Raw genomic sequence first — 201,746 nt, 5'->3', positions numbered from 1 at the left:
GCCCTTCCTGCGCCAGCGCAGCCTGTTCAGCCCGCTGGCCGAAGGCATCGACATCGATGAGGCGCATTACATCCTGACCGCCCGCTCGGCCGAGCGCACGAATCCCGAAGCCGTCATCTTCCGTGAATGGGTGCTGGGCGAATGCCAGGCGGGTTTTGGTCCGCTTGGCACTGCCACGCCGGCCTGAAAGCGGCCTCCGCGCGCGGAGACCGCCCCGTGGTTACCCCTATCCTCAGTTCGCGCTGGTCGTGACGAACTTGGTGATCAGATAGGCCTGGGTCGCCTCCGAGCCGCCCTCGACGCCGTAGCCGGAATCCTTGATGCCGCCGAACGGCACCTCCGGCAGCGCCAGGCCGATGTGGTTGATGGTCATCATGCCGGCCTCGACCCGCGTCGACAGCTGGTGCTCGGATTCGAGCGAGCTGGTGAAGGCATAGGCCGCCAGTCCGAACGGCAGACGGTTGGCCTCGGCGATCGCCTCGTCCAGCGTGTCGACGCGGTTGATGATCGCCAGCGGGCCGAACGGCTCCTCGTTCATCACCCGCGCCTCGGTCGGCACGTTGGCCAGCACCGTCGGCTCGAAGAAGTTGCCGGTGTTGCCGATGCGGCGGCCGCCGGTCCTTAGCTCCGCGCCCCGGTCGACGGCATCCTGGATCAGCGCTTCCAACGCCGGGATGCGCCGCTCATTGGCCAGCGGCCCCATCTGCGTGCCGGCATCGAGGCCGTTGCCGACCTTGGTGGCGCGGAAGGTTTCCACAAAGCCGTCGACGAACTGGTCGAACACCTGGCCCTGCACCAGGAAGCGCGTCGGCGAGATGCAGACCTGTCCGGCATTGCGCAGCTTCGAGGCCGACAGCGCCTTGACCGCCTTGGCCACATCGGCGTCGTCGAGCACGATCGCCGGCGCATGGCCGCCCAGCTCCATGGTCGCGCGCTTCATGTGCAGGCCGGCGAGTGCGGCCAGCTGCTTGCCGATCGGCGTCGAGCCGGTGAACGAGATCTTGCGGATGACCGGATGCGGGATGAGATATTCCGAGATCTCGGCCGGCACGCCGAACACCAGGCCGATCACGCCGGCGGGCACGCCGGCGTCCTGGAAGGCGCGGATCAGCTCGGCCGGCGAGGCCGGCGTCTCCTCCGGCGCCTTGACGATGATCGAGCAGCCGGTGGCCAGTGCGGCCGACAGCTTGCGTACCACCTGGTTGATCGGGAAATTCCACGGCGTGAAGGCGGCGACCGGGCCGACAGGCTCCTTGGTCACCACCTGCCGCACATTGGCCGCGCGGGCCGGCACGATCTGGCCGTAGCTGCGGCGGGCCTCTTCGGCGAACCAGTCGATGATGTCGGCCGCGGCCAGGACCTCGACGCCGGCCTCAGCGAGCGGCTTGCCCTGCTCGCGCGTCATCAGCCAGGCGATGTGGTCCTTGCGGGCGCGCAGCAGGTCGGCGGCGCGGCGCATGATCTTGGCACGCTCGAACGCCGACACCGCGCTCCAGACGGCAAAGCCACGATCGGCGGCGGCAAGCGCGGCGTCGAGGTCGGCGCGGCTCGCATGAGCCACCGTGCCGATCTCCTCACCCGTCGCCGGATCGAGGACAGGAATGGTGCGGCCGCCCTGGCCGTCGCGCCATTCGCCGTCGATCAGCAGCTTGGTGTCGGGATAGATGTAGGCGGCGTCGGCCATCGGCAGGGTCTCCATGTGTCTTGGCGTCGTTGCGACGAAGCTCGGCGGCAGTTCCATGTCAGCCTGTGAACAAGCCGCAAGGCCCGGGGCGAGCGGGTCGGGCCCCGAGGTCACCTCATCGCGATAGTGAATTCCGGGTCGCTCCGGGAAGAGAGCGCCACGCGAGATACGCTGTTTTTGTCCTGCTGACAAATCCGCCATCGCGATCCGACGGCATTCGACCGCCTCAAAACAATCTCAGACGATACCCCAGGCGCGATAGCGTCCCCTGCCGGTCATCTCGCGCAAATTGAGCTCCCCGACGAGGTTCAGCGCGCCCTGGCGCGACACTTTCAGCTTCTCCTGGATCAGCGTGGTGGAAACGAGCGGCCGCGACAGCACCAGCTCGACCAGCTCGGGAAGCTTCGAGCTGGCGCGGCGGTTCCGCAGCCGCCGCTCCATCAGGCTCTTGGCCAGCACGAGGCGGTCGTGTTCCTTGAGCCCGGCGACGGCAGCCTCATGGATGGCGTCGAGAAACGCCAGCAGGCGCTCGGTCTGGCCGCGGGCGCGCCGGCGTTCGCGCGGGATCTTCTGCGCGCCGAGATGCAGGCTGGCGAGATGGTTGGCGGCCAGCCCTTCCCGGCGCAGCAGCGCGGCCACGAGCAGCGGCCCCAGCCAGGCGGCATGCTGGAGCACCTCGATGTCGTACCAGGCGTCGAGCAGCACCGCCGCGCGCAGCGCAATGGGAAGATCGCGTGTCCCGTCAGCCAAGTCTTGCCATTGGCCAAGCCGCGCATCCTCGTCCCAGTCGAGATCGTAGACCAGCGAAGGCCGCTCGGCGGGCGTCGGGCTGGGTCGCGCATCGACACCGTAGAGGATCTTTTTCGAGCGCTCCAGCACCGCATCGATCGCCGCGAATTCCTCGGCGAGCGGATCGTCCTCCGCCTCCTCGCCGTCCTTCACGTCGGCCGCGGCCCCCTCCTCTTTCTGATCGTCTTGCGCACCAGTGCCGACGCGGCCCGTCAGTCGGCGCAAGCCCTCCCGGCCGAGCGCCCAGTCGGGCGGATGCGACAGGATCTGACGGCGGGCGCGCAGGACCGCATGCGCCCGCGTAAGCTCGTGCGTCGGGCTGCGGATATCCATATGGGCGTCGTGCAGGACAAGATCCTCGAGGTGCACGAGCTCTCCCTCGAGCCAGAGTGCGGCTGCCGCATCGTGGAAGTGGGCGCGTTCCAGAAACCCCTCGCGGACGGGCGAGCGGGCAAGACGCTCGTCGAGGCGGACCAAAACCTCGGTGGTGCGAGCGACGGGCGCGATCAGCGCTTGCAGCGGCAGACTGTCTAGCTGGTAACCCATTGTTTTGCATTTATCTGATTTGCTTTCGTCAAGCTAGACTGCCATTACGTTGACTTGCAGGAGATATGAGCAGCGATCGATTTCATTAACGATAATCACTTCTTATCGATAGTGATTGATCCGGGGCGCAAAAGCTGTTCTCTTCGCCGTCGTTTCGGTTCCTTCACGAGCCTTGCGGCACCTGTCTGTCTTGGGCGAGAGAGACGTCGCCCTTGAATGCGCATGATCATGCGCATACTCTGTCCTCTACAAAGGAGACTGCCGATGCCTGCCGACTTGCGCCACCAGGCCGCGAAACGCCCCGCCAACCTGTCTATCGACGCTTCGCTGCTGCGCGAGGCGCGGACGCTCGAGATCAACATTTCGCGCGCGGCCGAGGAGGGCATCGCCAAGGCCGTCGCCGACGCCAAATCCGAACGCTGGCGGGCCGAGAACAGGCAAGCCCTGCAAAGCTCCAACGCTTTCGTCGAGGCCAATGGCCTGCCCCTCGAGCGCTACCGTCAGTTCTGATGGCGCGCTATGACGTCTACGCCAATCCGGGTGGCGGCTTCGTCCTCGACGTCCAGGCCGACCTGCTCGACGAATTGAAGACCCGCGTGGTCGTTCCGCTCTTGCCGCTGGAGGCCGCGCCCCAGCCGGCGCGGCGGCTCAACCCGGTGTTCGAGCTTGAGGGCACGCGCTGCGTGATGGTCACGCAGTTCCTGGCGGCGGTTCCCGTTTCGGTGCTGGCCAGCCCGATCGCCAATTTTTCCGCGCATCGCGACGAGATCGTCGCGGCGCTGGACATGGTCTTCCACGGTTTCTGAGATGGGCGACACTTCGAAGCCTGCCCTCCCCGACGCCGTTTCCCGGCGCGCGGCGGAGCTCGACGCGCTGGATTCGGTCCTGCCCTTCGACCGTCGCGACCGCCTCGCCGAAGTGCTCACCGACGAGGACGTGGCCACGCTTCGCCACCTCGCCCGCGAGGGGCTGGGCGAGAACTCCCTGCGCGCGCTCGCAAGCGACCTCTGCTATCTCGAGGCCTGGGCTCTGGCCGCCACGGATGCCCCCCTGCCCTGGCCCGCGCCAGAGCCGCTGCTGGTCAAGTTCGTCGCCCATCACCTTTGGGACCCGGCCAGGCGGGAAAGCGACCCCTCCCACGGCATGCCGGCCGAGGTCACCGCTGCGCTGAAGGCGCAAGGCTTGCTGCGCGTCGATGGTCCGCACGCGCCGTCCACGGTGCGCCGTCGCCTGTCGAGCTGGTCGACGCTGACCAAATGGCGCGGGCTCGTCGGCACGTTCAACGCCCCCGCGCTTCAGGCCGCCTTGCGGCTCGCCGTTCGCGCCTCCGACCGGCCGCGTGGGCGCAAGAGCCCGAAGGCCGTCACAGCCGACATATTGCGCCAGATCCTAGCCGCCTGCGCCGACGACAGTCTCGCCAGCCTGCGCGACCGCGCCCTCCTGCTCACGGCGTTTGCCTCCGGCGGGCGGCGGCGTTCCGAAATCGCATCCCTGCGCTGCGAGCAGCTTCGGCAGGAAGAGCCGGTGGCCGACGAGACCGACGCCGCCGCGCCTCCCCTCCCCTGCCTGTCCATCAGCCTCGGCCGAACCAAGACGGCTGCAGCAGACACAGGCTCGAGCGTGCTTCTGGTCGGCCGGCCGGTGCTGGCGCTGAAGACCTGGCTCGACCGCGCGGGCATCGCCGAAGGCGCGGTGTTTCGCGGCATCGACCGCTGGGGCAATCTCGAGCGGCGCGCGCTCTCGCCACAGGCCGTCAACCTCATCCTCAAGCGTCGCATCGCCGCCGCCGGCCTCGACCCCGACGAGTTCAGCGCGCATGGCCTGCGCTCCGGCTATCTCACCGAGACCGCCCGCCGCGGCATCCCGCTGCCGGAAGCCATGCAGCAGTCGCAGCACAAATCGGTCCAGCAGGCCTCGAACTACTACAACGAAGCCAACCGGGCACGCGGCCGCGCCGCCCGCCTGATGAGCTGAGCCACCGCCTAGCGCATTGTCCGCGCCGCGCAGTGGCAGCTTCTCATCTCGCGGCGCCTCAGCGTGCGGCCCCCTCCCCTGCCCTCGCCGCTTGTGTGCGACCTGCCGCAGACAGCGCATTCAGCACCGGGCCGACCGAATAGCGGCCGTTTTCGGCCCGCTCCGTCAGCGCGCGCAGATAGCCGCCCGGCGAGCGGATCTCGGACGAGCGTTCAAGGATGGCCGCAACCGTCACCGCCGCGTTGAGATCGCCCATGGCGCGGCGGGCCCGTGTCCAGGCGTCCGGCGAAACGCCCAGCATCGAGCGCACCAGCCCCGCCGTTTGCAGGAAGTCGCGCCAGTCGCCGATCCCCTTGCGGGCATAGAGGGCAAACTGCGGGCACGCCGCCAGCACCGTTTCCAGCGGCGCGGGCGCCGATTTCGTCTCCGGCTCGGGCGGTGGCAGGTTTTCGTCCCGCATGTCGCGCGAGGCCTTCAGCCGGCGGCGGATGCCGGCAATCCTGTCAGCCTGTTCTGCGGGTCCCCCCTCGCCTACCGTCACCGTCTTGCCGCGGCGATTTTCGTTCAGCTCTTTTTCGGAGCTAGATTCAATATGGAGGTCTGTATTTGAATTCTGAATATGGCGCTCGAAATTGGAGTCATTGGCGCTCATTTCTTCGTTTGAAAGACTGTTGAGATAGGCCAGCTCGACCTCTGCCCGCAACCGCGACAGCGCATCGCGACGCTTAGACAGCTCTTCCGGCGCGGCATTGCGGGCAACCCGGCCCGAGAGTTCCGCAAGCCGATCGGCAAACCGTTCCCAATCGCCCGCCCTCTCCTCGCTGAGGCCGGCGTCGATCGTCTTGGCCAGGTCCCGCAGGTGGATCGTGATCTCGCTGCGCAGCGCCTGCAGCGCCCGTGCCTGCGCCCGTGCGGCAGCGGCATGCGCCTCAATCTCGGCCGCGCGCAAGGCGAACGGCGCCAGGTCGAAGCCGAAGGCGCTTTCGATGGCGCCGTCGTCGCCGCGGCGCGCATAACGCTTGCCGTTGGGGCTGTCGCGGCGAATGATCATCTGCGCGTCCACCAGCGCTGCCAGATGCCGCCGCAGGGTTGCCGGCGCCATGCCACGTGTGCGCATGGACAGTTCCGCATTGGAGGGAAACACGATCAGCGGCGCACGGCCGTCCAGCTCCGCCGCCTGCTGGAAGCTCAGCAGTGCTTCCAGCACGGCAATGGTGCGGTCGGAAAGCCCGTAGACCACCCTCGCCTCGGTTAGGGACCGCAGTAGCTGCCATTTGTCGGCCGTCGCCGTCGCCTCGCCCTCATCCGCCTCGGCCAGCAGTTTCTGGCGCGCTCGCGCCACTTTCTCCTGGGCTGCGAACATGGCGTGCGAAAGCGACCGACCGCCGAACGGCGTCGTTGCAAAACGCTCAGTCATCACTTCAACCTCGATACGAGGCAAGCAAAGCCGTGCCGGAACGTGCCCAACCCTTGACAAGACAGGTCGGAAGTGATTCTCTCACAATCGCTACATTGATGAGGGCTTCCGGAATGGTGACGTTTCGGGGGCCTTTTTCTTGCCGGGTTCCTTTCTTTCCAGCTCTTTCCGTTACTCTACCTACGCACTGACACTCCCCGTCAGGCGCGCCACCAGCCGATTCTCGGAGGTGATTCGCCGGACGGAATGGACTTCAACTCACTCGCGCCGCTGCTCTTCGAACCGTTGCAGCAGCGCCGGCAGCTCCTCGCCGAGGAATTCGGCGAAGCCAGCCGGTGCGGCCGTCAGCTCGAGCCGCGGCATTTTCGTCAAATTGCCGAGCCGGGCGAAGACGCGTCCCTGCCCGTCGCGGATATCGGTTGCCGGCTCGGCCTTCGGCTTGCGCGCCAGGCGGTTGAACAGCAGCGCAAAACGTGTGTCGCTGTCGGTGGCACGAAAGCGCTCGTTGGTCACCTCATCGGCCGCCTTCACTTGCGCGGCATCGCCTTTCAGCAGCTCGGCCAGTTCCATCCAGCGTGCCCGCCCGGCCTTCGGCGCGGGGCCGATCACCTGGGCGATCTGGAAGGGGACGGCCTCGGCCACCTGCAGCAAGCGGGTCATGTCGGCCTTGTGCAGCGACAGCGCCTCCTGCACCACGCCGCGTTCGAAGCCGTGCTTGACCAGCGCATGCGCAAACAGCGCCCGCTCGATGAAGGAGAGGTTGCGCCGCTCGGAGTTTTCCTTGCCCTGCGCCAGCACCAGCTCGGCGTCGCTGAGGTTGCGCACGATGCTGCGCACCGGCTTGCCAAGCCGGTGCACCGCGCGCAGGCGGCGATGGCCGTAGGCTGCCTGGAAGCGCCCCGGCTTCTCCGGATGCGGGCGCACCAGCACCGGCACCTGCTGCCCGCTGGCCTTAATGCTTTCGACCAGCGCCTCGAAGTCCGGGTCGTGGGTGTCCTCAAAACTCAGCCGGTCGCTGACGAAGGACGCCTCGACCAGGGCGGGGTCGATCTCAACGATCCGCTCGCCTCCCTCGAGGCTTTCCTTGAGCCTTCGCGCATCCTCCAGCTCGCGCGACAGGCCGCCGAGCGAAAGCCCCATCGCCTTCACCGCGCCGGAGGCCGTGCGCGGCTTTTCGGGCGCCGCCGGCTGCAGCGGGACAGCGACCAAGGGCTTCTGCTCCGGGCTCGGCGCCGGCGCCGGCGCAGCCGGCTGATCCATTCCGAAGAGGGCTTTCAGCTGATCCTTGCGATTGGATGACATGCCGGCCTCCCCTACCCTGCCCTGTTCCAGGCTTTGAGGATCAGGCCCTCGACCTCCGAGTTGACAGCTGTCAACGATTCCATCGCGCGGTCGTAGGTCGTGCGCGTAAAACTTTCGCGCGACACTTCGTAGAGCGTCTGCTTGGTCAGGCCCGCGTCGGAGAAGGCCGTCGACTTCACCAGCGGCGCGGTCAGCACCCGTGCGCCGAACAGCGAGCGCAGGAAGCCGGCGATCTGCGCCTGCGGCCCGTCATTGGGCTCGTAGCGGGTGATTAGATAGCGCATGAAGTCGAAGTTGAGTTCGCCGCCCGCCTCGCGCACCACTGCCAGGAGATCTGCGGTCATGAACAGGAACTGGCTCATGGAGGCGACGTCGAGCATCTGCGGATGCACTGTCACCAGCACCGAGGTCGCCGCGCACAGCGCCGACAGCGTCAGGAAGCCGAGCTGCGGTGGGCAGTCGACGATGACGACATCATAGTCGTTGGCGACCGACGCAAAGGCCGCCTGCACGCGGGCGAAAAACAGCGGCTGGCCGTCGTCGGCGCCGTTCTGCCGCGCCGACAGCATGTGCGGCGTGGTGTGCTCGAATTCCTGCAGCTCGAGATTGCCGGGCACCAGGTCGAGCCCGTCGAAATAGGTCTGGCGGATGATGTCGCGCAGCGGCCGCCGGCTGTCGTCGTAGCGGATCGCGCCGTAGAGCGTGTCGTTGCCGTTGAGATCGAGCTCCGGCTGATAGCCGAACAGCGCCGACATCGAGGCCTGCGGGTCGAGGTCGACCGCCAGGACGCGGAAGCCTGCGAGCGCCAAGTGCTGGGCCAGATGCGCGCTGGTGGTGGTCTTGCCCGAGCCGCCCTTGAAGTTGGTGACGGCGATCACCTGCAGATGCTCGCCCAGCGTCTCGCTGCGACGCGGCAGATAGGTGCGCGCCTTGGTGCCGCCCTGGTCGGCCAGGTGCCGGCGCAGCGCGTTGATGTCGCCGAGCGTATAGAGCCGGCGCCCGCCGACTCCGATCTCGGGCTGGGGCCCCTCCCCCGCTATGGAAAGCTGGCGCAGATAGCCGTCGGACACGCCGATCAGCTTGGCCGCCTCGCCACTGGTGAACTTACGCAGGACCTTGCGCGTGTCGGGCTGGAACAACCGGCTGCGCATCGCCTGAAGCTGGGCCGACAGCATGTCCGCGTCGGCCGCGATCGCGCGGTCGGTCGGCACCGCAGCGCCGTCGACATGTCCCCAGTCCTGTTCTCTCATCATTGCGTCGGCAACCATTTCAAATCCTGCTTATTCGGCCGTCATCGTCAGGAACGCAGCGCAAAATCCCCCCGATCCGCGCCGAAAGGCGGAGAACAGTGCAGATCATGCGCCGATTCGGGCCGGCAGGTCGAATCTCGCCTACGCCGACCACAATTTTTACGAACAATTTCCGCAGTAACGACTCTGAAGTCGTGTTACGCCTGAACCGTCGAATTGCGTCCCAATTCCGTAACAGGGTGCAAGGCGGGGCGAGTCGCGTCAAGTATTTTATAGTTAACGCAAATTAACCATTTCGGCACGGCTGCCCGGCCGCGAAGTTTCGCGCCCGAAAAGCGACCGAGTACCCGCGTTGACAGCTGTCAACGCTCCTATGCGCCCTGCCCTCTGAGGGCGCCCTTTGCAAGCAGCCCGGCGAAACGCCTTGCCTCGAAAGGATGAAATTCAATCCAGGCGGTTGAATCGAAAAAACTCGACGCTGTAGCCGCCCGGGTCGCGCATCAGGAAGGTGCTCACCAGCCGGCCGGCCGACATATCCGTATCGAGATGGACCACAAAGTCCACCCCCTTCGCCTTCATGCGTTCGTACCAGGCTTCGAGTTCCGGCGACTCGAGGCTGACCATCACGCTCTTGGCCTCGGAGGTGTTGTGGTGCCCCTTCGCCTGTTCGACGAGCCCGATATAGGAATGCTCGGTCGCCCGGAAGAATTTCACCCAGCCCTTGTCGAAGGTTTTTTCCAGGCCGAGCATCTCGCCGTAAAACCGCTCAGGTGAGGCGAGGTCGTCGTAGTAGAGGAAGGTCACCTGCGAATTCACCGGCGGCAAGCCGCGTGCTGTGGCAACGTCCATCGTCTTCCTCCTCACGCCCCTGGTTGCGAGTCGGGCGTCAACGACATCCATCACGGAGTTTTGGGGAAGATCAACAGCCAGGCGTCACGCGCCGTGTGGCGCTGCGGTGGAAAAAGGAAAGAGAACGACCAAGGTCGCAAGGCGTCAGGCGTTCGCCTGCGTCACGCCGCCGACGAAAGACCGAGCAGCGGCGCGAGCGCGTCGGCGTTCTCCACCAGGTCGGCGAGCGTGTATCGGTCGAACACCGCCAGATAGGCGTCGAGCGCCTCGCGCACCACGCCTTTCAGGCGGCAGGCGGGGGTGATGCGGCAATGGCCGCCTTCGGCCTTCAGACACTCCACCAGCGCGAAATCATCCTCCATCCGCCGCACCAGCCGGCCGAGATTGATCTCCTCCGGCGGGAGGGCAAGCGCGATGCCTCCCGACCGGCCCCGCGCGGTCGCCACCAGCCCCATCTTGCTCAGGTTGTGCGCGACCTTCAGGAGATGGTTGCGCGACAGCCCGTAGGCCTCGGCCACGTCGCTCACCGTGCAAGGCACGTCGGGCCGGACCGCCAGATAGATCAACATCCGCAGGGCGTAGTCGGTGTGCGAGGTCATGCGCATGGTGGCGGTCCTATCGCAGCAGGGAAGGGCGCCGGCTGCCCGGCCCGGGCAAGGCGACGCGCCGAGTCATCGTCACGGCTCCTCGCGGTTGACAGCTGTCACCGCCGCCTGCCTGTCCAGCATCCTCGGCAGGTGGAAGAACATGGCCAGTTGCAGGCTCTTGGCGATGCGCTCGGCCCGGTCGACAAACACCGCCGCCACCTCGGGCACGCAAAGCTCGCGCGCCGTCTCGGCGAAGAGCCCGAGCCAGATCGCGAAATCTTCCTCCTTCACCTCCTTGAGCTTGAGGTGCGCCGGCACCGGCCGGCCGTTATAGCTGGCGGTCTTCAGGATCACCGAGCACCAGAACTCGGTCATCTTCTCCAGATGCGGCTCCCAGTCTCCCGCGATCACCCGCGCGAAGATGGGCCCGAGCCGCGCGTCGCGACGCACCTTGGCGTAGAAGGCACGCACGAGCCTGCCTATGAAGGCGCGGTCGACCTGCGGGTGGGAGAGGGGAGTTTCGGCGACCGGGCGCGCCCTTTCGATGGGGGTCATTCCATTCGCTTCCGTAAGTGGTATCTGGGATGCTACTTTACGCCAGGAACGCGCCCACGCAAAGCGCCAAAGGTCGCAGGGCGCCCTCGGGCCCAAATCATCGCCCGCCAACTTGCCCGAACGCTCCGCAATCCGGGAACACCCGCCATGATCGGTTGACAGCTCCCAACTCACCGCCCGAAACCCGCACGCGTGACAAGCGATCATCATCGCCAGGTAGGGAGAACACTTATGCCAGGTGAAGTGACGCCGAAAAAATAGTTGCCTCCCTCTACCATCTGGCGTTTCCTGTTTTCGCGACTAACGACAAATCATCACGAAACGCGCCGTTCGCCCTTGCATGCAACCCATCCAAAGCTTTGGTATCGCAGGCTCTTTGAGGGGAGGGGGCTGCAATGGGAAGTACCGGTCAAAGACCGCCGGCTTCGGTCGCCTTGTCGACCTCGACATTCTCGACGAAGAGCTGAACTTCCACGTCCGCGCCGTCGATGTGGCGTTCTCGCCACCGCTAGCGGGCGTGTCGCGCTGACCCCGGTTTCGTGGCAACCGATACGGCCCGACCCCAACGTCTCATGACTGACCCGCGGGATCTCACCCTTTTTGTCTCGATGCTGCCCGGCCTGCCCGACGAAGCCAGCGTCGCCGAACTTTGTCAGCTGGAGGAGTTTTTCTGACATGCCCGGACCCTATGTCGTTCCCGTCCATGGGGATGCCGAACTGCCGAAGGAAGTGGACGTCGTCGTCATCGGCGGCGGTATCATCGGCACCTCGACCGCGCTGGAACTGGCCGAGCAGAAGCTGCGCGTGGCGCTGTGCGAAAAGGGCGGCATCGGCCAGGAGCAGTCGAGCCGCAACTGGGGCTGGGTGCGCATCTCGCGCCGAGACCCGCGCGAAGTGCCGCTGATGGCGGAGGCGCTGCGCATCTGGGGCACGCTCGACCAGCGCATCGGCCGCGACACCGGCTACAAGCGCGCCGGCATCATCTTCACCTGCGCCACCGACGAGGAATACGCCAACCACGAGCGCTGGAACCGCAATCTCGACGGCTACCAGCTCGACTCGCGAATGCTGAGCGGCGCCGAGTTCCGCAACATGTTCCCCGGCACCACCATGAACCTCAAGGGCGCGCTCTACACCGCAGCCGACGGCCGCGCCGAGCCGCAGAAGGCCGCACCGGCAATCGCCGAGGCAGCGCGCGAAAAGGGCGCCTCGATCCTCACCGAATGCGCGGTGCGCGGCATCGAGACGGCCGGCGGCGCCGTGTCAGGCGTCGTCACCGAGCGCGGGTCCATCGCCTGCAAGGCGGTGGTGCTGGCCGGCGGCGCCTGGTCGAGCCTGTTCTCGGGCAGGCACGGCATCATCCTGCCGCAGCTCAAGGTGATGAACTCGGTCATGCGCACCAAGCCGCTCGAGGGCGGCCCCGAGCAGGCCATGTGGTCGAACGGCTTTGCCGTGCGCAAGCGGCAGGACGGCGGCTATACCATCGCCTCCGGCCACGAGAACGTCGTTGACATCGTGCCGAACTCCTTCCGCTATGCGCTAGACTTCCTGCCGGCCTTCCGCAAGGAATGGCGCTCGCTCAACTTCCGTTTCGGCGGCCGCTTCTTCGACGAGGCGCGCATTCCCAACCACTGGCCACTGGACGAGGCCAGCCCCTTCGAATATTGCCGCGTGCTCGATCCAAAGCCGGCTAAAAAGCTCTCCGACATCGCCTTCGCCAATCTCAAGAAGGCATTCCCGGTGTTCGAGAAGGCGGAGGTGGCCCAGCGCTGGGCCGGCTATATCGACGTGACGCCGGACGCCGTGCCGGTCATCTCGGCGATCGACAGCATCCGCGGCTTCCACATCGCCACCGGCTTCTCCGGCCACGGTTTTGGCATCGGCCCGGCCGCCGGCCGGCTCATGGCCGATATCGTCACCGGGCGCACGCCGCTCGTTGACCCGAGGGACTTCCGTTTCACCCGCTTCTCGGACGGCTCCAAGATCGAACTGATCAGCGGGTTCTGAGCACCGGCGCGTCCGGTGCTCACACGGGGTCAACCGCACCCGTCCGCCGCCGCTTCGCCGCGCGCGCAGGGCAGGGCTCAAGCGCCCGCACCTTCAATGCCCGCACCGCCAGGTTCCCCCGAACCGGGCGGCGCTGCTTTTTACCCGCTGGCACCCAATGCCTGTCCGCAGCATCGCCACGAGCGCTCGTGCGAGGGGAGGGGAGGGGAGGGAGCCACTCTTTCAATTTCGGCCTGCATTTCCGCAGTCTGCCGCGACCATCGAGCTCCCTGAAACCGGGTCCGGCAGAGCCACTGTCACCATTTGGCATCACTCGTCCGCGGCCTGTCCGCCGTCATCGAACTGTCATGCGCCCGAGACGCAACCGTCATGTGGCCTCGGTAGACCGGCCTCGGGTGTGGGGCAGGGAAATGCTGAACTTCAGCCAAATGAACCCAGACCTTGAAAGCAACTTTTGACTGGAGTCTTCATATGAATATCAAGAGCCTTCTCCTTGGCTCCGCTGCGGCTCTCGCCGCGGTTTCCGGTGCCCACGCTGCCGACGCTGTCGTCGTCGCTGAGCCGGAACCCGTTGAATACGTTCGCATTTGCGACGTTTATGGCGCCGGCTTCTACTACCTCCCCGGCACCGAGACCTGCGTCAAGGTCGGCGGCTACATCCGCTACGACGTCCGCGCCGGCAAGGGCGGCGCACGCGGCCTGAACAACGTCATCGACAAGCTTGATCTGGCACGCGCTGAGGGCGAGCTCGCCGATGCGATCGCTGACTGGGAAGCTGACGGCTCCGTCGGCCCGAAGCCGACTCTGCGTGAGGTCAAGACCAACGACACCTACTTCAAGCGCGCCCGCGCAGCCATGCAGCTCGACGCCCGTTCGGAGACCGAACTCGGCACCCTGCGCGGCTACATGCACATCAACTTCGACTGGAACACGGTCGTTGCGGGCGGCATCACCGATACGGCGACGAACCTGGGCATCAACCACGCCTATATCGAGCTCGGCGGCTTCCGCATCGGCAAGACCGATTCGCTGTTCGCCACCTTCACCAACTATGCCGGCGCCGTCATCGAAGACGACCTGATCCCCTATGCGGGCAGCTCGTACGACACCCACCAGATCGCCTACACCTACAAGGGCGACGGCGGCTTCTCGGCGGCGGTTGCTCTCGAAGAAGGTCGTGGCACGTTCTACACGATCGATTCCTACGCTCCGCACGTGGTTGCCGGCGCGGCCTTCACGCAGGCCTGGGGCGGCATCTCCGGCGTCGTCGGCTACGACTCGGTCTGGCAGGAGTGGGCCGGCAAGGTTCGCCTCGACGTCAACGCCTCCGACACCGTCTCGCTGTGGGTCATGGGCGGCTACGGCACCAACAAGAACATCGACCGCAGCTTCTACAAGGGCTGGCTCGGCAACTGGGCCGTCTGGGGCGGCGGCACTGTGAAGCTGAGCAAGCAGGCTGCGTTCAACGCACAGGTTTCCTACGCCGAGAACAAGGACGTCGCCGTGGTCGCGAACGTGGCCTACACGATCGTTCCGGGCTTCAAGATCACTCCGGAGATCGCCTGGAACTCGGTGCACACGGAAGACAAAGTCAAGATCCGCGACGGCTTCGGCGGCATGGTTCGCTTCCAGCGTTCGTTCTGATCATCATCTAGACCTCCAAGTTGATCAGGCAGAGGGGCCCGGCGATCATTCGCCGGGCCCTTTCCCTTTGACGGTTCGTGTCGTTGACATCGAAAGCCGGCCAAAAACACCATGGTGAAGGGCAGGGGAGGCCCCGCAGACGACGAGTGCCTCACCCAACCATCACGTGGATAGAGAATGATTAATGCTGTTGATTGTCGTGACGGTGCGTACTCGGTGAAGCGTGTACGTCGAGTCGCTCCTCGCTTTTCAGCTCGACGAAGCGAATGGTCGGCCTTGTTGCCGCCTCCGCGATTGCCGGTCGCTTTGCGGCAAACGCAATCACGCCATCTCGGCGCATTCCGAACCCTAAGCCGATTTTGTCTCATTGGCGCTGACGTCGGACACGCCTGGAGATTGGCTGATCACTCTCAGCATGTGCATGGGGGCGACGTTTCTGGATTTTGCCATCCAATTTTGCCGGATACTGGTTCGCCCGCGGCTTCGGACCGCCTGCCCCCTACACCTTGACAGTTTGGGCGCGACGCACGAGGCTCGAAGCATCGTCCCAGTCGACACCAGCATTTCTTCGTAGTTGCTTTTCCGCAAAGAGCGTCAAGTCCCCGCGACTTAAGGTTTTCGCGCATTGTTCGTGGCAACAAGGAGACATTCATGTGCGACAAATTTAGAAGATCGGACACCAAACCGGGTATCAGGGAATGGGCCGCACAAGGACGATGGCTTGCGACCCTTCTCGTGATCGTCATGTCGTGGTGCTTCATCACTCCGGCAACCGCCCAGACCCATCAGCACCCCGCAACGACGCAAGCCACCCAGCCAACCCAGACCGAACCGTCCGCCACCCCCGCCGAACCGCAGTCTGCTGCCGCGACTGGGGCGGGAACCGGGGCAATAGTGAGCTACCACAATCCGAAGATATTCACGCTCAGGACCGGCATCGCTGCCGGACGGATGGTCTATCTCGGAGTTGGCGGCGATATTGACGGCCAGGTCAACCCCAGCCTCATGGTGCACGAGGGCGAACTGGTGCAGATCAACCTGATCAACGGCGAAGGTGCCGAGCACGACGTGGTGATCGACCAATATGCGGCGCGGTCCTCGATCGTGGTCGGCAAGAACGCTTCGTCCACCTTCGCCTTCACGGCCGGCAAGGTCGGTGAATTCGCTTATTTTTGCTCCATCGCCGGGCACCGACAGGCGGGCATGGAGGGACGCATCCACGTCATGCCGGGTCCGCGCGAGGCGATGGCCTCGACCGCCGCGGACGTCGTTCGCGACCCGGCAGACCTGCCTGGGCCGATCGGACAGCGGCCGCCCAGGATTGTCAGGGTCGACCTCGAAACGGTGGAACTCGTGGGCAATCTGGACGACGGCGCGACCTACACCTACTGGACCTTCAACGCCAAAGTGCCGGGCCCCTTCATCCGCGCGCGGGTAGGTGACATGCTCGAGGTTCACCTGAAGAACCCGGCCGAAAGCGTGATGACGCACTCGGTGGATTTCCATGCCGCGACGGGTCCGGGCGGCGGCGCGCACGCCACGCAGACCGACCCCGGCAATGAAAGCGTCGTGACTTTCAAGGCGCTGAGGCCCGGCATCTTCGTCTATCATTGTGCGACGCCGAGCGTGGCGCATCACATCACGAGCGGCATGTATGGGCTGATCCTCATCGAGCCGGAAGGCGGCCTGCCGCATGTCGACCGCGAATTCTACGTCATGCAGGGCGAACTCTACACGGTCCTGCCCTTCGGCACCAAGGGCGAGATGGAGATGGACTACGACAAGCTAACCTCCGAGCGGCCGGAATATTTTCTGTTCAACGGCGCGGTCGGCTCGCTCACCAAGACGCACCCGCTCTATGCGAATGCCGGAGAGACGGTGCGCATCTTCTTCGGCGTGGGCGGGCCGAACTTCACCTCCTCCTTCCACGTCATCGGGGAAATCTTCGACAACGTCTATTCGATGGGCAGCGTCGGCTCGCCGACCCTGACCGGCGTGCAAACCACGACCGTTCCGCCCGGCGGCGCGACGATCGTCGACTTCAAGGTCGATCGCGGCGGGCACTACGTGCTGGTCGACCACGCGCTCTCGCGCGCCGAGCGCGGCCTGGCCGGATATTTGATCGTCGACGGTCCGGAAAACGACGACATCATGCATACAGGCCCGGCCGAAGAGGCCGCGAACTAGTCGCTCCCAAGCTGCCAGCGCGGGCAATATCCCGTGCTGGCCATTCTTCTCGGCAGGAAGTTAGGCAACCCAAGCGGACCTACGCCTTACCCCGCCTGCTCCGTTATTTAGTCCGCATTCCAGTATCTAATTGGTAATTACAGGGTCGAATGAAGACGAATCATTGCCGGCAAAGCTCTTGCTGTTGATTTTCCAGACGGCAGGGCGTGGGACATTTGTGCCGCAGGGCGTTCCTGCTCGTGCCCAGCAACTACCAAAAAATCCTTGCCGAAAAACAACGTGACAGTACCTCTGGGTCACGCATCTTCCACACTGACCGCGGCATGGCCTTCTTCGGCGATGAAGGGCCGCCGCTGTATCCGACGCGGATGCCGATTTCCATCGCTGCGACCTGTTCATGTCGATGCCCTATGCAGAAGCCAAGACCTACCGCGTCAATCCGTTAGGCCTGACCAAGACCCGGCCCCGTGCAGATTATCGGCTAATCAGCGTTGGCACGATGACGCTCACCCGCAACCCGGAAAACTTCTTCGCCCGCTGCAGCGTCAAATCGCCTGTTGGTGGCACGCAACCGGACGAAGGCCTTTCGATCCCGCCGATCCAACCACGCCGGAAGGCCGACGTGCTAGCCATGCCCTCCTTGCGATCGAGGGCCTGTCGCTCGGCCGTTGGAACAGAACCATTCAATGTCATGCCGAATGATAGATCGGCGCTTGTCCTTTACCCCGCAATGCAACCATGGCCTCGTACTGGCAAAGGTACACGCTTCCTGTCAGCTGCTGCAGGAAGTCCGACCTCTTCAAGCGATCCATGACCGGGCCTTTGATTTCGGAAAGATGGAAGGTAATGCCTGCATCATTGAGGCGATGATTGATTTCCTCGAGGCTTTCCAGCGCGCTGGCGTCAATGGCGTTGACGGCCGGACACATCAGGATGACGTGCCGCACTTTCGGATGGTCGGCGACGAGCGCGGCGATGCGATCTTCGAGATAGCGGCTGTTGGCGAAATAGAGGCTCTCATCGACGCGGATCGAAAGGATCGAGGGGTCAGTGATGACCTTGTGCCGTTCAATGTTGCGGAAATGCTCCGTCCCAGGCACCAGTCCGACGACAGCCATGTGGGGTCTGCTGGTGCGGTAAAGATGCAGCGCCAGCGAGAGCAAGACGCCTGAGAGAATGCCGGGCTCCACCCCCAGGAGCAGGGTAACCAGGATCGTTGCCGCCATCGCCGCGAAATCTGCCTTCGAATAGCCGAAGACGCTGCGGATTGCCTTGAAATCCACCAGCGACAGCACGGCGACAATGATCGTTGCCGCCAGCGTGGCCTGCGGAAGACTGGCAAGCAGCGGCGTTAGGTACAAGGCGGCGAGGGCGATGCCGATAGCGGTAAAAATGCCGGCAGCGGGCGTCTCGGCCCCGGCGTCGAAGTTGACGACCGAGCGGGCAAAGCCACCGGTAACCGGAAATCCGGAGGAGATCGCTGATGCGATGTTGGCGGCTCCAAGCCCGATCAGCTCCTGATCAGGCACGATGCGCTGACGCCGTTTGGAGGCAAGCGTCTGGGCCACCGAGACGGACTCGACAAAACCGATTGCGCTGATGAGGAGCACCGGTCCGGCAAGGGCTGCGACAAGATCCAGCGAAAACGTCGGAAGGGCTGGAACAGGAAGACCCTGCGGGATGGCACCGACCAGCATGACGCCACGGCTTCCCAGATCGAAGGTGGCGGCAATCAGGATCGTTATTGCAACCGTCAGTATCGGAGCGGTCTTGGTGAGGATGTCCGACAACCGGCTGTTGAGGCCGGAGCCGGTCAGAAGGCCCTTCAGCCGAGAGCGCGCAAAATAGAGAAAGGCGATGGCGCCCCCGCCGATAGCGAGCGTGATCGGATTGACATTGCCGATGTTGGACAGAAGCCCTCCCAGGATATCCGGCAGCGTGTCTCCTTTGACCGGAACGCCCAGGATATGCTTGAGCTGGCTTGCGGCGATCAGCAGCCCCGAGGCGGTGATGAACCCCGAAATTACGGGATGGCTGAGGAAGTTGGCCAGAAATCCCAGTCGGAATACGCCCATGAGCACAAGCATGGCGCCCGACAGCAGAGCGAGCACGGTTGCGGCGGTCAGATAGTCGGCGGTGCCTTGCTCCGCGATCTGCCCGATGGCGGAAGCCGTCATCAGGGAGACCACGGCGACCGGACCAACCGCCAGTGCGCGGCTGGTGCCGAAGACCGCATAGGCCACCAGAGGAAGGATCGAGGCATACAGCCCAACCTCCGGCGGCAGGTCCGCGAGCATCGCATAGGCCAATGACTGAGGGATCAGCATGATGGTAACGATCATTGCCGCCACCAGGTCGCTGGTCATGACTGCGCGATCATAAGCTTTGCCCCAAGCCAGGATGGGGAGGATTTTCTCGATTCTGACCATGACAACGCTGTCCGCCGACCGGGCCAGCCCCTCAGAGGATGTTGACGGGAACCTTCAGGAAGGTCTTGCCGCTCTCGTCGGCAGGCGGAAGCCGGCCGGCGCGCATGTTGACCTGGAGCGAAGGGATGATGAGCTTCGGCATGGCAAGGGTTGCATCACGCGCTTCGCGCATCTCCACGAACTCATCCTCGCTTATACCCTTGCCGACATGAATGTTGTGGTCGCGCTCTTCGGCGACTGTTGTTTCCCACTGGATGTCGCGCCCGTTCGGACCGTAGTCGTGGCACATGAAGAGGCGCGTCTGGCTAGGCAATGTCAGGACACGCTGGATCGAGCGATAGAGGGTGCGGGCATCTCCGCCCGGGAAATCGGCACGGGCCGAGCCGCCATCGGGCATGAAAAGCGTGTCCCCGACAAAGGCCGCATCACCGACAATGTGCGTCATGCAGGCCGGGGTGTGGCCCGGCGAGTGGAGCACATGGGCGGTCATCGTGCCGATCTGGTAGCTGTCACCATCCTTGAAGAGCCGGTCGAACTGCGACCCGTCGCGATGGAACTCGGTGCCTTCATTGAAGATCTTGCCGAAGGTATTCTGGACGACCGTGATATTCTCGCCGATGCCGAGTTTGCCGCCGAGTTCTTCCTGGATGTAGGGCGCTGCGGACAGATGATCCGCATGGACATGGGTTTCAATTAGCCATTCAAGCTTCCAACCCCGCTCTTGAATATAGGCGATGATCTTGTCGGCGCCGTCATAGGTGATGCGGCCGGCTGCGTAGTCGATGTCCATCACGGAATCGATCACAGCGCATGCGTTCGATGCAGGGTCCTTGACTATGTAGCTGATCGTGTTGGTCGGTTCGTCGAAGAAAGGAACGACTTCGGGTTTAACGGTGAGGTCAGGCATGAAGGGAAGCGGTTCGGGCATTGGAGAAGCTCCTGTTCAGGCGTGTTTCGATGCGGTCTTGGCGCTTGTCGCCCGGCGAATGAGACGCGCGAGCGCAATGCCGCCAACCATCGCGGCAACGAAGATGAAGGCCTCGGCCTTCATGAGGCCTATTGCGGGGACGGCACCGCCGGGGCAGAAGCCGGCAATGCCCCAGCCGATGCCGAAGGTTGCCGAGCCGGCCAGGAGCGGCAGGTCGAGATCCTTCCTGGTGGGCAGATAGAACTTCGGCTCGAAAACCGGCGCCGCGCGTTTGAGGACCAGGAAATAACCGACGGCCGTGACCGCCAGCGCGCCTCCCATGACGAAGGCGAGCGAAGGGTCCCAACTTCCGGCGATATCGAAGAAGTTCAAAACCTTGGCAGGGTTGATCATGCCCGAGATGGCGATGCCGGCGCCAAAAATCAGGCCGGAGATGAGGGCGGACAGAATTCGCGGCATCAGAAGCCTCCCAGAACGTGGCGGACAACGAAGACAGTGACGGCCGTGGTCACCATGAAGGCCAGTGTGGCAGTGATCGAGCGTACCGACAGCCGGGCCATCCCGCAGACCCCATGTCCCGAGGTGCAGCCGGAGCCATAGGTGATGCCTATGCCGACGATCAGGCCGCTAACGACAATCCAGGGCGTCGAAACGGTGGTCTGGAAGGGAATGTCGTAGCCACCGGCGGTCAGGATCAGGGCTGGTGCTGCAAACGCGCCAACCAGAAAGGCGGCCCGCCAGGCCCAGTCGGGCGAGACTGGAGGCAGGATGCCGCCAAGTATGCCGGACATGCCAGCAATACGGCCGTTGAAGGCCATCAGCAGAACGGCGGCAAGCCCAATCAGCGTTCCGCCGAACAGCGAGGCGAATGGGGTAAATTCTGTCATGATGCTAGTTCTTTGTTGGTAGAGATCTGATTATCCGGCCTGCAAAAGAGCCGGTGCATGGTGGCAATGAAGATTTCGACACGGGGATCAGCCAGCCGATAGAAGACCTGCTTGCCCTCCTTCCGGCCGACTATTAGGCCCGCCTCCCTGAGTTCGGCGAGCTGTTGCGACAGCCCCGGCTGGCGGATGCCGAGAAGGTCCTCCAGCTCGCGCACCGAACGCTCTCCATCTGTGAGGGCGCAGGCGACCAGAAGGCGATCCGAGTTCGAAAGCTTCTTCAGAAAGCTCGATGCCTCATCGACATTTGCCTTCATGTTCGCCGCTTCCCGCGAAAGGGTCTCTGTTGATGTCAATCCAGTGATCTCCGGCTGCTTAATATGTATCGTGAACTGCCTCCTCCAGGACACTGGTCTAGTGGAAATGGGCTGGTCGATGGCTGCTGCGAGACTGCCCCGCACAGGGATGTGCGCCATGATCAGTCCGCCAAGTTGTGGCAGCTTCATATAACTAGCATAAAACGATTTCGAAAAATTGCAATCATTAATTTCTACTTTTTTGCAGAGCATTCCAACTCGGATGCCGAACCCAGATCGCGGGTCGTCTCGGCATTCGAGGCATCCCGACGATGGTTCTGTTCCAGCACGGTTATGGGGTCGGACGGGGGTGGGGTACCATGACTTCACGACAGATCATCGACTGGGCCGTACGTACCTCGGGCCGACGTGCGCCAACAGACTGAGCCGGATCGCGAAGTCAACCTTCGTTGGCGTCCTTCAGCTCGATGAAGCGCGTCGGTGCCAGGCGACTTTCTTTGGGCGGCCCCGAGCACCAGAACTCAGGCATCTGCCCCATCACCTTATTGGCGACGAATGAAACGTCCGCTTCTGCCGGAAATGCTCCCATCCGCGCTTGTGTAAGCCATCCTGCCGTTCACGAACAAGGCTTCGATGCCCGTTGCGGGTGCGATGGGCTTATCAAACGTAGCAGCGTCGATGATCGTCGCCGGGTCAAACACCACGAGATCGGCGAAGTAGCCGACCGCCACCTGGCCCCGATCCTTTAGCCGGAATTTTGCCGCCGGCAGGCTTGTCATCTTGCGCACGGCTTCTTCTAGTGGGAACAAACCGACATCCCGGGAATAGTGCCCGAGAACTCTTGGAAATGTTCCCCAAAGGCGGGGATGCGGGTGCTGGTCATGGGGAATGCCGTCCGAGCCGATCATCACCAGAGGATTGGCAAGAATGCGCTGAACGTCATCCTCGTGCATGTCGAAATAGACCGCCCCTGCAGGAGCAAGCCGGGCGCTCGCTTCCTTCTGGCTCACGCCCCATTCGGCCGCGATATCGGAAAGATCGCGCGCCGCCATCTCGGGGTGGGGCGTGGACCACGTGACCATCACGCGGATGCTTTCGTCCACCCATTCGGGCAGAAGAATTGTCGAGCTCGCGGCGTAAGGGTACGCGTCGACGCCAACTTCCTGCTTCGCGGCGGCGGCTTCGATCGCGCGCAGCGTATGGACGCTTCGCCCCCAGTTTCGCCTGCCTGCGCATTTGTGGTGCGAGACCACCACCGGCACATCGGCGCGCCGGCCGGTCTCGAACGTCTCCTCGAGCGACTCCATGACGAAGTCATCCTCATCGCGCATATGGGTGGTGTAGATCCCGCCGGCCAACGCAACTTCCCGCGCGAGCAGGACCACTTCGTCGATCTCGGCTGCACGAGCCGGGGGATAGTAGAGCCCGGTCGACAGACCAATGGCGCCATCTTCCAGGGCTGACGCGAGGATCTGCCTCATGTCTTCGATTTCGGACTCGGTTGCCGGGCGGTCTAGATCTCCCATGACGGCGACCCGCAACGACGAGTGGCCGACGAGAGCAGCCACATTGACCGCCGGGGAAGCCGAGGCAACCGCCTCGATATAATCGGCCATGCGGCCGAAGCGGAAGTCTTTTGCGCTACCGAGCAGATTGAGAGGCTGAGGCGGTTCCTCCTGCAGCACCAATGGTGACAGGCTAACCCCGCAGTTTCCCACGATTACCGTTGAAATGCCTTGGCTGACCTTCGGTGCCATGGCCGGATCGATCAAAACCAACCGGTCGTCATGCGTATGAACATCGATGAAGCCGGGGCTGACCGCGCGTCCGCCGACATCCATGCGTGCGTCGCCGAGCAGTGTGCCCGGCTCGGCGATAGTCGCGATCCGATCGTCCCTTATGCCGATATCGCCCGGAAAGCCGGGCTTTCCAGTGCCGTCGATGATGAGGGCATTCCGCAGTACCAGATCGTGGGTCGTGGCAGGCATCGACTGGGCACCTTTGACCGTTCGCGGGATCGGCTGAAAAATGTAAGAAAAATAAAAAGAGTTGACAGAAGTTTCATAAACTAACAGCCTTGTCCTCTGTCCTGTCAACCCTTGATGGCTTAGTTGAGAAAGCGTTTGGTTGAATATCTGGCCTCGGCGGATGCCAGTAAGTCGGAAAAGACGATCGGCAGCTATATGCTGGCGAACATGACCGGCATTCCATTTGAGACCGCCGCGTCTCTGGCCGCCAAGGTTGGCGTCAGCGAGCCCATGGTCGGGCGTTTTTGCCGTTCGCTGGGCTATCCGCACTTCAAGGCTTTCAAGGCAGTTCTCCAGGCAGACATAGGCGATCGACCATGGCTCATCGGGGATCGGCTGCAGGAATTCCGGGAACGAAGCAAAAATGGCGCGGACGAGCTGGCGCGCAGCCTGGACCTGGAGATGGCGGGCCTGGTCGCCGTGTACGAGCTGGCCCGGTCACAGTCATGGCAACGCGCGGTAAAGCTGCTGTCCGAGACACCACAGGTATATGCGGCCGGGTTCCAGACAGAGCGCGGCATCGCTCAGATCTTCGTCAACCAGATGGAGTACATACGGCCCGGCATACGACTTCTCGACCTTGCGGGAGGAAACTTCTCCGAACTCCTGCTGGCCGATGCAACGCAGTCCTGCCTCGTCGTCTATGAAGCGCGGCGCTATTCCCGCCTTGCTCCATTGCTGGTCCAGGAAGCCCGCGCGGCGGGCATTCCCATCATCCTGATCACCGATGAGTTCTGCGATTGGGGTCGCGAACTGGTGGACGAAATGTTCGTTGTCCCCACCCAGTTCAACCTGTTCTGGGATTCGACCTCCCTGATGGTCACCCTCACGAACCTGATCATCAATGGTGTCTTCGCAGCCCTTGGCCCGTCGGTCGAGCGGCGAATGAACCGCACGTCGGAGTTGTACAGCGACTTCATTGGCTATGTCGGAGACCCGTCAGGGCCAAAAAATTTACCAAGACCACTCCAAAGAAAAAAAAGGGGAACCAAATGAACTACATTCGCAAAACATTGAACAGCACTGCTTCGCTGGCGCTGGTGGGGGGATTGTCCTTTGCGCTTGCACCGGCGGCTTTTGCCCAGGAGGCGACCTTTGTCATCGCCTCATCTGCTGTCGGCGCGCCAAGCTACTATCCCGTCAAGGCGACGATGCTGAATGTTTCGAACTACCTGATCTATGATCGGTTGATCGAGCAGGACGAAAAACAGCAATTCCATCCGCATCTGGCGGAATCGTGGGATGCGGCGCCCGACGGTATGAGCTGGGTCTTCAAACTGCGCCAAGGCGTCAAGTTCCACGACGGCGAGCCCTTCAACGCGCAGACGATCGTCGACTGGCTGGCCCTGTTCCAAGGCACCGAAAACCAGTTCATGATCGATGCGATCGACAAGATCGAGATGGTGGATGACCATACGGTGAAGCTGCTGATGAAGCAGCCCGACCCGAACCTGCTTTTCAACTTCTCGAGCTCCTTCATGGGGGTTCCCAGTCCGAAAGCGGTGAAGGAGTTGGGCGATGACTACGGCATCACCACAGCCGTCGGGACGGGCCCCTACAAGCTCGAGAGCTTCGCGGTCGGCCAGGAGACGGTGCTGACTCGCAACGACGACTACACCTGGGGATCGGAATTGTCGCAGAACCAGGGTCCCGCCAAGATCCAGACTTTGACGATGCGCGAGATCCCCGAGCAGTCCACCGCTTTTCTCGAGCTGAAGACTGGCGGCATCGACCTGCTCTATGACGTACCAACCGACTTCCTGCCGCAGATCAAGGCGACGCCCAACCTGGAAACGCTTAGCCTTCCCGGTCTTGTCGTCATGTACATGCCGATCAACACCAGCGTCGAGCCGTTCACAGACGTCCGCGTGCGCGAGGCTACGGCCCTGGCCGTCAATCAGAAGGAAATTCTCGACAATATCTACAAGGGGGTTGGCGCGGAGGCGCACAACTTCCTGATCAGCTCGCTCGCGGAAGCGAACGTCGATCCGAAATACAATATTTCCTACGATCCGGCCAAGGCAAATACCCTCCTCGATGAGGCGGGCTGGACAATGGGGCCTGATGGCGTCCGCCAAAAGGACGGAAAGCCGCTTTCGGTGACGCTTTGGACCCAGGGCGACACCGAGTTCAAGCGAGTGTCAGAGGCGGTTCAGGCGCAGTTGAAGGCCATCGGCATGCAGGCCGAGATCACCGTTTACGACTCCAGCACCATTCGCGATCTCTACAAGAAGAACCAGCACCAGCTGGCCGTGCGCAGTTACGACTGGGCCAACGCCGACATTCTCGACTGGTTCTTCAGCGGCAAGCGGCTGGGCTACCCCAACATTTCGATGTGGAACGATCCCAAGTCGGAGGAGCTGAACCAGAAGGCGATGACCGGGTCTCGCACCTGGGAAGAGCGGGTGGCCAACTTCAAGACCTATCACGAGCATATTCTGTCGCAGTGGTTGTTCGCGCCGATCTACCAGCCGGTTCAGAACATCAGCTACAACAAGGATAAGCTTCGCGTGCCGGCAGAAATCCGTGGCCCCGGCCTGAGGGGCCAGACGATCCTGGACATGGAAGTAATGGAGTAAAGGAGGAGCAAGCGCACCGGGAGGAAAGTTTCACATGCTCGGATTTGCCGCGAAGCGCCTGTTGCTTCTTCTCCCGGTGTTCTTTGCCGTTTCGCTGATCATCTTTCTGATCGTCCATCTGGTTCCCGGGGATCCGATCGACAATCTGATACGCATCGGCGCGACGCCGCAGCAGAGGGCGGAGCTTGCCGCCAAATACGGCCTCGACAAGCCCCTGTTCGAACAATACTTCCTCTGGCTCGCCAATCTCTTCAAAGGCGACCTCGGCGACGCGATCGTGGTAAGACGACCCGTCGCCACCCTTATCGCCCAGAACTTGCCCTACAGCCTGACACTCGGCAGTCTGGCGCTGCTGTTTTCCACCTTCGTCGGAGTTTCCGCCGGTGCGACCGCTGCCGTTCACCGCGACAGCCTGGTCGACCGCGGCATCATGGGGCTCGTTCTGCTCGGGTCGACCATTCCCGGTTTCTGGATCGGCCTGCTTCTGATCCTTGCCTTTGCGGTTCAGCTTGGCTGGTTCCCGGTTTCCGGAGCACGCGGCTGGAGCTCTCTCGTCCTGCCGGTGCTGACGATAGGCCTCGGCGGAACGGCGCTGATTGCCCGCGTCACCCGCGTGGCCATGATCGACATTTCCCAGAAGGATTTCATCCTGTTGCTGCATGCCAAGGGCCTGCCGAACTGGCGCATTCAGATCTTCCATATCCTGCGCCACGCCCTGATCCCCGTCATCACGGTCTTGGCGCTGCGTATCGGCTGGATCCTGGGTGGCGCGGTCACCGTCGAATTCGTCTTCGCCAGGCCAGGCCTCGGCACTCTTCTCATCAAGGCGTTGAACCAACGCGACTATCCCCTCGTCCAGGGCTGCCTTCTGATGCTGGCGATAGCCGTGATGCTCGGCACGCTGATCGGCGACCTGCTCCAAGCCGCGATGGACCCGCGATCCAGGGATGCATTGAAGTCATGACCGTAAACGCAGACAGTACCTTTTACCGCGTCGTGGCCTCGCCGGGCGGCGCAATTGCCACGGTGTTTCTGGCGACGGTCATATTTGTCGCGATCTTCGCCGACTGGCTGGCGCCCTATTCGTTCGAGATACAGAATCTTCCGATGGCCAATACCCCTCCATCTGTGGCCCATTGGCTCGGAACGGACGAATTCGGCCGCGATGTCCTTTCCCGCATAATCCATGGCGCCCGGACCTCATTGAAGGTCAGCGTAGTGGCGATCTCGGTTTCGGTCTGCGTCGGCATGTTTCTTGGCGCCATGAGCGGCTACCTTGGCGGGATCTTCGACCGGATCGTCACGGCTGTCGTCGACTTGACCTGGTCATTCCCGGAAATCCTGATCGCGCTCATCTTCGTGGCGATCGTTGGCGCCGGCATGTACTCCACAATGATGGCGATCGGCATCGCCTATCTTGCCCAGTTCACCCGGCTTACCCGCGCCCAGATCCTGAGCCTGAAAAACGAGACCTATGTCGAGGCCACGGTGAGCCTCGGGGCAGGGCCGCGTCACGTCGTGTTTGCGCACCTGCTGCCGAACGCCCTGCCTCCCATTATCGTTGCCGCGATGCTTGCGACCGGCGACGGCATCATCCTCGAGGCAACGCTGGGCTTCTTCGGCCTCGGCGCCCAGCCTCCAATCCCGAGCTGGGGCGGCATGATGAGCAACGGCACCGCACAGATATTCACCGCCCCTTGGATCATCATCTTCCCCGGCCTCATGGTGGCGCTGTCGGTCATCGCGATCAACATGCTGGGCGACAGCCTGATCCGCGCGCTCGATATTCGCTCGCAAGTAAGGCCGGCCTGACATGTCGCTTCTAGCCGTAGACAATCTTTCGATTTCAATCGGGAACGTGACCCTGCTGGATGGCATCACCTTCTCGGTCGACAAAGGCAAGGTCCTGGGTATCGTGGGCGAATCCGGCTCGGGAAAATCTCTCACGGCCCTCTCCGTGATGGGGCTTCTGCCACTCAGCCGCGGTCGTATCCGCAGCGGGTCGGTGATATTCGACGGGATCGACCTGACCGGCTTGCGGGAGGCCGACTACCGAAAGCTGCGGGGCAATCGGATCGCTTTCATAGCCCAGAATCCGATGACGTCACTCGATCCCGTCATCTCTGTCGGCGACCAGATCGACCAGGTTCTGCGCCTGCACCTGAAAATGACGCGGAAGGCCGCCCGTCAACGCAGCATCGAACTCCTGTCGCAGTTGCGCATTCCCGAGGCGGCCGAGGTCTGCAAGCTGTATCCGCACCAATTGTCGGGCGGCATGAAGCAGCGGATTGTCATCGCTATGGCGCTTGCCGCCGACCCCGACCTGATCATCGCCGACGAGCCGACGACGGCGCTGGACGTGACCGTGCAGGCGCAGATCATCGAGCTGCTGGTCCAGCTTGTTCGGCAGCGCGACATGGCGCTGATGCTGATCACGCACGATATGGGCGTCATCGCGCAGGCTTGCGATGACGTGGTTGTGCTCTATGCCGGCCGAGTTGCCGAGAGCAACGAAGTCGGCGCGATCTTTCGCCAGCAGAACCATCCCTACACCCAGGCGCTGATAGGATGCATTCCGCGGGCGGGGATGGCGCCGGGCAGCCTGAAAGGCATTCCCGGCAGCGTTCCGAGTGTCAGTTCATATGCTTCCGGGTGCCGCTTCCACCCCCGTTGTCCCGCGGCGGCCGATGTGTGCCGCACGCAAACGCCGCAGATCACGAAAACTGCGGATGGGGGCCATGTCGCATGCCACTTCAGCGCGGGAGTGCAGGGATGACGCTGGGACATTCGGATACCCTCGTTTCGATCACCGACCTTAACCGGACCTTCACCGGCGGCAGGAGGCTTTTGCGCAAGTCGCGGACGATGAACGCGGTAAGCAATGTCTCACTGCAGATCGAGCGCGGCAGCGTCACCGGTGTGGTTGGCGAATCCGGTTGCGGGAAATCGACCCTCGCGCGCCTGGCGCTTCGCCTGATCGAGCCGACCTCGGGCCGCGTGATGTTTGACGGCATCGACATTGGGACGCTGACGCCGAAGGCGATGCGCAGCATGCGCCGCCGCATGCAGATGGTTTTCCAGGATCCTTACTCGGCTATCGATCCGCGCTATCGGCTGCAGGACGCCCTGCTGGAGCCGTTTCGGTTGCAGGGCGTCAAGTTGACCAAGGCCGAAGCCAGCGCCAAGGTTGAGGAGCTTCTGACCATGGTCGGCCTTCGCCCGGAGCTTGCCCGCAGCTATCCGCACCAGCTTTCCGGTGGCCAAAAGCAGCGTGCTGGCATCGCACGGGCGCTTGCGCTCCAGCCCGAGTTTCTCGTTCTGGACGAGCCGACCGCCTCGCTCGACGTGTCGATACAGGCGCAGATCATCGGCCTTCTGGAACGGCTGAAGGACGAACTCGGCCTGACATATCTCTTCATTTCGCATGATCTCGGTCTCGTCCGCTATTTCTCCGACCGGATCGTGGTGATGTATCTCGGCCGCGTGGTCGAGCTGCTGCCCACACCCACGGCACTGCCCCGCCACCCCTATACCAAGGCCCTTCTTGACAGCACCTTTGAACCCGACCCCAAGCTCAGGCGCGCGGTGGCGCCGGCCGAAGGCGAAATTCCCAGCGCCTTCGACCTGCCACCGGGATGTGCCTATGCCTCGCGCTGTCCCTTCGCCCAGGAACGCTGCCGGACCGAACGGCCGGAACTGCAATCACGCCCCCATCACAGTCTGGGAAACGCGGACGGAAACATGCCGCCGTACGAACATCCTGTCGCTTGCCACTTTCCCCTGTCGTTGACGTCCATCTGAGGAACAGACATGCCCTTTCAAGTTCTGACTGCCGAGTTCAAACACGAGTCCAATACATTCAACCGGAATCTCACGGGCTATGATGCGTTTCGCGGCAAGTTCCTCTATTTCGGTGAGGAGGCCGTGGCCAAGCGCTCGGATGCCAATACGGAACTGGCGGGGTTCCTCGATTCCGCGCGAAAGCACGGATGGAACGTCGAGCATGTGCTGAGCACTACGGCCGAGCCGTCAGGAATGGTGACCCGGGATGCTTTTGACCGCCTTGCCGGCCCGATCGTGGAAGCGGCCAGAAGGCTAAAGGACAGCCTCTCTGGGATCCTGCTTGGCCTGCACGGCGCGATGGTGACCGAATTCTGCGAAGACGGCGAGGGCGAACTGCTTGCAAGGCTGCGTCAAGCCGTGGGCCGCGACATCCCCATCGCGATCACGCTCGATCTTCATGCCAACGTCACGCCGAAGATGTGCGAGCTCGCCAACATCATCGTGTCGTACAAGACCTATCCCCATGTCGACATGCGCGACCGGGGCCTTCAGGCAGGAGACATCCTGCACCGCGCCATGCAGGGCAAGATCAAGCCTCGCACCATCCGCGTACATCTTCCCATGCTCGATGAAACCAGCACCGGGCGCACCGACCTCGGCCCGATGATCGAATGGGTGGCACGCGGTGTGGACTATGAAAGCCATCCCGACGTCTTCGCCGTCAGCATCAATTCCGGTTTCGGCAATGCCGACATTGCCGATGTCGGCCCCACCGTGCTTATCACCTGCCAGGGCGACGACACTGAACACTATGCCTTCGCCAATCGCATTGCCGGCGAAATGTGGGAAGGACGCCACAAGTCCTACAACACCTACTATTCCGTGGAGGAGGCAGCGGCCATCTGCAAGGCGCATAGAGCATCGAGGCCGATCGTAGTGGCCGACTATGCCGATAATCCCGGCGGAGGCGGCTATGGCGATTCGACCGAATTGCTGCGCGCGCTTCTCGAAGCACAGGTGGAAAATGCCTGCTTCGGCCCGCTGCTCGACCCCGAGGTCGCGCAGGAACTCAGCACCCGCGCCGTTGGCGAGACGGTGACCGTCAGCGTCGGCGGCAAGACGGACGCACGTTTCGGCGGCGGGCCTTTGGCCCTCGCCGGGACGCTGATGCTGGTCAGCGACGGCGTATTCACCGGCAACGGCCCGATGATCGGAGGCCTTCAGCTCAGCTTTGGCAAGACGGCTGTCCTGCGCGTCGACGGCATCGACATTCTGATTGTCAGCCACGTCACCCAGATGCTGGACTTGCAGCAGTTTGCCGCTTTCGGCATCGACCCAACTAGAAAGTCGGTCGTCGCCCTCAAATCCATGCAGCATTTCCGGGCCGCCTTCGAGCCGATCGCCGACAAGGTAATCGTCTGCGATAGCGGAGCGCTGTGTACCCTGCAGCTCGAAAAGCTTCCCTACCGCAACGTCCCGCGGCCAATCTTCCCCCTCGACAAGACCATGGAATACGCCGGCGCGTCATAAACCGCGCCGTTTCGGCACATCCGGTCTTTCTGCGAATAGTTAGGAAACGATTTTGACCATCGATAGCGACGTCGCGGTTCTTGGCGCGGGTATAGTCGGCGTGTCCACGGCCCTTCATTTGCAGGCCCGGGGGCGTTCCGTGGTGCTTGTCGACCGGCGCGGGCCCGGCGAAGAAACCAGCTATGGCAATGCCGGGCTTATCGAACGCTCCAGCGTGGTGCCCTATGCATTTCCGCGCAGCGTCCTGACCCTGCTTCGGTTTGCCTTGAACCGGTCTGCGGACGTCCGCTATCATTGGACGCACCTGCCACGCGTTGCGCCATGGTTATTCCAATATTGGCGTCATTCCTCGCCCCGGCACCTGGCAGATGCCGCCCGGGACATGCTTCCGCTGATAGAGCGGTGCGTCAGCGAACATCAGCTTCTCTTGAAGGATGCGGAGGCGACCCATCTTGCTCGTGAGACGGGCTGGCTGGAACTGTGCCGCACTCCGAAGGATCTGGCGTTTTCGAGGGAAGCTGCCGAGCGCCTGGGGGAATACGGGCTAAGCTACGATCTGCTGGACCGGAGCCAACTTCACGATCTGGAGCCGGCGATCAACCCTTCCGTTTTCGGTGCGATCCATTGGCGGGATCCTGTCACAGTGTCCAGTCCGGGTGCGGTGACCAAGGCGTATGCCGAGCTGTTCTTGCGACGGGGTGGGAGGTTCGTCCACGCGGATGCTCGGCAAGTGAAGCAGAGCGATGGGCATTGGAAGCTGCCATCGGAGGCAGGCGAAGTTCGGGCAAGGGATGTGGTTCTCGCGCTCGGGGCATGGTCGACGGATGTGACCGAGCAGCTCGGCTATCGCATTCCGCTTGCGGTCAAGCGCGGCTATCACATGCATTTTTCCCCGCCCGCTGGGGTTTCGCTGAATCGGCCGATCCTAAGCGAATACGGGGGCTTCGTCCTGTCTCCGATGCTCGACGGCATTCGCCTGACGACGGGCATCGAACTGGCGCCGCGCGATTCTGCGCCGACGCCCGTTCAGCTCGACAAGGCGGAGGCGATTGCCCGGTCGCTGATCCCACTCGGCAACCGCGTGGAGCCGGAGGCATGGATGGGGGTACGACCATGCCTGCCCGACATGAAACCGGTGATCGGCGGGGCCGGGAAGCACCCTGGTCTTTGGTTCAACTTCGGCCACGCACACCATGGTTTCACCCTCGGTCCGGTGACTGGCCGTTTGCTTGCCGAGCAAATGACTGGTGAGACACCTGCTGCCGACCTCTTACCATATCGTGCGTGTCGCTTTTGACGTGATCCTGAAAGTTCAGTGCGGCCTCCATCGCACTGAACGACTGACGCGAGAGAACGGCTTGCGGTCGCGGCGGCCGCGACGGCCGGCCCGTGACCACTACCTCACCGCGCGCGCCCGTCCCGGGCAGCGGGTTCGTTCATCGGCCCCATTTCTGTGAGTTCTCGCCGAAGCGCGACTTTGAGCTGGGGTAGGGTAGCCGGTTCATCGCCGGGCGGCCAGAAGCTTCTGCCTGAACACTTCAGACGGCGTCTTGAAGCCGAGACATTTCCGCGGCGTGGTGTTGAGCTGGTCACAGATGCCCTTCAGGTCGCTGTCGTTGACCGACAGCGGATCGAGGTCTCTCGGCAGCCATTTGCGGGCCCGGCGATTGGTGTTTTCGACCGATCCTTTCTGCCAGGGCGACTGTGGGTCGCAGAACCAGGTCTGCACGCCGAGCCCCGCCTGCAGATGGGGCCAGTCGGTGAATTCGGTGCCGCGATCAAAGGTGATCGAACGGCGCGCGGCTTGGGGAAGGGCGCTCAAGGTATCGATCAGCCCATCCATGATCGGCTTTGATTGCCGGTCGTTGTTGCGCAGGAACACGGTGAAGCGGCTGACCCGTTCGACCAATGATGTGACGTTGGCGTTGCCGAACTTCTTGCGGAACTGGATCAGGTCGCATTCCCAGTGACCAAGCTGCTTTCGCTCGCGGACAGCGTCCGGACGGTGCAGAATGCCGAGTTCCGGGCTGAATCGGCGGCCATAGCGTCGCCGGGCATGGCGTGGCCGGCGACGCGCCCGACGTTCGGGCAGATAGTGCCACAGCTTCATCTCCTGGCCGTCGCTCGAATAGGCAAAGCGGTAGATCGTCTCGTGACAGACGCGCGTCGGGCTTTTCTCGAGTTGCAGTCGGCCGGCGATCTGCTCTGGCGACCAGCCATGCTTGATCCGCTCGATGATCGCCGATCGCAGGCGCGGAAACCGCACCAGCTTGCGGTATCGGCTGCGGCGCTCCTTGGCCTTGTTGTGGGCCGTCACGCAATAATAGCCGATCAGTTCCGGCATCTCACGATCCTCAAAGGCGTTGCGCCGCAACTCGCGGAAAATCGACGATCGATGCCGGCCGAGTTTCTCGGCGATCACGTCGACGGCGACGCCGGCCTGGCACCAGCGTGCGATCTTGCGTCGTCCATCCAGACTGATTTGCGAGTAGGTGCGTTTCATCGGCGGTCCTTGCGTGCGATAAGCCATTGATATCGCTGCAAAGTCGCACTTCAAGGTAGAATCCACCCCCCCAACTCGCGAAAGTCAGGTAAGTTTAATTATGGAACTTGCCAGCCGACCCTGGGATCGCTTGGCAACAAAGACTGCCACGTAAACGGACCATTCCGCTAGCAGCACCGACGCAGGCGCCTACGCTTTCGTCCCTATAAAAAGCCCCGGCCAGCGGTATATTTTCGCATCGACCTCGACGCGAAGGATGGGAGCGATGATGGGCATGGGGAATATCCAGCCACGGGGTGAGGCAGGCAGAGGCTGGCGGTTCAGGTGCGGCATAGCCCTGTTCGTCCTGGCAGTCGTGCTGGTGCTGATGATCCCCCTTCTTGCCGCTCTCGGACTGCAGCCGGCCACCTTGGCAGCCATCACGGGCGCCGTCTTCATCATAAACAAGATCCTGCTCGTCATGGTCATCGCGCTCGTCGGCAAGGCCGGCTTCCAGGAGCTGAAGAACATCCTCGTCAGCTATGTCCCGCGCCTGCATGGGCTCGGGCCGGTCGGACCGGTCGGGCCGGTGCGCCATGCCATCGGGCTGGTCATGTTCTGGGTACCGCTCACATGGTCGATACTCGAGCCGTATATCGACCATTTCTGGCCGGGCATCAGACCCAACAGATGGGAGTATCAGCTCGCCGGCGATCTCATATTCGTGGCGGGCTTTTTCGTACTGGGCGGCAATTTCTGGGAGAAGGTTCAGGCGCTCTTCATTCGCACCGCCCACGTGGTCCATACGGCAAGCCACGCCGCTGACTGATGCCGGACGGCGCAAAAGGCGCTGCATGTCGCGTCAGCACGTTGTCTCAGGACCGAAACATATGGCCCGATGCCGGGCGCGCCTTGAGGATCGCCGAAAAGCGCGGATCGAAGGCCCGCGAGATCGGTTCGGCCGCGGCCCCCAGCGCCACCGCCCAGGGATCGGCCAGGCCCGCCTGCAGCCGGGCTTCGGGATAGCGCCCGGGCCGCTCGGCAACCGACGGCAGCAAGGGCTGCATGCGTTCGATCAGCCGGTCGATCAGCGAGCGCGGCGCACCGCCGCACAGGATGATGGTCTGCGGGTCGAAGACCGATTCCAGCATCTGCACCGTCCAGCGCAGCCGGTCAGCCGCCTTGCCAATCCAGTCTTCGACCTTCGGGTCGGCCCGCGCAACCGCGTCGGCGATCAGGTCGAACAGGTTCGGGTCGGCAGGGTCGAGATCCAGCGCCTTGCACAGCGAAGCGATGGATGCGAAGGTTTCCAGCGAGCCGATGCCGCCGCCTTGCTCGGGCGAAAGCGCCAGTATCATGCCGATCTCGCCGGCATTGCCATAGGCGCCGCCATAGGGCTCGCCATTGACGATCAGCCCGGCCCCGAGTCCGTAGCCCAGGAAGATGCAGATGGCATGGTCCACGCCATGGGCCGCACCCAGCATCTTTTCAGCCGTCGATGCGGCGGCCGCGTCGTTCTGCAGCACCACCTCCAGCCCGGTTCCGGCGGCGATCGTCTCCAGTAGCGGAAAAGCCTGCCAGGCGGTCATCGCCCACGGCTCGCCATAGGGCGCGCTGATCCCGAACGGGCCGGGCATGGCGATGCTCAGGCCCACGAGGCGTTCCTCCGCTTCCGGCACGCGTTCGCAAAGCGCGCGGCGCGCCCAGGCGATGAGATCGAGCACGACCTTCACGCCTTCGGTCGGTCCTCCGGGAGGCAGGTTGGCTTCCATCTTCGCCAGCACGTCGCCCACCAGATTGACCACGATAGCCCGCGTCACATGCCGGTCGATCTGCAGGCCGATGGCGAAGGCGCCCTCGGGCACGAGCCCATAAGGCGTGGCCGGCTGCCCCCTGCCCTTGCGCACCGTGTCGAGCGACATGACCAGTCCGTCGCGCGACAGTTCCTCGATGATGTTGGAAACGGTCTGCGGCGTCAGCCGGGTCGCCCGCGCGAGATCGGCGCGCGACAGCGCCCCGTTCAGCCGCAGGGCGTCTATCATCACCCGCCGATTATGGGCGCTGGCACCGCCGAGATTGGTCCCGCTCTTCGCCCGGATATGCCGCGTATCGTCCATCGACATCCCTCTTGACACATCCCCAATATTGATCAAGGAATATTTCAAGACAATTGATTTAATGAAAAGGCACAACGTTTTCGCACTCGGAGGGCGGTCATCGCCACAACTTTCCCCGGCCGGCAAGACGCCTCTGGCGTTTGAGCGGCTTCGGGGCTTGCTTGCATCCGGGCGCGGCGTTCGTCAAAACTGAACCCGGCAAGACTGCACAATGAGGTGGTGGAGGAACCAATGTTGAAATCGATCAAGACCGCGCTGCTCGGCGCAACCCTGTTCAGCGCAGCACTCGGCGGCGTGGCACATGCCGAGACCAAGCTCAACGCTCTGTTCATGGCCCAGGCCGCCTATAGCGAAGACGACGTACGCGCCATGACGGAGGCCTTCACCAAGGCCAATCCGGACATCACGGTCAATGTGGAATTCGTGCCCTACGAAGGCCTGCACGACAAGACCGTGCTCGCCCAGGGCTCGGGCGGCGGCTACGACGTCGTGCTGTTCGACGTCATCTGGCCGGCCGAATTCGCCACCAACAACGTGCTGGTGGACGTCTCCGACCGCATCACGCCGGCAATGAAGGAAGGCGTGCTTCCGGGCGCCTGGACCACGGTCGAGTATGAGGGCAAGCGCTTCGGACTGCCGTGGATCCTCGACACCAAGTACCTCTTCTACAACAAGGAAATCCTCGAGAAGGCCGGCATCCAGAACCCGCCGAAGACCTGGGCCGAGCTCGCCGAGCAGGCCAAGATCATCAAGGAGAAGCGCGTTCTCGACACGCCGATCTCCTGGAGCTGGGCGCAGGCGGAGGCCGTGATCTGCGACTACACCACGCTGGTCAGCGCCTATAAGGGCGACTTCCTGAAGGATGGCAAGCCGGCCTTCCAGACCGATGGCGGCCTGGACGCGCTGAACTACATGGTGGAATCCTACACCTCCGGCCTCACCAACCCGAACTCGAAGGAATTCCTCGAGGAGGACGTGCGCCGCGTGTTCCAGAACGGCGAAGCCGCCTTCGCGCTGAACTGGACCTACATGTACAACATGGCCAACGACCCCAAGGAGAGCAAGGTTGCCGGCAAGGTCGGCGTCGTGCCCGCCCCGGGCGTCGACGGCAAGAGCGAAGTTTCGGCCGTCAACGGCTCGATGGGCCTGGGCATCACCACCACCAGCAAGCATCAGGACGAAGCCTGGAAGTACATCGAGTTCATGACTTCGCAGGCGACGCAGAATGCCTACGCCAAGCTCAGCCTGCCGATCTGGACCTCGTCCTATGACGATCCGGCCGTCAGCGAGGGCCAGGAAGACATGATCGCCGCGGCCAAGGTCGCGCTGGGCGCGATGTATCCGCGTCCGACCACGCCGAAGTACCAGGAGCTGTCGACCGCGCTGCAGACCGCGATCCAGGAAGCCCTGCTTGGCCAGGCCAAGCCGGAAGACGCCCTGAACGCGGCTGCTGAAAACAGCGGTCTCTGATAAAAGTATCGCGGGCGGCGTTCATTGACGCCGCCCGTGGCTTTCCGCGGCTCGGCCCGGCTGCCGGAAAGCAGGTTTCTTCAGGGCTCTCAGGTTTCCCCTCATGTCCAGCAGCTGGATCAACACGCGCGCCTGGCTCCTCATGCTGCCGCTGCTGATCGTGATGGTTGCCGTCATCGGCTGGCCGCTGGTGGACACGGTGCGGCTCTCCTTCACCGACGCCAAGCTGGTCGGCACCTCCGGTAGTTTCGTCGGCATCGACAACTACGTGAAGATGCTGTCGAACGCCGGCTTCCAGCGCACGCTTATCACCACCACCTGGTTCGCCGTCATTTCGGTTGCGGCCGAGATGGTCGTGGGCGTCGGCGCCGCCCTTCTGCTCAACCAGCAGTTCTACGGCCGCACCGTGCTGCGGGCGCTGATGATCCTGCCCTGGGCGCTGCCCACCGTCGTCAACGCCACGCTCTGGCGGCTGATCTACAATCCCGAATATGGCGCGCTCAACGCGGCGCTGACCCAGATCGGCCTCATCGATGCCTACCGCTCCTGGCTGGGCGAGCCCGGAACCGCGCTTGCCGCGCTCATCCTCGCCGATACCTGGAAGAATTTTCCGCTGGTGGCGCTGATCGCGCTCGCTGCCCTGCAGGCCGTGCCGCGCGACATCACCGCCGCCTCCATGGTCGACGGCGCCGGCGCCTGGTCGCGCTTCCGCTTCGTCATCCTGCCCTATCTCGCCGGCCCGCTGATGGTGGCGCTGGTGCTGCGCACCATCGAGGCCTTCAAGGTCTTCGACATCATCTGGGTGATGACGCGCGGCGGTCCCGCCAACTCGACGCGCACCCTGTCGATCCTGGTCTACCAGGAAGCGTTTTCCTTCCAGCGAGCGGGGTCCGGCGCATCGCTGGCATTGATGGTGACCTTGATGGTCACTGTGCTTGCCGTCGTCTACGCCGCGGTCATCCGCAGAACCGCGGGAGCCAGCTGATGGAACGCCGCAGCCTCGCCGCCACGATCCTCGTCTACGCCTGCGCCTTCCTGCTGGCCGCGGTCATCCTCGCGCCCGTCGTGTGGCTGTTCGTGATGAGCATCTCCTCCACCACCGACCTCACGGCCAAGCCGCTGCATTGGTGGCCCGAAACGGTCGACCTGTCGCGCTATCGCCGGCTGCTGACCGCCGTCGGCAACACCGAGGGCGCCGCCTTCGTGGCCGCGCTGTTCAACAGCCTGCGCGTCGCCAGCATGGCGACGGTTACCGCGCTGCTGGTTGCCATCCCGGCCGCCTGGGCGGTATCGCGCACGCCCAAGGTGGGAACGTCGCTCTACGCGGTGATCGGCACCTATATGCTGCCGCCGGTGGCGCTGGCCGTGCCGCTCTACATGGGCCTCGCCGCGCTCGGCCTGCTCAACACCGTCTACGGTCTCGCGCTGGTCTATCTCACCATCCTCGCGCCCTTCACCACCTGGCTGCTGAAATCCGGCTTCGACGCCATTCCGCGCGAGATCGAAAGTGCGGCCATGATGGACGGTGCTCGCCTCGACCAGATTCTGCGGCTCATCACCCTGCCGCTCGCAGCACCGGTGATGGCCACCGCCGCGCTCTTCGCCTTCCTGCTGGCGTGGGACGAATTCTTCTATGCCCTGCTCTTCACCTCCGACCTCAGGGCCAAGACCCTGACGGTGGCGATCGCCGACCTCGCCGGCGGCAGGGTGTCCGACTATGGCCTGATCGCGACCGCCGGCGTGCTTGCCGCCTTGCCGCCGGTGCTGATCGGCCTGTTCATGCAGCGCGCCCTGATCTCGGGGCTCACACAAGGCGGCGTCAAGGGATGACAGTGACGGTACAGAACCTACGCCCGGCGGGCCTTGTCGCGATCGAACACGAAATGGCCCGGCAGAATGCCGACTCGATCGCCTCCTTCGAGGCGGCAAAGCCGGTCGCGCACAAAATCGCCGAGGCCTTGCGCGCCACCGGCCGCCTGCTTCTGCTCGGCATGGGCGGCTCGCACGCGGTCGGCCGTGCCGTCGAGCCGCTCTATCGCGACCTCGGCATCGACGCTGTCGCCGTGCCGCTCTCGGAACAGCTCGGCCAGCCGCTGCCGCTGTCGGGGCGCACCATCCTCGTAACCTCGCAGTCGGGCGAAAGCGCCGAAGTGCTGCGCTGGTTCGCCGAGGCCGGCGTGCCGGACCACACTTTTGGCCTGACGCTCGACGGCAATTCGACGCTTGCCAAGACCGTGCCCTGCCTAGCCGGCGTCGGCGGCAACGAGAAGGCTTTTGCCGCCACCCGCAGCCTCACCATCAGCTTCGCGCTGCATCTGGCAGTGCTTGCCGAGCTTGGCGCCGATCCCACGCAGGCGCTGGAAGTCCTCGCCAAGACGTCGACGGTCTCCATCGATGCGGCCGCCGCATCGCTCGCCAACGTCACCGCCATCGTGACCTCCGGCCGCCGCACGCAAGGCGTGGCTGAAGCCATCGCGCTCGGCCTCACCGAGCTGTCGCGCGTGCCCTGCTTCTCGCTCGAAGGCGGGCAGCTGCGCCATGGGCCGATGGAGATGCTGGGACAAGATGTCGGCGTGGTGCTGTTCCGCGCCGCCGACGCCACCTCAGAGCTCGTCGCGCGCATGGCCGCGTCGGCAGGGCAAGCCGGCTCGCCCGTGGTCGTGTTCGACGCCTCCGGCGAGGCGCCGGTCGCCGGCACCGAAACGGTAAAGATCGACGCCGCCTCCGGCGCCGCCGCAATCTTCGCCTTGCTGCCGGCCGCGCAGCGCTTCATGCTGGCCTTCGCCTCGCAGCGCGTGGCCGATGTCGGAACGCCGGTGCGTTCCTCGAAAATCACCAAGGTCGAGTAGTCTTATGACCCGATACCTCACCACCGCCGGAGAAGGCCGTTGAGCGCGCTGGACATCATCGGCGTGCGCAAGCGCTACGGCGCGGTCGACACGCTGAAGGGCATTGATCTCTCGTTGGAAAGCGGCGAGTTTTTGGTCCTGCTCGGGCCTTCGGGCTGTGGCAAGTCCACCTTGCTCAACATCATTGCGGGCCTCGCCGAGCCCACCGGCGGCGACATACGCATCGACGGGCGCTCGGTGGTGGGCGTGCATCCCAAGGACCGCGACATTGCCATGGTGTTCCAGTCCTACGCGCTCTACCCCAACATGTCGGTGGCGCGGAACATCGGCTTCGGCCTGGAAATGCGCAAGGTTCCAGCGGCCGAGCGCGCCGAGGCGGTGAAGAAGGCCGCAAAGATCCTGCAGATCGAAAACCTGCTCGAGCGCAGGCCTTCGGAGCTTTCCGGCGGCCAGCGCCAGCGCGTCGCCATCGGCCGCGCGCTCGTGCGCAACCCGCAGGTGTTCCTCTTCGACGAGCCGCTGTCCAATCTCGACGCCAAACTGCGCATGGAAATGCGCACCGAGCTGAAGCGCCTGCACCAGATGCTGCGCACGACCGTGGTCTACGTCACCCACGACCAGATCGAGGCGATGACGCTCGCCACCCGCATCGCGATCATGCGCAACGGCCAGATCGAGCAGCTTGCCACCCCGGCCGAAATCTACGAACGCCCGGCGACCCTCTATGTCGCCGGTTTCGTCGGTTCGCCCTCGATGAACATGCTGGATGCTCGCATTGCCGACGGCGTTGCCCGCATCGAGGGCTCGGACGTCGCCATCTCGCTGCCCGCCGAAACTGCCGCCAAGGCCAGGCCCGACCAGAAGCTTGTGCTGGGCGTGCGCCCGGAAAACCTGCGGCTAGCTTCGGATAGCGAAGCGCCGTCCTTCGAGGCGAATGTCGAGGTGGTGGAACTGACCGGCCCGGAACTCGTCGTCAGCGCGACGGTGGGCCCGCAGCGCATCACCGCCAGCCTGTCGCCGAAATCCGACATCCAGGCCGGCACCCGCCGCCGCTTCGCGCTCGACGCCGACGCCCTGCACGTCTTCGACAAGGAAACGGAAAAGCGGCTGTAGCTTTTTTGGATTCTGCAGTCAGGTCCCGCCTTCGCGGGGCCTGAAACTCAGGCCGATATCGTGACCGCCTCGCCCGGCATCCAGAACCAGCGCAGCGCCTCGGCTTCAGCGCTCAGCTCCGATTGCCGTGCGGCATTCCGGCCGGCCGCAGCATCGGCAAGTGTCTCCGCAAGCTGCAGGCAGGTGACAAAATCCGGCGTCGCCATGCCCGCTGCCGGTAGGCTCTCGTCGGACCATATGTCGGCCAGTTCAGTGAGTGTTGCAGGCCGGGGCGCCGGCACATCCGCCATGCGCCACACGCCGGCTCTTGCATCGACCCGGTAGAGCGGCAAGAAGTCCGCGCCGCGCCGCGCGATGAAGCGTACGGCCGAGACGATGTACTCCACCGTCTCCTCGCTGAAGAAATAGTTGAAGCCCAGCCGCACCCAGCCGGGCCGCAGCAGGCTCTCGCCGCCCGCCACCAGCGCCTCGTGCCGCGCCGCCTGCCCCGCGGGAATAGCCAGAAGGTCGTGCGCGTAAGGCCCCGCGCAGGAACAGCCGGCGCGCGCCTGGATGCCGAACAGGTCGTTGAGCAGCGCGGTGACAAAACCGTGGTGCAGCGTCTTGCCGCCGGCCCGGATGTTGAAGGCGAAGATGCCGACGCGCGCGGCGGTGGGTGAACCCAGGACCTCGATGCGCGGTTCGGCCAGCAATGCCTGCATGACCTTCGCCACGATGGCGCCTTCGCGCCGCTCGATTTCTTCCGCGCCCACGCTCGATTTCAGCTCCAGCGCGATGCCGGCGCGAATGTCGGCGACGATATTGGGCGTGCCTGCCTCCTCGCGCCGTTCCGCGTCCGAAACGAAGACGTGATGGTCGGCGGTGACATAGGCGACCGTGCCGCCGCCGGCGACGGAAGGCACCTTGCCGCACAGCAGCGCGCGGTCCGCGACCAGCAGGCCCGAGGCGCCCGGGCCGCCGATGAACTTGTGCGGCGACAGGAACACGGCGTCGATATGGTCGCCCGCGCCCGGCGCGCTCTCGGCCATTTCGATCGCCATGTAAGGTGCGCCGGCAGCGTAATCGCAGAAGAACAGCGCGCCGTGCCGGTGCAGAAGTGCTGCCAGCCTGCGCACATCTGTCTTGATGCCGGTGACGTTGGAAGCCGCCGAAAACGCGCCGATCTTTTTCGCCCGGCCCTCATGCTTTGCCAGTAAGTGTTCCAGCGTGGCGAGGCAGATTTGCCCCTCGCAATCCAACGGCACGCGCTCGACATCCACCAGCGCCTCGCGCCACTGCAGGTCGTTGGAGTGGTGCTCGTAAGGGCCGACGAAAACAACCGGCCGTTCGGCACCGGCCTTTCCGCGCAGATGCCCCGGCGCACAAAACCCCATGGCGCGGATCAGCTTGTCGATGGCGCCCGTCGCGCCCGAGCCGGTGAAGATCGCGGCGTGCCGCTCGCCCGCTCCCACCGCGCGCTTGGCCGCCGCGCGCGCCATCTCGCGCAGCCGCGTGGTCTCGCGGCCGGTGAAGGAGGTTTCGGTGTGGGTGTTGCCGTAGAAGGGCAGCACTTTTTCGCGCACCGCCTCCTCGACAAAATCCAGCGCGCGGCCCGAGGCGACATAGTCAGCATAGACCAGCGGACGCGGGCCGACCGGCCCTTCGATCAGCATCCCCTCGCCCACCACGCCTCGCCTGATCTTCTCGATTAGAGCTTTATCTTTGGAGCATGATCTTGTCCGAAAAGTCTGCAACTTTTCGGGATCATGCTCCAGCCCGTCAGGCGACGACGCCGAGGGGCAGCTCGGTCGAGTATTTGATCTGTTCCATGGAGAAGCAGGACGTGACATCGCTCAGTTCGATCTCGTCGATAAAATTCTTGTAGAAGGCGTCGTAAGCGGCGTTGTTTTTGGTGATGACCTTCAGCAGGTAGTCGTATTCGCCTGCCAGCCGGTTCACCTCCACGATCTCCGGGAACTTGCCGACGGCCGTGCTGAAGCGTTCAAGCCAGGCCCTGTTGTGCTGGTTGGTTCGGATCATCACGAAGACCGTCAGTTCGAGCCCGACGCGCTCCTGGTTCAACAGCGTCACCCGCCCGTCGATGAACCCCTCGCGCTCCAGCCGCTGCAGCCGCCGCCAGCACGGCGTCGGCGAAAGGCTGACGCGCTCGGCGATGGCTGATACGGACAGGCTAGCATCCTTCTGGATTTCGGAAAGAATCTTTTTATCGAAGTCGTCAATTTGCAAGGACCATCTCCATTATCGGGAATCTTGAGGGTAAACATTTCTATCCGCTTTCGATTTCGCTGGAAACGGAAATGGCCCGTCTAATCCGCGCGGGCCGTGGCGCCGGCCGCACAAAGAAAAAGCCCGGCGTCAGCGACGCCGGGCCCTCAAAAATGCGGTCTATGATTCGGCTCAGACGCGCTCGAGCGCGATCGCGATGCCCTGACCGACGCCGATGCACATGGTGGCGAGTGCCAGCTTGCCGCCGCGCTCCTTGAGCTCCAGCGCCGCCGTTCCCGTAATGCGCGCGCCCGACATGCCGAGCGGGTGCCCCAGCGCAATCGCGCCGCCATTCGGGTTCACGTGCTCCGCGTCCTCGGCAATGCCGAGGTCGCGAAGCACGGCGATGCCTTGGGAGGCGAATGCTTCATTGAGCTCGATGACGTCGAAGTCGGACGGCTTGATGCCGAGGCGCGCGCACAGCTTCTTGGTCGCAGGCGCCGGGCCCATGCCCATGATGCGCGGGGCAACACCGGCGGTGGCGCCGCCGACGATGCGTGCGATCGGCGTCAGGCCGTATTTCTTGATCGCGGCTTCCGAGGCGACGATTAGTGCCGCAGCACCATCATTGACGCCGGAGGCGTTGCCGGCCGTCACTGTGCCGCCTTCCTTCTTGAAGGGGGTCGGCAGCTTGGCGAGCGATTCCACCGTGGTGCCGGCGCGCGGATGCTCGTCCTTTGCCACCACGACCGGGTCGCCCTTGCGCTGCGGGATCGTCACTGACGTGATCTCGCGGCCGAGGCGGCCGTTTTCCTGCGCGGCCACGGCCTTGGCCTGGCTGCGCGCGGCAAAGGCGTCCTGGTCGGCGCGGCTGACCTGGAACTCTTCGGCGACATTCTCGCCGGTCTCCGGCATGGAATCGACGCCATACTGCTTCTTCATCAGCGGGTTGATGAAGCGCCAGCCGATGGTGGTGTCGTAGATTTCGGCATTGCGCGAGAAGGCGGTGTCGGCCTTGGGCATGACGAAGGGCGCGCGGCTCATCGATTCCACGCCGCCGGCGATCATCAGCTCGGCCTCGCCGGCCTTAATGGCGCGCGCGGCGGCGATGACGGCATCCATGCCCGAACCGCAGAGGCGGTTCATCGTCGTGCCCGGCACTTCGATCGGCAGGCCGGCCAGAAGCAGCGCCATGCGCGCCACGTTGCGGTTGTCCTCGCCGGCCTGGTTGGCGCAGCCATAGATCACGTCGTCCACGGCAGCCCAATCGACGGAGGCGTTGCGCTCGACCAGCGCCTTCAGCGGCACTGCGCCAAGATCATCGGCGCGCACCGAGGAGAGCGAGCCGCCGAAACGGCCGATCGGCGTGCGGATATAGTCACAGATATAGGCGTCAGCCATGTTCAAACCTCCGGAACGACAAGATCTTTGACGCTGCCTTCGACCACCAGGGTGGCTTCGGTCAAGGCCTGGAGTTCATCGAGGCTGATGCTGGGCAGCTTTTCCCGAAGAACGAAGCGCGCGTTAACGATGTCGAGCACGGCGAGGCTGGTATAGACCGTCGTGACGCAGCCGACGCCGGTCAGCGGCAGCCGGCACTGCTTGAGCAGCTTGGGCCGCCCGTCCTTGGTGGTGTGGTCGGTGATGACGCAAACCCGCTTGGCGCCGTGGACAAGATCCATCGCGCCGCCCACGGCCGGCACCGAACCCGGCCCCGTGCTCCAGTTCGCCAGGTCGCCGTTTTCGGCAACCTCATAGGCACCCAGGATGGCGACATCCAGATGGCCGCCGCGCACCATGGCGAAGCTGTCGGCATGGTGGAAGAAGGAGGCGCCCGGGTTGAGGGTGACGGCCTTCTTGCCGGCGTTGATCAGGTCCCAGTCCTCCTGGCCGGCGGGCGGGGCCTCGCCGAAATCGAGGATGCCGTTCTCGGTGTGATAGATCACCTCGCGCCCGTCGGGCTTGAACTTCGCGACCATCTCGGGAAAGCCGATGCCGAGGTTCACATAGGCGCCGTCGGGAATGTCCTGCGCCGCACGCCATGCGATCTGCGCGTTCGTCAGCTTGACAGTCATTACTTGGTCACCTCGCGCAACAGAGCTTCTTCCTGGCTCGGGTTTGGAACTTCCACGATCCGGTTCACGAAAATGCCCGCTGTCACGACATGTTCGGGGTCGATCCCACCCGGCTCTAGGATGCGGCTTGCCTGCACGATCGTGGTCGCGGCCGCCGTCGCCATCAGCGGCGAGAAATTGCGCGCCGCCTTGTGATAGGTCAGGTTGCCCTTGCGGTCGGCCAGCTCGGCCTTGATCAGGGCAACGTCGGCCTTCAGCCAGCGCTCCTGGACGTATTTCCGACCCTCGAATTCGGCAACCGGCTTGCCTTCGGCAACCAGCGTGCCAAAACTCGTCGGCGTGTAGAAGGCGGGGATGCCGGCGCCGCCGGCGCGGATGCGCTCGGCCAACGTGCCTTGCGGCACCAATTCGAGCTCGATTTCACCCGCCAGATATTTTTCGGTGAAGGCGCGCGGGTCCGACGAGCGGGGGAACGAGCAGACCATCTTGGCCACCATGCCCGCATAGATCATGGCCGCGATGCCGACATCGCCATTGCCGGCATTGTTGTTCACCACGGTAAGCCGGCCCGGAGATCCGGTCTTCTTGTATCGCTCGACGAGCGCATGGATGAGCTCGATCGGTGCGCCTGCCCCACCAAAGCCGCCAATCATCACCACCATGCCGTCCTGGATGTCGGCGACCGCATCCTCCAAGCTCGGACTGATTTTGTTCATCGTTGATCTCACCCATCCTGACTGGCGGCCATGACGACCGCAGCGAGAAACTGTTGGCGAAAGCTATGTTCACAGCCCGCCACATCAACAAAAAGTTCGTATTGCGAACATTTGTTTTCTATGCGATACTTTGCCATGATCACCGTTGAAGAGTCAACATTCGGCGCCGCCGTCCTAGGCTACGCCCATGGAGGCATTGCCCATGTCCGATGAAGCCGCCTCACGCGACCATGTGAACTCGCTGGAGCGCGGGCTTGGCGTCATGGAAATCCTTGCCGCGCATCCGGCCGGGCTGACACTCACCGAGACGGCCGAAAAGGCGGGGCTGACGCGGGCAGGCGCGCGGCGCTTCCTGCTCACCCTGGTCGCCACCGGCTATGCCACGCAGACCGGCCGGCTGTTCGCGCTCTCGCCGCGGCTTTTGTCGGTCGCCCGCACCTGGCTGCAGGGCACCTCGCTCTGGGCCTTCGCCGAGCCCTTCATGCGGCAGACGGCAGCCGCGCTGCAGGAATCCTGCTCGGCCACAATCTTATCCGGCGAGGATGTCGTCTATGTGGCCCGGGTCGCTGGTCCGCGCATCGTCAGCCTGGAGCTGCATGTCGGCTCGCATCTGCCAGCCTATTGCACGGCCATGGGGCGCGTGCTGCTGTCGGGCCTGAAGCCCGAGGAAGTCGACGCCTTCCTGTCCCGCATCCCGCTCACACCAAAGACCGAAAAGACCCTTACGGAGCCGAAACGGATTGCAGAGACCGTGGCCAGGGCGCGCCGGGAAGGTTATGCGGTGGTCGACGAGGAGCTGGAAATCGGCCTGCGCTCGATTGCGGTGCCGCTGCGCGACCGGTCGGGTGCGATCGTCGCGGCCATCAATGTCTCCACCCAGTCCGCGCGTCATTCCGCTGCCGAAATGGAGCGCGATTTCCTGCCGCTGCTGAAACAAACGGCGGCGAGGATTGAAGACTTTTTCGTGCAGTGAGCGCCGGCGCCCACCTCCCCCTTGAGGGGAGGTCGCATCCGGAGCGAAGCGACGGATGTGGGAGGGTCATTGCGGTAGTGCGCGGCCTACTCTTCAACGCTGTCCGAAAGTGAAGGAATTGCGTCGGCGCGCGGCATGAACCAACCCCTCCCGGCCCTTCGGGCTACCCTCCCCTCAGGGGGGAGGGAGGGCGCCGCGCTTCAATGCAATCCACCCACGCCCAGCAACCGTTCCACCACTTCCGGCTGCCCGGAAAGATCTCCCGGCGTGCCCGACCATGCAATCCGGCCGCGCTCGAGGATGATCGCATGGTCGGCAAAGTCGAGCGCGCTCTGGATGCGCTGCTCGACCAGGAGGATCGTCATATCGCCGCTGGAGGCCAGCTTGGAAAAGGCCGCCATCAGTTCCTCGCAGATGACCGGGGCGAGCCCTTCCAGCGGCTCATCGAGCAGCAGCACGGTCGGCTTGCCCAGAATGGTGCGGGCGGTCGAAAGCATCTGCTGCTCGCCGCCCGAAAGCTGCGAGCCGAGATTCTTACGGCGTTCCTTCAGCCGCGGAAACATGTCGTAGGCTTCCTCGATCGCCGAGCGATCGCGATCCTTGAGGCCCACGAACAGGTTTTCCTCGACTGTCAGCGACGGGAAGATGCAGCGCGCCTGCGGCACATAGCCGAGACCGGAACGTGCGCGCGCCGCACTTTCCATATTGCCGAGTTCTTTGCCGCCGAGGCGGACCGTGCCGCCATAGCGCTTGGTCTGGCCGGCGATGGTGGCGAACAGCGTGGTCTTGCCCATGCCGTTGCGGCCGAGCACCGCAAGGCGCGAGCCGGCGGCAACGGAGAAGCTGACGCCCTCCAGTACGCGCGTCGGGCCATAGCCGGCGCTGAGATCGGTGACTTCAAGCGGCGCTGCGGTCATTGGCGTAGTTTCCGAGATAGGCTTCGCGCACGCGCGCATCCTTGGTCACATCCTGCGGCGAGCCGTCGAAGATGATGGCGCCGGCGGCAAGCACGACGACGCGCCTGGCGAAGCGGAAAACGAGATCCATGTCGTGCTCGATCATCAGCACGGCAAGGTCGGAAGGCAGGCCGGCAAGGGCGGCCTCGATGCGCGGGGTGTCGCTCTGCGGCACGCCGGCGGCGGGCTCGTCGAGTAGCAACACCTTCGGCTTCAGCGCGAGCGCCAGCGCGATTTCCAGCAGGCGCTGCTGGCCATAGGCGATCTCGCTGACCTTGCGGGTGGCGATATGGTCGATGCCGAGCGTGTGGAGCAGTTCGCCCACCTCGGCCATCACGTCGGGCATGGCGTGGAAGTTGCCAAGGATGCGGCGCGAACGTCCGGTGCGCTGCAGCACCGCCAGGGCCACATGCTCTTGCGGCGTCATGTCGGCGAACAGCCGCGTCACCTGGAACGACCGCACCAGCCCCTGCTGCACGCGCTTGGTGGGCCCCAGCGAAGTCACGTCCTCGCCGCCGAGCGTCACCTTGCCGGAATCCGGCTGCAGGTGCCCAGTGACCAGATTGACGAACGTGGTCTTGCCGGCGCCGTTGGGGCCGATCAGCGCCACCCGGTCGCCCGGTGCCATGGAGATCGAGACGTCCTGCGTCACTGCAAGGCCGCCGAAGGATTTTTTCAGGTTCTGGACCTGGAAGACCGTGCTCATCACTGCCTCCGGGAACGGTTCAGAAGCTGGGCCGCGGTGCCATAGAGGCCCTTCGGCGCAAACAGCACCACCGCGATCAGCAGCGCGCCGACGATGGTGAGCCAATGGAACGGATTGACCGCCGAGACAAAGTCCTTGAACACCATGAAGCTGACGGTGCCGATCAGCGCGCCGAAGAGCGAGCCTGTGCCGCCCAGAACCAGCATGACCAGCGACTCCGCCGAGGTGGTGAAGCTGAGGCTGTCGAGCCCCACGACCTGGGTGGAGATGGCGTTGAGCGCGCCGCCGATGCCGGCCACAGCGCCGGAAATGACGTACATGCGCAAAAGCGTACCCTGCACCGAGGCGCCCATCGCGCTGACGCGGATCGGGTCTTCCTTGATGCCCCGGCACAGCATGCCGAAGGGCGAGCGCACCAGAAGGCGCAGCAGCATGAAGACGATGACCAGCAGCGCGATGCCGAAGCCATAGGCGGTGTGGCCCCAGAGGTCGAACTCGAACACGCCGAACACCGGATCGGGCGAAATGCCGGACAGGCCATCGCTGCCGCCGGTCCACTCCGACGCCTTGTTGGCGATCTCGTGGAACAGATGCACCACGGCAATGGAAAGCACGAGCTGCGCCAGGCCATGGCCGCGCAGGATCACCGCGCCGGAGACCAGCCCCGCCACCGCGCCGCCGAGGGCGCCGATGGCAACCATGGCGATCGGGTCGTTGATGTCGAAATGCGCGGCGGCAATGCCCGCCGCATAGGCCCCTGCCCCGAACAGCGCGGCATGGCCGAGCGTGGCGATGCCGCAATAGCCGGTGACGAGGTCAAGCGACAGAACCAGCAGCGCAATCGCAGTGATGCGCGTCAGCAGCGCGAGGTTGTTGGGGAACAGCAGAAAGCCGATCGCCGCAACGATCAGGATCACGGCAAGGCCCGCCAGATCGCGCAGCAGCCAGTTGGGGGCAGTCGCCGCCTTGGCCGTCGGAGAAGTGGTTTCAATCGCGGCCATTATTTCTTCCTGCCCAGAAGTCCGCGCGGGAAGGTGCAGACGATTGCGATCACCGCGAGGTAGAAGAAGAATTCGCCATATTCCGGCAACAGGTAGCGGCCGGTCGTGTCGATGGCGCCGAGCACCAGACAGGCGAGCAGCGCGCCGGGAATGGAGCCCGCGCCGCCGACAGAGACGACGACAAGGAAGGTCACCATGTAGCGCAGCGCGTAATAGGGCTCGATCGGCAGCAGTTCGGCGCCGACGATGCCGCCGAAGGCGGCAAGCCCGACCGCGACCGCGAAGCTGACCGCATAGACTATCTTGGTGCGCACGCCGAGCGATGCTGCCATGGCAGCGTTGTCGACAGAGGCTCTGAGCTTCACGCCGAAGGCGGTCTTTTCAATCAGGAACCACAGGCCGCCGGCAACCACCACGCCGCAGGCGATGGCGAACAGCTTATGCGCGGCGATGGAGCGGAAGCCGAGATCGACCGGCCCGCGCAGCGTCTCGGGCACCGGGATCGTCTTCAGCGTCGGGCCGAATACATAATTGGCGATGCCGATGACGCAGAAGGTGATGCCGATGGTCATCAGCACCTGCGTCAGCTCGGGCGCGCCATAGATGCGGCGGTAGAGCAGCCGCTCGACGGGAATGGCGATAAGAATGGTGCCCACCACGGCGATCAGGATCGCCACGGCATAGCCGAAGCCGAGGGTCTGGGCCGCGTAGGAGGCGCTGTAGCCGCCGATCATCGCAAAGGCGCCGTGGGCAAGATTGACCACGCGCATCAGGCCCATGGTCACCGACAGTCCGATCGAGATGACGAACAGCACCATGCCATAGGCAAGGGCATCGGTCCCAACGCTGAAAACGGTTTGCATCGCTCTTTCCGGCAAGGCGCCCGGAAGCCGCACGCGGCCACCGGGCGTCGGTTCCTGATAGTTCGCTTACTTCGCGGCAGCCAGGCCGGGGTCGGTCTGGTTTTCGAAGGTCGCGATTTCCTTGTTGTAATAGGTGCCGTCGTCGGCCTTGGCCACTTCGCGCAGGTAGATGTTCTGCGTGATGTGACGGCTTTCTGCGTCGATCGAAACGGGTCCGCGCGGGCTTTCCCAAGCCATGCCCTTCACGGCGTCCACGGCCTTCTGCGCGTCCTGTTTGCCGCCGGTCGCCTCGATCATCTTGTAGATGACATGCATGCCGTCATAGGCGCCGACCGAGGGGAAGGACAGTTCGGCAGGGGTGCCGATGGCCTTCTCGGCGGCCTCGACGAACTTCTTGTTCTCGGCCGAGTCGTGCGAGACGGCATAGTGGAAGGTCGTCAGCAGGCCTTCCGCCGATGCGCCGAGCGCCGGCAGGTCGGATTCCTGCGTGAGATCGCCCGGAGCCAGGAACTGGACGCCGGCGTTCTTCAGGCCGTTGTCGTTATAGGCCTTGACGAAGCCAAGCGTGGTCGGGCCCGAAGGCAGGAAGGCGAAGACGGCGTCGGCGCCGGAATCCTTCACGCGCTGCATGATCGGGCTGAAGTCGTTGGTCGACAGCGGCATGCGGATCGAGTCCACGACCTCGCCGCCCTCGGCGGCAAAGGTGGTCTTAAATGCGGTCTCGGCGTCGACGCCCGGACCGTAGTCGCTGACCACGGTGATGACCTTCTTGACGCCGCGCTCCTTGGCGACCTTGGCCATGGGCGCGGAGGTCTGCCAAGTGGTGAAGGAGGTGCGCACCACCAGCGGGCTCTTGGTGACAATCGCCGAGGTGGCGGCGTTCATGACCACCAGCGGCACGTTGGCCTGCTTGAGCAGCGGGGTGACGGCCATGGCATCGGGCGTGAAGTAGAAGCCGGCCAGATACTGCACGCCTTCCTTGACCACCAGCTCCTGCGCCAGCGCCTTGGACTGGGCCGGGTCGGCCTGCGGCACGTCGCGGTAGACGATCTGGATGTCGTCGTCGCCGACCTTGCTGCCGTTCAGCGCCATATAGGCGTCGATGCCGGCCTTGAAATTCTTGCCCTGGATGGCGAACGGGCCCGAGAAGGGGCCGACGACGCCGATCTTGATCGTATCGGCATAGGCCGACCCGCAAAGCGCCACAGCCGCAACCGCTGTCAAAAGAATCTTCTTCATGTTTCCCTCCACGATAAGCACCCGGCTTCGAGAGCCGGGTTCCGCCATTTCACTGGCCGCAAGTGTCATGCTCAAAACGGTAATGTAAAATGAAAAGAAACGAGCATTATATAATCAAAAGGCTATATATGCGGCACGTCGCCTGCCCGTAATGGGGCAGCTTGCCCTTAATAAGGCAAGCCGACATAGTTTTCAGCAAGCGAAGCGGAAGCCGCCTGCGAGTGGACCAGATAGTCGAGCTCGGCCTCCTGGATGCGCTGGCCGAAGGCGTCGGTATCCGGGAAGCGGTGCAGCATGGTGGTCATCCACCAGGAGAAGCGCACCGCCTTCCACACCCGCGCCAACGCCTTGGCCGAATAGGCCTCCATGCCGGCAGACGACTTGTCGAGATAATATTCGCGCAGGCCCGAGAACAGGTAGCGCACGTCGCTGGCGGCAAGGTTCAAGCCCTTGGCACCCGTCGGCGGCACGATGTGGGCCGCATCGCCCACCAGCGAGAGCCGCCCGAACTGCATCGGCTCGGCGACGAAGGACCGCAACGGCGCGATCGACTTTTCGAAGGACGGGCCAGTGGTCACCTTGTCGGCCGCCTCCTTGGGCAGGCGCCGGCGCAGTTCGTCCCAGAAACGCTCGTCGCTCCAGTCCTCGATCTTGTCGTCGAGCGGGCACTGCACATAGTAGCGGCTGCGATGCTCGGAGCGCATGGAGCAGAGCGCGAAACCGCGGGGGTGATTGGCGTAGATCAACTCATGGTCCGCCGGCGGCACCTCGGCCAGAATACCCAGCCAGCCGAACGGATAGGCGCGCTCATAGGTGCGGATTGCATCCTGCGGCACCGACTTGCGGCTGACGCCGTGGAAACCGTCGCAGCCCGCGATGAAATCGCAGTCGATGCGGTGGGTGACGCCGTCCTTCTCGTAGGTAACGTAAGGCGCGGCCGTATCGAAATCGTGCGGCTGGACGTTCTTGGCCTCGTAGACCGTGGTCAGGCCGGCGGCCTCGCGCTTGTCCATCAGGTCATGGGTCACCTCGGTCTGGCCATAGACCATGACGCGCTTGCCGGTGAGCCCGTGAAGGTCGATGCGATGGAGGCGATTGTCGAAGGCAAGCGAGATGCCCTCGTGCGGCAGACCCTCGGCATTCATGCGGGCCCCGGCGCCGGCCTCCTCAAGCAAATCCACCATGCCCTGCTCCAGCACGCCGGCGCGCACGCGGCCCAGCACGTAGTCCCGGTCGACACGCTCCAGAATGACATTGTCGATGCCGTTGTTGGCCAGAAGCTGCCCGAGCAGCAGACCCGAGGGACCCGAACCGATGATGACAACCTGCGTACGCATTGCTTTCCTTCTTATCGTTTGCGTCGGCGCCATCCCTGGCCCGGATGTCGGGCTCTTGGGCATGGCATTCGCATTCCAATTCCGTGGTCGCGGTGGAAGAAAATCCGCCGCTAGACTCTTTGGTGGAGCGTGATCTTTTCCGAAAACCGGCCTCCACTTTTCGCTGACGCGGACCTTCGGTTCGGGATCATGCTCTAGGTGCCGATGGCCTCGATCTGTCCGGCCAAAGCCTTCGCCTGACGGAGCGAGGCCGCGGCAGCAGCCACCATCTGCGGCAGGATGAGCCATTCCAGGGTCCAGGCCGCGCCGGAGCGCTCCTGCTCGTGCACCAGCGCCTGGTGCATTCCCGAAACCTGCGTGGCGTTGAACCGCGCGAGCGTGACCAGGATTTCGGCGGCGACCGGATTCTGCTTGTGCGGCATGGCCGAGGAACCGCCCCCGCCTTGCAGCACGATCTCGCCGCCGGCCTGCGCCATCAGCGCAACGTCCTGCCCGAATTTGCCAAGGCTGCCGGCTATGAGCGACAGGAGGCTGGCAAAATCGGCCAGCCTGTCGCGCTGGCTGTGCCATTGCGGCGCATCGGCCAGTCCCAGCTTCGCCGCCAGTGCTGCGCGTACGGCAGGCGCCCTGTCGCCCAGCTTTTCCAGCGTGCCCGCCGCCCCGCCGAACTGTACGACCAGCATCTCGCCGCGCTGCTCGTCCAGCCGCTTGCGATGTCGGACCAGCGGCTCCCGCCATGACCGGACACGGTCCGCGACCGTGATCGGGATTGCGGCCTGCATGCGCGTTTTGCCCATCATGAGCCGGCTGCCGAAACGGGCCTCGACGCCGGCAAGCCGGTCGGTCACCTCGGACAGCGTCGCGTCGAGATGCGCGATCACCGGCTTCAGCCGCAAGATCAGGCCGGTGTCGATCACGTCCTGGCTGGTGGCGCCGAAATGCACCGCCTTGTCATGCGGCTTGCCGATCGCAGCACGCAGCTGCCTGACCAGTTCCGGCACCACAACGCCGTCCTGTCCGACCCCCGCCTTCAGCGCCGCAAGATCCGGCTTGAATGTACCGAGTGCGGCGACGATTGCCGCCGCCGCCTCGCGTTCGATGATCCCCTGGTCTGCTTCCGCCTCGGCCAACGCACGCTCGAAATCGAGCATGGCTTCGATCTCCGCCAGCGCCGAAAAATGGCGCGCGGTCTCGTCGTCGCCGAGAAGGCCGGACAGTACGGGATGATCGAAGGGCGAGAAGGACATGGCGGCTCAGATGTCGAAGAAGACCGTTTCCTTCTCCCCCTGGAGATGGATATCGAAAACATAGGCGCCGTCGGCCCCGCGCTCAGCGATCAGCGTCGGCACGCGCACCTTGTGCTCGATGCGGGCCAGAACCGGGTCCTCGGCATTCGCCGCCTCTTCCTCGGGGAAGTACATGCGCGTCTGCAGGCCGATATTGATGCCGCGCGCGACGATCCAGAAGCTGATATGCGGAGCCATCCTGCGGCCGTCCTTGAACGGCACGCGACCCGGCTTGATCGTCTCGAAGACGCATTCGCCGGTGTCCATGTCGGTGGCCTTGCGGCCCCAGCCGAGAAAATTCGGATCGGCCGCGCCGCGCATTTCGGACGGCGAGTTGTAGAGGCCGTCGGCGTCGGCCTGCCAGATCTCGATCAGCGCATCCTTGAGCGGCGTGCCGGTGCCGTCGAGCACACGGGCGCGGATGGTGATGCGCTCGCCCCTGGTCTTGTCGTTGACCATGGTGGCGCCGAGGTCTTCCTTGTAGACGCCCGTGATGTCGCAGAAATTCGGCGTCATGCCGATATGGACGTAGGGTCCCGCGGTCTGCGAAGGGGTTTCCTTCAGACGGTTGAGAGACTGCACCATATCAGTTGCCCTCCAGCCTGTTTTCGAACAGCGACGAGCGGCGCCCGCGCAGCACGATGTCGAACTTGTAGGCGCGCGCGTCCATCGGGATCGTCGCCTCGCGATCAAGCGCTGCGATCAACGTTTCGACGGCCGCCCTGTCGGGTATGGTCTTCACGATCGGGCACTGCCAGATCATCGGATCGCCCTCGAAATACATCTGGGTGATCAGGCGCTGGGCAAAGCCGTGCCCGAACACCGAGAAGTGGATGTGCGCCGGGCGCCAGTCGTTGACGCCGTTCGGCCAGGGATAGGGCCCGGGCTGAATGGTGCGGAAGGCGTAGTTGCCATCCTCGTCGGTGATGGTGCGCCCGCAGCCACCGAAATTCGGGTCGAGGGCGGCGACATAGCCTTCCTTCTTGTGTCGGTAGCGGCCGCCGGCATTGGCCTGCCAGAATTCCAGCAGCGCGCCGGGCACGCCCTTGCCGCGCTCGTCGAGCACGCGGCCATAGACGATGATGCGCGGGCCGATGGCGCTCTCGCCGGGCTTGGCGAAGTTGTGGATCAGGTCGTTGTCGAGATCGCCCAGCATGTTGTGCCCGAACACCGGGCCGGTGATCTCCGACAGCGTGTTGTCGAGCGACAGAAGCGCCTTCTGCGGCGAGCGCAGCACGGAGGTCTTGTAGCCGGGCGTGAATACCGGCGGGTGCCACAGGCGGTCGCGCTGGAAGAAGGCGCCCGTCTCGGGTTTGCGGTTGGAGAAGGGATCAGCGCTCATTTTGCCCCACTTTCCGCGTCCATTTCGGCGAATACCTGCTTGGCGATCTTGATCGCCTGGTTGGCCGCCGGCACGCCGGCATAGACGGCAACGTGCAGGAACGCCTCGCAGATGTCCTCACGCGTGGCGCCCGTGTTGGCCGTGGCGCGCACATGCATGGCCACTTCCTCGTCGTGGCCGAGGGCCGCGAGCAGCGCCAGCGTCACCATCGAGCGCTCGCGCTTGGTCCAGCCCGGACGCGCCCAGACGTTGCCCCAGGCGGTCTCGGTGATCAATTCCTGGAAGGGGCGGTCGAAGTCGGTGGAAGCCTTTTCGGCCCGGTCGACGTGGGTATCGCCAAGCACCGAGCGCCTGACGGCAAGCCCCTCTCGATACCTGCTCGAGTGTTGAGCCAGTTCACCCATGATGTGTCTCTCCGGAAAGAATGTCGGCAAGGAAGTTGCGGATGAGTTCGAGCAACGCCACCGGCTGCTCGACGCAGGGAATGTGCCCGCAATGCGCGATGATTTCGAAGCGTGAACCTGCGATGAGCTCGGCGGTGCCCCGCACCACCTCCGGCGGCGTCGAGCCGTCCTGGTCGCCTGCGATGCAAAGCGTCGGCACGGAAATGCTCTTGGCCGCTTCGGTGTAGTCGGCGTCGCGCAGCGCGGCGCAAGTGCCGGCGTAACCGGCCGCCGGCTGGCGCACCAGCATGTTGCGATAGCCGGCAAGCTCGATAGCGCGGTCGTGATGGAAGGCCGGCGTGAACCAGCGCTCGAGCACCGGATCGGCCAGCGGCTCGATGCCCTCGGCCTCGATGGTGGCAATGCGCGCATTCCACATCTCGGCGGTGCCAATCTTGTGGGCGGTGTCGCACAGGATGAGCGCGCGAACGAGATCGGGCCGCCTGGCAAAGAGGCCCTGCGCGACGAGCCCGCCGACCGACAGCCCGCAAACGATCGCGCTCTTTACATTGAGATGATCGAGCAGCGCTTCCAGATCGCCGACATGATCCTCCATCGCATAGGGCGCCGCGCCCACGTCCGACAGGCCGTGGCCGCGCTTGTCGTAAGTCACGATGGGAAAATCGCCGGCGAGACGGACGATCACGTCGCGCCAGATGCGGAAGTCTGTGCCGAGGGAATTGACAAAGACGATAACCGGCTTGTCCGCCGGGCCGCCGATCAGCTGGTAGTGCAGCGTGACGCCGCCAATGTCGATGAATTGCACTGCGTTTCTCCTCGGCGCGACAGTGGATTAGTTATTTGGTTTGGTAAAATGATATTTTGTGGCATTCTCTTAACCCATGGGTTATGAAAATCCATGATCGAAAGCCGCGTCAGGTTCCGCCACCTCCAGACCTTCCTTGAAGTCGCGCGCCAGAAGAGCGTGGTCAAGGCGGCCGCCATCCTCAATGTCAGCCAGCCGGCGGTGACCAAGACCATCCGCGAGCTGGAAGAGGCGCTGGGCGTCGCGGTACTGGAGCGCGACGGGCGCGGCATTCGCATCACCCGATCGGGCGAGATCTTCATGCAGCATGCCGGCATGGCAATCACCGCGCTCCGGCAGGGCATCGACTCGGTCGCCAATTCCGGCGCCGAGGGCGGGCCGCCGATCCGCATCGGCGCGCTGCCCACGGTTTCGGCCCACATCATGCCGCGCGCCATGAGCCTGTTCCTGAAGGAGGACACCGGCGCCACCATCAAGATCGTCACCGGCGAGAACGCCGTTCTGCTCGAGCAATTGCGGCTCGGCGAGCTAGACCTCGTCGTCGGCCGCCTCGCGGCGCCCGACAAGATGACCGGCTTCTTCTTCGAGCATCTTTATTCCGAACGGGTGGTGTTCGTGGTGCGGGCCGGACATCCGCTGCTCAAGGGCGACCAGGACGTGTTCGAGCGGCTGAGCGAATACCCGGTGCTGATGCCGACCCGCGGCTCCATCATCCGGCCCTTCGTCGAGCGCTTTTTCATCACCAACGGCGTGGCTACAATCCCGACCGAGATCGAGACGGTGTCGGATTCCTTCGGCCGCGCCTTCCTGCGGCAGAGCGATGCGGTGTGGATCATCTCCGCCGGCGTCGTCGCCGCCGACCTGAAGGCCGGCACGCTCGCCACGCTGCCCGTCGACACGAGCGAGACCAGCGGCCCCGTCGGACTGACCATGCGCACCGACACCGCCCCCTCTCCCGCCTTCTCGATCCTGCTCAAGACCATACGCGAGGCGGCTGCAGGCCAGGCCTGACAGAATAGCCTGACAGGAATCGGCGCGGTGGCGTCGCCTTAACTTGTCACAGTCCGCGGTAAGCAGTCGTATGCCGAATTTCAGGCAGTGATCGAGCAGGCGATTTCGCGCCAGACCGTGATGGCATGAACTCGCGGCTGCCGGTGTTTCGCGGCGGTCAGATGTTTGCGATGAAGGTGGAAGAGATTGGCAATCTGTCCATGAGTTGAGACGAAACGCTGGCACTGCCGCGTCGACTTGAAGCGCATCATGCGTCGCTCTCGTCGGCGCAGAGGAGGATTCTGGGCTCGGTTGTTCAGGCCCTTATGCGACCGATGCTCGACTCCTGGCATCAACTCAGCCTTCGCGGCGTTGTAAGAGCGAAGTTTGTCGGTCACCATAACTCGCGGTGCCATCCCTTGGCCCTTGAGCCGGTTAAGGCGACGCCACCATTAGCGCTGAATGAAGATGATCAGACGTGGGCCATTAGTACCACAATCTCCGCGAAGGCGGGTTTGGCACGGTGATGAAAGGAAGGCCGCGATCATCGTCTCAGTGCGACGGACCAGTGGACGGCCGCAGCTGCGCAGGCTGCTTGAAATCGTTATACCGAGCTTTCCGGACGCCCGGCCTCAAACAATGCCACAGCACCCTGTGGGAGATCCGGGCCTTTCTTGTTCTGCAAATGCGACAACTGGTACGTCATCAAGACGGCGCAGGGTTGGGCTGGCGAGACCGCAGGCGCGGACGCAAGAGCATGCCGCCGTAAAGCGCCGCAAAGCCGAGGAAGGCCAGCGTCCAGGCTGCGGCCGAAACATGCAGCAAGACCGTAACGGCGGGAATGAAGGCATAGGCCACGCGCAGCAGGGCCGATACAACGACAGCTGAAAAGACCAGGCAAGTCGCATTGCTGGCGTGCAGTTCGCGCCCCGTATGCCCGAGCGTCGCCCGCGCCATCACCGCCAGCGTCATGGTCCCGATCGCGCCCGCGCCGAGGGCATGCAGACCTGCTGCCGGCGGCACGACTTCGGGCAGAAGGGAGGCAAGCCCGGCCAGCAGGAGCCCGGCCGGTACGAAGGCATAGGCAACGTGCAGGATGAGCACCAGCGGATCGCGCCAGGTACGATCGCCGGCCCAGCGGCAAAGCCTCGCAATGTTGAGCCCCCCTGCCCCCAGCAGCATGAGCCCGCTCGCCGCGTGGTCAGGAAAGCAGGTCCATGCCACAAGCGCGAGCGCCGAGCAGACAATCGTCGCGGCATCGAAGCGGTTGAACGGCACTGGAAGCCGCCCGGGATATTCGCGCATCAGCCAGTTGCGGGTGAAGCTCGGGATGATGCGTCCGCCAATGATCATGATCAGCAGCACGGTCGCGCCAACGCCGAGCCTGCGCGCAATGTCCGTTTCGCCCTCTAGGTGCGCCTCCAGATGGAAAACGATATTGGCGACGAAGAGAACGCCGACCGGCACCAGGACCTTGAGGTTGCGCCAGTTGCGGCCGGCGACGATTTCGACGGCTGCCGCCACGGCGACCGCGAGCAGAAAAGCGCTGTCGATAACCGCAGCTGCCAGCCAGCCGATGTCGGCCGAGAAGAACACCGCAAAGCGGCCAGCCAGCCAGAGCAACGCCAATGCCGCCAACGGCAGGCCCTGGACTGGCAGCCGGCCGGTCCAGTTGGGAATGGCTGTGAGTAAAAACCCGGTGACGATGGCCGCGACATAGCCGAAGATCATCTCGTGGACGTGCCAGTCGACAGGCGCAAAGACGCTGGCTGTCTCCAGTCGCCCGTAAAACATCGGCAGCCACATCAGGACGGTGAGGCCAGCATAGAGCGAGCCAAGCAGGAAGAAGGGCGAAACCCAAAGGACAGAACTGCGGGATAATTGCCAGGCCGCACGTGAGGAATGGCCATGATGCACTCCTTTCAAAAGCAAAGGCCGGGCAGAGCCTGTCCACCCGGCCAGTTCTGGAGACCTGATTGGCCTGACCGCCAAGGCTCACTCGCCCGCGGGCACCTGCGCCAGAAGCTCCTCGAACACCTTCTTGGCCTTGCCCGTCTGCTTGACCGCCTTGGCCTGTTCGAGGTTGGTCGGCTTGCCCACCACGATCAGCGCCACCATGCCCATGCCGTAGTGCGGCGTACATTTGACGCCGTAGACCCCTTCCTTGTCGAGCGTGACGGTGATCTGCTCGCTCATCTTGCCCTTGAAAGGCATCGCCCCCTCGGGGATCATGTCCATGATGCTCTCGGCATCATGGGACTTGTCGGTCGGCACGAAGGTAACCGTATCGCCGGGTTCTGCAACGATGAAATCGGGCTGGAACACCATGGACCCCTTCTCGCCCTTGTTCAGCATCTGGATCTGGTGATCGGCGGCCTGGGCGGCGCCGGCCAGGAGGACGGCCGCGAAGGTGGCCGCAATCGCAACTGCATGTTTCATCGTCTTTTCCTTTGTCCTTGCATCACGGCTCCAGCCGTCGGCCTTCTCTAGAGCGCGACCGCGCCAAGAACTTTGATCCACCGCAAACTTGACCGGAATTTCAGGAATTCTGCACCGCTTGCCGCCGTCCGCCGGCCTGTGACATTCTGGCGCTCGACAGCGGTCCATGAATTCGCGCAGTGGGTTCGCGTGCCGACCAGGAGGGACAATTGAGCCGACTCGATCGCTCGTTGATTGCCGACTTGCCGATATTCCAGGGACTGGCTCCGGCCGACCTGGACGGCATACTCCAAAAGGCGCGGTCGCTGCGCATCGCCAAAGACCAGGCGGTTTTCGAGCAGGAAGGTGACGCACATTCCTTTTTCCTGCTGCTGGACGGCCACGTCCGCGTCGTGAAGACGACTCCCGATGGCCAGCAGGTGATCGTCCGCTACATCAGCCCCGGCGAACCGATGGGCATAGCGCATGCGCTCGGGCGCACCACCTATCCGGCCAGCGCGGTCGCCGCCGTCGATTGCGTCGTGCTGGCCTGGCCCGGCAATCTGTGGCTGGAAATGGCCGTGGCTTTTCCGAGCTTCGGCGCCGGCACCCGCAAGACGGTCGGAGCTCGCCTTCAGGAAATGCAGGCAGGCGTCGTCGAGCTCGCCACCGAGCAGGTCGAACAGCGCGTCGCCCATGCCCTGCTTCGGCTCGTCAAGCAGACGGGCAGAAAAACCGACGAAGGCATACTGATCGATTTCCCGATTTCGCGGCAGGACATCGCCGAGATGACCGGCACGACGCTGCACACGGTTAGCCGGCTTCTTACCGCCTGGGAAGAGAAAGGTCTGGTCAAGAGCGGCCGCCAGAAGGTAACCGTGGTCGAACCGCACCGTCTGTTCGCGCTCGCCGAAGGTCAGACCAACAAGGGCTGATCCTTCCCATTCACTTCATCTCCTTCGTCAGGTCGTCAATCAGCTTGTCTTCGTCCAGTGAGTGCTCCCTGGCGGCGTCGGAAACTGTGTGAAACGAGGCGATGGGGCAGCCGACGCATAGCATGCCGTGATCGAGGATGACCCGGATCGTACCGGGCCATCGGCGCATGATGGTATCCATCGTCATGTCATGATCGAAACGTGACTTCATCGCAGCTCACCGCTTATAAAGCCCGATGATGAAGCAAGAGGCGCGCCGTTTTGTTGCGCGCGGACAAACAGACGAGCGATCGCGCGGCGCCGCTTCGCTCTCGCCCATTTTCGCCACAGGCGGTCTTTGGCAACGTCACGGTTGCTGCGCGGCTGCGATCAGCTGCGCTTCCTGCTGGTGTTCGAGCTTACGCGTCGCGCCACCTGCTTTTTGTAAAGTTCATGAACGAGGAATATCTCTGCTCCGCGGTGTACCAGAAGCACGTGTTCGTCATCTCGATGGCCAAGCAGCTTATCGCCATCGGGAAGATCGGCGAGCGCAATGCCGAGGAGGCAATGAAAGCCCCCTATTCAGAGGGCTCCACAGGCAAGCGTCAGCGCACGACGAGAACTGGAATGGCTGAGTAGTGGACGACTTCCGCAGTCTGACTGCCAAGCAGCAGTCTGCTGACCCCTCGGCGCCCGTGAGAGGCCATTACGATCAGACTGCTGCCAAGCTTCTTTGCCGTCTCCACGATCGCCTCGGCCGGGGAACTGTTGGTGGTCTGAACCAATTCGGCGTTCAAGCCCATCTTAGAGGCGGTGGCATCGGCCGTAGCCAGCGCCGCGTCGGCATGCTCTTTTTGGGCACTGGTCCAAGATTCAACAGTGGCTGCGCTCTGCAACGGGTATGGCTCAGTTACGGTCAGGACTGTGACTTTGCTGGCGAGGCTCTTGGCAAGCTTTAGTCCATGGTCGACGCCTCTCTGCGCAAGTTCTGAACCATCGGTCGTTATGAGAATATGACTGTACAAGATTGACCTCCCTTTCTTGGATCGCGCGTGCATCACAGCATCATGAGTGCGAAACGTCCATAGCTGGGCGCAGTCACATTAGGAGCCACCTTTGGCATCGGAACGAACGCTCCGCCGGAGCATTGCCAGCCCGCTAATTAGACGACGATGTCTTTCGATTTTTCCGTTTGCGAGGGTGAACGATCATGTGATGACAAACCGGTCGAGCCGGGGATTGGAGCAGCCCGCTAGACCGCACCTAGGCCTGGCAGAAGGCCGCACTCGATCACACGCAAACGGTTCGAAAACTTCTTGCATAACATGCCGCAACTACAGGGCCAGCGGTCATATCATGCTGCCGGAGACATGACTGCACCCCACTGCAAAGCTCGATCAGCATCCAAAATCACATTGCCAAGCGGGCGCCATCCAGACATGACATCTCCGTTCCACATATACGGCAGAACCAACTAACAAGGAGGTTGCTGTTTTTGGTTGAAAAGGGCCGCGTGTCGCTGGGAACAGTTCTTGTTCCGACCCCTTGAAGCGCAAGCGACAGGCCAGATACGCCTTCAATTCGAGCCCATCCCTGGCCGAGCAGTTTGAAATCCTCGCGGCGTGATTGACCTCGCAGCAGGTCCTCTTTGCGCTCTCATCCAGTCGTTGCAACAGAACCCAGTGAAGAGGCCGCGTTTGGCGCTGGCGGAGAGGCCGGCACCAAAACGAGCGAGCCAATGCTGCGCCGGGATTCGAGGTCGCGGTGGGCGTCCGCCGCCCGGGCGAGCGGATAGCGTCGCGGTGTATCGATACGCACGATCCCCTGCCGCAGCGCCGAGAAGAAGCGGTGCACATGCGGCACAAGCTTGTCCTGCGTGTCGGTGAAGTGCCCGTAGTTGGGGCGCGAGACGGTGATCGACTTGGACGAGAATCGGCCGATGTCCCAATTGCCGACCGGACCCGAAGCCTGGCCGAAGCTGACGAGATGGCCGCGCACGCCAAGCGCGGCGAGCGAGCCGGCAAAGGTGTCGTTGCCGACCGCGTCATAGACGACATCGGCCCCTCGGCCCCCGGTGATTTCCATCACCGCATCCGAAAAGTTCTCGCTGGTGTAGACGATCACATGATGGGCGCCGAGCCGCTCGACCAGCCGCGCCTTGTCGTCGTTGGAGACGGTGGCGATGACGGTGGCGCCCAGATGCCGCGCCCATTGCACGAGAATCTGCCCGATGCCACCGGCCGCCGCGTGGACCAGCACGACGCTGCCGGGCCGCACCTGCTGCACGTCATGCAGCAGGAAGCTTGCCGCGACACCTTTCAGCAACGCGCCGGCGGAGATCTCGTCGGAAATGTCCTCCGGCAGGCGCACCAGTAATTCCGGCGACATGTTGCGCCGCTCGCTATAGGCGCCGACCGGCGGGCAGCCATAGGCCACCCTCTCGCCCACCGAAAAGCCCGAAACGCCCGGCCCAATAGCCTCGATGACGCCAGCCGCCTCCATGCCCGGCACGCCCGGCGGACTGAGCAGATCGAAATAGCCGGTGCGGCAATAGACGTCGATGAAGTTCACGCCGATGACGGTATGGCGGATGCGAACCTCGCCGTAAGCCGGCTCGGGCAGTCCGATCTCACGGAACTCCAGCACCTCCGGCCCGCCATGTTTTGCCACGACGATGGCCCGAGTGCGATCTGCGCCGTCCGCCGACACGGCTTCGACCAGTTTCGGCATGGGCCGCGCGACGGCCGGCGCGTCCATGACGCTCGCGGCAACTGGAGTTTGCCTCTGCCCCGCCGACAAAAGCTTGCGGACAGCAGCAAAGCCGGCCCGATAAATACCCTCGGTCACCAGCCGCACCAGTTCCTCGCGCCGGCTGGCCGGCGGGTGGAACTCGGAGCGCCACTCCCAGAAGGTGCGGTTGCCGTCCGTCACCGGCTTCAGCCGGATCGAGGCGACATAGCCCATCAGCGGCAGCGGCGATTCCAGCAGGCAATAGGTCAGCCGGCACTCCTTGTCGGAGAGGGAAAGCAACTGCTCGCGCAGCTCGCCGCCATCGGCGAGGCGAAAGCGCCGGACCGAGCCGACCGCGTCCACCGGCTCGCCGTTTTCGATGGCGCTTGACGCAATCACCGGATGCCAGCGGTCATGCCCGTTGAAATCGCGCAGCACGCGCCAGACCTCGTAAATCGGCGCATCTATGATCGTGCTCTGGCAGACCTGAACCATCTGGACGTCAGCGCGCGAAGCGCTTCTTCAGCGAAGTGAACGCGGCCTGGAAGACGCCACTGCCGATCTGCTGGATCAAGGCAGCCTCCCGCTCCGGCGCGCAGTCGAACTCCGCCTCCCATTCGCAGAAGGTGGCGTTGCCGTCGGTGATCGGCGTCAGCGCCAGCTTGGCGATGTAGTTCTCCACCCCCATCGGGCTTTCGAGGATCGAATAGGTGCAGGAGAGATCGTAGTCCGAAAGCGCCAAAAGCCGCTCGCGGATGCGCCCACCATCCTTCAGCGTAAAATTGCGGATGCAGCCGATCTGGTCGGGCCGGGCGTTCTGCTCGATGCGGCTTTCGGCCACGAAGGGCGTCCAGTCCGGCAGGCCGTTGAAGTTGCGCACTACCTGCCAGACATCGGCCGCCGGCGCGTTGACCACCGAAGAGACATAGACTTTCGGCATTGGATTATCCCCTGATCACCTGGCGCCGCATCAACGATCGCGATCGTCGTCGCTGTCGTCCTTGCCGTTCCCGGTCTTGCCCTTCTTGTCGCGCGTCAGGCTGGAAATGTCCTTGGCATCGCGCAGGACGTCGGTCATGCGGCCGAGCGAGCCGCCCTCGATGCCGATCTCCTTCATGAGATTGTCGATCATCGGCGCCTGTACGCGGTAGCGCAGGGCGGAGTCGATCACCTCGTCGGTGACGTTGCGATTGCCGCCGCCGGGACCGCCATGGACGCCATCGACATGCAGGATCTTGATGCCTTCGATCTTCTCCATCGGCTTGACGCTCTCGCGCACGATGCCTTCGAGCCGCTCCAGCAGCTTGCCGCGCAGGCGGCCGGCGCGCGCCTCGTCGGTGAGCAGGTTTTCTGCCTCGTTGAGCAGGCGCTGGCCCGCGGCATCGACCTCGTAGCGCTGGGCGGCAGCCAGAGCCTGGATTTTTTCCGCCTCAGCAGCAGCATTCGCGGCGATCTTCTGCGCCTCAGCAAGGCTCTTGGCGGCCTTCATCTCGGCTTCGGCAGCAGCCGTCACCCGCATCGCTTCGCGCTCGGCCTCGCGTGCGGCGGCAATCAGGTCGGTCACCTTGCGGCGCTCGGCGATTTCCTTCTCGCGAGCGGTGAGGGCCTGCTCCTCGGCCTGGATGGCTTTGGCGCGCACGGACTCGGCGGCCGCGATGGCAGAAGAACGCTCCTGCGTCTTCTTGGCGATGTCGATAGCCTTCTGGATTTCGGCCATCTCCACCTTCTGGTCGCGGTCGACGGCCAGCTGGCGCAGCTCGCGCTCCTTGACGAGCTTGGCTTCCTCGATGCCGCGCTCGGTGGTGATGCGCGCGCGCTCGACTTCCTCGGCCGCTGCGATCTCAGCCTCCTCGAAGGCCTGGCGCTTGGCGATCTGCAGCGCTTCCAGATGCCGTTCGCGTTCGAGCCGGATCTGGTCAAGGGCGCGCTCCTGCGCGATCCGCTCGGCTTCGGTCTGCTGGTTGGCGACGATCTCGCCGCGCCGCTTCTCGGCTTCCGCCTTGGTCACGTCGAGCGCCTTCTTGGCAAGCGCGATCTGGCGTTCGAGCTCGACCAGTTCCAGCGCCTTCTTGCGTTCGATCTCCAGCTCGCTCTGGGCGCGCTCGCGCCCGATGCGGGCAGTTTCGAGCGAAAGCTCCAGCGCGATCTGCTCGCGCTCGGTCATCTCGCGCATCTTGAGTTCGGCTTCGTCGAGCGCGCGCCGGCGGGCGATCTCGCGGCGCTGGGTCTCTTCCTCGCTGCGGATGCGCTCTTCGGTGATGCTGCGCTCCTGCGCCAGCCGCGACTTCTCCACGGCCTCGCGCGCCAGAAGCTGCGCCTGCTCGGCCTCCTGGTCGCGCATGGCGCGCTCGCGGGCAAGCTCGGCGCGCTGGGCGGCGCGGCGGATCTCCACCTCGCGCTCCTGCTCCAGCCGCGCATATTCGGTCTCGCGATCGATCTCCAGCACCTTGCGCTGGGTGTCGAGGTTCTGGTTGCGGATATCGACCAGCGTGCGCTGCTCGATCTCGTTGCGCATGCGCCGCCGTGTCTCGATGGACTCGGTCAGCTGCGTCAGGCCCTCGGCGTCGAAGGCATTGGACGGGTCGAAGAATTCGAGGCTGGTCTGGTCGAGGTCGACGATGGCGACGCTTTCGAGCTCAAGGCCATTGGCGGCGAGAGACTCCGCTGCCAGCTCGCGCACCTTGGCTGCATAGTCGCGGCGCAGCTCGTGCATTTCCTCGAGCGTCATCTGGGCCGCAACCGTGCGCATGGCAGCGGCGAACTTGCCTTCCAGCAGTTCCCGCAAGCCGCCCTCCTGCATAGTGCGTCGGCCGAGCGTCTGGGCAGCTGCCGCCACGAGCTCCCGGCTCGCACCGACGCGCACGAAGAACTCGGCGATCAGGTCGACGCGCATGCGGTTCTTGGTGATCAGAGCCGCCTGGTTCTCACGCCGCACCTCGATGCGCATGACGTTCATGTTCACCGGGGTGATCTCGTGCAGCACGGGAATGACGAAAGCGCCGCCATTCACCACCACCTTTTCACCCAGGAAGCCGGTGCGCACGAAGGCCGTCTCCTTGGTCGAGCGCCGATAGAGCCATCTCAGAATGTAGACGGCCACCACCACGGCGATGACCAAAATGATGAGCCACAGTAGCAAAGTGCCAAAGGTCTGCGCGGCCATGTCCCTGTCCTCCCCGGATAGTCTGCAGTCAGCCGAAGGCGACCGACTTGAATTTTCTTGTCTGCTCGGTCAGCGCCCGCTCGGTGGGCAGACGCTCCATCGACGATGCGCCATAGAAGCCGTGGCAGTTGGCCGTGTTCTTCAGCACGAACTCGGCATCCTCCGGCTCGGCCACGGGCCCGCCATGCACCAGGACGATGATGTCCTTGTTGACCTCCAGCGCGGCCTCGGACCACTCGTTGACCAGCGCCGGGCAGTCCTTCAGCTTCAGCGCGGTCTCCGCCCCGATGGAGCCGCCGGTGGTCAGGCCCAGATGGCAGACAACGATGTCCGCGCCCGCCTCGGCCATGGCTTTTGCTTCGTCGGCGTTGAACACGTAAGGCGTGGTCAGAAGATCCTTCTCACGCGCCTTGCGGATCATGTCGATCTCCAGCCCGTAGGACATTCCCGTTTCTTCGAGATTAGCACGGAAGGTGCCGTCGATCAGGCCCACTGTCGGGAAGTTCTGGACGCCGGCAAAGCCGATCGCCTTCACCTGGTCGAGGAAGTGGTCGAGGATGAGGAACGGATCGGTGCCGTTGACGCCCGCCAGCACCGGTGTGCGCTGCACCACCGGCAGGATTTCGCGCGCCATCTCCATCACAACCTCATTGGCGTTGCCATAGGCGAGCAGGCCCGACAGCGAGCCTCGGCCGGCCATGCGGTAGCGGCCGGAATTGTAGATGACGATGAGGTCGATGCCGCCGGCCTCCTCGCATTTCGCGGAGAGCCCGGTACCCGCGCCGCCGCCGACGATTGGCACCCGGCGGCGTTTCATTTCCTGGAATCTTTCGACCAGCGCGGATCGCTCGAAACGCGGCATTACGCTCTCCTCTGAAGCTTCGGCATCGTCGACTGGAATGCCTCTATGACCGCGTCCACGAAGGCCGCGTCGTTGATGTTGGCGCGCACTCGCTGGATGCGGCGCTGCGGCGTCTGGCGCACCGTGCGCTCGATTGCCTCGAAGAGCGCGTTGTCGGCCTCGGGGTCGTGGAACGCCCCGCCCGGCGCATCGAGCATCGACACCCCGCCCTCGGGCAACAGGAAGCGCACCGGCCCGTTCATCTGGTTGAGCCGCGCACCGATCCATTCGCCGAAGGCGCGGTTCTCGTCCCGCGTCGTGCGCATCAGCGTCACGTTCGGATTGTGGATCACGAATTTGCGGCTTTTGAACTTGTCGGGAACGCTCTCGCGCGACCCGAAATTGACCATGTCGAGCGCGCCGACCGAGCCGATATAGGGCAGCCCGGTGCGGATCGCCGCGCCGAACCGGTCCTGATCGGCGGGGAACACGCCGCCCACGATCATGTCGGCGACCTCGGTCGTGGTGAGATCAAGGAAGCCGGCGAGGAGCCGGGAATCGCCCAGGCTTTCCATCGCACGTCCGCCGGTGCCGGTGGCGTGGAAGACCAGGCAGTCATAGTCGGCTTCGAGTCGTTTTATCACCGCCTGCACGGCAGGGGTCGTGACGCCGAACATGGTGATGCCGACCGCGGGACGCGCCAGCTTGCGCTTTTCTTCCCACGCCTGCGCGTCGGGCAGCTGCGCCACCATCCCGGCCATGGCATGCGCGGCATTGCCAAGCACCTGCTCGGTGATGGAGTTCAGCCCCTGAACGTCGGCCACCGAATGGAACATCATGATGTCGGCGCCCCCGACATATTTGCCGACGTCACCGGCCGCCACGGTCGAGACCATGATCTTCGGGATGCCGACCGGCAGCGCGCGCATGCCGGCTGTCGCAAGCGTCGTGCCGCCCGAACCGCCGGCCGAAATGATGCCGCCAAGTCGCGGTTCGCGCTCCACCCAGCGGGCGAAGGCCTCGGCCATTGCGGTGACCGACTTGCCGCGATCGCCCGACATCACCTCGGACGCGCCAAAGGGATGCATGCTCGCCACCTGCATGGCCGTCACATCGACGCTCGACGGCTTGCCCGAAGTGGAGAGATCGACGGTGCGGGCCGGAATGCCGAGCGATTTCAGCCGGTCGGCGATGAAGCGCAGTTCCTTGCCCTTGGTATCGAAGGTTCCGGCGACGAGCACGGTACGCCCGATGCGCTCGGAGAAGGGGATGGCGAAGACCTTCTTCAGATCGTCCTGCGGCGCTACCTTCTCCACCGCCGCCTGCCGCATGGCGGTGACAGGCACGTTCCAGCGGTTGGGCAGGCTGGTCACCGGGCGGTAGATACCGCTGGCCGGCTGTTCGGCTTGTCCGGCATTGCCAGCTCCGCGCTCGATGCGGTAGACCTCAGCCAGTTGCTCCTGCGCCTCGGCGACCGCCGCCGGGGTGACAGTTTCCTCCTCCGAATGCCGGCCGACGCCCAGCAATCGCTGCTGCAGGTCGCGGTCGGCGGCCAGCGCCTTGGCGTCCATGATGCGGTTGATGCGACCGTTGACCATGATAGCCACATTGTCGGAAACCGCCGTCGCGACGCCGATGTTCTGCTCGATGACGAGGATCGCCATCTCGCCTTCCTGGCCGAGCGTGATCAGCATCTGCTCGACTTGGCTGACAATGACAGGCGCCAGCCCCTCGGTCGGCTCGTCCATGACCAGAAGCTTCGGGTCGCTCAGCAGCGCGCGCGAGATCGCCAGCATCTGCTGCTCGCCGCCCGAAAGCTGTGCGCCGCCATTGTTACGACGCTCCGCAAGGCGCGGAAAAGTCTGGTAGACGCGCTCGACGGTCCAGTTCGCATCGCGGCGGCTGGCGGCGAGGCGCAGATGCTCGTCAACGGTCAGGCTCGGCCAGACGCGCCGCCCCTGCGGCACATAGCCGACGCCGAGGCGGTGGATTTCGTGCGGCTCGAGCGACGAGATTTCGCGGCCGTTGACGCGGATCGAACCGGACCGCGCGCGCTTCAGGCCGGTAATGGTGTTGCACAGCGTCGTCTTGCCCATGCCGTTGCGGCCAACCACCGACAGCACACCGCTTTCGAGCGCCAGCGACACGCCCTGCAGGGCGTGGCTTTCGCCGTAGTAGACCTGTAGGTCGTCGATCCGCAGGACGGCCTTGCCGGAAGAAGAAGCACGTTCAGCCATGCTTGCCCCCGAGATAGATCTCCTGCACTTCCGGGTCGGCTTCGATTTCCTGCGGCGTGCCTTCCTTGAACAGCCGGCCGTTGTGCATCATCGACACATATTCCGAGACGCGCAGCGCAACATCAAGATCATGCTCGATGATGATGTAGCCGATGTGCTTCGGCAGCGCGTTGAGGATGGCCACGAGGTCGCGCCGTTCGGTGGGAGACAGGCCGGCGGCCGGCTCGTCGAACAGGATGAAGCGCGGCGCGCCCGCAAGCGCCAGCGCGATCTCCAGCTGCCGCTGTTGGCCGTGCGAAAGGGTCGCCACCAGCGCATCCCGGTCGCGTTCGAGATGCACCGCGTTGAGGATCGATTCCGCCTGCACCATGTTCACGTCGTTGGCGGAAGGGCGCAGCACCGAGAAGCGCCTTCGCGACACGCCCCGGCAGGCCAGGAAAATCGAATCCAGAACCGTCAGCCCCTTGAAGAGCTGCGAAATCTGGTAGGTCCGGCGCAAGCCCCGCCTGATGCGCTCATGCGGCGGCAGGTCGGTTATGTCCTCGCCAAAGAAGCGGATGCGCCCGGCGGTCGGCAGGAAGTCGCCGGTGATGGCGTTGAACAGCGTCGTCTTGCCGGCACCGTTGGAGCCGAGGACCGCGCGCCGCTCGCCGGCCGCGATCCTCATATTGACACCCGTCAACGCCACCAGTGCACCGAAATGACGTGCAATGCCCTCCAGTTCCAGCGCGTAGGCGCCGGAGCCTTGCAGGCGGGATGCAACTGAAATCTCGGCCACTGGCGGTCGCCTTGTGTTTGACGTTACGGGCAGGATGGGTTGTCGCGGCCGACAACGCCGAGCTTCAGGAACTCGTCCTCCGGCATGCCGAGGGTCTGGTTCACCTGCGGCACCACCTTGACCAGCTTGTTGTAGAGGTTGCCGTCGGTGCCTTCCGAAACTTCCGTCAGATAGATGTCGGCGATGGCGTTGCGGTTGTGGTCGAGCGAGACCTTGCCGGTCGGGCCTTCGAAGGAAACCTTCGCCAGCGTCTCCTGAAGCTTCTTGCCGCCGTCCGAGGTGTCGCCGCCAACCTCATCGAGCGCCATCAGCAAGGCCTTCATGTCGAGATAGTAGGCGTGGGCAAACAGCGAGGGCGACGGGAAGGCGTTGGGCTGCTTCTTGTAGGCATCCACGAACGCTATCCACTCCGGCGCGTCGTTGGTGTCGGCCACCGGGCCGGCCGACGGCGTGCCGATCAGGACGTCGCGGATCTTGCCTTTCGAGGTCAGCACCGTCTGGTCGACCGTGATCGAGCCGCCGATCAGAGGCGCGGTGCCGCCTGCCTGCTGGTACTGCGTCAGGAAGTTCACGCCGTCGGCGCCGCCGAGCGCGACATAGATGGCGTCGACATCATCCGGGATCGCGGCGATGACCGAGGAATAGTCCTTGTTGCCGATCGGCACCCAGGACTTCGACGGCACGGTGCCGCCTGCCTTGCAGAACTCGGCCATGAAGCCGAACACCTGGGTGTAGGGGAAGGAATAGTCTTCCGCGACGGTGGCGACTTTCTTGTAGCCCTTCTCGTTGTATGCATAGGTGCCGAGGCCAGCCATCCACTGGGCGCCTTCGGTGCCGAAGCGGAAGAAGTTCTCGGCCGGGTCGCGCAGTGTGGTGTCCTGGGCGGCCGAAGATCCGTTGACAAAGGTCACGTCGGGATGGGTCTTGGCATAGTCCTTGACGGCAATGCCCTCGTCGCCGGAAAGCGGGCCGACGAGAACCTTTACGCCATCCTGCTCGACCAGCTTGCGGGCAGCGCGCACCGCGCTGTCGGGCGAAGCGTCGGACGAGCCCTTGACGATTTCGATCTTCTTGCCCGCGACCATGCCGCCGACTTCTTCAAGCGCCGTCATGGCGCCGCGCTCGCCGTCTTCGCCGAGCACGGTGAAGGGGCCCTCGAAGGTTGCCAGAAGGCCGATCTTGATCGAGTCTTCCGCCCAAGCGAGCGATGGCGCAGTCAACCCCGTGGCCAGCGCGAGCGCCAAAAGTGTTCGCCGATGGATACTCATGAATACTTCCTCCCTGGTTATCGTTGGATCAATCTGAAACCGCTCGTCCCCTCATGGACCCGAGCGCAAGGATTCCTGGGCCAGATGTGGTTTGATCCTCCCCCACAACCCAAGAAGACCGTCCGGCGACACGAAAACGATCACCAGAAAGAACAAGCCGATCAGCGTATTGAACCGCTCGGCGCCGACGATATCGATGGCGAAGGTCTGCATGAGCACGACGACGGCAGCGCCCAAGAACGGCCCGATCGGATGGCGCATGCCGCCGATCACGGCGATGATCAGCACGTTGATGGCGGCAGCGACGTTGATGGTGCCGGGCGAGATGCGCCCGTTGAACCAGACCAGCAGCACGCCAGCCAGGCCGGCGATGATGCCGGCATAGAAATAGGCCACCACCTTGTGTGCGGTGACGTTGAAGCCCAGCGCGCGCATGCGGCGCGGGTTGTCGCGAACGGCCTGCAGCGTCAGCCCGTAGGTCGAGCGCGAGCCGTAAAGCACGGCCGCATAGGCGATGACTGCAAAGCCGAGACAGAGATAATAGAACGGCACCGGATCGCGCCATGCGACGCCCCAGAACTCCGGCGCGCGGATGCCGGTGTAGCCCGGAAAGCCGTTGAACAGCGAATAGTTCTGTTGGGTGAAATAAAAGAAGGCCGTCGCGATCGCGAGCGTGATCATGATCGTGTAGATGCCTTCGGTGCGGTTGGAGATGACACCGATCAACGCCGAGGCGATCGCAGCAATCAGCGTCGCCAAGGGCACCACGATCCAGAACGGCCAGCCGAAGCCGTGTACGCCGGAATTGTTGAGCCCGAACACCGCCACCGTATAGCCGGCGACGCCCGCCACCGAGATCTGGGCCAGGCTGACCATGCCGCCATAGCCGGCAAGCAGCATCAAGGACAGCGAGATCATGCCGAGGATCAGCGAATAGGCGCCGATCTGGGTCAGGAAGAAGCTGGACGCCACCGCGGGATAGAGCGCCAAAAGCACCAGCAGCACGATGTTGCTCGCGCCGATCTTCTCCAGGATCGACTGCACGGCGGCCGGCTTGTCGGTGGGGACAAAGGCCGTCATCGCGCCTTCCCCATGATGCCCTGCGGCCGCACCGCCAGCACCACCACCATGATGACGAAGGTGAGCACGATGCCGTAGGTCGGGAAATAGACTAGGCCGATCTGCTCGGCGAGGCCGATGAGCAGCGCACCGATGGCCGCGCCGGTGATCGAGCCCATGCCGCCGACGATCACCACAACAAGCGACGCGAGCAGGTAGCGCACGTCCTCGCCTGGAGCCACCGACAGCGCCGAGCCGCCAACGACGCCGGCAAAGCCAGCCAGCCCGGCCCCGATCGCAAAGACGATGGCGAACACGGCGTGCACGTTCACGCCCGAAGCCGACAGCATGGCGCGGTCGTCAACGCCGGCGCGGATCATCATGCCCACGCGCGTGCGGTTGAGCATCAGCCAGAGCCCGACGCCGATGACGATCGCCACGCCCAGCACCACGAGCCGGTAGAATGGATAGCGAAGGAAGACGGCCTCGCCGCTGGATTTCACCGCCGTGATGATCGGCAGGCCCACCGCGCCGTCGAGCCATGCCGGCGTGACGATCTGGTAGGTCGTGCCGGTCCATACGGCGAGCATCAGGTCGGCGGCGACGATGGAAATGCCGATCGTCACCAGCGTCTGGCGAAGGTCATCGCCTTCGAGCCGCCGGAAAACAAAAATCTGCATGACGAGGCCGACCAGCGCCAGCACGACGAAGCCGGCCGCCACGCCCATCAGCCAGTAGCCGGTGCGGGTCGACACCTCGTAGCCGATATAGGCGCCCAGCAGATAGAGCGAGCCATGCGCGAGATTGACGTTGCGCATTAGGCCGAAGACCAGCGTGAAGCCGCTCGCCACCAAGAAATAAAGGCCTGCCAATGTCAGGCCGTTGAGCACGGCGCTGGCAAAGGCCTTCTTCGAGGTCAGGATGGCGTTCAGCCAGTCCGGCCAGACGCCAAGCATCAGCCAGGCGAACACCGCCGCCGCAAGGAGCCAAACAATGCCCCATGCCTGCCGCTTCGTGATCCCCCCGCCGCCCGACAAGCCGGCGGAAGCGCCTGGCCGTTCGAGCGTGCTCATGCGGTCAGCCGCCGGTGCTGCTCGTTCATGCGCGGCGCCTTGTGGAACTTGCCGTCCTTCATGATGGCGAGGATGCGGTTCTTGTCCTGCAGGATGCGCACGTCGGCGGTCGGGTCGCCATCGATGAGCAGCACGTCGGCCAGATAGCCTTCCTTGATCATGCCGAGCTCGTCGCCCATGTTCATGATCTGGCCGCCATATTTGGTGCCCGCCATGATCGCTTCCATCGGCGAGAAGCCGAGCATCTCGACGAAGGTCTGGATGTCCTTGGCGTTGGTGCCCTGCGGCGTCCAGGCAAAGCCGTAGTCGCCGCCGATGCAGATGCGGATCCCGCGCCGGTGCATCTTCTTCATCGTGTCGATGCACATTTCGAGCTCGCGCTCATATTCCATGGCGAGCCGCGAGCCGGGCTTGATGCCCCACTGTTCGGCATGACGCGCCGTGTTGATGAGCCATGCCATGCCAGGCGCCACGAAGTGCCTGTCCTTGGCTGCTTCCAGCAGGTCGAGCGCTTCTTCGTCGGCAAAGGAGGCGTGGTAGATGTTCTGGATGCCGTGGCGGATGCATTGCTTGACTGAACCCGACGAGCGGGCATGCGCCGAGAGCACCTTGTTGCGGCAGCGCGCTTCCTGCGCGGCCATCGCCACCTCTTCCTCCGACATCGGCGTTTCCTCGGCGCCCATGCCGGTGATGGATTCGCCCGAGAGGTTGAGCTTGATCGAGTCGACGCCGTATTTGATCAGCGTGCGCACCGTGCGGCGGATTTCCTCCGGTCCCGAAACGACGAGGCCGAGGTTCAGGCCCTCATGCGGAATGTGCGAGGGCGCGGAATCGCCGAGACCGCCGACAGTGGTGATCTCCGGCCCCGCCGCCAGATAGCGCGGACCGGGGAAGCGGCCCTGGTTGATGAATTTCTTTGCCACCACGTCGAGGCGCGGCTTTGCGGCAGCCGCGCCTCGACCGGCGGTAAAGCCGGCATCCAGCACCAGCTTCGCCATCTCCATGGTCACCAGCATGTGCTCCTCGGTCTCCATCATCTGGATGGGATCGATGCCGGGCGCGTTGTTCCAGGAGAGATGCAGATGCGCGTCGATCATGCCGGGCATCAGCGTCGCGCCCATGCCGTCAATGACGGTCATGCCGCCATAGGCAGACGAGGACGAGCCGAAGCGCGACGAGCCCCTCGTGATCTGCTTTATGCGATTGCCCTGCACCAGGACCTCGCCGGTGTAAGGATAGTCGCCGGTGGCATCGAGGATACGCACATTGGTGAACAGCGTGCCACCCGAGCCGTTTCCGCTCCAGCTATCGTCTGCCATCTCTTCCTCCCAAAAGTGGCAAGGCGCCCTCCTGCGCCGGTGTTTTTCGTCCTCAGATCACCGGTCTGCGCGCCTTAGAAAATCCGTCAGTTTCTGGTTGCACTCGCGTGGATGCTCAACCGTAGCCCAATGGCCGCATCTGTCTATGGTAGAAAGCACGGCACCCTTGATCTTGTCGGCCAGGGCCTGCGCCACGCCTACCGGATTGACCGCATCGGCATCGCCCGTGACCAGAAGGGTCGGCGCCGTGATCCGGCGCGGATCGACCGCATTTGCCTTGGCCAGCGCCTCGCAGGTGCGGGCATAGGATTCAGGGTCCTGGCGCGTGATCGATTCCCGCACGAAGGCGACCGCCGCAGGCGAATTCTCGCGCGTATGGGGCGAAATCGCATTGGCCACGATCTGGTCGGCGATATCGGACATGCCGCCCGAGCGGGCAAGCCTGGCCCGGTTTGCGAGGCCGTTCCGCGTCGCATCCGCCGGCTCGGCGAGCGCGCCAAACAGGCAGAGCGAAGCCACCAGCTCCGGCTTGCTGGCTGCAATCTGCTGACAGACAATGGTTCCCATGGAATGGCCGACGAAATGCGCCCGGCTCACCCCCACCCCGTCCATGGCGCGGATGACCGCCTCGCTCATCATCTCGATGGTGAGCGGATCGAGCGGCCGCGCCGAGCGGCCCGACCCCGGAAGATCGACGCGGATGATGCGATAGCCCGACAGCGCCTGCAGCTGCGGCTGAAACATATTGGACGTCCCGCCGAGGCCATGGATCATCACAACGGGAAAGCCCTCCCCGGTGACTTCCACGACGGTCTGGCCGACGGTGACCGTGGTCATTGCGCCCACTCCGAGAACCGGTTTTCGAGCGTGCCGATGCCGTCGATCTCGACGCGCACCACGTCGCCCGCCTTCAGATATTTCGGCGGATTGAAGCCGATGCCGACGCCAGCGGGCGTGCCGGTGGCGATGATGTCGCCGGGCTTCAGCGTAAGGCCCTGCGACAGCGTCGAAATGATCGTCGGGATGTCGAAGATCAGCAGCGAGATCTTGGAGTTCTGCCGCATGTCGCCATTGACGAAGCAGCGGATGCCGGCCGTCTCTAGGTCGAACTCATCCTTGGTCACCGCCCAGGGCCCCATCGGGCAGAACGTGTCCTGCGACTTGCCGATCAGCCACTGGCTGTACTTGCCTTGCAGGTCGCGCGCCGTCACGTCGTTGACGATGGTGTATCCCCACACATGGTCGAGCGCATCTTCCTTGGAAATGCCACGCCCCTCCTTGCCGATGATGACGGCAAGCTCGGCCTCATAGTCGATAGCCGACGAAACCCTTGTGTCGATCAGCACCTTCGAGTGGGTCGCGACCACCGATTCCGGAACCTTGGAGAAGATGATCGGATCCTTCGGGATCGCACCGGCCGCCGCGCTGGAATCGAAACCGCTGCGCGCGAATTCATGCGCATGCTCGTAATAATTCTTGCCGACGCAGAAGATGTTGCGGCGCGGATGCGGGATCGGCGCCTCCAGCTCGACGCTGGAAAGGGGCAGCGGCGACAGCGTGCGCGGCAGCGCGCCATTGCGCTCGATCAGGCCGAGAATGCCCCCCTTGGCGGCCTCGACGGAAAGGTCGAAAGGGGCGATCGTTTCACCTTCGGCATCGACAAGGCCTACGCGGCGCTCGCCGGCGATGGAAAATGTCGCAACCCTCATTCGCTTCCCCTTCATGAACCATTAGTGAGCCAATTCGGCTTCTTTTTGCTACGCTAGCGTCGATTGGTTCAGCTCGCAAGCGGATTCTGTTGGCAAATGAATCGAAAAATGCCACGGTCGATTACCGATCGTTTGAAGAAGCGGGGAAATTTCACTACCGAATTGCCGGATTTCCGCAGCTTTACTGTGGACCCCGGTTCGAACTGCCATTATGAATGGTTCAAAATTGGATCAAATAAAGGTGCTTGCTCATGCCTAGGCTTGTCGCCACCGATATCGCCACAGAACTCAGCAAGCGGATTGCCTCCGGCGAATGGACCGAGAGTGGCCGCATCCCGCCCGAGCGCGACCTTGCCGAAGCATTCGGAGTTGCCCGCAACACCATACGGCGCGCGGTGCACCTGCTCGAGGCGGACGGCACGGTGGTGCGGCAGGTCGGACGCGGTACCTTCCTGGCCGACCCCGATCCCAATTCGCTCGCTTCCGTGGTGGCGCGGATGGAAGGCACCAGCCCGGCCGACATGATGGAGATCCGCCAGCTTCTGGAGCCGGCCGCCGCCTCCTTCGCCGCCACCAATGCCAGCAACAGCGAGCTCAACGCCGTGCGCGAGGCGCATCAGACCGCTTGCGACAGCGCCGACATGCCTACCTTCGAGCATTGGGACGCGGAGTTCCACCACCGCATCTTCGCCTGCTCGCGCAACGACTTTCTGAAGGAAATCCATAACCTCATGCGCATCCTGCGCAACCAGTCGCCCTGGTTCGAGATGAAAAAGCGTTCCTTCTCGGAAGAGCGTCGCCAGACCTATTGCCGCGAACATCAGGCCATCGTCGACGCGCTGATCCAGCGCGACCCCGACAGCGCCAAGCAGGCCATGCTGGTCCACCTTCAGACCGTCGGGTACAATCTTCTGGGCAGGTAGAGCTGGGGGGGCAACAGCCTCGATATCATACCCATATGGGCCTCGATCGGTGTGCCAGTTCGGTGCTGTCGTCTTGTCATGGAACTCATCGATGAAGGCCGGACTGGTGACCAGATCCTGTGCCTTGAGCAGGCGGCAGACCGGAGCCTCTGAGACAAAATTGCTTTCGGTGTCGGCGAAGGTGACCGCCAGTTCGCACAGCGAGAGTTCCGCCTGTTCAGGGCTAGCTCGACGCGCTTCGGGAATGCGGTTCCCGTTGGTGACCAACCAGCCAGCTACACCACTCCTTGGGACATCATCCACCGCGCAGGCCGGACCAGGTTCCTTCAGGCAGGAAGAACAGATCATCAAGCATCTGACAACAGCACGAGATCATGTTGCTTCGATGGGAGATCCCCGTGCTGGGGAAGCAACGGCGCGACAGGCGGCAACGCGTGAACGAGCTGGACGTGAACGCGTTGAACGGCTCGAACACGCCGGATCATGTTTGTTGATTTTCACTGAGAACTGATGGAGTGAGCCTATCTCCTGCCCGCGCGCATTGACCAGCTCCACGGTAGAGAAGAAGCGGACGCGTTTGTGATGAGGCTCGATGGCCTGGACGCCGATAGCCGTGGCGAGATGGGTCTTTCCAGTGCCAGGGCCGCCGACCCGGACGATGTTGTTGGCCGTGTCGGTAAAATCGCAGCGCTGGAGCTCCCGCCCCAGCGCTTCGTTGACCTCGCTGCTTACAAAGTCGAAGCCGTTGAGATCACGATAGGCCGGAAAGCTGCCGTCTTGAGCTGGCAGGCCCAACAAACCGAACTTCCCACTCGGCCGTCTCCGCCTTGAGAAGCTGTGACAGGATGGGAATCGCGGCTTCGAAGGCGGGCGCGCCCTGTTCGGTCAGTTCGCCGACAGCCTGGGCCATGCCGTGCATCTTCAATTGCCTCGGCATGATGACGATGCCGCCGCTCGCAGGATCATGACGCATGGCGCACCTCCATGGCCTTCCTGAGCGCATCGTAGCGCTCGACATTGGCCTTGGGCTCGTTGGCGAGCGCCAAGGCCTGCGGCGCATTCACGGTCGGCGGGGTGAAGGTTTTGCCATCGACCAGGCGATGCAGCAGGTTCAGCACATGCGTCTTGGTCGGAACACCGGTGTTCAGCGCCATCTCGACGGCGGAGGGCACGGCTTGTTCGTCGTGCTGAAGGACAAGCGCCAGGATGTCGACCATCTCGCGGTCGCCACCGGGCTTCTTGAGCAGGTGCTGCTGCAAGGTCCGGAATGCGTCTGGCAGCGCGGCGAACGGTGCCCCGTTGCGCAGCGCACCCGGTTTGCGCGGCACGACCGCCAGATAATGCCGCCAGTCGTAGACCGTCTGGCCGGGGCGATCATGCGAACGGTCGATGATGCGGCGGTGCTCGCAGACGTCTGGCCTTCAGCGGCGACGACGACCCGGTCTGGGTAGACCCGAAGGCTCACCGGCCGATTGGCGAAGGATGCCGGAACGCTGTAGCAGTACGACCAGACATCCGACAGCTACGTCTGCCCTGAGGGGGGAAGCGTCTTTCCGCTCGTCACGGCCATGCCGCCCGGCCTGGCCGAAAGATGGTGAGATATCAAGCCAGCCAGACGGATTGTCGGCCATGTCCAAGCCGCCGACAATGTTGTTCAGGCAACCGGCGCTATGGGCGATCGATTGTCGTTACACACGAAGACCCTGTGGTGAGCGCATTTCGCTGCCGGCAAAATTCGCCAGAGACAAAAGCCTTGATCCGCGGACGTGGGCCCGCCGCAGAGTTCGTCAATGCATGGCTGAAAGAAGAGCTAGGCCTGCGGCGCTTTCGTGTGCGCCGGTTGGCAAAGGCAGGAACGGAAGCCCTGTAGGCCCTGCTGGCCTACAACATCCGGCAGTGGACCCGCCTGCGCTGGAAGCCAAGAATTGCAGCGACCCCCGCCTGAAGAGATGGCCTCCGGGCACAGCTAACCGCAAAAGTTGATCCCAAAGGGGCCATCCTGCGCATTGTTGCCATCTGTTTGCTCTCGCTGGAGGCGAAACTCTCGAACGCAATTCGGCGGCAAACCTAATAATTTCACAGGTCGTCCATCGCCGGATCGTGCGCTTTTCACCCCTGCTGCTCGAAAGTTTCAACCGACGAAAGCGCACCGATCGCCCATCACGGCCTCCTGCAACGGAAACCGTGAATCACACATCAATCCAAATTAATAGGTCCTGAGCTTAGGTGGAGGAAGTCGGTCCAGCTGACGCCGGTCGCACGGATTCCTTGATCTGCAGCTTGAGATCGGCCTGCCCACCTGCCAGATATATCTGGATCAGTGCTTCCTCGACCGAACGCTCCCGTCGCCGATAGCGCTCTCAAAGGTCTGACGCCGCAGCTTTCGAAACCCAATGCGCTTAACGATCCACGGCTGCACGAGACAGCCCGAGCACCGAATGACGGTGCCTATGCCGCTGTGACCGGTACGCGCCTCCGTCGCCGTCCGTTGGTGACCTCAACGATGCCCTTGATATGGCGACCGGCCGGCTTGAGCCCGCCATGGAAGAGGATCGCGTTGAAATAGACAAAGGGGACCGCGATCGCCATGGTCCGCAAGGGATAGTCGACGGAAGAGTGGATCAGAACGAACAGCACGCCCAGGAACGCGGCTTTGTGGAAATGACTGTGCCGAATACGTAAAAGCTGGGCGCCGATCATCGCAACATATCCTGCGATCAGCAGCGCCGCCATCACACCGCCCTCGAAGATCAACTCCAGATAGTCATTGTGGGCGTGATTGGCGTACCGTCCAGAAATGGTCGATGGGTCTTCGTAGGCCTGGTAGGCCGCCGGAAAGTTCCCGAATCCAACGCCCAGGGCCCAGTTCTGTCTGATCCCCTGAAGCGTGGTCGCGGCGAGTTGCGCACGCGTCGCGTCGGTGAAGTCGCGCGCCTCGAGCACGAACCAGGTTCCCATGCCGTAGACGCCTGCAACCGCCGCCAGCACCACTAGGCTGCCGATGCCTGCACGCGAGCGCGAAGCGAAGAAGACCACGGACAATACCAAGGCCAGCAGCCCGATTACCGCACCGGCACGCGATCCGGTGGCCAGCAGGTCAAGCAACAGCAGGACGATCGCGGCGCCCGCCCACGGGCGCATGCCGGCGAATGTCGCCAGATAAAGCAGAAAGGGCAGCGCCTCATAAAGCAGCGACGCGAAGTGGTTGCGGTTGGCGAAGAAGCCGGCAGTGACCGTGAAGGGCAACAAGCCTTCGACCGTCACCCTCGCGGAGGCCGAGTGCTGGACAAACCCGGCGATTGCATTGCAGGCCACGCCTGCAAGCAGGAACGGCAACAGGGCATGAAGCTGCGGACCGGGCACGCGCAGCAGGGCGACGAGCAAAATGGTCAGCACCGCAACATAGAGAAGTGATTCAAGCGTCCGTCCGAGTCCTAGGCTGATGAATTCAAGGGTTCCGGAGTCCAGCCGGCTGTTCGAAAACACCTCGCTGCGCAACGGTCGAACCAATCCTTCCGACACAGGCAGCAGTTGGACGATGATTGCCACCAGAACCAGGCCGCAAAGCCAGAAGATCCGAACATCCGCCGCCTCGCCCGAGCGGGCCGCCAGGATCGGCGTGGCCGCCAACAGGATGAACAGCTGAAGCACCGTGTCGGTCCAGAGCCGTGGGGCTGCGCCTCCACCCAGCAGGGCCGCAGCGATGAAGGCGAGCCCAAGCAGGTATTTCGGCCATTCACCTTTCAACTTCAGCAAGGTCCTCTTTCTCTATTTTCAAAGATTGAAAGCGCACCTGCCCCGAATAGCGGTTCTGCCAGCTTTCGGAGATCACGCCGGTTGCCAGACCGATCTGCTGCAGAGCGCAGCCATCGACCACGAAACTGGCCTCGAAACTCTGGTCGCGATAGCTGCCTTCAGGGATGGGCAGACGCAGAAGCTCCCTTTTTGGGTCCAGACAACCGATACGCCAGTAGAGAGAGCGCGGAGCCCGCAGGTTGGAGGCATCGACCTTGGCAATGAGCCGGTAGCGGCCGGGTGACAGGAACAGGGTCTGGCGCAGCACGATGTCCTTGGCCGGCGCATTAAGAAATCGGACTGTCGCCCCTGGGAAAGGCGTTTCGTCGGTCAGGCTGATTTCGGCAGCGCGGGTGTTGCGAATCTGCCAGGAGAAGGGACTTGCGGTCGATGCAGGCACGAATGACGCGTTGTAGACGTAGCCGGCCAGCTCGTGCTCTCCAGCCGGCAGGGTGAAGCGGAACAGGCGATAGGCTTCTTCGTAGCGCTTCGCCGCGATGAAACCACGGCTCACCGCCCCGACCTCGCTCCGCTCGGGCGGGTGGTCGGAATCGGCGAAATCCAGCAGCAGCCGATAGGCAATGCCAAGTCCTTCCTCCTGCCGTGCGAGAGCGGACAGGATCCGGCCTCGCCACGGTGCACCGCCGCGCATCAGCTCGACGATGGCCCTATAGGCACCCTGGTCTGACAGCAGTCTCGGCAACAAGGGAGTCAAGACGCCGGCGCGCTTTGGCCATCGCCGCAACAGGATATCGATATGCGCGACCGCGCCGGCATAGTCGCCGGTGTCGATGGCGCGCGCCGTCAGATGCTGGAGTGCGTCGATCTCCGTGCGGGAAAGAAGATGCGCTTGTCGAAAAAGACGATAAGCCTCCTCCCCTTCGCCCATCCGCAGGCGCAACTCTCCCAACAGGCTGTAGAAACGCGAGTCGACAGGGCTGAACGCGAGGCCAACGGCGGCCATGCGCAGGAGCTTTTGAAGATCGGGATCGTTGTCGTTGAGCGCGGTCGTCAGCGCATTGACGCGCGCCCGCGCGTTGAGCGGGTTGAGCTGCAGGGCGACTTCAGGCGCGATTTTCTCAATCGATCGGCTTAAGCCGTTGAACGAGACGCCCGACAGAACTGCGAGTGATATAGCCCAGGCGATCCAGGAACGATCGGTTCCTCTCAGCATAGCTGTCCGTTCCACCCTGCCCCTCCAGCTTCGGATGTTCGTGACCGTACTGATAGTAGTAATAATTCATGTACCTGTAGGCGTAGTTGTAGTCGAAGGCCCCCGCGCTAAACCTGCTCAGGCACGCGCCAATGACGTTGCCGCCGGCGGCACGTAACCTCTTCAGCGCTGATTTTGCCGACTTGCGCGACACATTGTTCGCCGACACCAGAAGCAGCGTGGCTTGAGCGATCCGGCTCAGGATCGGCGCATCGGAGAGGCCGACGACAGGCGGGCTGTCGATAATGACGAGATCGAACCGGCCGGCAAAATACTCGACCAGAAGCGCCATTTTGGCCGAAGACAGCAGATCGGCCGGGTTGGGCGGGATGGTGCCGGAAGTCACCACCCAGATATTGTTTTCCCTGGTTTTCCTGATGGTGCGCGGCAGATCTTCGCGCAACACCGAATTCGTCAGAATGTTGCTCAGGCCGAGCGTGTTATCGAGCCCGAACAACCGATGCATGCTGGGCTTGCGAAGGTCACCATCGATGATCAGCACCTTCTTGCCGATTGCGCCGAAATCGAGCGCAATCTTGTAGGCGCTGGTCGACTTGGTCTCTGACGGCTCGGAACTGGTGACTACCAGCGTATTCGGCATGCCCTCCGCCCCTGAGAACTGAATCGAGGTCCTGAGGCTGCGATAGGCCTCCGAGAGGCCCGATTTCTGATCGGCAAGGCTTGCTTCCAGGTCCTCCGCATCGACTTTCGGAAGAATACCTAGCACAGAGAGGCCGAGTTCCTTCTCGATCTGGTCGGGATTGACGAAGGTGTTGTTGAGCAGTTCGAGCAGATAGATGATCGCCGCGCTCAACGCCGCGAACAGGACGAGCGCGATGGCGAGGTTGATTGAGAGTCGCGGGGCCACCGGCGCTTTCGAAAGAACGGCCAAATCAACGATGGAGGCGTTCTGGGATCGGAGCTCAGATCCCACCCCGATCGCATTCAGCTTGGTTATCAGCGTTTCGTATTGCGAGCGATTGGAGTCGACCTCACGCTTGAGGATTGTGTACTGAATGTTCTTGTCCTCATAGGCGATCTGTCCCTGTTCCAGCTCGCCGAGCTTGATCCGCAACTCGGCCTCGCGCTTCTCCGTCTCGTCGCGCTTTTTCCTTATGCCATCGAGTATGACGGCGACGCCGTCGGCATACTGCCGCTCCAACTCGCCGATGCGCATCTGAAGCTGGCGCATTTCGGGGAAACCGGGTTTGAAGGCGGTCAGTTTCTGCTGATACTCGGCTTTCAGCTGGGCAGCATCGGTCCGCAGCTTTTGCAGCGGCTGGCTGGCCAGCACCTGTTCAAGACTGTCACCACGGCCAAGCTCGATCTGGCTGACGAGCACGTCCCTCTCGAGCCGCTCCTCCATCGCCTTGGCGAGCGCAGTGTTGATGGCTTCGATATTGGAGGCAATGAGCGATCGTTCGCTGCCTGTGACGGTGATGCCCGCCTTGCGCGCATAATCAACCAGCGCCTGTTCCGAAGCTTGCAGCTTCACCTTGACCTGCAGCACCTGCTCCTGAATGAACTGGCGCGCGAGTTCCGAGGTCTCGCCGGTCTTGTCCACACGCTGGTCGATGAAGCTCTGAGCAATCTGGTTTGCGACGCCGCGGGCATATTCAGGTTTCTGGTCGCTGAACGCGATCGTCAGCAGGCTGGTGTTCGGAACCAGGCTGACGGACATGGCGTCAAGCACGCGCCCCACGGCAATGCGCTCGCGCTCGTCGGGGCTGAACTCGTCGGATGCGGGGGCGAGTTTCAGCCCGAAGGCGCGTCTGGCAAGGTTCCAGGGTGAAAAGCGTGGCGCGGGATAGAGGAAGTCTCGCTTGTCGGCGAGGCCAAGCTGGTAGACAACGCGCTCGGCGATGGCACGGCTCATGATCTTCTCACGCGCGGTCAGGAACGCCCGCTGGTCCGACGTTTCCGACACCACCTCGATATCCTGGAAAACTCGCGCCGACGGCGTGACCACCTCCAAGCGGACGGACGACTGGTAGATGGGCGTCTGCATCATGGTCACGACAAAGCCGCCGACCAGTGCAAAGAGCATCATGAAAGCGATCAGCCACCGATGCCGTAGGACAATGGACAGCAGTTTGAGCGGATCGAGCAGGCCTTCCCGTTCGGGCTGGTCTTGGCCGTAGGGAGGGTAATCGAACTGCTGGTAGGACGGCGCACCGGCGTAAGATGCAAGTGATCCGACATTGGGCAGCGAATAAGAGCGATCCAGCATTCTCTGACCTTCTGAACCTATTTGGAGCGGGATGGCCAACCTTGAATCGCCGTCTCGCTCTAAGCTTTTGTTTTTGCGGAATGATATTGAACGAAAAGTCTGCAGCTTTTCGGGATCATGCTTCAAGGTACAAGGACTGAGAGCCGGCCGACAGAGGTGGCAACGCCCAGCGCTTCCTTGAGGCTTTGCAGCATCACGCGCGACTGAGAGGCGAAGACGACAACCACGTCCCCTCCATACACCGGTGGGTTGCGGCCGCTGCCTTGACGAATATTATCGACCTTGTAATTGGTGACGTAATTGACATCGCCCACCCGGCGAAAAACGTAGACTTTCGAGGGATCGGCGACCGCGGTCAGTCCTCCCGCCAACGCGACGGCATCGAGCAGCGAGGCGCCGGGTGGAAGCGGATAGACGCCAGCACGCCTCACCTCGCCGTCCACGGTCACCCGACGTGCAGCAGATTCCTTGACGAAGACCGACACGTTCGGCGACTGAAGATAACTGGCCGCGTAGGCTGTCTCGATGTCGCCTTGCAGCATCTGGACGGACTTTCCCGAGGCCTGCACCGCGCCGATCAGTGGCAACGAGACATAACCGCGGTCATCGACCTGGACCGTGCGTGCCAGATCCGGAACCTGAAAGACCGATATCTCAAGCACATCCGAAATCGCCACCGGCTGCGCCACGCCGCTTGTCACCGCTAGAGGCGGCGGAAGCTCGGCAACCATTTTCAGTCCACGATCGCCGTGGCCGGCAACGCTGCTCAATGCCGTAAGAGCAGCCGGGGTCTCGCGCGACGTGCCGGGTGTGGCGCTGCACCCCCACATCGCGAACAGGCAGGAAGCCATAGCGACAGAAGAGCCCAGCTTGCATCTCATATTAGGCATTCCTGATCCATTCGATGAGCCGGCTAAGCGGCTTGGCCTCGCCAGAAGGTTGCGTTATTCGAAAGGCTGTCGCCCGGCTCGAGTCGAAGGCCGGGGTAACTGGCAGATCGCGTAGAATGCGCATCGGCCTGCGGATCACGAGATCCTCGGCGACCTCTCGTCCATAACGAGCAGCCACGATCTCCCGCGCCTTTGACAGGCCCGGGATCCTTGCCCGCAGATTGTGGGCGTCGCTTGCGATAACATCCACTCGGCCCTCGTCGAGCATCCGTTCGGCCAGGTACTGCGCCATACGCCCAAAACTGCCTGTCAGAGAGCCGGCCGTGATCTGCATCAGACAACCGGCCCCGTTGACCCTGTTGACGACGTCATAGTGCGAGCGTGTCCACGCCAGCCGCTCCGGATGGGTCAGTATGGGAACAAAGCCTGCGCCGATCAGGCTCGCGACCAGGTTCTCCAGCTGCGGCGGTAGCACCTGATGCGGCGGCTCGAGCAGGAAATAGCGCGAGCCATTGAGGGTGGGGACAGTGCCGTTGCGGAGCTTTTCGGGCAGATCGGGCGCGATGTGCACGTCTGCGCCGACCACGAGCGTCAGATCAATGTCGGCCTCGCCAAGCGCCTGACGCAACGAGGTGACCCGGGCATCGATCCCGTTCGCATCGTTGGTGTAGAGGCCCGGCAATATGTGCGGAGTGCATGCCATGACACGCACCCCGTCGTCGACGGCCCGTCTGGCCATGGCGAGCGCCATCTCGAGATCGGCGGCGCCGTCGTCACATCCGGGAAGAAGGTGAGAATGTAGATCGATCATGGTCGGCGGATGCCAGGTATGTCGTCGTCACGGGCAGCCCTTCACGAAGAATGGCTCGCGGCAGACAGGACGGACATACTTCCATGTCCGCCTGCGATTTCCATCAATGTCGATTGGTCCTGGGTCAGTCGCCGACCCTATCGGCACGAAAAACCTCAGGGGCTGAGGGGCTTGTGATCATCCCCCGTCGACGCCGCAATAGCCGCGCCTATCCCCAACGCCGCTGCCGCGCCACCAACGATCAAGGCGGTTCCGTTACCTGCTCCGACTACGCCGCTCGGATCCGTCTCGCTGAGAACGACGCAAAGCCGTTCACCCTCCGTCGTGAATGTGGCCTGCATCCGCGCCCTGAGGTTCAACCTGTGCTGTCCCACTGTGAGCGAGGCGGTGCTCGCTGGCCCCGTCTCGACCACGCCGCCCAGGGCGATAGGCATGCCGACGGAGGCTGGTGCCCAACCCTGACCGAGGCCCATTACGTTGACCTGCCCTCTCGCGGACGCAACGGTCCCGGCCGCTTGATGATTTCTCACACTGGATAGAGGCAGACGAAGGGCGCAGTCCTGCGCATAGGCGCTGCTGCCGATGCTGACGGCGAGGCAGATACCCATGCCTACGGCGATAACCGTTCTCAGCTGTTTACGATTGATCAAACATTGCCGGAGCCTGGCCGAACCTCGATGGTTTACATTCATGATTACTCTCCTTTGCTGGTTAGGGCACTATCCACGACGCTTCTTCGAAATTGTGTTTTGGAGCGGGCACATGCCGCCCTCGATCACTGACCGACCCCGCAAGCCGGCAGTACTGAAAAGGCCGATCGGAACGCGACCGTTGAGGCACATCACGTCTTGACGATCTTTCGGGAACGATGGCCGCGCCTGCCGAGCGCGTTGCGCGTGTCCACGATCAGCGAAGCGTGCTTATGAAGCAGGTCGTAGTCGACAACGTCGTGATCGGTCGCGATCAGCACCGCGTGATAGGCAGCAACGGCGTCAGGTCTCAGCTCCACAGATCGGCGGCCGGCCAGCGCCGCGTGTTCCCGCGTCAAAGGCACTTCGGGCACGTGAGGATCGTGATAGTCGACCCGTGTTCCCCGCTGCTCCAGCAATTCGATAAGGGAGAAGGACGGGCTTTCACGGATATCGGAGACGTTCTTCTTGTAGGCGAGCCCGACGACAAGAACCCTGGCCGACCCGAGCGATCGGCAGTGATGGCGATCCAGCGCACGCTCCAGATTGCCCATGACATAACGTGGGATCGAGATGTTGATCTCGCCGGCAAGCTCGATGAAGCGCGTCGGCAGTCCATATTCCCGCGACTTCCATGTCAGGTAAAATGGGTCGATCGGAATGCAGTGCCCACCAAGGCCGGGACCGGGGTAGAAGGGCATGAAGCCGAACGGCTTCGTCGAAGCGGCGTCGATCACTTCCCAGACATCGATCCCCATTGCGTCGTAGATGATCTTCAGTTCGTTGACGAGCGCGATGTTGACGGCGCGGAACACGTTCTCGGTGATCTTGACGGCCTCGGCCGTCGACGGTGACGAGACGGTGACGACGCGGTCCACCACCGCACCATAGAAGGCCTCGGCCAGTGCGCACGCCTCGGGGCCATCGCCGGCGACCACCTTCGGAATTGTAACGGTGCGATAGCTGGCGTTGCCGGGGTCCTCGCGCTCGGGCGAGAAGGCGAGGAAGAAGTCCCGGCCGCTCTTCAGTCCGCCTGCCTCGAGGATCGGCTTCACCACCTCCTCGGTCGTGCCTGGATAGGTGGTGGACTCCAGCACCACCAGCTGCCCTTGGCGCAGGTGCGCGGCAATGGTTCTGGCGGTGTCGATGACATATTGCAGGTCGGGCTCGCGCTGCCTCGACAGCGGCGTTGGCACGCAGATGACAATGACGTCGCACTCTGCCAGTTCGGCGAAATTGCTGGAGGAGCGGAACGTGCCAGCCGCCACATAGGCGCCAAGGTCCCTGGAGGGGACGGCGTCGATGTAGGACGTGCCGGCGTTTAGGTGCGCCACCTTTCCAACGTCGATGTCCAATCCGAGCGTGCGGAAGCCTCCGCGCGCAGCCGCTATCGCCAGCGGGAGACCGACATAGCCCAGACCTATGACACCGACCACGGCCTTGCGATTGCCGATCCTCGCGGCCGTCCGCGCGGCCACGTCCGTCTCATTCGTCATATGAGCGTTTCCCCTATCGTCTTTTGCGGGTCGTCGACTTGCCGTTCACCGACGTCGCTGAGCAATGAGCCTTCGATCAGCTGGAGCATGCGATTTGCGAGATGAGCGCGATCGAATTTCCGAGCCGCTTCGATGCCGTTCGCGCCGAGTTCCTTTGCAAGCTGCCGGTTGCGCGACAACGTTATCAGTCTGTCGCGCAGCTGCTGCGCGTTTTCGGGCTCGAAGATGAGCCCGACTCTTCCGCCTTCGACGATCTCGGCCGACTCGCCCGGCACACCGTGCAGAACGGGAATGCCCATGGCCATGCACTCGAACAGCTTGGAAGGGATTACGGTCGTGAAGAGGTCGATACGGCGAAGATGGATCACCGAAGCGTCGAGCACGGACCAGTAGCGGACCACGTCGGCCTTGGGCACGGTATCGAGGAAGGTAACGTTCGTAAGCTTCAGCTCCACCGCGCGCGCCCGCAGGGCCGTCTTCGATGCACCGTTGCCGAGGAAAAGCAGGTGGATATCGTCCTGCCCCTCCTCCTGCAGCAGGCGCGTCGTCTCCAGCAGCGTCTCCAGCGCATGGGCAAGGCCGTGGGTGCCGATATAACCGGCGACAAATTTGCCTGTCAGACCGAGCATCTCTGCCAGTTCGCCATCCTTTTCGCGGGGCCGGAACAGCGACAGGTCGGCTCCGTTGGTGACGACATGGATCTTGGCTGGCTGAATGCCCCGGGCCACCAGATTCCGCTTGAAGGCGTTCGTAACCGGGATGATGATTTTCGCCTTGCGGTAGAGGAAGAGTTCAAGCTTCTCCAGCCAGTCGAGAATAAGGGACTGCCTCATTGCGCCCACGGCCCGGATCGATTCAGGCCACAGATCGCGAAGCTCGAAGATGAACGGAGCCCTGCGTAGCCGGCTGGCGAGATAGCCGGCACAGGCGGTGAAGAACTGCGGCGAGGTGGCGATCACGACGTCGGGCCGACGAACGCGCAGACTGGCCAGCGTGGCAGTTACCATGAAGCTCACATAGTCGAGGGTGCGGCGCACAATGCCTTCATTGGCCGCGATGTAACTCCAGACGCGGACAACCTCGATGCCATCCATGGCCTCGCGGGCCAGCAATCTGTTGTGGTAGCCTTCGAACACTCGCCCTTGGGGGAAATTCGGCGCGCAGGTGATGACCGTAACGCGATGGCCAGCTTTCACCCATTCTCGGCAATGCTCGAAGGTGCGGCTTGCCGGCGCGTTCACCTCCGGCGGGAAGTTGTCGGTCAGGAAAAGGACATGCATCAGGCTTTCTCCGCCCAGGAAAACTCGATGACGCTCTTGCCGGCCGACAGCTCGAGCAGGAGTCGTCGGGCAGGCAGGCTCGCGCCGAATTCAGGGTGCCATGTCGAAGGCTCTATTCTCGCCGTTCCCTTTGCGACGGACCAACGCAGCACGGTGCCGTGTGCGTTGCAGAGGCTTCCGGTTGAGCCATCGGCAGTGGCCGAGGGGGTAAAGGCAGGATGGAAATGGAACGCGGCGACCGCCCGGTCATGGCCGCCCTCGACCTTGTCGCTGACGATGAGACTGTCACCGCCGAAGTACCAGCTACGCCGGTGGCGCGGCTGGCCCGAAAGCCGCCGATAGCCGTCATGGCTGCATGCCACGATGCTGAATTGGTCCTGCAGTGAAACGAAGAGCCCTTCGGGGCGCGCGCGGCGCGCAACGCGAAAGCCCGACCAGATCTCGGAAGAATTCTCGCCGTCGATCTCAACCGTGTTGTGCCCAGCCGTGCCGCGCTGGCGTAGACGCTCCGGCCCCTTTCCGTAGACGGAGGTGCCGGAATTGACGATCGCCCGCCGCCCGTCCACCGACAGCTCGAAGGACAGCGTGTCTGCATGCGCGTGGCCCGGAAGATAGTCCGGACCGATGCGCCCGACATCGAGCAACGCAACCGCCCGATCATCACCGAGGCGGACGTAGCCACTGTCCCGAAGCCACAGCGACGACACAGCCGCCGTCGGCGCAAAGCCAAGCCTCTCGGCGTAATCCTCGAGCTCCCATGGCAAAGGCGCGATCCCCAGCGCCGCATCGTTGAAGAAAGCGATCTCGCCATCGGGATGGGACATGGCTGCAAGCCAGCTCCGCATCGCCGCTATCTTCCGCTCCCACAGGTCGGGGATCGACAGCCCGACAGCACGCAGCACGTTGACGAGATCCAGCATGTCCTCGAGCGCCAGCGCGTGATACATGGTGCTGAGTTCGAAATGCCCCCCGTCTTCCAGGATCTGCTCCGGCACCTCCCGAGCGAGAATGCCCAGGCCGAGATCGAGCCAGGCCCCGGCCTCTTCGCCAGCGAAGAAACAGCCGGCGAAGACCAGCGCCTTGGCGTTGGCAAAAAGGTGATTGCCCAGCAGATGGTGTTCGAGCCGCCGCGCCAGCCAGCGCGCCTGTACGGCAAGGCTCGTCACTACCTCGGATGAAAGCGGATTGCCTGCGCGCGCCCACTTGATCCAGTTCACGATGCGCAGCGACGTGGGATATGGCTCCCAGCCGGTGCCCTTGCCCGGAGGATTCTGGGCGATCCATCTGGCAATCAGCGCACGGTGCCAGTCCGTGCGATGCTCCGCCCCCTCGGCGTTGAGGTCGTCGAAATAGTGCAAATTGTAGCGCCAGAGTTTTGCGACTGCGGGATCGTCCCAGCCATGCTGCGAAAGCGACCGCACCTCATTGAGGAAGCGGAATTCGTCCGGTCCGATCTGGCTCTGGCCCCTGCGCACCGGCAAAACCCATCCATGATGCTGCCGCAACGGAGGCGCAGGCCGAAGGTCCGGCCGCGGACGAACCGTACGGAACCACAGCCGGCCATGGATCTGTACAGGCCGAAGATGGCGGACAGTGTCCACGTAAAGACGCAAGCTGGCAGCCAAAGGGCTCACGCCGGAAGCAAGCTCTCCAGCACAGCGACGATCCGCTCACTTGTCCTGCCGTCCCATTTCTCCGGGATGGCGCCCTTTTTCCAGTGGCCAGCGAACAGCCGATCGAGTGCAGGAGCGAGCGCAGCAGGGTCGGCCCCAAGAATCTCGTTTGTGCCGACGCTTACGGTTTCCGGCCGCTCGGTGCCGTCGCGCAGCGTCATGCACGGCACTCCCATCACCGTCGTCTCCTCCGTGATGCCGCCGGAATCGGTGATGACAGCCCTGGCGTGGCGGGTCAGGTAGTTGAATTCCAGATAAGGCTGCGGCTCGACAAAGCGGATCGACCTCGGCAGGCCGGGAATGGCTTCCAGCGTCTTCGCTGTGCGCGGGTGGACCGGAAACACCACCGGCATACCGCGTGTCCCCCCACCGATTGCCACGAGCAATTGCTTGAAGGAGGCAGCAGCGTCGACATTGGACGGCCGGTGCAACGTCACGACGAAATAGCCGCCCGAGGAAAGGCCTAGCTCGTCCCAGAACGGCGGCGGGCGCAAGCGCTCGAGATTGGCAAGCAGCGTATCGATCATCGTATTGCCGACGAAGAAGATGCGCTCATCTTCCGCGCCCTGGCGCCTGAGGTTCTCGCCTGCCCAAGGGCTCGTGGTGAAGAACCAGTTCGAAATGGAGTCGGTCACAATGCGATTGATTTCTTCAGGCATTGCCCAGTCGCCGGAGCGGATGCCCGCCTCGACATGGGCAACCGGGACCTTCAACTTCTGCGCCGCGATGGCACAAGCCATGGTGGAGGTGACGTCACCGACCACGAGGCAGGCCTGGCTCGGGCTTTCCAGAAGTAGCCTCTCATAACGGACCATGATCGCGGCCGTCTGCTCGGCCTGTGTGCCCGAGCCGGCCTCCAGGTTGACGTCCGGTTCGGGGATGCCGAGCTGAGCAAAGAAATCGCCAGACATGCGGGCGTCGTAGTGCTGGCCGGTATGGACCAGACGGTAGCGCAAGTGCCCGCCCTTGGCTTTGCGCGCTTCCAAGGTCCGAGTGATCGGCCCAACCTTCATGAAGTTCGGCCTCGCACCGGCGACGATGTCGATCAGCGGTCCCGCTTCCCGGCTCACGCCCGGCAAGTCTCCGCGATTTCTATTGCCGTCCTGCCAACCTCCAGCAACTCGTCGAATACGATCGGCGACACGCCGCCCGTCTCCAGCGCCCGGACAAAGGCCGCCGCACATGCCCTTTGGCCCTTGTCCTGCCGCCACAGGTTGAGCCGGCTGAAGCCCGGCCAGCCGAAGCCCTGCAGGCGGCGGAAATTATCCAGCTGAAGAATGCGACCGCCGGAAAACACCTCCAGCCGCTCCTTCGGAAACGCCTTGCTGCCGTTGGCGAAGTAATGGATGACGCCGATCGATCCGTCAGCGAAGGAGAGCGTGATGGTTGCCGTATCGCCGGTTCCCGCCTTCATGAGAGCGGTGTGATGAGAGACGATCGGCGCGCCGGCGAGAAAACGCAAAAGGTCGACGAAATGGCAGGCCTCGCCGACAATCCGCCCTCCTCCCACTTTGTGGTCCTGTGTCCAGTGGGTGGCGGGAATTGCGCCCGCATTGACCGTCATCACGAAGGACTTGGGGTCGGACGCGCCGTCAAGCAGGGTTTTTATCTTCTGCACCTGCGGTGCGAAGCGGCGATTGAAGCCGACCATTACGATCGGTGAAAAGCCTGCCCCGACAGCCGCGTTCCGCGCAGCCTCGATGGCTCTAATTTCATCCTGCAGAAGCGCCAGCGGCTTTTCCAAGAAAACATGCTTTCGCGCGCCCAGCGCACGACACACAAGATCGGCATGGCTGTCGTGGCGCGTCACGACAACAACGGCATTGACGTCGGGGTCTTCGAGTACCGCCGACACGTCTGTGGTCGTCCTCTCGAAGCCGAATTTTAGCCCGGCATGGAGGCCGCTGACACCGGCATTGGAGGCGATGCCCACCAGTCGCACCCCAGCAACCTTGAAGGCCGGGATCAGCACGGCAGTGGCGTAGTTGCCCGAGCCGATGAAGCCGATCGCCGCCTTGCCGGCCCTCGCCCCCGACGCAGCCGGCACCAACGACACCGTGCGTCGCATAGGCGCCTCGGACGATGCGGCATCGTCGGCGGGGTACTCGAGCAAGATGCCGAGGGAAGGCGTCTTGCCCGTGACAAGCTCGTATGCCTTGCCCGCCTCCGCGATGGGGAACCGATGAGAGATGAGCGGTTTCACGTCGAGGCGGCCATCAGCCAGCATATCGAGCATGGCCTCGAAGTTGCGCTGCTCGGTCCAGCGCACAAAGCCGATCGGATAGTCCTGGCCCTTCTCCTCGTAGCTGGGATCGTAGCGACCAGGTCCGTAGGAGCATGAGACCTGGAAGGTCAGCTCCTTCTCGTAGAAGTCGGCGCGATCAAGCTCCAGCCCCGCGACCCCAACCAGCACGACGCGACCGTGCTTGCGGCTCATCAGCGCCGCCTGATGCACAGGCTCGCTACTGCGCGTCGATGCCGCGATTATGACGGCATCCACGCCGCGCCCGCGGGAAAAAGCGAGTGCGGCAGCAACCGGATCGACACCGGCCGAAAGATCGACCGTCTCCGCACCAAAACTTTCCGCCAGCCTGAGCCTGGCCGGGTCGAGGTCGATGCCAAGCACCCGGCAGCCATGGGCGCGCAGCAATTGCACCGCGAGCAGTCCGATCAGGCCAAGACCCGTGACCACCACCGCCTCGCCCAGCGTGGGCTGGACCAGCCTGATGCCCTGCAAGGCGATAGCGCCAAGCACGGTGAAAGCGGCTTCGTCGTCGGAGACGGCGTCGGGCACCTTGGCGCAGAGATTGAGCGGGACGGAAACCACCTCGGCATGCTTGCCATTGGAGACCACACGCTCACCCGGCCCGAAGCCCGCCACGCCCCTGGCGGCCTCAATCACTCGCCCGACATTGCAGTAGCCAAGCGGCAGCGGCTGGTCGAGCTTGTTGAAGACCGCTTCCAGCGTCGGCGCGAGGCCATCGGTGCGCACCTTGTCGAGCACCTGCCGTACCTTGTCCGGCTGCTGGCGTGCCTTGCCGATCAGTCCGGCCTTGCCGAAGTCGACCAGCATGCGCTCGGTGCCCGCAGAAACCAGCGAGCGCGCAGTGCGGATCAGCACCTGCCCGCGTGCCGGCGCAACGCACGGCACCTCGGCGATCTCCGTCGCGCCGGTTTTCAGGGACTGGAGGATTTGTTTCATGCGAGCAGGCCCGCGTTGGCACCCGCTGGAATCTCGCTTACGACGAAGCGCAATTTGCCGTGCTTTGTGCGCTCAAGCTTCTCGACATAGGAAACTATGACATTCATGTCGGCACCGAGACGGTGTGCAAGTTCTCGCCTCAAACTGTCCTCGTCACGGTCATCGTACGCCGTCGATTTCACGACGAAGACTTCGATTTCTCCGGGACAGGATTGTCGAATCTGAGCTTCTCTTACGTTCACAAGAGCCCCGAACAGATGAGCGAGACGCCCGATCTTTGCTCCGTTTCTGGTAATCAAATAGTCGTCCTTACGCCCGTCTATAGACGCTACGATGCGCCCGGGCCTTCCACATAAACAGACTTGATTGGAAAGTTCGGCGTGATCCCCAACTTCGTATCGGAGTAGCGGCGTCGCCTGATTGGAAAAATTCGTTCCGACAATGCGCCACGGCCCGTCCACCTCGGATTCAAGAAACTCCACGGCGGCAAAATCCTCGTCTACATGCAGCGAGCCGGCCTCGCATTGCGAGATGTTCGCGATGGCCTCGGCCATCCCGTAATGCTGTATTGGCCGTTTTCCGAAGGCCCTCTCCATGATTGCCGTTTGGTGAGGCATGAGATTTTCGGACCCTGCGGTTATCCATCGTGGCTTGTAGCCAAGATCATATCCAGTCTCGATCACACGTGATGCGATCAGTGCGAGTTGTGAGGGGTAGCCGTGCAACCATGGTGGACGCCGCCGCCGTAACTCATCCAGATAGTACGTAAGGTTTCCGGGGCTGGTATGATATGCGCTGAAGAGGATTTGCCGTCCGGGATAGTTGATGCGCCAGAAAGGGGGAGTCTTCTGTGTCACTGGAACAATTGATCGGCCTCCAAAGTAACCGCACCATGTGCCAGGTTGGATTCCGTGCCATCTCCAGTACCGCCACCAGGTGGCCCATTGCGCTCGTTGCGCTTCGATCGTTGTGACAAAGCACAAGCCACTTCCTGTAGTACCACTCGTATGAGCGCCCATCTGACGACTCTTCGGAATGGCGTTTGAAACAAACCTCTCGGGCTCGCTCTGAACCTGCGCCTTAGTCAGCACCGGCAGTGCCTGCAAATCATTCAGCGACCTGATGTCGTTGGGCGAGAGGCCTAGCTTGTCGAATAAATAGCGGTAATACGGTGTGGTTTCGGCAGCATGCTTGACGAAAGCTTGTAGACGGTTATCCCGGACAGAGCAGGATTTTTCGTGCCTTATTCCCCCCCGCGCCTCTGTAGCCCTCAATTCCTCCCAGAAAGCTCGCGTATATCTTGAACTCTGAATTCGCCAGCCTTCGAGGCTACATGCAATATTCTGCACTGGACGCGGTAGACGCTGATAAAGAATTTCCGCCTTCATGTAATGAAGCTCTTGAGAAGACAGCCTTTCGAGATGGCCGGAAGGAAACGCTGGCGGTTCAGAATTTTCCCTGCCCAAGCAAACGGCGGTTCGCGTCTATCACGCCCATGTCCATGGAATGCTTCTTGGCGAAAAGGGCCGCCCGAATTCGCATTTGTTTATGCTCGTCGCCTGTCAATTCAGCCGCGCGCTCAATCTTTTCCGCAAATGCCTCAGGCTTTCCAAGCGGCAACTCCCAACCAACACCTGCGCCTACGAGATTGCCCCACGGAGTCGTGTCGGAGATTAGGACAGGTGTTCCCGCGGCGAGCGCTTCATAGATGACGTGCCCATAGTTCTCCCCTAGCGTTGGCAGAAGAAACAGATCGTACCTTGATAGAATGTTGATAACATCACGGTGATCGACAGGTCCCTTATATTTGGCCGAGATATTGCTTGGAAGCGTTTTCATCAACGATAAACATCTTGACAAGTAACCGTTGTCATTTGCGGCTCCATAGACATCAAACTGAACGTCTATCTTGACCTGTCGAAGCATCTGCAGTGCGAAATCGAGATTCTTCATGGGCGAAATGCGCGAGAGAAAGATGATGCGCAACGGCTCGTCTGCCGCGCGGGGGGAGAAGGCTGGAGGCTCGCCCGGCGTCATGCCGGGCAGGTCGCTCGCGACATTGATCTTTCGCGCACTGGCGCCCAACGCTCGCTGGATGTCGGCTTCCTCATACACGCTGGAGGCATGCCATTCCAGATCGGAATAAAGCCCGGTGCCACCGGACGCCCACAGGAACGCCTTTTTCCTGGCCGACTTGAGCTTCAGCGCGCCTTCCGAGAACTCCCCGCGCGGCGCGATAACGCAACGCATTTTCGGGGCAAGGCCGAGCCGGCGTGCAAGCAGCGGCTTCAGTGTGAAGGTCGGATCGAAGAAGCTGTTCAAATAAAGCGTGTCGTGCGGAATGTCCCCGATGATCCGGGCGATGTTTCGCAGCTTGATTTGAGACGGTGACAGATAAAGAACCTTCGCCTTGCCGACCTCCAGCCATCCTCTGTCCACCCCGAGATCAGGATAGGGCATGGTGTCCGTCGCATCGCGATCGGAGGTCACGAGACGGAAATCGAGTTCGTCACCAAGCGCAGCGACCATGTTCGTGATGGTCCGGACCGGCCCACCCGATTTGTAACCGGGCAGGTAGTAGCGCACGAAGGTAAGGACCACTGGCCTTGAAGGATATCGGCCGGAACTCATGGCTCGACCCCATCCGTTTGCGTCAAATTGGCTTCCTGCCACGGTAGGATGGACCTCGCTTCCTGCCTTGCCGCATGCCGTAGTACTACTTCCAGATAACAGGCTTCGGCAGCTGCGCCGAAGCGGCTGCGCGCCGATGCCGCCAAGCTGGCAGCTGTCGCGTCCCACGACGTGGCCTCCATAAAAGGCCGGCCAGGGCCTCCGCATCGCCGGCCGGATACATGCCGCCACAACCGCTGGCACGCACTGCGATTAAGGCGCCGCAAGCGCTGAGCAAATAACCAGCGTCTCCACCATACAGCGCCTCGGAAGCCACACCACTCCAGCCATCGTGGCGGCTCGGCAGCATCGGGCAGTCCGCTCTAGTCATGCACACTTCACTGACGAGCCCCAGGCCGGTCCACCGAACGCGCCCGGGCAGTTCCCGCTCGCCTCAAATATGCTTCCTTTGTCGAGCTACACCGATCGCCACTTTTCGTTCCGTTAAACGGCAGACCGAAGTGACCATCAACAACGGGACAATGAAGAACCACGCCCGAGAACCAAATGATGCCGCCCCACCCCAAACATAATTTATCATATTAACATCAAAGACGATTACTGGCGCTGCGTAGCCTGCCGCAAGATTTTCTATCACTCTTCTCAACATTATCAACGTTATAAGTACAAAAGCCCATGCGACAATAAAATACGGTCCCACCGTGTACAATTGCTCACCAAACATCCCAAGAGAAACGTTGTAGACTCGACCGAGCCCCTGCCGCCCTATCCATTCATCCACTGCATAATAGCCAATTCCAATAGGCTTATTTTCCCAATATTCCCGAGGAAACCAGTTTAGAAAAAGAAGGATATACTGATCAACTAACTTGTAAAATCCGCCGAAATATTCGTACACCGGATTATAGAATAGCTCCATAGTTAAACGAAGGTGGTGTCCAGCACCACCAGCGCCTAGCTCATTTGATGCCCATGTATTATTGCGAGAATAGTACGCAACCGCGAGAAGGAGGGGGGCCAAGACTGCCGCCTGCCATGTCCGCAGGCCGAAATCCCGGTACCGATCGGCGATCAGAACGGGCATGAGCACGTAGGCTCCGATGACGAGACGACCAAAGCCGCCCCAGAAATATACTATGTATATCCCTATTGTTATTAGATATGCGAAAAGCATCATGCATACATTTGTCCATCCGCATGATGCGACAAGGCGCTCAAATAACAATAATGAAATTGAGAACGGAACGGTAAACGCGAACAAGCCCAAAAACGAGCCGCCGCCCTTCGAAAATATCAGATTACCGATGGAGGCCATTGCCAACAAACCGGCCCAAATAACGAAATCACGCGGCAGATCGGAAGTGGACCTATGCAAAATAGATATGTTAGCTCGAGAAAAGTAAACCACAAAATCGAACCCAATAACCGCCAGCGCAAACAGAAGTAATGGATCAGTCCTGCCATCCAATATCATGCTTACAGTAACCGGTATATATAGGTATAATATTGCTATATACAACATAAACGTTAGTGATCTTACCCTCCGGCTAAAAGTAATCCTTAATATCGTTGATCCAATCACTAGCAATTCAAAAAATAGGCTGAATTTTACATCAATAATTGCGTATATTAATACATATGCGATACATATTGCGTTATTTATCAGATTCATTCGTGACGATTTCTCACGAATAGGTCGACGATATACTCGGATCCCTTCCGTTTGCGGGCAGTGCATCACTGCCCCCCTCAGCGCAGGATCTGGGTTCCGACCGCAATAGCCAGACATCTTATTCCTTTACCTGCTGTAAGTCCGGCACTTGATGCCAATCAAGCGGCCAAATGCGACAAGCATGGGTGAGCATGGCCGGCATCCGCGCTTCCGTGACCCAGAGCCGACTGACAGGCGGCAAACCGGGCAAAATCAACCGGATGCTGAGCCTGATTGGATGTTCAGTCCCGGCATTTGCTGGAGCGGATTTTGCCTGAAGCGTTCAGGCTGCGATGTCCAGGTCTTGCAAATGAACTCGTAAGGCGTGAGGGCCTTGAGCCTGCGCGCGTAGCTCTAGGCCGAGACGAAGTCTGCAAGGTGCTGCCAAAGCTGGCTGTGGCTCTCGTAGTAGAAGCGTTTGCCGGTGGCATCCTTGATGGTGCGGTTCATCCTCTCGACCTGTCCGTTGTCCATGGATGCCTGGCCCTGGTGGTTCGGTGGTCGATGTCGTTTCTGGCGCAGGCATATTCGAAGGCATGAACCCGGAAGAGTTCGCCATTGGCGATTGCTTCCTTGATCAGCGGCACGGCCGACCCGCCGGCGCCCGGCGTCGTTAACTGGATGCCATTGTCGGTGAGCACTGTATGGATCTTGTAGGGAACCGCCTCGATCAGCCGCAACAGGAACTCCCTCGAGACGGCGGTGGTGGCCTTCTCGTGCAGTTCGACGAAGGCGAACTTCGAAGTGCGGTCGATGGCGACGAACATATGCAACTTGTCCTGTTCGGCTGCAACGCGTAGAGGCAGTCGTCGAGGGGGAGCAGTGTGTGCCTGCGGAAGGCCACGATGACCGGTTCCTCCTCGATCGACAGCACTGTCGAACGCGCTTTCTTCGGCCCGGTCGGCAGATCGGCGACTGAGGGACGCTTCTTCCATTTCGCCACCGTCTTCGGGTTGATCCCGTAGCGCTTGGCCAACCCCCTCAGGCTCTCTTGACTATGCTGTATCGCTCGACGGATCGCCGCTGTCGTTGTGGCGCTCCCAGGATGAACTTGTCCCATAGCGCATCCTTTGAGTCGGGCGACAAGGATTCCACGCGGGCGAAGTCTAATCTACACGCCTTCCCTTCCGTTGAGCGAATAAACGGGACCCGGCATGCTTAAAAATGCTTTTACAAGAGAATATATTGAAAATGTCACGAATAATAACATAAGTATCACGTAACATATAATGAATAGGTTCGGATTAAATGAAAAAACAAAAATCATACAGAGTACGCCGTAGTCGAGAAAAATTAGCGCGGTGTCGCGCACAAAGGAAGGTTCCACAACCTTAAGGCCATCACCAGACCCGCGATCTGGGGTGCGAATTTTACTTTTCAATATTCCCGAAAAATAAATTACGCTGCTGAAGGATTGAAAAATAAACACAGTCGAAAAAATCAGAATGTAATTCTCCTCAACATTCTTGAGAAGAAATATTAATGCGGACCAATGGACTGCCACCATTTTGAAGGCATCTATGACATGATCCAGCCATTCTCCTCTAGGGCATTGTGCTCCTCTTAGTCGAGCGAGCTGGCCGTCAGATGAGTCCAGGGCATATCCAGCCAGCAGAAGCAATGTGACGAGGAGCGCGACCGGGATTGACGGCTTAAGCGCAATGAGCCCAACAAGGCCGGTTAGGGTCAATGCAATGCTCATAATGGAAACGGCATTTGGTGTCAGTTGCGTTTCGGCTAGTAAAGCGGCCAAAAATCTTCCAAAGAACCTGTTTACGCGGCGCGTATAAATGGGCGCCCCTCCATCACTTCTTTTTTGCGCATGTATTAGCAATTCATAATTATTGCGAATTTTATATAAATTTACCATACGTCCTCCCATTTGTTTTGAGGCGTATGCTTTAGAAGCCCTCTCAATTTCGTCGATGAAATTCCCGGAGAGTAAGGAAGATAGACAGTCTTCACTCCAATTGAACTAAGGCTTGATTCATATTCTTCATAATCGGCTTTTCCATACCAGTCGTCACCCACAACAAGCACGTCATACTTCAATTTCTGCCAAGCAACGTATTTGTCACGAGTGGTTTGCGGAATGCATACATCGACGTAACTGATTGACGAAATGATCGCCGATCTGTGCTCGTAGGGAACAATCAGCGATCCCGGTTTGTAGCTTTCGACAATCTCATCCGTCGAGACGGCAACAATTAGAATGTCCCCGAAGCCCTTGGCATTTCTCAACATATTCAAATGACCGATATGAAACATGTCGAAAACGCCGCACGTGTAAACAATTGTTTTTTTCATTTGTTTTCAACCATTTGGAATGTTCGCACTTCTTGGCCTACGTCCGTTACCCGTCCTTCCTTGATCTCCGCCACCATATCGCAGCCTTGCAGCGTCGAGAGGCGATGGGCGATGATGAGAATGGTGAGATTGCGGTCGAGCCGCTCAATGGCCGCCATCACCGCAGTTTCAGTTTCCGTGTCCAGTGCGCTGGTTGCCTCGTCAAACACCAGCACGCTCGCCTGCTTGTAGAGAGCGCGCGCGATGCCGATGCGCTGGCGCTGCCCGCCGGAAAGCTGAATGCCGCGCTCGCCGACCCGGGTATCATAGCGCTCCGGCAGCGCCGCTATCACCTCCGCCAACTCGGCTTGTTCGGCAGCGCATCGCACCCGCTCACGGTCGATGTCCGCCTTCCTGACGCCGAAGGCGATGTTCTCGGTAACGCTCGCGTCGGCAAGGAAGATCGCCTGCGGGACATGGGCGATGTTTCGCTGCCACGCGGCACGGTTTGCAGCCGTCAGCTTCACCCCGTCTATGCGGATCTCTCCCTCCGTCGGCTCGAGCAGGCCGATGATGAGGTCCATCAAGGTCGACTTGCCGCTGCCCGTCTTGCCGGCAATGCCGACCCTGCTCCCCTTGGGGATTACGAGATCGACGCCGCGCAGGGCCGCCGCTCTGCCGCCTGGATAAGCGTAGCTGACGTCATGGAGAGCAATGGCGCCTTCGAACGGCAGCGCTGCTTCGGCCGCAGACTTGGCCGGGGCGGGTCGGTCAAGCAGCACAACGACGTCGGCCAGAACTGCCTTGTTGCCCAGGGCCATGGCCCAGCCGTTGTAAAATTGCTGGATCAGCGGCAGTAGTCTCTGCGCGCCAAGCGCCAGCGCGCCCAGCACCGGGATTGCCGCGGCAACCCCGCCCGGCCGCTGGACCATCGTCACCGCCGCCGCCGCGATCAGCACCATGCCGACCGCTTCGACGACAAAGCGCGGCGCCCCCGCAAGAACGGCATTGCGAACCCGGGCGTCGCGGAAGTCCGCCTCGGCCTGCTCATAGCTTTCGACGAATACGGGCTGGGAGCGGTCGAGCAGCACGTCGCGGATGCCACCCAGCCCCTCCTGCATGGACTGCACACGCCTGGTCTGGGCGCGGGCGATAAGACCGCTGTTGCGCCGCAGCCGCTTGCGCGCCGTAACCGAGGCTATGAGATAGATGGCCGCGAAACCGGCACCAGCCACGAGCGCAACAACAGAGTCAATGGCGACCAGCCCCCCGAGAATGAAAAGCCCGATCACCGCCGAGATGGCTCCTTGCATCAGCGGGAGCAGCACGTTGTTGGTGACCACTTGCACCTTGTTGATCGTGGCGATGATCTCACTCGAGTTCCGCAGCGTATGGTAGGCGTAGGGTTGCAAGAGCGTATCGGCGTAGAGCTTCACGCCGAGGTCATAGGACACACCATAGACGAAGCTGTTGCTCGCCCATAGCAGCGCTAACCGCAGGACGGCCGCCCCCAGCGCCGCAAGCGCGAACAGGCCGGTCACGGCATAGACCGCCATGACCGGATCACCGGCGCCCAGGAAGTCGAGCAGGCCGGAGGTTAGCCAATGCCCGGGCGCTCCGGCCGGCGCGGCGATGATCGCCAGGAGAGGCACGATTGCCCCGATCGTAACCACCTCGGCCACCGCACCGGCCAGCATCAGAACCATCAGCGGCGCGAAGGTTCGCCGGCGAGCGGGTGAAAGGTGCTGAAACAGGAGGCGCACAGCCCTCGACAAGGATATGCCTTCGCCGCTGTCCGCCAACCTTTGTGCTGCCGGAACAGTATGGACGCCCATGCGCTTTTTGGCGCGCCCCGCCGCCTTGTCATGGTATCCGAGCGTATCCATTCTTTCGACCAGAATGGCCTACCTTGCCCCGAAGCCGGTCAGCATGATCCTGACCGTTCTCATGACGATGACCAGGTCGAGCCAAGGCGAGAAGTTCTTGATGTAGTAGAAATCGTAGTGCAGCTTCTCGTGAACTTCGCTCACGGCCGCCACGTGTCCCTGGTTTACTTGCGCCCAGCCGGTGACCCCCGGGCGCACGATGTGGCGATAGGGATAAAAGGCCAGCTCCCCCTCATACCAACGCGACAGCACCGCCGCCTCGGGCCGGGGGCCGATCCAGCTCATCTCGCCGCTCAGGATGTTGATGGCCTGCGGCAGTTCATCGAGCCGCGTGCGCCGCAATACCCGGCCGATGCGGGTAATACGCTCGTCGCCGTCTCGGGTGATCGCCTTTTCCTTCTCGGCCATGTCGCCGTCGTCCTCGGCGCGCATGGTGCGGAACTTGTAGAGCGTGAACGGAGCACCGCGATAGCCCACCCGCTGCTGACGGAACAGGGCCGGCCCGGGCGTTTCGAGCCTGATCGCAAGAGACAGCACAAGGAAAAGCGGCAACAGCAGAACGAGAACGGCAAGCGCCCCCAGCCAGTCGAGTATCCGCTTGATCTTGAAATAGATCTGGTTGGGATTGAGCGAGCCGAGCGTGTTCTCGGACAGATGCTCGATCTCGACCCGGCCGGTCAGCGACTCTACTATGTGCTTGACGTGGTAGACCGGGGTGCCTGACAGGACGCAACCGGTGATGAAGCGCTCCCAGGTCTCCGGCAGGTCGGCGCGAAGGTCGGCTACCACGCCCAGCACCTTGCCCGGCACTGCATCCGGAGAGAACAGCTTCTGCCAGACCACGCCGTCGACCGCCGCAAGCCGGTCGATTTTGCCACCGGGGACGATTGCCAGCCGGTAGGGTTCCAACCGGTGCGTGAATACGTTGAGGCTGAAATACCACGACGCCGAGATGACGAAGGAGCCCGCAGCCTGGAAGCGGCTATATTCGAAGCGAAAGAAGAAGATGGCGAGGAACACCAGCCCATAGCTGAGTGTGAATGCCGGCAATATGGTGCTGAACGTCGCCACCCCCGGAAACGCATCCAATCGCTTGTACGTCATGTAGCCTATAATGTGAGCGATGATGGCAGCCGTGATCGTCACCTGGTGGTTGATCGAGAAAACGACCCTCGGTTCCAGCGCCATGCGTGCAAGAAGAGGCAGCCCGACAGCCAGGAGCAGCCCGCCCAGAAGCTGGTATCGCAACCGCTGCAACGGATGCGTTTCGTTACCGATCGCAATCGTCTGATTATACAAGCTGGACTTCATTTCCGCTGTCGTTTCCGTAAGGCTCCAGGGGCACAATCCCTGGCGACAGGCCTCCGATGGCTACCGCACTCGAGGTGAAAACCCTCGAGCCGAACATCAAGCGTAACAAGGACTGGCCGCTATTGCGGCCACATCAGTTGGATGCCACAGGCACCAGACTGTTGACGGACATTGCGACAGCGACCTCCCCGTGCATCATCTGCAACAGGATCCGAGCCCGTCCTGCGCCATCATGGCGGACCAGGGTCCCCACAAGCTCGGCAAAGGGACCCGAGATCACACGTACGGCGTCGCCCTGGCGAAGCCCCACCGCCCCGTTGAATATCCCGTCGTCGTCGGTCAGCGCCTGCAACCCCTCGATCAGACCGCGGGGGCATGGCAAGGGCCGCTCGCCTTGCATGACGAGCGAATGCACGCCGAACGTGCCGTTGACCGAACGCCAGCGCTGGCGTTCGACATCCAGCGACACAAATATGTAGCCGGGAAAAAAGGGAACGCGCTTCTCGCGACGACGGCGCGCATGATGAACAACTCTGGTCTGACGCGGCGTCCAGACATGGAATCCTTGCCTGTTCAGATTGAGCTCAGCCAGGTCTTCTCGGCCCGAAAGGGCCGATGCGACATACCAACGATCCGCCATTCTTCCCCCTTCCCCCTTCCCCCCGCATACTGATCGTCGAAAAATCTCTGTCACGACGTGAGCGCTGCCGGCCGGACGATCTCCGGCAGGCAAGCAATACCCGGCCGCGCGAAAATATAGCCCTGCATGAGGTCGATCCCGAGCCATGCCAACACCGCGAACTCGGCTTCGGTCTCGACGCCCTCGCCTACGACTCTGCAGCCGAAAACCGCGCATGCGTCGACCACACCCTTGACGATCGTCCGGCGCGAGCGATCCGCATCGATGCCATGGACCAGCCCCATATCGAGCTTCACCATGTCTGGACGCGGCTGCAGCAAACTGTTGATGCCGGCATACCCAGCCCCGAAATCATCGATGGCCACCGTAAAGCCTCGGTTGCGGGCGGCCGCGATCCAACGGGAGAGCTTTCCCTTATCCTCGACGGGCTCCTGCTCGGCCATCACGAATATCAGACGGCGGGCCGGCCATTCTGCGCGCTGGGTTGCACGCAGGGTTGTGTGCAACCCATATCGGTGGTCGCAGATTGCAGAGGCCCACACGTTAAGGCTGAGCCCGCAGCACACACCGAAGGAAGCAGCCATCTCTACGGCGCGTTCCCTGCAGGCGGCATCAAAGGCCAGCGTTTTTTCTGGCGGCACGTTGGCAAAAACACTGGCTGCGCTTTCTCCGAGGCGTCCGCGCAAAAGTGCCTCGTAAGCGAAAAGCGTACCGCCGGCTGCGGTGTCGACGATTGGCTGGAAAGCCATCGTGAACTCAGGAAAAGGAGAGGAGGATGGCATGGAACGCCCCTCCATCCCCTGACCGCACCCAGTATACCTGGCCCTGTTCATCTCCTGCGCCCCTGTTGCCGTGCGGCGGCTTTTTTTGACTGACATCCCACCACCTGATGCGCATGACTCCAGTTGCCAATCATATGCATTGGAAATGCGACCCGATGTTTTCTGACGTTGGAAGTTGGAATTACTTCTATCAGACATTCATCTACTTGATGAATTCGACCTCTCATTCAGTATTATGGCGCCAAAACATAATCTTATTTGGCGTCGGCGCGAAACGAGTTGTTCTTCTTCCCCATTGCTGCCCAAATTCGCCGATTCTACATGCACGGGAATCCGACGAGCTAAAACGGTACTAGCTCCACAATCAGAGCGTGTCAATTCCAAATGCGAATTCTATCTATAGTTGTATGACATACGGTTAAGGGGTGACGTCGCCTTAACGGCTGTTGCGGATGGGGACGATAACCTACAGGCATGACTGCAGACGCTTCCGCCCACCGATTTCCTGCCGAAATCATCGCGCATGCGGTGTGGCTCTACGATCGGTTTCCGCTGAGCCTGCGCGACATTGAAGACCGGTATTGTCACGTTGTTTTTGGGCAAGGATTTTTTGGTAGTTGCTGGGCATGAGCAGGAACGCCCCGACCTACAAGAACCATCGCCATCCGATTGAGATCGTGGCGCGAGCAATCTGGCTCTATTTCCGGTTCAATGTCAGTCTGCGCGAAGTCGAGGAAATGCTGCTTGAACGCGGTGTCGTCGTCTCCTACGAATCGATCCGCCGATGGTGCCGAAAGCACGGGCCTGACTATGCTCGGCGTTTGCGCCGCAAGGTACCGGCAAAAGACGACACCTGGCATGTCGATGAGCTTGTCGTGCGCATCAATGGTCAGAAATGCTGGCTATGGCGGCGCGGCACGACGCCAGGTCATGCCGGCTGTCGAGCACCGCTCGCATAAAGGCCTGAACAACCGCCGGAAAACTCTCACCTGCCATTCCGCAAGCGAGAGCGAACGCGACAGGGCTTCCGATCGATTGCTTCGCTACAGCATTTCGTTGCCCTCTTCTCCGCCGTACGCAACCTTTTCGTTCCCGACCGCACAAACCAACCCGCAGTCCAAATCCGCGATCATCGCCTCAGTGCAATGGGCCAGTGGAGGACAGCTGCCGTGCAGACTGCTTGAAATCGCGACACTGAGCCTTCTGGGCGCCCGGCATCAAACAATGTGACAGCACCCCGGCCGCTGGTGCCGGATGCCATGCGGGCCGCACCGACGCAGATCACGGTAGGGCTTGCGGTATGCTTCCGCTTCGGGTCGGCGACGCCGCTTGTCGGTCAGCGCCATGTGTGATTACCTTTAAATGTTTTCAAAGCGGGGGCGGGCAATGAGAAGTACGTTTCTTCTGGCGATCACCGCATCCACAATTGCCAGCAATTCATTTGCAATGACCGGGGCAGAGTTTCTTCAAATTGATCGGAAGACCGCCTTCGGCTATATGGCAGGCGTCGTCGAGATGAGGGTTACCGTAGTCCACCAGGACGACGAATCCTTCATGCGTATTCGGGACTGCTTGTCGGCCACGAAACTCACCAATGACATGCTGTATCAAATCGTCGCCGACCGCCTTCACCGCAATCCGCAAGAGCTTACACTGCCGGCACTAGCCGCTATAATGAACGTGCTGGCCGACATGTGTAAAAATTAGGCAACCCGCACGGCCGGGATCACTGCCCTGCTCAGGGCTGCCGCCTACCCGAAACGGTCAGGCGGCAATGCCGTCGACGATGTCCTTGACGTCTTCAACGACGCGCCGGCCCTTCGATACCGTGTAGGCTTCGTCAGAGCGCCGCCGAGCGTCAAGAAGTCAACCGCGCCGCGGAGGCCTCGCCAGAGTCCGCTAGTAGGTGTCCAGCGCTGCCACGACTTGGCTGACCTCGCAGACCGCGGCGGCCGATGAGGTTCAATCCTCCGGGACTTCACGTTGCCGGAGTGTACGCGGTCACCACAGGTGCTTTCATCCTCGTGCCGTCTAGCCGTAAGCGACGCCCGGCTTACTTTGTCCAACTTCTATAATATAACCATCAGGATCGCGAATGTAGCAGCGCGTCTCGCCGTACTTGTCCTTTGGCTCTGTGATAAACTCGGCTCCTCGACTTCGCCATAGTTCATAGCACGCTTGAATGTCCGCAACGCGGATATTCATAAAGCTGCTGACTGAATCGGGGTCGGCAGGGACGCTGAGCGTCACCGATGGTTTGTCGGGTGTCGGACCGCCCCCGACGTTGACAATGAGCCACGTGTTCGCGATCTGGATGTACCCCGGCGCGCCGCTGCTGTCGCCTCTGCTCAGGATGCGACCGTCGAAGACCGTTTCGTAAAAGCGAAGAGATCGTTCGATGTCGGCGACGGTGAGAAAGTGTGCGACGGTAAATCCATCCTGCGGCGGCATTTGATAGCTTGCCTGCTCGACTTGTACCGGGTTCATCGACGCCTCCAATTCGGATATGGGATTTCTCCAAAAGCTCCGTGACGTCGACATAAACGAGCCGGTAGAAGTTTCGTTCAACGTCAACGAGAAGAAGGTCACGCTGTACGATCACGTCAAGAACGCAACGTTTTCAGGGCAGCTAGACGCTCGAGGCTGGCGATGTGGCCGCCTTGAAGGCGATTGAGATCAAGCCTTATTCATCGTCGACGAAGGCGTTGGCGCGGTACCGCAATCTGGCAGTTGTCGCGCTTGAGTTGCGGTGATCTTACACCGATCGTGGAGTGTCGGTATGTCTTATGAACTCCAATTACTCATCAAAGGGTCGCGCCCCATCCATCGTCGCAGCGAGCAGATCCTGCGCTAGCTCGGCGGTGTGGCCATCCGGATCGACAAGCCCCGCGGCGTCATACCAGGTTTGATCCGCTTCGGGGTGGGGGCCGACGAGGCCGACCCGGCCGGCGCCGAAGGGGGAGACGGAGGCGGCAATATCATTGTTGGGATAACGCGCCAGGACGTTGACGCCCGACGCCTTGGGCGAGAACAGGATGGTGCTGCCGCTCTGATAATAGAGCCAACGTTCTTCGCCGCGCCAATAGACCGGGGTGACCGTGTCCTCATCGTGATCGACGAGCGATCCCGGGCGGCCTACATAGGAGACGGCTTGACCATCAATGACCCCGAAGCCGGCGGCTGAGGCCAGATAGGCGCCCATGCAGACGCCGAAGTAACGGCCACCACTGGCCACGAAATCGCGGACCGCCGCGAGGCCCTCCGCGCCGATACTCTGGGCAGCGTAAGGAACATCGTCGCCTCCGCCGGGCTGGGCGTAGAGGGTGGCGTGTTTGAGGGTTTCCGCATTGAGCTGAAGGGGCTCGTTCGGCCCGACATACTCGACCTTGAACTGGTATTTTGAGGTTTCAAGGACTGCCGCCACGGCTTCCGAGCAACCTTCGCAACCGGCTGGCCCGCGATAGACGAGAGCCAGTGGGGCCGCGCTGAGAGGCGTCGCCAGCATGGTGCTTGCAAACAGTGCCAGGAGTGCTTTGGGCGCGGACATCTCAACTCCGTGTTGCGGCTTGCATGCGTCGCTGTTCTTAGCGGCAAATCCTCAACAGTTGGTTCCGCGTGTGAATAGGTCCGTGCAACGAAATCTTATGAGGCCGGCGAGCTACGGGTTGCTCTACCCTGACAAACTGAAATGCCGGGCTACCCTCCCGGCTGACCGCTGGTGCCAGATACCAACGCGGCTTAGGTCGCTCAAAGTCGGGGCGCCGCGGCTTCCCCTTGGATTTCTAGGCCACCTTTCGCTCAGCCTGGTTCTGTTGCAACGTTTCGAATACCGGCACCGTGGCAAGGAGAGCCTCTGACATTTTCGGAGGGTTGAATGTTCAAGGGCCGCCAGTTCGACCAGTCAGTGATCCTGCTTTGTGTGCGCTGGTACCTGGCCTACAGCCTGAGCTTGCGTGATCTGGAAGAGATGATGGCCGAGCGGGGTATTGCCGTCGATAGCGTCGGCGACACGATCGAATTCTGGTTCAGTGAGCAACGTGACCTGCCGTCGGCCAAGCAGTTCTTCAGAAAAGCGCTGGCACATCATGGCCGGCCCGACCGCGTCGTCATCGATGGTAGCCAGACCAACCTGGAGGCTATCGCTTCTTGTGACACCACAAGTCGCTTGCAGACCCGCTCCCGGCGCCGGCTGAAGCCGATCCGGATACTCAAGCGCAAATATCTGAATAACCGAATAGAACAGGATCATCGGCGTATCAAGCGCAGCTTCGGACCGATGCTCGGCTTCAAATCACCAACATCAGCCGCGATCATCCTTTCCGGCATCGAGATGGTCCGTATGATGCGCAAGCGACAGGCCGAATGATCGATTTCAAAAGCGCGATTCACCGCTTGGAGTGCCCCCCATTTGTCCGGTTGAAATGGGAGGCAGTTCAGCCGCCCGAAAAAGCCGGGTGGGGTTAGTAAGTGTGCCTACGACTAGCGAACCAGCGGCCCCTCCCAGACCAGCAGCAACAGCGCTTTGAGCTGGGCGAACCGCTCGGGTCCAAGTTCACTGCTCCACTCGCGCTCAATGTCGCGCAGTGTGTCGATGATTTTGGCGTATGCAGCGTGTCCGCGTTCGGTAAAGCGGACAACGCGCGCGCCAGCCTCACCTGGTACATCGGTTCGGACAATATAGCCGAAACCCTCAAGGCTCCCGAGCAGCTGGTTCATGGCCTGTTTGCTCATGCCTGCGCGCTCGGCGAGCGTGGCCGGGCGAACCTCGTCCGGTCCGGGAAACTGCAGCACCGCAATATGCGGCAGGCGCAGGTCGTCGAAGCCGGCTGCGTTGAGCTCCTTGATAATCCTGCGATGAATCGCCTGGGCGGGAACCCGCAGCAGGGCACCGATCAGCATGTCGTCGGTTTTGTTCGGCAAGCTTCTTGAAGGGTGTGGCATTGACATTTTCGGTAAATGGAGTTTACTGACCCACGGTAAATGTAGTTTACCGGAGGAGACAGCGCAATGCCACAGGCCGCCATAGACCCTCACATCAACCCTTCCGACGAAACTATCGACACCAAGGGGCTCACGGTTCGCTTCTTGCTGACCGGAGACAACTCGAATGGCAGCATCGCAGCCTTTGAACTTGGTGTCCCAAGTGGGCAGCGGCTGCCGGCTCCAGCCCACAGCCACGACCATTATGAAGAGACGATCTACGGCATCGACGGCGTGTTGACCTGGACCGTCGACGGAAAGCAATTCGATGTCGGGCCGGGACAGGCCCTATGTATTCCGCGAGGTGCCGTGCATCGGTTCGACAATAACGGCAGCCGGGACGTGAAGGCGCTCTGCGTGATTACCCCGGCCGCAATCGGTCCGGAGTATTTCCGCGAGACTTTCGCGGTTCTCAACGCTGCGGCCGGTGGTCCACCGGACCGGGCCAAGATGGCCGAGATCATGCGCCGCTACGGTCTTACCCCGGCAGTGCCGGCGACATAGCGCCTGCCGATATCCAGTCGCCCAGACGCTCGCGCATGCCTGCTGCGGGTTCGGAGACCATTAGCTCACCCAACTCCAAGGCGCATTATTGGATGACTCGCCTGTCGACGGGCGGGCGCACAGCCGTGGCTCCACGCCGCAAGAATTCAATCAGAACGGGAGCAGGTACGATGACGCTGTTCACGAATGAGTTGGATCATAAAGCCGACGTTGCAAGCAATGTGCGCGTACTACCCGGCCGGCTGCCGGCATGGGCGTCCGGGCTGGTCGGCCGGTGGGCAAAGTGGCGCAACAGGCGCGCGACCCGTTCACGTCTCGACGCCATGTCGGCGGTGCAGCTCCAGGATCTCGGCCTAAGGCGCGTCGGGTGCGGTGTTCGACGGCTGGACCATGGCGAGGCACTTCCGCGACCATTTCGCCTATGATGTCGTTGCGGACGACGCGGCCGGTCGGGTTCGGGCCGCGCGTTCCAGCATCAAGCCACAGACGCGCTTTTGCGAGACCTGAACGGGACCGCCATGCATTGGTTTTCCGGCGCGGTCATCGGCACGACCCGCTTTCTTCACCGGTAGCGCTCTCGCCACCGACCTTCAGCCAATCGAAGGCATAAGCATCGATCTGGGTAGCGTCTCAGGGGCCGCATACTACACGGTCGAGCGCGATGGCTACACGTCTGCCGGGGATACTGGACGAATGCCTTATAACAAACAAGGCGTAGTGAAGCGCTTTACTAAACCGATTTCATTAGCTACTATATGTTCAAAGTGGAGAGCAGGATGGCGACGATCAACGATGTGGCACAAGAGGCGGGCGTGTCGCCCACGACGGTGTCGCGCTATCTGAATGGTCGCATCGAACTGCCGGCTTCGACTTCCGGCCGGATCGATGCTGCGATCAAGCGTCTCGACTATCGGCCCAACCTGCTGGCCAAGCGGCTCAGCACGGGCAGGACCGAGACGATCGGGATCGTGGCTCCGGAAATTGCAAATCCGTTTTTCGCCGACCTGGCTGCGGCCATCGAGGACGAGGCCGAGCAGCACGGCTACTCGGTTCTCATGTCCAGCACCCGAGGGGCCACGGAGCGCGAGATCGCCTGCCTGAGGCGGCTCGACGATCGGCACGTCGACGGGCTGATAATGATGACGAACCGGCCTGACGACGGACGTCTGGCCGCGAGCATGAGCGCTCACGCAAGTGTCGTGCTGGTCGATGAAGACGTGCCGGGCGTAGCGGTGCCGAAAATCTTCGTCGAGAACGCCGAGGGCGCGTACCAGGCGACCCGCTATCTGATCGGTGCCGGCCACAGGCGAATTGCCCATATAGGCGGCCCGGTCGGCCTGATGAGCGCCCAGGAGCGCAAGGACGGGTTCCTGCGCGCCATGCGGGAAGCCGGCCTCGAGCCGACACACATTCTCCAGGAGGCCTATTCGCGTGAATTCGGCGCTGCAGCGATGGCGGACATTCTCTCGAGCGCCGATCGCCCGACAGCGGTTTTCGCGGGCAGCGACTTCATCGCAATCGGCGCCATGCAGGTGATCCGCGACCACGGACTGAACGTGCCGAAGGATATTTCCCTGGTGGGTTTTGACGATATGCCCTTTGCGGACATGCTGGCACCCGGCCTCACGACAGTGAGGCAGCCGACCCGCGAAATGGGGCGCAAGGCCTTTCGGGCGCTCTTCGGCCTGCTCAACAACCAGGATGTCGCCGATGTCGAGCGCTTGCCGGTCGAGCTCGTCGAGCGCCATTCCGTTGCAAAAATAATCTAGACGCCGCCCAAGGGGGAGCAACCATTTGAAATTGAATAGCTAACCTTGGATCGTAGCGCGCAGGGCGAAATGGGCTTCATGCCAAACGCTCCTGTAGACCGCTGCGCGCGTCCGGAGAGCGAATTGCGCTAGGGGGCTGCCTGGGCCGCCTCGTCGCATGGCGTTCGATCTCTGCCGGGTTTTCCGGTTCGCCGGTATCCGCAAGCAACAGCTGTTTTCCTTCGGGTGCGACGCTCAGTCGGCCAACGGGAGATTTTTGCCGCTGCTGGCAATCGAACGCGCGACAACCGTATCGCGGTCAGGCGCTCAGCCGACCGTAATTTCACCCCAACCCACGTTGAGAAAAAGGACATGACAGCAAAACGACGCGTACTCATTGCCGGCGAATCCTGGACCGTTCACAGCATCCACCAGAAGGGCTTCGACAGCTTTACCACCACGGAATATTCCGAAGGCATCCATTGGCTGCGTGCCGCGCTGGAGGAAGGCGACTGGCAAGTCGACTATCAGCCCGCGCATGTCGCCGCGCGCGACTTCCCGTTCGATGCGGCTGCGCTGTCGAACTACGACAGCGTCATATTGAGCGACATCGGCGCCAACACGCTCCTGCTTCACCCGGACACGTTCGTGAGGTCGAAGGTGCTGCCGAACCGGCTGCACACCATTCGCGACTACGTCGCCAATGGTGGCGGCTTCGTCATGATCGGCGGCTATCTGACGTTCCAGGGCATCGACGCCAAGGGCCAGTACGCCGGAACGGCGATCGAGGAGATTCTGCCCGTCACTTTGCAGGCCACGGATGATCGTGCGGAATTTCCGCAAGGCGTCACTCCGGTGGTGGAGAAAGGCGAGCATCCCATCGTCTCCGGCCTCCTCACCGAGTGGCCGCAGCTTCTCGGCTACAACCGCGTCAAGGTTAAGGAACAAGGCGAGCAGATCGTCACCGTCGGCGAGGATCCGCTGATCGCGGCCGGCACCTACGGCAAGGGGCGCACGGTCGCCTTTACCTCGGATTGCGCGCCGCATTGGGCGCCTGCGTCGTTTGTCAACTGGAGTGGATACAAGCAGCTGTGGCAGCAACTTGTTTCCTGGTCCGCAGACGCATGACGGCAGTCAAGAAAGTCGGCTTGACTTTCGGAAACCGATGCGATCTAAACTAGTAAACCGGTTTACGAAACCGGTTCACAAAAGAATACGGGAACTTGGTCAATGATGGTTTCGCCGGCAGGCGCTCCCCGAAAATAACAGCTGTCTCCAAGAGTCTGAGGCTTCCCCGCGCTCCCGTGCTGACGATCAGTCGGCGACGGCAATGCCGTAGCGGGCAACAGCCTCGGCCTCAACTGGAGACCTGCCTGCCGGCCGAAAGCGGCATTCCAACTCAGAGGAATTTGAAATGGGTACTGAACTAACCAGAAGAGGCCTGATGAAGCTGGGCGGTGCGCTGTCGTTGGCCGGCGCGGTTTCGACGCCGATGCAGCTGTTCGGAGGATCGAAGGCGGCTGCCGCGGAGGAGGTCACCGCGGTAACCTGGGGCGGCCCCCTCTTGAAGGCGAACGAAGTCATCGCGACCGACTTCACCGAGAAGACGGGCAGTTCCGTTCTGTGGGAGCTGCACGAAGGCGGTGCCGCGAACATCCTCAGCAAGATCAAGGCGACCTGGCCCGACAGCATCAAGTACGACATGGTTCAGGCTTGGGACCCTGTCTTCTATTCCATGATGAATGAAGGCTGGCTCGCCGACGTCGATGACGTCGTGGGTCTGGACGAAGTGGCAAAGCCCCTGGTGGACAAGTTCCGCGACAAGGACGGCAAGGCCAAGATCATTCCGGTCGCCACGGACGGCTCCTATTTCGGCTACCGCACCGACATGGTCTCCAAGCCGATCACCAATATGAACGATTTGCTGGACCCCAGCCTCAAGGGCAAGATCGGTCTGCTTGACCCGTCCATGTATTCCTTCACGCCCTATGTCGCGATGGCGCTGGAGCTGGGCGGCAGCGAGAAGGATCTCGAGCCGGCCTGGGAATTCATGAAGAAGCTGGCGCAGAGCGGCAATGTCGCGCAGATCCTGAAGTCGGATGTGGACACCATCAACGCGCTGACCACGGGTTCGATCGCGGTGTCCTACACGGGCATCGGCAACTGGGGAAAGATCGACAAGGCGGCTCCCATCCAGCTCTGCAATCGCGTCGACGGCAGCAAGGGCCTGAAGTCCTTCCTCTTCACGCTGGGCTGGGCGATCCTGAACGGACCGCACGCGGCGACGGCGAAGGAATTCGCAAGCTATCTCATCCGCGCCGATCACGACGAGTTCTATGCGGCCAACACCACTGCCAGCCCGGTCAATGTGAAGTCCAAGGCTTCTCCGGAACTGGAAAAGTTCGTGCTGACCTCGGACGCCGATCTGCAGAAATACGCCTATTTCCCGGACTTTGAATATATCTCCCAGAACATAGGCGAGTGGTCCAAGAGGTTCGAGGTGGAAATCCAGCCTCTCGTGCGCCAGGGCTGATTTCCTCGGCTCCACACCGACAAGGTGGTCGCCGGCTGGCGGCGGCCACCAGATTTTGAAATCGGGTGACCTATGAACACTTACAAATTCAGGAGCGTGGCATTGCTTCTCGTGCCATCGATTCTGATACTTGTGTTTTTGTACCTGCTGCCGCTCGGCTACACACTGCGTGAAAGCTTCAAAATTCACGAGCCGGGGCGCGTCGGCGGACTAGCGGGGTCATTCACCGCCAAGAATTATCTGGACTTCCTTGATCCGGCCTACCTGACGGTCCTCTATGACACGTTCTTCTTCAGTTTCGTCGCTGCGGCGGTGGGCGTCCTGCTTTCCTATCCCCTCAGCTACTATCTGGCTCGCGGCGCCAGCCGGGTCGGCAAGAAACTGGTTCTGGCCGTTCTCGTGGCAATGCTTTTTTCCGGGGCGATCGTAAGGGTCTACTCCATCTCGCTGACCTTCGGCGCAGTCGGCATCTTTGCTCCCATCGCCCGCTTCTTTGACATTTCGCTCAATGGCATCGGCTATATCGAAGCCACGCTCATCATCGGTCTGCTCAACTTCGTCGTACCCGTTGCCACCCTCACGCTGCTGGCGACCATCAACAACATCGACCCCCGGTTGGAGGAGGCAGCGCAATCCCTCGGCGCGCCACGGTGGTTCGCGTTCTGGGATACGACCTTCCGGCTCAGCTTGCAGTCCATCATTTCGGTGGCCTTGCTCGGCTTTGCGGTTTCGATCAGTGCCTTCATCGTGCCCCTGATCCTGGGGCGCGGCATCGTGGTCTTCACCACCAACCTCATCTTCTCGCGCTTTGCGGAGATTGCCGATCACCCGAGCGGCGCGGCGGTTGCCGTCATCCTGCTGGTCATTTCCGTGGCAATCATCCAGGGCGCGCAACTCGTCCTGAAAAGACTTCATTGAAAGACCAGGGTCGGCCTCAGATGAGCCCCAAATTCCTCAAGCACTGCGATACCGCCTTTGGCCTGCTGTGTAGATTGCTGTTCTTGGTCAGCATTCTGCTGTTGGTGGGGCCCATCCTCATTACGCTGCTCATGTCGTTCGACAGCCGCGAATATATGGGGGTCTTCCCTCCGCCTTCGCTGTCGCTGCAGTGGTACGAGAATTTCTTCAGCAATCGCCTCTACATGAGCAGCGCCCAGAACTCGCTCGTCATCGGCGTCGTCTCGGCATCGCTATCGACGCTCGTCGGGCTGGTCACCGCATTTGCATTCTGTCGAGCCAACTTCAGGGGCAAGGGTGCCCTCGAGGCCCTGATCATGTCACCGGTGGTCGTGCCGGGCGTCATCATCGGCTTCTCGCTTCTGTTGTTCTTCTCGTCCGTTGGCTACTACGACGGGAAGCTCCGGCTGATCCTTGCCCATGTCCTGATATCGCTGCCGTTCTCGTTGCGGATACTCTACGCCGCGCTCCAGGGCATTCCGCACAGCCTGACGGAGGCGGCTCTCAGCCTCGGTGCCAACGAGCGGCAATCGTTCGCCGACATCACCCTCCCACTGGCCAGGTCCGGGATCATCAGCAGTTTCCTTTTCTCGCTGGCTCTCTCGCTCGACGAAGTGGCGGTGAGCATATTCCTGGTCGATCCCAAGACCACCACGCTGCCCATTACGCTGCTCGCCAACATGCGCAACCAGTTCGATCTGACGATCGCCGCCGCATCCGGTGTCCTGATCATGTTCACGCTGGTGGTGATCTTCGTTGCCGACCGGCTCGTCGGACTGAACCGGGTCGTGGGCCAGGGCGTCCACGAGGAAAAAAATAGCTAGGGATGTTCGAAGCCGTGCCCCAAATTCTGTCTTTGCAAAATGTCCATAAGTCCTACGGCGCGGTCGCTGGCGTGACCGACATCAGTTTCTCCGTGTCGTCGGGCGAGATCGTGTCTCTGCTCGGCCCGTCCGGCTGCGGCAAGACGACGACGTTGAGAATGATTGCCGGCTTTGAACAGCCGTCGAGCGGCAATATCGAGATTGCCGGCAGGTCTGCGGTCGGGCTCAAACCATACGAGCGCAATGTGGGCCTGGTGTTCCAGCATTTCGCCTTGTTCCCGCACATGACGATCTATGACAACGTCGCCTACGGTCTGAAATATCGCGGCGTTCCCGTGGCGGAGCGCGAAGGGCGTGTCACCGACGCCCTGAAACTGGTGCAGCTCGAGGCGTTCAAGGCGCGCAAGCCGGCGCAACTCAGCGGTGGTCAGCAGCAGCGGGTGGCGCTTGCCCGGGCCCTGGTAACCCAGCCTTCCATCATGCTGCTGGATGAGCCGCTCTCGGCTCTCGACGCCAAGCTGCGCCAGACGCTGCAGGTCGAACTGCGGCAAATCCTGAAATCGGTGAATTGCTCCACCATCATCGTCACACACGACCAAGAAGAGGCCATGAGCCTCGGCGATCGGCTGATCGTGATGAACAAGGGCCGCATCGAGCAAGACGGAACCCCGTCCGAGGTCTATCGCCGCCCGTCGACCGAGTTCGTCGCAGATTTCATCGGACGCGCCAGCTGGCTGCAGGGCGTCATTGCCGAAAAGCATGGCGGCGACCGTGCGACCGTCGCAATCGCGGGCGGCGAGACGGTCAAGGTCAGGTCGGACAAGCCGCTGAACGAGGCGGTAAAGCTCTGCATCCGGCCGGAGCACATCAAGGTCGTCGCCGCGGAACAGGCACAGGCAAGAGAAGCCGACGAAAACCTGCTGAAGGCGACCGTCGAGAACGTCCTGTATCTCGGCTCGACCACGCAATACTCGCTGGCTCTGTCCAGCCAGAACAAGCTCGTGGTGGATGTCATGGGCACGGAGTTGCCCGCGGTCGACTCCTCGGGCTCGGTGGCAATCAGGTTCAAGGCCGCCGACGTCACCGTCCTCTGAGGCAAGCAGCGATGAATGAATACGCACGTAGACTTTTTGCGCTGAACGAAAAGATCGGCGCCAGCAACCTGGATGCGTTCCTCATATCCGATCCGGACAACATCTATTATTTCACGGGTTGTGAGAATTACATCGGCATGGATTTCGGCCGCCCTTCGGTGTTGTTCGTCCCGAAGGACGACGACCCCGTCTTGATCGTTCCGGCCGGCGACCTGGGCATGGTCGAAGCGATGGCGCGCTCCGTGCGCGTCCAGGGATGGCGGGACTCCGCCGAAGGCGAGTGGAGAAGGTCACTGAAAGATCTTCTGGCGGGCAAGCCGATCCGCAATCTCGGATTCGAAACGCAGTTCAATCCGCTCGTCCATACGCAGTTCCGGTCGATCAGCGATGCGAATTTCGTGATTTCGGACCGGCTGATCGAGGAGCTTCGCCTCATCAAATCCCCCGCCGAAATTGCCGACCTGCGAAAGGCCGGTCAGGTCGCCGATGCCATGATGGCCGCCACCAGAGACACGATCGCCCTTGGCGTGCCGGAATATGTGGTGTCACTCGCCGCGATAGACGCAGGAACCCGCCGCGCGGCGTCCCTGCTCGCGGAAGAGGACGCGCATCCGCTCTACTCGCCCATGGTCAACTACCTGCAGATCATGAAAAGCGGCACCAATACCGATCTTGGCCACTGCCGCCCCGGACTGAAATGCATTTCCGAAGGGGAACCGGTCGCCGTCTGCCTGTGCGGCATGATCAACTACAAGCATATGAAGCTGGCCATGGATCGGCCCTTCTTTGTCGGATCGATCAGCCGGGAACATGAACTCATGACCCGGGTTGCGCTGGAAAGCCAAGAGGCCGCGCTGGATGCGCTGAAGCCCGGCAAGCCGGTTAGCGCCGTGCATGAGGCGGCATCCGCCGTTCTCCAGAAACATGGCTATGCGCCCTGCACCAGAACGGGGAGAGGCCTCGGCGCTTCCTTCAACGAGAAGCCTCAGATCATGACCGGCGACCCGACGGTTTTGCAGCCCGGCATGGTTCTGGCCGTGGACGGAAACCTCACCTTCAAGGATTTCGGGGTCCAGTTCGGCGACTCGGTCCTTATCACGGAGGACGGCTTCGAGTTTCTCACCAACTTTCCCCGCGACCTCCAGTTGCTCTGACCGATCAGCAACTATCTGAACCAGAAAGGTGAATTGGCATGTCGGCAAAAATTCATTGTATTCTCACGGGAGCGCTGGAAAGCAGCTATGCGACCAGCGTTTACGGCGCGCCTGAGCGCCATCCGCTCGTCAAGAAGAAAACCCTCCTGCCGTTCGGCCACAAGGAGCGGGTTTACAATGCTGACGGCAGCGTCACCCCGGGGCTGATGGTGCCCGTTCCGGTTTGGCTCATCGAGGGCGAAGACAAGACCATCCTGATCGATACTGGCCTGGGCGATTGCGATGAGATCATGGCCATGCAGAACGCCTATGGCATCGACTACATCGCCACCAAGGAGCGCGATCAGGAAATTGTCCGGGCGCTCGCCGACAAAGGCGTGAAGCCGGAAGACGTCGACATCGTCGTCCTCACCCACCTTCATTTCGACCACATCGGTAACAACGAACTGTTCACCAATGCGCGCTTCATCGTGCAGAAGGACGAGGTGCCGTTCCTGATCAGCCCGCCGCCCTTCGCGACGTTCTATTACCGTGAATGGCAGCACAAGCTGACGTCCATCAGCGATCGCCTGGACATCATCGAAGGCAATCTGAAGCTGGGCAGAAATATCGAGCTGATCAAGGCAGGAGGCCATGCGGCCGGGCAGATGGTCGTGTTGGTCAACACCGTGCTCGGACGGGTCTGCATCGGCTCCGACTTCTACTACAACTATACGAATATCGACCATGCCTGGCCGATGGGCCCGCTGTGGAACGTGCAGCAGTGGATCGACAACGACAGATGGATCAAGGCAAACGCCGACATCATCCTGCCGAACCACGACTTTGCGTTGTTCAACAACTATCCGAGCGGCATAATCGGCGAATAGCCACCCTTGCTCGGCTTGCCTAGCGTGCGATGACGTCAAACGTCATCGCACGGTTCGGTGGCGTCGCCTTAACTTGTCACAGTCCGCGGTGAGCAGTCGTATGCCGAATTTCAGGCAGTGATCGAGCAGGCGATTTCGCGCCAGGCCATGATGGCATGAGCTCGCAGCTGCCGGTGTTTCGCGGCGGTCAGATGTTTGCGATGAAGGTGGAAGAGATTGGCAATCTGTCCATGAGTTGAGACGAAACGCTGGCACTGCCGCGCCGACTTGAAGCGCATCATGCGTCGCTCTCGTCGGCGTAGAGGAGGATTCTCGGCTCGGTTGTTCAGGCCCTTATGCGACCGATGCTCGACTCCTGGCATCAACTCAGCCTTCGCGGCGTCGTAAGAGCGAAGTTTGTCGGTCACCATAACTCGCGGTGCCATCCCTTGGCCCTTGAGCAATTTGCGCATTAACCGAAGAGCCGCCCCCTTGTGCCTGCGGCTTTGCAGCAGGGCATCGAGAACATAACCGTCGGCATCGACGGCGCGCCACAGCCAATATTTCCTGCCCTTGATCGACACAAGCATCTCGTCGAGGTGTCATTTGTCAGCGAACCGACCGCGTGATCGCCGCCGAAGTTGGTGGGCGAACATAGCGCCGAACTTTGCCGCCCATTCAGAGACGGTCTGAAACGAGACGTTGATGCCGCGCTCGGCAAGCAGGTCTTCAATGTCGCGCAGGCTCAGCGGAAACCGATCGCAGAGCCACACCGCATGCGCGATGATTTCGGCAGGAAATCGGTGGCGTGTGTAGTGGGCGGAAGCGTCTGCAGTCATGCCTGCAGGTTATCGTCCCCATCCGCAACAGCCGTGAAGGCGACGCCCCATCTGCGCGCTTGCATGTTGACAGCACGCGCATGGACGCAGACCTATTCTCGTCAGCGGATAGTGCACCCGCGCGACAGGCAGGCGAAATGCACTGCTCGGAGGCATAGAACATGCATGACATCCTCCCGGGAATGCTTTGGGTCGTGCTGGGCAGCGCGCTCGGCGGCCCGGCCCGTTTCTTCGTGTCCGGCTTTGTCGGGCGTCGCGTCGGCGAGACCTTTCCGTGGGGCACCATGGCCGTCAACGCCAGCGGCGCCTTCGTCATAGGCTTCATTGCAGCCGTATCGGCCGCCGGAATGTTGCCGCTGCCCGACGCCTGGCAGTTCGCTGTCATCGGCTTCCTTGGCAGCTACACGACCGTTTCCTCCTTCAGCCTGCAGACGCTGGCGCTCGCCCGCGACGGCCAGATGCTGAGCGCCGGCGGCAACGTGCTGCTGTCGCTCGCGTTTTGCCTGTCCGGCGTGGCGCTCGGCTATGCGGCAGGCACGACACTGCTCGGGAGCGGCGCTTCGTGAACCGGCCCGACAAGTTTCCCGCCGGCAACCGGCCCTTGGCATCGCCGCGCGCGAGCTCTGGCATCCGAAGCCGTCTTGCCGGCGAGACCACCCGGCTCTATCTGGCCGTTTCAGCCGGCGCCGTTATTGGCAGCGTTTCCCGCGCGCTCGCTTCGCTGGCGGCGCTGGCTTGGATCGGCCCCGGCTTTCCATGGGGCACGTTGTTCGTGAACGTCGTCGGTTCATTCATCATCGGCTTCTACGCGACGCTGACCGGCCCCGGCGGACGCCTTTTCTCCAGCACGCACCAGCGCCAGTTCGTCATGGCCGGCTTCTGCGGCGGCTTCACCACCTTCTCCACTTTCAGCCTGGAGACGTTGCAACTCGCGCAGGGCGGCGCATGGCTGGTGGCGGCGCTGAACGTGAGTGTGTCGGTCGCCGCCTGGCTCGGCGCCGTCTGGCTCGGCCACATGCTCGCACTGCGTCTCAACCGTTTGAGAGGATACTGAGCCATGCAGATACCGGGACAAGCACTGCTTTTGCGGGTATTCATCGGCGAGGAGGACTACGATAGCAACGGGCGCCCGCTCTACGAGGCAATCGTGCTCAAGGCGCGTGAGTTGCATCTCGCTGGCGCCACGGTGCTGCGCGGAGGCCTCGGCTACGGCCATTCCAGCCGGCTGCACACCACCAAGATCCTTCGCCTGTCGGAAGACCTGCCGCTGGTCGTCGAGATTGTCGACAACGAAGACAAGATCAATGCCTTCCTGCCGGTGCTCGATACGATGATGACAAGCGGGCTGATCACGCTGGAAAAGGTGCAGGTACTACACTACGGCTCCGCCACAAGTTGAGAAACTCGATCAATATTGGCCAATGGTGCAATGACATAAGCGCCTCTGCGGCGTTCAATCCACTTGCCTTCTCTTCATTCGAGGCGCAACCTTTTCCCGTTTTGCAGCGCGGAGGTCGCCATGTCCTGCGCGAAAGGCGTTGGATCCGGAACGAAGGCGCGCCCTGCCTCGGCCAGGCTGCACGGCGCTCCGTTAGCGCACACACCAAGACGAAGTGAAATCCCCCATCCGCTGCGCACCAGCGCGGCAGAGACGACAGTCACGGATGAGTATGAGAGCGGGCAAGGCATGGTCGCCTGAATGATGGCGGCCCACCGGCCGCCGCCGTCGCCGAAGGCGAAGCCTGCCCCAGCCGACAGGAGGGTAGTGCAGTGTCCCAAGTAGCCAAGACGCCTCACCCAGCCGCAAGCCTGGAAGACCACAAGCCTCGCCCTCTCGTCCGATGGCTGTTTTCGACCAACCACAAGGACATCGGGACGCTCTATCTGGTATTCGCGGGGGTCGCCGGCGTTTTCGGCACGATCCTGTCCGTGCTCATTCGCATGGAACTCCAGGAGCCGGGCCTGCAGATCTTCTCTGATCCGACCACCTACAATGTCGTTGTTAGCTCGCACGGCATCGTCATGATCTTCTTTGTCATCATGCCCGCGCTGATTGGCGGTTTCGGCAACTGGATGATACCGTTGATGATCGGCGCGCCGGACATGGCCTTCCCGCGCATGAACAATCTGTCGTTCTGGCTGCTCGCGGCAGGCTTCTGCCTGTTCCTGATATCCCTTCTCCTGCCCGGGGCGCCGGGCTCGTACGGACATGGCGGCGGCTGGACGCTGTATCCCCCCTATTCCTCCATCACGGGCGAGCCCGGACCCGCTGTCGACGCCCTCATCCTGTCGCTGCACCTGGCGGGTGCATCCTCCATCCTTGGCGCGATCAACTTCATCACCACCATCCTCAACATGCGCGCTCCGGGCATGACCATGCACAAGATGCCGCTGTTTGCCTGGTCTATGCTGGTCACCGGATTCCTTCTCCTGCTGGCGCTGCCGGTGCTTGCGGGGGCGATCACGATGCTTTTGACCGACCGCAACTTCGGGTCGACATTCTTCGATCCCTCCGGCGGCGGGGACCCGATCCTGTTCCAGCATCTCTTCTGGTTCTTCGGCCACCCGGAAGTCTACATCATGATCCTGCCGGCCTTCGGCATCATCAGCCACGTGATCTCGACATTCTCGAAGAAGCCGATCTTCGGCTATCTCGGCATGGCCTATGCGATGGTGGCAATCGGCGTGATCGGTTTCATCGTCTGGGCCCATCACATGTTCACTGTCGGCCTCTCGGTCGACACCCAGAGATATTTCGCCTTTGCCTCGATGGTGATCGCCGTTCCGACCGGGATCAAGGTGTTTTCCTGGGTGGCCACCATGTGGAATGGCTCGATCCAATTCAGGTTGCCGATGCTTTGGGCGATGGGCTTCGTCCTGATGTTCACGATCGGCGGCGTCACCGGCGTGGTGCTCGCCAATCCGGGTCTCGACCGTTCACTGCACGATACCTACTACGTGATCGCGCATTTCCACTACGTTCTGTCGATGGGCGCAGCCTTCGGGATCTTCGCAGGCTTCTACTACTGGTTCCCGAAGATGACCGGCTATATGTACAATGAAACGCTGGGTAAATGGCATTTCTGGCTGACCTTCATCGGCGTGAACGTGCTGTTTTTCCCGCAGCATTTCCTCGGACTGGCAGGCATGCCGCGCCGTACCGCGGATTACCCCGACGCATTCGCCGGCTGGAACTTCGTCTCCTCGATCGGCTCCTACATCTCGGCGGTCGGGTTCATCGTGTTCATCATCGTCGTGGCCGAAGCGTTCAACAAGAAGCGCGTAGCCGGCAGCAACCCTTGGGGTGCCGGTGCCACAACCCTTGAATGGACGTTGCCGTCGCCGCCGCCGTTCCATCAGTACACAACCCTGCCAATCATTCGTTGAGACGGATTGGTGTGCTGAGGCCATGCGGTAGATTCGAGGGAACGATGTGCGCGTCAGCGGGTTCAGATGAAAACCGGCCTCGGAGGCCATGATGCCCACGACGAAGGACAAGAAGTGGTCGGCGGAAGTCACCGAGCACAGCCACGCACTCGATCTCGAGCCGGGCGTTTTCGAGTTGGATGACCCGCAGCGCATCGCCCAGTCGCTGAAGCATTCAGCAGAGCAGAGCACCCAGCGCAAGGCCTCCCCCTTCCAGTCAGCCATGTCGATGCTGAACTTCTACATCAACCGGGCGGGACGCAACCTGTCGGCCGAGCGCAAGAAGATACTGGAAGACGCGAAGGGCGAACTGTGCAAGAAGTTTGGCAAGGAGCCGAAGTGAGACCTGCATCAGCCGTCATCGGCTGGGCCTTCGAGCACCTCCGTCCTTAGCCAGGCCTTGACGGCGGCAACATCGGCAAGGATGTGGCGCGCTGCGGTAACGGCCTTGGGCCGAACCCTGATCGACACCCCGCCCATCTGGTTGACCATCTCAAAACCGCTTTCGTCGGATGTGTCATCGCCGATGAAGACCGGGCGCCTGCCGGCAAAGGGCTCCAGCGCAAGGAAGCGCCGGATTGCCGCGCTCTTGATCGCCTGCGGCGGGATCAATTCCAGCCCGGCCTCGCCGACGACGATGCGGTACTCGATGGACAGACGCGGCAAGGCGGTCTCCGCTGCTTTCCTGACCGCCGAAAGCGCATCGGGCGCGGCCCGCGTGTGAATGGCCAGGACGGGTCCCTTGCGCTCGAAATAGACGCCCGGGGTGGACCCGAATTCCGCCTCCATCTCCGTGGCCAGCGCTGCGATGTCCTCGGGCTCCTTGGCTTCCACGACAGGTCCGTCGCGGTGCAGCCGGTGCTCCAGACCGTAGAGACCGGCAGCGCATAGCCGAAGCGGTGCGAACAGCCGGTCGATCGCGGCGATCGACCGGCCACTGATGAAGGCCAGCGCACCGCCGAGGCACTCGTCGAGGGCGGTGAGCAATTCCAGCAGTTCCACGTCGACCGAGACGGCATCGGGATGGTCCGCATGCTCCAGCAGCGTGCCGTCTATATCGAGGAAAAGAGCATGTTTCCCGGCCTTCAGCCGGGGCACGCGGTCGCTTGCAGCGTCCGTCACCGCGCCGCACCCTTCTTCTTTCCCTTGAGCGGCACGACGTTGCTGGCGACCTCGGGTCGCTGGGTCGGTTCGGCTGCTTCGTAGGCTTCGTTGCGCTTGCGCAGACGCGCCGCGTCCACCAGCATGCTTCCAGCCCAGCGGTAGACATTGTTGTTGCGGACCACCTCGCGCATGCGGCGCATGCGTTCGCCCTGCTCTTCGGCCGGCATGCAAAGCGCCCGCAGAAGCGCATCGCCCACCGCGCTGGGATCGTAGGGATTGACGATCAGCGCATCGAGAAGCTCGCGCGAGGCACCGGCGAAGGTGCTGAGGATGAGCACACCCTGCTCGTCGTCGCGGGTCGCCACGAACTCCTTGGCCACAAGGTTCATTCCGTCGTGCAGGCTGCTGACCACGCATATGTCCGCGGCCCGGTAGACGCGGCAGATGTCCTCCTGGCGATGGTATTCGTCGATCAGGATAATGGGCTTGTGGCGGTCGTTCCCATAGCGCAAGTTGAATTCGTCGACATAGTTCAGGCACTGCCTGTGCAGTTGCTGGTAAGCGGCCAGGGTGCCTCGGCTGGGTGCGGCGATCTGCAGGAACACCAGCCGCCCGATCCAGTCGGGGTTCTTCTGGAAGAACTCGTCGAGCGCCATGAAACGGTCGAGGATGCCCTTGGTGTAGTCCAGTCGCTCGACCCCGACGCACAATCGGGTGTCAGGCGCCAGTCCGAAGCGCTCAAAGATCTCGCGCCGGCATTCAGCGGCGTCCGGCTGGTTCTGGAACCCCGCCGGCGGCCACTCGATCGAGATCGGATAGGGGTGAACGAGTGTCGTCGAGCCGCGATAGGAAATCGACGGATCTTCCCGCTCGATGCGGCTTTCCAGAAAGCGGTCGACGCTTTCGGTGAAATTGTTGCAGTGGAACTGGATGTGGAAGCCGACGATCGAGCTGCCGAGCAACCCGTCGAGGATCCTCTCGCGCCAGGGACAGATGCTGAACACTTCCGAGTTCGGCCAGGGAATGTGCCAGAAGGTGATGATGATGGCATCCGGCAGGCGCTGGCGGATCATGCGCGGCAGCAAGGCGAAATGATAATCCTGCACCAGGACGATCGGCCGCTCGTTCCGCGCTTCCTCGGCCACCACGTCGGCGAATTTCTGGTTCACCGCCTCGTACATCTCGAAGTCCGATGCCCGGAAGATCGGCCGCGTGAACGCGATGTGGCACAGCGGCCATAAACCGTCATTGGCAAAGCCGTAGTAATAGCCCTGCAATTCCTCCTCGCTCAGCCAGACCCGGCGTAACACGTAGCTCGGCTTGTCGGGCGGCACCTGGATGCGGTCATTGTCATCGACCGTCAAACGATCGGCCGAGCCGCCGCCATAGGCGATCCAGGTTCCTGAACATGCCCGTGTCACCGGCTCCAGCGCCGAGACCAGGCCACTGGCCGGCACCAGGAGCTTCACCTTGCCGTCGACCAGGTTATGGATATAGGGCTCGCGGTTCGACACCACGATGACCTGCGCATCCGGAAGTTCCGTGGCGAGGATCTGGCGCAGGGTCTCGGGCGACCAGTTGATCAGGACATCGTCGGCAGCCCGGTTGTTCTTCTCGAATTCGTGCTGCAGTTTGCTTGCCTGGTCGAGAGGCGGGTCGTCCGCGGCGTCGGGGAAAGCCGCAACCACCCTGCCTCGGTGCAGCCGCCACCACACCAACGTCGCCAGCACGACCGCTGCGATCGACAGAAGCAGACTGACGGCAAGAACCATCCAGATATTGCTGCCGAGACCGAGCAGATCAGCGTGGGTATCCATCTGTAACGTCCTCGAAGCGGACGAGCATGCCGGGGTGCGAAGAAGCGTGTCGCCTCTCGCTCAAGGCCGGCGCAGTCAAAGCCAATGGCCGACCCTCGAAGGGGAAACCCCGGAGGCTCGACGGTGCGCTTTGTATGCCGATGCTTCCGAACGTCTCGCGGCCGCAACGGTTCCAGGAATTCGTGCTGGAGGCGGAAATGATGCACCGCCTCGAGCCAGATCAGGCGTGGACGATGACCGGTGCCGGGCTCTGGTCGCGGGTCTGAAGATCGGCGATGACGCGATCGCCGAAGCGCTGGAAGGTCAGGTCGTAGACCGCGTCACCGACGCCTAGATGGCGCACGGTCAGGTTGTCGATGCCGATGGGCAGGTATGACTGCTCCACCTGCACCTCGCCGCGCCAGCCGTCGATCTGGACGCCCAGGCAGGACTGCAGGAGCATGAACACGGCCCCCGAAGACCAGGCCTGCGGCAGGCATGCCACCGGATAGGCGATCGGCGCTTCGCCGACCGCGCGCGGGAAACCGCAGAACAGCTCGGGCAGCCGCATGTCGAAATGGACGGCCGCCTCGAAGGTGTTGCTCATCAGCCGCACGACATGGTCACGGTTGCCGTAACGAGCCAGGCCTGCCGCGCATATTGCCGAGTCATGCGGCCAGATCGACCCGTTGTGATAAGACATCGGATTGAAGAAGATTTCGTCCTCGGCAAGGGTTCGGACGCCCCAGCCCGTATGAAACTGCGCCGACAGGAGTTGATCGGCAACGTGCTGCGCTCGCTCCGGCGAAGGCAGGCCGACGAAGAGTAGATGCCCGGCATTGGACGTCCGGACCCGGCACGGCAAGCCGTCTCCGTCGATCGCCATCGCGTAGAACTTGCGATCCTCCATCCAGAACTTGTCTTCGACGGCCTCGCGCATCTTCTCCGCGCGGGCCTGCCATGCGTCGGCGCGCTGCAACTCGCCCCGCCGCCGCGCCAGCATAGAGAGCCTGGTATAGGCGGCAAAGGCGTAGCCTTGCACCTCGACCAGCGCGATGGGCCCCTTGGGGACACGCCCGTCAATATGGAAGACCGAGTCGAAGCTGTCCTTCCAGCCCTGGTTGGCGAGGCCGGTGTCGGCCGCGCGCCGGTAGCTGACGAAGCCATTCGGATCACGATCGATGGCGCGGTCCATCCACTGGGCGGCCGCCTTGATGGACGGCCACAGCATATCAATGAATTCCATGTCGCCGGTGCGGTCCGCATAGGCGCAGGCCAGGTAGATGTACAGCGGTGTGGTGTCGACCCCGCCATAGTAGCGGCCGAACGGCAGTTCCCGCAGCGTCGCCATCTCGCCCTTGCGCGTCTCGTGCATGATCTTTCCGGGCTCGGAGTCGCTGAACGGCACAGTCTCCGTGGCCTGATGCTGCGCGAGGAAAGCAAGCACGCCGCGCGCCAGCCTGGGATCGACCCAAAGCATCTGCAAGGCCGAGATCACGCCATCACGCCCGAAGGCGGTGGAGAACCAGGGGATGCCGGCATAGGGGTACGGGCCGGTTGCAAGGTCGGTGGTGAGCAGCGCGATATCGGCGCGGGCACGCGAGATCCAATCGTTGAACACGCGGCCGGAGCTGTGAATGGTCGCGCCGTGGCGTCTCTTGGTACGCATGCCGAAGCGCGCGCGCGCCGCAGCGGCGCGGAAGCGCATTCGATTGGGAACCTCCGGCGTTTTCCCAATCTCGATGAACAATGTCTCCCGTTCGCGCCGTTGCAGGCAAATCTGGAATTCAGCCTCGTTCGCCGCAAGCCGCGAAGGGGAGCGTGAGAACGAGATGGTAGACTCCCGCACGACGTCGTCGAGCCCGTGATAGCGCATGGTCACGCAGTCCTTGCCCGCCTGCGCCTCGAACGCACGTCCGCGCTGACTTCGTTTGGAGCCGCGCACTTCGAACATGTCGCGGAAATCGGCCTCGAAATGCAGCTTCAGCGGCAGCAGGACCTCATGCTCGCCATAGTTCGACAGCGCCAGACGCTCGTACATGCGATCGTTCCAGATCAGCCGTGTACGTTCGATATGGATGACACCCTGTCGGGTTTTCCTGCCCTCGGCGGATGGCAGAGGCAGGTTGGTGAGATTGGTCCGGAACAGCACATTGTCCTGGCTCAGCGATGCGCCGAGCAGGGAGGGAGGCCTGTCGCCGATGGTCAGCCGATAATCGGACAGAATCCTGGTGTCGTCGAGGAACAGCCCGTCGCCCCTGCCTTGTATGTCGCCGTAAGCATCGGCGACTATGAAGCAGTCGCCGTGCTTGAGCGCATACTGCCGGGCGGGCTCCCTCGGCGCTATATCATCCATCGACGCCAGCGCTATCGCTGGGTCCAGTTTTCGTTCGTCAAGTAGAGACATGGCAATCTTTCAGCCGGAAGCCTACAGCAGGATGGGGCGAAAATAGGACCGCTGCGGCAAGTCGGGGTCAGCCAAGGGCGACGCCGGCCTGCCCACGAGCCATGCCGATCAACCGCGCATAGATTTTCACATAGTCGTTCGCCATGCGCGAGACGGAAAAACGTCGCTCGAAGGTTGAGCGAATTTCACTGCGATCGAGTTCTCCCAGCCTGGCAACGGCTGCGACGGCAGCGTCGATGGTGTCGACGACGAAGCCGGTCACCCCCTCGTCCACCACTTCGGGCATGGCGCCATTGTCCCAGGCAATCACCGGGGTGCCGCAGGCCATCGCCTCGATCGCGACGAGGCCGAACGGCTCCGGCCAATCTATGGGAAACAGCAGCGCTGCGGCGTTGCCCAGGAACGCCTGCTTCCGGCTCTCGTCGATCTCGCCCAGATATTCGATCTGCCGGCCGTCTATCAGCGGCTCGACCGTCTCATGGAAATAAGCGCGGTCATCGTCGCCGATCTTGGCGGCGATCTTCAGTTTCATGCCCGAGCGACGGGCGATCTCGATAGCCCTGTCGGGTCGTTTATCGCGGGAAAGACGGCCGAGGAAAGCCAGGTAACCCGCGTCGGGATCGACCTCCCGCAGCGGACGATAGAGGTCGAGGGGCAAGCCGTGGTGAACGGTTCCCACCCAGTTGGCCTCGTCAAGCGGCTGTCGCTGGCTATGCGAGATCGAGACCATGGGAAAGCGGGGCCAGCGGCGGTAGGCGCCCTTCAGATCCCTGTAGTCGAGGCGGCCATGAGGCGTGGTGAGCGTGCGCTCCGGCATGTGCTCGAAAAAGGGAAAATGCATGAAATGGCTGAGATGGAAATGCAGGATGTCGAACTCCCCCGCATGGCGGCGCACTTCGTCCAGCATGGAATAATGTGCCGCGATAGGCGATTTCAACGGATGCGGATCGAGCCAAAGGGCCTGGTCGCGCACCGCCACCAGGCGAGTCCTGGTTTTTGCGTCGCCACTGGAAAACAGGGTGACGTCGTGGCCCATTCCGACCAGCTCATCGACCAGATAGCAGATGATGCGCTCGGTTCCGCCATAGAGTTTGGGAGGCACGGATTCATATAGCGGAGCGATATGGGCAATTCTCATGGAGAGAGTCCGGCGCGTGCGTTCCGGAAGGAAACGCCGGAGGCTTCAGCTCGTTGCATCCATCCAGAGCCGGTATATCGCTCTTGGCCACCGACGGCCCAAGACGAGTAGTCGTGGGCGAGATCGGACCTGATCTACAGGCGCAACGCGACCTTGCGCCCTTCGTGGATGGCATAGGGTGCCTGCCGCGCAGCAACGCAATCGCCGATGGCGGTGAAGGCAACGCCTCGCTCGGCAAGGCCCTGTGCCAAGCTGTCTTCGGCGGCATTGGTGGCGGCGAAAACCAACGCATCCGCCTCGATCAGCTCTTCCCGACCGTCGAGGAATGAGGCAACCCGCGCGGCGGAGCCCGTCCATTCGAGGATCGCGCTCTCGGTCGCGATGCGCACGCCGAGCCGCGCCAAATTTCGGCGCAGCGGAAAGTCGGCGGTGGTGCGCTGCAGTTCCTTGCCGACCAGCGGATCGGGTGTGACGATGGTAACCTCATGCCCGTCCTCGGCCAGCTTCCAGGCCGTGCCGCAGCCCTTCCAGTTGCCGCCCTCGTCGAACACGACGACGCGCCTGCCCGGCCGGGCCTCGCCCGCCATGACGGCTTCGGCCGAGAAAAACTTTCCACGCTCGATGCCCGGCAGCGTCTCGACCTGCGGCAGCGCCCGCTGGAAGCCGGTTTCGGGCGGCAGCGAGCCCGTGGCGACGATCACCTCGTCCGCCGCCTCGGCGACAATATCGTCGGCCTCCATGTAAGCGTTGTAGCGCACCTCGACGCCGAGCTTCTGCAACTGCCGTTCGTACCAGCTAAGCAGGTCTAGCACCTGCGCGCGGCGCGGCTGCAGACCGGCAAGCCGGAACTGGCCGCCAAGGCGATCCGACGCCTCGGCAAGCACCACCTTGTGGCCGCGCTCGGCCGCCACGCGCGCCGCTTCCAGCCCGGCCGGTCCGCCGCCGACCACCAGGACGCGCTTTGAAACGGGTGCCGGCTGGAAAGTATCGCCGCCCCATTCCCATTCGCGCCCGGCCGACGGGTTGACCACGCAGCTTATCCAGTAGTCGCGCGAGCGCCTGCCCCAGCACATCTGGTTGCAGGAGAGGCAGCCGCGAATGTCCTCGGGCCGGCCTTCCTTCGCCTTGTTGGCGAGGTGCGGATCGGCGATCTGGCCGCGCACGATGGAAACCAGGTCGGCCATGCCCTCGCTCAGCACGGTTTCGGCATTTTCCGGCGTGCGGATATGGCTTTCGGCCGTAACCAGCGCATGAGAGACCGCGCCCTTCAGCACGGATGCGAGATCTGCGCCGAGCTTCTCGGGATAGAGGAAGGTCGGCATCAGCTTGTAGAAGTCGAAATAGCCGCCCGACCCGCAGGTGACGTAGTCGATCAGCCCGTCGCGGTCGTGATGCGCGAAGATTTCGGCGGTGGCCTCGCGCTTCAGCGCCACCTCGACGTCGGGCTCGTCATTCACCGCCAGCCCGACGATAAAATCCTCGCCGCAAACCTTGCGGATGCGCGTCAGCACCTCGCGGCTGAAGCGGGTGCGGTTTTCCAGGCTGCCGCCCCAGCGGTCGTCGCGCCGGTTGGACCATGGCGTCCAGAACTGATCGAGCATGCCGTGATAGGCGGCCCAGACCTCGACGCCGTCGAAGCCCGCCTCCCGACAGCGGCGGGCCGCCTGGACGAAGCCATCGATCGTCTCCTCGATCTCGGCCTCGCTCATGCGGTGGGAGCCGTCGCTGTCGTGATAGCTCGGCAGGCCGGAAGGCGACCACGCGGCATGGAAGGAATTGTCGGCGTCGCCATGCTGGCCGACATGGTAGAGCTGCTGGATGGCGACGGCGCCATGCTCGTGTATGGCTTCCGTCACCTTTCGGAAATGCGGGATCACGCCGTCATCGGAGTGGCGAAAATTGCCGCGCGTCAGCACCGCCGCCGCATGTACCGGCACGGGCTCGACCACCACCATCGCCGCGCCGCCCTTGGCCCGTTCGGCATAGTAGGCGGCGTGGCGCTCGGTCGGCAGGCCTTCCACGGCCATGTTGGCGGTGTGCGCGCCGAAGACGATGCGGTTGCGCAGCGTCTTGTGGCGCAGCGCAACCGGCGTGAACAGGCGCTTGAACGTCCGTTCCTGCATTTCTCCTCCCTCCCCGGCCGGCCTCCTCCGCCGGCCTGTTCGAGCTACAGGTCCTTGGCGAGCCTCAGCGCGTCGTAGATCGCCGCATGGGTGTTGCGCGCCGAGACGGCGTCGCCGATGCGGAAGAGCTGAAAGCCTCCCTCCGCCGCCTCCTGCGGCTCGCCCTCGATGAGACGCATGTAGTCGACCGCGCCGCGGTTGCTCGATTTCGGCTTCAGCGCGAAATAGAGGTCGTCCATCGGGATGGTACCGTGGTTGACCACCACCTGGTCGACCCGGCGCACCTTGTCGACGCCGCCGTAATCGCTGCCGATATGGGCGATCAGCTCGTTGCCGTCGCGCGTCACCTTGTCCAGCCGGAAGGTGACGGTGAAGGTCACGTCCAGCTTCTGCAGGCTGCGCATATAGGGCACCAGGTTCATGCCCATGACCTCGGGCGCGAAGGAACGATCGGGCGTCATCACCTCCAGCTTGGCGCCGGATTTGGCGATCGCCTCGGCGGCCTGCAGCGCCGGGTTGTCGCCGGCATCGTCGAACAGCAGCACGTTTGTGCCCGGCTTCACGTCGCCCGACAAAATATCCCAGGTGGAGACGACGAGATCGTTGCCTTGCGCCAGCACCTCCGTGTGCGGATAGCCGCCGGTGGCGATGATCACCACGTCCGGCTTCTCGGCCAGCACGTCGCTCTCTTCCGCCCAGGTATTGAAGCGGAAGGTGACGCCCTTGGCCGTGCACTGCGCCATGCGCCAGTCGACGATGCTGATCATCTCCTGTCGGCGCTGGCTGCGAGCCGTCAGCCGCACCTGGCCGCCGTGATGGGCGGAAGCCTCGAACACCACGACCTCATGGCCGCGCTCGGCCGAGACGCGCGCGGCCTCGAGCCCGGCGGGGCCGGCACCGACGATCACCACCTTTCGCTTTTTGTCCGCCAGCGGAATGTCGTGCGGCATGGTCAGCTCGCGACCGGTGGCAGCGTTGTGGATGCAGTAGGCAGCACCACCCTGGTAGATGCGGTCGAGGCAGTAATTCGCGCCGACGCAGGGGCGGATATCCTCCTCGCGACCTTCCATGATCTTGCGCACGATGTGCGGGTCGGTCATGTGCGCGCGGGTCATGCCGACCATGTCGAGCTTGCCCGACGCAATCGCGTGACGAGCCGTTGCGACATCGGGAATGCGCGCTGCATGGAAGGTCGGCATGCCGACCTCGGCACGCACCTCGCCGGCGAAATCGAGATGCGGCGCGCTCGGCATGCCCTGGATCGGGATCACGTCGGTGAGACCGGGGTCGGTCTCGATATGCCCACGGATGACGTTCAGGAAGTCCACCATGCCCGATGCCTTGAAGCGGCGGGAGATTTCCAGTCCGTCCTCGCGCGTAAGGCCGCCGGCAATGGCCTCGTCAGCCGTGTAGCGGATACCGATAATGAAGTCCGGCCCGACGCGCTCGCGCATCGCGGCAAGAACGTCGAAGGTGAACCGGAGTCGGTTGTCCAGCGAGCCGCCATAGGGCGCATCCAGCGTGTTGGTCAGCGGCGACCAGAACTGGTCCATCAGGTGCCCATAGGCCTCGAGCTCGATGCCGTCGAGGCCGGCCGCCTTCATGCGCTCGGCCGCATCGGCATAATCCTTTATGATGCGCTCGATGTCCCAGTCTTCCAGCTTCTTCGGGAAGGCCCGGTGTGCGGGCTCGCGATTGTGCGAGGGCGAAACCGCGGGCAGCCAGTCGCCCTTGTCCCAGCGGGTGCGGCGGCCGAGATGGGTGAGCTGGATCATCACCGCCGCGCCATGTTCATGGCAGGCATCGACCACGTCCTTCATCCACGGCACCACCTCGTCCTTGTAGGCGAGGATGTTGTTGAACACCGGCGGGCTGTCGCGCGCGACGGAGGCGGAACCGGCGGTCATGGTGAGCGCAACACCCGCCTTGGCACGCTCGGCGTGATAGGCACGGTAGCGCGCCTTGGGCATGCCATCTTCGGGATAGGCCGGCTCATGCGAGGTGATCATGATCCGGTTTCGCAAGGTTAGGTGCTTCAACTGGTAGGGTTGGAGAAGCGGGTCGTTCGACATCGATGGATGCTCCGAGGACAAGGCGTCGAGAGGATCGTAAGTGGAAATGTACAGCAGTGTCAATTCCATCGACAGCGTCGTACATTTTGGGTTGCGTGGCACTTGCCGCTGTGCTTAGTTCCCGGCCATGGAGCAGGAGAAGCTTGGCGAGACGGGATGGCGCGGGTCACGCGAAGGGTGGCTCGACGCAGCCTATGAAAGCCTGGTTGAGGCCGGCGTGGATGCCGTGCGCGTCTTGCCGCTGTCAAGGCGGCTGAAGCTTTCGCGCACCAGCTTCTACTGGTTCTTCGCGGATAGGGAGGAGTTGCTAGCCGCACTGGTCGACCTTTGGCGGTCCAAGAATACCGGCAATCTGGTCAAGCAGACGGAAAGCTATGCCGGGAGCATCGCAGAGGCGATTCTCAACGTGTTCGACTGCTGGCTCGATCCAAAGCTGTTCGATTCCCGGTTCGAGTTCGCGGTTCGCAGCTGGGCGCAGCAATCGCCAGACGTCGCCAGGGAGATCGATGCGGCCGACACCGTCCGCCTGGAAGCCTTGCAGGCCATGTTCATCCGCTTCGGCTTCGAACCCTTTGCCGCAGACGTTCGGGCCCGGACAATCTACCTGACCCAGATCGGCTACATCTCGATGAAGACCGAAGAAACGCTTGCGACCCGCATGGCGCGCATCCCCAAATATGTGGAGATCTTCACCGGGCGCGAGCCGACGGCCGGCGAGATGAAGCGCTTCTGTGCGCGGCACGGCTATTTGCCTTCCGCCGACGCAGCACAGGATGCCGCCCAATGACGGAACGGACCATCGGCATCGTCGGCGGCGCCGGATGGATGGGCCGCGCGATCGCCCGCTCGATGCTGGAAGCGGGCTTTGTCGAGCCTTCCGGCCTTGTCTTGTCGAGCCGATCGCACAACACGCAGGGTCTTGCCGGCTGGCCGGGCATCACCTGCCTAACCGACAACCATGAGCTGACCGCCCGCTCGGATGTGATCATCCTCTCGGTCCGTCCGGTACAGTTTTCGGCCGTGGACATCGACGCTGCCGGCAAGCTGGTCATCTCGGTAATGGCCGGCGTGCCGGTCGCAACCCTTGCCGCAAGGACCGGAGCTACCCGGATCGTGCGCGCCATGCCGAACGCGGCCGCCGAGATCGGCAAATCCTACACGCCGTGGTTCGCAAGCGAAGGTGCGGACCCTGCGGACAAGGAACTGGTGCGGCAGCTTTTCGAAACATGCGGTACCACCGACGAGGTGTTTCGCGAGGCCGACATCGACTATCTGACCGGGCTGACCGGCTCGGGCCCCGCCTTTCCCGCCCTGCTCGCCGATGCGATGCTCGGCCACGCGCTGGAAAGGGGCCTGCCGGCAAAGGTCGCAAAGAGGGCGGTCGAAGCCGTGGTTGCGGGAGCAAACCAGCTTCTCGCGGATAACAATGCCTCGCCGGAGGAGACCGTACGGACATTCCTGGAGTACCGGGGAACGACGGCCGCGGGGCTGCAGGGAATGATCGACGGCGGCTTTGTCGAAGCCGTCCGGGCCGGGCTCGACGCAGCGGAAGCCGCTGCCGTCGGGATGTCCCAGGGTCAGTGAGGAGGGGCCGGCGCTGTCGTCCGAGGGGGATCCCTGCGACGCGCATCGGCTTGGGGTTTGGGGCCGCGCATGCATTTGGCATGCCTGCGGGGCCCAGCGACTGGCGGTTGACGCGGTGTCGATTGCCAGGTCGTTTGTCTGACACCGCAACTATGGGAGAGAAAATGAAATACCTGCTTGCATCCACCGCTGTGGCCCTCGGCATGATGGCCTTCGGTGGAACCGCGAACGCCGCCGAATGCGGCACCGTGACCATCGCCAACATGAACTGGCAGTCGGCGGAAGTGCTCGCCAACATCGACAAGCTGATCCTCAACGCCGGCTATGGCTGCGATGCAGAGCTGGTCGTCGGCGACACGGTCCCGACGCTCACCTCCATGACCGAGAAGGGCCAGCCCGACATCGCGCCGGAAGGCTGGGTCGACCTGCTGCCGGACGTGGTGCAGCGCGGCATTGCCGACAACAAGCTGGTTTCCACGGTCGAGGCCCTTTCCGACGGCGCCGTGCAGGGCTGGTGGGTGCCGAAGTACATCATCGACGCCCATCCCGACATCAAGACCATCGACGACGCACTGAAGCACCCCGAGCTGTTCCCGGCTCCGGAGGATTCGTCCAAGGGCGCCGTCTTCAACGGACCGCAGGGCTGGGGCGGCACGCTGGTCACCACCCAACTCTTCAAGGCCTATGAAGCCGAGAAGGCCGGCTTCGTGCTGGTCGACACCGGCTCGGCCGCCGGCCTCGACGGCTCGGTCGCCAAGGCCTACGAGCGCAACGAAGGCTGGATGGGCTACTACTGGGCGCCGACCGCGCTGCTTGGCAAGTACGAGATGGTCAAGCTGGAATACGGCGTGTCCCATGACGCGGACGAGTGGAAGCGTTGCAACACCGTTGCCGACTGCCCGGATCCGAAGCGCAACGAGTGGCCCAAGGACAGCGTCCAGACGCTGGTGACGACCGGCTTTGCCGAGCGCGCCGGCCCGGTCATGGACTACCTGAAGGCCCGCAGCTGGTCGAACGACACCGTCAACAAGCTGCTCGCCTGGATGACCGACAACCAGGCCACCGGCGAGGAAGGCGCCAAGTACTTCCTCAAGAACAACGAGGACGTGTGGGCCAAGTGGGTTTCGCCCGAGATCGCCGAGAAGGTGAAGGCTTCGGTGCAGTAACGAGCCTGACGAAACAGCGGCGGCGCGCGACCATGCGCGCCGCCGACCCGTTTCCGAGGCCCGCCTCGACTATGAAAATGACGTTCCGCCGGTTGGGAAAGAGGAATCGATGGATTGGCTGACAAGATTTCCACACATGAACGACGACACGTTGCGCGTTCTGAAAAAGAGCATCGATGAAGGGTTCCGCGCCTTCACCCGCGCTTATGGCGGCGGCATCGAGGCCTTCTTCCAGCCATTGCAATATTTCCTGATCCAGTCCGAGCGGTTCATGACCGGCACCCCCTGGCCGATCATCCTCGTGCTGATTGCCGCCATCGCCTGGATCGCCAGCCGCAGCTGGAAGATCGTCGCCGGCGCGGTTGTCACGCTGCTGCTCATCGGCCTTTTCGACATGTGGGACGACACGATGAAGACCATCTCGATGATCTTCGTCTGCACCGTCCTGTCGATCGTGCTTGGCATTCCCATCGGCATCGCCATGTCGCGCTCGGACCGGCTGCAGAGCTGGATCAGCCCGATTCTCGACGTGATGCAGACCATGCCGAGCTTCGTCTATCTCATTCCCGTGGTGATGCTCCTGGGCATCGGCAAGGTGCCGGGCCTGATTGCGGTCGTCATCTACGCCATCCCGCCAATGATCCGGCTCACCAATCTCGGCATCCGCCAGGTCGACCGTGACGTGCTCGAGGCGGCCGACGCCTTCGGCTCGTCGAGCTGGCAGAAGCTGAAGAACGTGCAGATGCCGCTGGCGCTTCCTACCATCATGGCGGGCATCAACCAGACCATCATGATGGCGCTGGCCATGGTGGTGATCGCCTCCATGATCGGCGTGCAGGGGCTCGGCCAGCCCGTGCTGAAGGCCATCGCCAACCAGTACTTCACGCTCGGCATCTTCAACGGCCTTGCCATCGTCGGCATCGCCATCATCTTCGACCGCGTCAGCCAGGCCTACGGCAAGCGGCTGCAAAGACATCTGGAGGTCGTCCATGGCTGAGACGCAACGCAGCGGTGACAACGGCATCCAAATCCGCAACCTCTACAAGATCTTCGGGCACAACGCCGCGGCCTCTGTCGAGCTCGTCAAGCAGGGCATGTCGAAGGCCGAGCTGAACCAGAAGCACGGCCATGTGCTCGGGCTCAACAACATCAATATCGACATGCCGAGTGGCGGCATCTTCGTCATCATGGGCCTGTCGGGTTCCGGCAAGTCGACGCTGATCCGCCACATCAACCGGCTGATCGACCCAACCGCCGGCGAGGTCATCGTCGGCGGCGCCGACGTGGTGAAGATGAACCCGCGCGAACTCCAGCAGTTCCGCCGGCACCAGACGGCGATGGTGTTCCAGAAATTCGCGCTGCTGCCGCACCGCAACGTGCTGGAGAATACCGTCTACGGGCTGGAGATCCAGGGCCTCCCCCGCGCCAGGCAGGTGGAGTCGGCCATGCGCTGGATCGAGCGCGTCGGCCTGAAGGGCTTCGAGCAGAAATATCCGAACCAGCTCTCGGGCGGCATGCAGCAGCGCGTCGGCCTCGCCCGCGCGCTGACCAACGACGCGCCGATCCTGCTGATGGACGAAGCGTTCTCGGCACTCGACCCGCTGATCCGCATGGACATGCAGACGGTGCTGCTCGACCTGCAAAAGGAGATCAAGAAGACCATTGTCTTCATCACCCACGATCTCGACGAGGCGCTTCGCCTCGGCGACCGAGTTGCGATCCTGCGCGATGGCGAGGTGATCCAGCAGGGCACCGCGCAGGACATCGTGCTCAATCCGGCCGATGGCTACATCGCCAACTTCGTGAAGGAGGTGAACCGCGGACGCGTGATCCGGCTCGAAGCCGTGATGACACCTGTCAACGGATCACAGCCGGCCGCCGTGAAGGCACATGCCGACACTACGCTCGACGAGGCCGCGACGATGCTGACCAGGGCCGGGCAGAACGAGCTTTCGGTCGTCAATGGCGACGGCACGCAGATCGGCAGGCTGGACCTGCAGCGGATCATTTCGGCCATGGTCACGCCAGCGGCCGGCGAGGCCAACCAGTAGCAAGACGGCGGGAGGGCTGAGCAAGGCAGCAGCCCTCCCCTCCGGCCGGAATGCTCATATCGGAGATCGTTCCGGTCGAACGCGCCTGGCTATCCGGCTGCCGAACCTGGCTTGACCGCCCTATTTTCTCTGCTGACTCTACTGATAGGCCGTTGCCGTGGGACCGGCCTCGGTACAGCATCAGCATCGAAAGGGCGAAAACCATGCGTCTCTTGCTGGCATGCTCGATTATCGCCGGGCTCACCACTGTCGCCCATGCCGACATGCGCGTCAGTTTCGAGTGGGGCCCGACAAAGAAATGCTTCGACGTCAACTCGCCGCCGTTCAAACTTTCGGGCGTCCCCTCGGGCACGACGAGCCTGGATTTCCAGATGACGGATCGAAACGCCCCGACCTTCCACCATGGCGGCGGCCAGGTCGCCTATAAGGGACAGGCGGCCGTGCCTTACGGAGCCTTCAAGTACAAAGGTCCCTGCCCGCCGTCAGGCGTTCATACCTATGTCTTCACGGTGAAGGCACTGGATAGCCGCGGTGAAACATTGGCTACCGCAAAGGCATCGCAAGAGTTTTCCCACTAGCCAGCACGGCGGCGGCCTGACCTGCAGCCAGGCCGCCCTTTGCAAAGCCCTCAGACGTGCGGCTGCTTCGTCTTGCGCAGATAGGGCAGGATCCTGTCGAAGGCACCGAAGCGCTTGACCGCCTCGTCGTCGGACACCGCGGCGGTGATGATGACATCCTCGCCCTGCTTCCAGTTCGCAGGCGTCGCAACCTGGTGCTTGGCGGTGAGTTGGATGGAATCCAGCGCCCGCAGGATCTCGTCGAAGTTGCGCCCCGTGGTCATCGGGTAGGTCAGTATCAGTTTGACCCGCTTGTCCGGGCCGATGATGAAGACCGAGCGCACCGTGGCGTTGTCGGCCGGCGTGCGTCCTTCCGACGTGTCGCCGGATTCCGCCGGCAGCATGTCGTAGAGCTTCGCGACCTTCAGGTCGCGATCGCCGATCAGCGGATAGTCGACCTCATAGCCGGTGGCGATGCGGATGTCGTCCTTCCACTTCTGATGACTTTCGACCGGGTCGACCGAAATTCCGATGATCTTGGCGTTGCGTTTGGTGAACTCGTCGGCGATGCCAGCCATGGCGCCGAGTTCGGTGGTGCAGACCGGCGTAAAGTTCTTGGGATGCGAGAACAAGACCGCGTAGCCGTCGCCGATCCAGTCATGGAAATGGATCGTGCCCTTGGTGGTCTCGGCAGTGAAGTCCGGTGCAATATCGTTGATACGAATGCCCATGGCATGGCTCCCTGTGTCGTTCCTTGAAACAGACGGTATGCATCATACCTCAAACATCGGCCGGCCCGAAGAGCCATGTAGAGACCGGATTTCATCGTGGCGCGAGGCCAGCGCATGGCCGAGAAATGCCGCACTCAGCGTAGGTTCCAGAGCCGGCGGGCATTGCCGGAGAGCAGTTTCGTGCGCTCTTCGATTGAAGCCCCCGCCAGCAGCGCATGCGTGGCCGCCACCCAGCTCGACAGGCCACCGCCCAGCGTGCAGACCGGCCAGTCGCTGCCCCAGACCACCCGATCCCAGCCGAAGCAGGCGATCGTGTGCTCGACATAGGGTTTTAGCGTCTCCACGGTCCAGGTTGCCGGATCGGCATAGGCGACCACACCCGAGACCTTGGCCACCACGTTATCGCGCCGGGCGATCTCCGTCATGTGTTCCCGCCAGGGATGCTCCTGCCCGCCCTTGATGTCGGGAACGCCGCAATGGTCGAGCACGAAGCGGACATTCGGGGCAAGGTCGGCCAGTTGCATTGCACGCGGTATCTGATGCGGCAGAACGCAGAGGTCGAAGGTCAGCCCGGCATTGGCGACCCGCTTCAGGTTCGCCCGGAACAGCGCTGCGTCCGACAGTTCGTCCGGAACGACATGCAGCACCCGCCGAAAGCCCTTCACGAAGGGGTTGGCCTGCTGGCGTTCGAGATAGGCCGGAAAGCCTGCTTCCTCCGGCCGGCAGGAGGCGATGGCGCCCGCCACGAGGCTACCGGACTGCTCGGCCAAGCGCTGGACATAGGCGGTCTCGGCCTCGATGTCTGCCGGATCGACGTCGACCTCCATATGCAGCGCCGTCGCGATGCCGGCGCGGCGCGCCTCGGTTTCGTAATGCTCGTAGCGGAAATCGCGGTTGAGAGCCGCCGCGCCTGCCAGCCAAGGATAGCGCAGGGCCGAAAGGTCTATCAGATGCAGATGCGTATCGACGATCATGGGCGCTCCCCTCCCTTTCGCACCACGCCGCGCAGGGCATCATATTTCGAAACGCTCGTCCACGGATCAAATGCTCTTGCTCAAGACGCGCCCAACGAAAAGTCGTGCCTTTCCGCAGATCGGCGATACATTGTCGGCGCCGCAAGCCGGCGTGAGAGAACAAAAGGAGCAGGGAGGATCGCAATGGGGACAGATCTGCAGGGCAAGACGGTGCTGGCGACGGCCGCCGCACAGGGGATCGGACGGGCAACCGCGCTCGCCTTCGCGCGTGCCGGCGCGACGGTGGTGGCCACCGACATCAACGACGAGCTCCTGGCAGAGCTCGCCCAGGAACCCGGGATCACGACCCGCAAGCTCGACGTGCTGGACAACGCGGCGGTGGCCAAGATCGCATCCGACATCGGCCCAGTCGACATTCTCTTCAACTGTGCCGGCTTCGTCCATTCCGGCTCCATCCTGGAGATGAAGGACGAGGAGCTCGACTTCGCCTTCGACCTCAACGTGCGCTCAATGGTGCGCACCATCCGCGCGGTGCTGCCCGGCATGATCGAGCGCGGCGGCGGCTCCATCATCAACATGTCGTCGGTGGCTTCCAGCATCAAAGGCGTGCCGAACCGCTTCGCCTATGCGACCACGAAGGCGGCGGTGATCGGCCTGACCAAGGCAGTCGCCGCCGACTATATCGGCCAGGGCATTCGCTGCAACGCGATCTGCCCCGGCACGGTGGAGAGCCCGTCGCTGGAAGGCCGCATGCGCGCCGGAGGCAATTATGAAGCCTCGCGAGCCGCTTTCATCGCCCGCCAGCCCATGGGCCGGCTCGGCACGCCGGAGGAGATCGCCGATCTCGCCGTCTACCTGGCCGGCGCCAGCTATACCACCGGTCAGGCCTACGCCATCGACGGCGGCTGGGCGATGTAAGCCGACCGGGCGGAAAGCGAACAGCCCGGCGCGACGGCGCCGCACCGGGCTCAGTCGCTCCGGCCGTCATTGCCGAAGGCCGCTCCCCTCAACAAGCTGCAACAGCAGTTCGCGCAGCCGCAACGGACCGGGCGGCAGCGGCCCCCGGCGCTCGATGCGCTCGATCTCCACGGCCGCGGCTGCGGCAATGTCGGCATCGCGCGGCAGCCAGAGCAGCCAGGCGATCAGGATGTCCTCGGGCGCAGGATGCGCCTCGGCGGCGGCAGGCCCCCAATGCATGTTCGGGCGCGGGGCTGCGCCCGGCAGTCTCTGCGATCCCATGCGTCAGGCCTCGATCTCGAGCGCCGAGAGCGGCCGCGAACAGCAGGCCAGGACAAAACCGTCGGCGATCTCGTGATCGAGAATGCCGCCGTTGTGGTTCATCTCGACCTCGCCGGACACTTTCTTGACCTTGCAGGTGCCGCACAGGCCGAACTCGCAGGCTGCCGGAATGCGCACGCCTGCCGCGCGCGCGGTCTGCAGCACGGTCTGGCCGGCCACGCATTCGGCATCGACCTCCGACATCGAGAAGCGTATCGGCGTCGTGACCTCGACTGGCGTTCCGGCAGCACCCTCGCCGGGCGCCGCATCGGCGAAAGGCGGCGGCACAAGCTCGACAGCGGGCGCGCCGAAGTTTTCCTGATGGTAGCGCGCCATGTCGAAGCCGGCGGCTTCAAGCATCTGACGCACCGCCCGCATGAACGGGTCGGGCCCGCAGCAGAAGATCTCGCGCTCGCGGAAGTCGGGCGAGAGCAGCGGCAGGCGCACGGCGTCGATGCGGCCCATATGGCCGAACCAGCTTTCGCGGCTCGACCGCTCTTCGACCAGGAAGCCGAGCGAGAGACCCGGCATCTGGTTGCCGAGCAGTTCCAGTTCCTTGCGGAAGATGATCTCTTCCGGCCGCCGCGCGCAGTTGACGAAGGCGACGTCGGTCTGAGGCGCGAAATCGTTCAGCCAGCGGGTCATCGACATCATCGGCGTGATACCCGACCCCGCCGAGATGAACAGGTACTTAGCCGCCGGGTGGTTGTGCAGCGAAAAGTCGCCGGCCGGGCCATAGGCCTTCACATGCATGCCCGGCCGCAGGTGATCGAACATCCAGCGCGTGCCGACGCTGTCGGCCTGCGCCTTGACGGTGACCGCGATTGAAAAGGGCCGCGAGGGGCTGGACGACAGCGTATAGGTGCGTAGCACGGGCTCCGCGCCCACCGGCAGCTCCAGCGTGACGAACTGGCCCGGCTGGTAGCGGAACCAGGTCTGGTTGTCGGAGCGGAAGGTGAAGGTCTTCACCTGCGGCGCCTCGTCCGCCACGCCGATGCATTCCAGCACCTGCAGCTTGTCGTTCCATGGCAGCATCTGGTCGAGATGCTTATAGAGGCTGATGGAGGTCATGGCGTTCATCCCGCCCTCCCGCCTCAGGCGACGCTGCGCAGCGAGGGCTTTTCGCCCTCGGCAAGGCGCGGCTCGATGAAGCCGCAATACCAGTCGACGAACTGGATCACGCCGCCTTCATGCACCTCCGAATAGGGTCCGGGCTCGTAGGCCGGCGACTTGATGCCGAAGGCGTTCTCCTCGACGATCCGCCGGTCCTGGTCGTTGGTCTCGGTCCAGACATGAGTGAGTTCGGCAAGATCGTAGTCGACGCCTTCCACCGCATCCTTGTGCACCAGCCACTTCGTCGTCACCGCCGTTTCAGTGGCACTGATGGGCAGCACGCGGAAGGTAACCGCGTGGTCGCCCAGCACGTGGTTCCACGTCGTCGGGTAGTGATAGAGCAGCAGCGAGCCGATACGGTCGGCCGAGACGCTGTCGGACAGGTTGCGCTGCACTGCGCGCTTGCCGGTCATGGTGTAGCTGACGGCATCGCGCAGCAGCGGCGTGCGCGTGGCGCGGTACTGGCCGGCGGCATCGATGCGGAATTTGCTCGGCAGACCGGCCGCCTCGCATTTCTGCCAGTGCGCCACCATCTCCGGGTCGCTGTCGGCGCCATTGACGCCGGTCACGTTCGGCGCCTCGGGGAAGGTCTTGCACAGTTCGGGATGGTTGCCGGCGCAGTGGTAGCACTCGCGGTTGTTTTCCCACACCAGCTTCCAGTTGCCCTTTTCGATGATGGTAGTTTCGTGGGCGACCTTGGCGTCGCGCAACCGGTGCGGCAGGAGGTAGGGTTCGACCATAACCCGCATCGGCGCAAAGTCGGCCGGCTCGTCGGCCAGACAGATGAAGACGTAGCCGCCCACGCTTTCGCAGGCGACGGGCTTGAGGCCAAAGCCGCTGGCGTCGAAATCCGGCCCCATCTGGCGGGCGAACAGCAGGCGGCCGTCAAGCTCGTAGGTCCACTGGTGATAGGGGCAGACGAGCTTCGCCGCCGTGCCCTTGTGAGCGGTGCACACGCGGCTGCCGCGATGGCGGCAGGAGTTGTGGAAGGCGCGGATGTCACCGTTCTGGTCGCGAACGACCACCACCGGGAAATCGCCGATCTGGACGGTCATGTAGCTGCCGGTCTTGGGCAGCTCGCAGTCGTGGCCGACAAACAGCCAGTCGCGATACCAGATCAGCTCCATGTCGAGTTTGAAATAGTCGGGGTCGATGTAGAAGGGCTGCTCAAGGCTGAAGCCGTCACGGCGGCTGCGGATCTGCCTCAGCATTTCGGTGCGTGTATCCATGTCCTGTCCTCGCTTTGCTGGCGCACAAGGACTGAACTGGTGGTGATTTCAGGGGAGGAAGATTGCGCTCACAGCCAGGCAAGGCTGCCGACGCGCAACGCTCCGCCACTTGACCGCCCACCGCGATCAGTCGGGTTCAAACGACATCAGGCTGGTTTCCGGGCTGAGGAGTTGGTCCTGCAGGACCGTCACGGACACCTTCCCAGGCATTTCGCCCAGTGGTCTCCCGCCATGACACACTCCACCACCGTTGCGGGGGCAGCGCCGGATTCTAACCGGCTTCCCAATTCTCCGGACCCGTTTCCGGGGCCGGCACCTGAAGTATCCCGATTAGAGCATCGGACAGCGGGGGGTGGCGCACGCGAATGCGACATGTCCCAAACGCAAAGACGACAGTGCAAAAGATGTGATCGCGACGAAGCGATGGCGTGTGCCGCGCCAAGCGGCAGCGCAACACACGAGCGCGCGGCCAGGTCCGGCCGCGCTTCGGAGTGTCGAGAAAATGTTTGGAAAAGTGGGCGACCGGCGGCTGACGCACGCGTGATCTCGCTGACCGTGCTCGGCATTCTCAGCCGCGACCTGTGGCGCTGGAACCGCTCGCGGCGCCGCGAGGCGCTGGCGTGGCCGCGCCCTTCGCCTGAACACCCGAAAGACTATTCCTCAGAACTGATTGGCCATGCTGGGCCGCATGCAATCCCGCAGCCTTCGCACCTCCCAAAAAGAATGAACCCGGCAAGAATTCCTTCTTGCCGGGTTCTTTGTTGGTGGCTTGGGATCAGGCCTTGACCTGAGCCAGCGCCGCGTCGAGCGACGTGCGGAGCGCGGCGACGATGTCGTCGACCTGCGCCTTGGTGATGATGAGCGGCGGGCAGAAGGCGATCGAGTCGCCCATGGCGCGGGAGATCACGCCGTTCTGCTGCAGCTGGCCGTTGACCAGCGCGCCCAGCGCACCGACCTGGCCCCACGGCGCCTTGGTCGCCTTGTCGGCCACCGTCTCGATCGCCGCGATGAGACCGACGCCGCGCACTTCGCCGACCAGCTCGTGCGAAGCCAGCTCGCGCAGGCGCTGCTGCATGTAGGCGCCGACCTCGCGAGCGTTATCGACCAGGTTGCGCTCCTCGATCAGGCGGATGTTTTCCAGCGCGACCGCAGCCGCGACCGGATGACCGCCGGCGGTGAAGCCGTGACCGAAGGTGCCGATGCGGTTGCTTTCGTCGGCGATCGGCTCGAACACGCGATCGTTGATCATCAGCGCCGAGATCGGCAGGTAGGACGAGGACAGCTGCTTCGACATGACCATGATGTCGGGCCGCATGCCCATGGTCTGCGAGCCGAACATCTCGCCGGTGCGGCCGAAGCCGCAGATGACCTCGTCGGCCACCAGCAGGATGTCGTACTTGGCCAGCACCGCCTGGATCTTCTCCCAGTAACCGGCCGGCGGCACAACGACGCCGCCCGCGCCCATCACCGGCTCGCCGATGAAGGCGGCAACGGTTTCCGGGCCCTCGGCCAGGATCAGCTTCTCCAGGTCGTCGGCAAGCCGCGTCGTGAACTGGTCCTCGCTCTCGCCCGGCAGCGCCTCGCGCCAGTAGTGCGGGCAGGAGGTGTGCAGGACATTGGCGATCGGCAGGTCGAAGGAGATCTGGTTGTTCGGCAGGCCGGTGAGGCTGGCCGAGGCGATGGTGACGCCGTGATAGCCGCGCTTGCGGCTGATGATCTTCTTGCGCTGCGGCTGGCCGAGCGCATTGGAGCGATACCAGATCATCTTCATGGCCGTGTCGTTGGCCTCGGACCCGGAGTTGGTGAAGAAGGCCTTGCTCATCGGCACGGGGGCCATCGTCACCAGCTTTTCAGCCAGGTCGATGACGACCGAATGCGACTTGTGGGTGAAGTTGTGATAGAAGGGCAGCTGCTTCATCTGCCGCGTGGCGGCCTCGACCAGCCGGGGCTCCGAGAAGCCGACCGCAACGCTCCACAAGCCGGCCATCGCCTCGATGTAGCGCTTGCCGGTGTTGTCCTCGACATAGATGCCGTCGCCCTTCTCGATGATGAGCGGGCCGACTTCCTGGTGCCGACGCATATTGGTGTAGGCGTGGAGGTGATAGCGAATATCGCGGGCTTCGGGGGAATTGGGTTGGGCGTCCATACTGGTTTCCTGTGTTTCAGCGCCACGGCTGGTAGGCATTCCTGGCCTTGCAAGGCAAGATTGCTACCCGCCTGCGAAACGCGGACGGGAATCACCCTTGCAAATTCTGGAAATTTGCTGTGTGATGCATCATGTATTTCGGAAATTATGTTGTCAATGCGGCACTTTAAGGATACGCGCCGGGTTGCGTGGGATGCCTTAAACGATGAGCGGAAACTTCAACTTCCAGACCCTTGAACACGAGAATTTAGGCGAGAGCGTCTATGCCCGCATAGCGGAGGCGCTGATGAAGGGACGCTTTGCCCCGAATTCGCGCCTGACGATCCGTGACATAGCCCAGTCTCTGGGCACCAGTGTGACCCCCGTCAGGGACGCGATCCTGCGGCTGATCCAGGACGAGGCGCTGGTGCAGAAGTCGGCGCGCGAGGTGCGGGTGCCCGTCCTGACCATGGAGCGCTACAGGGAGATCCGGCAGATCAGGATGAAGCTGGAGGGGCTGGCCGCCCGCGAAAGCGCCCAGAAGGCCAGCCCGCAGGACATCGCCCGGCTGCGCTATCTCATCGAACGCAACGAACGCGCGATTTCGGCGAAAGACTGGAGCCGGGCCCTCGAGCTCAACCAGGTCTTTCATTTCGCGCTCGCCGAGATCGCCGACATGGTGGTGCTGCGTGGCATATTGAACCGCCTCTGGCTGCAGATGGGGCCGCTGATCGCCGAAGCCTATCAGGCCGGCGGACGCACCATGATCGAGCACCACTATTCCGTTCTCGAAGCCATCATCGCCAAGGACTCGGACGCGGCCGAACGCTCCATCGCTATGGATATCGAGGAGGCGGGAAAAACGATCATCGAGGAAGTCATATTGCGCCGGCAGAACAAGGACTGAGATGGAACAGGTCGACTGCATCATCGCCGGCGCAGGCGTCATCGGCCTGGCCATCGCCCGCGAGGTCTCCAGGCTCGGCTGGGAGACGATCGTCATCGAGGCCGAGGAAGCCATCGGCACGCAGACCAGCTCGCGCAATTCCGAGGTGATCCATGCCGGGCTCTATTACCAGCCCGGATCGCTGAAGGCGAAGCTGTGCGTAGAGGGCCGCGAAAAACTCTATCGCTTCGCCGAAGAGCGCAATGTGCCCCACCGCCGTTGCGGCAAGCTCATCGTGGCGACCCACGCCGACCAGGAGGCGACGCTCGCCACCATCGTCGACAGGGCGCGGGCCTGCGGCGTCGACGATCTGGTGGCACTGACCGCCGCCCAGGCGCAGGCGCTGGAGCCGTCGCTGCGCTGCACCGCGGCGCTGCTGTCGCCTTCGACCGGCATCATCGACAGCCATGGGCTGATGCTGGCCTTGCTGGGCGAGGCCGAGGAGCATGGCTGCTTCCTCTCGCTCAACACCCGGATCGTCTCCGGGCGCCTCGAAGCCGACCACGTGGTGCTGCAGACGCGTGACAGCGCGGGCGGCGAATTCGAGATTGCGGCAAGGTGCTTCATCAACGCGGCCGGGCTTTCGGCCAACGCCATCGCCCGCTCTCTTGAAGGGTTCGACGGCAGCTTCGTGCCACCGCTGCGCTACGCCAAGGGCAACTATTTTTCAGTGACCGGCCGGCCGGCATTCTCGCGGCTGATCTACCCGGTGCCGGAGCCGGGCGGCCTCGGCGTGCACCTGACGCTCGACCTCAACGGCTCGGCCCGTTTCGGCCCGGACGTCGAATGGGTGGAAGGGCTGGACTACAAGGTCGACCCGCGCCGCGCCGACCATTTTTACGGCGAGATCAGGAAGTACTGGCCCGACCTCGCCGACGGCAGCCTGAGCCCGACCTATAGCGGCATCCGCCCGAAACTGTCCGGCCCGGGAGAGCCGAACGCGGATTTCCTGATCCAGGGGCCGGAGGCGCATCGGGCAGCGGGCATCGTCAACCTGTTCGGCATCGAAAGTCCCGGCCTGACCTCGAGCCTGGCGATTGCCGAGCATGTGGCGCGACTGGCGCTAGCCGCGCGCCCGTAAAAGGCCCAGAGGCGCACCCCGGACGGCGTTGCGCCGCCCGGGGGCATTGAACGCTTCGCTTACCGATGGCGCGGATAGGCTTCCGCTTCGGGGGCGTTGGCCCAGCTCTGCAGCGTCTGGCCGCCATCGATCAGCCAGTCGACGCCGGTGATGTGCCGAGCTTCGTCCGAAGCAAGGAACGCCACGGTAGCCGCGACATCCTCAGGCTGGCCGACGCGGCGCAGCGGAATACGGTTGGCAAATCGCTGGATACCGGCCTGATAGGCCTGGCGATCCGCTGCCGGCACGCCGAGCGTCGTCTCGATCACACCGGGGCAGATCGCGTTGATGCGGATGCCGTAGGGCGCGGCGTCGAGTGCCGCCACGCGCGTCAGGCCGACGACGCCATGCTTGGTCGAGGCGTAGCCGGCACCGCCGGAAAGCACGTCCCAGCCGGCCATCGAGGAACCCATATTGACGATGGAGCCTTCGATCTTCGCCTCGATCATGGCGTTGAGCGCCGCCTTCAGCACGAGGAAGACGCTGCGCAGATTGATGCGCACGATCGCGTCCCAGTCCTCGACCGCAAGCGCGTGGACCGGGGCCACCTGTCCGGAAATCCCGGCATTGTTGAACACCACGTCGAGACGGCCGAAGGTGGAGACCGTCTTGTCGATGGCACGCTGAACATCGGCCTCGTCGGAAACATCGGCGGCAACGGCCAGCGCGCGCTCGCCCAGCTCGGCGGCGAATGCCTCGGCCTTGGCGCCGTCGCGATCGACGACTGCCACCCGCGCACCCTCTTCGAGGAAGCGGCGCACAGCCGCGCCGCCGATGGCGCCTGCACCGCCGGTGACGACGACGACCTTGTTTTCAAAGCGATTCATGTTCGTCTCCTTCAGGAATTCTTGTACGAGCGCCAGGAATGGCGCGGCTCGAAGCCGAGCGTTTCGCGCGCATGGACGTTGTCGATCACCGCGCCATGGCCGGGAATGGGTCGGGAGAACGGCACGCCGGGGAATGCGCGCTCGGCCAGCACCGCAGTTTCTTCCTCGGAATAGCTGTCGGCGGCGCTGAGGAAGGTGCGCAGATGCCCCTCCCCCTTCCAGGCAAGCGCCTTGAGGAAGGCATCGGCGGCATCGCGGGCGTCGAGATAGCTCCACAGGTCGCGCGAAGAATCGGCCAGCACGCGGCGCGGCCCCACCTCGTTGAAGAAGGTTTCCGGGGTCTGGATCCAGGGCATGCGCAGGCTGACCGCCGAGAAGGCGCCGCGGCGCACGGCCGCCTCAACAACCTCCTCGCCCAGCCATTTCGACAGGCCGTAGGCATCCTGCGCGCCGATGGGATGGTTCTGGTCCACCGGCAGGTAGTGCGGCGCCTGGAAATTTTCGGCGAAGGGATAGCCCAGCACGCTGAAGGAGGACGCATAGACAAAGCGAGAGGCGCCGGCCTTCACCGCTGCCTCCACCACGTTGTAGGCGGCCGCGAGATTGGTGCGGAACACTTCGGCCGGGGCGCGCCCGGTCGGCCGCGGGATCGCCGCGATATGCACCACCGTCTCGCAAGGGCCGATGAGCTGCAGCGTCGCGCCGAGGTCGGTGAGATCGGCCGTGACATGCTGCCACCCGCCCTTGCTGGGCGGGGCCATGTCGATGCCCAGCACGTCGTGCCCCGCTTCCACCAGCGCCTCGGCGACATGCCGGCCCAGCAGGCCGCTCGATCCTGTTACGACGACTTTCATATCGGCTCCTTCTCTCGGGGCTGAACCCGGAACATGCCGCCAGGGACGGCCTGCGGCCACTGCCCCGAGTCGGCTTCTGGCGTCATATCATTGATGGTCATACAATTCGAAGAGCATAATCCGGCGGCTTGTCAATGGAGCGCGCCATGCCCAAATCGCGGTTCACAGCTAAAGTTGGTGACACGGTCTCTCTTTGCGCCGCAGTGCAGCGCCGCGGGATTGACTTCGCCGGCCGCAGGGTTTTTGTATGTACACAAACAATTGGCACATGTTGAGGGTTTCGCACCATGACCGCGGATAGCTTTTCGTCGCATCGCCACGACGGCAACATTCGTCTCGACCCGGCGCGCGCCGCCGTGATCGTCGTGGACATGGTGAACGACTTCTGCAAGCCGGGCGGCGCAATGGTGCTGCCGGGCTACGAGGCGCTGGTGGCGCCGCAGCTCAGCGTCATCGACGCCGCTCGCAAGGCTGGCGCCCCGGTCATCTGGGTCCACGACGCGCACCGCCGCAACATGCGTCGAGACCGCGAATGGGTAAAGCGCACGCCGCACTGCGTGGAAGGCACCTGGGGCGTCGAAATCATCGAGGACCTCGGCGCACGCGACGACGAGATCCACATCATCAAGCGCCGCTACTCGGCCTTCTTCCAGACCGACCTCGACATGACGCTGAAGGACATGCTGGTCGACCAGATCGTCGTCTTCGGCGTGGTCACCAACATCTGCGTGCGCTCCACCGTCCACGACGCCTTCTTCAACGGCTACGAAGTGGTGGTTCCGAGCGATTGCTGCGCCGCCACCGGCCCGCGCGAGCAGGAAAGCAGCCTTTACGACATCGCCACGCATTTCGGCGTCGTCAGCGACGCAGCGAGCGTAACCCAGGCGTTGCATTCTGGCGCAGTCCTGCACAACCTTAACGCCGCCGGCTAAATACCGGCAGGCGAATGGGGAGTGGAGCCGACAGTCGACGGCGCCGGGTGAACACGGGAAGGGAGCGAAAGTGACGACAGACAGCGAAGTCCAGGACGACAGCGCCAAAGCCGGGCGAAAAAAATCCGCTCGCGCCGCCAAGCCGATCAGCCGTGTCGAAGCCGTCGAGCTCTATGAAAAGTCGGGCTACGATCTCGACGCGCATCCGGCGCATGCCATTCGCCGCGCGCATCAGCGCGCTACGCTCTGCTTCCAGCAGGTCATGGCTGGCGAAGACCTCTCGCCCACCCAGTTCGCCGCCCTGGCGACGATCCTGCGCTATGGCGAGGTCTCGCAGAACCATCTCGGCCGGCTGACGGCGATGGATCCCTCCACGATCAGCATCGTGGTGCGCAAGCTGCTCAAGCAGGGCCTCATCAAGCGCAGCCATTCCGAGACCGACCAGCGCCTGATCATCATCACGCTGACGGATGCCGGCTCGCACTACACGCTCGAACGCCTCGACCGCAGCATGGAGGTCGGGCGCAAGCTGCTTTCGCCGCTGTCGGCGGAAGAGCAGAAGACCCTTCTCGACCTGTTGCACCGTATCGGCAGCGAGGACTGACCAGCCCGGCGGAGGCTTCGGCCGAGTACCAATCCGCAAGACTTGAAAAGGAAAATTTTGAATGTCGGTTGAACCGAATGGGCTCGCCGTTGCCGGCGACAAGCTCGTCATCCGCAATATCGGCCTCCTCCTGAGCGGCGATCTCGCCAACCCGATCCTGGACGCCGACACCATCGTCTGCACCGGCGAGCGCATCAGCGCCGTCGGCAAGGCTGCCGACCTCAACCTCGAAGGCGCCAAGACGATCATCGACGCGCAGGGCTGCGTCGTCACGCCCGGCCTCATCGACAACCACGTGCACCCCGTAGCCGGCGACTGGACGCCGCGCCAGAACCAGATGGGCTGGCTCGATTCCACCCTGCATGGCGGCGTGACCACGGTGATCTCGGCCGGCGAGGCGCATTACCCCGGCCGCCCGCGCGACCTCGTGGGCATCAAGGCGCTGGCCATCGCCGCGCAGCGCAGCTTCGCCAATTTCCGCCCCAGCGGCATGAAGATCATCGCCGGCGCGCCGGTGCTCGAGCACGGGATGACGGAAGACTATTTCCGCGAACTCGCCGAGGCCGGCGTGACGCTTATCGGCGAGGTCGGTCTTGGCGGCGTCAAGGACGGCCCGACCGGCCGGCAGATGATCGCCTGGGCGCGCAAATACGGCATGACGTCGATGACCCACACCGGCGGCCCCTCGATCCCCGGCTCCGGCCGCATCGGCGCCGACGTGGTGCTGGAAGTTGACGCCGACGTGATCGCCCACGTCAATGGCGGCCCGACCGCCCTGCCCGACGATGAAATCATCCGCGTCTGCGAGGAAAGCACGCGCGCGCTGGAAATCGTCCACAACGGCAATTTGCGCACCGGCCTGATGGTGCTGAAGATCGCCCAGGAACGCGGCGAGCTCGCGCGCGTGATCGTCGGCACCGACGGCCCTGCCGGCTCGGGCGTGCAGCCGCTCGGCATCCTGCGCACCATCACCATGCTGGCCTCGCTGGGCGGCGTCGCGCCGGAAGTCGCGTTCTGCTTCGCCACCGGCAACATCGCCCGCGTGCGCAAGCTGGACGATCGCGGCCTCGTCGCTGCCGGCCGCGCGGCCGATCTGGTCTTCATGGACCAAGCCCTGGGCGGCGGCGGCAAGGACTTCCTCGACAGCATCACGATGGGCAACCTGCCCGGCATCGGCATGATCATGGTGGACGGCGTGGTCCGCACGGGCCGCAGCCGCAACACGCCCCCGGCAGCCCGGGTTCCTGAAACAGTCGCGGCCTGAGGGCCGCAAGGTTCCGCCGCGAGCGACTAGCCGCGGCGGAACAATCTCGAAGGCTTAGACGAGTCCGTCTTCGCCCTTCACCTCTTCCTTGGTCAGTCCGCCGACGCGCGGGTGCGGGCGGCCCGAATCGGTCACCGCGATCGCCACCACGATCTCGTCGTCGCGCGGCGCATCCGGAACGCGCACTTCCATGCCGTCGAAATGACTGCGCACCTTGGCCGCGTCCTTGTGGCCGAGCGGAATGTCGATCGGCGCGCCGAGGCCGCCCCGCTTCTTCGACGACGGGATCAGCGCCGCGCCCTTGCCCAGAATGGTCCGGAACGGGGCGCCCAGCTTCGGGTGCAGGATGGCAGCGGCGTGCTCGAGCTCGCCGTCCGCGCCGACCACGGCCGCCTTGCCAAAACTCTCGACGGCGGAACCGTCAATGCCCAGGGCCTCCACCGCGCGACGCGGCAAGATGTCGCCGAGTTCCTCGCCGATATCGCTGAGCTTCGACAGGTCGTCCACGAACTGGTTCGCGTAAGGGTTACGGATGACCGCAACCGCAGCGGCGCGGCGTGTGGGCGGGTTGACCGGGCGGCCGCCCTCGACACGGATTTCCTCGACGACCGTGAATATCTTGCGGATCTCGACGCTCATCGCAAACCGTCCTCTCCCTTGATGTCCTTGGCTGCAAGGCCACCCACACGCGCATGGATGCGCGAACCCGTCGTCATCGCCAGCACCAGCACGATTTCGTTTGCGCGCGGCGAATCATTGATGCCCACCTCGATCGCGTCGAAATGGCTGCGCACATAAGCGGCGTTGACGTGGGCGACCGGAATGTCGATTCGCGCGCCGGGGCCGCCGACCTTCTTGGTGGAGGGGACGATAGCCTTGGTATCGCCCAGAAGCTCGCGCATCGCATAGCCACCCGGATTGTGCCACAGCGCCCCATGCTCCAGTTCGCCCGCACCGCCAACGATGGCGCCCTTGCCATAGGCCTCGATCTCGCTCGCATCGCCGCCCATGGCTTCCAGCAGCTTGCGCGCCATGGTCAGCCCGACCGGCTTCAGATCTTCCATGAACCCGGCGATCTCCTCGACGTAGCGGCCGGCAAACGGATTTTCGACCACGGCCAGCACCGCGCCACGCTTCAAGGGCTTTTCGGCGCGCGGGCCGCCCTCGTGGAATATCTCCTCGATCTGGACAACGAGCTTCTTGATTGGGATGTCTGACATGGGTCCTCTCGAAAAACCGGCCAGACTGAAACTGACCGAACTTGTTAGAGTAGCAACAATTAGCCATTGGCGTGGATTGTCAAGCGCCAGACGCCGGCTGGCCTTACATAACAGCGATTACTCCTGTGGGTGGGCAGTGTGGCCCGATTGACAGATTGTTAGACCACCCATAAAGTCATATGAGCACCAACAAGTTGGGACATTTTAGACCGCAACGCGTCGGGCTTGAAGCATTGTTTCCAGGGAGTTCATGGGGAACGGGATGAGGAATTTGTTCAAGAAATTTGCGATCGCCGGCGCCGCTCTTGCCGCCTCGATCGGCGCGGCCGGTGCACAGGACAAGGTGTCCGTTGCGGCCATCTCCGGCTATTTTGCTCAGGGCTTCGGCGTCTCGATCGTCAACGGCCTCAACAAGGCCAAGGACGAGTTCGGCATCGACCTCAAGCTGGTCGACACCGGCAATCGCGCGCTCGACTATGAAGAGCAGTTCGCCAACCTCGCCAAGGGCGGCCAGTACGACCTCATCTTCGTGATGGGCTGGGAGCTGGTCGACGCACTGCAGAAGGCCAGCGAAGCCTATCCCAACCAGCGCTTCGTGTTCATCGACGGCGTGCTGGACAGCGACAAGATCGTCTACGCCAACTTCGCCGAAGAGCAGGGCTCCTTCGTTGCCGGCGCGCTCGCAGGCCTGATCGAGGACCAGGGCAGCTCCTTCGACAAGATCGGCGACGGCAAGGCCATCGGCTTCGTCGGCGGCCGCGACATCCCGGTCATCCGCAACTTCCTGGGCGGCTACGAGCAGGGCTCCAAGTATGCGGCGCCTGAGGTCAAGGTGAATTCCGTGTTCGCCGGCACCTTCGACGATCCGGCCAAGGGCAGCGAGCTGGCGCTGGCGCTCTACGGCCAGGGCACAGACATCGTCTACAACGTCGCCGGCCCGACGGGCGAAGGCGTGATGCAGGCAAGTGCGGCGGCCGACAAGTACTCGATCGGCGTCGACGTCGACATGTGCGGCTCGGCTCCGGGCAACGTGCTGGCCAGCATGCTCAAGCGCGGCGACATCGCCGTCTACACGCTGATCAAGGACGAGGTCGAAGGCCGCAAGGTCACCCCCGGCACCCGCACGTTCGACCTCGCCTCGGGCGGCGTCGAAGTGAAGGTCTGCGACGACATCGCCGCGAACATCCCCTCCGAGATCACCAGCAAGCTGGAAGAGATCAAGCAGGAGATCGTCGACGGCAAGATCGAGATCGCGAAGGCCAAGTAAGGCCGGCTCGGCATCTCTCGAAAGGTTGGCGGCGTCGCATGCCGGCGCCGCTCACAATTCCGGCGCGTCGATCCATCCGGACGGTCGGATTGATCGACGCAACCAACTGTGAGGTCTTTCGTGTCGAACGCATTCTCGACAACGACCGCAGATCGCCCCGCCGAAAACGCTGTCGAACTCGTTGGCATCACCAAGCGCTTCGGCGCTTTCACCGCCAATGAGAACGTCAACCTCACCGTTCGCCGCGGCGAAATTCACGCGATCATCGGCGAAAACGGCGCCGGCAAAACCACCCTCATGAACATATTGTTCGGGCTGCTGCAGCCCGACGAGGGAAAGATTCGCATCGATGGGCAGGACGTCGTCTTTGGCGACCCGGCCGCGGCCATCTCCGCCGGCCTCGGCATGGTGCACCAGCACTTCAAGCTCGTGCCGTCGCTTTCGGTGGCCGAGAACATCTTCCTCGGCATGGAGATCGTGAACAACGGTCTCATCGACCACGCCGCGCAGATCGAGAAGACGCGTGAACTCTCCGAGCGCGTCGGCCTGAAGGTCGACCCGACCGAGCGCGTCAGCCTCGTTTCCGTCGGCATCGAGCAGCGCATCGAGATCCTGAAGGTCCTGGTGCGCGGCGCGCGCACCATTATCCTGGATGAACCCACCGCCGTGCTGACGCCGCAGGAAAGCCGCGAGCTTTTCCAGACGCTGCGCCGCTTCGTGGCCGACGGCATGACCGTCATCTTCATTTCCCACCACCTCGAAGAGGTGATGGAGGTTTCCGACACCGTCACGGTGCTGCGCAACGGCAAGCATGTCGCCACGCGCCCGACCGCCGAGCTGACCAAGGCCGACCTCGTGCGCATGATGGTGGGCCGTGACGTCAGCTTCGACCGGCGCCCGCGCGAGGCCACTCACGGCAAGGTCGTGCTCGACGTGCGCAACCTGTGGGCGCGTGACGAGCGCCGCCTGCCTGCCCTGCGTGACGTGAGCTTCACCGTGCGCGCTGGCGAGATCGTCGGCATCGCCGGTGTGGCCGGCAACGGCCAGACCGAGCTGGCGGAAGTTCTTGCCGGCCTGCGCCCCGCCAGCCATGGCGAGGCGTTTCTCAACGGCCGCGACCTGACCAGGCTTTCGCCGGCGGCGATCCGCAAGACCGGCTTCGCGCATGTGCCGGGCGACCGCATGATCCGCGGCGTCGACGGCGGCGCCTCGATTTCCTCGAACCTCTTGATGGGCCGCCAGTACCGCGCACCCTGGAGCCGGGGCGGCTTGCTCGACTGGAAGGCGACCGACAGGGACGCCGAGGCGATGATCAAGCGCTTCGACATCCGCGCGCGCGGACCGCATGACACGGTCAAGCGGCTTTCGGGCGGCAACATCCAGAAGGTGGTGCTGGCGCGCGAATTCACCAACGACGCGGACTTCCTGCTGATCGACCAACCTACGCGCGGCGTCGACATCGGCGCCCAGGAAGCGATCCACAGCGAGATCATGAGCCAGCGCGCTGCCGGGCGTGCGGTGCTCGTCATCTCTGTGCAGCTCGACGAACTGCTGACCCTGGCGGACCGCATCCTGGTTCTCTTCAACGGCCACCTCATGGGCGAGGTCGACGGCAACGAAGCCGACGACGAGACCATCGGCATGATGATGGCGGGGCTGCAGCCCGGCGAAAAGGAACGGGAACTCGTTTCATGAGCGACAGATTGCGCGCATTCTACGGCCAGGCGATCGCCGTTCTGCTGGCGCTTGCCATCGGCGCGGTCATCATCGTCCTCGTCGACGAAAGTCCGGTGAAGGTCTTCATGACCCTGCTTCGCGGGGCCTTCGGCGACCAGACCAAGATCGCCGGCACCTTGCTGCAGACGACACCTATCCTCATCTGCGGCGTGGCTGCCTGCGTGGGCCTGCGCGGCGGCATGTTCAATGTCGGCATCGAGGGCCAGCTCTTCCTTGGCGGCTTTGCCGCGGCACTGGTCGGCTTCGCGCTGCCCCTGCCGCCCGGCCTGCACATGATCGTAGCCCTCATAGTGGCGGTGCTCGCCGGCGCGGCCTGGGTCTCGATCCCCGCCTATTTCCGCACACGCTACAACACCAACGAGGTCGTCTCCACCATCCTGTCCAACTACGTGGCGGTGCTGCTGACCTCCTACTTCACCATCTTTCTCTTCAAGCGTCCCGGCGGCTGGTCCGAAACCCCGCCCATCCTCCCAAGCGCGTATCTGCCGGAGTTGTTCTCCTTCTCCCGGCTGAACTGGGGACTGGTCGTCGGGTTGGTGCTGGCGGTCGTGGTAGCCTGGCTGTTCCGCCACACGGCGCGCGGCTATTCGGCCTCGATGGTCGGCTCCGCACCGAAATTCGCCGAATATGGCGGCATCGACGTCAAGCGCCAGGGTTTCATCGTGCTTCTGGCCTCCGGCGCCATCGGCGGGCTGGCCGGCGGTGTCGAGACGCTCGGCGTGCATCACCGCTTCATGGAAGGCTTCGCGCCCGGCTTCGGGTTCGACGGACTGATCGCCGCGCTGCTGGCCAACGGCTCGCCCATCGGCACGATCTTCACGGCGCTCTTCTTCGGCGCGCTGCGCAGCGGCTCGCTGCTTCTCGAAGTGGACACCAATGCCTCGCGCGAAATCATCACGGTGATCCAGGCGCTGATCATTCTCAGCGTGTCGGCCCAGGTTCTGATGAAGCGTCGCGGTGACAGCACCGCAGGGGAACGTCGATGGAAATTCTAGCCAACCTCGTCAACGTCGCGCTCATCGTCGCGATGCTGCGGACCACGGCGCCGATCCTTCTGGTGGCGCTGGGCGGTTCCTTCACCACCAAGGCCGGCATCTTCAACATCGGCCTGGAAGGGCAGATGCTGGTCGGCGCTTTCTTCGCAGTGCTGGGCTCGATCTGGTCGGGCTCGGCGCTGGTGGGCGTGGCCTGCGGCGTGGCCGCAGCACTGGTATTCGCCTTGGCCTTCGCCGTCCTCGTCGTCAGCTTCAGGGCCAATGAAGTGGTTGTCGGCCTTGCGCTCAACATCCTCGCCGGCGGCATGACGATCTCGCTGATGAAGGCGATCTTCGGGACGCGCGGCTCCATCGTCGGCCAGGGCATCGTTGGCCTGCCCAAGGTGCAGATCCCGGGTGCCAAGGCACTGCTCGGCTCATGGGCGCCGCTGATCTCGGGCTATACGCCCATGGTCTATGTCGCCTTCATCGCCGTGCCGTTGCTGATCCTGTTCTACAAGCGCAGCCGGCTTGGGCTCTACATCCGCGTCGTGGGCGAGAAGCCCGAAGCCGCGGAAGCGCTGGGCATCTCCATCACCCGCATCCGCTACACGGCCTCGCTGCTGTGCGGCCTGCTGGCCGGCCTTGCGGGCGCGCACCTGTCGCTCGGCTACATCACCATGTTCACCGAGAACATGTCGTCCGGTCGCGGTTTCATGGCCGTGGCGATCCTGATCTTCTCCAACGGCGACCCCTGGAAGGTGCTGGTGGGCTGTCTGCTGTTCGGCTTCGCCGACGCCTTTTCGCTGCGCCTGCAGACCTTTGGTGGTTTCCCGTCCTACCTCATCCTTGCTGTGCCCTATCTGGTCGCGCTGGCGGCACTATTTGCCCTCTCCTATCGCGGCCGGCCGAAGATCATCCGCGAAACCGCGGAAACCATGCGCAGGCTGCTGAGTGCCGACAAGAACCCGGCCTAAGGGCCGGACAGGACCATCCCACGCTGAAAGGCTTTTTGACGAATGGAACGCATTATTCTCGACGTGGATTCGGCGGGCGACGACATCCTCGCCGTGCTGTTTGCCGCGGCAAACCCCAACATCAAGCTTGAGGCTGTCACCACCGCGACCGGTGCGGCCGGCCCCATCGAGCAGGTTACCAATGTCGTGCTCAACACGCTGTCGCTCGCCGGCCGTGACGACATCCCCGTTTATGCCGGTGCCTGGCGGCCGATCGTCGGCCATTCCAAGGCCGACATGGAAGCGCCGGTGCATTTCGAGAAGCAGCTCACAGCGCGCTTCGGCGACCGCCTGAAAAAATTCAACCCGCCGGCGCCGACGCCGAAGCGGCAGGCGACGCCCGGTCACGCGGTGGACTTCATCATCGACACGGTGATGTCGAACCCGGGCGAGATCACGCTGGTCACCACCGGCCCGCTGACCAATGCGGCCATGGCACTGCTGCAGGAACCGCGCCTGACCAAGGCTCTCAAGAACCTGCTGGTGCTGGGCGGCAACTTCCACACGCCAGGCAACATCACGCCGGTGACGGAGTACAACATCTGGGCCGACCCGGAAGCCTCGCGCATCGTGCTCAATGCCGACGTGCAGAAGATCCTCGTGCCGCTCGACATCTGTGAGGACGACCGCGTCGCCCCCTCCATGCTGACGCGCGATGACATCGCCGATTTGCAGGCGACCGCGAAGAACAACCCTGTCGTCGACATGATCGCGGAGGTGTTCCCGATCTATATCGACATCTGGCGCGAATTCTTCGGCCTCGTCGGCTTCCCGATGGACGACGTGATCACCGTTGCGCTGGCCTTCCAGCCCGACCTGGTGACCACCACCGAGCCGCTGTTCGTCGACGTTCTGACAGACGGCAGCGTGGCCCGCGGCCAGACGGTGGCCTATCGCGGCTTCCAGATCCTGCCCGGCGGCGGCCCCAAGACCACGCGCATCGGCACCGACCTCGACGGCCGGCGCTTCCTCGACATCTTCAAGAATACCATCGCTCGCTACGAGCGAGCAGCATGAAGGGCAGCGACATGACCCCTACCCCCATTCTCTTCGACTGCGACCCCGGCCATGACGACGCCATCGCGCTGGTGATGGCGCATCGTTCGCCGGCTATCGAACTGCTCGGCGTGACCACCACCTGCGGCAATGCCGAGTTGGAAAAGACGACGGCCAACGCCCTGCGCATCCTCGAGTATATCGGCGCGGGCGACGTGCCGGTTGCGGCCGGCTGCCATCGCCCGCTGGCGCGGCCGCTGGTTCTCGGCACCGCCGACGGCCCGAGCGGGCTGGAAGGCTCGCCCTACCTGCCGCAGGCGACCATCAAGCCTGTCGACCAGCACGCGGTCGACTTTCTGGCCGAGCAGCTGCTGGCGCGCCCCGAGCCGACCCTGGTGGTGGCGACCGGCCCGCTGTGCAACATCGGCCTTCTGCTGCTGAAGCACCCGCACGTTCTGCCCAAGATCAAGGAAGTGATCTGGATGGGTGGCGCGTTCTACCGCAAGAGCGAGATCATCACGCCGACCGAGTTCAACGCCTATTGCGATCCCGAGGCGCTGCGGATCGTGCTGGATTCGGGCGTGCCGATCACCATGGTCGGCCTGGACGTGACCATGCAGGTGCTGATCGAGGAGCCGCAATTTGCCGAGCTCGCCAAGATTGACACGCCGCTGGGCAAGCTGGTCAACGACTGGCTGCGCTTCTACGAGAAGCTGCACCGCAACTCGATGGGCGTGGGCGGCGCCATGCACGACCCGCTGGCGCTGGCGCTGGCGATCGACCCGACGCTGGTCAAGACCCGTCCGGCCCACATCGCCGTGGACCTTCAGGGCACCTACACCTTCGGCGCGACGGTGGCGGACTTCTGGGGCGAACGCGGCGAGAAGGACAACGCCAGGATCGCCTACGAGGTCGACGCCGACCGCTTCTTCAAGCTGATGTTCGACCTGCTCAGGGACTGAGCAAGGGGCACAGCCGTCCCTTCGAATGCGGTTGAACACAAAGGCCCCGGACGCTTGCTGCGCCGGGGCCTTTTTTCATCGTCAGTTCGACAGCAGGTCGCCGAACTGCTTGCGCAGTTCAGCTTTCTGCACCTTGCCCATCGTGTTGCGCGGCAGCTCGGACACGAAGACGAGCCGCTTGGGCTGCTTGAAGCGCGCAAGCGACGTCGCCACCGCCGCCTCCACCGCCGGACGCGCAGCCTCGTCACCCACGATCACCGCCACCGGTGCCTCGCCGAAATCGGCATGCGGAAGGCCGATGACGGCGCTTTCCACCACGCCCTCGACCTGGTCGATCACCAGTTCGATTTCCTTCGGATAGATGTTGAAGCCGCCGGAAATGATGAGGTCCTTGGCGCGGCCGACGATGTGCAGATAGCCGTCTTCGTCGATCATGCCGACGTCGCCGGTGATGAAGTAGCCGTCCGGGCGGAATTCGGTCCTGGTCTTTTCCGGCAGACGCCAGTAGCCGGCGAAGACGTTGGGCCCGCGCACCTCGACACCGCCGATTTCACCTGTTGGCAGCGGCTTGCCGCTGTCATCGGCAATGCGGATTTCCGTTCCCCGCAACGGGAAGCCCACCGTGCCGGCGCGGCGCTCGCCCTCATAAGGATTGGAGGTATTCATGCCGGTTTCGGTCATGCCGTAGCGTTCGAGGATGCGATGGCCGGTGCGCGCCTCGAACTCGACATGCGTTTCGGCCAAAAGCGGCGCGCTGCCCGAGACGAACAGGCGCATGTGGCTGACGAGATCGCGGTTGAGGCGATCGCTGGCCAGGAGCCGCGTATAGAAGGTGGGCACGCCCATCAGCGCGGTCGCACGCGGCAGGTCGTCGAGGATGACGTCGACCTTGAACGCCTGGTGGAAGATCATGCTGCCGCGAACGGCCAGCATGACATTGGTGGCGACGAACAGGCCATGCGTGTGGAAGATCGGCAGGGCGTGGATCAGCACGTCGTCGGACGTAAAACGCCATTCCGCGACGAGCGCGCGCGAATTGGACAAAAGGTTGTTCTGGGTGAGCATGGCGCCCTTGGAGCGCCCCGTGGTGCCGGAGGTGTAGAGCAGCGCGGCGAGGTCGTTGTCGCCCCGATCAGTCACCGCTATGAGGAGTTCGGCGGCAGCGATCGCATCGGCGAAGCTTCCGGTGCTGTCGGCCGAGATGGAAAGCGTGCGGCCCCTGCCCTCCAGCAGCGCGGCAATGTCGGCTTCCTCTTCCGGGGCGCAGACGCAGAGCTTCGGCTCGGCATCGCGGAGGAAGAATTTCACCTCCTCCAGCGTGTAGGCGGTGTTGAGCGGCAGGAAGACCGCGCCGATCTGCGCGCAGCCGAAGAACAATGCAAGCGTTTCCGGCGTCTTGGCGGCGTGGACGGCGACGCGGTCACCGGCCTCGACGCCCTGCGCGCGCAACACTGCAGCGATCCGGCCGACGAGCTTGGCAAAATCGGCATGGCTGAGCACCCGGCCGTCCGACAAATGCAGGAACGGATGTGCGCTGTCGCGATGAATGCCGACAAGCGCGTCGTAGATCGGATTGGCCATGCTCGCACTCCATAACGGCCGCCACCCGCTTTCGAGAAATCAGGCGGAGGGCGGCCAAACAACTCATGACCTCCGGGTCGCATCAAAGCCGAGCGCCAGTCAATCCCTCAGTTGCCAACCCGCCTGCAAGAGGTGTTCAGTCGGCACCGCCATTCAGCCGGGCCGGGCCGAGCTTGGCCTCGTCGAGGCCGAAATCGGGGCCGTTTTCATAGGCTCAACGCTTTGATCCAGGCCGGAGTGTCGCCCAGGGAATTTTCTTCCGCACACGGAGCAATGTGAAATCCAGACAACCCGCGACAAGAAGCCCTCGTCTCTCGCCGGAACCGGCCATGCTCTTGTATTTATTTTGCTTTCGACTATATTGAAAACATGTGCATGAAAACCTTCATCAAGATTTCGAGGCTCGCCGGAGAAGCGCATGGTTTCTCCCGGGGCGGCTTCATGATGGACTGAATACCGCACAGAACTTTCCGCTCCGGGACCACCTTACCGAACCGAATTGCGGTGGACCTTGCGCGATTTTCTCGCGCCGCCCGGAGCCGAAGATGATCAATTTCTATGCCTTCCCGAAATGCAATTTCTGCCACCGCGGCCTGCCGCGCGCGGCGGTTCGCTGTCCCTGGTGCGCCCACCGCCAGCAGCCGCCGGTGATGCCGCGCCCATTCGCGTCCAGCCTGTCGGTTTTCGCCGACGGGCGCTCCGGCGAGAATGGCGAGGCGTGCCGATGACAGCGCTGGCGAGACAACATCCAGCCGCGCCGAGGGCCGCGGAAAGCCTGCTTCAATACGGCGCGCTGCCCTGGCGCATCACCCGGCGCGGCAACCTCAAGGTGCTGCTGATCACCTCGCGCGAAACCAAACGCTGGCTGGTGCCCAAGGGCTGGCCGATCAATGGCAAGACGCCGAGGCAGGCAGCCATGCGCGAGGCATTCGAGGAGGCCGGCGTGTTCGGCGACCTCGATTCAGAGCCGATCGGCGCCTATGACTACCTCAAGACGCTCAAGGACGGCTCGCAGGCCCTCTGCTCGGTGGTGCTCTACGGCCTGCAAGTGCGGGGCACGCTGGTGCACTGGCCGGAACGCACGCAGCGCAAGCGGCGCTGGCACGACCTTACCGCCGCAACGGAAGCCGTTTCCGACACAGGGCTGAAAGGGCTGTTCCACTCGCTGCGCGAGGACCTCACCGCGCGTGCATGACCGGGGCGCCCCCGGTCTGCAATCGTGATCATGCCGGCGGCCACGGCTGCCGGCCCAATGCTAGGCGACCGTCTCGGCGGCCCGCGTCGGGACATAGTTCAGGATCGGCCCCAGCCAGCGCTCCACTTCGGCAACCGCCATGCCCTTGCGCCGGGCATAATCCTCGACCTGGTCGCGCTCGACCTTGGCGACGCCGAAATAATAGCTCTCGGGATGGGCCAGATAGAGCCCAGAGACGGATGAGCCCGGCCACATTGCATAGCTTTCGGTCAGGCTCACCCCGACCCGCTTCTGCGCGTCGAGCAAGTGGAACAGCGTCACCTTCTCGGTATGGTCGGGCTGGGCCGGATAGCCGGGCGCCGGGCGAATGCCGCGATAGCCCTCGGAGATCAGTTCGTCCGACGACAGCGCCTCGTGCGGCGCATAGCCCCAGAACTCCTTGCGCACGCGTTCGTGCATGCGCTCGGCAAAGGCCTCGGCAAAGCGGTCGGCCAGTGCCTTCACCAGGATAGAAGAATAGTCGTCATTTGCGAGCTCGAAGCGCTTGGCTATGGCCACTTCCTCGATGCCCGCCGTGACCACGAAGCCGCCGAGATAGTCGGGCTTGCCGCTTTCCAGCGGCGCGACGAAATCGGACAGCGCCACATTCGCCCTGCCGTCGCGCTTGGAAAGCTGCTGGCGCAGTGTGAAGAAGGTGGCGAGTTCCCGGTCCCGGCCGCTGTCGGCAAACAGGCGGATATCGTCGCCCACCGCATTGGCGGGCCAGAAGCCGATCACTGCCTTCGGCGCGAACCATTTTTCCGCAACGATCTTTTCCAGCATGGCCTGCGCGTCCTCGAAAAGCTGACGGGCGGCTGGCCCCTGCTTCTCGTCTTCCAGGATCTTCGGATAGCGACCCTTCAGCTCCCAGGTCTGGAAGAACGGCGTCCAGTCGATGTAGCGGGAAAGTTCGGCCAGGTCCCAATCCTCGAAGACGCGCGTGCCGAGGAAGGACGGCCTCGGCGGCTCGTAGCCCGACCAGTCGATACGGTGGGCGTTGGCTCTCGCCGCCGCCAGCGGCAGGCGTTGTTTCTCGGCCTCACTGCGCGCATGGGAATCTGCAACCTTCCTGTATTCCGCCCGTGTTGCGTCCACATAGCCGCCCTTCGCCTCAGGCGACAGAAGGGTGGAGACGACGCCGACCGCGCGGCTTGCGTCGGTGACATAGACCGTCTGGCCGCGTTCGTATTTTGGGTGGATCTTCACCGCCGTGTGCACACGGCTGGTGGTGGCCCCGCCGATGAGCAACGGAATGTCGAAGCCTTCGCGCTCCATCTCCGTTGCGACATGCACCATCTCGTCCAGCGAGGGCGTGATCAGCCCCGACAGGCCAATGATGTCGACCTGATGCTCCCGTGCGGTCTCGAGGATCTTCGAGGCCGGCACCATCACGCCGAGATCGATGATCTCGTAATTGTTGCAGGCCAGCACGACGCCGACGATGTTCTTGCCGATGTCGTGTACATCGCCCTTCACCGTGGCCATGACGATCTTGCCGGCGCTCTGGCGCACACCGTTGCCGCCATTGGCGAGCTTTTCCGCTTCCATGTAGGGCAAGAGCACGGCGACGGCCTGCTTCATCACGCGGGCCGACTTGACCACCTGCGGCAGGAACATCCTGCCCGAGCCGAACAGATCGCCGACGACGTTCATGCCGGCCATCAACGGCCCCTCAATCACGTGGAGCGGGCGTTCGGCCTTCTGGCGAGCCTCTTCGGTGTCGACCTCGATGAACTCGGTGATGCCATTGACCAGCGCGTGCTCCAGTCGCTTCTCCACCGGCCATTCGCGCCAGGCCAGATCCTTTTCCTTGGCCTCCCTGCCGCCCGCGCCCTTGAAGCGCTCGGCCAGCTCCAGCAGGCGCTCGGTGCCGTTGCCGCCATCCTTGGGAACGCGATTGAGGATGACGTCCTCGCAGGCTTCGCGCAGCTCGGGATCGATGGACTCGTAGACCGCCAGCTGGCCGGCATTGACGATGCCCATGTCCATCCCCGCCTGGATTGCATGGTAAAGGAACACGGCGTGCATGGCCTCGCGCACCGGCTCGTTGCCGCGGAAGGAGAAGGACAGGTTCGACACTCCACCCGAGACGTGGACATGCGGCAAGGTGCGGGTGATCTCGCCCGCTGCCTCGATGAAGGCCGCGCCGTAGCCGTTGTGCTCCTCGATGCCGGTGGCGACCGCAAAGATGTTGGGATCGAAGATGATGTCTTCGGGCGCAAAGCCGGCCTTCTCGGTCAAGAGCTTGTAGGCGCGGGTGCAGATCGCAAACTTGCGCTCCCTGGTGTCGGCCTGCCCGGCCTCGTCGAAGGCCATGACGACGACCGCCGCACCATAGGCGCGCACCAGTTTGGCGTGGTGGAGAAAGGTTTCCTCGCCTTCCTTCATCGAGATGGAATTGACCACCGGCTTGCCCTGCACGCATTTCAGCCCGGCCTCGATCACCTCCCATTTGGAGCTGTCGATCATGATTGGCACGCGGGCGATGTCGGGCTCGGCTGCGATCAGGTTGAGGAACTCGACCATTGCACGCTTGGAGTCGATCAGCCCCTCGTCCATGTTGACGTCGATGATCTGCGCGCCGTTGACAACCTGGTCGCGCGCGACCTCGAGCCCGGCGGCATAATCGCCCGCCGTGATCAGCTTGCGGAACCGGGCCGAGCCGGTGATGTTGGTGCGCTCGCCGACATTGACGAAGGGGATTTCCGGCGTGAGCGTGAAGGGCTCGAGGCCCGACAGCTTCATCAGCGGCTTGTGCTCGGGCACCTGCCGCGGCGGGTACTTCTTCACGGCCTCGGCAATGGCGCGGATGTGGTCCGGCGTCGATCCGCAACAGCCGCCGACCACATTCACCAGCCCCTCGCGAGCGAATTCCTCGATCTGCTCGGCCATATATTCCGGGCTCTCGTCATAGCCCCCGAATTCGTTCGGCAGGCCGGCATTGGGATAGGCGCAGGTGAAGGTATCGGCCACATCCGAGATCTCGGCCAGATGCTCGCGCATGGCGGCAGCACCCAAAGCGCAGTTCAGGCCGAAGGTAAAGGGATTGGCATGGCGCAGCGAGTGCCAGAAGGCGGTCGGTGTCTGGCCCGACAGCGTGCGGCCGGAAAGGTCGGTGATCGTGCCGGAAATCATGATCGGCAGTTCGACGCCCTTTTCGGCAAAGACCTCGCTGCAGGCGAACACCGCCGCCTTGGCGTTCAGCGTGTCGAAAATGGTCTCGATCAGGATGAGGTCGGCGCCGCCGTCGATGAGGCCGCGCAGCTGCTCGGCATAGGCGAGACGCAGATCGTCGAAGGTGACGGCGCGATAGCCTGGATTATTGACGTCCGGCGAGATCGACGCCGTGCGGTTGGTGGGCCCGAGCGCGCCGGCCACGTAGCGGCGCTTGCCGTCCTCCTGCTCAGCCCGGATGACCGCCCGCCGTGCCAGCCGCGCGCCGTCGCGGTTCAGCTCATAGACCATCTCCTCCATGCCGTAATCGGCCTGAGCGATGCGGGTCGAAGAGAAGGTGTTGGTCTCGATGATGTCGGCGCCGGCGATGGCGTATTGGTAATGGATCTCCTCGATCGCACCGGGCTGGCTGAGGATCAGCAGGTCGTTGTTGCCCTGCTGGTGGCAGGCGCAGCCGCCAAAGCGGTCGCCGCGAAAGTGGGTCTCGTCGAAGCCCAGCCCCTGGATCTGGGTGCCCATCGCCCCGTCGAGGACAAGAATGCGCTCGCGCGCGGCTTTCGTCAGCGCGGCCAGCACCTCGGCTCCATGGGCCGTTTCGGCGACAGGCCCAAACAGGGCGTCCAGAGAGCTATGCATTTGCGACAGATCCAGTTTTCATCGCGACATCAACTCACATAAACATATCTTTATGTCAACATGTCGGTTATCACAATGAGGCAACCAGTCACCCGAACTGCGGTCAAGCCGGAATCGGCTCCATGCGATCAACAAGTGGTGACGCAGCCTTGCGCGGCTGTTCTGCCGCCCAAACTCCCTCTATCGTCAGGCGGGAATATCGGTCGTACTGACCGAGATTGGGTATGCTGTCCATGGACCAGCTTCGAGACGCGCCGAAAGAAAGGGTCCTCGAACGACCGGAAACGACCAGACCCGGCTCGCGAAGGGGGCTTCTTTGGGTGGTTTTTCTCGTGTTGCTGGCCATCGCGGCCGGGCTGTGGTGGCAGCGTCTGCCGGCCGGCCAGACCCCGCCGGTTTCCAGCCGCCCCGCGCAGCCTGCCACAGTCGGGGCGGCCACCGTCGAGACCGGCAACATCAACGTGACCGTCAGCGCTCTCGGCACGGTCACGTCGCTGGCCACGGTGACCGTCAAGACCCAGATCAGTGGCCAGCTCGTGCTGGTAAACTTCACCGAAGGCCAGGACGTGAAGAAGGGCGACCTTCTCGCGCAGATCGACCAGCGACCGTTCCAGGCGGCATTGGCCCAGGCGCAGGGCCAACTGGCGCGCGATGAAGCGCTACTGAAGGGCGCGCAAGTCGACCTCAAGCGCTATCAGGGCCTGGCGACCCAGAACGCAGTGCCGAGGCAGACTCTGGACACCCAGGTGGCATTGGTCGCGCAGTATCAAGGCACCGTCGAAGCCGACAAGGCCCTGGTCCAGGCCGCCACCGTCAACCTCGATTTCAGCAGCATCCGTTCCCCCATCGACGGTCGAGTCGGCCTGCGCCAGGTGGACGTGGGCAACTACGTCACGCCCGGCGATCCCGCCGGCATCGTCGTCATCACCCAGATCCAGCCCATCAGCGTGCTGTTCACCGTGCCGGAGGACCAGCTGCAGGCAATCGTCCAGCGCATGCGGCAGGGCGCCAAGCTGACCGTCACGGCCTATGATCGGAGCGGCACCACCAAGCTCGACGAGGGCGTTGTGGACACGTTCGACAGCCAGATCGACCCCACCACCGGCACCATCAAGCTGCGGGCATCGTTCCCGAATACCGACCGCAACCTCTATCCGAACCAGTTCGTCAACATCGAGCTTCTGCTGAACGAGCACAAGGATGTGACGGTCATGCCGACCGCCGCCATCCAGCGCGGCGTTCCCGGCACCTTTGTCTACCTGGTCAACGCCGACAACACCGTTTCGGTCAGGAAGATCAATCTGGGCGTGATCGACGGCTTGCGCACTGAGGTCTTGGCCGGACTGGCCCCCGGGGATCGCGTGGTGGTCGACGGTGCCGACAGGCTTCGCGACGGCGCGACGGTGAGCTTGCGCCCGGAGGAGCAAGCCGCGGCGCCCCCACAGGCTCAATCGGATCCAACCAAGCCGAGCTTGGCGCCGCCAAATCTGGGCAACTTGCGCAATCCAAATCCCGGCAACTCGCCCAATAGAAGACATGGGGGAAGCCGTCACACAAAATGAACCCCTCGCGACCTTTCATTCTTCGACCGGTGGCAACATCGCTTTTGATGGTCGCAATCATGTTGTCCGGAATATTGGCGTTCCGGTTCCTGCCCGTTTCGGCTCTTCCCCAGGTCGATTACCCGACCATCCAGGTCCAGACGTTCTATCCTGGGGCCAGCCCTGATGTGATGACCTCCTCGGTCACTGCGCCGCTGGAGGTCCAGCTCGGGCAAATCCCCAATCTCAGCCAGATGAACTCCGTGAGCTCGGCCGGGGCGTCGGTGATAACGTTGCAGTTCAACCTGTCGGTCTCGCTCGACGTCGCCGAGCAGGAGGTGCAGGCCGCAATCAATGCAGCCGGCAACCTGCTGCCGTCCGACCTTCCGGCGCCGCCGATCTACGCCAAGGTCAACCCCGCGGATGCACCAGTCCTGACGCTCGGGCTGACGTCGGAGACGATGCCGCTGCGCGACGTGCAGGAGTTCGCAGACACGCGGCTTGCCCAGAAGATATCGCAGCTTCCCGGCGTCGGCCTCGTGACCCTGACCGGCGGACAGCGGCCGGCCGTGCGCGTCCAGGCCGATCCGCGCAAGCTCGCGGCCTATGGCCTCAACATCGACGACCTGCGCACCACCTTGGCGAACGCGAACATCAACGCGCCGAAGGGAAATTTCGACGGGCCGGCGCGCTCCTATTCGGTCAATGCCAATGACCAGCTGAGAAGTGCAAAGGAATATGAGCCGCTGGTCATTGCCTACAAGAACGGCGCGCCGGTGCGCCTGAGCGACGTGGCGACCGTGATCGACGGCACCGAGAACAACAAGCTCGCCGCGTGGATGAACACCACGCCCGCGATCATCGTCAACATCCAGCGCCAGCCCGGAGCCAATGTCATCGAGGTGGTGGACCGCATCAAGGCGCTGCTGCCGCAGTTGCAGGCATCCCTGCCCAGCGCCATCAACGTCGCCGTACTGACCGACCGCACCACCACCATCCGCGCCTCGGTGCACGACGTCGAATACGAGCTGACCCTCGCCGTCATCCTGGTCGTGCTGGTCATCTTCGTCTTCCTGCGCAGCGCGCGCGCGACGCTGATCCCCAGCCTGTCCGTGCCTCTGTCCCTGGTGGGCACGCTGGGCGTGATGTATCTGTTCGGCTACAGCCTCGACAATCTGTCGCTCATGGCGCTGACGATCGCGACCGGCTTCGTCGTCGACGACGCGATCGTGGTGATAGAGAACATCTCGCGCTACATCGAGGAAGGTTATTCGCCGCAGGAAGCGGCCCTGATCGGGTCCGAGCAGATCGGTTTCACCATCATTTCGCTGACCGTATCGCTGATCGCGGTGCTGATCCCGCTGCTGTTCATGGGCGACGTCGTCGGCAGGCTGTTCCGCGAATTCGCCATAACACTGTCGACCACCATCCTCATCTCCGCGGCGGTCTCGCTCACTCTCGTGCCCATGGCCTGCGCCAAGCTGCTGAAGCCGATATCGGCGGTGCACGAAAACGTCTTCCAACGCGCCAGTCACGATTTCTTCGCCTGGGTGATCAGGGGCTACGGCCGCCTGCTCACCAAGGTGCTCGACCGGCAGACCCTGGTGCTGCTGATCGCGCTAGGCACTCTCGTCCTCACCGTGGCGCTTTACATCACGATCCCGAAGGGCTTTTTCCCCGTTCAGGACACCGGCCTCATCCAGGCGATCACGGAAGCACCGCAGTCGGTTTCCTTCAGCTCCATGGGCGAGCGGCAGCAGGACCTTGCCGCCCTCATCCTCAAGGACCCCGACGTCGACAGCCTGTCGTCCTTCATCGGGGTCGACGGTACCAACACCACGCTCAATGTCGGGCGCATCCTGATCAACCTGAAGCCGCACGATCAGCGCACTTCCGACATCACCGAAGTGATGCGGCGACTGAAGCAAAGCGCGGCGTCGATCCCCGGCATCACGCTCTACATGCAGCCGGTGCAGGACCTGACGATCGACGGTACGGTCAGCCGCACGCAATATCAATTCGTTCTCCAGGACGCCAATTCGGACGAGCTGGCGCAATGGACGCCCAAGCTGATCGACAAGCTCAACTCGCTGCCGCAACTCTCCGATGTCACGAGCGACCTGACGCAAAGCGGCCTTGCGGTCTTCGTCGACATCGACCGTGATCAGGCGGCGCGCTTCGGCATTACGCCTGCGACCATCGACAACGCGCTTTACGACGCGTTCGGACAGCGCATCGTCTCGACCATATTCACGACGACCAACCAGTATCGGGTCATCCTCGAGGCCGACCCTTCGCTGCAGCAATCGTTGCAGTCGCTCTCGTCGATCTATCTGCCGTCGTCGACCGGCGGCGCTCCGGTCCCCTTCCCCGTGGTCGCCAAGACGCATGTAGGCACCGCTCCCCTGCAGATCACCCACATGGGGCAGTTCCCGGCCACCACCATCTCCTTCAACCTCGCGCCCGGCGTCTCCCTCGGCGAGGCGATCAAGGTGATCGATCAGGCGCAGGCGGAGATCAACATGCCGATCAGCGTCATCACCACCTACCAGGGCGCGGCGCGCGCTTTCCAGGCCTCGCTCACCAACCAGCTGTTTCTGGTCCTGGCGGCGGTGGTGACTGTCTACATCGTGCTGGGCGTGCTCTATGAGAGCTTCATCCACCCGATCACCATCCTGTCGACCCTGCCTTCGGCCGGCATTGGCGCCCTGCTCGCCTTGATGGCGGCCGGCGAAGACCTGACCGTCATCTCCATCATCGGCATCATCCTGCTAATCGGCATCGTGAAGAAGAACGCCATCATGATGATCGACTTCGCCCTCGATGCGCAACGCAACGAGGGCAAGTCGCCGCGCGACGCCATTTACCAGGCATGCCTGCTCAGGTTCCGGCCGATCCTGATGACGACGCTGGCCGCCATCCTGGGCGCCCTGCCGCTCATGCTGGGCACTGGCGTCGGCTCCGAGCTCCGGCATCCGCTGGGCGTCTCCATTGTCGGTGGCCTGCTGGTGAGCCAGATCCTGACACTGTTCACCACGCCGGTGATTTACCTCTGGTTCGATCGCCTCGCATCGCGCCTGCAGGGCATCCGGCCTGATGCGTCCGAGGCGCAAGGCGTGGGCAGCAGGCCATGAACCTGTCGGCTCCGTTCATCCGTCGCCCTGTTGCCACCACGCTGCTCACGATCGGGCTCTTTGCAACGGGGCTGGTGGCGTATCCGCTGCTACCGGTAGCGCCGCTGCCGGAGGTCGACTATCCCGTCATTTCGGTGCAGGCGACGCTGCCGGGCGCCAGCGCCGAAGTGGTCGCAACCACGGTCGCCAGCCCGCTGGAACGGCATCTCGGCGAAATCGCGGACGTCACCGAGATGACTTCGACCAGCACGCTCGGCAACACGCGCATCACGCTGCAGTTCGGACTAGACCGCGACATTGACGGCGCCGCCCGCGACGTCCAGGCCGCGATCAACGCAGCCCGCGCGGACCTGCCCAGCAGCCTGCGGCAAAACCCGACATACCGGAAGGTCAACCCGGCCGACGCGCCGATCATGGTCCTTTCGCTCACCTCCGACACGCTGCCGACGGGCAGTGTCTACGATGCCGCCAGCACCGTGCTCGCGCAAAAGCTCTCTCAGGTGGACGGCATAGGCGAGGTGATCGTCGGCGGCAGCTCGCTGCCCGCCGTCCGTGTGGAGCTCAATCCGCAAACCCTCTACAAATACGCCATCGGGCTGGAGGACGTGCGGGCCGCACTCGCCGCCGCCAATGCCCACAGCCCGAAGGGCGCCATCGACGTCGGCACGCAGCGCTATCAGATCTACGCCAACGACCAGGCGAACAAAGCCGACGCCTACCGCTCGCTGATCGTGGCCTATCGCAACGGCGCGCCGGTGCGCCTGTCGGACGTCGGCGAAGTCAACGACTCCGTCGAGAACATCCGCAATGCCGGCCTCGCAAACGGCAAGCCGGCGGTCTTGCTCATCCTCTACCGGTCGCCCAACGCCAACATCATCGCCACTGTCGACCGGGTGAAGGCGCTGATGCCCACGCTGCGGGCATCGATCTCGCCAGCCATCGACCTCTCCATGGTGATGGATCGCTCGACCACCATCCGCGCCTCGCTTAAGGAGGTGGAGGCGACGCTGATGATCGCCATCGGGCTGGTGATCCTGGTCGTCTTCGCCTTCCTGCGCGACGTGCGCTCCACGCTGGTGCCGATCGTGGCGGTGCCGGTCTCCCTGGTCGGCACGCTGGGCGTGATGTACCTGCTAGGCTTCAGCCTCGACAATCTTTCCCTGATGGCGCTGACGGTCGCCACGGGCTTCGTGGTCGATGACGCCATCGTGGTGCTGGAAAACATCTCCCGCTACACCGCCGCCGGACTTCCCCCGATGAAGGCTGCGATCAAGGGCGCCGGCGAGGTCGGCTTCACCGTCCTGTCGATGAGCATCTCGCTCATTGCCGTTTTCATCCCGATCCTCCTCATGGGCGGGATCGTCGGCCGCCTCTTTCGCGAGTTCGCCGTCACGCTTTCCGCGGCAGTCCTGATCTCGCTCGCCATCTCGCTCACCACGACGCCGATGATGTGCTCGATACTCCTGCGCCGCCAGGACGACCGCCAGCACGGCCGGCTCTACCGTGCGAGCGAACGGGTGTTCGCCGCCATGCTGGACGGCTATCGCAGGTCTCTCGGATGGGCGCTGGCGCATCCTCGCCTGGTCATGCTGGCGCTTCTGGCCACGCTGTGCCTCAATGGTTATCTGTACGTCACCATTCCCAAGGGCTTCTTCCCGCAGCAGGACACGGGGCGGCTCGTCGGAACGATCCAGGCGGATCAGGCGATATCGTTTCAGCTGATGTCGGAAAAGCTCGCCCAGTTCGTCGATATCGTGAAGAAGGATCCCGCGGTGGACACCGCCGTGGGCTTCACCGGCAATACCCAGACGAATTCCGGCTTCATGTTCATCTCCCTGAAGCCCCTCGCCGAACGCAAGATTTCGGCTGACCGGGTGATCGGCCGCCTGCGTCGCGACCTTGCGGTGGTGTCGGGAGCCACGCTCTACTTGCAGGCGGTCCAGGACATACGTGTCGGCGGCCGGCAGTCGAACGCCCAGTATCAGTACACCCTGCAGAGCGACAGGTTGGCCGACCTCAACGAATGGGCTCCAAAGCTGACCGCCGCCCTGCAGGCCGAGCCCAAGCTTACCGATGTCAGCAGCGACCAGCAGAACATGGGTCTTGAAGCGAACGTCGTGATCGATCGCGCTTCCGCCGCACGCCTCGGCATCACCGTGAATCAGATCGACAACACCTTGTACGACGCCTTCGGACAGCGTCAGGTCTCGACCATCTACGTGGCGCGCAACCAATATCACGTCGTCATGGAGGTGGCCCCGCAATATTGGCAGCTTCCGCAGACGCTGAAGGAGGTCTTCGTGAGCACGGCGGGCGGCGCCGTCGGCGGATCGCAGGCGACCAACGCGGTGGCGGGAACCTTCCTCTCGCCCGGGCAGAGAACCTCGGCCGCCGCGATCGCAGCCGATGCCGCGCGCAACCAGGCAACCAATTCGATCGGCAACACCGGCAAGACCGTACCCTCCACGGGATCGGCGATCAGCACCAGCTTCGAGAGAATGATCCCACTATCCGCGGTAGCCCACTACGCCCCTGGAAGCACCCCGCTTGCGGTCAACCATCAGGGATTGTTCGTCGCTGCCACGATTTCGTTCAACCTGGCGCCCGGAGTGGCGCTGAGCGAAGCCGTGACGGCGATCAACGCGGCCAAGGAGCGCATCGGCATGCCCGCTTCGATCCACGGCAGCTTCCAGGGCACGGCACGCATCTTCCAGGAATCGCTTGCCAACCAGCCGCTGTTGATCCTTGCGGCGCTCATAGCCGTCTACGTCGTGCTGGGCATCCTTTATGAAAGCTATGCCCATCCGTTGACCATCCTGTCGACGCTACCCTCGGCCGGCGTCGGCGCCCTGCTGGCGCTGAAGATCTTCAACATCGAGTTCAGCATCATGGCGCTGATCGGCGTCATCCTCCTGATCGGCATCGTTAAGAAGAACGCCATCATGATGATCGATTTCGCGCTCGACGCCGAGCGCAGCCAAGGCATGTCCTCGCGCGACGCGATCTACCAGGCATGCCTGCTGCGCTTCCGCCCGATCATGATGACGACCATGGCGGCCATGCTCGGCGCGGTTCCGCTGGCGATCGGCCTGGGCGAAGGCAGCGAATTGCGCCAGCCGCTGGGCATCGCGATCGTCGGCGGCCTGATACTCAGCCAGATGCTGACCCTCTACACGACCCCGGTCATCTACATCTACATCGACCGCTTCCGGCTCTGGGCCCAGGGACTGCGCGCGCCGGTGCAACCGCCGCGGACGAGTCCCACGCCGTACGAATGAAGATGTCAGAGGATAACGCCGGTTCTATACTTCGCGAGCGTTGGCACGCGCTTTCTTTCCTGACTACTATTCCTGCTCGACATCGATCGAGCGTGAATATTGGGGACTCCAGAGGCAGCTTTCGCGACCGAAGCACGCTGGGGGTTAGATGGTTACAGAACCCTGGCTGGACACCTGATGCGTGGCGTTACTTGCAAGGCAATCCTTCCCGGTCTCCTGAGACGCCCTGCACACAGAGCCAACCGGTTTGGCCTTTTTCTCTCGATGGGTCTCATTGGCCTCAGCCTGTCAGGTTGTATTCTCGGCTCCGAAAAGCCCCATGCCGCCCTTGAGATTCCCGACGCCTACAAGAATGGCCCGAAGAAGAATGTCGAGGAGGCGGTTCCTGCACTGGACTGGTGGCGCGGCTTCCGCTCCGATGAGCTGACCAAGCTCATCCAGGAGGCGCAGGTAGCGAACCTGGACGTCGCGGTGGCGGTGGCGCAGATCGTTCAGGCCGACGCGCAGGTCGGCATCGCCGGCGCGCCGCTGTTCCCAAGCCTCACCGGCACGGCAAGCGCCGAGCGCGTACGCGTGGCCTCCACCACCATCAACGGAACCACCACTCCTGCCGAAACCTACTCGCTCTACAATGTCGGGCTCACCGCAAGCTACATAGTCGACTTCTGGGGAAAGAACCGGGCCGCGCTGTTTTCCGCCGCCGAGAGCGCGGCAGCCAGCCGGTTCAATCGTGAAATCGTCACGCTCACGACAATTACGACCGTCGCCAACACTTATTTCCAGATCCTGGCCGCGCAGGATCAGATACGCGTCGCACGCAGCAACCTTGCAGCTTCGACGCGCATTCTCGATCTCGTCCAGAAGGAGTTCGCCGGCGGCACCGCCTCGCAGCTGGACGTGTCGCAGCAGGCCGCGCTTGTGGCCACGGTGCGCGCCTCCATCCCACCGCTTGAGGTGACGTTGAGGCAGAACACGGCCGCGCTCGCCGTGCTGGTCGCCCGCGCTGCCTCCGACTTTGGCGTCAAGGGCCGCAGCCTGAACCAGATCACGGTTCCGCGCGTGACGCCCGGTCTGCCGTCCGAACTGATCTCCCGACGTCCCGACATCCGCCAGGCCGAGGCACAGCTTGCCGCCTCCAACTTCAGCGTCGAGGTGGCGCGGGCCGCATTTCTGCCGCAGATAACACTGACCGGCACGACTGGTTACCAGAGCATGCAGTTGGCCAAGCTGTTCACGCCGGGTCACTGGTACTACACCCTCGTGGCAAGCCTTTCGCAGCCGATCTTCGACGGCTTCCTGCTCGAAAGCCAGTTGCAGCAGGCCAGGGGTGTTCAACTGCAGAACCTGCAGGCCTACCGCAAGGCCGTGCTTGCAGGGTTCTCCGACGTGGAGATGGCGCTGGTCGCCCTTGAGCAGACGACCATCCAGGAACGCCTTCAGAAGGACGTGGTCACCAATTCGCGCAAGGCCTTCGAGGTGGCGGAAGCGCAACTGCACGCGGGCACGGTCAGCCTGATCAACGTCCTGCAGACTGAGCAGACGCTTTTCACCGCCGAGACCACGCTGGTGCAGGTGCGGCTGAGCAGGATGCTGGCCTGCACCAGTCTGTTTCAGGCGCTCGGCGGCGGCTGGCTGTGGCCGGTACAGCAGGCCGCTTTCGAGACGCAGTAGAACGCAGGCCGGTTCTGGGTCAGACCTGCACGATCGAGCTGAAGTCGAACGACTCGCCCGGCGGATTCTCGCCGATCCGCAGATTCGTCGGCGAGGTGAAATGATAGGGCGGGACGGGCAGGTTGTAGGGCGCCGGCACATGGTTGTAGACGCGGCCGGCGAGGTCGTATTTCGAGCCGTGGCAAGGGCAGAAATAGCCGCCGAACCATTCCCGGCTCGGGTCGGCTTGGGGCTGGAACAGCGGAATGCACCCCAGATGGGTGCAGACTCCGACCAGCACGGCATAGCGTGGATTGACCGATCGCGACCAGTTCCTGGCGTAAGGCGGCTGCTGTTCCACCGTCGAATCCGGATCCGAGAGCATCGCCACCAGGATGGGGTCTTGCAATGTCTTCAGCGCAGCATCCGGTCGGTCGATGATGAACACTGGCGTTCCTCGCCAGCGGACCGTGACCTGCTGGCCCGGGCCGATCTTCGACACGTCCACGTCGACAGGCCCGCCGGCGGCGAGCGCGCTTGCATCGGGTCTCATCTGGTCGATGAACGGCCAGAGGGCGGCTCCAGTGCCAACCACTCCGAAGCATGCGGTGGCAATGTAGAGGAAGTCGCGGCGGTTCGGGTTGTCGTGTGGTCTTTCCGGGCGGTCTGCTGCGAAGTGAACGCTGGACATCTTCTTCAATGCTCCAACTCGCGATCATGTTGGCCCATGATCGCGGCGTTTCACCACTTTGCTCTCCTGTCTGCGCAACGTAACCGCGAGGCTTCCGTTCCCGCATCGATTGATCAATTGTCGCGGATTGCACCCTTTGAGATACGCCTCCACCGGCTTGTCGGCGGGCCGGTGTAACAACTGCGCGATCACCGGCCTCTCGACGCGATTGTCGCAGCATACGAGCTTGTAGTAAGCCTCCACAGACACTACCTCGCCGCATGCAAAAAAGCATGCAGTGGTTCAATCGGATGCAACTCAGCGCCTCCATCGACTTCTTTCCCGCTCTTGAACACGACGACGCGGCACTACTCGACGAGGTGCAGCGACAAACGTTTCGCTTTTTCTGGGAAGGCGCCCACCCGACTTCCGGCCTGGCGCGCGATCGCCAGAAGACCACGGGAGACCCGAAAGGCGATCTCGTCGCCGTCGGCGGATCCGGATTCGGCGTGATGGCGATCATCGTCGCGGTCGAACGCGGGTGGATTTCCCGCAGCGAGGCTGTCGAACGCATTTCCACGATGGTGACTTTCCTCGCAAAGGCCCATCGCTACCACGGCATGTTCCCGCACTTCCTGGACGGCCGGACAGGCGAGACGATTCCCTTTGGGCGCAAGGACGACGGCGCGGACCTGGTGGAGACCGCCTTCCTCTTCCAGGGATTGATATGTGTCCGCGAATATTTCGACGACACGGCAGGCGGCGAGCAGGAATTGCGCGTGCAGATCGACGATCTGCTGGCACAGGCCGATTGGAACTGGTTCACCCGCGGCGGCACCCACCTCTATTGGCACTGGAGTCCCAAGCATGGCTGGGCAATGAACCACAGGGTTGCCGGCTGGAACGAGTGCCTGGTGGCCTACATTCTCGCGGCCGGCTCGCACACTTACCCGATCGCCGCCGCCGCCTACCATGAGTGCTTTGCCGCCGGCCCGGCGTTCCGCAACGGCAAGAGCTATTACGGCATCGAGCTGCCGCTCGGCATGGACTATGGCGGGCCCATGTTCCTGGCGCATTATTCCTTCTGCGGCCTCGATCCGCGCGGGCTGAAAGACCGCCACGCCGACTATTGGGAGCAGAACGTCCGGCACGCCCGGATCAACCATGCGCATTGCGTCGCCAACCCGCACGGCCACCACGGTTACGGGCCTGACTGCTGGGGGCTCACCGCCAGCCACGGCCCGGTGGGCTATGTTGCCCACGCGCCAGACCTCGACATGGGCGTGATCACGCCGAGCGCCGCCGTCGCAAGCCTTCCCTACGTTCCGGTCGAAGCGATGCGGGCCTTGCGCTATTTCTTGAGCAAGCCAAGGAAGCGCATCTGGGGCCGGTTCGGCATCGTAGATGCCTTCTCGGAAGGCCGAAACTGGTATGCGAGGACCTATCTGGCCGTCAATCAGGGGCCGATCGTCATCATGGCGGAGAACTACAGGACCGGCCTCCTCTGGAACCTGTTCATGTCCGCGCCGGAAGTGCGCGCGGGGCTGCTGCGGCTCGACTTCGAAAGCCCCCATCTCGGCGGCCGGCATGCTCCGTCCAGTGCCGAACCATCGCCTATCCCCAGCGGCTGATCTCGCGCCGCCCCGCCGAAGCCGTCATTTCGCCGGCACCGTGGCTCTTCGCTTTTTCGGCGCGGCCTCCTTTCCAGCCAGCGCAAGCGCAACCACCGGGTTCAGGCTATCGACCATCGATGACGGAATGAGGATGGTTGTTCCGCGCTCCTTGGTCGTTTCGTAGATGATGTTCATGGCGCGCAGCTGCATGGCCATCGGATGATCCGAATAGGTGTTGGCCGCCTCCACGAATTTGCTTGCTATCGCCGCTTCAGCCGAACCGAGGATCACGCGTGCCTGCTTCTCGCGCTCGGCCTGGGCCTGTCTGGACATCGCGTCCTGAAGGGCGACAGGGATGGCGACATCGCGGATTTCGACCGCCTTCACCGAGATGCCCCAATCGACGATCTTGCGGCTGATTTCGCTGCGCAGCCGCTCGTCGGCAGCCTTGCGTTCCGACAGCAGCTCCGAGAGCATGGTTGCCCCGATCATCTCGCGCAGGGATGTCTGGGCGACACGATCGATCGCCTCGCGGTAGTTGGTGATGTTCAACGCCGCGTGCTGCGCATTATGTACGAACCAGAAGATGATCGCGTCCACGTTCACGGGCACCGTGTCGCGCGTCAGCGCCTGTTCGGCGCTGAAGGCCGTGGTCTGGATGCGCTGGTCGATGATGGCCACCACATTGTCGACGACCGGAATGATCAGGAACAGCCCGGGCCCCCTCACGCCAAGCAGCTTGCCCGCGCGCAGGATGACAAACCTCTGCCAGGTGTTCGCCATCTTCAGCGAGGCGGCGACAAGTATCGCAACGATGAAAAAGGGGACGGCCCAGTAAGGATGCCCTTTTGCACTCAGAGCCGCGCCTGCCGCCGCGAAGACCAGACTGAGAAATAAAGCTATAGGGTTCATTGCCTCCGCTCCCTGCTCGATCAGGCAGTTTTGCAGGCTTCATTATTGAACTACCGCAGGACCCTCGCCGGGCAATATCGTTCACGCGCCCCTCAAGGACCCGAACCAAAATGAAGTAACATTTTCGCTGACAAGGCGTTCCGCCTGCCGTTCACCGGGCCAACACGCGAACGTGTTGGCCCGCAAGGGTCCGAAGGCGAGATTCAGACAGCTACAACCAGAAAAAAATACTATGATAACAAATGCTTCGCCGGATCGAAGGCTACGCCCAGAGGATCGCGGGATGTCGAACAGACGTAGTGCCTCATTCGATCCGAAGTCCTTTCTCGCCAAGGTCGGCGAAGGGCGCAGCATTGGCAGTTATGACGAAGACCAGATCGTCTTTTCGCAAGGCGACCTCGCCGATGCGGTCTACTACCTGCGGCAGGGCCGCGTGAAGGTCACTGTCGTCTCGGAACAGGGCAAGGAGGCGGTGATCGGCATCCTTGGGGCCGGTGAATTCTTCGGCGAAGGTTGTCTCGCCAGGCAAGCGCTGCGCACGGCCACGGCAACCGCCATGACCGCTTCGGTAGTCGTGCGGCTCGAAAAGGCAACGGTCATGCGCCTGATACGTCGCGAACCGGCATTCTGCGAAATGTTCATCGCACACCTGCTGGACCGGACTACCCGCCTGGAGGCGGACCTGGTCGACCAGCTGTTCAATTCTAGCGAAAAGCGGCTCGCGCGGCTGCTGCTGCGGCTGGCTCATTTCGACAAGGAGGGCAAGCCTGAGCCGATCGCCACGAAGATCAGCCAGGAGATGCTTGCGGAGATGATCGGGACGACACGTTCCCGCGTCAGCTTCTTCATGAACAAGTTCCGCAAGCAGGGTTTCATAGACTATAATGGCACCATCAAAGTCCATGGCTCGCTGGCAAGCGTCATCTTGCCAGACCAACCGAGACCGAAGACATGAAACGCCGGGGCATTTGACGTGCAATTTGTCGCGGTGTGCAATTTTGCACAGTCTTTATTTTGACGCAGACGTAGCATCATGGCGAAGGAGTGGGCCGCCCCTCCTCCCGGACTGTACAGAGCCTGGGGCGCCCAGCTTCCATAGTTGGAGGCATAACATGTACATGTCAGCGGAAAATGTTGTGATCGTGCTGGTGGTCGGTCTCGTCCTCGGATGGCTCGCTGACCAGCTCGTTCAAGGCTCCAGGTTCGGAATGATAGGCGACCTTATCATCGGAATCGTCGGCGCTTTCCTCGGTACCTGGCTGCTCCCGATGATCGGCGTTCATATTGGCGCGCCCCTTGTGGCCTGGACCATTAACGCGATTATCGGCTCGCTGGTGCTGCTGCTGATCGGCCGGCTGGTACACGACGCCGGCACTTGGCAAAGGCACCATCACCCGTAATCGGGATACAACCGTATGAGAAACCGGCCGGGGCGAGTGGATCGCCCCGGCCGTGGCATATGGACAAAGCCCAACGTCGGAAACTGATCTTCCCTACTTCCGCATCGATGGCGAAAGACGGCGCCACGCCCGGTTTCCATCACAGGCGACCATTTCGTTGGCGACCTCGGGACCATCGCTTCCTGAGGCATAGTTCGGGAAATCCGGCTTTTTTTCCGCCCAGGCGTCGAGCACCGGCTGCACGATGCGCCAGGTTTCCTCCACCATGTCGGCCCGCATGAACAGCATCTGGTCGCCGATCATGACGTCGTAGATCAGCGTTTCGTATCCGACATTCGGCTCCTTGGGGAACCAGTTATTGTAGCGGAAATCCATTTTCACGGCGGCAAGGTCCACCACCGGGCCGGGGCACTTGACCTCGAACTGCAGGGAAATCCCCTCCTCGGGGGCGATGTTCAGCACCAGCCAGTTGGGGCGCAGCGACGTGACCGGCGTGTCCTGGAATACCGCTGCGGGCGCCTGCTTGAAGCGCAGGGCAATTTCGGTGGTCCGCTGCGGCATGTGCTTGCCCGTCCGCAGGTAGAATGGCACGCCGGCCCAGCGCCAGTTGTCGATCTCGAGCCGCATGGCGACATAGGTTTCGGTGCTGGAGTCCGCCGCTACGTCCGGCTCGTGGCGATAGGCCTTCGTCCGCGTGCCCAGCACCACGCCGGCCCCATACTGGCCACGCACCGCCCATTCCGGACTGGCGGCCGGCATCGCGGCAAAGACCTCGGCCTTCTTGTTGCGGACCGACGCGGCATCGAAGCCGGTGGGCGGCTCCATAGCCACCATCGAAAGCAGTGCGAACACATGGTTCGGAACCATGTCGCGCAGCGCACCGGTCTCCTCGTAGAATTTGCCCCGCCGCTCCACGCCCACCGTCTCGGCAACCGTGATCTGCACATGATCGATCCGGTCGCGGTTCCAGATGGGCTCGAACAGCCCGTTGGCGAAGCGGAACGCCATGATGCTCTGGACCGTATCCTTGCCGAGGAAGTGGTCGATCCGGTAGATCTGGTCCTCCTTCAGGGTGCGCAGGATGCGAGCGTTCAGTTCACGGGCCGTCTCCTGGCTGTGGCCGAAGGGCTTTTCGATCACCACGCGGCGCCAGAAGGAAGGTTCCCCCCCGACACCCTCTCCCTCGTCGGTAAGCCCCGCCTCGCCGAGCCGATCGATCACGGTTCCGAAAAGCCGGCTGACAACGGCGAGATAGAAGATCGCGTTGCCTCGCGTGCCGTGGGACCCTTCGGCCTCCTCTAGCGCGGCGCGGACTTTCTCGTACACGTCGGATGTCGTGAGGTCTCCCTGGACATATGACATCTTGTCGGCGAGCCGCGCCCAGGCCGCCTCGTCGATCCCGTCGATCTGGAACCCGCCGTCGGCATTGCCGACGAAGCTCTTGAGCATGTCGAGAAGATGCGCCTGCCAGCTCTCGACGGTTCCCTGTGCCATGTCCACGCCGATGAGCGCGAACTTCTCCGGCAGCAGGCCGGTGCGCGAGAGGTTGTAGAGTGCCGGCACCATCAGGCGCTTGGTGAGGTCGCCACCAGCCCCGAATATGACCATCGCGCACGGGTCGGCCGGTTTTGCCTCGTGGCGCGGCCTGGCCTCCACCGCAAAACCTGGCGCAGATTCTGGCATCGGCCGATCGTTGGGCACACCCCTACTCCGCCGCGCTGGATTTGCGATCAACGGACTCGGTGCCCTCGACATGCCCGCCGAAGCCGAAGCGCATGGCCGAGAGCAGCTTCTCCCCGAAGGTGTGCTTCTCCCGCGAGCGGAAACGGGCAAAGAGCGCAGCGCTGAGCACGTTCGCCGGCACCCCCTCCTCTATGGCTGCATCGACGGTCCAGCGCCCCTCGCCGGAATCCTGGACATAGCCGGAGAACTCGGCCAGCTGCGGATCCTTTGCCAGTGCGGCCGCGCCGAGATCCAACAGCCACGACGACACCACGCTGCCGCGCCGCCAGACCTCCGCGATGTCGGAGACGTTCAGCTCGAAGCGCTCGTCCTCCGGCAAGTCCGGCGAATTCTTTCCGCGCAATATGTCGAAGCCTTCGGCATAGGCCTGCATCAGCCCGTATTCGATGCCGTTATGCACCATCTTGACGAAATGCCCGGCGCCGCTGGGGCCGGCATGGATGTAGCCGCGCTCGGCGCGGGAGTCGCGCGCGCCCCGCCCCGGGGTCCGCGGAATGTCGCCCTGCCCCGGCGCCAGCGCCGAGAAGATCGGGTCGAGATGGTCCACGGCCTCCTTCGGTCCCCCGATCATCATGCAGTATCCGCGCTCGATGCCCCAGATGCCGCCGGACGTGCCGCAATCGACATAGCGGATGTGCTTGCTCGCCAACTTCTCGGCGCGCCGGATATCGTCCTTGTAGAAGGAATTGCCGCCGTCGATGATGATGTCGTCGGGGCCCAGCAGGCCGCCGAGCAGCGCTACCGTCTCCTCCGTGATCCGGCCGGCGGGCAGCATCAGCCAGACCGCGCGCGGCTTTTCCTTGAGAGCCCGCACCATCTCCGCCAGCGAGCCCGCAGCCGTCGCGCCTTCCCTTGCCAGCGCTTCGCGCGGCTTGGCGTTGGTGTCGAACACCACGCAGCGATGACCCGCCCGCATGAGGCGGCGTGTAATGTTGCCGCCCATGCGGCCTAGTCCAACCACGCCGATCTGCATCCGTCTCGCTCCTTGCATAACCGCCATTATCTGAGCGCCACCTGCATGGCCTGCCCCAGTTCCGCCAACCCCGAGTCGACGTCCTTGAGATGAATGCGCAGTGCGCGCCGGCCGCGCTCCACCATCGCCTCGAGGTCGCCGCGCGCCTGCGCGGCCTTCACCACGCCGAAGCTGTAGGCGTGGCCAGGCACTTCGATGTCGGCGGGATCGTCGCAGGTGATCTGCAGGAACACGCCCGAATTGGGCCCGCCCTTGTAGGCCTGCCCGGTGGAATGCTGGAAGCGCGGCCCGAAGCCGAGGCAGGTGGCGGCATGGGTCCTGTCGCGGATGCGCGTACGCATCTCCGTCAGAGCCTCCTTATGGGCGTCATTGCGCTGCATGTAAGCCAGCAGCGCGATGTAGTCGCCAGCCTTCGCGCCCGAACGCGCCCGGCGGAAATGGCTGCGCAGATAGCCCGACAGCGTCCTGTGCCTGCCAAGCTCCCTGGCATCCCGCGCGTCGGCATAGATGGCAAGGCCGTCCTGACGGAACACCGGCACCTCTTCCGGCAGCCGATGCGATTTCTCGTAGGCCGCGGTAAGCGCGCTCGTCTTCTTCTTGCTGGCCTCCACGTCCGGCTGGTCGAACGGGTCGATGCCGATGATCGCGCCGGCCACGGCGGTCGCAACCTCCCAGCGGAAGAATTCCTGGGCGATATGCCAGCGATCCTTCAGCCTGATACGGACAACGGGATGGCCTGCCCGCTCCAGCGCCCGCATCATCTCGCGTTGCGCCGGGTCGGCCTGCCCTTCGAGCTCCATATGCACGAAGAAGCGGTCGCGCCCGTAACGCCTCGGCATGGCGAGCGGCTCGTCGGCGACCGGGATCAGCCCGCGGTCGTGCTTGCCGGTGCTCTCAGCCAGAAGCTGCTCCAGCCAGGCGCCCAGCCCTGAAATCGCGGGCGATGCGATGATGGTCACCTTGTCGCGTCCGAAACGCGTAGCAGCAACGCCCATGGCAATCCCGAGCCGTGCACCGGGATTCTCTGCCGGCGGCACGTCGGCGCCACAAGCCCGCTCCATGTGCAACGCCGTCTCGAGCAGGCGCCGGATGTCCAGTCCCATCGCCGCTGCCGGCACCAGCCCGAACTTCGAAAGCACGGAATAGCGGCCGCCGATCGAGGTCACGCCGTGGAAAACATGGGCGAAATTCATCCGCTTGGCGCGCCTGTCCAGAGACGAACGCGGATCGGTCACGGCAACGAAATGCTCGCCGGCCTTGTCCATGCCGTGCAGCGCTGCGACACGGTCGAGGAAATAGTCCAGGAAAATGTTGGGCTCCAGCGTGCTGCCGGACTTGGACGAGACGATGAACAGCGTTCTGCCGAGATCGATCTCGCGCTCCATCGCCTTGATCTGCGCGGGATCGGTGCTGTCGAGCATGTGGAAACGCGGCCAGCCCGGCTGCGGCCCGAATGTCTCGGCAAGCACCTCCGGGCCCAGGCTCGAACCGCCCATGCCCAGGAGAACCACGTCGCTGAACCTGCGCCGCTTCACGTCCTCCGCGAATTCCTGCAGCCGCTTGATGCCGGCCAGTTCGCGCTCCGCAACGTGCAGCCAGCCGACCCACCTGTCCTCATCGGTGTTGTCCCACAGCGACTTGTCGCCGGACCAGAGCTTTCGTATGCGCCCGGATCTGCGCCACGCCTCGGTTTCTTCCCGCAAGGCGCGCGCCATTTCCGCCGATCCCGCCGTGATCTCCAGGCTTGGCGTGTCGCCCTCCAGCAGCATACGACGGCGGCGCGCGATGGTGCCGAACAGCTTGTCGAAGGAATCGGCAAACTGCTGGACGCCGTCCTTGACCAGTTCCGACGTGACCTCGTCCAGCGAAATGCCGAGCGCCTCCAGCCTGGCAAGCATTGCGCGAGCGCCGGCGACGTCCTGCTCGATGGCGTCCGGCATCACCTTGCCGTGGTCGCGGAAGGCAGTCATCGTCGCGGGCGGGATGGTGTCCACGGTGTCGCGGCCGACGAGCGCCTCGACATACATGGTGTCCGGATAGGCGGGGTTCTTGGTGCTGGTCGAGGCCCAGAGCAGGCGTTGCGTCATTGCCCCGGCCGAAGCCAGGCGATGCCAACGCTCTCCGGCGAACAGCGATTTGTAGCGGGAATAGGCGAGCTTCGCATTGGCGATCGCCGCCTTGCCGTGCAGGAGCTCCGCGGCGCCCTTGTCGGCCAGCCTGTCGAGCCGCTTGTCGACGGCCGAGTCGATGCGGCTGACGAAGAAGCTGGCGACCGAGCCGATCCTGGAAATGTTGCCGCCGGCGCGCTGCAGATCCTCGAGCCCGGAAATAAAGGCCTCCGCCACCTGCTCATAGACCTTCACCGAGAACAGCAAGGTGATGTTGATGTTCAGGCCGCGGCCGATCAGGGTCCGGATCGCCGGTATGCCCGCCGGTGTCGCCGGCACCTTGACCATCAGATTGGGGCGGCTCACCGCGGTCCACAGCCGCATGGCTTCCTTTATGGTCGCCTCGGTGTCATTGGCGAGATAGGGCGAGCATTCCAGGCTGATATAGCCGTCCCTGCAACGCGTCTGGTCGTAGGTCGGACGCAGCACATCCGCGGCGGCCCTTATGTCCGCCAGCGCCAGATGCTCGTAGATCGCGGAGACGCTGTGATCCGAATTGGCCAGGAACCGCTTCAGCGAGTCGGCATATTCGTCAGTTTCGGCGATCGCTTTCTCGAAGATCGTGGGGTTCGAGGTCATGCCCTTTATCCCGTCCTTCTCGATGAGCGATCGTAGCTTGCCCTTATCGATCAGGCTGCGCCTCAGATAGTCGAGCCAAACCGACTGGCCACATGCTTCGAGTTGCTTGAGCGGGTTATTCATGGCGTCTGCCTCCTGGGCCTCGCATCTGCTCTCTGGCGGCGGCAAGCACCTCCTGGGGCGTGAAGCCGAATTTCTTGAGCAAGTCCTTGATCGGAGCCGAAGAACCGAAGGTGTGCATGCCGATCTTGGTCCCGGTGTCGCCGACATAGCGGTCCCAGCCGATCATCGAGCCCGCCTCGACCGACACGCGCGCCTTGACGTCGGGCGGCAGCACGCTGTCGCGATAGGCCTGATCCTGCTGCTCGAACAGCTCCCAGGACGGCATGCTGACGACGCGCGCGGCAACGCCCTCCTGCCTCAGCGTCTCGTAGGCCTCGATGCAAAGCGCGACCTCGCTGCCCGTGCCGATGAGGATCACCTCCGGCTTGCCCTTCCCGGCGTCGGCCATGACATAGGCGCCGCGAGCGACACCCTTGGCCGAGGCGTAGCGGGTACGGTCGAAGGTCGGCACAGATTGACGGGTCAGCACGAGGCTGGCGGGCTGATGCTTCTGCCCGATGATGACGCGCCACGCCTCGACGACCTCGTTGGCGTCAGCCGGCCGCAGCGTGATGAGGCCGGGGATGCTGCGCAGCGCGACAAGCTGCTCGATCGGCTGATGCGTCGGCCCATCCTGGCCGACACCGATCGAGTCATGCGTGAAGATGAAGATCACCGGCAGCTGCATGAGCGCGCTGAGCCGGATCGGCGGCTTCATGTAGTCGGAAAAGATGAGGAAGGTCGAACCATAGGGCCGGAGCTTGCACAGCGCGAGCCCATTCACCACCGCGCCCATGACATGCTCGCGAATGCCGAAATGGAAGTTGCGCCCGCCATATTCATGAGCCTCGAAGTCTCCCGCCTGTTCGAAATTGAGGTGGGTCTTCGTGGACGGCGCCAGGTCGGCCGAGCCGCCGATCAGCCACGGATAGCGCGGCGCGATGGCGTTCAACACCTTGGCCGAAGAGTCGCGGCTGGCAAGACCCTTGGCGTCGGCCGGGAATACGGGAAGGTCGGCATCCCAGCCGTCGGGGAGCTTGCGCTTCTGCATCCGGTCCAGCTGGTCGGCAAGCTCCGGATACTGGACGCGATATGCCTTCATCCGTTCCTGCCAGGCCTTGCGCAGCTCCTTGCCGCGCCGGCCGATACCGGCACGGAAATGCTCGCGCACGCCGTCAGGCACCAGGAACTTGGAATCCTCCGGCCAGCCATAGGATCGCTTGGCGAGGCGGATCTCCTCCACCCCGAGCGGCTCGCCATGCGCGGCGGCGGTATCCTGCTTGTGCGGGGAACCATAGCCGATGTGGCTTTCGAGGATAATCAGCGTGGGCACGTCCTTGGTATGGCGGAACGTCTCGATCGCCTGCGCGATGCGCTCGGTGTCGTTGGCGTCACCGACCCGCCGCACGTTCCAGCCATAGGCGAGAAAGCGCGTCGCCACGTCTTCGGTGAAGGCGAGGTCCGTGTGGCCCTCGATGGTCACCCGGTTGCTGTCGTAGATCCAGCACAGGTTTCCGAGCATCAGGTGCCCGGCCAGCGAAGCGGCCTCGCTGGAGACGCCTTCCATCATGTCGCCGTCGCCGCAGACCGTGTAGACTTCGTAGTCGAACATCGTGAAGTCGGGCCGGTTGAAATGCTGCGCCAGCCAGTCTCCGGCGATCGCCATGCCCACGCTGTTCGCGCAGCCTTGCCCCAGAGGACCTGTCGTCGTCTCGACACCCGTGGTCAGGTGATATTCGGGATGGCCGGGGCACTTGCTGCCGATCTCGCGAAACCTTTTGATATCCTCCAGCGAGACCGAGGGTCGGCCGAGCTGCTCATATTCGGCATCCACGGCCTTCACGCCGGTGAGGAACAACAGCGAGTAGAGCAGCATCGAGGCGTGCCCGTTGGAGAGCACGAAGCGGTCGCGGTTCGGCCAGATCGGATCTTGCGGATCGAAGCGCAGGAAGCGCTGCCACAGCGTATACACCAGCGGCGCCAAGGCCATCGGCGTGCCGGGATGACCGGAATCGGCCTGCTGTACCGCATCTATGGACAAGGTGCGGATGGTGTTGATGCTAAGCTCGTCCATCAGGGACGTGCCGGGCATCATGGCTGCTTCCCGGGCAGCCCCACCGCGTAGCTTGCCGATGGAAGGTGGGCGGCGCCTGCCGGCCTTTTCCGCGCGGCCGATGGTGGCGTGTCCGGGATGAGTTGGGCTCATCATCGCTCTCCTTCATGTACCGACACATGGATCGGCTGGAGATCCGGTCGAGCACGACGGCAATGACGACGGGCATCGTCAAGGCAACATGAAAGGTAGAGGACATTCTCCCGGCGGAAAGGCCGGCCGGAGATCAATATTGCCCTGCGGGCCGGCTACGGCCGGCGCGCAGCGTCCGGCGCATCGAGCGCCGGAGCGATGTCAAGCCCGCGCGGCGCGGGTACCGGGCTGTGTGTCAGAGGGCTTGCGCCAGGGCCTCGGGCTTGATTGCGGCGCGCAGCAGCATGCCGAACAGGTCGCGCGGCTCGTCGGGGTCCGCCAGCAGATCAAGCTCCTCGTAGAGGCCGGTCGCCTCCAGTTGGTCGCGGACATAGCGAAGCGCGGAAAAGTCCTCGATGGCGAAGCCCACGGAATCGAACAGCGTGACCTGCCCGCTGTCGCTGCGCCCGGTCGCCTTGCCGGTCATCACCTCCCAGAGCTCGACCACCGGATGGTTCGCCTCGAGCTGCTGGATTTCGCCCTCGATGCGCGTCTGCGGGGTGTATTCGACGAAGATCTGCGAGCGCAGCAGGATGTCCTTGTGAAGCTCGGTCTTGCCGGGGCAGTCGCCGCCGACGGCGTTGATGTGCACGCCGGAGCCGACCATGTTGTCGGTGAGGATGGTCGCGTACTGCTTGTCGGCGGTCACGGTGGTGATGATGTGTGCCCCCTCGACGACCTCATGTGCCGACGAGCAGATGGTGATGTCGAAGCCCATGCCGGCCAGGTTGCGGGCGCATTTGCGGGAGGCGGACTGATCGATGTCGAAGAGGCGCAGCTTATTGACCCCGAGCAGGGCCTTGAACGCCAGCGCCTGGAACTCGGCCTGCGCGCCATTGCCGATGATGGCCATGCACTGGGCGTTGTCCGGCGCCAGGTAGCGGGCAGCGACGGCCGACGTCGCAGCGGTACGCAAGGCCGTCAGCAGGGTCATTTCCGTCAGCAGCATCGGATAGCCGTTGCCGACATCGGCAAGCACGCCGAAAGCCGTGACCGTCTGGCGACCGTCGCGCGTGTTCTTCGGGTGTCCGTTGACATATTTGAAGCCGTAGAGCTGGCCATCGCTGGTGGGCATCAGCTCGATCACGCCGTCTCGGCTGTGCGAGGCGACGCGCGGCGTCTTGTCGAAGGACTGCCAGCGGCGGAAATCCTCCTCGACATAGGCGGCAAGGTCGACCAGGAACCGCTCGACCCCGATGGCGAGCACCAGCTTCATCATGTTGTCGACGCTGACGAAGGGAACGATGTTGAGCTTTTCGGTCATGCGATCAGTAACTCCTTGTGGGGCGGTCCATGATGCGGCGCCCCATCAGGCTTGCCGTCAGGTCGACCATGAGGGTGGCGGTGCGGCCACGTTCGTCGAGGAAGGGGTTCAGTTCGACCAGATCGAGGCTGGTCACGAGGCCGCTGTCGTGCAGCATCTCCATCACCAGATGCGCCTCGCGGAAGGTGGCACCGCCGGGAACCGTGGTGCCGACCGCCGGCGCGATGGACGGGTCGAGGAAGTCGACGTCGAGGCTGACATGCAGCAGGCCGTCCTCGGCCGCCACGCGTTCCAGGAAAGCGCGGAGCAGCGGCGCGATGCCATGCTCGTCGACAGTCCGCATGTCGTGCACGGTCACGCCGGCTCGGGCCAGGGCGACGCGCTCTGCCGGATCGACGCTGCGGATGCCGAGCGCACAGACGCGGGCCGGATCGACGGCGGCGGCGATGTCAGGGAAATAGCCCTCGAAGCCCGGCTGGCCGGTGGCATAGGCAAGCGGCACGCCATGCAGATTGCCGCTGGTGGTGGTGTCGAGCGTGTGGAAGTCCGGATGGGCGTCCAGCCAGAGCACAAAGAGCGGCCGGCCCATCTCTGCGGCGCGGCGCGCAACGCCGGACACGGTGCCGGCAGACATGCTGTGATCGCCGCCGAGGAAGATCGGCATGCCGTCGCCACTGGCCGCATAGGCCGCATCGGCCAGCGCGGCCGTCCAGGCCGAAATCTCGCCGAGCGCCTTCAGCGACGGATTGCCGTGGACCATCTGGTAGACGGGGCGCGGCGCAACAGCCCCGAGGTCGCTGACGGTGTGCCCCAGTTCGGAAAGTGCGGCGACAAGTCCCGCAGTGCGCAATGCGCTGGGGCCCATCTCGCAGCCCATTCGCCCGGTTCCATCCTGGACCGGAGCCCCGATAATTCTGCAATGCATTCCCGCACGCCCTCAAACAATTGTGGACGCATTCAAGCGGTTTGCCCTGGCGATTTGAACGGTTTGAATTGGCAAATATATCCATGTGTCTTATCATTTCGGCGCATAAGTCTACCAAAATGAGAAGCCATGGACGCCCTGGACGAAAGACTCATCACGCTGCTGCGCCATGACGGGCGGCGCAGCATCTCCGACCTTGCGACCGATTTGGGCGTGTCGCGCGCCACGGTGCGCGCCCGCCTGGAGCGGCTGGAAAAGTCGGGCGACGTTCTCGGCTATACAGTGATCCTGCGCGCCGACGCGGTCGGCCAGCCGGTGCGCGGTATCATGATGATCGAGATCGAGGGCCTGGCGGCCGACCGGGTTATCCGCACCCTGGGAGGGCTTCCCGAAGTGTCGGCGGTGCACACCACCAACGGTCGCTGGGATCTGGTCGTCGAACTCGGCACGGCGACCCTGGCGGATCTCGACGCGGTGCTGCGCAGGATAAGGCTTATCCCTGGCGTCACCGGAAGCGAGACAAGCCTGCTGCTGGCCACGCCGCGCAGCACAAAAGCAAGGCTTTAGACCTGTTTTCGCTCTTGGAGGCTTGACAGGAGAGGGATTGGTCGATGGTCTTCGCCAAAGAGGGAACCAAAGCTCGATAAGGCCCAACGAGGCCAGCTAAATAACGGAGGGACACAGAATGACAATGATGAGAGAATTCGCGGCAGGGCTTGCGCTGCTGGCGCTGACCGTGACCGCGAACGCGGGCACGCTCGACGACATTTCCGGCCGCGGCGAACTGCGCGTGGCCGTGCAGACCCAGGGACCGCCCTTCTCGATGATCGACAAGGTCGGCGAGCGCACCGGCAGCTCGGTCGAGCTGGCCAAGCTGATGGCCGAGGAAATGGGCGTCAAGATCACCTTCCTGGACTATGACTGGGACGGCCTGATCCCCGCGCTCCTGTCCGGCAAAGCCGATCTGCTCGTGGCCGACATGACGCCGACGCTGGCGCGCGGCATGAAGGTCGCCTTCACAACGCCCTTCATGTACACCGGCAGCGCCGTCTTCGCGAAGACGGGCTCGGCCTTCAGCTCGACCGATTCCTGCAAGGCGCCCGGCACCAAGATCGCCGTGCTGCTGGGCGCGACCGGCGAGAAGGAAGCCAAGAAGGCGTTCCCCGAGGCCGACATCAAGAGCTACAAGGGCGGCGGCCCGCTGCTGCTAGACGCGGTGAACAACGGCCAGGCCGATTGCGGCGTCAACGACATCTCCGCCGTCACCGGCCAGTCGGCCGCCTACCCCGCCGGCACCTTCACGATCATGCCGGAAGTCCTGTCCAAGGAGCCGCTCGCATTCGCGACGCGCTACGATTCGCAGGACCTTCTGATCTGGATGAACCTGTTCCTGGAGCAGGTGAAGCTCGACGGCCGCCTGCAGGCGAACCTCGACTACTGGGTCAATTCCGACGACTGGAAGAACGAGCACTGACAGGTCCCGAATTGCGGGCAGTGTCGCGCGATGCCCCGCGAGGGGCATCGCGCTTTGCCCGTTCCTGACAGCCAGGGGATTCGTGCAGGACAGCAGCCGACATGCTTGCCAATTTCAGCTTCCGCGCCATCGCCGACTACTTGCCCTTGTTCACGCAGGGCTTCATCGCCACGCTTTGGCTGTCGGTGATTTCCTTCACCGGGGCTCTCGCCGTCGGCATCGTCCTGTGCGCAATGAACCTGAAGGCCTCGCGCGTCATCAGCGCGCCTGCCAAGGCCTATATCGACGCCGTCCGCGCCACGCCGCTGCTGGTGCAGCTCTATTTCCTCTATTTCGGGCTGCCGCGCCTGGGGATAGTCCTTCCCGAAGTCGTCGTCGGCATCCTTGCCCTGTCGCTGAATAGCGGCGCCTACATTGCCGAGATCATCCGGGCCGGCATCCTCTCGGTCCCGCGCGGGCAGGTGGAGGCGGCTCTGTCTTCCGGCATGACCTATCCCCAGCGGATGCGTCTGGTCGTGCTGCCGCAGGCCTTCCGCGTGACGATCCCGCCCCTGCTCGGGCAAGCCATCGTGCTGGTGAAGGATTCCGCGCTGCTGTCGCTGATCTCCGTCATGGAGCTGACGCGCGCCGGGCAGCTTCTCGCCTCCGACCGGTTCATGCCAGCCGAAGGCTTCATCACGGTCGCGGTGTGCTATCTGCTGCTCTACTACGGCCTCAAGGGGCTTGCCGGCCTGTCGGCCCGGTCGCTTGGTGCGCAGCCGGTGCAGCGCACATGATCTGGCAACAGTTTGAAAGCCTGATCGGCAGCTATCCTCTGGCCCTGCGCGGCCTCGGCATGACGGTGGCTCTGTCGCTGATCAGCCTGTTCCTAGGAACCATTGCCGGCTTCGCTCTCGGCATCGCCAGGTCGGAAGGCCATCGGCTGGTGAGGTTGCTGATCGGCGCCTGGGTCGATCTTGTCCGGGGCACGCCTTTCCTGGTCCAGATCTTCCTCATCTTCTTCATCCTGCCGGAACTTGGCATCGAGCTCGACGCCTTCACCGCCGGTATCATCGCGCTGACCAATCTGGCCGCCTGCTTCATCTGCGAGATCGTGGTTGCGGGCATCGGCTCAGTGCCGCGCGGTCAGGTCGAGGCGGCGCTGGCGTCTGGCCTGTCGCGCTGGCAGCGCCTGCGCCTAGTGGTGCTGCCACAGGCGATGCGGGTCATCCTGCCGCCGCTGGTGGGCCAGTATGTGCTCCTCATCAAGGATTCCTCCATCGTCTCCGTCATCGGCCTGACAGACCTCACCAGGGTCGGCTGGCTGGTGGTGCAGCGGGTGCCCAACGGCCTGCTCGTCTTCGCCCTCGTCGGCATCGGCTATTTCGTCGTCTGCTATCCGCTCATCATGCTCGCCCGCCGGCTCGAAAAGCGCATGAGCGCCGCGCATGCCGAGGTGCGGCTGTGAGCGATCGCAACTTCATTCTGGAGCGCAGCGAACCATGATCGATTTTCGCAACGTCAACAAATGGTTCGGTGAACTCCATGTGCTCAAGGACGTCACGCTGAGCGTGGCGCCGCGCGAGGTGGTCGTCGTCTGCGGCCCCAGCGGCTCGGGCAAGAGCACGCTGATCCGGTGCATCAACGGCCTCGAGGCGACCAAGGACGGCGACCTGGTGGTGGACGGCCAGCGGCTGGGCGACAGGGCGACCGACATGACCCGGCTGCGCACCGAGGTCGGATTCGTCTTCCAGCAGTTCAATCTCTACCCGCACAAGACGGCGCTGGAGAACGTCACGCTCGCGCCCATCTATGTCCGCGGCATACGCCGCGCCGAGGCCGAGGAGGCCGGGCGCGAACTGCTGGCGAAAGTCGGCCTTTCCGACAAGTTCGACGCCTATCCCGCGCAGCTTTCGGGCGGCCAGCAGCAGCGCGTGGCCATCGCCCGCAGCCTGTGCATGCGCCCCAAGATCATGCTCTTCGACGAGCCGACCTCGGCGCTCGACCCCGAGATGATCAGCGAAGTGCTGGACGTGATGGTTGCCGTCGCCGAGGAAGGCATGACCATGATGGTGGTGACCCACGAAATGGGCTTTGCCCGCAAGGTCGCCCAGCGCGTCGTCTTCATGGATGCCGGCGCGATTGTGGAGAGCGGCACGCCAGAAGACTTCTTCTCAAATCCCAGCACGGAACGCGGCCGCGCCTTCCTGGGCAAGGTCCTGCGCCACTGAGCCGGTAACCACCGGAGCTCGCTGTGCGGATATAGCGACGCGATTTTCCTGGCGCGTCGCCTCGAAACCAATTGGCGGCCGTTTTCATTTGCGTTGATGGCTGCGATCCGCCGCCAGCCCTTCGAGGTGGGTTCAAGCCCAGCCGCCTACGCCGGAACGGCTATTCCAATATTTGGGAGCCGCTCTAGCTAGCCATGTCGCCGCCGCACTTGCCGCGGGACGAAAAGAGGGAGCCCTAGCAAGCAAGAAAGACACGCATTTCGATCGGACTGCCGGGAGAGGGGTCTGGCCTGCCAACCCGAATTGGTGATCCCCATCGATGGAGCGTACAAATGTCTAGCAAGCAGGAAGAAGGTCGCAGCCGCGCCGTTACCGACGCAATCGTCAGCCGACGTAACGTGCTCCTGGGCGGCACCGCACTCGCCGCAGCCTCCGCAATCGGGGCCGGAAGTCCGATCCAGGTTGCCCAGGCGCAGGAGACAGCCCCGGACACTTCGGCCAACCGGCCGCCCAACATCATTTGCATCATGGGAGACGATATTGGCTGGTTCAATGTCGGCGCCTATCACCGGGGCATCATGGCCGGCAGAACGCCGAACCTGGACAGGCTGGCCAGCGAGGGCATGCTGTTTACCGACTATTACGCCGAGGCGAGTTGCACGGCCGGTCGCGCCAACTTCATAACCGGGCAATTGCCGATCCGCACCGGGCTCACCACCGTTGGCCAGGCTGGCTCCAAGATCGGCATACCGGCGCAGGCGCCGACCATCGCGACGGTCCTCAAATCGATGGGCTACAATACCGGCCAGTTCGGCAAGAACCATCTGGGCGATCTCAACGAATTCCTGCCCACCGTCCACGGCTTCGACGAGTTCTTCGGCTATCTCTATCATCTCGACGCGATGGAAGATCCGGCACATCCGAACTATCCGCCCGAACTCCGCGACACGGTCGGCCCACGCAACATGATCCACTCCTGGGCGACCTCTACCGACGATCCGACCGTGCAGCCACGCTGGGGAAAGATCGGCAAGCAACGCATCGAGGACGCCGGGCCGCTTTATCCCAAGCGGATGGAGACCGTGGATGACGAGATCTTGAAGTTCACCCTCGCTTTCATCGATCAGGCAAAGCAGCAGAACAGGCCATTCTTCATCTGGCTGAACCCGACGCGAATGCACGTCGTGACCCACCTTTCGGAAAAATACGAGAAGATGCGCACGCCCGAAAACGGCTGGAGCATGGAAGAGGCGGGCATGGCACAGCTCGACGATGTCGTCGGCTCCGTCATGCAGAAGCTGAAGGACGACGGCTTGGACGACAACACCATCGTCGTCTTCACGACGGACAACGGCGCGGAAAATTTCACCTGGCCGGACGGTGGGCAAACCCCGTTTGCCGGCGGCAAGGGCACGGCGCTGGAAGGCGGTTTCCGGGTGCCTTGCATAGTCCGCTGGCCCGGCCACGTGCCGGCAGGCAAGATCGAGAACAGCATCATCTCAGGCCTCGATTGGTTCCCGACCTTCGTCGCGGCGGCAGGCAATCCCAACATCGCGGAAGAGCTGAGGGCCGGCAAGGAAGTGGGCGACATGAACTACAAGGTCCATCTCGACGGCTACAATCAGATGGAGCTGATTGCCGGGAAAGGCCCGTCGGCTCGCCACGAGATTTTCTACTTCACCGAGAGCACGCTGGGCGCGGTTCGGATCGACGACTTCAAATACCGTTTCACAGACCAGCCGAGCGGCTGGCTTGGCGGAACTGTCAAAGTAGACTGGCCCATATTGACCAATCTCCGGCTTGATCCTTTTGAGCGCACAGGCATACCGAGCGGCGACAAAGGCTCGTTGGCCTTCTACAACTACTTCGTCTTCCAGTTCTGGCGGTTCCAGTTCGCGCAACAGCAAGTCGGAAAGCTCGCTCAGACTGCGCTCGAATTTCCGCCCATGCAGAGAGGCGCGAGCTTCAATCTGGAGGGCGTAAAGGCACAGATTGAAAAGGCAATGAAGTCGCAGGCCGGCGACTGAGCCCCATCGCCCCAGCCGAAGCGAGAAGCTCGCTGCCGACGAAGGCGATGGCGATCGACGAGGCCGCCACCAATTCGCTGACCACCCAAGCGCTGGCAGGACCATGAACTGGCGATGCGGCCGAAGGTGATGCTGTTCGACGAGCCGACCTCGGCGCTTGATCCAGAGCTGGTAGGCGAGGTACTGCGGGTCATGCGCTCATTGGCCGACGAGGGTCGCACAATGCTGGTGGTAGCCCGTGAGATGGGCTTTGCGCGCGACGTCGCGAGCCGGTCGTCTTCCTGCATCAGGGCCGGATCGAGGAAGACGGCGCGCCGCACGAGGTCTTCGCCAACTCGAAGTCCGAGCGCTTCAAGCAGTTCATCAGCCGCGATACCGCAGGCTGAGGTACTCCGGCGGCACATATCAGGGAAATCGGGCCATCAACTGCGCGCCCGATCCGCCACGCTTCGGGTTGTCCTTGGTCGGCATGATGCAGACGGCCTCGGCTACTGCGACGTCGGCATGAAGATCTTGCCAGGGTTGAGGATGTTGTGTGGATCGAGGGCGGCCTTGATCGCCGCCATCGTCTGATACTTGGCCGCGCTGTTGTAGCGGCTGAAGGCTTCGCGCTTCTCCAGGCCGATGCCGTGCTCGGCCGAGAAGGCGCCGCCCATTTCGGTGAGGCCCGGATAGAGGATCGCTTCCATCGCCTCATGCGGCAGGTCGTCGTTGAGGCCGACCATCACATGCAGGTTGCCGTCGGCGAGATGGCCGAAGATGTAGACACCGACCGGATCGGCCAGCTGCTTCAGCTTGGGTTCGATCTGACGGGCGTAGTCGCCGAGATTTGCGAGCGGCACCGAGACGTCGAACGAATGGACATGCGGCCAGACCCGGAACAGCACGTCCGCATCCTCGCGCAGGATCCAGAAGAAATCGCGCTGACTGCTGTTTTGCGCCAGCACCGCCTCCGACACCAGGCCCTGCTCGAAGAGCGCCTCG

171 protein-coding genes, 12 pseudogenes and 1 riboswitch (1 of these 184 running past the window's edge) are annotated in these 201,746 nt (G+C 63.1%); of the genes and pseudogenes, 80 read left to right on the top strand and 103 right to left on the bottom strand.

Features of this window, described 5'->3' with window-relative positions; all coding sequences use genetic code 11:
* Positions 1-187, top strand: a 187-nt coding sequence (locus ABLE85_RS17375) for a hypothetical protein (protein ID WP_348793957.1), incomplete at its 5' end; no start/stop codon positions are given.
* Positions 188-232: 45 nt separating this feature from the next.
* Here the strand turns inward: ABLE85_RS17375 and ABLE85_RS17370 are convergent.
* Entirely contained in the window at positions 233-1,684 is a 1,452-nt protein-coding gene (locus ABLE85_RS17370) for an NAD-dependent succinate-semialdehyde dehydrogenase (protein ID WP_348793972.1), read from the bottom strand.
* A gap of 237 nt (positions 1,685-1,921) precedes the next feature.
* Entirely contained in the window at positions 1,922-3,019 is a 1,098-nt protein-coding gene (locus ABLE85_RS17365) for an RHE_PE00001 family protein (protein ID WP_348793956.1), read from the bottom strand.
* 264 nt (positions 3,020-3,283) lie between these two features.
* Between ABLE85_RS17365 and ABLE85_RS17360 the strand changes: the two genes are divergently transcribed.
* The 3 genes from ABLE85_RS17360 to ABLE85_RS17350 are packed head-to-tail and all read left to right on the top strand — an operon-like array spanning position 3,284 to position 4,993.
* A complete protein-coding gene (locus ABLE85_RS17360; protein ID WP_348793955.1) occupies positions 3,284-3,529 on the top strand; it encodes a type II toxin-antitoxin system CcdA family antitoxin in 246 nt (81 codons plus the stop codon).
* A complete protein-coding gene (locus ABLE85_RS17355; RefSeq protein WP_348793954.1) occupies positions 3,529-3,825 on the top strand; it encodes a CcdB family protein in 297 nt (98 codons plus the stop codon). The genes ABLE85_RS17360 and ABLE85_RS17355 overlap by 1 nt, the downstream gene beginning before the upstream one ends.
* 1 nt (position 3,826) lies before the next feature.
* Positions 3,827-4,993 (top strand): tyrosine-type recombinase/integrase, encoded by a 1,167-nt coding sequence (locus ABLE85_RS17350; protein WP_348793953.1) that lies wholly within the window; start codon positions 3,827-3,829, stop codon positions 4,991-4,993.
* A gap of 58 nt (positions 4,994-5,051) precedes the next feature.
* Here ABLE85_RS17350 and repC read toward each other — a convergent pair whose 3' ends face one another.
* From repC to ABLE85_RS17320, 6 genes are all read right to left on the bottom strand, one after another.
* Complete coding sequence (gene repC / locus ABLE85_RS17345) at positions 5,052-6,410, bottom strand: plasmid replication protein RepC (RefSeq protein WP_348793952.1); 1,359 nt, start codon at positions 6,408-6,410, stop codon at positions 5,052-5,054.
* A 258-nt stretch (positions 6,411-6,668) separates the two neighbouring features.
* A complete protein-coding gene (gene repB, locus ABLE85_RS17340) occupies positions 6,669-7,712 on the bottom strand; it encodes a plasmid partitioning protein RepB (RefSeq protein ID WP_348793951.1) in 1,044 nt (347 codons plus the stop codon).
* An 11-nt stretch (positions 7,713-7,723) separates the two neighbouring features.
* The gene (gene repA, locus ABLE85_RS17335) at positions 7,724-8,965 is read right to left on the bottom strand and encodes a plasmid partitioning protein RepA (RefSeq protein ID WP_348793971.1); all 1,242 of its coding nucleotides are present in this window, start codon (positions 8,963-8,965) and stop codon (positions 7,724-7,726) included.
* Positions 8,966-9,406: 441 nt separating this feature from the next.
* A complete protein-coding gene (locus ABLE85_RS17330; protein WP_348793950.1) occupies positions 9,407-9,811 on the bottom strand; it encodes a VOC family protein in 405 nt (134 codons plus the stop codon).
* A gap of 161 nt (positions 9,812-9,972) precedes the next feature.
* On the bottom strand, positions 9,973-10,416 hold the full coding sequence (locus ABLE85_RS17325; protein WP_348793949.1) for an Rrf2 family transcriptional regulator: 444 nt from the start codon (positions 10,414-10,416) through the stop codon (positions 9,973-9,975).
* Between the two features lie 72 nt (positions 10,417-10,488).
* Positions 10,489-10,953, bottom strand: a complete 465-nt coding sequence (locus tag ABLE85_RS17320; RefSeq protein WP_348793948.1) for a group III truncated hemoglobin — start codon at positions 10,951-10,953, stop codon at positions 10,489-10,491.
* 675 nt (positions 10,954-11,628) lie between these two features.
* Between ABLE85_RS17320 and ABLE85_RS17315 the strand changes: the two genes are divergently transcribed.
* The 4 genes and pseudogenes from ABLE85_RS17315 to ABLE85_RS17300 form a co-directional block, all read left to right on the top strand.
* A complete protein-coding gene (locus tag ABLE85_RS17315; protein WP_348793947.1) occupies positions 11,629-12,960 on the top strand; it encodes an FAD-binding oxidoreductase in 1,332 nt (443 codons plus the stop codon).
* A gap of 471 nt (positions 12,961-13,431) precedes the next feature.
* Complete coding sequence (locus ABLE85_RS17310; RefSeq protein ID WP_348793946.1) at positions 13,432-14,604, top strand: porin; 1,173 nt, start codon at positions 13,432-13,434, stop codon at positions 14,602-14,604.
* Between the two features lie 651 nt (positions 14,605-15,255).
* Entirely contained in the window at positions 15,256-16,791 is a 1,536-nt protein-coding gene (nirK, locus tag ABLE85_RS17305) for a copper-containing nitrite reductase (protein ID WP_348793945.1), read from the top strand.
* A 397-nt stretch (positions 16,792-17,188) separates the two neighbouring features.
* Positions 17,189-17,269 (top strand): annotated as a pseudogene (locus tag ABLE85_RS17300) (hypothetical protein); the annotation flags it as partial.
* 211 nt (positions 17,270-17,480) lie between these two features.
* On the opposite strand, the gene sulP reads toward ABLE85_RS17300, so the two are convergent.
* The 6 genes from sulP to ABLE85_RS17270 all read right to left on the bottom strand — a co-directional run bounded on the left by sulP (position 17,481) and on the right by ABLE85_RS17270 (position 23,337).
* A complete protein-coding gene (gene sulP / locus ABLE85_RS17295; RefSeq protein WP_348793944.1) occupies positions 17,481-19,220 on the bottom strand; it encodes a sulfate permease in 1,740 nt (579 codons plus the stop codon).
* Between the two features lie 31 nt (positions 19,221-19,251).
* Positions 19,252-20,148, bottom strand: a complete 897-nt coding sequence (locus ABLE85_RS17290) for an MBL fold metallo-hydrolase (protein ID WP_348793943.1) — start codon at positions 20,146-20,148, stop codon at positions 19,252-19,254.
* 15 nt (positions 20,149-20,163) lie between these two features.
* Entirely contained in the window at positions 20,164-20,607 is a 444-nt protein-coding gene (locus tag ABLE85_RS17285; protein ID WP_348793942.1) for a DUF6691 family protein, read from the bottom strand.
* Complete coding sequence (locus ABLE85_RS17280) at positions 20,607-21,035, bottom strand: YeeE/YedE family protein (RefSeq protein ID WP_348793941.1); 429 nt, start codon at positions 21,033-21,035, stop codon at positions 20,607-20,609. The genes ABLE85_RS17285 and ABLE85_RS17280 overlap by 1 nt, the downstream gene beginning before the upstream one ends.
* Positions 21,032-21,349, bottom strand: a complete 318-nt coding sequence (locus tag ABLE85_RS17275) for a metalloregulator ArsR/SmtB family transcription factor (protein ID WP_348793970.1) — start codon at positions 21,347-21,349, stop codon at positions 21,032-21,034. The genes ABLE85_RS17280 and ABLE85_RS17275 overlap by 4 nt, the downstream gene beginning before the upstream one ends.
* A 542-nt stretch (positions 21,350-21,891) precedes the next feature.
* On the bottom strand, positions 21,892-23,337 hold the full coding sequence (locus ABLE85_RS17270) for a D-aminoacylase (protein ID WP_348793940.1): 1,446 nt from the start codon (positions 23,335-23,337) through the stop codon (positions 21,892-21,894).
* Positions 23,338-23,472: 135 nt separating this feature from the next.
* On the opposite strand from ABLE85_RS17270, the gene ABLE85_RS17265 reads away from it, so the two are divergent.
* The 8 genes from ABLE85_RS17265 to ABLE85_RS17230 are packed head-to-tail and all read left to right on the top strand — an operon-like array spanning position 23,473 to position 32,565.
* Positions 23,473-24,372 carry a MurR/RpiR family transcriptional regulator gene (locus ABLE85_RS17265; protein ID WP_348793939.1) on the top strand — a complete coding sequence of 300 codons (900 nt, stop codon included), beginning with the start codon at positions 23,473-23,475 and terminating at the stop codon, positions 24,370-24,372.
* Positions 24,369-25,955 carry an ABC transporter substrate-binding protein gene (locus ABLE85_RS17260; protein WP_348793938.1) on the top strand — a complete coding sequence of 529 codons (1,587 nt, stop codon included), beginning with the start codon at positions 24,369-24,371 and terminating at the stop codon, positions 25,953-25,955. Before ABLE85_RS17265 ends, ABLE85_RS17260 begins: the two co-directional genes overlap by 4 nt.
* Positions 25,956-25,989: 34 nt before the next feature.
* Positions 25,990-26,919 carry an ABC transporter permease gene (locus tag ABLE85_RS17255; RefSeq protein WP_348793937.1) on the top strand — a complete coding sequence of 310 codons (930 nt, stop codon included), beginning with the start codon at positions 25,990-25,992 and terminating at the stop codon, positions 26,917-26,919.
* Positions 26,916-27,767, top strand: coding sequence for an ABC transporter permease (locus ABLE85_RS17250; protein WP_348793936.1), 852 nt, complete (start codon positions 26,916-26,918; stop codon positions 27,765-27,767). The genes ABLE85_RS17255 and ABLE85_RS17250 overlap by 4 nt, the downstream gene beginning before the upstream one ends.
* A 1-nt stretch (position 27,768) precedes the next feature.
* On the top strand, positions 27,769-28,731 hold the full coding sequence (locus ABLE85_RS17245) for an ABC transporter ATP-binding protein (RefSeq protein WP_348793935.1): 963 nt from the start codon (positions 27,769-27,771) through the stop codon (positions 28,729-28,731).
* Positions 28,728-29,756, top strand: coding sequence for an ABC transporter ATP-binding protein (locus ABLE85_RS17240; protein ID WP_348793934.1), 1,029 nt, complete (start codon positions 28,728-28,730; stop codon positions 29,754-29,756). Before ABLE85_RS17245 ends, ABLE85_RS17240 begins: the two co-directional genes overlap by 4 nt.
* Positions 29,757-29,765: 9 nt before the next feature.
* Entirely contained in the window at positions 29,766-31,268 is a 1,503-nt protein-coding gene (locus ABLE85_RS17235; RefSeq protein WP_348793933.1) for a M81 family metallopeptidase, read from the top strand.
* 49 nt (positions 31,269-31,317) lie between these two features.
* Entirely contained in the window at positions 31,318-32,565 is a 1,248-nt protein-coding gene (locus ABLE85_RS17230; protein ID WP_348793969.1) for an FAD-dependent oxidoreductase, read from the top strand.
* Between the two features lie 204 nt (positions 32,566-32,769).
* Here the strand turns inward: ABLE85_RS17230 and ABLE85_RS17225 are convergent, their stop codons facing one another.
* Positions 32,770-33,771 (bottom strand): IS30 family transposase, encoded by a 1,002-nt coding sequence (locus tag ABLE85_RS17225; RefSeq protein WP_348793932.1) that lies wholly within the window; start codon positions 33,769-33,771, stop codon positions 32,770-32,772.
* Between the two features lie 265 nt (positions 33,772-34,036).
* Between ABLE85_RS17225 and ABLE85_RS17220 the strand changes: the two genes are divergently transcribed.
* The gene (locus tag ABLE85_RS17220) at positions 34,037-34,579 is read left to right on the top strand and encodes a transporter suffix domain-containing protein (protein ID WP_348793931.1); all 543 of its coding nucleotides are present in this window, start codon (positions 34,037-34,039) and stop codon (positions 34,577-34,579) included.
* Between the two features lie 46 nt (positions 34,580-34,625).
* On the opposite strand, the gene ABLE85_RS17215 is transcribed toward ABLE85_RS17220, so the two are convergent.
* On the bottom strand, positions 34,626-35,867 hold the full coding sequence (locus ABLE85_RS17215; RefSeq protein WP_348793930.1) for an ROK family transcriptional regulator: 1,242 nt from the start codon (positions 35,865-35,867) through the stop codon (positions 34,626-34,628).
* Positions 35,868-36,098: 231 nt separating this feature from the next.
* Between ABLE85_RS17215 and ABLE85_RS17210 the strand changes: the two genes are divergently transcribed.
* The 5 genes from ABLE85_RS17210 (at position 36,099) to ugpC (ending at position 41,299) form a co-directional block, all read left to right on the top strand.
* Positions 36,099-37,337 (top strand): extracellular solute-binding protein, encoded by a 1,239-nt coding sequence (locus ABLE85_RS17210; RefSeq protein WP_348793929.1) that lies wholly within the window; start codon positions 36,099-36,101, stop codon positions 37,335-37,337.
* 103 nt (positions 37,338-37,440) lie between these two features.
* Entirely contained in the window at positions 37,441-38,322 is an 882-nt protein-coding gene (locus ABLE85_RS17205) for a sugar ABC transporter permease (RefSeq protein WP_348793928.1), read from the top strand.
* Positions 38,322-39,167 (top strand): carbohydrate ABC transporter permease, encoded by an 846-nt coding sequence (locus tag ABLE85_RS17200; RefSeq protein WP_348793927.1) that lies wholly within the window; start codon positions 38,322-38,324, stop codon positions 39,165-39,167. Before ABLE85_RS17205 ends, ABLE85_RS17200 begins: the two co-directional genes overlap by 1 nt.
* Positions 39,164-40,186, top strand: coding sequence for an SIS domain-containing protein (locus ABLE85_RS17195; protein ID WP_348793926.1), 1,023 nt, complete (start codon positions 39,164-39,166; stop codon positions 40,184-40,186). Before ABLE85_RS17200 ends, ABLE85_RS17195 begins: the two co-directional genes overlap by 4 nt.
* A 39-nt stretch (positions 40,187-40,225) precedes the next feature.
* Positions 40,226-41,299, top strand: coding sequence for a sn-glycerol-3-phosphate ABC transporter ATP-binding protein UgpC (gene ugpC / locus ABLE85_RS17190; RefSeq protein WP_348793925.1), 1,074 nt, complete (start codon positions 40,226-40,228; stop codon positions 41,297-41,299).
* A gap of 47 nt (positions 41,300-41,346) precedes the next feature.
* On the opposite strand, the gene ABLE85_RS17185 is transcribed toward ugpC, so the two are convergent.
* From ABLE85_RS17185 to ABLE85_RS17165, 5 genes are all read right to left on the bottom strand, one after another.
* A complete protein-coding gene (locus tag ABLE85_RS17185) occupies positions 41,347-42,963 on the bottom strand; it encodes an aminotransferase class V-fold PLP-dependent enzyme (RefSeq protein ID WP_348793924.1) in 1,617 nt (538 codons plus the stop codon).
* Positions 42,964-43,057: 94 nt separating this feature from the next.
* Entirely contained in the window at positions 43,058-43,519 is a 462-nt protein-coding gene (locus ABLE85_RS17180; RefSeq protein ID WP_348793968.1) for an Lrp/AsnC family transcriptional regulator, read from the bottom strand.
* 177 nt (positions 43,520-43,696) lie between these two features.
* Positions 43,697-44,905, bottom strand: a complete 1,209-nt coding sequence (gene pcaF, locus ABLE85_RS17175; protein WP_348793923.1) for a 3-oxoadipyl-CoA thiolase — start codon at positions 44,903-44,905, stop codon at positions 43,697-43,699.
* A gap of 2 nt (positions 44,906-44,907) precedes the next feature.
* Positions 44,908-45,579, bottom strand: coding sequence for a 3-oxoacid CoA-transferase subunit B (locus tag ABLE85_RS17170; RefSeq protein ID WP_348793922.1), 672 nt, complete (start codon positions 45,577-45,579; stop codon positions 44,908-44,910).
* Complete coding sequence (locus ABLE85_RS17165; protein WP_348793921.1) at positions 45,579-46,295, bottom strand: 3-oxoacid CoA-transferase subunit A; 717 nt, start codon at positions 46,293-46,295, stop codon at positions 45,579-45,581. The genes ABLE85_RS17170 and ABLE85_RS17165 overlap by 1 nt, the downstream gene beginning before the upstream one ends.
* A 202-nt stretch (positions 46,296-46,497) precedes the next feature.
* Between ABLE85_RS17165 and ABLE85_RS17160 the strand changes: the two genes are divergently transcribed.
* Positions 46,498-47,268: an IclR family transcriptional regulator C-terminal domain-containing protein gene (locus ABLE85_RS17160; protein ID WP_348793920.1), complete on the top strand. Its 771-nt coding sequence runs from the start codon at positions 46,498-46,500 to the stop codon at positions 47,266-47,268.
* A 200-nt stretch (positions 47,269-47,468) separates the two neighbouring features.
* Here ABLE85_RS17160 and ABLE85_RS17155 read toward each other — a convergent pair whose 3' ends face one another.
* The 11 genes from ABLE85_RS17155 to pcaD form a co-directional block, all read right to left on the bottom strand.
* Entirely contained in the window at positions 47,469-48,185 is a 717-nt protein-coding gene (locus ABLE85_RS17155; protein ID WP_348793919.1) for an ABC transporter ATP-binding protein, read from the bottom strand.
* Positions 48,166-48,930: an ABC transporter ATP-binding protein gene (locus tag ABLE85_RS17150; RefSeq protein WP_348793918.1), complete on the bottom strand. Its 765-nt coding sequence runs from the start codon at positions 48,928-48,930 to the stop codon at positions 48,166-48,168. Before ABLE85_RS17150 ends, ABLE85_RS17155 begins: the two co-directional genes overlap by 20 nt.
* Positions 48,930-49,931, bottom strand: coding sequence for a branched-chain amino acid ABC transporter permease (locus tag ABLE85_RS17145; RefSeq protein ID WP_348793917.1), 1,002 nt, complete (start codon positions 49,929-49,931; stop codon positions 48,930-48,932). The genes ABLE85_RS17150 and ABLE85_RS17145 overlap by 1 nt, the downstream gene beginning before the upstream one ends.
* Positions 49,931-50,794, bottom strand: coding sequence for a branched-chain amino acid ABC transporter permease (locus ABLE85_RS17140; protein WP_348793916.1), 864 nt, complete (start codon positions 50,792-50,794; stop codon positions 49,931-49,933). Before ABLE85_RS17140 ends, ABLE85_RS17145 begins: the two co-directional genes overlap by 1 nt.
* Positions 50,795-50,860: 66 nt before the next feature.
* Positions 50,861-52,033 carry an ABC transporter substrate-binding protein gene (locus tag ABLE85_RS17135; RefSeq protein ID WP_348793915.1) on the bottom strand — a complete coding sequence of 391 codons (1,173 nt, stop codon included), beginning with the start codon at positions 52,031-52,033 and terminating at the stop codon, positions 50,861-50,863.
* Positions 52,034-52,200: 167 nt separating this feature from the next.
* The gene (gene pobA, locus ABLE85_RS17130; RefSeq protein ID WP_348793914.1) at positions 52,201-53,370 is read right to left on the bottom strand and encodes a 4-hydroxybenzoate 3-monooxygenase; all 1,170 of its coding nucleotides are present in this window, start codon (positions 53,368-53,370) and stop codon (positions 52,201-52,203) included.
* A 194-nt stretch (positions 53,371-53,564) separates the two neighbouring features.
* Positions 53,565-54,617, bottom strand: coding sequence for a 3-carboxy-cis,cis-muconate cycloisomerase (locus tag ABLE85_RS17125; protein WP_348793913.1), 1,053 nt, complete (start codon positions 54,615-54,617; stop codon positions 53,565-53,567).
* Positions 54,618-54,623: 6 nt separating this feature from the next.
* Positions 54,624-55,241, bottom strand: coding sequence for a protocatechuate 3,4-dioxygenase subunit alpha (pcaG, locus tag ABLE85_RS17120; protein ID WP_348793912.1), 618 nt, complete (start codon positions 55,239-55,241; stop codon positions 54,624-54,626).
* Position 55,242: 1 nt separating this feature from the next.
* Positions 55,243-55,998 carry a protocatechuate 3,4-dioxygenase subunit beta gene (pcaH, locus tag ABLE85_RS17115; protein WP_348793911.1) on the bottom strand — a complete coding sequence of 252 codons (756 nt, stop codon included), beginning with the start codon at positions 55,996-55,998 and terminating at the stop codon, positions 55,243-55,245.
* Positions 55,995-56,402, bottom strand: coding sequence for a 4-carboxymuconolactone decarboxylase (gene pcaC / locus ABLE85_RS17110; RefSeq protein WP_348793910.1), 408 nt, complete (start codon positions 56,400-56,402; stop codon positions 55,995-55,997). The genes pcaH and pcaC overlap by 4 nt, the downstream gene beginning before the upstream one ends.
* Positions 56,395-57,207 carry a 3-oxoadipate enol-lactonase gene (pcaD, locus tag ABLE85_RS17105; protein ID WP_348793909.1) on the bottom strand — a complete coding sequence of 271 codons (813 nt, stop codon included), beginning with the start codon at positions 57,205-57,207 and terminating at the stop codon, positions 56,395-56,397. The genes pcaC and pcaD overlap by 8 nt, the downstream gene beginning before the upstream one ends.
* Positions 57,208-57,300: 93 nt before the next feature.
* On the opposite strand from pcaD, the gene pcaQ reads away from it, so the two are divergent.
* Entirely contained in the window at positions 57,301-58,218 is a 918-nt protein-coding gene (pcaQ, locus tag ABLE85_RS17100) for a pca operon transcription factor PcaQ (RefSeq protein ID WP_348793908.1), read from the top strand.
* A gap of 80 nt (positions 58,219-58,298) precedes the next feature.
* Here the strand turns inward: pcaQ and ABLE85_RS17095 are convergent.
* From ABLE85_RS17095 to ABLE85_RS17085, 3 genes and pseudogenes are all read right to left on the bottom strand, one after another.
* Positions 58,299-58,628 (bottom strand): annotated as a pseudogene (locus ABLE85_RS17095) (DDE-type integrase/transposase/recombinase); the annotation flags it as partial.
* Between the two features lie 274 nt (positions 58,629-58,902).
* Positions 58,903-60,107, bottom strand: a pseudogene (locus ABLE85_RS17090) (NnrS family protein).
* Positions 60,108-60,192: 85 nt separating this feature from the next.
* Entirely contained in the window at positions 60,193-60,636 is a 444-nt protein-coding gene (locus ABLE85_RS17085; protein WP_348793907.1) for a pseudoazurin, read from the bottom strand.
* Between the two features lie 209 nt (positions 60,637-60,845).
* Between ABLE85_RS17085 and ABLE85_RS17080 the strand changes: the two genes are divergently transcribed.
* Entirely contained in the window at positions 60,846-61,550 is a 705-nt protein-coding gene (locus ABLE85_RS17080) for a Crp/Fnr family transcriptional regulator (protein ID WP_348793906.1), read from the top strand.
* A 10-nt stretch (positions 61,551-61,560) separates the two neighbouring features.
* On the opposite strand, the gene ABLE85_RS17075 is transcribed toward ABLE85_RS17080, so the two are convergent.
* The gene (locus ABLE85_RS17075) at positions 61,561-61,761 is read right to left on the bottom strand and encodes a DUF1858 domain-containing protein (protein WP_348793905.1); all 201 of its coding nucleotides are present in this window, start codon (positions 61,759-61,761) and stop codon (positions 61,561-61,563) included.
* A 53-nt stretch (positions 61,762-61,814) separates the two neighbouring features.
* Between ABLE85_RS17075 and ABLE85_RS17070 the strand changes: the two genes are divergently transcribed.
* Positions 61,815-62,168 (top strand): hypothetical protein, encoded by a 354-nt coding sequence (locus ABLE85_RS17070; RefSeq protein ID WP_348793904.1) that lies wholly within the window; start codon positions 61,815-61,817, stop codon positions 62,166-62,168.
* Here the strand turns inward: ABLE85_RS17070 and ABLE85_RS17065 are convergent.
* A complete protein-coding gene (locus ABLE85_RS17065) occupies positions 62,135-62,554 on the bottom strand; it encodes a universal stress protein (protein ID WP_348793903.1) in 420 nt (139 codons plus the stop codon). The two genes, ABLE85_RS17070 and ABLE85_RS17065, sit on opposite strands and share 34 nt — an antisense overlap.
* A 526-nt stretch (positions 62,555-63,080) precedes the next feature.
* Here ABLE85_RS17065 and ABLE85_RS17060 point away from each other — a divergent pair.
* Positions 63,081-63,155 (top strand): annotated as a pseudogene (locus tag ABLE85_RS17060) (IS6 family transposase); the annotation flags it as partial.
* 30 nt (positions 63,156-63,185) lie between these two features.
* Here the strand turns inward: ABLE85_RS17060 and ABLE85_RS17055 are convergent.
* The 12 genes from ABLE85_RS17055 to ABLE85_RS17000 are packed head-to-tail and all read right to left on the bottom strand — an operon-like array spanning position 63,186 to position 77,706.
* The gene (locus ABLE85_RS17055; protein WP_348793902.1) at positions 63,186-64,754 is read right to left on the bottom strand and encodes a zinc-binding dehydrogenase; all 1,569 of its coding nucleotides are present in this window, start codon (positions 64,752-64,754) and stop codon (positions 63,186-63,188) included.
* Between the two features lie 7 nt (positions 64,755-64,761).
* Positions 64,762-65,199, bottom strand: coding sequence for an SRPBCC family protein (locus ABLE85_RS17050; RefSeq protein WP_348793901.1), 438 nt, complete (start codon positions 65,197-65,199; stop codon positions 64,762-64,764).
* 30 nt (positions 65,200-65,229) lie between these two features.
* Positions 65,230-67,422 (bottom strand): flotillin domain-containing protein, encoded by a 2,193-nt coding sequence (locus tag ABLE85_RS17045; protein WP_348793900.1) that lies wholly within the window; start codon positions 67,420-67,422, stop codon positions 65,230-65,232.
* A gap of 28 nt (positions 67,423-67,450) precedes the next feature.
* Complete coding sequence (locus tag ABLE85_RS17040) at positions 67,451-68,284, bottom strand: phosphoenolpyruvate hydrolase family protein (RefSeq protein ID WP_348793899.1); 834 nt, start codon at positions 68,282-68,284, stop codon at positions 67,451-67,453.
* Positions 68,284-70,500: an ABC transporter permease gene (locus ABLE85_RS17035; RefSeq protein WP_348793898.1), complete on the bottom strand. Its 2,217-nt coding sequence runs from the start codon at positions 70,498-70,500 to the stop codon at positions 68,284-68,286. Before ABLE85_RS17035 ends, ABLE85_RS17040 begins: the two co-directional genes overlap by 1 nt.
* Positions 70,493-71,269: an ABC transporter ATP-binding protein gene (locus tag ABLE85_RS17030; protein WP_348793967.1), complete on the bottom strand. Its 777-nt coding sequence runs from the start codon at positions 71,267-71,269 to the stop codon at positions 70,493-70,495. The genes ABLE85_RS17035 and ABLE85_RS17030 overlap by 8 nt, the downstream gene beginning before the upstream one ends.
* 32 nt (positions 71,270-71,301) lie before the next feature.
* Complete coding sequence (locus tag ABLE85_RS17025; RefSeq protein ID WP_348793897.1) at positions 71,302-72,546, bottom strand: ABC transporter substrate-binding protein; 1,245 nt, start codon at positions 72,544-72,546, stop codon at positions 71,302-71,304.
* A gap of 51 nt (positions 72,547-72,597) precedes the next feature.
* Positions 72,598-73,626 carry a branched-chain amino acid ABC transporter permease gene (locus ABLE85_RS17020; RefSeq protein WP_348793896.1) on the bottom strand — a complete coding sequence of 343 codons (1,029 nt, stop codon included), beginning with the start codon at positions 73,624-73,626 and terminating at the stop codon, positions 72,598-72,600.
* Positions 73,623-74,678, bottom strand: a complete 1,056-nt coding sequence (locus ABLE85_RS17015; RefSeq protein WP_348793895.1) for a branched-chain amino acid ABC transporter permease — start codon at positions 74,676-74,678, stop codon at positions 73,623-73,625. The genes ABLE85_RS17020 and ABLE85_RS17015 overlap by 4 nt, the downstream gene beginning before the upstream one ends.
* Positions 74,675-75,997 carry an amidohydrolase family protein gene (locus ABLE85_RS17010; protein WP_348793894.1) on the bottom strand — a complete coding sequence of 441 codons (1,323 nt, stop codon included), beginning with the start codon at positions 75,995-75,997 and terminating at the stop codon, positions 74,675-74,677. Before ABLE85_RS17010 ends, ABLE85_RS17015 begins: the two co-directional genes overlap by 4 nt.
* A gap of 57 nt (positions 75,998-76,054) precedes the next feature.
* On the bottom strand, positions 76,055-76,834 hold the full coding sequence (locus ABLE85_RS17005) for an alpha/beta fold hydrolase (RefSeq protein ID WP_348793893.1): 780 nt from the start codon (positions 76,832-76,834) through the stop codon (positions 76,055-76,057).
* The gene (locus ABLE85_RS17000) at positions 76,831-77,706 is read right to left on the bottom strand and encodes a fumarylacetoacetate hydrolase family protein (protein ID WP_348793892.1); all 876 of its coding nucleotides are present in this window, start codon (positions 77,704-77,706) and stop codon (positions 76,831-76,833) included. The genes ABLE85_RS17005 and ABLE85_RS17000 overlap by 4 nt, the downstream gene beginning before the upstream one ends.
* A gap of 251 nt (positions 77,707-77,957) precedes the next feature.
* Between ABLE85_RS17000 and ABLE85_RS16995 the strand changes: the two genes are divergently transcribed.
* Entirely contained in the window at positions 77,958-78,629 is a 672-nt protein-coding gene (locus ABLE85_RS16995) for an FCD domain-containing protein (protein WP_348793891.1), read from the top strand.
* 45 nt (positions 78,630-78,674) lie between these two features.
* Here ABLE85_RS16995 and ABLE85_RS16990 read toward each other — a convergent pair.
* From ABLE85_RS16990 to ABLE85_RS16880, 23 genes and pseudogenes are all read right to left on the bottom strand, one after another.
* Positions 78,675-78,854 (bottom strand): annotated as a pseudogene (locus ABLE85_RS16990) (IS3 family transposase); the annotation flags it as partial.
* 312 nt (positions 78,855-79,166) lie between these two features.
* Positions 79,167-79,602, bottom strand: a pseudogene (locus tag ABLE85_RS16985) (ATP-binding protein); the annotation flags it as partial.
* Positions 79,592-80,127 (bottom strand): annotated as a pseudogene (locus tag ABLE85_RS16980) (IS21 family transposase); the annotation flags it as partial. The pseudogenes ABLE85_RS16980 and ABLE85_RS16985, both read right to left, overlap by 11 nt.
* A gap of 950 nt (positions 80,128-81,077) precedes the next feature.
* Complete coding sequence (locus tag ABLE85_RS16975; RefSeq protein ID WP_348793890.1) at positions 81,078-82,385, bottom strand: O-antigen ligase family protein; 1,308 nt, start codon at positions 82,383-82,385, stop codon at positions 81,078-81,080.
* Positions 82,366-83,598, bottom strand: coding sequence for a hypothetical protein (locus ABLE85_RS16970; protein WP_348793889.1), 1,233 nt, complete (start codon positions 83,596-83,598; stop codon positions 82,366-82,368). Before ABLE85_RS16970 ends, ABLE85_RS16975 begins: the two co-directional genes overlap by 20 nt.
* Complete coding sequence (locus ABLE85_RS16965) at positions 83,504-85,906, bottom strand: polysaccharide biosynthesis tyrosine autokinase (protein ID WP_348793888.1); 2,403 nt, start codon at positions 85,904-85,906, stop codon at positions 83,504-83,506. Before ABLE85_RS16965 ends, ABLE85_RS16970 begins: the two co-directional genes overlap by 95 nt.
* Before the next feature lie 83 nt (positions 85,907-85,989).
* Positions 85,990-86,748 (bottom strand): polysaccharide biosynthesis/export family protein, encoded by a 759-nt coding sequence (locus tag ABLE85_RS16960; protein ID WP_348793887.1) that lies wholly within the window; start codon positions 86,746-86,748, stop codon positions 85,990-85,992.
* A 1-nt stretch (position 86,749) separates the two neighbouring features.
* Positions 86,750-87,568, bottom strand: a complete 819-nt coding sequence (locus ABLE85_RS16955; RefSeq protein WP_348793886.1) for a CpsB/CapC family capsule biosynthesis tyrosine phosphatase — start codon at positions 87,566-87,568, stop codon at positions 86,750-86,752.
* Between the two features lie 841 nt (positions 87,569-88,409).
* Positions 88,410-89,753, bottom strand: a complete 1,344-nt coding sequence (locus ABLE85_RS16950; RefSeq protein WP_348793885.1) for a nucleotide sugar dehydrogenase — start codon at positions 89,751-89,753, stop codon at positions 88,410-88,412.
* The gene (locus ABLE85_RS16945; RefSeq protein ID WP_348793884.1) at positions 89,750-91,033 is read right to left on the bottom strand and encodes a glycosyltransferase family 4 protein; all 1,284 of its coding nucleotides are present in this window, start codon (positions 91,031-91,033) and stop codon (positions 89,750-89,752) included. Before ABLE85_RS16945 ends, ABLE85_RS16950 begins: the two co-directional genes overlap by 4 nt.
* The gene (locus ABLE85_RS16940; RefSeq protein WP_348793966.1) at positions 91,033-92,508 is read right to left on the bottom strand and encodes an alginate lyase family protein; all 1,476 of its coding nucleotides are present in this window, start codon (positions 92,506-92,508) and stop codon (positions 91,033-91,035) included. The genes ABLE85_RS16945 and ABLE85_RS16940 overlap by 1 nt, the downstream gene beginning before the upstream one ends.
* A 155-nt stretch (positions 92,509-92,663) precedes the next feature.
* Positions 92,664-93,776 carry a UDP-N-acetylglucosamine 2-epimerase (non-hydrolyzing) gene (wecB, locus tag ABLE85_RS16935; protein WP_348793883.1) on the bottom strand — a complete coding sequence of 371 codons (1,113 nt, stop codon included), beginning with the start codon at positions 93,774-93,776 and terminating at the stop codon, positions 92,664-92,666.
* Positions 93,773-95,908 (bottom strand): bi-domain-containing oxidoreductase, encoded by a 2,136-nt coding sequence (locus ABLE85_RS16930; protein ID WP_348793882.1) that lies wholly within the window; start codon positions 95,906-95,908, stop codon positions 93,773-93,775. The genes wecB and ABLE85_RS16930 overlap by 4 nt, the downstream gene beginning before the upstream one ends.
* Positions 95,905-97,296 (bottom strand): hypothetical protein, encoded by a 1,392-nt coding sequence (locus ABLE85_RS16925; RefSeq protein ID WP_348793881.1) that lies wholly within the window; start codon positions 97,294-97,296, stop codon positions 95,905-95,907. The genes ABLE85_RS16930 and ABLE85_RS16925 overlap by 4 nt, the downstream gene beginning before the upstream one ends.
* 58 nt (positions 97,297-97,354) lie before the next feature.
* Positions 97,355-98,494, bottom strand: a complete 1,140-nt coding sequence (locus tag ABLE85_RS16920) for a glycosyltransferase (RefSeq protein WP_348793880.1) — start codon at positions 98,492-98,494, stop codon at positions 97,355-97,357.
* Between the two features lie 478 nt (positions 98,495-98,972).
* Positions 98,973-100,013, bottom strand: coding sequence for a hypothetical protein (locus tag ABLE85_RS16915; protein WP_348793879.1), 1,041 nt, complete (start codon positions 100,011-100,013; stop codon positions 98,973-98,975).
* 450 nt (positions 100,014-100,463) lie between these two features.
* Positions 100,464-101,310 (bottom strand): annotated as a pseudogene (locus ABLE85_RS16910) (DDE-type integrase/transposase/recombinase).
* 51 nt (positions 101,311-101,361) lie between these two features.
* Positions 101,362-102,120, bottom strand: a complete 759-nt coding sequence (locus tag ABLE85_RS16905; protein WP_348793878.1) for a CDP-alcohol phosphatidyltransferase family protein — start codon at positions 102,118-102,120, stop codon at positions 101,362-101,364.
* The gene (locus ABLE85_RS16900) at positions 102,114-102,557 is read right to left on the bottom strand and encodes an adenylyltransferase/cytidyltransferase family protein (protein ID WP_348793877.1); all 444 of its coding nucleotides are present in this window, start codon (positions 102,555-102,557) and stop codon (positions 102,114-102,116) included. The genes ABLE85_RS16905 and ABLE85_RS16900 overlap by 7 nt, the downstream gene beginning before the upstream one ends.
* Positions 102,554-104,233: an ABC transporter ATP-binding protein gene (locus tag ABLE85_RS16895; protein ID WP_348793965.1), complete on the bottom strand. Its 1,680-nt coding sequence runs from the start codon at positions 104,231-104,233 to the stop codon at positions 102,554-102,556. Before ABLE85_RS16895 ends, ABLE85_RS16900 begins: the two co-directional genes overlap by 4 nt.
* 207 nt (positions 104,234-104,440) lie before the next feature.
* Positions 104,441-105,733, bottom strand: coding sequence for a sugar transferase (locus ABLE85_RS16890; RefSeq protein WP_348793876.1), 1,293 nt, complete (start codon positions 105,731-105,733; stop codon positions 104,441-104,443).
* A gap of 133 nt (positions 105,734-105,866) precedes the next feature.
* Positions 105,867-106,373: a transcription termination/antitermination NusG family protein gene (locus ABLE85_RS16885; protein WP_348793875.1), complete on the bottom strand. Its 507-nt coding sequence runs from the start codon at positions 106,371-106,373 to the stop codon at positions 105,867-105,869.
* Between the two features lie 50 nt (positions 106,374-106,423).
* Positions 106,424-107,155, bottom strand: a complete 732-nt coding sequence (locus ABLE85_RS16880; RefSeq protein WP_348793874.1) for an EAL domain-containing protein — start codon at positions 107,153-107,155, stop codon at positions 106,424-106,426.
* A gap of 474 nt (positions 107,156-107,629) precedes the next feature.
* Between ABLE85_RS16880 and ABLE85_RS16875 the strand changes: the two are divergent.
* The 3 genes and pseudogenes from ABLE85_RS16875 to ABLE85_RS16865 form a co-directional block, all read left to right on the top strand.
* Positions 107,630-107,731, top strand: a pseudogene (locus ABLE85_RS16875) (IS6 family transposase); the annotation flags it as partial.
* A 50-nt stretch (positions 107,732-107,781) separates the two neighbouring features.
* Positions 107,782-108,339, top strand: a pseudogene (locus tag ABLE85_RS16870) (DDE-type integrase/transposase/recombinase).
* A 202-nt stretch (positions 108,340-108,541) separates the two neighbouring features.
* Positions 108,542-108,862 (top strand): Rap1a/Tai family immunity protein, encoded by a 321-nt coding sequence (locus ABLE85_RS16865; RefSeq protein ID WP_348793873.1) that lies wholly within the window; start codon positions 108,542-108,544, stop codon positions 108,860-108,862.
* A 324-nt stretch (positions 108,863-109,186) separates the two neighbouring features.
* On the opposite strand, the gene ABLE85_RS16860 is transcribed toward ABLE85_RS16865, so the two are convergent.
* Positions 109,187-109,642 (bottom strand): VOC family protein, encoded by a 456-nt coding sequence (locus tag ABLE85_RS16860; protein ID WP_348793872.1) that lies wholly within the window; start codon positions 109,640-109,642, stop codon positions 109,187-109,189.
* 310 nt (positions 109,643-109,952) lie between these two features.
* A complete protein-coding gene (locus ABLE85_RS16855) occupies positions 109,953-110,702 on the bottom strand; it encodes a BPL-N domain-containing protein (RefSeq protein WP_348793871.1) in 750 nt (249 codons plus the stop codon).
* Positions 110,703-111,029: 327 nt separating this feature from the next.
* Between ABLE85_RS16855 and ABLE85_RS16850 the strand changes: the two genes are divergently transcribed.
* Positions 111,030-111,521, top strand: a complete 492-nt coding sequence (locus ABLE85_RS16850; protein ID WP_348793870.1) for an IS6 family transposase — start codon at positions 111,030-111,032, stop codon at positions 111,519-111,521.
* A gap of 113 nt (positions 111,522-111,634) precedes the next feature.
* On the opposite strand, the gene ABLE85_RS16845 is transcribed toward ABLE85_RS16850, so the two are convergent.
* Entirely contained in the window at positions 111,635-112,075 is a 441-nt protein-coding gene (locus tag ABLE85_RS16845; protein WP_348793869.1) for a MarR family winged helix-turn-helix transcriptional regulator, read from the bottom strand.
* A gap of 87 nt (positions 112,076-112,162) precedes the next feature.
* Here ABLE85_RS16845 and ABLE85_RS16840 point away from each other — a divergent pair, with 87 nt between their 5' ends.
* The 9 genes from ABLE85_RS16840 (at position 112,163) to ABLE85_RS16800 (ending at position 121,818) form a co-directional block, all read left to right on the top strand.
* A complete protein-coding gene (locus ABLE85_RS16840) occupies positions 112,163-112,639 on the top strand; it encodes a cupin domain-containing protein (RefSeq protein WP_348793868.1) in 477 nt (158 codons plus the stop codon).
* Positions 112,640-113,415: 776 nt separating this feature from the next.
* The gene (locus ABLE85_RS16835; RefSeq protein WP_348793867.1) at positions 113,416-114,408 is read left to right on the top strand and encodes a LacI family DNA-binding transcriptional regulator; all 993 of its coding nucleotides are present in this window, start codon (positions 113,416-113,418) and stop codon (positions 114,406-114,408) included.
* A 351-nt stretch (positions 114,409-114,759) separates the two neighbouring features.
* Positions 114,760-115,515 (top strand): glutamine amidotransferase, encoded by a 756-nt coding sequence (locus ABLE85_RS16830; RefSeq protein ID WP_348793866.1) that lies wholly within the window; start codon positions 114,760-114,762, stop codon positions 115,513-115,515.
* Between the two features lie 286 nt (positions 115,516-115,801).
* A complete protein-coding gene (locus tag ABLE85_RS16825) occupies positions 115,802-116,920 on the top strand; it encodes an extracellular solute-binding protein (RefSeq protein WP_348793865.1) in 1,119 nt (372 codons plus the stop codon).
* A gap of 102 nt (positions 116,921-117,022) precedes the next feature.
* On the top strand, positions 117,023-117,838 hold the full coding sequence (locus ABLE85_RS16820; RefSeq protein ID WP_348793864.1) for an ABC transporter permease subunit: 816 nt from the start codon (positions 117,023-117,025) through the stop codon (positions 117,836-117,838).
* 20 nt (positions 117,839-117,858) lie between these two features.
* A complete protein-coding gene (locus tag ABLE85_RS16815; RefSeq protein WP_348793863.1) occupies positions 117,859-118,701 on the top strand; it encodes an ABC transporter permease in 843 nt (280 codons plus the stop codon).
* A gap of 2 nt (positions 118,702-118,703) precedes the next feature.
* On the top strand, positions 118,704-119,795 hold the full coding sequence (locus tag ABLE85_RS16810; RefSeq protein ID WP_348793862.1) for an ABC transporter ATP-binding protein: 1,092 nt from the start codon (positions 118,704-118,706) through the stop codon (positions 119,793-119,795).
* Positions 119,796-119,806: 11 nt separating this feature from the next.
* Complete coding sequence (locus ABLE85_RS16805; RefSeq protein ID WP_348793861.1) at positions 119,807-120,949, top strand: Xaa-Pro peptidase family protein; 1,143 nt, start codon at positions 119,807-119,809, stop codon at positions 120,947-120,949.
* Between the two features lie 38 nt (positions 120,950-120,987).
* Complete coding sequence (locus ABLE85_RS16800; protein WP_348793860.1) at positions 120,988-121,818, top strand: N-acyl homoserine lactonase family protein; 831 nt, start codon at positions 120,988-120,990, stop codon at positions 121,816-121,818.
* A gap of 110 nt (positions 121,819-121,928) precedes the next feature.
* Here ABLE85_RS16800 and ABLE85_RS16795 read toward each other — a convergent pair.
* A pseudogene (locus ABLE85_RS16795) lies at positions 121,929-122,636 on the bottom strand (IS6 family transposase).
* Between the two features lie 161 nt (positions 122,637-122,797).
* On the opposite strand from ABLE85_RS16795, the gene crcB (ABLE85_RS16790) reads away from it, so the two are divergent.
* From crcB (ABLE85_RS16790) to ABLE85_RS16770, 5 genes are all read left to right on the top strand, one after another.
* Positions 122,798-123,202 carry a fluoride efflux transporter CrcB gene (gene crcB, locus ABLE85_RS16790; protein WP_348793859.1) on the top strand — a complete coding sequence of 135 codons (405 nt, stop codon included), beginning with the start codon at positions 122,798-122,800 and terminating at the stop codon, positions 123,200-123,202.
* A 62-nt stretch (positions 123,203-123,264) separates the two neighbouring features.
* Complete coding sequence (gene crcB, locus ABLE85_RS16785; protein WP_348793964.1) at positions 123,265-123,690, top strand: fluoride efflux transporter CrcB; 426 nt, start codon at positions 123,265-123,267, stop codon at positions 123,688-123,690.
* 3 nt (positions 123,691-123,693) lie between these two features.
* On the top strand, positions 123,694-124,035 hold the full coding sequence (locus ABLE85_RS16780; protein ID WP_348793858.1) for a DUF190 domain-containing protein: 342 nt from the start codon (positions 123,694-123,696) through the stop codon (positions 124,033-124,035).
* 410 nt (positions 124,036-124,445) lie between these two features.
* The gene (gene ctaD / locus ABLE85_RS16775; protein ID WP_348793963.1) at positions 124,446-126,023 is read left to right on the top strand and encodes a cytochrome c oxidase subunit I; all 1,578 of its coding nucleotides are present in this window, start codon (positions 124,446-124,448) and stop codon (positions 126,021-126,023) included.
* A 91-nt stretch (positions 126,024-126,114) separates the two neighbouring features.
* Complete coding sequence (locus tag ABLE85_RS16770) at positions 126,115-126,405, top strand: DUF3175 domain-containing protein (protein ID WP_348793857.1); 291 nt, start codon at positions 126,115-126,117, stop codon at positions 126,403-126,405.
* Between the two features lie 8 nt (positions 126,406-126,413).
* Here ABLE85_RS16770 and otsB read toward each other — a convergent pair whose 3' ends face one another.
* From otsB to ABLE85_RS16740, 6 genes are all read right to left on the bottom strand, one after another.
* Complete coding sequence (otsB, locus tag ABLE85_RS16765) at positions 126,414-127,184, bottom strand: trehalose-phosphatase (protein ID WP_348793856.1); 771 nt, start codon at positions 127,182-127,184, stop codon at positions 126,414-126,416.
* On the bottom strand, positions 127,181-128,983 hold the full coding sequence (locus tag ABLE85_RS16760; RefSeq protein WP_348793855.1) for a trehalose-6-phosphate synthase: 1,803 nt from the start codon (positions 128,981-128,983) through the stop codon (positions 127,181-127,183). The genes otsB and ABLE85_RS16760 overlap by 4 nt, the downstream gene beginning before the upstream one ends.
* Before the next feature lie 220 nt (positions 128,984-129,203).
* Positions 129,204-131,369: an amylo-alpha-1,6-glucosidase gene (locus ABLE85_RS16755; protein ID WP_348793854.1), complete on the bottom strand. Its 2,166-nt coding sequence runs from the start codon at positions 131,367-131,369 to the stop codon at positions 129,204-129,206.
* Positions 131,370-131,436: 67 nt separating this feature from the next.
* A complete protein-coding gene (locus ABLE85_RS16750) occupies positions 131,437-132,507 on the bottom strand; it encodes a glycosyltransferase family 4 protein (protein ID WP_348793853.1) in 1,071 nt (356 codons plus the stop codon).
* 134 nt (positions 132,508-132,641) lie between these two features.
* Positions 132,642-134,630, bottom strand: coding sequence for an FAD-dependent oxidoreductase (locus ABLE85_RS16745; protein ID WP_348793852.1), 1,989 nt, complete (start codon positions 134,628-134,630; stop codon positions 132,642-132,644).
* 44 nt (positions 134,631-134,674) lie between these two features.
* Positions 134,675-136,702, bottom strand: a complete 2,028-nt coding sequence (locus ABLE85_RS16740) for an NADH:flavin oxidoreductase (RefSeq protein ID WP_348793851.1) — start codon at positions 136,700-136,702, stop codon at positions 134,675-134,677.
* Between the two features lie 127 nt (positions 136,703-136,829).
* Here ABLE85_RS16740 and ABLE85_RS16735 point away from each other — a divergent pair, with 127 nt between their 5' ends.
* The 6 genes from ABLE85_RS16735 to ABLE85_RS16710 all read left to right on the top strand — a co-directional run bounded on the left by ABLE85_RS16735 (position 136,830) and on the right by ABLE85_RS16710 (position 142,081).
* On the top strand, positions 136,830-137,489 hold the full coding sequence (locus ABLE85_RS16735; RefSeq protein WP_348793850.1) for a TetR/AcrR family transcriptional regulator: 660 nt from the start codon (positions 136,830-136,832) through the stop codon (positions 137,487-137,489).
* Positions 137,486-138,286: a pyrroline-5-carboxylate reductase dimerization domain-containing protein gene (locus ABLE85_RS16730; RefSeq protein WP_348793849.1), complete on the top strand. Its 801-nt coding sequence runs from the start codon at positions 137,486-137,488 to the stop codon at positions 138,284-138,286. Before ABLE85_RS16735 ends, ABLE85_RS16730 begins: the two co-directional genes overlap by 4 nt.
* 164 nt (positions 138,287-138,450) lie before the next feature.
* Positions 138,451-139,452, top strand: a complete 1,002-nt coding sequence (locus tag ABLE85_RS16725; RefSeq protein ID WP_348793848.1) for an ABC transporter substrate-binding protein — start codon at positions 138,451-138,453, stop codon at positions 139,450-139,452.
* Positions 139,453-139,561: 109 nt separating this feature from the next.
* Positions 139,562-140,449 (top strand): proline/glycine betaine ABC transporter permease, encoded by an 888-nt coding sequence (locus ABLE85_RS16720; RefSeq protein ID WP_348793847.1) that lies wholly within the window; start codon positions 139,562-139,564, stop codon positions 140,447-140,449.
* Positions 140,442-141,503 carry a glycine betaine/L-proline ABC transporter ATP-binding protein gene (locus ABLE85_RS16715; RefSeq protein WP_348793846.1) on the top strand — a complete coding sequence of 354 codons (1,062 nt, stop codon included), beginning with the start codon at positions 140,442-140,444 and terminating at the stop codon, positions 141,501-141,503. The genes ABLE85_RS16720 and ABLE85_RS16715 overlap by 8 nt, the downstream gene beginning before the upstream one ends.
* 203 nt (positions 141,504-141,706) lie before the next feature.
* Complete coding sequence (locus ABLE85_RS16710; RefSeq protein ID WP_348793845.1) at positions 141,707-142,081, top strand: YbhB/YbcL family Raf kinase inhibitor-like protein; 375 nt, start codon at positions 141,707-141,709, stop codon at positions 142,079-142,081.
* A 50-nt stretch (positions 142,082-142,131) separates the two neighbouring features.
* Here the strand turns inward: ABLE85_RS16710 and ABLE85_RS16705 are convergent, their stop codons facing one another.
* Both ABLE85_RS16705 and ABLE85_RS16700 read right to left on the bottom strand, forming a co-directional pair.
* The gene (locus ABLE85_RS16705) at positions 142,132-142,791 is read right to left on the bottom strand and encodes a peroxiredoxin (protein ID WP_348793844.1); all 660 of its coding nucleotides are present in this window, start codon (positions 142,789-142,791) and stop codon (positions 142,132-142,134) included.
* A 134-nt stretch (positions 142,792-142,925) separates the two neighbouring features.
* Positions 142,926-143,765 (bottom strand): amidohydrolase, encoded by an 840-nt coding sequence (locus ABLE85_RS16700; protein ID WP_348793843.1) that lies wholly within the window; start codon positions 143,763-143,765, stop codon positions 142,926-142,928.
* A gap of 183 nt (positions 143,766-143,948) precedes the next feature.
* Here ABLE85_RS16700 and ABLE85_RS16695 point away from each other — a divergent pair, with 183 nt between their 5' ends.
* On the top strand, positions 143,949-144,683 hold the full coding sequence (locus tag ABLE85_RS16695; RefSeq protein ID WP_348793842.1) for an SDR family oxidoreductase: 735 nt from the start codon (positions 143,949-143,951) through the stop codon (positions 144,681-144,683).
* Positions 144,684-144,749: 66 nt separating this feature from the next.
* On the opposite strand, the gene ABLE85_RS16690 is transcribed toward ABLE85_RS16695, so the two are convergent.
* The 4 genes from ABLE85_RS16690 to ABLE85_RS16675 all read right to left on the bottom strand — a co-directional run bounded on the left by ABLE85_RS16690 (position 144,750) and on the right by ABLE85_RS16675 (position 149,531).
* Positions 144,750-145,004 (bottom strand): hypothetical protein, encoded by a 255-nt coding sequence (locus ABLE85_RS16690; protein WP_348793841.1) that lies wholly within the window; start codon positions 145,002-145,004, stop codon positions 144,750-144,752.
* 3 nt (positions 145,005-145,007) lie between these two features.
* Complete coding sequence (locus tag ABLE85_RS16685) at positions 145,008-146,114, bottom strand: hybrid-cluster NAD(P)-dependent oxidoreductase (RefSeq protein ID WP_348793962.1); 1,107 nt, start codon at positions 146,112-146,114, stop codon at positions 145,008-145,010.
* A 23-nt stretch (positions 146,115-146,137) separates the two neighbouring features.
* On the bottom strand, positions 146,138-147,385 hold the full coding sequence (locus ABLE85_RS16680) for an aromatic ring-hydroxylating dioxygenase subunit alpha (RefSeq protein WP_348793840.1): 1,248 nt from the start codon (positions 147,383-147,385) through the stop codon (positions 146,138-146,140).
* Between the two features lie 131 nt (positions 147,386-147,516).
* A riboswitch (cobalamin riboswitch) is annotated at positions 147,517-147,720 on the bottom strand.
* Between the two features lie 440 nt (positions 147,721-148,160).
* A complete protein-coding gene (locus tag ABLE85_RS16675) occupies positions 148,161-149,531 on the bottom strand; it encodes an aspartate aminotransferase family protein (protein ID WP_348793839.1) in 1,371 nt (456 codons plus the stop codon).
* A 205-nt stretch (positions 149,532-149,736) separates the two neighbouring features.
* On the opposite strand from ABLE85_RS16675, the gene ABLE85_RS16670 reads away from it, so the two are divergent.
* A complete protein-coding gene (locus ABLE85_RS16670; protein ID WP_348793838.1) occupies positions 149,737-150,417 on the top strand; it encodes a GntR family transcriptional regulator in 681 nt (226 codons plus the stop codon).
* Between the two features lies 1 nt (position 150,418).
* Positions 150,419-151,537 carry an NAD(P)/FAD-dependent oxidoreductase gene (locus ABLE85_RS16665; protein WP_348793837.1) on the top strand — a complete coding sequence of 373 codons (1,119 nt, stop codon included), beginning with the start codon at positions 150,419-150,421 and terminating at the stop codon, positions 151,535-151,537.
* Positions 151,538-151,596: 59 nt separating this feature from the next.
* Here ABLE85_RS16665 and ABLE85_RS16660 read toward each other — a convergent pair whose 3' ends face one another.
* Positions 151,597-152,403 carry an SDR family NAD(P)-dependent oxidoreductase gene (locus ABLE85_RS16660; RefSeq protein WP_348793836.1) on the bottom strand — a complete coding sequence of 269 codons (807 nt, stop codon included), beginning with the start codon at positions 152,401-152,403 and terminating at the stop codon, positions 151,597-151,599.
* An 11-nt stretch (positions 152,404-152,414) separates the two neighbouring features.
* Positions 152,415-153,257: an NAD(P)-dependent oxidoreductase gene (locus ABLE85_RS16655; RefSeq protein ID WP_348793835.1), complete on the bottom strand. Its 843-nt coding sequence runs from the start codon at positions 153,255-153,257 to the stop codon at positions 152,415-152,417.
* A gap of 287 nt (positions 153,258-153,544) precedes the next feature.
* Here ABLE85_RS16655 and ABLE85_RS16650 point away from each other — a divergent pair, with 287 nt between their 5' ends.
* The 3 genes from ABLE85_RS16650 to ABLE85_RS16640 all read left to right on the top strand — a co-directional run bounded on the left by ABLE85_RS16650 (position 153,545) and on the right by ABLE85_RS16640 (position 156,057).
* On the top strand, positions 153,545-154,189 hold the full coding sequence (locus ABLE85_RS16650) for an isochorismatase family cysteine hydrolase (protein ID WP_348793834.1): 645 nt from the start codon (positions 153,545-153,547) through the stop codon (positions 154,187-154,189).
* A 70-nt stretch (positions 154,190-154,259) separates the two neighbouring features.
* The gene (locus ABLE85_RS16645; RefSeq protein ID WP_348793833.1) at positions 154,260-154,793 is read left to right on the top strand and encodes a MarR family transcriptional regulator; all 534 of its coding nucleotides are present in this window, start codon (positions 154,260-154,262) and stop codon (positions 154,791-154,793) included.
* Positions 154,794-154,854: 61 nt separating this feature from the next.
* A complete protein-coding gene (locus tag ABLE85_RS16640; RefSeq protein ID WP_348793832.1) occupies positions 154,855-156,057 on the top strand; it encodes an amidohydrolase family protein in 1,203 nt (400 codons plus the stop codon).
* 54 nt (positions 156,058-156,111) lie between these two features.
* Here ABLE85_RS16640 and ABLE85_RS16635 read toward each other — a convergent pair whose 3' ends face one another.
* Complete coding sequence (locus tag ABLE85_RS16635) at positions 156,112-156,696, bottom strand: amino acid synthesis family protein (protein ID WP_348793831.1); 585 nt, start codon at positions 156,694-156,696, stop codon at positions 156,112-156,114.
* Positions 156,693-157,277: an amino acid synthesis family protein gene (locus ABLE85_RS16630; RefSeq protein ID WP_348793830.1), complete on the bottom strand. Its 585-nt coding sequence runs from the start codon at positions 157,275-157,277 to the stop codon at positions 156,693-156,695. The genes ABLE85_RS16635 and ABLE85_RS16630 overlap by 4 nt, the downstream gene beginning before the upstream one ends.
* A 262-nt stretch (positions 157,278-157,539) precedes the next feature.
* Here ABLE85_RS16630 and ABLE85_RS16625 point away from each other — a divergent pair, with 262 nt between their 5' ends.
* From ABLE85_RS16625 to ABLE85_RS16600, 6 genes are all read left to right on the top strand, one after another.
* Entirely contained in the window at positions 157,540-158,544 is a 1,005-nt protein-coding gene (locus tag ABLE85_RS16625; protein WP_348793829.1) for a BMP family ABC transporter substrate-binding protein, read from the top strand.
* A 120-nt stretch (positions 158,545-158,664) separates the two neighbouring features.
* Positions 158,665-160,239 carry an ABC transporter ATP-binding protein gene (locus tag ABLE85_RS16620; RefSeq protein WP_348793828.1) on the top strand — a complete coding sequence of 525 codons (1,575 nt, stop codon included), beginning with the start codon at positions 158,665-158,667 and terminating at the stop codon, positions 160,237-160,239.
* Complete coding sequence (locus tag ABLE85_RS16615; protein ID WP_348793827.1) at positions 160,236-161,276, top strand: ABC transporter permease; 1,041 nt, start codon at positions 160,236-160,238, stop codon at positions 161,274-161,276. The genes ABLE85_RS16620 and ABLE85_RS16615 overlap by 4 nt, the downstream gene beginning before the upstream one ends.
* Positions 161,264-162,232, top strand: a complete 969-nt coding sequence (locus tag ABLE85_RS16610; RefSeq protein ID WP_348793826.1) for an ABC transporter permease — start codon at positions 161,264-161,266, stop codon at positions 162,230-162,232. Before ABLE85_RS16615 ends, ABLE85_RS16610 begins: the two co-directional genes overlap by 13 nt.
* Before the next feature lie 42 nt (positions 162,233-162,274).
* Positions 162,275-163,288, top strand: coding sequence for a nucleoside hydrolase (locus ABLE85_RS16605; protein WP_348793825.1), 1,014 nt, complete (start codon positions 162,275-162,277; stop codon positions 163,286-163,288).
* Positions 163,285-164,229, top strand: coding sequence for a nucleoside hydrolase (locus ABLE85_RS16600; RefSeq protein WP_348793824.1), 945 nt, complete (start codon positions 163,285-163,287; stop codon positions 164,227-164,229). The genes ABLE85_RS16605 and ABLE85_RS16600 overlap by 4 nt, the downstream gene beginning before the upstream one ends.
* A gap of 81 nt (positions 164,230-164,310) precedes the next feature.
* Here the strand turns inward: ABLE85_RS16600 and ABLE85_RS16595 are convergent, their stop codons facing one another.
* Complete coding sequence (locus tag ABLE85_RS16595; protein WP_348793823.1) at positions 164,311-165,810, bottom strand: malonyl-CoA synthase; 1,500 nt, start codon at positions 165,808-165,810, stop codon at positions 164,311-164,313.
* Positions 165,811-166,355: 545 nt separating this feature from the next.
* On the opposite strand from ABLE85_RS16595, the gene ABLE85_RS16590 reads away from it, so the two are divergent.
* Both ABLE85_RS16590 and ABLE85_RS16585 read left to right on the top strand, forming a co-directional pair.
* Complete coding sequence (locus ABLE85_RS16590; RefSeq protein WP_348793822.1) at positions 166,356-166,538, top strand: hypothetical protein; 183 nt, start codon at positions 166,356-166,358, stop codon at positions 166,536-166,538.
* A complete protein-coding gene (locus ABLE85_RS16585; protein ID WP_348793821.1) occupies positions 166,535-167,005 on the top strand; it encodes an NUDIX hydrolase in 471 nt (156 codons plus the stop codon). Before ABLE85_RS16590 ends, ABLE85_RS16585 begins: the two co-directional genes overlap by 4 nt.
* Positions 167,006-167,065: 60 nt before the next feature.
* Here the strand turns inward: ABLE85_RS16585 and metH are convergent, their stop codons facing one another.
* Entirely contained in the window at positions 167,066-170,854 is a 3,789-nt protein-coding gene (metH, locus tag ABLE85_RS16580; protein WP_348793820.1) for a methionine synthase, read from the bottom strand.
* A gap of 224 nt (positions 170,855-171,078) precedes the next feature.
* On the opposite strand from metH, the gene ABLE85_RS16575 reads away from it, so the two are divergent.
* The 4 genes from ABLE85_RS16575 (at position 171,079) to ABLE85_RS16560 (ending at position 180,478) form a co-directional block, all read left to right on the top strand.
* A complete protein-coding gene (locus ABLE85_RS16575; RefSeq protein ID WP_348793819.1) occupies positions 171,079-172,416 on the top strand; it encodes an MdtA/MuxA family multidrug efflux RND transporter periplasmic adaptor subunit in 1,338 nt (445 codons plus the stop codon).
* Positions 172,413-175,529 (top strand): MdtB/MuxB family multidrug efflux RND transporter permease subunit, encoded by a 3,117-nt coding sequence (locus tag ABLE85_RS16570; protein WP_348793818.1) that lies wholly within the window; start codon positions 172,413-172,415, stop codon positions 175,527-175,529. Before ABLE85_RS16575 ends, ABLE85_RS16570 begins: the two co-directional genes overlap by 4 nt.
* Entirely contained in the window at positions 175,526-178,807 is a 3,282-nt protein-coding gene (locus tag ABLE85_RS16565; protein ID WP_348793817.1) for an efflux RND transporter permease subunit, read from the top strand. The genes ABLE85_RS16570 and ABLE85_RS16565 overlap by 4 nt, the downstream gene beginning before the upstream one ends.
* Before the next feature lie 264 nt (positions 178,808-179,071).
* The gene (locus tag ABLE85_RS16560) at positions 179,072-180,478 is read left to right on the top strand and encodes an efflux transporter outer membrane subunit (RefSeq protein WP_348793816.1); all 1,407 of its coding nucleotides are present in this window, start codon (positions 179,072-179,074) and stop codon (positions 180,476-180,478) included.
* Between the two features lie 19 nt (positions 180,479-180,497).
* Here the strand turns inward: ABLE85_RS16560 and petA are convergent, their stop codons facing one another.
* Positions 180,498-181,148 (bottom strand): ubiquinol-cytochrome c reductase iron-sulfur subunit, encoded by a 651-nt coding sequence (gene petA, locus ABLE85_RS16555; protein WP_348793815.1) that lies wholly within the window; start codon positions 181,146-181,148, stop codon positions 180,498-180,500.
* 272 nt (positions 181,149-181,420) lie between these two features.
* Between petA and ABLE85_RS16550 the strand changes: the two genes are divergently transcribed.
* The gene (locus ABLE85_RS16550; RefSeq protein ID WP_348793814.1) at positions 181,421-182,758 is read left to right on the top strand and encodes a glucoamylase family protein; all 1,338 of its coding nucleotides are present in this window, start codon (positions 181,421-181,423) and stop codon (positions 182,756-182,758) included.
* Positions 182,759-182,782: 24 nt separating this feature from the next.
* On the opposite strand, the gene ABLE85_RS16545 is transcribed toward ABLE85_RS16550, so the two are convergent.
* Positions 182,783-183,652 carry a slipin family protein gene (locus ABLE85_RS16545; protein WP_348793813.1) on the bottom strand — a complete coding sequence of 290 codons (870 nt, stop codon included), beginning with the start codon at positions 183,650-183,652 and terminating at the stop codon, positions 182,783-182,785.
* A 283-nt stretch (positions 183,653-183,935) separates the two neighbouring features.
* Between ABLE85_RS16545 and ABLE85_RS16540 the strand changes: the two genes are divergently transcribed.
* The gene (locus ABLE85_RS16540; protein ID WP_348793812.1) at positions 183,936-184,607 is read left to right on the top strand and encodes a Crp/Fnr family transcriptional regulator; all 672 of its coding nucleotides are present in this window, start codon (positions 183,936-183,938) and stop codon (positions 184,605-184,607) included.
* A 157-nt stretch (positions 184,608-184,764) separates the two neighbouring features.
* A complete protein-coding gene (locus tag ABLE85_RS16535) occupies positions 184,765-185,052 on the top strand; it encodes a GlsB/YeaQ/YmgE family stress response membrane protein (protein WP_348793811.1) in 288 nt (95 codons plus the stop codon).
* A 93-nt stretch (positions 185,053-185,145) separates the two neighbouring features.
* Here ABLE85_RS16535 and zwf read toward each other — a convergent pair whose 3' ends face one another.
* The 6 genes from zwf to rocF all read right to left on the bottom strand — a co-directional run bounded on the left by zwf (position 185,146) and on the right by rocF (position 195,051).
* Positions 185,146-186,735 carry a glucose-6-phosphate dehydrogenase gene (gene zwf / locus ABLE85_RS16530; protein WP_348793810.1) on the bottom strand — a complete coding sequence of 530 codons (1,590 nt, stop codon included), beginning with the start codon at positions 186,733-186,735 and terminating at the stop codon, positions 185,146-185,148.
* Between the two features lie 22 nt (positions 186,736-186,757).
* The gene (gnd, locus tag ABLE85_RS16525; protein WP_348793809.1) at positions 186,758-187,768 is read right to left on the bottom strand and encodes a phosphogluconate dehydrogenase (NAD(+)-dependent, decarboxylating); all 1,011 of its coding nucleotides are present in this window, start codon (positions 187,766-187,768) and stop codon (positions 186,758-186,760) included.
* 26 nt (positions 187,769-187,794) lie between these two features.
* The gene (locus ABLE85_RS16520) at positions 187,795-190,638 is read right to left on the bottom strand and encodes a bifunctional transaldolase/phosoglucose isomerase (protein WP_348793808.1); all 2,844 of its coding nucleotides are present in this window, start codon (positions 190,636-190,638) and stop codon (positions 187,795-187,797) included.
* Complete coding sequence (gene tkt, locus ABLE85_RS16515) at positions 190,631-192,712, bottom strand: transketolase (protein ID WP_348793961.1); 2,082 nt, start codon at positions 192,710-192,712, stop codon at positions 190,631-190,633. The genes ABLE85_RS16520 and tkt overlap by 8 nt, the downstream gene beginning before the upstream one ends.
* A 346-nt stretch (positions 192,713-193,058) precedes the next feature.
* Positions 193,059-194,126, bottom strand: a complete 1,068-nt coding sequence (locus ABLE85_RS16510) for an ornithine cyclodeaminase (RefSeq protein ID WP_348793807.1) — start codon at positions 194,124-194,126, stop codon at positions 193,059-193,061.
* Positions 194,127-194,130: 4 nt separating this feature from the next.
* A complete protein-coding gene (gene rocF / locus ABLE85_RS16505; RefSeq protein ID WP_348793806.1) occupies positions 194,131-195,051 on the bottom strand; it encodes an arginase in 921 nt (306 codons plus the stop codon).
* A gap of 129 nt (positions 195,052-195,180) precedes the next feature.
* On the opposite strand from rocF, the gene ABLE85_RS16500 reads away from it, so the two are divergent.
* The 7 genes and pseudogenes from ABLE85_RS16500 to ABLE85_RS16470 form a co-directional block, all read left to right on the top strand.
* Positions 195,181-195,618, top strand: coding sequence for an Lrp/AsnC family transcriptional regulator (locus ABLE85_RS16500; protein WP_348793805.1), 438 nt, complete (start codon positions 195,181-195,183; stop codon positions 195,616-195,618).
* A gap of 118 nt (positions 195,619-195,736) precedes the next feature.
* Positions 195,737-196,525, top strand: coding sequence for an ABC transporter substrate-binding protein (locus ABLE85_RS16495; RefSeq protein ID WP_348793804.1), 789 nt, complete (start codon positions 195,737-195,739; stop codon positions 196,523-196,525).
* A 101-nt stretch (positions 196,526-196,626) separates the two neighbouring features.
* Positions 196,627-197,301 carry an amino acid ABC transporter permease gene (locus ABLE85_RS16490; protein ID WP_348793803.1) on the top strand — a complete coding sequence of 225 codons (675 nt, stop codon included), beginning with the start codon at positions 196,627-196,629 and terminating at the stop codon, positions 197,299-197,301.
* Positions 197,298-197,972 (top strand): amino acid ABC transporter permease, encoded by a 675-nt coding sequence (locus tag ABLE85_RS16485; protein WP_348793802.1) that lies wholly within the window; start codon positions 197,298-197,300, stop codon positions 197,970-197,972. Before ABLE85_RS16490 ends, ABLE85_RS16485 begins: the two co-directional genes overlap by 4 nt.
* A gap of 34 nt (positions 197,973-198,006) precedes the next feature.
* Positions 198,007-198,735, top strand: a complete 729-nt coding sequence (locus tag ABLE85_RS16480) for an amino acid ABC transporter ATP-binding protein (protein WP_348793801.1) — start codon at positions 198,007-198,009, stop codon at positions 198,733-198,735.
* A 332-nt stretch (positions 198,736-199,067) separates the two neighbouring features.
* Positions 199,068-200,762: an arylsulfatase gene (locus ABLE85_RS16475; RefSeq protein ID WP_348793800.1), complete on the top strand. Its 1,695-nt coding sequence runs from the start codon at positions 199,068-199,070 to the stop codon at positions 200,760-200,762.
* A 108-nt stretch (positions 200,763-200,870) separates the two neighbouring features.
* A pseudogene (locus tag ABLE85_RS16470) lies at positions 200,871-201,148 on the top strand (histidine/lysine/arginine/ornithine ABC transporter ATP-binding protein); the annotation flags it as partial.
* Between the two features lie 102 nt (positions 201,149-201,250).
* On the opposite strand, the gene ABLE85_RS16465 reads toward ABLE85_RS16470, so the two are convergent.
* Positions 201,251-201,746: the 3' portion of an FAD-binding oxidoreductase gene (locus ABLE85_RS16465; protein ID WP_348793799.1), read on the bottom strand. It continues 923 nt past the right edge of the window; only the last 496 of its 1,419 coding nucleotides appear in the window; its start codon lies beyond the right edge, outside the window; the stop codon is at positions 201,251-201,253.

Origin of the sequence: Mesorhizobium sp. KR1-2 (genome assembly GCF_040045035.1) — a bacterium.
GTDB lineage: Bacteria > Pseudomonadota > Alphaproteobacteria > Rhizobiales > Rhizobiaceae > Pseudaminobacter.
This window is presented reverse-complemented; position numbering and strand designations above follow the sequence as displayed.

Excerpts from the sequence above, each read along its gene's own strand:
- ABLE85_RS17370 (WP_348793972.1), bottom strand. The coding sequence starts at position 1,684 with ATGGCCGACGCCGCCTACATCTATCCCGACACCAAGCTGCTGATCGAC.
- ABLE85_RS17365 (WP_348793956.1), bottom strand. The coding sequence starts at position 3,019 with ATGGGTTACCAGCTAGACAGTCTGCCGCTGCAAGCGCTGATCGCGCCC.
- ABLE85_RS17360 (WP_348793955.1), top strand. The coding sequence starts at position 3,284 with ATGCCTGCCGACTTGCGCCACCAGGCCGCGAAACGCCCCGCCAACCTG.
- ABLE85_RS17355 (WP_348793954.1), top strand. The coding sequence starts at position 3,529 with ATGGCGCGCTATGACGTCTACGCCAATCCGGGTGGCGGCTTCGTCCTC.
- ABLE85_RS17350 (WP_348793953.1), top strand. The coding sequence starts at position 3,827 with ATGGGCGACACTTCGAAGCCTGCCCTCCCCGACGCCGTTTCCCGGCGC.
- repC (WP_348793952.1), bottom strand. The coding sequence starts at position 6,410 with ATGACTGAGCGTTTTGCAACGACGCCGTTCGGCGGTCGGTCGCTTTCG.
- repB (WP_348793951.1), bottom strand. The coding sequence starts at position 7,712 with ATGTCATCCAATCGCAAGGATCAGCTGAAAGCCCTCTTCGGAATGGAT.
- repA (WP_348793971.1), bottom strand. The coding sequence starts at position 8,965 with ATGATGAGAGAACAGGACTGGGGACATGTCGACGGCGCTGCGGTGCCG.
- ABLE85_RS17330 (WP_348793950.1), bottom strand. The coding sequence starts at position 9,811 with ATGGACGTTGCCACAGCACGCGGCTTGCCGCCGGTGAATTCGCAGGTG.
- ABLE85_RS17325 (WP_348793949.1), bottom strand. The coding sequence starts at position 10,416 with ATGCGCATGACCTCGCACACCGACTACGCCCTGCGGATGTTGATCTAT.
- ABLE85_RS17320 (WP_348793948.1), bottom strand. The coding sequence starts at position 10,953 with ATGACCCCCATCGAAAGGGCGCGCCCGGTCGCCGAAACTCCCCTCTCC.
- ABLE85_RS17315 (WP_348793947.1), top strand. The coding sequence starts at position 11,629 with ATGCCCGGACCCTATGTCGTTCCCGTCCATGGGGATGCCGAACTGCCG.
- ABLE85_RS17310 (WP_348793946.1), top strand. The coding sequence starts at position 13,432 with ATGAATATCAAGAGCCTTCTCCTTGGCTCCGCTGCGGCTCTCGCCGCG.
- nirK (WP_348793945.1), top strand. The coding sequence starts at position 15,256 with ATGTGCGACAAATTTAGAAGATCGGACACCAAACCGGGTATCAGGGAA.
- sulP (WP_348793944.1), bottom strand. The coding sequence starts at position 19,220 with ATGGTCAGAATCGAGAAAATCCTCCCCATCCTGGCTTGGGGCAAAGCT.
- ABLE85_RS17290 (WP_348793943.1), bottom strand. The coding sequence starts at position 20,148 with ATGCCCGAACCGCTTCCCTTCATGCCTGACCTCACCGTTAAACCCGAA.
- ABLE85_RS17285 (WP_348793942.1), bottom strand. The coding sequence starts at position 20,607 with ATGCCGCGAATTCTGTCCGCCCTCATCTCCGGCCTGATTTTTGGCGCC.
- ABLE85_RS17280 (WP_348793941.1), bottom strand. The coding sequence starts at position 21,035 with ATGACAGAATTTACCCCATTCGCCTCGCTGTTCGGCGGAACGCTGATT.
- ABLE85_RS17275 (WP_348793970.1), bottom strand. The coding sequence starts at position 21,349 with ATGAAGGCAAATGTCGATGAGGCATCGAGCTTTCTGAAGAAGCTTTCG.
- ABLE85_RS17270 (WP_348793940.1), bottom strand. The coding sequence starts at position 23,337 with ATGCCTGCCACGACCCACGATCTGGTACTGCGGAATGCCCTCATCATC.
- ABLE85_RS17260 (WP_348793938.1), top strand. The coding sequence starts at position 24,369 with ATGAACTACATTCGCAAAACATTGAACAGCACTGCTTCGCTGGCGCTG.
- ABLE85_RS17255 (WP_348793937.1), top strand. The coding sequence starts at position 25,990 with ATGCTCGGATTTGCCGCGAAGCGCCTGTTGCTTCTTCTCCCGGTGTTC.
- ABLE85_RS17250 (WP_348793936.1), top strand. The coding sequence starts at position 26,916 with ATGACCGTAAACGCAGACAGTACCTTTTACCGCGTCGTGGCCTCGCCG.
- ABLE85_RS17245 (WP_348793935.1), top strand. The coding sequence starts at position 27,769 with ATGTCGCTTCTAGCCGTAGACAATCTTTCGATTTCAATCGGGAACGTG.
- ABLE85_RS17240 (WP_348793934.1), top strand. The coding sequence starts at position 28,728 with ATGACGCTGGGACATTCGGATACCCTCGTTTCGATCACCGACCTTAAC.
- ABLE85_RS17235 (WP_348793933.1), top strand. The coding sequence starts at position 29,766 with ATGCCCTTTCAAGTTCTGACTGCCGAGTTCAAACACGAGTCCAATACA.
- ABLE85_RS17225 (WP_348793932.1), bottom strand. The coding sequence starts at position 33,771 with ATGAAACGCACCTACTCGCAAATCAGTCTGGATGGACGACGCAAGATC.
- ABLE85_RS17220 (WP_348793931.1), top strand. The coding sequence starts at position 34,037 with ATGATGGGCATGGGGAATATCCAGCCACGGGGTGAGGCAGGCAGAGGC.
- ABLE85_RS17215 (WP_348793930.1), bottom strand. The coding sequence starts at position 35,867 with ATGGACGATACGCGGCATATCCGGGCGAAGAGCGGGACCAATCTCGGC.
- ABLE85_RS17210 (WP_348793929.1), top strand. The coding sequence starts at position 36,099 with ATGTTGAAATCGATCAAGACCGCGCTGCTCGGCGCAACCCTGTTCAGC.
- ABLE85_RS17205 (WP_348793928.1), top strand. The coding sequence starts at position 37,441 with ATGTCCAGCAGCTGGATCAACACGCGCGCCTGGCTCCTCATGCTGCCG.
- ABLE85_RS17200 (WP_348793927.1), top strand. The coding sequence starts at position 38,322 with ATGGAACGCCGCAGCCTCGCCGCCACGATCCTCGTCTACGCCTGCGCC.
- ABLE85_RS17195 (WP_348793926.1), top strand. The coding sequence starts at position 39,164 with ATGACAGTGACGGTACAGAACCTACGCCCGGCGGGCCTTGTCGCGATC.
- pcaF (WP_348793923.1), bottom strand. The coding sequence starts at position 44,905 with ATGGCTGACGCCTATATCTGTGACTATATCCGCACGCCGATCGGCCGT.
- ABLE85_RS17170 (WP_348793922.1), bottom strand. The coding sequence starts at position 45,579 with ATGACTGTCAAGCTGACGAACGCGCAGATCGCATGGCGTGCGGCGCAG.
- ABLE85_RS17165 (WP_348793921.1), bottom strand. The coding sequence starts at position 46,295 with ATGAACAAAATCAGTCCGAGCTTGGAGGATGCGGTCGCCGACATCCAG.
- ABLE85_RS17160 (WP_348793920.1), top strand. The coding sequence starts at position 46,498 with ATGTCCGATGAAGCCGCCTCACGCGACCATGTGAACTCGCTGGAGCGC.
- ABLE85_RS17155 (WP_348793919.1), bottom strand. The coding sequence starts at position 48,185 with ATGACCGCAGCGCCGCTTGAAGTCACCGATCTCAGCGCCGGCTATGGC.
- ABLE85_RS17150 (WP_348793918.1), bottom strand. The coding sequence starts at position 48,930 with ATGAGCACGGTCTTCCAGGTCCAGAACCTGAAAAAATCCTTCGGCGGC.
- ABLE85_RS17145 (WP_348793917.1), bottom strand. The coding sequence starts at position 49,931 with ATGGCCGCGATTGAAACCACTTCTCCGACGGCCAAGGCGGCGACTGCC.
- ABLE85_RS17140 (WP_348793916.1), bottom strand. The coding sequence starts at position 50,794 with ATGCAAACCGTTTTCAGCGTTGGGACCGATGCCCTTGCCTATGGCATG.
- ABLE85_RS17135 (WP_348793915.1), bottom strand. The coding sequence starts at position 52,033 with ATGAAGAAGATTCTTTTGACAGCGGTTGCGGCTGTGGCGCTTTGCGGG.
- pobA (WP_348793914.1), bottom strand. The coding sequence starts at position 53,370 with ATGCGTACGCAGGTTGTCATCATCGGTTCGGGTCCCTCGGGTCTGCTG.
- ABLE85_RS17125 (WP_348793913.1), bottom strand. The coding sequence starts at position 54,617 with ATGTCCTTCTCGCCCTTCGATCATCCCGTACTGTCCGGCCTTCTCGGC.
- pcaG (WP_348793912.1), bottom strand. The coding sequence starts at position 55,241 with ATGGTGCAGTCTCTCAACCGTCTGAAGGAAACCCCTTCGCAGACCGCG.
- pcaH (WP_348793911.1), bottom strand. The coding sequence starts at position 55,998 with ATGAGCGCTGATCCCTTCTCCAACCGCAAACCCGAGACGGGCGCCTTC.
- pcaC (WP_348793910.1), bottom strand. The coding sequence starts at position 56,402 with ATGGGTGAACTGGCTCAACACTCGAGCAGGTATCGAGAGGGGCTTGCC.
- pcaQ (WP_348793908.1), top strand. The coding sequence starts at position 57,301 with ATGATCGAAAGCCGCGTCAGGTTCCGCCACCTCCAGACCTTCCTTGAA.
- ABLE85_RS17085 (WP_348793907.1), bottom strand. The coding sequence starts at position 60,636 with ATGAAACATGCAGTTGCGATTGCGGCCACCTTCGCGGCCGTCCTCCTG.
- ABLE85_RS17075 (WP_348793905.1), bottom strand. The coding sequence starts at position 61,761 with ATGAAGTCACGTTTCGATCATGACATGACGATGGATACCATCATGCGC.
- ABLE85_RS17055 (WP_348793902.1), bottom strand. The coding sequence starts at position 64,754 with ATGGTTCAGGTCTGCCAGAGCACGATCATAGATGCGCCGATTTACGAG.
- ABLE85_RS17050 (WP_348793901.1), bottom strand. The coding sequence starts at position 65,199 with ATGCCGAAAGTCTATGTCTCTTCGGTGGTCAACGCGCCGGCGGCCGAT.
- ABLE85_RS17045 (WP_348793900.1), bottom strand. The coding sequence starts at position 67,422 with ATGGCCGCGCAGACCTTTGGCACTTTGCTACTGTGGCTCATCATTTTG.
- ABLE85_RS17040 (WP_348793899.1), bottom strand. The coding sequence starts at position 68,284 with ATGCCGCGTTTCGAGCGATCCGCGCTGGTCGAAAGATTCCAGGAAATG.
- ABLE85_RS17035 (WP_348793898.1), bottom strand. The coding sequence starts at position 70,500 with ATGGCTGAACGTGCTTCTTCTTCCGGCAAGGCCGTCCTGCGGATCGAC.
- ABLE85_RS17025 (WP_348793897.1), bottom strand. The coding sequence starts at position 72,546 with ATGAGTATCCATCGGCGAACACTTTTGGCGCTCGCGCTGGCCACGGGG.
- ABLE85_RS17020 (WP_348793896.1), bottom strand. The coding sequence starts at position 73,626 with ATGACGGCCTTTGTCCCCACCGACAAGCCGGCCGCCGTGCAGTCGATC.
- ABLE85_RS17015 (WP_348793895.1), bottom strand. The coding sequence starts at position 74,678 with ATGAGCACGCTCGAACGGCCAGGCGCTTCCGCCGGCTTGTCGGGCGGC.
- ABLE85_RS17010 (WP_348793894.1), bottom strand. The coding sequence starts at position 75,997 with ATGGCAGACGATAGCTGGAGCGGAAACGGCTCGGGTGGCACGCTGTTC.
- ABLE85_RS17005 (WP_348793893.1), bottom strand. The coding sequence starts at position 76,834 with ATGACCACGGTCACCGTCGGCCAGACCGTCGTGGAAGTCACCGGGGAG.
- ABLE85_RS17000 (WP_348793892.1), bottom strand. The coding sequence starts at position 77,706 with ATGAGGGTTGCGACATTTTCCATCGCCGGCGAGCGCCGCGTAGGCCTT.
- ABLE85_RS16995 (WP_348793891.1), top strand. The coding sequence starts at position 77,958 with ATGCCTAGGCTTGTCGCCACCGATATCGCCACAGAACTCAGCAAGCGG.
- ABLE85_RS16970 (WP_348793889.1), bottom strand. The coding sequence starts at position 83,598 with ATGCTGAGAGGAACCGATCGTTCCTGGATCGCCTGGGCTATATCACTC.
- ABLE85_RS16960 (WP_348793887.1), bottom strand. The coding sequence starts at position 86,748 with ATGAGATGCAAGCTGGGCTCTTCTGTCGCTATGGCTTCCTGCCTGTTC.
- ABLE85_RS16955 (WP_348793886.1), bottom strand. The coding sequence starts at position 87,568 with ATGATCGATCTACATTCTCACCTTCTTCCCGGATGTGACGACGGCGCC.
- ABLE85_RS16950 (WP_348793885.1), bottom strand. The coding sequence starts at position 89,753 with ATGACGAATGAGACGGACGTGGCCGCGCGGACGGCCGCGAGGATCGGC.
- ABLE85_RS16945 (WP_348793884.1), bottom strand. The coding sequence starts at position 91,033 with ATGCATGTCCTTTTCCTGACCGACAACTTCCCGCCGGAGGTGAACGCG.
- ABLE85_RS16930 (WP_348793882.1), bottom strand. The coding sequence starts at position 95,908 with ATGAAACAAATCCTCCAGTCCCTGAAAACCGGCGCGACGGAGATCGCC.
- ABLE85_RS16925 (WP_348793881.1), bottom strand. The coding sequence starts at position 97,296 with ATGAAGGCGGAAATTCTTTATCAGCGTCTACCGCGTCCAGTGCAGAAT.
- ABLE85_RS16915 (WP_348793879.1), bottom strand. The coding sequence starts at position 100,013 with ATGATATTGGATGGCAGGACTGATCCATTACTTCTGTTTGCGCTGGCG.
- ABLE85_RS16905 (WP_348793878.1), bottom strand. The coding sequence starts at position 102,120 with ATGGTAAATTTATATAAAATTCGCAATAATTATGAATTGCTAATACAT.
- ABLE85_RS16900 (WP_348793877.1), bottom strand. The coding sequence starts at position 102,557 with ATGAAAAAAACAATTGTTTACACGTGCGGCGTTTTCGACATGTTTCAT.
- ABLE85_RS16895 (WP_348793965.1), bottom strand. The coding sequence starts at position 104,233 with ATGCTGGCCGGTGCGGTGGCCGAGGTGGTTACGATCGGGGCAATCGTG.
- ABLE85_RS16890 (WP_348793876.1), bottom strand. The coding sequence starts at position 105,733 with ATGAAGTCCAGCTTGTATAATCAGACGATTGCGATCGGTAACGAAACG.
- ABLE85_RS16885 (WP_348793875.1), bottom strand. The coding sequence starts at position 106,373 with ATGGCGGATCGTTGGTATGTCGCATCGGCCCTTTCGGGCCGAGAAGAC.
- ABLE85_RS16880 (WP_348793874.1), bottom strand. The coding sequence starts at position 107,155 with ATGCCATCCTCCTCTCCTTTTCCTGAGTTCACGATGGCTTTCCAGCCA.
- ABLE85_RS16865 (WP_348793873.1), top strand. The coding sequence starts at position 108,542 with ATGAGAAGTACGTTTCTTCTGGCGATCACCGCATCCACAATTGCCAGC.
- ABLE85_RS16860 (WP_348793872.1), bottom strand. The coding sequence starts at position 109,642 with ATGAACCCGGTACAAGTCGAGCAGGCAAGCTATCAAATGCCGCCGCAG.
- ABLE85_RS16855 (WP_348793871.1), bottom strand. The coding sequence starts at position 110,702 with ATGTCCGCGCCCAAAGCACTCCTGGCACTGTTTGCAAGCACCATGCTG.
- ABLE85_RS16850 (WP_348793870.1), top strand. The coding sequence starts at position 111,030 with ATGTTCAAGGGCCGCCAGTTCGACCAGTCAGTGATCCTGCTTTGTGTG.
- ABLE85_RS16840 (WP_348793868.1), top strand. The coding sequence starts at position 112,163 with ATGCCACAGGCCGCCATAGACCCTCACATCAACCCTTCCGACGAAACT.
- ABLE85_RS16835 (WP_348793867.1), top strand. The coding sequence starts at position 113,416 with ATGGCGACGATCAACGATGTGGCACAAGAGGCGGGCGTGTCGCCCACG.
- ABLE85_RS16830 (WP_348793866.1), top strand. The coding sequence starts at position 114,760 with ATGACAGCAAAACGACGCGTACTCATTGCCGGCGAATCCTGGACCGTT.
- ABLE85_RS16825 (WP_348793865.1), top strand. The coding sequence starts at position 115,802 with ATGGGTACTGAACTAACCAGAAGAGGCCTGATGAAGCTGGGCGGTGCG.
- ABLE85_RS16815 (WP_348793863.1), top strand. The coding sequence starts at position 117,859 with ATGAGCCCCAAATTCCTCAAGCACTGCGATACCGCCTTTGGCCTGCTG.
- ABLE85_RS16810 (WP_348793862.1), top strand. The coding sequence starts at position 118,704 with ATGTTCGAAGCCGTGCCCCAAATTCTGTCTTTGCAAAATGTCCATAAG.
- ABLE85_RS16805 (WP_348793861.1), top strand. The coding sequence starts at position 119,807 with ATGAATGAATACGCACGTAGACTTTTTGCGCTGAACGAAAAGATCGGC.
- ABLE85_RS16800 (WP_348793860.1), top strand. The coding sequence starts at position 120,988 with ATGTCGGCAAAAATTCATTGTATTCTCACGGGAGCGCTGGAAAGCAGC.
- crcB (WP_348793859.1), top strand. The coding sequence starts at position 122,798 with ATGCATGACATCCTCCCGGGAATGCTTTGGGTCGTGCTGGGCAGCGCG.
- ABLE85_RS16780 (WP_348793858.1), top strand. The coding sequence starts at position 123,694 with ATGCAGATACCGGGACAAGCACTGCTTTTGCGGGTATTCATCGGCGAG.
- ABLE85_RS16770 (WP_348793857.1), top strand. The coding sequence starts at position 126,115 with ATGCCCACGACGAAGGACAAGAAGTGGTCGGCGGAAGTCACCGAGCAC.
- ABLE85_RS16760 (WP_348793855.1), bottom strand. The coding sequence starts at position 128,983 with ATGGATACCCACGCTGATCTGCTCGGTCTCGGCAGCAATATCTGGATG.
- ABLE85_RS16755 (WP_348793854.1), bottom strand. The coding sequence starts at position 131,369 with ATGTCTCTACTTGACGAACGAAAACTGGACCCAGCGATAGCGCTGGCG.
- ABLE85_RS16750 (WP_348793853.1), bottom strand. The coding sequence starts at position 132,507 with ATGAGAATTGCCCATATCGCTCCGCTATATGAATCCGTGCCTCCCAAA.
- ABLE85_RS16745 (WP_348793852.1), bottom strand. The coding sequence starts at position 134,630 with ATGCAGGAACGGACGTTCAAGCGCCTGTTCACGCCGGTTGCGCTGCGC.
- ABLE85_RS16740 (WP_348793851.1), bottom strand. The coding sequence starts at position 136,702 with ATGTCGAACGACCCGCTTCTCCAACCCTACCAGTTGAAGCACCTAACC.
- ABLE85_RS16735 (WP_348793850.1), top strand. The coding sequence starts at position 136,830 with ATGGAGCAGGAGAAGCTTGGCGAGACGGGATGGCGCGGGTCACGCGAA.
- ABLE85_RS16730 (WP_348793849.1), top strand. The coding sequence starts at position 137,486 with ATGACGGAACGGACCATCGGCATCGTCGGCGGCGCCGGATGGATGGGC.
- ABLE85_RS16725 (WP_348793848.1), top strand. The coding sequence starts at position 138,451 with ATGAAATACCTGCTTGCATCCACCGCTGTGGCCCTCGGCATGATGGCC.
- ABLE85_RS16720 (WP_348793847.1), top strand. The coding sequence starts at position 139,562 with ATGGATTGGCTGACAAGATTTCCACACATGAACGACGACACGTTGCGC.
- ABLE85_RS16715 (WP_348793846.1), top strand. The coding sequence starts at position 140,442 with ATGGCTGAGACGCAACGCAGCGGTGACAACGGCATCCAAATCCGCAAC.
- ABLE85_RS16710 (WP_348793845.1), top strand. The coding sequence starts at position 141,707 with ATGCGTCTCTTGCTGGCATGCTCGATTATCGCCGGGCTCACCACTGTC.
- ABLE85_RS16705 (WP_348793844.1), bottom strand. The coding sequence starts at position 142,791 with ATGGGCATTCGTATCAACGATATTGCACCGGACTTCACTGCCGAGACC.
- ABLE85_RS16700 (WP_348793843.1), bottom strand. The coding sequence starts at position 143,765 with ATGATCGTCGATACGCATCTGCATCTGATAGACCTTTCGGCCCTGCGC.
- ABLE85_RS16695 (WP_348793842.1), top strand. The coding sequence starts at position 143,949 with ATGGGGACAGATCTGCAGGGCAAGACGGTGCTGGCGACGGCCGCCGCA.
- ABLE85_RS16690 (WP_348793841.1), bottom strand. The coding sequence starts at position 145,004 with ATGGGATCGCAGAGACTGCCGGGCGCAGCCCCGCGCCCGAACATGCAT.
- ABLE85_RS16685 (WP_348793962.1), bottom strand. The coding sequence starts at position 146,114 with ATGACCTCCATCAGCCTCTATAAGCATCTCGACCAGATGCTGCCATGG.
- ABLE85_RS16680 (WP_348793840.1), bottom strand. The coding sequence starts at position 147,385 with ATGGATACACGCACCGAAATGCTGAGGCAGATCCGCAGCCGCCGTGAC.
- ABLE85_RS16675 (WP_348793839.1), bottom strand. The coding sequence starts at position 149,531 with ATGGACGCCCAACCCAATTCCCCCGAAGCCCGCGATATTCGCTATCAC.
- ABLE85_RS16670 (WP_348793838.1), top strand. The coding sequence starts at position 149,737 with ATGAGCGGAAACTTCAACTTCCAGACCCTTGAACACGAGAATTTAGGC.
- ABLE85_RS16665 (WP_348793837.1), top strand. The coding sequence starts at position 150,419 with ATGGAACAGGTCGACTGCATCATCGCCGGCGCAGGCGTCATCGGCCTG.
- ABLE85_RS16660 (WP_348793836.1), bottom strand. The coding sequence starts at position 152,403 with ATGAATCGCTTTGAAAACAAGGTCGTCGTCGTCACCGGCGGTGCAGGC.
- ABLE85_RS16655 (WP_348793835.1), bottom strand. The coding sequence starts at position 153,257 with ATGAAAGTCGTCGTAACAGGATCGAGCGGCCTGCTGGGCCGGCATGTC.
- ABLE85_RS16650 (WP_348793834.1), top strand. The coding sequence starts at position 153,545 with ATGACCGCGGATAGCTTTTCGTCGCATCGCCACGACGGCAACATTCGT.
- ABLE85_RS16640 (WP_348793832.1), top strand. The coding sequence starts at position 154,855 with ATGTCGGTTGAACCGAATGGGCTCGCCGTTGCCGGCGACAAGCTCGTC.
- ABLE85_RS16635 (WP_348793831.1), bottom strand. The coding sequence starts at position 156,696 with ATGAGCGTCGAGATCCGCAAGATATTCACGGTCGTCGAGGAAATCCGT.
- ABLE85_RS16630 (WP_348793830.1), bottom strand. The coding sequence starts at position 157,277 with ATGTCAGACATCCCAATCAAGAAGCTCGTTGTCCAGATCGAGGAGATA.
- ABLE85_RS16625 (WP_348793829.1), top strand. The coding sequence starts at position 157,540 with ATGAGGAATTTGTTCAAGAAATTTGCGATCGCCGGCGCCGCTCTTGCC.
- ABLE85_RS16615 (WP_348793827.1), top strand. The coding sequence starts at position 160,236 with ATGAGCGACAGATTGCGCGCATTCTACGGCCAGGCGATCGCCGTTCTG.
- ABLE85_RS16610 (WP_348793826.1), top strand. The coding sequence starts at position 161,264 with ATGGAAATTCTAGCCAACCTCGTCAACGTCGCGCTCATCGTCGCGATG.
- ABLE85_RS16605 (WP_348793825.1), top strand. The coding sequence starts at position 162,275 with ATGGAACGCATTATTCTCGACGTGGATTCGGCGGGCGACGACATCCTC.
- ABLE85_RS16600 (WP_348793824.1), top strand. The coding sequence starts at position 163,285 with ATGAAGGGCAGCGACATGACCCCTACCCCCATTCTCTTCGACTGCGAC.
- ABLE85_RS16595 (WP_348793823.1), bottom strand. The coding sequence starts at position 165,810 with ATGGCCAATCCGATCTACGACGCGCTTGTCGGCATTCATCGCGACAGC.
- ABLE85_RS16590 (WP_348793822.1), top strand. The coding sequence starts at position 166,356 with ATGATCAATTTCTATGCCTTCCCGAAATGCAATTTCTGCCACCGCGGC.
- ABLE85_RS16585 (WP_348793821.1), top strand. The coding sequence starts at position 166,535 with ATGACAGCGCTGGCGAGACAACATCCAGCCGCGCCGAGGGCCGCGGAA.
- metH (WP_348793820.1), bottom strand. The coding sequence starts at position 170,854 with ATGCATAGCTCTCTGGACGCCCTGTTTGGGCCTGTCGCCGAAACGGCC.
- ABLE85_RS16575 (WP_348793819.1), top strand. The coding sequence starts at position 171,079 with ATGCTGTCCATGGACCAGCTTCGAGACGCGCCGAAAGAAAGGGTCCTC.
- ABLE85_RS16570 (WP_348793818.1), top strand. The coding sequence starts at position 172,413 with ATGAACCCCTCGCGACCTTTCATTCTTCGACCGGTGGCAACATCGCTT.
- ABLE85_RS16565 (WP_348793817.1), top strand. The coding sequence starts at position 175,526 with ATGAACCTGTCGGCTCCGTTCATCCGTCGCCCTGTTGCCACCACGCTG.
- ABLE85_RS16560 (WP_348793816.1), top strand. The coding sequence starts at position 179,072 with ATGGGTCTCATTGGCCTCAGCCTGTCAGGTTGTATTCTCGGCTCCGAA.
- petA (WP_348793815.1), bottom strand. The coding sequence starts at position 181,148 with ATGTCCAGCGTTCACTTCGCAGCAGACCGCCCGGAAAGACCACACGAC.
- ABLE85_RS16550 (WP_348793814.1), top strand. The coding sequence starts at position 181,421 with ATGCAGTGGTTCAATCGGATGCAACTCAGCGCCTCCATCGACTTCTTT.
- ABLE85_RS16545 (WP_348793813.1), bottom strand. The coding sequence starts at position 183,652 with ATGAACCCTATAGCTTTATTTCTCAGTCTGGTCTTCGCGGCGGCAGGC.
- ABLE85_RS16540 (WP_348793812.1), top strand. The coding sequence starts at position 183,936 with ATGTCGAACAGACGTAGTGCCTCATTCGATCCGAAGTCCTTTCTCGCC.
- ABLE85_RS16535 (WP_348793811.1), top strand. The coding sequence starts at position 184,765 with ATGTACATGTCAGCGGAAAATGTTGTGATCGTGCTGGTGGTCGGTCTC.
- zwf (WP_348793810.1), bottom strand. The coding sequence starts at position 186,735 with ATGCCAGAATCTGCGCCAGGTTTTGCGGTGGAGGCCAGGCCGCGCCAC.
- gnd (WP_348793809.1), bottom strand. The coding sequence starts at position 187,768 with ATGCAGATCGGCGTGGTTGGACTAGGCCGCATGGGCGGCAACATTACA.
- ABLE85_RS16520 (WP_348793808.1), bottom strand. The coding sequence starts at position 190,638 with ATGAATAACCCGCTCAAGCAACTCGAAGCATGTGGCCAGTCGGTTTGG.
- tkt (WP_348793961.1), bottom strand. The coding sequence starts at position 192,712 with ATGATGCCCGGCACGTCCCTGATGGACGAGCTTAGCATCAACACCATC.
- ABLE85_RS16510 (WP_348793807.1), bottom strand. The coding sequence starts at position 194,126 with ATGACCGAAAAGCTCAACATCGTTCCCTTCGTCAGCGTCGACAACATG.
- rocF (WP_348793806.1), bottom strand. The coding sequence starts at position 195,051 with ATGCATTGCAGAATTATCGGGGCTCCGGTCCAGGATGGAACCGGGCGA.
- ABLE85_RS16500 (WP_348793805.1), top strand. The coding sequence starts at position 195,181 with ATGGACGCCCTGGACGAAAGACTCATCACGCTGCTGCGCCATGACGGG.
- ABLE85_RS16495 (WP_348793804.1), top strand. The coding sequence starts at position 195,737 with ATGACAATGATGAGAGAATTCGCGGCAGGGCTTGCGCTGCTGGCGCTG.
- ABLE85_RS16490 (WP_348793803.1), top strand. The coding sequence starts at position 196,627 with ATGCTTGCCAATTTCAGCTTCCGCGCCATCGCCGACTACTTGCCCTTG.
- ABLE85_RS16485 (WP_348793802.1), top strand. The coding sequence starts at position 197,298 with ATGATCTGGCAACAGTTTGAAAGCCTGATCGGCAGCTATCCTCTGGCC.
- ABLE85_RS16480 (WP_348793801.1), top strand. The coding sequence starts at position 198,007 with ATGATCGATTTTCGCAACGTCAACAAATGGTTCGGTGAACTCCATGTG.
- ABLE85_RS16475 (WP_348793800.1), top strand. The coding sequence starts at position 199,068 with ATGTCTAGCAAGCAGGAAGAAGGTCGCAGCCGCGCCGTTACCGACGCA.